The sequence below is a fragment of the Winogradskyella aquimaris genome, assembly GCF_042676105.1.
GTDB classification, from domain to species: domain Bacteria; phylum Bacteroidota; class Bacteroidia; order Flavobacteriales; family Flavobacteriaceae; genus Winogradskyella; species Winogradskyella aquimaris.
In genome coordinates, this window is sequence record NZ_JBHTJQ010000016.1 from 230,687 (window position 1) to 461,372 (window position 230,686).

Sequence of the window (230,686 nt, forward strand, 5' to 3'; positions counted from 1 at the left end):
CCTGCTAAGAATTATGTCCATACCAATTTTTCAAAACAATTGATAAGAGGCATTAGAATTGGTTTAAGAAATCTAACAAAAGAACTACTTTATACAATTCCTATTCTTGTACTTAAGTTCATTCCTGTTGTTAATATTTTTTCAACGGTGTTGCTCTTTATAGTACAAGCGTATTATGCCGGTTTTGCAAATATGGATTACACTTTAGAACGTCATTTTAAATATAAAGACAGTGTCGCTTTTATAAGACAACACAGAGGTCTAGCTATTGGTAATGGTATTGGTTTTTTACTCTTGTTATTGATTCCTGTGGTTGGTGTTCTTTTAGTGCTCCCATTGAGTGTAACCTCTGCAACAGTAATTGCTGTAGACCTATTGTTTGATGATGATGAGGATATTGGTTTTGAACCATTTGACAAAATAGAACTTAGCTAAAAAACAGTGCATTCTTCAATGAAAAGTAAATTCTATAATTATATACAAAAATTACAAGATACCATTACATCAAAACTCGAAACTCTTGATGGCAAGGCTAAGTTCAAAGAAGATTTATGGGAGCGCCCAGAAGGTGGTGGTGGTATAACTCGTGTTATAGAAAATGGAAACGTTTTTGAAAAAGGTGGAGTTAATATTTCGGCGGTGCATGGTAAATTACCAGATAGCATGCAAGTCTATTTTGGTGTAGAGGATGCTGATTTTTTTGCTTGTGGATTAAGTTTAGTTTTACATCCTAAAAGTCCAATGGTACCAACCGTACATGCTAATTGGCGCTATTTTGAAATGTATGACCAAGACGGTAATATTGTAGATCAATGGTTTGGTGGTGGACAAGATTTAACACCCTATTATTTGTTTGAAGAAGATGCCAAACATTTTCACCAAACCTGCAAAATTGCCTGCGATAAACATAACCCTGATTTCTACCCAAAATATAAAGCACGTTGTGATGAGTACTTTTTCAACACCCATCGTCATGAAGCTCGTGGTATCGGTGGTTTGTTTTTTGATTATTGTAAAGCAAATGATGGCATGACCATGGAAGACTGGTACGATTTTGTTACTGAAGTTGGTAACAGTTTCCTAGAAGCTTACGTACCAATTGTTGAAAAACGTAAAGATTTGCCATACTCACAAGAACAACGCGATTGGCAGGAAATAAGACGTGGACGTTATGTGGAATTTAATTTAGTACATGATAAAGGCACACTTTTCGGGCTAAAAACCAACGGTAGAATAGAAAGTATTTTAATGAGCTTGCCACCACATGTACAGTGGGTTTACGACCATCATCCTGTCAAAGGAAGTGAAGAAGAAAAATTGATAAACGTTTTACAAAATCCTAGAGAATGGGTTTAGAACCCTTAACTTTGAAATAATAACATATACATTAAAAAATGTTCCCAATACGAAGAAACCGAAGACTAAGAACCAGCGTGGCAATAAGAAGTTTAGTCAGAGAAACTTACATAACCCCCAATGATTTTTTAGTACCTCTTTTTGTGGTTGAGGGTAATGGCATAAAAGAAGAAATAGCCTCGATGCCAAATTATTATCGTTTTAGCCTAGATTTACTCAAGAACGAAGTCAAAATGCTGTGGAGTTTAGGATTAAAATCCGTTTTACTATTCGTTAAAGTTGATGATAATCTAAAAGACAATAAGGGCACTGAAGCCTTAAACCCAAACGGCCTGATGCAACGTGCCATAAAAACCGTTAAAACTGTTTGTCCAGATATGTTGGTAATGACAGATGTGGCTTTAGATCCATTTTCATCTTATGGACACGATGGCATTGTTGAAAATGGAAAAATTATCAATGATGCTACAGTTGAAGTTTTAGCCGAAATGAGCATATCTCACGCTGAAGCTGGCGCCAATTTTGTCGCACCAAGTGATATGATGGATGGTAGGATTTTAGGGATTCGTGAGGCCTTAGACCAATCAAATCTCATTGATGTTGGTATCATGAGCTATGCGGCAAAATACGCATCGGCATTTTACGGCCCTTTTAGAGATGCTTTAGATTCTGCTCCTGTAGATATGGTTGATGTGCCTAAAGACAAGAAAACCTATCAAATGGATTTTGCCAATCGTGATGAGGCTTTAAGGGAAACCGAAATGGATATTAATGAAGGTGCAGATATTGTAATGGTTAAACCGGGTCTTTGCTATCTCGATATTGTGAGGGATATTAAAAATCATTTTGATATTCCACTAGCTGTATATCAAGTATCTGGCGAGTATGCCATGCTTAAAGCTGCTGCTGAAAAAGGTTGGTTAGATCATGATGCCATAATGTTAGAGCAAGTAACTTCTATTAAACGGGCAGGGGCAGATATTATAGCAAGTTATTTTGCTAAGGATGTTGTGAAATTGATTTCGTAACTTCGTAATAACTTAAACCAAAAAAATTAATGGGCTTACTCATATTCTACGCCATCATTTCTATTTTCTTTTCTTTTTTGTGTTCTATTCTAGAGGCTGTATTACTAAGTATTACACCTACATTTATCAATGTTAAAAAGAAAGAAGGTAAAACTTATGCCAGTGAACTTGAAGAACTTAAAAGAGATGTAGACCGCCCGTTAATTGCTATTTTAACCTTAAACACCATTGCCCACACTGTGGGTGCCATTTTGGTTGGTGTACAAGCAAAAGTTGCTTATGCCGAACTTTACGGAAATACCAAAAGAAGTTTACTGGGCGTAGAATTTACCGAAGACGTTATGGTTGGTTTGGTATCTACGGTAATGACAATCTTAATTCTAGTAGCTTCAGAAATTATCCCAAAAACTATTGGTGCCACCTTTTGGAAACAATTAGCCAACTTTACTGCAAAAGCATTAAAAGTTCTAATCTTTCCTTTAAAATGGACAGGTATATTATGGCTATTACAGCTTACTACAAAACTTATTGGTGGCAAAGGTCATGGCAGTGTATTAAGTCGTGAAGGGTTTGTAGCAATGGCAGATATTGCCCATGAAGAAGGAGTTTTTGAAGAAAGCGAAAGTAAAGTCATTAAAAATCTGCTTAACTTTAAAGAAGTACGTGCTAAAGATATTATGACACCTCGTACGGTTCTGAAAACTGAAAACGAAACCATGACGGTCAGAGATTTTTTTGAAGCTAATTCCAATATTCGCTTTTCCAGAATCCCAGTATTCACCGAAAACCCTGATAATATTACGGGCTTAGTTCTAAAAGATGAAGTATTTAAGGAAATGGGCTTGGGTAATGGAAATAAATTATTATCTGAAATAAAGCGAAGTATCATTATCGTGAATCGTACGCTACCCATTCCAAAACTTTTTGAGCAATTAGTAGAAAGCCGTAACCATATGGCATTAGTTGTAGATGAGTATGGCTCTGTAAGTGGTATCGTTACCATGGAAGATGTTATTGAAACATTACTTGGACTTGAAATTATGGATGAAAGTGATAACGTTTCAGACCTACAATTACTCGCTCGAAAAAGCTGGGAAAGTAGAGCTAAACGCTTGGGCTTACTAGATGATGACGATCCTGAAAATTAATGGAGGTCTGCTGTATTGAAACACCTATTGGATACGCCAAAATTGTTGGCGACCATAATGGTATAACTTCTGTTTCAATATTAGACAAGTCTGAAAATGCCTCTGAATATATTCCAGAACCGCTTGAAGATTGTGTTACACAACTCAAGGCGTATTTCAATAATCAACTCAGAACTTTCGACTTAAAATTAAATCCCGAAGGAACTTTATTTCAGAAAAAGGTCTGGAAACACCTGAGCCAGATTCCTTATGGCAAAACCATTTCCTATTTAGAACTTGCCAAACAATTAGGTGATGCTAAAGCCATAAGAGCGGTGGCTAATGCAAATGGCAAAAATCCCATTTGGATTATTATCCCTTGTCATCGTGTCATCGGCGCTGATGGAAGCTTAACTGGATATGCAGGTGGCTTACACAGAAAACAATGGCTTCTTAATCACGAAGGTGAATACAAGCAACAGACACTTTTTTAAATCCTATTTTTAGTATATTTAGAATTCTTAAAATCAATCGCATCATATGAGATTCTTCAAAAAACTACTGAAATTTATTATCATCTTTTTCGGATTACTTATTATCGTTTTATACATTACGGATACCGACTACTTACTAAAGGCTGTGCGTACCATTTATCTTAATGGACACACCACAGCATTTTTAGAAGATTACCAGTATTTTGATAATAAAGAAATAAAGGCAAGCGATAATCCTGAGCCTTGGCCTAACCATAAAGATTATAATTCTGTTAAACCAACAGATGAACTTTTAAAAGCCAACGAAGATTGGGGAACGATAGCTTACGTGATAATTAAAAATGATAGCATTTGGTTTGAAGAATACTATGATGGCTTTGGTGAAGACTCAAAATCCAATTCCTTCTCGATGGCAAAAAGTTATGTATCTGGAATGCTAGGCAAGGCTATAATGGATGGTTATATCAAAAGTTTAGACCAACCTGTTTGTGACTTTTTACCAGACTTTTGTGAAGGCAAAGCCGCTAAGATGACCGTTGGTGATTTAAGCAGCATGGCCTCGGGTACTAATTGGGATGAGCGCTATTACTCCCCATTTTCTATCACAACACGTGCTTATTTTGATGACGATTTAGCTAAAGTCTGCAATGGACTAAAAGTCGTTGAAGAGCCTGGAAAAGCTTTTAAATATGCCAGTGGCGACACCCAAATGCTTGCTATGTTCATTGAAAAAGCAACGGGTAAAAAACTATATAAGTATTTAGAAGAAAGCTTTTGGAAACCTTTAGGAAGCGAAAATGATGTGCTCTGGCAAGTGGATAGTGAAGATCATGATTTGGTAAAGGCTTACTGCTGTATTGCCGGCAATGCTAAAGATTTTGCACGTTTTGGTAAGCTTTACAAAGACCATGGCAAATGGAATGGTGAACAGATTTTAGATTCAGCTTTTGTGGCTAAATCTATTACTCCTCGTTTTGCTGATAGTCCAGAATATGGGTATGGTTGGTGGATGAAAGATGTTAATGGTAAAAATTTTAAAATGATGCGAGGCCATCTGGGACAATATGTCATCGTACAACCAAAAGATAATATAATCATTGTGAGACTAGGACATCAAAAATCACCAGATGCAGGTATTGGTGCCTTTACCTATGATATTAGCTTATATATAGAAGAAGCTTACGAAATGCTTGGCTTATGATCTCAAAACTCAACCTCGAAAACATATTATTCCTAGATATTGAGACCGTTCCGGAAACGGAAAGTTTTTCAGATTTAGATAATACCAAACGAAGTCTTTGGGAAGCTAAATCTAAATATCAACGTAAGGATGAATTCTCGGCGGAAGAGTTTTATGACAGAGCAGGTATTTGGGCAGAGTTTGGGAAAATTATCTGTATTTCAGTTGGCTATTTTAAAATGGATGGTGATATCCGAAATTTTAGAGTCACTTCATTCTATGGAGATGAAGTTAAAATTCTTAAGGACTTTAAAGACCTTGTGATTTCTCATTTTAGTCAAAGCAAACATCTATTATGTGCCCATAACGGAAAGGAATTCGATTTTCCATACATCGCAAGACGGATGATTATTCATAATATTGAGTTGCCTTATAAACTCAATTTATTTGGTAAGAAACCATGGGAAGTACCTCATCTTGATACACTTGAGTTATGGAAATTTGGTGATTATAAAACGTTTACCTCTTTAAAACTCTTAACCAATGTGTTAGGCATCCCTTCGCCAAAAGATGATATTGATGGTAGCGAAGTTTACCGTGTTTATTACGAAGATAAAGATATAGACAGGATTATTACTTACTGTGAAAAAGACACTATTGCAGTAGCTCAAGTCTTATTGAGACTTAGAGGTGATGAGTTGCTTCAAGACAATGAAATAAAACATATATAAAAAAACCCAGAAGCAAACTTCTGGGTTTTAATGATTATTTGAATTTTCTAGTTTTTAATAAACTTCTTTGCAACGATTTCATCTCCATCATTCACTTCTATGAAGTAGATGCCACCATCAAGTTCAGAAACATCTATTTTACCGTCTGAGATACCACTTAAAATTGTTCTGCCTTGTATGTTAACAATTTTATATTTGAAGACCTCCAAGTTAGAAACTTCAACATTTAGAATACTTCCTTTAACAGGGTTCGGATAAATATTAATATCTGCTTCCGAAAGTTCTGGAGAATCTAAATAGCCAACAGCCTCTAGACTATCTCCTTTGCCTCTAGAGCCTGAAGAAACACCTGTAATAGTCACTTGGTCAATAAAGATTTGGTCATTATTACCCGAAGCATCATTTTGGAATCTAAATCCTGAATTAACCGCAAAGTTGTATTCTGCAGGCGTTAATGCCACGGTAGCATTATAGAACGTATTGTTATTAATATTTACACCACTTGTATACGTTGCTACTGTATTCCACGAAGAGCCATCAAAGTAACGTACCCAGAAATCCTCACCAGTCTCCATACTTAACACATAGAAATAAAAATCAATTTCAACAGAACCATAAGGGGTAACATCTATATTATCCAAGGTCATGGATGATGCCACTCCCGAGTTATCTCTAATTTGTATTGAGAAGTTACCTTCATAGGAATTCGCAGAACTTACACGCGCGCAGTCGCTTCCGCCATCAATCCAATTATCCCAACCGGTTTCAAAAAACCCTTCATTTAAGATAACATTAGATGTACTGCATGGTGCACACGATGAACCTCCACAATCTACTCCTGTTTCGTCACCATTCTGGATACCATCATCACAAGTTGGTGCAGCTGGCTCTAACAGTCTTACATCATCAACAGCTATATCCGCTTGCCATGTACTACCAACAAAACGGTTAAATCTTACTTGTATATTACTTCCTATATAAGCCGACAGATCTATATCAACCTTTAACCACTGGTCTCCTTGATTACCCGTTTGATTCCATAAACTAGTCCAAGTGGTACCACCATCATCAGATAATTCTAAATCGATTGACCCCATATCTGTAGCACCAAACATATGATAGCTAAAACTAAAGATAGGATTGGTTAAACCACTTAAATCAAAACAAGGAGACGTAATAATTGCTCTCTTGTTAGGGTAACCTGTATTATTGCCAGAAGCTTCAACATAGATATAACTAGATCCTTCTGCAGCTATCGAAGGTCCAGTATTATTGGATTGGGTGCTACCGGAATTTACTAGCCAATCCAAATCGTCAGCAGAAGATTGTGTCCAAGCACCTATTGATCCTTCGAACCCTTCCGTATATGGATATGTTGAAATACCTCCTGAACATCCTGCAGATGGCTCAGTTACATTAATAGTTCTTATAACTTGTGTTGCTGCATTTCCAGCGGCATCGCTAACATTATATGTAACTTGGTAGGTACCTGCTAGTCCTGTATTCACAGAACCACCAATAATGATATTGGCGGTAATATCCCCGTCTAAATTATCCGTGGCAGTGGCTCCTAGTTCTGTATAAGAGTCGCCAACGTTTAAATTAATTGTTGCTGAACCAATCAAAACAATTACTGGTGGTGTCGTATCTGCCAGAACATTTACAGTTCTAGTTACTTGAGTGGCTGTATTACCCGAGCTATCACTAACGTTATAGTTAATAAAATAGGTTCCTGCTACTGCTGTATTTACCGAACCTGTAATTATAATATTCGCACTGATATCGCCATCTAAATTATCTGTTGCGGTTGCTCCTAATTCGTTATAAGTTTCGCCAACGTTTAGATTCACGGGATTAGCTCCTATTAAAGTAATAATTGGTGCCGTTGTGTCTGGATTTACATTTACTGTTCTTATAACTTCGGCAGCAGCATTTCCAGCAGCATCGCTAACATTATAAGTCACAACATAAGATCCAACAATACTAGTATTTACATTATCACCACCAATAATGATACTAGAAGTTAAATCCCCATCTATATTATCAGTTGCCGTTGCACCTTGATCAGTGTATGAATCACCTAGTTCTAAATTTATGGTTGATGCACCGATTAGGGTAATAACAGGTGGTGTCGTATCAGCAGTTACCGTTACGGTTCTCGTAACTTCTGTGGCCGCATTTCCTGCTGCATCACTAACATTGTACGTTACCACATAAATACCTGCTAAAGATGTGTTTACTACATCACCTCCTATTACGATAGAGCCTGTAAGATCACCATCTACATTGTCAGTTGCTGTTGCACCCTGCTCAGCATAAGTATCACCAACATTAAGATCTAAAGTTGATGGTCCATTTAGTGTAATTACTGGAGGCGTAACATCAGGACCAGAGGTAGTTAATGAGACATCATCAATAGCAATATCCGCTTGCCATGTGCTTCCAACAAATCTATTAAAACGAAGCTGTACACCACTGCCTACATAAGCATCTAGGCTAACACTTTGGCTATTCCATTGGTTGCCTTGATTGCCAGATTGGCTCCAGATACTTGTCCATGTAGCACCTTCATCATTACTGATTTCCAAATCAATCGTTCCCATATCAGCAGCACCAAACATGTGATATTGAAAATTAAAAGAGGCAGATGCTACTCCATTAAGGTCAAAACAAGGAGAATTAAGAATAGCTCTTCTACTAGGGTAATTCGGACTTGAAGCTTCAACATACACATAGAAAGTTCCGTCTGCAGCACTTGCCGGTCCTGTATTACTTGATGGCGTACCGTTGGCATTTATTGTCCAATCGATATCATCGTCACTTGATTGAGTCCAATCTCCAAGGGTATTTTCAAAACTCTTTGAATATGGAAAAGTTGAAACTCCTCCAGAACACCCATTGGATGGTTCAATGACGGTAACAGTCCTTGTTACTTCCACTGCATCATTACCTGCTGCATCACTAACATTATAAGTTACCACATATGTTCCAGGTAATGAGGTGTTTACCGTATCGCCACCTATAACAATATTAGAACTAATATCGCCATCCACATTATCAATTGCGGTAGCACCTAACTCCGTATAGGTTCCACCTGGGGTTACGTTTACAACAGAATCCCCATTTAAAGTAATAACTGGAGGTGTTGTATCTGGCCCTGCACCCTCTATGATAATTGTATAATCTTCAACTTCACCATATGTAAATGAATCACAGGGCCCAACATTGGCATTATAACTAAGTGTAACTCGCATTCTGGTAGAATTCTCGATGGCACTAGAGGGTACCGTAAAGTTACCACTTACAGGAGTAGCCTGTGTTGGTGCTTGAGTGAAAACTTGTTCGCCTGCATCGGTAAAATCTCCATCCCGATTGTAATCAATCCAAACTGAGTATCCTTCCGCATAGACCGTTCCAGTCCAAGTCGGTGTAATTGTAACTGTATATTGAGAACCTTTTGTCAATGTCGTTGAAATACTTGTAAAATCAGAATAAAACTGTGCTCCTGAGGAGTTGTCAATAGTATTTAATTGAACTCTACTGATAAACTCGTCATTAACATTAGTACTTGCTGAATTACAATAGTTAAGTTGAACATCTGTCGTAGTAAAGATGACCGAACTACTAAATGCAGAACTTGAACCACCTGAACATAGACTTCTTACTTGAGCCTCATATTCAGTTAGCGCTGTTAAACCCGTTACATTCGAAGAAATACCAGTTACTGCACTAGTATTCCAAGTTGAAGTTCCTGTTGGTCTATATCTCAATTCGTATGTTGCCCCAGGGACAGCATCCCAACTTAATGTTGCAGTTGTTTCTGCTAAGTTTGAAGCTGCTAAGCCTGTTGGAACCGTTGCATTACAAACAACCTGACCAGCAATAGTGAAATTGGTATTAGAAATATCGAAAAAGATATGATTAGAGCCTCTAACCATAATTCGATTCTGGTTACCTTGGTTATTTGGAACAACAATATCCTGTGACCCATCATTTGGAACTCCAGAGGCTAGAGTTATAGGATAGGTATCACCACCATCAGTAGACAGCAAAATATCCACATTTGCTGCATTGACTCCATTACCTGTTGTACCGGCTACATTCCAAGTTACAGTTTGTGTTGTTCCTGCGTTCCAGGTGACATTTGTATTCGGTGAGTTAACCACAAAGGGGCCTGCATTTGCATTAACTGTTAACACCACATCATCACTATTGTTTGTTCCTCCACCAGCTACATTGTCCCTTACCGTAAGTCTGAAGTTTAATGTTCTGGCCACATTAGGTACGGCTTCCCACTGCCAAGATGTAGCTCCGGCTTTTATGGTTTCTAACCTAGGGAAATAGCGATTAGGATTTGTTGTTGGTTCAAATGACCTAAATGCCACCCCAGTGGTTCCCGTTGTACTTGGTAATGTTGTTGATGCATTGTTTTCATCATACTGTTCCCAACAATAAGTCAATACATCTCCAGGATCTGTATCTGTCGCTGAACCCTCTAAAATAAAAGGTGTGCCTCTTGGGATAGTATAGTTAGATCCGGCATTTACTACCGGTACGGCATTACCTGTGTTTGTATTAGTTTGACAACTGGTAGTTTTTATATAATCCGTTACTTGCTCTATCGATATAGCATGAAAATATGGATCGCTATTATTTTGTACGTCAGTTGACCCAGTAATACCTGCGTATCCCATTATAGTCGACCCACTCCCTGGTTCCATCTGAGCATTAGTCCCTTCGTTTCCTGCAAATGTCCATGTGTGGTTAGCCCCAAATTGATGTCCCATTTCATGCGCTACATAATCTACATCAAAAGGATCTCCTTCTGGAATTGTTAAAGAGGTCCATCCACTTCCTTTTTGTCCATTAACGCAAACACAACCTATACATCCTGCGTTTCCATTATTTTGAAGATTTGCAAACAAATGACCAATATCATAATTAGCTTCCCCAATAACGTTAGTTAATGTGTTTTGCAATGCTGTATTATATCCACTAGTCGTATTACCGTAAGGATCTGAGACTGTACTTGTATAAATGACATCGTCTGTGTTGGCAATTAAAACCAATGTAACGTTGAAATCAACCTCAAAAATACCATTTACTCTGGTCATGGTTGTATTAATTGCTGCAAGTGCTTGAGCAACAGTTCCACCATGGTATTGTGTATATTCCCCTGTTGCTGATACGGCCAAACGGTAGGTTCTTAATATTGAATCATCCGCATTCCTATACGTAATATTGGTTTGAGATCCAACAGTCTCCTTAACACGCTCAGAGACATAACATTCAAAATCGTTATTCGTGTTGATTCGGTTTTTTCTATCAAAAACTATATAATCATTAGACCCATCTGCTATGGGTTCAATGAATGTGTTTCCTTTAGCAGATAAAATCATCCCACTAAAACCTTCAGGAGAAAGGCTAAATCTTAAAATAGCGGAACCATCATCAATACCTTGACCCACATAGGACCTAATTTCTGGATAACGTGCCTGCAACTCTGGATGCATCACTGATGCTTCTTTAATTGCAAACCGTTCTAGTTTTCCTTCTGAGTTAGGGAATGACAATGTTACGTTTGAAGTGACTGAAAATTGATTTCGTTGAACAACACCATTTAAAGATTGTCTTAAAGCTTCGATGTTTAAATTGAAGGTTTCAAATTCTTTGAGAGATTTATGATTCTCTTTTAAAATTTGGTTAGAATTAATGGATTGTTTCTTCCAAGGTGATTTGTTTTGGGACCAAATCATAGTCGTACTCATCATAATGATGAGTGAGAGCATTTTAATAATATTCATAATGTTGAGGTTAATGGATTAATTAATAGCTTAACCCTTTCAAATTACTTTTTTTTTGGGTTCAAATATTCAATGTTAATAACTAATTACTTGAAAATTGAAAATGTGCGGGAAAACCGTACCTAAAAGTAAGAATACATTTACTATTTGGTTATGAAACAAAAATCCACATAACCTTCAGAATAATTGATTTTATGGATTATTCTATAACCCATTAAACTTTTTGAAGTTATCTCTTGTTTTATCAAAAATTAATTTTTCACAGCTCTATTTGATTATTCATTTTGGTTATTTTTACACTATGGCATCGCAAAATATACTTGAGGTAAGTGATCTTTCAATATCCATTTGGAATAACAAGGAGAAAATCGATATTATACATACAATCTCATTTCATATAAAGACCAATGAGATTTTAGCTATAGTGGGCGAGTCAGGTTCCGGTAAGTCCATTTCTTCTTTAAGTTTAATGGGATTGCTTCCAAAAGGTATTTCTAAAATAACATCTGGCGAGATTACTTTCGAAAATAAGGATCTGGTTAAAACTTCTGACAAAGAATTTCAAAATATCAGGGGAAAAGACATTGCAATGATATTTCAAGAGCCGATGAGTTCGTTAAATCCCTCTATGCGATGCGGATATCAAGTTGAAGAGATTCTGAAACGTCACACAAACCTTTCTAAATCCCAAATAAAGAATGAGGTGCTTTCTCTTTTTGAAAAGGTAAAGCTTCCCAATATCGAAAGAATTTATAAGGCATATCCTCATGAGCTTTCAGGTGGCCAAAAACAAAGGGTCATGATTGCCATGGCCATTGCTTGTAAGCCAAAACTTCTGATAGCAGACGAACCCACAACAGCTTTGGATGTTACCGTACAAAAGGATATACTTTTACTTCTAAAAAATATTCAACAGGAAACCAAAATGAGTATTCTATTTATTTCTCATGATTTATCCTTGGTCTCTGAACTGGCGGATAGGGTTCTAGTCATGTACAAAGGAAAAATTGTAGAACAAGGAGATACCAAAACTATCTTTAAGCATCCAAAACACAATTATACGAAAGCTTTAATTAACGCTAGGCCTTCTATGGATTATAGGTTGAAAAAATTACCTACAGTATCAAACTTTATAAATGATAATATTGATAGCACTATTGTCACTAAATCTAACAGAATTGAGCATCATAAAAAACTTTACGCTCAAAATCCACTCTTAGAAATTATTGATATAGAGAAAACATACGTTTCTAAAACAGGATGGTTTTCAAGACCTAAATATTTTAGAGCTGTTGATAGTGTTAGTTTTAAAGTTTATCCTGGTGAAACTATAGGGCTTGTTGGTGAGTCTGGTTGTGGCAAATCAACATTAGGTAATGCAATACTCCAATTAGATAAAGCAACCTCTGGTATTATAAAATATAAAGGGAGAGATATTACCAATTTAGATAAGCGCGAACTAAGAGATTTAAGAAAAGACATTCAAATTATATTTCAAGATCCATTTGCATCACTTAATCCTAGAATGACTGTAGGCAATGCAATAATAGAACCCATGACGGTTCACAAAATAGGTGATTCCTCCAAAGATCGAAAAGAAAAAGTTGTAGCCATTTTAAATAAAGTTGGCCTGGACACAGCTAGTTTTTATAAGTACCCTCACGAATTTTCTGGTGGTCAACGACAACGGATTGGTATCGCTAGAACCATAGCCCTGCAACCCAAACTCATTATATGTGATGAATCCGTTTCTGCTTTAGACATCTCTGTACAAGCCCAGGTTCTTAATTTACTTAATGATTTAAAAACACAATTTGGTTTTACCTATATTTTCATTTCACATGATTTGGCAGTTGTGAAATACATGGCTGATCAGTTGTTGGTTATGAATAAAGGTAAAATTGAAGAAATTGGAGATGCAGATGATATTTATGAAGCACCTCAAAAAAGTTACACTCAAAAATTAATTAACGCTATACCAAAAGGCCTTTAAATACCATGAACCTAAAGATTATAAAAATTTCAACGTTTGTTTTGCCCCTCATTTTGTTATCAATGTATATAACTAACTTAAAAAGAGACCCAAAAAATAATCCTATGAACGATAGTATTACTCCAAAAGTAGACTCTTTGTTACGAATAATGACCATTGAAGAAAAGGTTGGGCAAATGAACCTCTACAATGGTTTTTGGGATGCTACTGGTCCTGTTCCAGAAGGTGGTGATGCCAAAACAAAGTATGAACATCTTCGCAAAGGATGGGTTGGTGGAATGCTCAACGTTAGAGGTGTTAAAAATGTTAGAGGTGTTCAAAGAATTGCTGTAGAGGAGTCCAGACTAGGCATACCATTAATAATCGGTTTTGATGTGATTCATGGTTATAAAACCATAAGCCCAATACCACTTGCTGAGGCGGCTAGTTGGGATTTAGAGGCCATAGAACAATCAGCAAGAATTTCTGCTGTAGAAGCCTCTGCCTCAGGTATAAACTGGACCTTTGCACCCATGGTTGACATTTCGAGAGATCCTCGTTGGGGACGTGTGATGGAAGGGGCAGGTGAAGATCCATTTCTAGGAAGTAAAATTGCTCAAGCTAGAGTAAAAGGGTTTCAAGGCGAAGACTTAAGCAATCCTAATACCATTGCGGCTTGCGCAAAACATTTTGCTGCTTATGGCTTTGCTGAAGCAGGAAGGGAGTATAATACGGTTGACATGAGTAACGCTAAACTTTTAAACACTGTACTTCCACCATTTAAAGCTGCAGCCGATAGTGGCGTAAGAACGTTTATGAATTCTTTCAATGATCTTAACGGCATACCTGTGAGTGGAAGTAAATTTTTGCAGCGAGACATTTTAAAAGGCAATTGGAATTTTAATGGTTTTGTGGTATCAGACTGGGCATCCATTAATGAGATCATTTATTGGGGTCATGCTAAAAACAAAAAAGAGGCCGCTTTAATTGCTTCAAAAGCAGGTTCAGATATGGATATGGAAGGTCATGTTTATATACAAGAATTAGCGGAATTGGTGAAGTCAGGAGAGGTTGATGAATCTATTATTGATGAGGCAGCGGGAAGAATTTTACGAGTGAAATTTGAATTAGGACTATTTGATGACCCTTATAAATATTGTAATGAAGACCGTGAGAAAAATCTAATTGGTCAAAAGTCGCATCACGAGGCTGTTCTAGATATGGCCAAAAAATCTATCGTATTATTAAAAAACGAGAACAATATTCTTCCGCTAAAAAAAGAAGGACAAAAAATAGCACTCATAGGTCCTTTAGCCAATGACAAAAATAGCCCTTTGGGAAGCTGGAGATTAGCTTCAGAAGATTATTCTGCCGTTTCTATTCTTGAAGGGATGAATGCATACACTAAAAATGAGTTGTCATTTGCTAAAGGTATAGAACTGTTTAAAGGACAACCTTCATTTAGAAATGAGGTTGAAATTAACACCGATAACGAAAGCGGAATTGAGAATGCCATCACAATAGCAAAAGATGCAGATGTCGTGGTCATGGTTTTAGGTGAACATGGATTTCAGAGTGGAGAAGCCAGAAGTAGAACTAAGCTTAATCTACCAGGATTACAACAGAAATTATTAGAAGCCGTTTATAATGTGAATAAAAATATTGTTTTAGTACTACAAAATGGACGACCGCTTACCATCGAATGGGCAGCCGAACATATACCTGCTATTGTAGAAGGCTGGCAACTAGGTTCTCAAACAGGTAATGCTATAGCCCAAGTCTTATATGGCGACTATAACCCAAGCGGTAAGCTTCCTATGACCTTTCCAAGAAATGTCGGGCAAATTCCAATTTACTATAATCATAAGAGTACTGGTAGAGCTACAAATAGGGAGGGCAATGTCTTTTGGTCGCACTACATTGATCAGGAAAACACCCCTTTATTCCCTTTTGGTCATGGTTTGAGCTACACAACTTTCAAATATACTAACCTAAAGGTGGATGACTCTGGCTACATTAAGAATGGTACGATTGAAATTAGCGTTGATATTACTAATTCTGGTAAACGAAAAGGAAAAGAAGTGGTTCAACTTTATATAAGAGATAAAGTTGCTAGTGTTGTAAGGCCTGTAAAAGAATTGAAAGGGTTTGAATTGGTAGAACTAGATATTAACGAATCTAGAACTATTTCCTTCCATCTCACTGAAAATGAACTTGGTTTCTATAATAATGATGGAGCCTATATAATTGAACCAGGAAACTTTGAAGTTTTTGTTGGTGGTAGTTCTTCTGACGAATTGAAAAGCGAGTTTTCCTTAAAATAAAATATTCATGCTAAATCGGTAAGGATTATAGCATGAATATTTTCTTAGTTAATTTTAAAACACCTGAGATCACTCTCATTGTGTTTTTTAAATTTGAGAACATAACATTCTCTTCTAAAGTAGGTTCTGGTAGATTTGATTTGGTTTTCATAAGCTTTAGTTTATGGTAGATTTGGGGCAAAATCTAAAAATTAAGTTTATGGTAAAATTTGGGTTAATTTAGTTTTTGACTTGGGATTGCTAATATCAAAATATTTTTCAATTAATCAGTTTAAAGTACTTATTAATCGATGAAATACATTATTTTTTAACATTTGTAGTCCATTTCATTAATTTTTCCTACAAAAAAGCCGCATTACATTTGCGGCTAATTGCATATTAAAAATTATCAGTATTAAATCTTCATTTCAGGTATTTCACCTTCAACAATCAGATGCCCTTCAGTCGCGTTTTCAATAGCTTCTACAGAAACACCTGGCGCACGTTCCAACAATTTAAACCCTTTTGGAGTCACCTCTATAACAGCCAAATTTGTAACTATTTTCTTGACGCAACCCACTCCTGTCAAAGGTAATGAACAGGACTTTAAAAGTTTTGACTCACCTGCTCTATTCGTGTGCATCATAGCAACAATTATATTTTCAGCACTAGCGACTAAGTCCATAGCACCGCCCATACCTTTCACCATTTTCCCTGGGATTTTCCAATTGGCAATATCACCGTTTTCAGCTACTTCCATGGCTCCTAAAATGGTGAGATCTACATGCTGTCCTCTAATCATAGAAAAGCTCATTGCAGAATCAAAAAATGAAGCACCAGGTAAAGTCGTTATGGTTTGTTTACCAGCATTAATAATATCTGCATCCTCTTCCCCTTCAAATGGAAAAGGACCCATGCCAAGAACACCGTTTTCACTTTGAAATTCCACTTCTATATCGTCTCTAACAAAGTTAGCCACCAATGTTGGTATACCTATTCCTAGGTTTACATAGTAACCATCCCTAACTTCCTTTGCAATACGTTTTGCTATACCATTCTTATCTAACATAACTAACTTCTTTGTCTTACCGTTCGTTGCTCTATTCGCTTCTCATAGTGTGCCCCTTGAAATATTCTTTGTACAAATATGCCAGGGATATGAATCTGATTTGGATCTAACTCACCAACGGGAACTAGTTCTTCAACCTCAGCCACCGTAATATTAGCTGCCCCGCACATATTGGGGTTAAAATTGCGTGCCGTCCCTTTAAAAATTAGATTGCCTGCAGCGTCCCCTTTCCAAGCTTTTATAAAACCAAAGTCTGCTTTAAAAGCATGTTCTAGAACATACATTTTGCCATTAAATTCTCTGGTTTCCTTTCCTTCGGCCACTTCTGTACCATATCCTGCGGGAGTATAAAACGCAGGGAAACCTGCTTGGGCTGCCCTTGCACGCTCGGCTAGAGTACCTTGAGGAATTAACTCCACCTCAAGTTCACCTGAAAGCATTTGACGCTCAAACTCGTCATTCTCCCCGACATATGAGGATATCATTTTCTTTATTTGTTTTTGTTGAAGTAATAAGCCTAAACCAAAATCGTCAACACCTGCATTATTCGAAATACAGGTTAAACCTTTTACATTTAATCTTACAAGCTCTGCGATCGCATTTTCAGGAATACCAGATAAACCAAAACCTCCAAACATAAAGGTCATATGGTCCTCTACGCCACTCAATGCTTCGGTAACATTATCTACTTTTTTGTTAATCATAGTGTCATGTTTTTCCAATTGGAAAAATACAAAACAATGCTATAAATTAATAGCTAATGATTGAATAAATGCTGAAATTAAGTATGGAAAATATCAGAAATCGATTTCTATTCCCTCATCCTCTTTCTTTCCACTTGTATCCCCTAAGTCTCCTTCGTCTTTTACCTCACAATCGACGTTGATGGAAAGTTCTTCAGGTTTTTCAAACTCACCTTTGGAGACATTAAGTGTTTCATCTGCATAACAGGCCTTCATATAAAGGCCCCAGATTGGAAGGGCCATAGAGGCTCCTTGTCCGTAAGTAATACTTTTAAAGTGAGCAGCTCTATCTTCCGCACCAACCCAAACACCAGTTACTAAATTTGGCACCATACCCATAAACCAACCATCACTTTGATTTTGGGTTGTTCCAGTTTTACCTGCTATTGGATTATCAAATTCGTAGGGATATCCTGTAATAATTTCTTTATAAACGGAACTCCATTTATCAAAGCCTGCATGCCTTAATCTTCTACCAGAACCTGCCTGTGTAACTCCTTCTAATAGATTAACTGTGACATAGGCAACTTCTTCACTCAGTACGTCCTTGCTTTCTGGAGTCACCTGATAAAGCACTGTGCCATTTTTATCTTCAATACGTGTTACCATAACAGGTTTGTTATAAACTCCTTTATTGGCAAATGTAGAGTAGGCAGCCACCATTTCGTAGACACTAATATCTGGTGTGCCCAAAGCTATTGCGGGAACCGGAAGTATATCTTGTTCCACTCCTAGTTTCTTTGCCATTTCTGCCACAGGTTGTGGGCCAATCTCATTCATTAACCTTGCCGTTATTGTATTTGTCGAACTTGCCAAAGCATCTTTTAAGGTTTGTTTCCCTGAATAATTACCGTCTGAGTTTTTAGTGGTCCAAGGTTCTGGGTTTCCAAATTTATTAGCTTCAATGGTTATTGGAGTTCTAGGGAAAGAATCGCAAGGAGAGACTTGTAACTGGTCTATAGCCGTAGCATACACAAACGGTTTGAACGTGGAACCAACTTGGCGTTTCCCTTGTTTTACCATATCATACTTAAAGTGCTTGTAATCCATACCACCTACCCAAGCTTTTACGTGGCCATTGGAAGGGTCCATAGACATCATACCTGGATGCAAAAAAGATTTGTAATAACGCATAGAGTCAATAGGCTTCATCACTGTATCTACCTCTCCTCGTTTTCCATCTATCCATTTAAAAACCCGCATCTCAACAGGTTTGTAAAATGAAGCTTCTACTTCTTTGTCCGACTTACCTTGCTTCTTCAATATTCTCCAACGCTCACCTCTTCGCATACCATCCTTCAGTAACTTATCTATTTCTGATTTTGTTAATTCCAAAAATGGAGCTGTAGGGTTTCGGTCAGGTGTATTTTGATGATCAAATTCGGCTTGCAGTCTAGGCATGTGTAATGCAACAGCCTCTTCAGCATATTTCTGCATACGCGAATCGATTGTTACAAACACCTTTAAACCATCACTATACAAATCATATTTTGAACCATCTGGTTTTCTGTTTTTTTCTTCGTTTGCCCATTCTTTCATAAACCCTCTTAGGTATTCTCTAAAATACGTACCTATACCCTGACTATGGGTTTCTGGTGTAAAATTAAGGTCTAGTTCTGTGGCCTGAAGCGAGTCCTTTACTTCTTCAGAAATGTAACCATATTTATACATTTGGGAGAGTACGACATTTCTTCTGTTTCTTGTACCTACAGGGTTTCGTGATGGAATAGGATTATAAAGCGCTGAGTTTTTGAACATTCCTACTAACATAGCAGACTCTTTTAGGTCTAAATCTTTTGGCTCCTTACCAAAATAAATCCTTGCAGCCGAACGAATACCATCACCGTTATTGCCAAAGTCATAGATGTTGAAATATTGTGCTATGATTTCTTCCTTTGTATACTGACGTTCAAGTCTAATCGCAATAATCCACTCTCTTACTTTCTGAAGTGCTCGTTCTATTTTGTTCTTTGATACCTGATCTGTAAACAATTGTTTTGCCAACTGTTGTGAAATTGTGCTTGCTCCACCACCACTTCCGAGTTTGAAAATGGCGCGTAAGGTTCCTCTACCATCTATTCCTGAGTGCTCATAAAAACGAATATCCTCCGTAGCTATTAGGGCATCTACCAAATTCTTTGGTAAATCTTCATAATCTACTGGTGTACGATTGTCATTAAAGTAAAATTTACCGAGCGTAACACCATCTGAAGAGATAATTTCAGTAGCCAAATTAGTTTCTGGGTTCTCAAGTTTGGTATGGTCGGGCATCTCCCCTAAAAGTCCCCAAGAGGCAAATAAAAACAACAATACAACAGCAAGAATACCTCCTGAAAATAGCATCCAAAACCATCTGATGTATTTGGAAAAATCTATTGTTTGTGATTTTGTAGTTTTCTTTTTTGCCATATTTCCTTTTATTGAACTCGTTCTACTCTAAAACCAATATCCGTAATACCTTCTAGGTTATCTATACCGTTGACTTCACCATTTTTTCTCATAGCATGCTGTATATTAACATTATAATCCCCATTCTCTGTGAATTTAAATTGAGACTTATAACCTCTATACCAAAGCTTATTTTCTTTAATATCCGTAAAGCCTGAACCTAATAGTTCGCCTGTTGGTGCAGCCATTTTATACTCTAAGGTGTCGGTGACGGCCTTACCATTCGGATAATTCATTTCGACAATAAGAAATAGATTGCTAAACGCATAATCGTTGGTGTTTCTTAGATTGACATAAAGATTATAATTGCTAATAGTATCTGGTGCTTTAAATGCAAATGTGGCCACTGAATCTTTATGCCACTTATTCGGAACAGATTTGTACTCGTCATAAACAACTGTAGAATCACAACTTATAGCCAAAAACAAACTAACAAAGGCAAGTAGTGGGGTATTAATTCTTTTTTGCATTTTGTTTTTGATTGCGCGTTTTGTTACGGTTTTTGTTTCTGTTCCTATTCTTTTTACGTTTCTTTTTTGATTTTGGACTATCAAAACGTGTTAAACTATCTTGACCTACAACGTTTTCAAATTCTGTTTTAGTGTCTTGTATATGTTCTGCTGCATATTCTTCGAGACTTGCTACTTTTTCCTTTCTTTTATTTTTGGCAATAATTTCATTTGCTTGTTCTGTAGTAATTACATGCCAATTCATCCATTCCCCTTCGTAGGCATACCATAGTAAACCTTTGAAAATATCCGTTTTTTGACAAATGGCTGTTCCTTTTTCAGTATACAACTTCGCATCGCTTTTTGGAAAAGCTTTTAAGGCATCTAAATAGGCATCCAATTCATAATTTAAGCAACATTTAAGTTTACCGCATTGGCCTGCCAGTTTCAATGGGTTTAGGGAAAGTTGCTGATACCTTGCTGCAGAGGTGCTGACCGATCTAAAGTCGGTAAGCCAAGTTGAACAACATAATTCACGCCCACAGGAACCAATCCCTCCAAGTCTGGCCGCCTCTTGTCTGAACCCAACCTGACGCATTTCAATTCTGGTTTTAAACTCCCTTGCAAAAACCTTAATTAGTTCTCTAAAATCCACACGTTCTTCAGCGGTGTAGTAGAATGTTGCTTTACTACCATCGCCTTGGAACTCAATATCAGAAATCTTCATTTTAAGGTTAAGATCTATAGCAAATTGCCTTGCCTTAACTTTCATGGGTTCTTCCCTGTCTCTAGATTTAGACCAAATATCTATATCCTTTTGGGAAGCCTTGCGGTATATCTTTAAGACATTTTCTGGATCGTCAATGTCTATTTTTTTACGTTTCATCTGAACACGAACTAACTCACCAGTGAGCGTAACCATACCAACATCGTGGCCAGATTTTGCTTGAGTAGCGACTATATCACCAATACTCAATGTAAGATTTTCGGTATTTTTATAGTATTGTTTTCTTCCGTTTTTAAAACGAACCTCAACTCCTTGAAAAGGTTCTTGTCCGTTTGGTAGTGACATGTTGGCCAGCCAGTCAAAAACAGTGAGCTTATTGCAGCTATCAGTACCGCAAGTTCCATTGTTTTTACATCCTTTTGGTTGACCGTCCTTACCAGTTGCACAACTGTTACAAGCCATATAGAATTATATATTGAATTTAGGCTACTACACCTAAATAAAGGATTCATAAAATAATAATAAGTAAAGATACTATTATTTTAGTATTTCTTTAATTATCCCTTAAGGATGTCTTTTATTCTTCAAATATGTTTAACGGAAATGATATTAACTGGACAAGCCTTAGATGCATTTTGGCTTGGTTCTAAAATCTCATAATCTTTTGACTTTAGCGTGAAAAACCCTTTCTTTTCTTCGGCATGAAGCAGTACCGATTTACCGTCTTTTTTAGACATCTGAAATTGTTTTGGCGCCAATTCTACGCAGTAATTACAACCAATACACTTGTTACGCTGTAATGTGATAACAACCATTAGACTTCTACTTTATTTTCTACAATTTTGTATAGTTTGTCTGATGGTCTTACTCTAAAGTCTAAAGGTATAGTTATGGTATCACCTTTAGTCCCTTTGTCTTTTGGTTTGTCATTAACCAACATTTCTTTGAGCTCTAGCTCTTTAGCACCTGTTGTTGGTCCTGTTATTAAAATGGTATCGCCTATTGACACATCGTATGCTTCTATCTTAAATTCACCTATTTTTGCTTTGGGGAAGTAATGTACGCCTTTACCAATATAAACTTTCTTTTGTGTAGCATGGCTTCCAGAACCTTTGCTCCACTCACCTAATTTTTGCCCTAAATAATAGCCACTCCAAAACCCTCTGTTATATACTTTTTCGAGCTCTTGCATCCAGGTGATGACTTGTTCTTTAGAATAAGTATTATTGTTGAGACTATCTATTGCTTCTCTATAGCACTTAATTACTTTTGCAACATATTCTGGTGCTCTGCCTCTTCCTTCAATTTTTAAAACTTTTATACCTGCATCTGCTACTTGATCTAAGAAATCTATGGTACATAAGTCTTTTGGAGACATAATGTACTCATTATCCAGTTCCATTTCTATCCCGGTTTCCTGATCTACAACCGTATATTTCTTTCTACAATTTTGTTTACAGGCACCTCTATTGGCAGAAGAGTTGTAAGCATGTAAACTCATATAGCATTTGCCAGAAACCGCCATGCAAAGTGCACCATGACCAAAAATCTCTATTTCTACCAATCTACCCGAAGGTCCTTTGATTTGTTCCTTTTCTATTTGCTCTGTAATATGTTTTACTTGGCGTAAGCTAAGTTCTCTACTAAGCACCATGGTATCAGCAAACATAGCATAGAATTTTACAGTCTCCAGGTTAGTGATGTTTATTTGAGTTGAGATATGCACTTCCATATCAAACTGCCTTGCGATGGCAATAACCGCTTGGTCCATAGCTATAACAGCTGAAATATCCGCTTCCTTGGCTTTTTTTACTAAAGTTTTTACAATAGACAAATCATGATCGTAAATAATGGTATTTAACGTTAAGTAGGTTCTAACATTTTTTGCTTTACAACGACGCGTAATTTCTTCTAAATCGTCTAATGTAAAGTTTATAGATGCTCGCGCGCGCATGTTAAGTTGCTCTACCCCAAAATACACAGAATCTGCACCATTATCCAAAGCAGCCTGTAAGGATTCAAAATTCCCAGCAGGTGCCATAAGTTCTATCTTTTGCATCTTATTATGCTTTATTAATTAAATTCTATTTCGTAATTGAGTTTATTGGATAGGGATCGAAGCTCAGACTTAGTTTTAAACACATTGGATAGCAAGAGTTTTCCCCATCCTATTTTTTTAGAGTAGGTGTTGAAGGATTCTTCTCTCCAATTAAAACCATCTTTCCAAAATTTATCTGGCGAGATATAACAAAAGGTGTAATCAAAAACGAAACTAGAATCATTCTCCCCTTTTAAAACTGACAAACTATTTGGTGCCATTAAGGTGATGTGATGATTAGAGCACTGCTGTCTGACGTCTTTTATAAGATCTAAGTAATCATCTTCTAGCGAAGAAACGTCAAAATCATTATACTCAGTATTTCCTATCTTTTGTATTGGTCTTAATTGAAGAATATCAAAACTATCGCCATTAAAATGTTTGAAAAAATCCTTCAATTCATAAAAATTATCCTTATTAAAAGTGTAGTTTATTCTCACTTTAAAATTGTAGGTCTTTTTAAGTTCTACAAACGCTTTCAAAGCATTTTGAAATTTTTCGTAACTCGCTTTTTTCATGAAATTTTCATAGCTCTCCTTTGTAACGCCATGAAGCGAAATAGTAAATTCATTAAGTCCCGCTTTTAAAAGCGGCTCAATATTTTCCTTTGTAAGTAAGTTGGCGTTAGTCGTTATAGAAATGTATGGCACATTGTATTTCTTGCCTAGTGCAACAATTTTTTCTAAATTTTTATACAGCGTTGGTTCTGTACCACACCCTATTTGCAACTTTAAAGCTCGATTAAAAATTGTCTCTGCAACTCGTTTTAAGTCGTCTTCTTTAAATTGTCCTTTTAGTGTTTTCACATAGTCCGCATCTGTGAAGTAACACATTTTACAGCGCAAGTTACAAGCCATTACAGGATCTAAATTCACAGCCAAATAACGCTTGTTGAATTTATGCAACAGAAAAAGCCCTAGAAACTTAATTCTATGGCTTTTAATTTTTCTGTTGAGTTGTAATAACTTGTAAATATTCATTTACAGTATCGTATTGCTTTGATTTTCAAAAATATTGCGCAAGTCTTTTTTATAAGGGAGGTGATCCGCTCTACCTTTCTTAAAAATATCATTACTATTTCCTTGCCCTTTGCGCAGTGCCTTTTGCTCTTCGTAAGGTAATTTTATGATTTCTTGACAGTGAGAAGAACAGCAGTTTTCCATTTTTTCTTTGCACTCATCGCATTGAATAAATAGTAAATGGCAAGCTTCATTAGCGCAATTGGTATGTGTATCAGCTGGTTTGCCACATTGGTGGCAGTTTGCGATAACATCGTTACTAATGCGCTCAGACCGTCTTTGATCGAATACAAAGTTTTTACCTATAAACTTATTTTCGAGACCTTCAGCTTCAACCTGTCTAGTGTAATTTATAATGCCACCTTCAAGTTGAAATACATTTTTGAAGCCTTTGTGTTTGTAATAGGCACTGGCTTTTTCGCAACGTATACCTCCTGTGCAATACATTACCAATTTTTTGTCTTCCTTATGCGCTTTTAAATCTTCTTCAATTAGGTCCAAAGACTCTCTAAAAGTGTCCACATCTGGTGTAATGGCATTTTTAAAGTGTCCGATCTCACTTTCGTAATGGTTACGCATATCTACTAAGACGGTATCTGGATCTTCGATAAGCGCATTGAATTGTTGAGCATCAACATGAATACCCTTATTGGTCACATCAAAGGTGTCATCGTTAAGCCCGTCAGCAACAATTTTATGACGTACCTTCACTTTTAATTTTAAGAAGGCAAAATTATCATGCTCTATCGCAATATTTAATCTCACATTTTCCAAAAAAGTAATAGTGTCTAGGTGATTTTTAAAAGCTTCAAAATTTTCTGCTGGCACAGACAATTGGGCGTTAATACCTTCATGCGCTACATAGATTCTGCCCAACACGTCAAGCTCATCCCATGCCAAGAACATGTGGTTTCTAAAAATTTGAGGATTGCCAATTTTGGCGTACTTGTAGAAAGAGATCGTTAAGCGCTCCTTTCCCGCTTTTTCGATAAGTTCTGCTCTTTCTTTAGCACTTAAGTTATTGTACAGTTGCATGCTATACTAATTTTAAGGTTAAAGAATTATGTGCAAAGGTATTATTTTTAGTGAAGTAGCATAAAAAAGCACCTTGAAATTAACAAGGTGCTTTTCTAACTAACCACTAACTTAAAACTATCTTGAAAAGGGGCTTGCTAATTAGGTTACTTGGCTGTTGTCCAAATCAACAGCCTTGTAACCAAATACCTTAAAATTTAAATTGAAAAATTAAAGAAACAATGTTGTTATCCTTATATTAAACATAAGATAATCATAGCAATTTTTTCCTTTTTCATTTAGTAGATGCAAAAAGTGTAAAATGGTTGCGTCTTTGAATTGAAAAAATTAAAATAAGTGGTATTTTTGATATCAATTTAATAAAGAAAACAGAAGAAATGAGTAGTGAAAAAGATGCCAAATTAAAAGCGTTAAAATTAACCTTAGATAAGTTAGATAAAGCTTACGGTAAAGGAACCGTAATGAAAATGAGCGACCAGGCCATAGTAGATGTCGATGCTATTTCATCGGGTTCTTTAGGTTTGGATATCGCCTTAGGAGTTGGTGGTTACCCAAGAGGACGAGTGATAGAAATATATGGTCCTGAATCTTCAGGAAAGACAACATTGACCTTACATGCTATCGCTGAAGCTCAAAAAGCTGGTGGTATCGCTGCTTTTATTGATGCAGAACATGCTTTTGACCGTTTTTATGCTGAAAAGCTTGGTGTAGATTTAGAAAATTTAATCATCTCTCAACCCGACAACGGAGAGCAAGCTTTAGAAATCGCCGACAACCTCGTTAGGTCTGGAGCTATAGACATAGTTGTGGTAGATTCTGTTGCAGCATTAACCCCAAAGAGTGAAATTGAAGGGGAAATGGGAGATTCTAAAATGGGATTACATGCCCGTTTGATGTCTCAGGCTTTAAGAAAGCTTACAGCTTCAATTAGCAAAACTAATTGCACCATGATTTTTATCAACCAATTACGTGAAAAAATTGGTGTTATGTTTGGCAACCCAGAAACTACTACAGGAGGTAATGCATTAAAGTTTTATGCTTCTGTTCGTTTAGATATTAGGCGATCTACTCAAATTAAAGACAGCAATGGAGACGTAATGGGGAACAAAACACGTGTTAAAGTTGTAAAAAACAAAGTAGCCCCACCATTTAGAACAGCTGAATTTGATATTATGTATGGAGAAGGTGTTTCTAAAGTTGGTGAAATTCTTGATTTAGCAGTAGAACACGACATCGTAAAAAAGAGTGGTTCCTGGTTTAGCTACGAAGATACCAAGCTCGGCCAAGGACGAGATGCCGTAAAATCATTAATTAAAGACAATCCTGATTTAATGGATGAATTAGAAGAAAAAGTGAGGGCATTAATTAATGATAATCAATAATTTATAATAACAATCCTGTTTTCACAGGATTTTTTTATTTTTTGACGCAACCCTTTTACACTTTTTGCATCTATAGTGTAGAATTAATTGTATGAAGTAATGAAAAAATATGCTTTTTTGTTTCTCGTTTCTGTGGCTTTCTTAACCTCGTGCAGTGTAGAAAACGATGATCCTGTTGTTCGGACTGAGTTCATGCCCATTGTTAATGTGGCTGTGCCAGATCATTTTGTACAAGGACAAACACACGAAATTTTGATGTCCTACGTAAAACCAAACTCATGCTATGTTTTTAACAATATTATTTTTGATATTGAAGGGCATGAAAGAACAGTATCCATTCTTAATACGGTGTACGAAAATGAAAATTGTACCCCTCAAGATGAACTAACTACTGTAAGTTTTGATTTAACAGTTTCGGGAGACGATGTATATTTATTTAAGTTCTATCAAGGTAAGGATGAATATGGAGTTGACCAGTATCATTTGGTAGAAGTTCCGGTTGTTAATGGCAGAAATATAGATTTAACAAATAATATTAATTAATTCTACTAAAATGTGAGTTTAGAACAACTCATTAAAAATTGTGTAAAACAAGATGCTAAAGCTCAAAGCCAATTATACAAGCAATATGCAAGTAAGTTATTTTCGCTTTGTCTTAAGTACTCAAAAAATTATGCCGAGGCGGAAGATAATCTGCACGACGCATTTATAACTGTATTTAGTAAAATAGATCAGTATAACAATAAAGGTTCTTTTGAAGGTTGGTTAAAACGTATAGCGATCAATACATCATTGCAACGCTACAGGGAAAATGTTGGAGTGTTTGATATTGTTAATGAGGGCAATATTGAAGATGTAACAGTAGATATAAACGATAAAGATGTACACATTGATTTTTTATTAAAAATCATTCAAGAATTGCCAGACAGATATCGGTTAGTTTTTAACTTATATGTTTTAGATGGGTATTCTCATGTAGAAATAAGTGAGTTAATCAATATCTCTATAGGAACCTCAAAATCGAATCTTGCAAGAGCGAGAATGATTTTAAAAGAAAAAATTGAAGATTACAAAGCGAATTCAAATTCGCGCTCATTATAAATGAACGAAGAGAAAAATATAGACAGACTTTTTCAGGAAAAGTTCAAAGATTTTGAAATGGCACCGAGCGATGCCGTTTGGGATCGTATAAGTGAGAGCTTACCTAAGAAAAAGAAAAAACGAAGAGTTATTGCCTTATGGTGGCAGATAGGTGGTGTAGCTGCAGTAATTGCTTTACTATTAACTCTTGGTTTATCTATTTTTAACTCCTCTGACGAAAACGCACCTACCATTGTAGATACCGAAAAGACAAATAGCAATTCTGAAAAGGACAGTGAATTAAAGGGCACTAATCATGAAACGCCTTCTAGTATAAATACTGACTTAAATATTGCTGACTCTAATGAAACTGAAGAGAGCAATTCCAAAGATGATACAAATTTAGACCAAGTAGAAAAAGGTAAAGAGACGTTGACTTCAACTGATTCTAAAAAATCAAACGCTATAGTAAATACGAATAGCAAAGAAGATAAGGGAACTCAGAATTCGAACAAAAGTTTAACAGAAATAAAAGACGACTATAACAACAGTACTACTGCATCTAATACAAATACTTCTGAAAGCGAATTGGAACAGAATCCGATGAACGATTCTAAAATTAAATCGGTTATTAAAAACACGGTTAAAAACAAAAACACTGCTGTAACCGCTAATTCATCAGTTAATGATATTAATGAAGCTCCAAATTATAACAACTCTAATATAAATACAGAGAATAATACAGAAATAGACAAAGACACTTCGCTGCTAACGGAAGACAAAGAAAAGAAGTCTATTTTAGATGCTATTGCCGATAATGGTAATACTGAAGATATTGATGAAAAAGAAAAAGAAGATGAACAAAACAGGTGGAGCATTGCACCAAATGTTGCGCCTGTTTATTACAGTTCTCTAGGTCAGGGCTCATCAATCGATCAACAATTTAATAACAATAGCAAGAGCGGCAATATTAATATGAGCTATGGAATTTCTGGCTCCTATGCTATTACAAGTAAATTTAAAGTTAGAGCAGGAATCAATAGAGTAAACCTCAACCAAACAACCTCTGATGTTTATGCCTTTAGTGGTAGTGAATTTGCAGCAAGAAATGCTGAGGTCTCTATGGGCAATATAACTGTTAGAGATGGGTTCCAAAACGTAACCTTAATGAGCAGTGGTATGTTTGATAGCAATAGCGCCCCAGAAATTTTCAACTCAAAGCTTACGGGAAGCATTGACCAACGTTTTGGTTTTATTGAAATCCCTTTAGAACTAGAATACAAAATTTTAGACAGAAAGTTTGGTCTGAATGTTATTGGAGGTTTCAGTACGTTCTTTTTAAATCAGAATGAAGTCTATGCAGATATCGAAGGCGCTTCGACATTAATTGGAGAATCTAACAACATAAATGATACGAGTTTTAGTGCCAATTTTGGTTTAGGGCTTGACTATAATTTATCTACCCATTGGAATTTAAATCTTGAACCTCAGTTCAAGTATCAAATAAATACATTTAATAATACATCAGGTAATTATAGACCATTCTTTATAGGTTTATATACCGGTTTAAGTTATAAGTTTTAGGTTTACTTAGGTTAGGTTATTGCAGACAAATAAAGCAATGATGAATGCAATGATGATAAAAAAGCTACTCGTGGTTGGGTAGCTTTTTTTTATTGTGGTTCATGTCCTGATTTAAAGCTTCTAAGATGATTCTTCTTGCCTTTTGATTTAAAGTTTTGGTATTATCAATCGTTAAATCGACTGTTTGAAGAAATTGATGAATCTTAACTCTCATTATACCAGGACCACCACTAAAAAAAGTATAAGAAAATCGCTTTTTGTTGTCGTAAAATGTCAAAGGGACTACAGGAATTTTATGATTTATAGCTAGTCTAAACGCACCATCTTTAAAGTCATCCAATACAATGTGTTCCTCTGGGACACCGCCTTCTGGAAATATACAGATACTTAGACCTTGTTTTAATCGTTTTTGAGCCCTTAAAAATACTGCCTGTCTACTCTTAGCACTGCTTCTATCCACCAAAATACAGGTACGCTTATAAAAAAAACCGAATAAAGGAATGTTTGCCAACTCCTTTTTTCCTACAAATACAAATGGGTTTTTAACAGCTACAAGCATTAGCATAATGTCTGTCATAGACGTATGATTTGCAATAAACATGTAGCTTTTGCTAATATCCGGAACCTGTTCCTTAATAATTTTATAATTAAAGCCCATACCAATTAAAATAAATTTGGCCCAAAAACGCGCTAACTTAAAAAAGAACGGATACCATTTTTCTCTAGATATTGATACCAGAAGTATTGGAAATAATACAATGATCGGCAAGGCAACGAGAACGTAAAACCAAATACGATACAAAACCCACAAAGGATACTTTACTATTACCATAACACCAAAACTAAGTATTTAATTCAAATCACTTCTCATAGTTCTTTCAAAAAATTATCTTTGCTTTCCGATTAGAAATTAAGTTTAATTTTAAAGAGATTTCCACTGAGGTGGAAAGTTGGCATGGCAAGGATACTAACAGGCATACAAAGTACAGGAACTCCACATTTAGGAAATATATTAGGGGCCATTTTACCCGCAATAGATAAAGCAAAAGACCATAGTAATGATTCTTATTTGTTCATAGCAGATCTGCATTCATTAACTCAGATTAAGGATGCTGAAACACTGAGAAATAACACTTATTCTACAGCTGCCACGTGGTTGGCTTTTGGGTTGGATATTGACAAAAGCGTCTTTTACAGACAAAGTGATGTGCCGCAGGTAACCGAACTGGCTTGGTACCTTAATTGTTTTTTTCCTTTTAAACGATTAGAATTAGCGCATAGCTTTAAGGATAAAGCAGATCGACTAGACGATGTCAATGGTGGTTTATTTACCTATCCCATGCTTATGGCTGCCGATATTTTATTGTACGATGCCGAAATAATCCCTGTTGGTAAAGACCAAGAACAGCATATTGAAATGACGCGTGATGTTGCCTCTCGTTTTCATGCCAAAATGGGTGGGGACACCTTTGTGTTACCAAAGGCTGATATCCAAAAAGAAACCATGCTCATTCCAGGTACGGATGGTGCAAAAATGAGTAAAAGTAAAGGTAATATCATCAATATCTTTTTACCTGAAAAAAAACTGCGTAAGCAAATCATGTCTATTCAAACAGACAGCACACCATTAGAAGAACCAAAGGACTGGAAAACCTGTAATTGCTTTGCGATTTATAATTTATTAGCGTCCCAAAAGCAAATCGAAGAGATGAGAGCTAATTATGAAGGCGGTAATTATGGCTATGGTCATGCTAAGCAAGCTTTATATGAATTGATTTTAGAGCGTTTTGCAGAACCTAGGGAACGCTACAATTACTACATGAACAATCTTAACGAAGTGGATATTGCCTTAGCTAAAGGCGCTGCTAAAGCTAAGATTGTAGCTGATGAAGTCCTTAAACGTGTAAGAGAAAAGGTTGGGTACTAAATAATTTCAAACTGCTTTCCTGGTAAAGGTCTCACCACACCTTTTAATTCCATATTAAGTAATATTCCTGCCAACTTATAAGTAGGAATGTTGCACTCTAAAGCAATGACATCGAGAATCTCTTTACCCTTTTCTTTCAAAAAGTTATATATAATCTTTTCGTCCTCGCCCAGCTCTACAAATAGTTGTTTTTGTACAGTAGGCTTTTTTTCATCTTCCAACTGCCAATTCAATAAATAAGCCACATCTAAAGGGTTGGATAATAAGTGTGCTTTCTGAAATTTTATAAGATTATTACATCCTACACTCTGACTGTCTGTAACCCTCCCAGGGACAGCAAAAACTTCACGGTTGTAGGAATTGGCAATATCGGCTGTTACTAAGCTTCCGCCTTTTTCTGCAGATTCAATTACGATAGTGGCTTCACTAAGACCAGCAATGATTCGATTTCGTTTTAGAAAGTTATTTCTATCAAAGGCATCCGTACTCCAAAAATCCGTAAAGAACCCACCATGATTTTCTATATCCGAGACATACTTTTTGTGCACTTTTGGATAAATCTGATTTAAACCATGAGCCAAGCAACCTATGGTCTGTAGATTGTGCTTTAGTGCAGCCTTTTGTGCAGTAATATCTGTACCATAAGCGAAGCCTGAGACTATTACGGGATTGTATGCAGAAAGTACCTCAACCAATTTCTCACAAAAAGCAATACCATTAGTCGTAATTCTTCTCGTCCCAACAATGCTAATTAAAGGTTGGTTTTTTAAGTTAATATTCCCAGACTGAAAAAGCACGATTGGCCCATCTATACAATGTTTTAGTTTTTCAGGATAAGAATCATCTGTAAAATAGTGAACCTTTATGTTATTGTCCTTTATAAACCTTAGTTCATTTTCTGCTTCCTCAAAATGAATACGATCAAAAAGCCCTTTAATGGTTATAGTGCCTATACCATCAATTTTAAGAAGATTTGCTCTTTTTTCCTTTAAAACAGCTTCGGCAGAACCACAATGATTTATCAATTTTTTAGCTGTAGTTGCCCCTATTTTAGGCACATGTTGTAGCGCTAAAGCATAAATTAAATCCTGTTCTGTCATTTAAAATATTGATTTTCAAACTTACAAGAAACTAAATTTTCTGATGTTAATAACTAAAGCTGTGTAAACTTTTTTCACTTTTAAAAATTTTTAACTTTGTTTTTGTATGCAACTAGAAACCTACATAAGTGAACTTTTATACCGTTACGACTGCGTAACTGTGCCACAATTTGGTGCGTTTTTGACTAATCGTGTTTCAGCGAAAGTGCATGATTCTACACATACCTTTTATCCGCCAAAAAAAGTGTTGTCATTTAATGAGCAATTACAAAACAACGACGGACTTTTGGCTAACTACATTGCTGAAATAGAAAAAGTGCCTTACGCGACTGCTAACGATAGGATTTCTAAACAGGTAAAAGCCATTAAGTCTTATCTAATTGAAGGAGAAACCATTCATTTTGAAAATATTGGTGATCTTATTTTAAATTCTGACGGTAAAATCGTATTTCATCCCTCTAGTCATATTAACTATTTAACAGACTCCTTTGGTTTATCACACTTTACGTCACAAGATATTAAACGTGAAGCTTACAAAGAAAAGGTAGGGGCCATTGAAGAAACAGCGCCTATTGCCTTTACACCAGAAAAGCGCTCTAACAACAATTGGTTAAAATATGCTGCTGCAGCTGTAATCGTTTTAGGATTAAGCGGTTACAGTGCTTTTAAATATTATAATAATTCCATTGAAAATCATAATCAATTAGCTCAAGAAGAAGCAAATGCCCAGCTCGATGCTAAAGTACAAGAAGCAACTTTTGTTATCAGTAATCCGTTACCTGCAGCAACACTATCTATCGAGAAACAAACCGGTAATTATCATATTGTCGCTGGCGCTTTTAGAATCGAAGCTAATTCTGATAAAAAGGTAGATCAATTAAGAGCTCTTGGATATAAAGCAAGAAAGATTGGTAAAAATCGCTATGGCCTGCACGAGGTTGTGTATGCTAGTTACACCACTAGACTAGAAGCTCATAACGCACTATACAAAATCCGTAGGGAGCACAATAAAGACGCTTGGTTATTGATTAAAAAATTAGATTAGTTATTTCCTATTACAATTAGATGACGCTTCAAATACACTCGGTTAACAAATCTGTGTGACACATATTATATCTAAAATCATACAACTACAATCTAAAATCAACCTATCTTTGCACAAATTTTGAATTTTATGCAACCAAGAACTGCTTTTCAGTCCAAAACTGTCGTTACGGACCTTGTTTTACCTAGTGAAACCAACCCTTTGAACAATCTTTTTGGTGGAGAATTGTTGGCCCGAATGGATAGAGCGGCCAGTATCTCTGCCAGACGACATTCAAGAAGAATTGCAGTTACTGCTTCTGTTAACCATGTAGCTTTTAATCGCTCCATCCCTTTAGGAAGTGTGGTTACTGTTGAGGCTAAAGTATCTCGTGCATTTACTACATCTATGGAAGTATATTTAGATGTTTGGATTGAAGATAGGGAAACAGGCGAAAGCATTAAGGCCAATGAAGCCATTTACACTTTTGTTGCGGTGGATGAGACAGGAAGACCGGTAAAAGTACCTGAACTTATACCAGAAACAGAGCTTGAAAAGGAACGTTACAAAGCTGCTCTGCGTCGAAAGCAATTAAGTTTAGTATTGGCTGGAAAAATGAAACCTGCTGAAGCTACCGAATTAAAAGCGATTTTTGAATAGTGGTTTCCTAAACCTTTTGAGCATCGTAGGCGGGCAAATCCTATTAAACCTTTTTAAAAACCAAAAGTCTTAATGTTAACCAAATTGAGTTAGTAATGAGATTTTTAGTTTTTTCTTTAGTTTTCGTTTTTTCGATAAGTTTTAATTCTTGTGCAAGGCGTGTTGTTGTAGCACAACCATCTTCAGTTACCTTAGTTAAGAAATTGCCTAAACACTACAACGTGGTAAAAGTAAGAGGTAAACGTTACTATTATTTTAATGGTAATCATTATAGGAAAACAAGAAACGGTTATTTACTTGTTAGGATTTAGTTTTTTGCCAACCAATATTCTGGATTCAATTTTTGATCATTCTTAAATAATCTGAAATCTAGCAAACTCTCACCTGTAATCTTACTAGTAAACACTTTACCAATTACTTGACCTGTAGAAATTTTATCGCCAGGTTTAACAAAAACCTTCGAAAGGTTGTAATAAATAGTCACGTAGTTACCATGTCTTATCATGATACCCGGATTGGCATTTTTAACCACGATAATTCTAGATACTTCACCATTAAATACGGCCTTGACATCTGCATCAGTGGTCGTTGCTATTTTAATACCAGAATTATTAACCTCAACTGTATTATCCGTTAATGATCTGGTTTTACCAAACTTACCTTTAATTATACCACGAGTTACAGGCCAACCCAACCGTCCTTTGTTTGCTTCAAAACTTTCTCCAACAATTTTATCTGCCGGAGTTAATACAAACTTTCCTGTAGATGTTTTTTTACCCGCTTTTTCATTGGAAGCAGCAATGGCTTCTCTAATTAATCTATTAATTTCCTTGTCTAGCCTATCAGCTTCTTGTCGCTTTTGTTTTATTTGAGCTGAATATTTATTCATATCAGCCTTAATAATGGCCATTAATTTCTCACGCTCTTTGAGTTCTTTTTCAAGTTCACGTTTAGCAATTCGATTTTCTTGAATAAGTTTATCCTTATCTGCTTTTTGTTTAGATAACTCTAAGTTTAGTTCTTGTAGCTCTTTTGTTTTTTTCTTTATTAGTTCCCCTTGCTCTTTTTGGTAATCGGCATATTGTCTAATGTATTGCAGACGCTTGTAAGCTTGTTTAAAATTGCTTGATGACAAGAGAAACATCACTTTACTTTGCTCTGATTTACTCTTGTATGACTTTACGATCATCGCTGCATAATCGTCCTTTAGCTCTTGCAATTGTGCTCTTAGACTGGTAATCTCATGCTGATTAGTATTGATTTCCCTTGTAAGCAAGTTGGCGTGCTCATTGGTAATCCTTATTAGGTTTTCTCTTCTACGGACTTTGTAGTTTAAGTCTTCTATAAGCGTAATTTCAGATTTTTCCTCTTTCTTTTTACCTAAAAGAAAAGCTTGAAATTGTTTTATTTCCTTAAGAATTTGTTGACGTTGTTCTTCTAGTCTCTTTTGTTTATCGCTCTGAGCTAAAATAGACATTGAGGATAATAGGCATCCTAAAAAGAAAATAATGTAAAATCGTTTGTTCATTTAATTTACTTAATAACTATTTCTTTATATCCTGCCGGAATTCTAAACGGAAAACGTACATCTTCGTTTAATGTCATTGACTTAAACTCCATTTTAATTGAAACTTCATCGGCATTCTCAACCGCAATAATTCTGATGTCCTTCGGGAGTACTTGTTTGTCAATTTCTTGGTAAGAAGCATAATCTACCTGAAGTATCCGCTTTTTTAATTGTTGAAATAGCTGTAAGCTGTCCATTTTAAAATGCGATGGGTTTATGAGGTAAAATAACTCTAACAACGCATTTTGGTCTTTGGGTTGAAGCGCATAGGAATTCTCATTTACCGAAACTGTATGCGGCTGTTCCTTCAAATCAAAAATAGCCTGGCCCAACAAAATATTCTGTACTTTATAAAAATCTAAATCTACTCCAACAAAATCACTTAGAAGCTCATAATCCCCATCAAAGTACTCGTTATCTAATTTGTTATAAAAGCTTACTTTTTCTGGTGTAATCATCATCCTGGCTAAGCCGAGTTTTGCGCTAAGCCAAATCACTTTGTCTTTTTCAATTCTTAGATTAAAGGTTGATCCTTGTTCTTTTTGGTTTTGAGTAATGTCAATTTTCACCCTTCCTTGAAGCGTTTTGAATTCAGCATCATTCTTTTGGTGTTGTCTGATCACTTGTTTGGCAGAAAGCTTATCACTTGCTTTACCCGACTCAATGACATTCTTAGTCGATTTGCAACTTACCACAAAAAATAGTAAAGCAAGCGTCAATAAAATTCTTTTAGTATAAGATTGTATGTGCTTTTGTTCTTTCATTTTTTAGGAGATTTCCACCTCTGTAAAAATTTATTGCTGAGCTTTTAAGTCTTTTGCCTTTTTAGCAAACGTTTCAGATTTACTAATATTATTTAGTCCCTTGTAGGCAATACTTAATTCCGAATAAAAATCAGCTTCCATTTTTGGATTTTCGATTAAAAAGTCCAATCCCAATTCCAAATTATCCACCGCTTTTTTAAAGTTACCCTTGTGATTATTTGCTACACCGTTTACCAAATACAGTATGGGCTGTGCTGGATATAACTCCAATGCACTATTACTGTCTTTTATAACTGCGTCATAATCCTCTAAATCTAATTGTAAAAGCAAAACATCCTTAATAAGTTTAAAATCGTTGGGGTCTTGTTTTAAGGCTTCTTTAAAGTTATATAATGCCTTAGCTTTATCCCCAGACTTTAAATAGTACTGACCCAAATCGGTATAGGTTTGCTCATCTTTATTATCATCAATTAGACTAGTAATTTCAATCAAGTCTTCTTCATATTGTGGGTTTTTACTAACAAACCCCACAAAATCCTTTAAAACTTTTGCCTTGGCATCGGGATTAATTTCGGGACTGACTAAAGCGATTTTCACAGAGTTAATCGCTTCTTCTATTTTACCGTCCTGTAAATAAAACTTATATAAAGCTAAATGCACAAATTTTGAATCTGGCTTAATCTTTAGCAACGTTTGTGCTGCCTTGTAAGCCTTTTTCCTATCACCTATTTGACTATATCTATAGATAAGCTTGAGGTGATTGTCTTCATTACTTGGATTGTTAGCTACACGTTGTTCTAAATTTTCAATACGATCATCTACGTCCCCTGTAATATTATAGATTTCGTTACGCATGGCATCCCTAGATTCACTCACACCTAATTCTTCATCAAGCTCATCAAGCAATTTTAAAGCTTGTTTATAACGCTTTTCCCTAATATATAATGTTGCTAAATCTTCTTTATAATCTGGGTGATACTTTACTAACTGTTTAATGGTTTTTATCGCGCTATCTATATCATCCTGCTGATAGTAAACATCATATAATTCATCCAAAAACCATTCGTTGTCCGGTTGCATACTAATGGCCTTTTTAAGGTTGTCTTCAGCTGCACCAAAGTTTTTGAGTTTGTTGTAGTTTTTGCCTAGCTCAAAATAGATAACTGGCTTTTTGGAATCTAGATTTAAACATTTATGAAGTGCTTCAACGGCCCGTTCATAGTTTTCGATACCTTTTTGTTTTAAAGCTTCGAAAAAATACTCTTGAAACTCATCTTCAACATTACCTAAGTCGTCATCTGGTTTTTTATTAAAATCGACTTGGGCCACAACAAAACTTGGCACTAAAAATAGCACCATTAAAAAGTTAACTATGTGTTGTTTAAATTTCATATTAGACGCTTCGATAGGCTCTCCATAACAAATTTATTTCAAAAGTTGTTCCAAAGTGAAATAAGGTCCTAATGTGCTCAGCTTGACATTTTAATTTTTATTCCATAACTGTGTAGTCCCCAATACTAATTTTAGTAAACTCACCATTATACTTAACGTGGTTACCAATCATAGCTTCATCTAAATTAGCATTTTTAATGACCGTTTGGTTTTGAATTAAGCTATTTTTAACGGTTGAATTTTCGATGATACAATCTTTTCCAATAGAAACGTTAGGCCCAACGGTTGTGTTGTTTAAAATCGTTCCTTTGGCAATAAAACAGGGTTCGATGATTTTTGAATTATTTAAAACAACTGAATCATCCACTAATTGTTCTTCCCCATCTCCCTTTAGGAAGCCTAACATTTTGGTGTTCGTTTCTAAAGTCACATTTTTATTTCCGCAATCCATCCACTCATCAACCGTACCTGTTTTGAAAATTTTACCATCTGCCATCATGCGTTTGATACCATCGTTAATTTGGTATTCGCCTCCATTCATGACGTTTTCATCTAAAACCTCTTGCAACTTATCTTTAAGTTCCGTTACATCTTTAAAGTAGTATATACCAATAACGGCTTGGTCACTAACAAAGGATTGCGGCTTTTCTACGAGTTCAATGATTTCTTGCTTGTCATTTAGCTTCACCACACCATAAGCTTTTGGGTTATCAACACGCTTAGTCCATATAACACTATCTGCTTCTGGGTCTAAATCAAATTCTGCTCTGATCAAGGTATCTGCATAAGCAATTACAGCAGGACCGGAAAGTGATGGTTTGGCACTCATTATGGCATGACCAGTTCCTAGTGGTTGATCTTGTCTGTATATAGACACTCTTGCACCTAAGTCCTCTGCTAATTCCGTCAAACTTTCTACAACATCGTCGCCAAAAAACGCTGGGTCACCAAGAACGAAGGCGACTTCTTCAATAGGCTGTTTTAATACTTTGGCGATATCTTTGACCAAACGATGTACAATTGGTTGGCCAGCCACAGGAATTAACGGTTTTGGTACTGTTAAACTATGAGGTCTTAGACGTGAGCCTCTCCCTGCCATTGGTACTATTATTTTCATTTTAAAGTTTTATTCGTTGATTTGTTATTTAGTTCCGGTACTTCCAAAGCCCCCTTCACCTCTATCGGTTTCTGAGAGTTCTTGGACTTCAATCCATTCCGCGCGCTCATGTTTGGCAATGACTAATTGTGCAATTCTTTCCCCATTTTGAATCGTAAACTCTTCATTTGATAGGTTAATCAAAATGACGCCTATCTCTCCTCTATAATCGGCATCAATGGTTCCTGGTGCATTTAAAACTGTAATCCCTTTTTTAGCAGCTAAACCACTTCTTGGCCTTACTTGAGCTTCATAGCCAATCGGTAGCTCAATAAAAAGTCCAGTACCAACTATACTGCGCCCTAGTGGTTTCAGAACTCTAGCTTCTGTTAAATTTGCTCTTAAATCCATGCCTGCTGAGGCTATCGTTTCGTAATGCGGTAAATTATGATTGGATTTATTTATAATTTTAATTTTCATATCCTCCTTAAAAGTTCTTTTAGTTCATTTTTTTCTAATAAAGCGATAAACGCAATAAAAGTAAGTATTAATGTTATGTTGTAGAAATGGATTCCTCTTAGATATTCAAAAGAGCAATATGCCAATCCTATTGCAATACCTATATAAAGTACAATTCTCGAAATCTGATAAGGCACTTTATAATGTTTTTGGCCTAATACATAAGACGTCATCATCATAATGAAGTAGGCTATTAAAGTGGTCCATGCAGCCGCCATAAAGCCATATTTTGGAAGAAAAATAATATTAAGTGTAATAGTAACTATGGCTCCTATTATAGAAATATACATACCAAATCGAGTCTTGTCTGTTAACTTATACCAAATTGCAAGGTTAAAGTATATGCCTAAAAACAAATTAGCCAATAGCACAATTGGTACAATTTCTATAGCTACCCAATACGTTTCGTCTCGTACAATTAACGATTTAAAAATATCTATAAAACCAACAATAAACAGTAACATCAACACACCACAAATGACGAAGTATTTCATGATTAAGGCATAGGTGTTTTTGGCGTTCTTTTCTTTTGCATGATTAAAAAAGAACGGTTCTGCCCCTAATCTAAATGCTTGAATAAAAATAGTCATGAAGACTGCCAATTTGTAACAACCCGCATAGGCTCCGTTAATATCTTTTCCCAGGACATCTGGGATTAGCCACTTATCAAAATTCTCGTTTATAACGTATGCTAAACCAGCGATCATAATAGGTAAACCGTAGTTTAGCATTTGTTTGAATATTTCTTTGTCGAAAACCCATTTGGTTTTCAGAAAATAAGGAAGCAGCAAAATTATAGTAACTGCACTTGCAGCTAGGTTTGCAATGAAAATATACTTTACTAAATCCGATTTATCATATCCTAAAAACTCAATGTTAAATTCAGGAATTGCCCAGAGAAAAAAGAAGTTTAATGCCACATAAATAAAGATGTTACTAAGCTTGATAAGGGTAAATTTAATTGGTTTGCCTGTCGCCCTCAAATAAGCGAAAGGAGCCACAACCAGAGTGTCCAATACCAAAACCCCTATCAAATAATTAAAGTAATCTAATCTTAGGTTAACTACTTCTGCCAATGGTTGATTAAAAAACATCACAATGCCAAATACAACAATAGTTGTAACCAGTAAACTTATTAAGGTTGTGGAATAGACTTTATCTTGCTCTTTTTGCTTACTAAAAAACCTAAAAAATGCGGTTTCCATACCATAAGTAAGTAATACATTAAAAAAGGCTGCATACACATAGAAATATGTATTGTCAGAATAGCTTGTTGTGTCTAAGGTATCTGTGTGCAAAGGCACAAGAATAAAATTCATGAGTCTAGGCAATACTGTTGCTAAACCATAAATAATTGTGTCTTTGAAAAAGGATTTGAGTACGCTCAATTAAGTTCTTATGATATTGGTTCAAAAATATTAAATATTAATGGGTCTACGGTTGTAGAAATAAAAAAGCCTCACTTTTTATAGTGAGGCTTCAATATTTTTAATATTTTGTTTAATTCTCATCCAACTCCTCGTCAAGGGTTGCCATACTTCTGGTATTACTTCTTGCGTATATTGATGGCGGACCATTTTCATAATATGTTCCGGCAACTTCATTTAGAGAGACTATTTTGTGGTATTTAGTTTGACCGTTTTCCACATAACTAATCACACACTCATTATCTTTAAGGTCAAACGGATAATCTGCTGGTTTTTCCGGTTTTTGAAATGTGTAATGACGCGATGGGTTTTTTAAAACAGCTGTGTACTTATTTTCACTTTTAACAAGCTTTCCTTTTAAGTTTCTAAAATACACCTCATTGAATACAATCCCTTCATTTACATTAGAAACAGGAACAAACACATTGATTCCAGTTCCACCGACTTTGATACCTGCATACCATTCCTGAAACACAACAGGCTTAATCGTGAAAGGTGGTTGTTGTTCAAAATTCGTTGTGGCTACCTTAGGACTTGCACATTGATAAAAGGAAGACAACGAACATGTAAAAACGATGGCATATATCGCCTTTTTTAGATTCTTCATTATAAGTAGGTTAAAATTTGGAAGGACAATATATATGAAAAAAATCTATTTTACCGTTGATTTATTTATTTAATCGATAAAGCACACAAATATGTAAGATTAATACTAAAAAAGCCAGCTTAAATAGCTGGCTCAATGTATTCTTAAAATAAAACTATTAATTATTCAAAGCTTCTGCACCTCCAACAATCTCTAATATTTCGTTGGTAATTGCGGCTTGTCTTGCTTTGTTATAAGTTAATTTTAATTGATCTCTTAATTCTGTTGCATTATCGGTTGCCTTATGCATTGCAGTCATTCGGGCACCATGCTCAGAAGCAAAAGAATCTCTTATTGCCTTAAATAATTGTGTCTTTAAAGATTTTGGAATCAGTGTTTCTACAATCTCCTGTTTTGAAGGCTCAAAAATATAGTCTAAGTTAACATTCGCATTGTTTTTAACAGGCACAATCGGTAAAAACTGTTCTGTCATAACAATTTGAGTGGCTGCATTTTTAAAGCTGTTGTAAACTAATTCTACTCTATCAAAATCACCATCAACAAACTTATCCATTATCATTTCGGCAATCTCAGCGACATTATCAAAAGTAAGGTCATCAAAAACATCACTTTTATTATCAATGATAATAGATTTCTTTTTAAAGGCGTCATTTACCTTTTTACCAATGGTAAGAATTGACACCTCTTTACCAGTATATGTTTCTGATAATAGTACATTTACTTGCTTTATTATATTAGAGTTAAAAGCTCCAGCTAAACCTCTATTCGAAGAAATAGCAACAATAAGTACTTTGTTTACCTCTCTTTGCTCTGCAAATTTACTTCCGCTATCGGCATCTAAAGTTGCGCTTAAACTTTGAAGTAATTCTGTTAACTTATTAGAATAAGGACGCATTGCGGTAATAGCATCTTGAGCTTTCTTTAACTTAGCAGCAGAAACCATTTTCATAGCACTGGTAATCTGCATCGTTGAAGATACCGAAGATATTCTATTTCGTATTTCTTTTAAGTTTGCCATTCTCTTTTATTTATTATTCTGAGATTCGTCCAGAATAAATCTTCAAAAAACCAAATTTGAAATCCTGAAACAAGTTCAAGATGACCATTTATTTTAATTATGCTTTAAATTTAGCAGAAAGGTCTTTTGCCACTTTAGTTAAAGTATCAATAACCTCATCTGTTAATTTACCCGCCTTTAATGTATCTAAAGTGTCTCTGTGCTTAGTGTTTAAGTACTCTAAATAATCTCTCTCAAATTCTTTAACTTTCTCTACTGGCACATCTCTCAACAAGTTCTTAGAACCTGCGTAGATAATTGCCACCTGATCTTCTACAGTGTAAGGATCGTTTTGAGCTTGCTTAAGAATTTCTACGTTACGCCTTCCTTTTTCAATGACATTTAATGTGGCCGCATCAAGATCAGAACCAAACTTAGCGAATGCTTCTAATTCACGGAATTGCGCTTGGTCTAGTTTTAATGTTCCCGCAACTTTTTTCATAGATTTAATCTGAGCCGAACCACCTACACGCGATACAGAAATACCAACGTTAATTGCAGGACGCACACCAGAGTTAAATAAATCTGACTCTAGGAATATCTGACCATCCGTAATAGAAATTACGTTTGTTGGGATGTAAGCAGAAACGTCACCAGCTTGTGTTTCAATGATTGGTAATGCTGTTAAAGAACCTCCTCCTTTTACAATTGGCTTTAAGGACTCTGGTAAATCATTCATGTTTTTAGCAATATCATCATCGGCGATCACTTTTGCTGCACGCTCTAATAATCTAGAGTGTAAGTAGAAAACGTCACCAGGATATGCTTCACGTCCTGGAGGGCGACGTAATAATAATGATACCTCACGATATGCTACCGCTTGTTTAGATAAATCATCATAAACTATTAATGCTGGACGACCAGTGTCTCTAAAGTATTCACCAATAGCAGCACCAGCAAATGGTGCATAAACTTGCATTGGTGCAGGGTCTGATGCGTTTGCCGCAACAATAACGGTATAGGCTAGCGCTCCTTTATCTTCTAGCGTTTTTGCAATGTTTGCTACTGTTGACGCTTTCTGACCCACGGCAACATATACACAGAATACAGGCTCACCTGCATCATAAAATTCTTTCTGATTTAAGATGGTGTCAATACAAACTGTTGTTTTACCAGTTTGACGGTCTCCAATTACCAACTCACGTTGACCTCTACCAACAGGAATCATGGCATCTACAGATTTAATACCAGTTTGCAATGGTTCATCTACTGGCTGACGGAAAATTACACCAGGCGCCTTACGCTCTAATGGCATTTCGTATAAATCTCCACCTATTGGTCCTTTACCGTCAATTGGGTTACCAAGTGTATCAACAACTCTACCAACCATTTCTTCACCTACTTTAATAGATGCAATACGATTAGTACGTTTTACAGTTGCACCTTCTTTAATTTCTTTAGAAGGACCTAATAATACGATACCAACGTTATCCTCTTCAAGGTTAAGTACGATACCTTCTAAGCCACCTTCGAATTCTACTAATTCTCCGTATTGCGCATTAGAAAGTCCGTAAGCACGTACAATACCATCACCAACAGTTAATACTGTTCCTACTTCGTTTAATGAAGCACCTGCTTCAAATCCTGAAAGTTGTTGTTTTAAGATTGCTGATATTTCAGCTGGTTTTACTTCTGCCATTTTATTTAGTCTTTAGCTACTAGCGATTAGCTATTAGTTTAATGTAAATTCTCTTTTTAAATTATTTAGGTTGTTGACGATACTTGCATCGTATTGCAAATCGCCCACTCTAAGAATAAATCCACCAAGGATAGATTCATCAACAATATTTTCTATTTCAGTTGTTTTCCCCGTAAGCTCTTTAACTTTGGCTAACACCTTTTTTTCTAATTCCTTAGTTAACGGTGTTGCAGAAGTTACCTTGGCTGTTTGAGTATCTCGTAACTGATCGTATAATTGTGTATATTTTGCAGCAACATCACCTAACAACGCAATACGCTTATTTGCTATTAAAGTGTCTATAAGATTTGTTGTTGCAGTATTTGCATTTTTAAAAACCGAAGTTAATACTGCCTTCTTATCAGCAGATCTAACGATAGGGTTCACCAAAACTGCGTTTAACTCATCGCTATCTGCAATGGTATTTGTAATCTGCTTCATATCCGTATTAACAGCATCAGCCACCTCGTTGTCGGTAGCTAAACTCAATACTGCTTTTGCATAACGTATTGCTGCTCTAGACTCTGCCATCTACAATTAGTTTAATTTAGTTTCACCTAACATCTCTTCAACCAGCTTTAATTGCTTGTCTTTGTTAGATAATTCTTCGCGCACAACCTTTTCTGCTATCTCGATGGATAAACCAGCGACATGACTTTTTAATTCTGCCATTGCTGCTTTCTTTTCAGTTTCGATTGCAGCTTGAGCTTGTTCTATCATTTTACCAGCTTTGTCTTGCGCTTCATTAGTAGCATCAGAAATGATCTTGTCTTTCATCTCTCTTGCTTCTTTTAAAAGTGCTTCTCTTTCAATACGCGCTTCCTTTAATAAACGCTCATTATCTGCGTTTAGGTTTTCCATTTCCTTTTTAGCATTCTCCGCTGCATCTAGTGCAGTTTTAATACCTTCTTCTCTGTCGTTTAAAGAGTTAAGAATTGGTTTCCACGCAAACTTCACCATTAAAAAGATTAATAATAAAAACAGTATCGTCTGTACTATAAATAATCCTGGTGAAAAATCGTTTAATAATTGCTCCATTATATAATTACTTTGATTTTTTTAATTTTTTAAAACACGACCCTGCAACCAACCGTTGCAGGAATTCGTGTTTATGAGTTTATTTCCGATTCTTATTTTCCTAAGAATAAAGCACCGAATGCTAAACCTTCTAATAATGCAGCGATAATAATCATCGCAGTCTGGATCTTACCAGTAGCTTCTGGTTGACGCGCAATACCTTCCATTGCACTTCCACCAATTTTACCTAATCCGATACCAGCACCGATTACAATTAAACCTGCACCTACTAAATTTGGAACTGTCATAGCCAAATAATTTAAATTAATTAAACAAATCTATTAGTGATGGTCATGCTCCTCAACAGCCATACCTATAAATAATGCTGAAAGCATTGTAAAGATATAAGCCTGTAAGAACGCAACCAGAACTTCTATTAACGTGATAAAGAACGATAATACAAGAGACAACCCTGTTGCACCTACTGTACCTAATTCATTCTTTAGTGTGAACATAATCGCAATTAAGCTCATTACTACAATGTGACCTGCGGAAATGTTTGCAAACAAACGCACAAGTAACGAGAATGGTTTAATTAAGAAATGTCCGGCCAACTCTATAACCGCCAAAACTGGTTTTACAAAAATTGGCACTCCAGGCATCCACAAAACGTGTTGCCAGTAATCTTTTTTAGCACTGAACGTGTATATGATTAAGGTTAATACCGCTAACGCTGCAGTAACGGCTAACTGCCCCGTTACGTTAAATCCAAAAGGCATTAATCCTACTAAATTCATTATCCAGATAAAGAAGAATACTGTTAATAAATAACCTGTAAATCTTCTATAATATTTGTCACCAATATTTGGTCTTGCGATTTCGTCTCGGACATACACCACAAGTGGCTCTAACACTCTTCCAAAACCTGTTGGAATACTTTTGTTCTTATATTGTTTTGCCAATCTAGAGAACCAAAACAGCATCAATAAACCTATAACTATAATTCCGAATACACTTTTTGTAATGGAAAAGTCTAAAACTTTGTGAGCATTTGTTGGGTGATGGTCATCATCAAAATTAACAGTATCAGCACCTTCTTCTAACTCGTATATTTTACTATGAATTTTAACAAATCTGGAGTCATTCTTTTCTACTATAACCTCTCCAGAATCGTCATGATGAAATGCAGAGGACATGAAAGTTGTTAATCCGTTTTCCCCCCAAACAATTACAGGAAGTGGAAAACCAACGTGCTTTCTTTCACCATCACTAGTGTAAGAAAACAAATGAAAGTCGTGAGATTCTTTTAAGTGATGAAGGATATAATCTTTTACTTCTTCCTCAGTATCTACAATTCCTCCGTCTTGCGATTTTACAGGGTCACTAGCATAGCCGAAAAATGTAGTTAACGCTAATACAATTAATAAGTAAAATTTGATAGGTTGCTTTGCTATCTTCATTTTATTCTATTGAAAAATAATACTCTAGATAAATTCGGCGCAAAAGTACATAATTTATTAACAATTAAACCAATTTTATTGAGATAAATTAGAAAGAAGTTTTGTTTAAGATTTTTGCCACAAAAAACACTTCTATAATTAAGGATATGGCCATGGGAATAATTAGCGTAATTCGTTGATCTGTATTAAGTTCTGTGTTAAATACAGGCTCATAAAAAACCATTGCGAAGATTATTATTTTTAACACTATTGTACTGAGATAAACAAAGCCTAGTTGTTCTTTAATTTTGTTAATAAGGCTTCCTATTTTGGATAAAGAACAAATTACAAAGGAAAAAAGCATGAAGAATATGTAGACTTTTTTTAGTGAAAAGGGAAGAGTGGTGTTTGACTTTTCAATAAAACTGTCGTGAAAAAAATAAGAGGATACACCAACTAAGGTAAAAACAAAACTATAAGTAATAAGATTTTTAACCATTAATCTTTTGATAATTTTATCACCTGAGCAATAACCATGTACATAGATGCAAATACCGCTAATAAGGTAATGCTTGGTTCAAATTTATCTGAACTGTATTTTGAATCTAGCCATACCCCTAAAAGATTTCCGGCATAAATGGTTAACCCCATTTGCAATGCTACACCGGTAAAGCGTACAAATTTATTAGGCTTGCCTTTCTGGTCTTTGGGTAATTTGTTCTGGTTGTTTTGGTTTTGCTGGTTCATTAGGTAGTGCTTTTACAGTCCCTTTCATACTGCATGTTGCATTAAATGTTGCTCCCGGCTCTACGGCCAATTTACTTGTGTGTACTTCTCCTTCTATATGTGCTGTAGACTTAAGAGATAATGTGCCAGATAAAATGAGTTTTCCTGAGAATTTGCCTTCAAAATCTGCATTCTCACCTTGTAATGTTCCTTTAATAAAGCCTGACTTACCAATAACAACTTTGCCCGATGTCTTAACATTACCTTCAACCGTTCCATCTATTCTAAACGGTCCTTCACTTGCTATATCACCAACTATTTTGGTGCCTTGTGCTATGATGTTTTGTTGTGTGGTTGTTTCCATATGTGTTACGGTTTTAGGTTTTTTGTTGTCTGAGGAAAACATGTTGATTTGGTTTTTATTTACTCTAGTTTTAGATAAGCGTTTAAGTTTTTATGGCGTTGGATTATAGCATAATTTGGTGATGAAATCGCAAAGTACTCTTTTGTTATCTTTGGTTTTATAGGTCTCCCGCGAGTATCCTTTTCGTTTGATTGCAATAATTGGGCAAAGCCGCTTGCTCCTTGTATGCTCGTCAAGCCATGAACTACTACAAAAGTTGTGTTTTCGTCATACAGATCCTTTGATGTTGTTAAGTCAAAGTATGTTATTTTTTCCTCAATTTCTTCATTAAGTGTTTTTATAAAGGCGTCGATATCCTCGTCTGAATCATTCTCAAATCGATAAACCACATTAAAATGTTTGGCATTGTCATCTGGTATAAATTCCTTTTTGGCTAAAACAGGTATGGCATTTTGAAGCAGTTCTTGTGCTTTTTTACCTTCTTCCGAATTTGGATACGTTAAAGCAATATAATCTATACCCTTTTTATATTCCTCAAACCCGTAAAGTCGCCCTCTTGCTGATGCTTTTAGAATTTCAAATTTTGAAACGAAGTCATCTCCTTCTAAACGTTTAATTTGTTTTTCAGCCTCAGTAATAACTTCTGCATAGTTTTGATTCTCAAATTTATTATAAAGGTTGGTGTAGATGACCTCAGGACTATTCTCGTCCTTTGACAGTTCAGATTGCGGGTTCAGTAATATTTCAGCATATCGAGAGTCTGGATAGTTAGCAACAATATCGGACTTCATTGCCTCAGCTTTTCTTGTTAAACCTAACTCTATGTAAATTTTGTATAAATTATATTTAGAAGGTAATATCAATCGTTCTTCTGGATCGTTCTGCAATAAATCTTCAAATCGTGATTTTGATAATAAAAGCTCATTAAACTTTTCTTTGTAGATAGTCCCTAACTGATAGTAAGCAAAATTTCTTTCTTTAGCGATACTGTCTAAAACTGTCTGATCCGTTGGTAATGATGCTATGTAGGTTTGCGGATTATATTGATCTTCCTTTCCCGTTATTTCCGAAACACTTTCCTGTTTACCAGTGGTTTTAATATCTGTTTGTTTCTTGGATAACCTCCAATTATCCTGCAGTCTGCGGTCTCCCCAAATCTTTAAAAATTCATTTTTACCATAAGCAACGGTTGTTGTATTGTAAAAATAAAAACTATTGGCCGCGTCTTTTGAAGTGAATTCGTTGGGTAAGCCTCTTGGGTTTAAATTCACTTTTGAGCTTTTGTCCTGAGTTGAGCTTAGCGCCAAATTTTGTCGAGACTCTTGTTTTTGCAACTCCTTTTCTTTACGCTTTTCCTCTTCTAAAGCTTTCTGTTTTAATTCTTCAGCATATTCTGTGTAAATAGCAAGTTGCCTATCTTCAGGAAGGCTTATCATATAAAGAATACTATCATTAACCTTTGCGATACCTTCATAATAAATTACATCGTCTAAATTTTCACGTTTCCTTTTAATAATTCTATAGGGTTTTGTGTTTGGGGTCATCGCTGTCATTGTGCTGTCGTAATAAGCACCTGCAGTCTTGTAAACATTACGATCAAAATACATATTGCCCAGAGTCTCATAATTTAGTGCCCTAAGATACTTGTCTGACGTGGTTTTTCTCAATGACTTATTATAATAAACTTCGGCCAGACTGTCTGAGGCCCTATTGCGATGATATTCTGCAATCCTGTAAAATATCTTATCTAAAAAGGGGCGATTTTCTCTATTTTCTTCTAACTCCGTTAAATATTCCTGAAACATCGTTTCATCACCCTCGGTCGGATCAAAATTATATGATTTTTCAAGGTGTGCATTTATGTAAAATGCTCTTGGTATTTGCCTATGCATCTCTATAATAGCATCAAACTCCATGTTGGCACTATCCTTTTCTTTAAACTCGTTGTAAAGTTGTCCTCTTATAAAATGAAACCTAGCTTTTTCACTTTTTACCTTAGTATTTTCGGCGGCAATACCAAGCAGCGGTATGGCGCTGTCCTTGGCTTTGATGTTGATATAAGCCTGAGCCAAGGTAGCGGTTGCATCTGCTAGATCTTGTCCTTCAATCTCTTCTTCTTCCAGTAAGCGTTTTAACTTTTTGATTGCCCCTACATTATTATCCAATCGCATATTAGCTTTTTCACGCCAAATCTTAACCTGGTTTATTTTATCGCTTGTTGGATATTTGTTTAAGATATTATTGAAAGCTGCAAGTGCAGGTACAAAACGCTGATCATAATATCTTGCTTTCCCCAAGAGCAAATAGGCTTCATCAATTTGAGGGTTTTTTTCTTTGCCATCAATATTCATCCCGTGTTTTTGAATGGCTTTTATTGCCTTTTCCTCGGCGCGTTCAAAATCTGCATTTTTAGTTTCGCCTGGCAAAAACACATCATCATTAACCTGCATACGCTCTACAGGCAGTAGCTCCCAAAAGTTTTCAGTATAGGCATCATTGACGGAAAGTTTACCTCTCTCTAAGGAGATGTTTCCATTATAAAGAATATTATACTTGGTGCCTAGGGCATGGAAATTTCTATTAATAAACGTGTCTTTTTTTCGTGAACAACCCTGTAAAACAACTGCTACTAAAAAAGCGTATATAATATGGTTAACCTTAAATTTCAATGTTGGTTCTATTTGATTAATAGATAACTAAACTACAGTGGTTTTAGTATGCTAAGTGGTAAAAATAAGCATCTTTTTGAATTTATAATGTTCTCATGTTGTTTTTCAACGATAGCTTTGGTCCCTTTATGAAAAAAGCCTGTGCGTTTTTAAACATCACAGGCTTTTAAATCTGATAGGTTGTTAAGCTTATTCTTCCTCTGTGGATAAGCTTAGATTACTGGCAAAATGATCCTCAAGTTCTTTAAGCGTAGTAGGGTTAGTTTCTAAATCTTTGACCACATTTCCTTTTTCTAAAACTACAATACGCTCACATACATCAGTAACATGCATTAAATCGTGACTAGATACTAAAATCGTTACGCCTTGCTTTTTTGCCAAATCCTTAAGAATCTGCTTTAACCTAATCTGCGTGGTTGGATCAAGATTAGCAAAGGGTTCGTCTAAAATAATTACTTCTGGATTACCAATTAATGCCGCCACAATACCCACTTTCTTTTGATTTCCCTTACTTAAGTCTCTTAAGTATTTTTTCTTACCAAGAATTTCACCGTTAAAGAAATCTTCAAATTGTGATGTTAATGCGTCTACATCCGCTTTGTTTTGTCCTCTTAAATCACCTATGAAGTAAAAGTACTCGTCTGGTGTTAAATAGCCGATTAGGAAGCTTTCATCTATAAATGACGATGTAAATGGTTTCCAATCTTCACTCTGGTCCACCACAACATTATTATTGGTAATACTGCCGGTTGTAGGCTTAATTAAATCTAATAATAAGCTAAAATATGTCGTTTTACCTGCACCATTATTTCCTACCAAGCCAAAACTTTGTCCTTTTGGAATGGTTAATTCTTCTATGTTTAAAACAGTGGTACCGTTGTATGCTTTTGTAATATTATTTGTGTGTATCATGATTCTTTCACGGTTATAATTAATTATCTTGACTAAACGCGTCAATCATTTTATATTTTGAATCTAAGTAACGCTTGGTAATAAATTTCATTAATTTTTTATGAAATATTATGCCTGCAACTCCTATTAAAATGAGGATGGCAACTCCGGCTTCGAAACCGATAAAATAATTCCCTAATGTGAAAAGTATTAAAGGAATTAGCATTATTGGCAAGCCGATGATCCATTGCACAGCTCCCGTACCTTGATAGTTAAAAGCTGCACGTTGATTAAGGTCTATCTTCTTTCTGTTAAACGAACCACCATATAACATGATATGTGAGTTAACACCAATATTGTAAATGGCGGCGGCAAAATGCATGACCAGTATTTTCCAGCCAAAATAAATGTAAGGAATACCTAAGACAAACATAATCACCACGCTCATCATCATAAGCACAAATTTTGAACGTAAATACTGTTCGTATTTAATATTCTGACTCATCAACATTTTATAATAACCACTGTCCCAAGCTGGAATAAACTGCCCAAAACTGATCAAGAAAATACCGGTTGAAAAAATGCCAACGAAAGATGCTGCATATAAAGAATCTCTATAAATTGGTTGTGTGTAGAAAAACAGGCCATACAGCAATCCTATTATCATTATAAAAGCCGAAGATTTAGTGCGTTTATTTCGCCAAATTAGTTTGAGATCCAATTGCATAAATGGCGCTATGTCTCCAAAACGTTTGGTCCAGGATAAATCTGCTGCTTTGACCTCTGTTACCTTTGATTTTAAAGAACTGTCTAAGAATAACTTTTCTCTCAGTATCCTAAAATTAATAATATAGCATAAGACCAATAATATTATTGGAACTACAATTAAAACAGGATTATTAGAAATTGCAATAAATGCATTACCCAACAAGGAGGTCATTGAGAAAATACCAAAATATTCCAATCCGTAAAGGACACCCACTACTACCAGTATGGGTAAAAATGGCAGGTCTGTTTTTGATGATAAAGCTTCGATTATGAAGTTCAGGAAGTTAATTACCAACACTGAAATGATCAAAGCAAACATCCATGGAATGATTTGAGCACTTTCATAACCTTGACCCATTAGCATTATACTAAAGGGTATAATTGCAAACAGTGGCAGGAAGTTAAAAAATGACAATGCTGATTTACCCAACACAAAGTGCACAATGGTAGAACGTTTTATTGGCAATGTGAGCAATGGCTTTACACTCATTACTGGTAACTTCTGCAAAAAGAAGCGCATCATTAAATCGGCAATGAACCAATAAAATAAAAATCCATTAGCAACTACAAAGGGATCTTGCTCTGGGTAAACCTTCTTTAAAATAAAAAGCAATCCAAAACCCAAAAACAAAAACAAAACAATGAAGTAAAGTGCAAAAAAGACAAGCAGAATGTTCAATGCCAAACTCTTTTGCCAATATGATGAGCGAAAATACTGTTTCCACTCCAGATTAAGAAAATGCTTTATCATAGACCTATGGTTAGTTTGTTTTGGTTATTAGTGTCTAAATTTGACTATTTGTTACAGAGAGAACTCGGGATAGGTTTCATTTAATAATTTTTCGGCTTTGTCTGGAATGAGTTGAAAACTGATATAGCATACCAGTGTAATTAAAGTAAACGCCAAAGAAAACAAAATTGTAGCGCCAAAATTACCAGAGTATTTGTCTGAAATTATAAATACATTATAGAGCTGAGACATAAAAATTAATGTTGTACCACCAGCTTGTTTGTAAATCATTTCCTCTAACATCCATTTTTTATCAGACTTTTCTTTTCGTCTTCTAAATTGCCTATTTAACTGGATCGCTTTATAAGAACACCATATTGCAATACCAATATAAAACACAACAGAAATTATGCTAACATAGGCAGATGTAAATAATACATAGTAGACAATAAATACCATTAATGTTGTTAATACTTGCGGTAACCTAAACCAAAGTTTAAACTCATTCCAAAAATAGCGCATATAGCGTTTATTCATGGCTTTTTGCTTTTGCTCAATGGCTTCCATAAAACCAAAAACACCAAACTTTTTAAAAGCTTTGTCTCTAGCGTCTTCAAACCCAAGTTTGGGGTTGTCTTGCCACATGGTTTCAATGTCATTGGCTAAGTGATCTACCAACTCAGTTTGTAGATCGTAATGCTCTACAAAATGCTTTCGCGTAAACGCATAAAGATCTTGGATTTGGTGCTTACTCAATTTCATTAGTCTATGCCTTTTAGTTTTAGCGCCTTTTTAAAAGCGCATTTATATACCCTGTAACCAGCAGTCATCATAACTAAATAAAGAGTTAGTACCAATGGAAGCCAGGTGTTCATATAGGGTTTTGGTATTAGTTGTAAAAGCGGGTTAGTCATTATTATTCCAAATGAAAAATAAAAAATACCATATTGCATATTAACAGATTTTCCCAGTCTCCTTCTCCATGATTTTATTAGTTCATAAATCAAAATTAGCAATGGAACCCCTAAGACAATAAATGCTGCTATTTTCAGGTTCTCGGGAAAAAGCACAGCAATTCTATTAAGTAAAACATAGAATAATATAAAACCAATAAGTGACTTTGGTTGTTTTAATAAGCTGATCATTTCTTTAGAATGTAATTTCCGATAAATCTTGTTCGTAGATTTCCAACTTTGTGTGTTTATATCTTTAAGATTTTTATCCCAATTCGCCTTTTGAAGGCTTCTGTTAAATACCGCTTTGAAATCCGCGGATCCTGAATAATTTTCTATATCTGAGACCAAATGATCAACCATTTCTAATCTCACATCCCAGTAAATGACACCTTGGTTTTTAAGGTATTCATCTACGTACTTTATATGTTCTTTTGTTAGTTTCACACTACGCCAATTTGGGATTTACCAAAGCTTGCATGGTTTTGATGTACTCAGCTAATTCTTCGAGCTTACTTACGGTTTCTTTGGTACCACTTTCGGTGAGCTTGTAATACTTTCTAAGTCGGTTATCTACCTTTGCTACTTCAACATCGAGTAAGCCTTCTGCCTCCAGTTTATGTAGCGCCGGGTACAAAGCTCCTTCAGTAATCTTTAGCTCGCCTTTGGTTAATTCTTTTACTCTTTGGGTGATCTCGTAACCGTACATCTTATCATTTTCGTTTAATAACTTTAAGATAATGGTGTTCAAACTGCCTTTATATAATTTTGAATTGCTCATAACAATACAAATATACATAATTTTCTTATGTATAAGGAACTTAGGTATTATAATAATCTTAAAACTATAGTCTGAAAATCCCTCCTTCCTTATTTTTGCAAAAAAATTTTGTGATGGCACAGTTTCATAACCTTACTATAAAATCTATAAAAAACGTTACCGATAAGTCCGTAGCTATAACTTTTGAAGTTCCAGAAACCCTAAAGGCTAATTTTAAATTTAACGCAGGACAATATATCACCCTAAAAACAACTATTAATGGTGAAGAAATACGTCGCGACTATTCTATTTGTGCATCAACGAGTAGTGGCGATCTAACGGTTGCTGTAAAATCGGTAGATGGTGGTACATTTTCTATTTATGCCAATAAAGCCCTAAAGGTGGGCGACACCTTAGAGGTTGCTCCTCCTAATGGTCGTTTTGTATTTGAATCCAATGAAGCTAAAACCAGAACCATTGCTGCTTTTGCTGCGGGTAGTGGTATAACCCCTATTTTGAGTATTGCAAAAACACTTTTAGAGGAAGAGCCTTTTAGCAATTTTATTTTGGTCTATGGCAACAAAACTTTAGATGATGCCATGTTTGTTGATGAGCTATTAGATTTAAAAACAACCTATGGCAACCGTTTCCACATTCATTTTATTTATAGTCAAGCGCAAGAGGAAAATGCATTATTCGGTCGTATAGAAAAAAGCATTGTGAATCTTATCGTTAAAAATAAATACAAAGACGTTACCATAGAAAAGTTTTATGTGTGTGGCCCAGAAGCCATGATCCAGACCGTAAAGGACACACTGACAGAGAACGGCGTAAAAGAAAAAGACATTCTTTTTGAGCTATTTACACCACCATCTGAAGCTGAAAACTCGGATGCTTCTGAAAGTAATGAAGGGCACTCTAGGATTAAAATTATTGTTGACGAAGAGGAGTTTGAGTTTGAGATGTCCAATGAACAGTCCATTTTAGAAGCTGCGTTAAAACAAGATATAGACGCTCCTTACTCCTGCCAGGGCGGTATTTGCAGTAGTTGTATTGCAAGACTTGTCGAAGGACAGGCCGTTATGAGACAAAACAATATTTTAACCGATAATGAAGTTGCCGAAGGACTTGTTTTAACCTGTCAGGCACATCCTACTTCTGCAACCATTGTGGTAGATTATGACGATGTTTAGTATTTAAACGTTACCTTTCAGAGCTGTTATTTACTAGGAAAGAATAGACTTTATTTTTGAAACAACAGTTTCAATAGGAATACTTCCCGTTGCCTGTTCATAGTCTTGGGGATATTTATTTCCATAAATCGAAGTTGGAATTTTGGGGTATCGGTTTCTATCTGCTGTTAGCTGAAAATCCTCAGGCTGGTTGAATGGCGCAAAACCAGCAAAAGGATGTGTTACTCCCCAAATTGTAATCACTTTTACACCAAACATTGCAGCTAAATGACCATTCCCGGAATCCATAGAAAGCATAAGATCTAAATTTGAGATTAATGCTAACTCTTCGCTAAAATCCAATTTACCAGCTACGGAAATGACGTTGTTATAATTAGATTCTAATGTGTTTAAAATTTCTATTTCTTTTTGTCCTCCACCAAACAAAATAATATTATAATCTTTTGATAGCCTTGAAATAACAGCTTCCATTTGGTCTAAGGGGTACATTTTACTTTTATGCGCGGCGAAAGGGGCAATGCCAACTATTTTTTCTTTCGCATTAATACCCAGGTCCAAAATTCTTTTAGAGAGAGTCCTTGGTTTTGGAAATTTTGGTTGAGCCAAATCTGTTGATAGCCCCAAACCCTTAAATACGTCGGCATAACGTTGATGTGTTGATTTTAGTGGCCGAAAGCTTTCTCCTGAAACTAAAGCTTTTTTCTCTATTCTCCCTTTATCAATTTGTTCAAACTGTTTTCCGAAGAAAAATACCTTCAAAATCTTACTTCTTAAAACGTTATGTAGGTCGGCAACAGTATGAAAATTCAATTTTCTAAGTTCTCTCGACAATTTATAAAGGCCTAAAACACCTTTATGTTTGCCGTTAAGATCAGCAACAAAAACCTCAACGTTTGGTATATCTTCAAAAATAGGTTTAAAAAATCTTCTAGTAACTACGGTTACTTTTGCATTAGGATACTGATCCGTTAAAGCTCTCAAAACAGGAACCGTCATGGCAACATCTCCCATTGCCGAAAACCGTATGGCTAGTATGTGTTTAGGTTGAGACATTAATTTCAGAAGGTGTATCCTGAAACAAGTTCAGGATGACAACTTATTTCTGCCCTCTTAAGACAGGATTGAGCTCATCATCGTTGTACATTTTCATTTGTTTGTAAACTTTCATGTACTTATCTCCATTAGCAATATCGTTCAGCAAATCATCTATCGCTGTACTAAGATCCTTGCGTTGCTCCAACAAAACATTGAGTTTCTTTTGGCAAGCTGCTTTATGTTCGTCTGTTGCATCCTCTCTTACCGTTTCTAAATGCATGTGATAGATTTTTAAGGCTAAAATTGATAGCCTATCTATAGCCCATGCAGGACTTTCTGAATTAATCTTTGCATTTGGCTTTACCTCAACATCTTTGTATTTATCTAAGAAATAACTGTCTATATACTCAACTGTGTCGGTTCTGTCCTGATTTGAAGCGTCAATCTTACGCTTAAGCTCTAGCGCAGCAACAGGGTCTATATTGGGGTCTCTTATAATGTCTTCATAAGCCCATTGAACAGTATCAATCCAGCATTTTCTATACAATAAATGCGCTATAAGATCTTCATTTTTGTCGTATTTGTTTGTAAATGGCTGTTCCACAGTATTTAAAACTTTGTAGGTTTTAATTACATCTTGAAATATACTATTGGCTTTATCTGAAAACATATCAAATTATTTTGTTTGAATATGCAAATATACTTTGAATTATTAACTTAGCCTTTGATCAAAAACACTTTGCCATGCAAATTCATAATCTTTCAAAAACACCTTCGGTTTTAAACTCATTTATGTTAGAAATTAGAGATACAAACATACAAAAAGACCGTATGCGTTTCCGAAGAAATATAGAACGCATAGGAGAAGTTTTGGGTTATGAATTAAGCAAGTCTTTAACTTTTGAGGCGAAAACCATTGAAACCCCTTTAGGTTCTTCAAATACAACTTTATACAATGAGGATATTGTGTTGTGTTCTATTTTAAGAGCTGGTGTACCCCTTCACAACGGATTGCTGAATTATTTTGATAAAGCTGAAAATGCTTTTATTTCAGCTTACAGACACCACAAACATAATCCGGAGAGTTTTGAAATTATAGTAGAGTATTTAGCGTGTCCTAGTTTAGAGGGTAAAACCTTAATCCTGGCAGATCCTATGCTTGCAACAGGCCAATCCATGGTAGCTACTTTCGAAGCCCTCAAACCGTTTGGAACCCCAAAAGACATTCATCTTGTGAGCGTTATCGGAGCCCAAGAGGGTGTTGATTTTGTATCACAACATTTTGAAAAAAATGCACACTTATGGATTGCCGATATTGACGACCATTTAAATGACAAAGGTTATATTATCCCAGGTTTAGGGGATGCCGGTGATTTGGCCTTTGGGCACAAACTACAGCAATAAACTTAAAATTATTACGACAATAAACAGAGAAATAAAAATCTCTCTAAACCACTTTTCTGAAACCCCTTCAATGTAATTTGCCATAATTATTGCATAAGGTGCAAAAAGGAATATATACTCGCTACCATTTTTCATAGGAGCAATGATTGCCACTAAAACCGCAATTATAGATGACCAAGCTATCAAAAAAAAGGATGGCTTAAGGCGCTTGTTTTTATCTTTTATACCTTTAAAAAAATAAATTAAGGTCCATATAAAAGAAGCGAAAAGCACCGTGAATCTGGTGATGAAAATAGCACTGTTATATCCGGAATAATCTACACTGGCATATCGACTAAAATTGGAGTCTCTAATAAAAGTATCGTACTTCAATATATTAAACGAAATAAGTAAAAGGATTACAGTGAGCATCCCGATAAAGGGGATAATTATATTTTTAATGTCGTTCTTGGAATGATAAATCAAAGCAACAATGATAACGGCAAAAAACAAAAAAGCCCAAAAGTAGAAGAGTGTTGCTAGCATAATCCAAAAACCTGCATCGAACAACTTTTTTTTTATGTGTAAGTTGGAATGCAAGCTAATTAATCGTCTTAAGGCAAATAGTACAAACAGATTGGCCAATAGCAGATCTAGATGTTTTAATGTTTCTGGAATCATTCCAAGTAACAAACCAAAGACCATTATACCATAACTGTTTTTCTTGGTAAGATTATTCTTAGAAATAATAAAGTCTAAAAGAAACACATAAAAGATAGCAATTGCTAATTTGCTTATAGCGTTAATTATGACACCGAAGCTTGCGTAAAGGTCATTAACATTTGTAATTAAAAAAAGTGCAACTACAAATACAGCGACTATTATAAAATTAATAGGTTTAGATTTACTAAAAATACTTGTAATCATTTGCTGTTTTTGTATTTTTGCTACTCAATAATCTTTTAATATAAGATTATAAGAGGATTATTGAATTTTATATAAATATAAATTAAATCTCGCTAGACGAGTAAATTTAAAAAGTTATGAAAGATTTCTTTTACGGAATACAAGATTTATTTGTTGATGTATTATTTGCACCTTTTGACTATTTAAGAGAGTTGGAACTTACCTCTTGGTTTACCGCTAATACTTTGTCTTGGTTTTTTATGTTGATTGGTTTTGTTGCTTTTATGTATTGGATGATGCAATTAGCAAAGTATAATGCCAATAACGAAGAAGATAAAAGCGTTACTGCACATTCTTATCTCTAAGCCCTACAGGTCAAATCCAATATCCTTACGATAATACATCTTATCAAAATCTAGTTTAGCTATATTTTGATAAGATTTTTTTATGGCTTCATTGTACGTAACACCATAAGAGGTTACGGCCATTACGCGACCTCCAGATGTTACTACTTTACCATCTACCTCTTTTGCTCCAGCATGAAATACGATAGAATCTTCAATCGCTTCTAATCCTGTGATTTCTTTTCCCTTTTCATAAGCTTCAGGATAGCCACCAGATACTAGCATTATTGTAGTTGCAGCGCGTTCATCTATATCTATAGCCACTTGAGATAAGGTACTATTTGACATCGCTTTGAAAATCTCCACCAAATCTGTTTTTAATCTCGGTAGTACAACTTCGGTTTCAGGATCTCCCATTCTCACATTATACTCTATAACTTTAGGATCATCACCTACCTTTATAAGCCCTATAAAAATAAAACCAACATAAGGCAGATTATCCTTCTTAAGCCCCTCAATAGTTGGCTTCACAATTTGATTTTCAATTTTACTTAAAAATTCGTCAGTAGCAAATGGCACTGGAGAAACCGCACCCATACCTCCAGTATTTAATCCTGTATCCCCTTCGCCAATACGTTTATAATCTTTTGCCGTAGGAAGTATCTTGTAGTCGTTACCGTCAGTTAAGACAAAACAACTTAATTCTATGCCTTCTAAAAACTCCTCGATTACTACCTTGGAACTAGCCTCTCCAAATTTTGATTCGATAAGCATATTTTTAAGCTCTGCTTTGGCTTCCTCTAAATCATTTAGAATTAAAACCCCTTTACCAGCTGCTAATCCATCTGCCTTTAAAACGTAAGGCGCTTTTAAACTTTCTAAGAATCTGTAGCCCTGTTCTAAATTGTCCTTGGTAAAACTCTGATAGGCTGCGGTTGGAATGTTATGCCGAGACATAAATTCTTTGGCAAACTCCTTGCTTCCTTCCAACTCAGCTGCAGCCCTTTGTGGTCCAATGACAGCTACATTTTTAAGATTTTCATGATTTAAAAAGTAATCATGAATGCCTTTCACTAATGGGTCTTCAGGGCCAACTACAACTAGTTCAATATTGTTTTGAATTACAGCATTCTTTATGGCCTCAAAATCGGTTACCGAAATATCTAAATTCGTAGCAATAGATTGAGTTCCAGAATTTCCAGGGGCAACAAATAGATTTTCACAATGACTACTTTGCGCGATTTTCCATGCAAATGTGTGTTCTCTTCCTCCAGACCCTAAGACTAAAATATTCATGATTGTGTTTTGTTTGGGCAAAAATAATTGGTTTTAAGATGAAAAAACAATTAATTTACAGAAACCTTTTGGCCTTTATACGACTTGCGACTATTCGATTTTTCATTAAAACTTAATGGCTTTGAAATTAACAAGGCAAAAATTGCATTGGAAAAAATTCAATCGTTACAAAAAGACGGTTTTAATGACTATTTAAACACCACGCGTCAGGAAATTCTGGCCTTTCATTTACAAAATAATAGCTTTTATAATGCAATCTTTAATGAAGCTGATGTTAATAATTGGGAATCTGTTCCTGTTATGACCAAACAACATTTGCAACAACCCTTAGAACATAGATTAAGCAATGCTTATAGAGCAAATACAGTTTATGTAAACAAAACATCAGGCAGTTCTGGAGACCCGTTTATTTTTGCCAAAGACAAATGGTGCCATGCCTTGACTTGGGCAGAAATAATGAATCGTTTTTCATGGTATGATCTTGATTTTAACACTTCTAAACAAGCACGTTTTTATGGAATCCCATTAGATAAAAAGGGCTATTATAAAGAACGATTAAAGGATTGGTTTAGCAACCGTTATAGATTTTCGGTTTTTGATTTAAGTGATGTTGCTTTTGAAAAGGTGTTGGCTAAATTTAAATCAACACACTTTGACTATATTAATGGATATACAAGTCCAATCGTGCAATTTGCCAAATTTCTTAAAAGAAAAGGCGTAGTTCTAAAAACAGTTTGTCCAAGCTTAAAAGTGTGTATCGTTACTTCTGAAATGTTATTTGATGAGGACAAAATACTATTAGAAACACAACTAGGCATACCAATTGTAAATGAGTATGGCGCTTCTGAATTAGACTTGATTGCTTTTCAGAATCCTAAAGATGAATGGCAAATAAATAGCGAAACGCTTTTTGTTGAAATATTAGATGGAGAGGATAATGTTCTTCCTTATGGAAAGGAAGGACGAATCGTCATTACCTCACTATATAATAAAGCTCATCCTTTTATACGATATGATATTGGAGATGTTGGGATATTGGATAAAAAAAGTACCATACAAAAACCTATTTTAAAAAAATTAATAGGAAGAACCAATGATATTGCATCCCTGCCAAGTGGTAAAACAGCTACCGGACTCACCTTTTACTATATTACCAAATGTGTGATTGAAGACGATGGGAATGTTGCTGAATTTGTCATTGAGCAGCTAAGTTTAGATACTTTCAAAATAAAATATGTGAGTAAAGATGAACTTTCAGCAAATAAAAAAGAATCTATTGGCAAGGCAATGATTCAATACCTAGAACCTGGTATTTCTATTATTTTTGAACGTTTGCCAAAACTAGACCGATCTAAATCAGGTAAGCTGAAACAGTTCACCTCCTTAATAAAATAAGGTTATGCAGAAATTAATGATAATTACGTGTTATTTTCCACCAGAAATTGGTGCGGCATCTAATCGTATTTTTCATTTGGCACATGGTTTAAAAACGGATTATGATGTAACGGTTGTGACGCCCTTACCAAATTATCCTACAGGTAAAATATTCCCTGAGTTTAGAGGTAAGTTTAAGATAAAAACTCAGGAGAATAGCATTAAAGTTGTTAGGCTGTGGTTGTATGCAAGCAAGTCTAAAAATAAGTTTCTGCGTTTGTTTGCCATGCTATCTTACAGTATTAGTTTAGTTTGGTTTTTTTTATGGAATAAGATTCCTGATAAAGTAATTGTTCAATCTCCACCACTTTTGGTTGCTTATACCTCTATGTTTTTTTTACGATCTAAGAAACGGAAATTGATTCTTAATGTTAGTGACTTATGGCCCAGTGCAGGTTATGAGCTTGGTGCTCTAAAAAAAGGGTTTAGCTACAAAACGCTTCAGAAGTTAGAACGATTTAATTATAAATCGGCAGATTTAATTTTAGGTCAGAGCAATGAAATATTAGCTCATATCGGTAAAATCGCCTCTAAACCTCAATTGTTCCTTTATAGAAACTATCCAGATATTAAACGATTAAGTATTGCGCCAACAACTACCGATGACACCTTAAAAATTGTGTATGCAGGTCTTTTAGGTGTTGCTCAGGGTATTTTAAAGCTATGTAAGGAACTTAATTATCATAACGTAGAATTGCATATCTACGGGTCTGGTGCAGAGGAAGATGATATAAAACTGTTTATTGAAAAGCACAACGACTTGCCTATTTACTTTTATGGAAGAGTTGATAGAGCCTTGCTTCATGAAGAGCTGAGAAGGTATGATATTGTTATTATACCATTACTGAATAGAATTTATGGATCAGTACCTTCAAAAATATTTGAGTACGCTAAACTGGGTATGCCTATGCTTTATTTTGGAGGTGGTGAAGGAGAGGACATAATCAATGATTGTAAATTGGGTTGGGTTTCCAAAGCCGGTGATTATGCACAGCTTAATTTTACTATAGAATCAATCGACAAAGAGGTATTGACTTCAGAAACGAGAACTAAAATACAAGAATATGCTTATAGATATTTTGACTTTGAGAAACAACTAAGAGCCTTAAAAACCCAACTTTAATAGGCCTTATCTTCACCTTTTACAGCATTTACAAAGGTTTGTGCTATAATTTTTAAATCTAAAAGTAGTGACCAGTTTTCGATATAAAATATGTCGTACTTTACCCTTCCTATGATGTCTTTATCTGTTTCGACTTCTCCCCTGAAACCACTCACCTGAGCAAGACCTGTAATACCCGGTTTTACAAAATGTCTTACCATAAACTTGTCAATTTTTTTTGCATACATATTGGTGTGGCTTACCATATGTGGTCTTGGCCCAACGACCGACATATCTCCAAACAATACATTAAAGAATTGAGGTAATTCGTCTATACTCGTCTTTCTAATAAACCTACCAACCTTTGTTACACGTTGATCATCTCTAGTAGCTTGGTGCAGATGAGCTGTCTTATTTGGTGTCATGGATCGGAATTTATAACAATCAAATTCCTTGTAGTTAAATCCATTTCTAGATTGCTTAAAGAATACAGGGCCTTTTGATTCAAGCTTGATGAGAATAGCCACTATTGGTGTCAACCAAGATAAAATAAATACAATTACAAAACTTGAAAATAAGATATCAAAGATACGCTTGACAATCAAATTGGCAGAATCTTCTAATGGAATATTTCTTAATGTTAGGATTGGTATGTAATCGTAATATTCGTAACGTAGCTTTTTAGAATAAATCTCCTTACTATCAGGGATAAATTTTAAAATTTTAAGATTATTGTCGGCAAAATCTACTATATCAGCAATCTGAGAATTTGTGAGTTCTGAAATAGAACAATAGATTTCATCAATTTTCTCGTTTAGGATATAATTAAAACATTCATTTAAAGATTGTTCTTTACTTTTAAAACTATATGTTTTTTTATGAAGGTAACCATACTCTGGATTTTTATTAAAAAAATTCTCAAGAGCAAGGGTTTTTTTGTTGAGTCCCAGGATTACTGTAGATCTATAATTACCCCCAAAGGAAACCCTGTATTTTTGAAGCAAGTAATAAACTGTGAATTTTAAAATCGTGATTATAAAAAAACAAAGTAGTGTGTATTTTACTATTGGTCTTGGGTAGATATTTAAGTCGTGATATAATCCCGAAAATGCAAATACGTAGAGCGTAAATAGAACTAACTGCTTAACTACTAAAGATAATATGTTGACAGGTCTAGTATATCTATATACCTCATAAAATTTAGAGTAAATAGACAGCAAAACCCAACCAATAGAAATAAAGGCTGAAAAAATTAATGGGTCTTGATTTTGTAGTAAATACAAAAAACCTATCCCATTTATAATACTTAAATCTATTAAGTAGGAAATAGGTCTTAGGTATCCTGAATATCTTCCGTGTTTGAATAAACTCAACCTCTCCTAATCTTTTAATCTCTGTAAAACTTCAATGATTTTAGCCGGCAAATATGATAAAAATAAAAATGATACCCGAATTTAGATAATCAATCTTTTTTTCTTCTAATCCTTAAATTTAAATATTTAATCGGTTTATCAATCTTTTTTGTAGACTTTTTCTAGAGCCTATATATGGTTTTTGTTCTCCAGCTTTACTTGGATTAAAAAAATAGATGTTTGTTTTCTTATTAAACTGAACGCCCTGAGTATTTTTGAAGTATAAATGAAACATTTCTTGCTTGATAAACATTTGCCTGTTGTCATTTTCTAATAATACACTCATAACCTTTAAATCAACATTTTCAAGACTTTCTGTAACATAAACTTTGAAATCTAAAGGTTCTTCCTCTAAACAAAACTCTACAAATTGAGAACCTTCGGTATTAACCACCTCAGATTTAACAACTAAGTTTTTTCTATTTTGAGAATTATATTTAACTGTAAATACCCCACTTTTTGAGGATTCCAACTCTAGTCTTATTCTAAACATCGATCCATCATCAAGACAGTTTTCAACACATGAATTAAATGCAAATAATGTAAAGAAGAATGTTATAAATAAATAATGTTGAAATTTCATTTAATAAAATTGAACCTATTATAAATTGATTTCCTTTAGTGTCCTAAAATTAAACTTTAGTAATTTAGCCACCAAATTATGTGTTAAACAAATGAGAGTAGGGATTGATGCTAAATGGTATTTTAATGGGCACCCAAGCGGTAAAGTCGTTGTAGAAAATATTGTGAATCATATTGTAAAAAAAGATTCAACAGTGGACTTTTATATTTTTTTAAGTAAAAAAGATCGTCATTTGAAATTTCCTATCGAAAAACCGAATATACACCTAGTATACATCCCAAACTTTCTAAATGCTTTTACGAACATTTTTATTATGCCATTTTACACATCTAAATACAATTTAGATGTGTGCATGTACCAGAACTACGCCCCTCTATTTGGTGCAAAAAAAATTGTAAATTATGTTCATGACGCACTATTTATGGATTTTCCTGAATTCTTCTCTTTAAAAGAAAGAATTTACTTTTATCCCATGAAATATCTCTCTAAATGTGCTGATCATGTTATTACTATATCCTATTCGGAAAAAGAAAGGATGCTAAAGCACGGTTTTTGTGAGGACAAAAACATTAGTGTGGTATATCATGGTTTGGGCTTGGCAAATAAAAAACAGTTCTTAAATAAGGTAAATATCTTTGATAAGTATAATTTACCAAATAAGTTCATACTCTATTTAGGAAGATTGAATGTAAGAAAAAACATTCAAAACCTTATTAAAGCATTGCCCTTAGTCTCTGAAGAAGTTTCCCTTGTTATCGTTGGAAAATCTGATCATAAGACATTTGATTTGGACCAATTGACTGATAGCCTAAAGGTGAAAGATAGAGTCGTTAAGGTTGGCTATATTCAGTTTGAAGACATTGAGTTTTTCTATAAAAATGCTTTTGTTTTTTGCTTCCCTTCTTTTGCTGAAGGGTTTGGTTTGCCTCCATTAGAAGCTATGCATTATGGAACCCCTGTTGTTGTTTCAAATAAAACATCTTTACCGGAAGTTTGCGGAGATTCCGCACTTTATATTGACCCCAATAAACCAAGTGAAATTGCTAATCAAGTTAATCTTTTATTAAATAGTCAAAGTCTTAGGAATAAACTTATTAAAAAGGGAAAACAAAGATCTTCTGAGTTTAGCTGGGAAAAAGCCTCTAGCGAGATTTTAAATATTTTAAAAACAATATAACAATTAATGAAACTCTCTGTAATAATTGTTAACTATAACGGCGAAAAATATTTAGCTGACTGTTTAGACTCAATTGAAAAGCAATGTTGTGATTTTTCATATGAAATTATAATTTGGGACAATGCTTCCAAAGACAACTCTGTAAAGTTTATACAAGATAATTATAGTGATAAAATTAAGCTTTTTGCTTCTAATGATAATTTAGGATTTGCAGGCGGAAATAATGCTGCCGCAAAACACGCAAAAGGAGACTATCTGTTATTATTAAATAACGATACTATTTTACTTAATCCTTTAAAATCTATTTTAGATTTAATGGATAGAGACTCTAAAATAGGGGTTTTAGGAATAAAGATGTTAAACGGAAACAAGGATTATATTATTTCTACCGGTTTATTACCCAAACCTTATCATTTGTTTTATTTTAAATGGTTTTCAATAATTAACAAAGAGTTTGCTTCAGGAAAATTTTTAAGCAATCAACCTATAGAAGTTGGTTGGTTATCAGGTTCCTTTTTAGTAACTCCAAAAAGTTTATGGGAGGAAATAGGTGGTCTAGACGAATCCTTTTTTATGTATGTTGAAGATGTTGACTATAATAAAGAAGCAGCAAAACGAGGTTATAAAAGAGTATTTGTTCCCTCTATAGAATACATACATTTTGTTGGCTTTAATGGCGCAAAAAACAACTTACTTGTGAAAGGATATCGTATTTATATAGCAAAGCACTTTAAAGGCATTAGTAAAGTAATTGCCAGTTTATGTTTAAGTGCTAATGAACTTGTAAAAAAGGTAAAAGGAAATTATTGAAGATTCATTGTTTTTCATTTTGTTTCTAAGTATGCTTAACAACCATGAAGTTTTTTTTTGATCCTAAAAAATCACAATCTAAAAACCATTAAAAACCTAAATTAACTTATAAACTATTTATAACCATATTTTGTTATTTGATTTTCAATGGTCTTATTTAGCCATTTCTTCTCTTCTTCACTCAAAGTACTCCTCCAATTACCAATTTTCCCTTTATTAAATGTAGAGCTTTTAACAGAATAAATTTTATTACAGACGTTTTCCAATTGGTCCTGATTTAGCTCAATAGATATATGATTACAAATACTTTTTACAGCTTCCTCTTGTTTGTGCTTATCTCCTCCTCCATTTGGGCCAATTAAGTTTTCAAACTTTATACACAAAACTTCATCAGACTGTGTCCAAGGTAAAAATTTATCTAAAACTTCATCGAATGGTTCTAGCACATCCTTTTTTCCTTCAATTATCGCTTTTAGTTTTTCAAATCTTGAGTCATAAGATGTTATGAATCTATGAGATTTTTGGGTGATATCCATTTTCTCAATATAATTTAAGTGAGATAACAGTACATCTCTAGGATCTCGTACTAAATGAATGATTTTTGTATTGTTAGTGTTTATAGTTTTTAGGGCCTTTTCATGATATTGCATGTGGGCTAGGAGAAATTGCCCTTTCTTAATCGAAGATAGTACTCTAAGTTTTGGTTCAATAGGGTTTTGCGTCTCTAATCTCAATGTTTTTTTTCCACAATGTCTCATTAATGGTAACTGTAAAAAAAGGCTTTCTAAAAGGTGTGTACCAGATTTAGGTAAAGAATTTAGAATTACTTTAGGACCATGCTTTCTTCCTTTAATCTGTGACTTTTTAAGGCTATGGAAAAAAATCTCTATTCGTTTAGAGAAATAATATCTGTATTTATCTAAGCTGTTCTTTGCTTTCATTGCGATTTTCTAGTATAAAAAGTAAAACGTATAGTGCACCAAAAAAAAGCATACCTCTTTGTCTCCATATAACTGATTCAGTAATAAACAGTGTCATACTTATAGCTACAAAGGGTAAAAAATACTTGATTTTAAAAGCTCTTTTTAATGCTAGTATAAGGCTTGTTATAAATGCAAATAGCCCAACAACACCCAATTCTGCAAAAACCTGTAGATACTGGTTATGAAAATTATAAGTGTGGAACCTTAAGGGAGTATTTAGTCTCTCGTGTATTTTTTTAATTTCTCTTTTTGAAGCATCTAGACCAACTCCAACTATATGACTTTTCGGAGAATCAATCATTTCATTAAAAACTCTGATTTGTAATAATCTTGCTTCCAGTCCTGTGTAAACTCTTCCTTTTTTAAAGCTTTCCTTATTTAAAATTTCTTTATAAGAGGTGTCAAACTCAGAAACAAATCTATTTTTTATTGGATTCGCAAAAGTTATGACTAAAGAAAAGACAAGTAAAATTAAAGCCAATAATATAAATCTAAATGAATTCCTTTTGATCTTGAAAATTGCAATTACTGAAGACATAACAACCGTTACAGACAGTATCATTTTAGAAGACAACATAATTAAGAAAAAACCTAGAATTAGAAGCTTTATTAACTTAAGAATTAATTTAGCCTCATAAGTCATAAGTGTATATAAAAAGCAAAAGGAAACCAAATACGACACATATATAGCATTTAATTCTAAAGGGGATACTAATTCATGGTAATACAAAAATCCTTCAAACTCGTACTTATAATATCTAAAAATAGCCTGGGTAACTAGTATGATAGCCAAGCAACTTAAAAAAATTGAAAACCTATTTAGTATCTTTCTTACTTCTTGGTTAGATATATTTGGGAGAAACATACCTGCCAAAGCAAAAAGAAATAATGGAATTTGCCTCCCTATGCCGTGTATGGTTTGTGGTTTATCTATAGACCAAGTTACTGAAGCAAAAGAGAACAAGCTGAAAAATAATAATGGCATTATTGCTTTTCGAATATGAAATTGTTTTGCCTTTACAATCCATATTATTGAGAAAGTAAACCAAATTCCAAGTGAAAGACTACTAAAAAAATAGCCGAGCAGAATAGTACATAATAGAACTAATGTTAGGTGACCAAATGTCGTTTCCCATATATCATTTGTTCTTCTCATCAAAACAGGTGTTAAAAAACTTTAAATAGCTATTATTTATATATTCCCAACTGAATTTTGTTTTAATTTTATCACTATTTCTTTTAATTAAATCAAGCCTATCCTTTTTGTTTTCATTTTTAATGAGCTCTGATACATCATCGGCTGACTTAAAATAAAGAGCATCGTCTTCAAGTATAGCATAGTTAAAATCATTGTGATGAGCTGCAATCAGTGAATGAGAACCCATTGCTTCTAATAATGAAGGGTTGGTGCCTCCCACGGAATGTCCATGAAAATATAGTCTAGAGTTAAACCTTAAGTTGTCTAAAGTTTCTAAATCATAAATTGCGCCCAAAAATCTTATGCCTTTATGTTTGGCAAATTTCTTTTTTAAATAATTTCCAAAGGGTGTGGACTCTATATTTCCTATGACGCAAAATGGATACCCTGAATGGCTTTTTAAATAACCCTCCAATATCATTTCGATATTATTTTCAGGCTCCATTCTTGCAATTAACAGGAAATATTCATTGGTTTCTAAATCTTCGAATGAGAAACAAGCCTTTTCGCTTGGTATAAAAACACTAGCACCGTAAGCAATGTACTCTGAATTTTTGTTATATTTCCTTTTAATATATGATTGAATTCCTGTAGAATCTGAAATTAAATAATTACTTGTTTTAATAGCGAGTTTTTCAGCGTAAAGTAAAAACTTTCGTACATTTTTAGAGTATTTAGTTCTTTTCCATTCTAAGCCATCCATGTTTGTAATAATAATAGGCTTGGAAGGCAATAACCACCCCCAAATAGAGCTGCTTGTGTAGCCTAACTGCAGGATAATATCAAAGTTCCTTTTTCGAGAATCCCGAATACAATTGAAGTCATAAATAAATTGCCCAACAGTGCCTATCTTAGATTCTGGATCGTAAGCATGAATGATATTTACACCTTTATAAGTATTACTTTTATAGGGGTGTAGATGAGAGTTGTAAACGTAAATATCATGCCCTTGTTCTTTAGCATATACAGCAAAATATTCTGTAAATTGCTCAAAGCCACCATGATGATTTGGTATACCTCTAGTTCCTAATATTCCTATTTTCATCTGGCCTCTCTATAATGATGTTGTAAAAATAATAACGCCCCTAAAAAAAGTGTTATTACATCTTCTGGGTTAAAAATACCAGAAATTATTAAGCTCGTAAATATGTAAAAAAGAGCTATTGCTGCTATCATATTATTAATAAATCCAGATTTGATGGTCCTAACCTTTTTATATGTCTGCAAGTAAAGATTAGTAAAAAAGAGTAAATAAAATATAAGTCCTATAATGCCTGTTTTGAAAATTATATATACATACCCATTATGTATTTTTGGAATATATCTCATCGGCTCTTTCCCAAGCTGTGCCTCAAAACCCAAATCTATTAATGAACCTAAACCTTTGCCAAATACAAACCCTATACCACCTGGTGTATCACTTACTTCCTCTAACGCTTTTAATGCTTCATAAGATCTCCATTTATCCCATCGCTCAGCAGCATCTTTGAGGTTAACATCAAAAGAAAATATTTCACTTGGCGCTATCTTAATTTTGTATAAAAACCCCTCAAAACCTTCAGCCCCTCTATCTATATCTAAGGAAAAAAGTATTCTGTAAAATATTAAAACAGCTAAAAACAAGGATGATAAAATTATGAGTGTCCTTTGTGATAATCTCGCATAACCATTGGCTGCCAACAAGATTATTAATAGTGCGACCATCATGGTCCTCGAGAAATACATTATAAACGAAATGGCTAAGACAAAATAAACTAATTTTTTGTATTTAAGCTTTAATTCAAAATATTTGTTTTTTTTGTTAAATATTAATAGCGCACAAACCAACAACTCAACAAAATTATCTTTGCCACCTATATTTCGTATCGCAGATATTTTATAATCAGCTGTATCAATTAAAAAAAAAAGTACAGTAATGAAATGTATGATTGCTAAGATGATCCCGACGTATATAATTGTTTTAAAAATTAGGTCTTTATCCTTAATTTTAGAAGCAATAAAATAGCCTAAGAGCATATATATTAAAGGTTTAAGCAAATACAATGTATCCTTCGCAACATCATAAAGAGTATTCTCATAGAAAAAATGAACAACAAAACCTAAGCTGAAAATTAGTGCTAAAATTGTAAAACTAATAATCATATTTTTTGAGATTCTCAAATTACAATCTGCCACACTTATTGTTAAAAACAAAATAGCCGTTATAACATTAAACTCAAAAGACCTTACTAAAAACGGGGTAATTAAAGCTATTGCATATATCCACTTATATAATGAATCCTTATGTAATATTAAACGCATTAGTATTAGAATAGTTGTCCTTTATACAAACCTAACAAAATTTAGTTCTTTAGAAATAGAAAATAACGGATATGTTTAGCTTTTAACTATACCACTCCTTTAAGTCTCTATCAATTAAAGTCTCTAATTTTTTAACATCGCTTTTAAAAAATTCTTGAAGCTTAGCCTTAGAATAATTGTCTATTTTAGTTTGTTTTAAATTTTTCTTTTGAATTTGATTAAGTAAATTATTTCTGAGCCGTTTGGTTAGAAAGGGTTTTAATGATCTTTTTATGAAGTTATCCCCTATAAGTATTCTCGAAATAATTTTGTTTTTAGGTTTTCCCGAAGCATTAAGTCTATTAATGGGTTGAAAATTAAATTTTTCTAAGTTTAAAAAATCAACAATATCACCTAATATTTTATTTGTATCAGATTTAAAATCCTCATATAAAATAACTTTTACATTATTAAATTCTTCCAAATATGCCTTTACTTGATTTGAATATAAACCTCTGTCTTTATAAAAGAAATCGAAATGGAAATTATTTTGCATTCTATCCTCTTCAGCATCTAAGGCCTCGTTAAAAGTTAATTTTTCCTCTAAATCTCTAATCTTCATCATATATTGAGAATAGGCTCTATCCACAGGGTTTCTTAATACAATTAATATTTTAGTGTCTTTATGGTTGGGGATTGTATTTCTTATATTTTCTATAGTTCTATCGTAGAAATACAAATATGGTGTAGAAGATTCACCTCTTATTTCTTTAGATTTACCGTTCTCAAAAATTTCCTTGTAGTCCTCTAATCTAGTTATAAATTTTACAATTCTTTTTGTGGATTTAAAATTTAAATTCTGCTGATCTTTAAACACAAAGAAGCATGGTTCCTTCCATTCTGTCATAAATACTTTTGGGTGTTGTTTTAAGTATTCATGTATTGTGGTAGTCGCTGCTTTAGCTGTCCCTACTATTAAGAAGTTTGGCAAGTTATTATTCATTTCTTAAGGTAATAAAAGGGATGTAGAATGTTATGTAGTTTAATTTAAAATAAACATAACAGGCTGAAAACACATTAATTATAAGGGTTCCTATTACTGAAATTATTGCCGCACCAAGCAATCCATATATTGGAATTATATAATAATACCCCATTAAAATAAACAGTGCGGTGACAAAAATAATGTTTCTCAATACTTTTTGGTGTCCTGTCATATTTAAAAAAATACCTACCGAACCTGTAATGGCATTTATTAATTGTCCTAAAATAAGAATGATTAAAATATTGCGTCCGATAGTGAACTCTTGCCCAAAGAAGTTTAAAACCAATTTAGAGCTAATGGTAAGCAACAATGAAATTGCAAATGAAGACCAAAAAATTAGCTTTGAAGATTGTTTAAGTAGCTTGTTTAAATCGTCCCGCTTATTGGCCCAGAAAAGTTCTGAGAATTTCGGTGCAGAAATAGTGTTTACAACGGTCAAGACTAAACTAACCAATTGTGATAACATTATACATACACTATAGATACCAACTTCTTCGGTTGTAGAAAATATTTCTAAAAAAAAAATACCTGAAAACGCCAAAATAAATGAGGCGATTTCAGTTACAAGCATTGGTAGTGATGTTTTAATAAAATCATTTCTTGAAAATGATATTTCTAGAATTGATTGTGGTAATTTTTGAATATGGGCGAAAATAAATAAGAAAGAAATTGCAAATGTTACCACAATACCAAAAGCTAGAGCATATATTGCGTTTAACAAATCCAAATCCAACACTTCAATTATCAAAACAAATAAAATAATGATATAGGTATTGGCACTTCGCAAATACTCTGACACTTTAAGTGATTTTAATCCTCTTATAAACTCAATGTTAATTAAATTTAAAGTAAATAACGGCAAGATTATAGCGATGATTTGAATAGAATTTGAGTAATTCTCATTTTCAAAAATATTTAAAGCTATATAATCTGATGTGGCAAATAATAAAATTCCAATAACTACTGAAAAGGGTAATGAAATAGAGCAATAGGTTTTAAAAATTCTTTTATAATAGGTGCTTTTATTTGGTTTTGTATTAAACTCCCCAACATATCGTAAAACAGAAATATTAAAACCTAAAGCACTAATTAAAGCTACAGACCTAATGGTTCTAAAAGTAACACTATATAAGCCTACTCCATCTGCCCCATACCTAGTTGAGATTAGTATAACAACTAGATAGCTCAAAATCATACCAAAAACTTTAAGTACAAATGTTATTGAACTCCCTGTCAGTAACTCTTTTAAATTATGGTCAGAAACGAGTGTTTGTTTTAGTTTTTGAATCAATTCAAGACTTTTATTAATATATGATTACTTGTTGAATCTCCTTGTTTAATAAATTTTCTCTTCCAATTTATTCATTAAGGCTTCCCTAAATATGAACCCTGGTAAAATTTCTGATTCTGCTTTGTTTAAATAAAATGTATTAGTCTCTTTATTGTAGGAAGTAATTTTTGTTGGAGCGAAAAAACTCCAAATATTCTCTTTTGATATACTGTAAAATCTTCCTTCAAACTTAAAATAGACAGCATTTACAATTAACCCTTTATTCTCTTTTGAGTCAAAATTAATGCGCATACCTGTAGGTAAGATATTTTGAGGTAAATTAAACGCTACTTCTTTTAAATCATTAACTCCTTTTACACTTTTCTTAACAAAGTCTTTTGGGCCATAACCAACGTTTTCTGCTTCTGTAAATCTTAAAAAAATATCTGTGTCTGTTTTAGTGCTTAAGCTAAACTTTACTTCTAAACCTAATTTAGCTTTAGGTTTAGTTGAACTTTCTGTTTTAGCTTCATTTACTTTTACTTCTTTGTTTTTAGTACTACTTTGCTCATTTTTACATGAAAAAGTAATTACAAAAATTAAAAAACAAAAAATACCTTTCATAATTTTTTTGTTTAGAGTTAAACTATCATTCCCGCAGCAACCGTCTCGTTTGTCGCATCATCTACTAAAATAATACTACCTGTTGTGCGATTTTCCCTGTAAGGGTCTATCATTATTGGTTTTGTAGTACGTATTTTAACTTTGGCAATATCGTTCATTGCTAAATCAGCATCCTCAGTATTACGCTCTAAAGTATTAATGTCGTATTTGTAAACCACTTCTTTAATCATTGCTTTTTGATCGTTAGAAGTATGTTTAATCGTGTATTTTGCTCTAGGTTTAGCTGGGTTGTTATTTAACCAGCACAACATCACCTCAATATCCTGAGAAGGTTCTGGTTTATTATTAGAGCGCACTATCATATCACCACGACTAATGTCTATATCGTCTTCTAAAGTAATGGAAACCGACATAGGAGCATAAGCCTCTTCCAACTCTTTATCATAAAGGTTGATGTTTTTTATTTTTGAAGTAAAGCCTGAAGGCATCACTGTAACCTCATCTCCTTTTCTTAAAATACCACTTGCTACACGGCCAGCATAACCTCTATAATCTATAAAACCATCGCGTTGTGGTCTTATCACTGTTTGTACAGGAAAACGTGCATCTACTTTATTAATATCACTACTAATATGCATCGTTTCTAAGGTATGGAGCATTGGCGCTCCTTGGTACCAAGGCATATTTTCAGACTTGTTTACAACATTATCACCCAACAATGCGGACATCGGTATAAAACGAACATCTTTTACTAACATTTTTGAAGATACATCTTCAAACTCAGAAACTATGTTATTGAAAATTTCTTCAGAAAAATCAACCAAATCCATTTTATTTACACAAACGATGATGTGTGGAATTTGTAATAATGAGGCTATAAAGGCGTGACGTTTTGTCTGCTCAATAACACCATGGCGTGCATCAATAAGTATTGTTGCTACGTTTGCCGTAGATGCACCTGTAACCATATTCCGTGTATATTGAATATGCCCTGGTGTATCAGCAATTATAAATTTGCGCTTAGGTGTTGTAAAATATCTGTATGCAACATCGATAGTAATGCCCTGCTCTCTTTCATCTCTAAGGCCGTCTGTAAATAATGCCAAATCCACACCGTCATGACCTTTTCTCTTACTTGTGTTTTCGATAGCTTCAAGCTGGTCCTCGAAAATAGATTTTGAATCGTATAGCAAACGCCCTATTAATGTACTTTTTCCATCATCTACACTTCCTGCAGTTGTAAAACGTAATAATTGATTCTTGTCTAACATGTTCTTCTTTATATGAGATGCTGAATTATGTTCAGCATAACCATTAATTTTTAATTTTTTTGATTAAAAGTAACCTTGACGCTTACGGTCTTCCATAGCAGATTCTGAGCGCTTATCGTCACTTCTGTTGCCGCGTTCGGTATTTCTCATACCAGCAACCTCTGCAGCAATTTTCTCTAAAGTGTCTGCATCAGACTCTACACCACCAGTTATGGTAATATCGCCTAAGGTTCTAAAACGTATTCTTTTAGTGACCACTTCTTCATGGTCTTCTAATACTAAAAATTCAGAATTTGGAATCCAAGAATCCTGACGCCAAACAACTTCACGTTCATGAGCAAAATATAATGATGGAATATCAATATTCTCTCGTTTAATGTAGTTCCAAACATCCATTTCTGTCCAGTTACTTATTGGGAATGCCCTAAAGTGTTCTCCTTCAAAGTGCTTTCCGTTGAATATATTCCACAATTCTGGACGTTGGTTCTTAGGATCCCATTGTCCAAAATCATCTCTGTGAGAAAAAAACCGTTCTTTAGCTCTAGCCTTTTCTTCGTCGCGACGACCACCACCAATAGCACAATCAATCTTATTTGCCTCAATAGCATCTAGGAGGGTAGTAATTTGCAGCGCATTACGTGTTGCGTTTTTTCCTTTTTCCTCAGCAACACGTCCTTCATCTATAGATTCTTGTACAGATCCAACAATAAGCTGCACACCTAGTTCTTTTATGATATTATCCCTAAACTCAATCGTTTCAGGAAAGTTGTGACCAGTGTCAACATGCATTAATGGAAAAGGTATTTTGGCAGGATAGAATGCCTTTTTTGCTAGATGTGTTACCAAAATAGAATCTTTTCCCCCCGAAAATAAAATTACTGGGTTTTCAAACTGTGCCCAAACTTCGCGTAAAACAAAAATTGCTTCACTCTCTAATTCATCTAAATAATTTAAATAATACTTACTCATTGTTGCTTTGACAATTTTGGTGTAATATAATCTACGATTCGATCCGTCGCTGCTTCAACCGATTCGTTCTCTGTTTTTATCTCAATGTCCGGGTTTTCTGGTGCTTCATAAGGAGCTGAAATCCCAGTCATGTTATCTATTTCGCCAGCGCGTGCTTTTTTATAAAGCCCTTTTACGTCTCGTCTTTCGCACTCTTCTACGCTGGTATTCACAAATATTTCAACAAAGTTAACATCTTTAACGATACTTCTAATGTTCTCTCGGTCTTTTTTATAGGGCGACACAAAAGCTGCAAGTGTCACTAAACCAGCATTTATCATTAAATTTGCCACTTCTGCAATTCTACGGATATTTTCAGTTCTATCCTCTGGTTCAAAGGTTAAGTCTTTATTAATTCCTTTTCTGATATTATCACCATCTAGCGTAAAGGTTTTAATGCCTTTCTTGTGTAATTTCTGTTCAACAACATTGGCTATGGTTGACTTACCTGATCCTGATAACCCCGTAAACCATAATAAAAAAGAGTTGTGTCCGTTTAACTCTCTTCTATTATCAATGGTTATTTTATAATCGTGTGGAACTATGTTTTCCTTCATTTTACAACTAGTTTCTTTTTCTTTTAGTTAAACCAAAGTTTACTTTGTACCAAACGCGCTCATGTAAATAATATAATATCATTTTAGTAATTACTTCAGCAAAACCTATTTGTAATGCAGCGAGTGGATTACCTGAAATTATCCATGCTAACGTCATTGTATCTAAAGTACCTATAAAACGCCATGTAATTGTTTTTGCAATGTGTCTTTTTCTACTTTCAAGAAGAATTCCATCTTTAGATAAATTGATTTTGTACCAAACACGCTCATGAAGATAATATAGCACACTCTTTGTTGTAACCTCTGCTAAACCTATTTTTATGCCGGCCAAAGGGTCTCCTGTTATAATCCAAGACAACAGTATGGTGTCTAGGGTACCAACCAATCTCCATGTAATTGTTTTTGCAATATGTCGTTTATACGAAACATCTGCCATATCATTTACTAACTAGAAAGTAACTGTTTAATAGGTTTTCTTTATTGTATTCTAACGGCTTATTTGTCTCTTTTGAAATGACCTTTAAACCAACTGCATTACAAATGGCTTGGCCTGCAGCTGTATCCCACTCCATTGTGGGTGCGTATCGCGGATAAACATCTGCATTGCCCTCTGCTACCAAACAAAATTTTAATGAGCTTCCCTTTGATACAATTTCAACATTTTTACCTTCTTTTTTTAAAGCCTCAACAAAGTTCAAAGTATCTTCGTTCATGTGTGAGCGACTTCCAACAACCTCAACTTTGTCAGAATTGTTATTCTTTGGTTGTAATGGTTTTGCTAGTTTTAAAATAGTTTCAACTGTAACATCATGAGATTCTAATTCTGCCTTAAATGCCTCATTGTTTTCAACATTGGCAAAATAAATTGTTTTTACTTCTGGCACATAAATAACACCTAAAACTGGCTTTCCATCAGTTACTAAAGCTATGTTTACAGTAAATTCTCCATTTCGTTTTATAAACTCTTTAGTGCCATCTACAGGATCAACGACCCAGCATGTTTCCCAAGTTTTTCTTATTGTGTAATCCGTTTGTTTATTCTCTTCTGAAATAATTGGGATTTCTGTAGGTATAAGAAATAAATTGATGACTTCATTAGCCCTCTTGTCTGCCTCTGTTAAAGGTGATTTATCATCTTTTATTTCTACATCAAAAGCTGTATCATACACTTGCATTATCAACTTTCCTGCTTCTAGTGATGCTTTAATGGCTGTTTGTAATAGTTTATTCATTTTTTATGTTTTGAATTGCAGCTATTAAACTATCTCTCCAATAAGGTGCATTTTGCTTAAGTGTTGTTTCTATTTTTGTTTTGTCTAAAACACTAAAGTGAGGGCGCTTTGCTAGTGTTGGAAATTGAGCGGTAGATATATTGTTTAGCTGAATGTTAGTTTTACTAATATCAAAAATAGCTTTAGCAAAATCATACCAACTTGCTACGCCATTGTTGCTGTAGTGATATATTCCATAGTCAGGTATATCTCTACCAATAATAAGAAATATTGCTTTAGCTAAATCTTTAGCGTAAGTAGGTGTCCCTATTTGATCACCCACAACTCCTAGTTGAGCTTTATCTTTAGAAAGGCGAAGCATCGTTTTCAAAAAGTTGCCACCGTGTTCTGAGTACAACCAGGATGTCCTTAAAATAAAGTGTTCTTTCAAAGATTTAGAAATCTCTTGTTCCCCTTTTAATTTTGTTTCGCCATAGACACCAATAGGATTGGTTGGGTCTGACTCTTTGTATGGTTTGTTGTGCTCACCATCAAAAACAAAATCCGTAGAAATATGTATTAACTTAACATTATACACTTTACATGCTTTTGCTAAGTTTTTCGGACCGGTAACATTAACATTAAAAGCGCTATCATAATCAGATTCTGCTTTATCAACTGCTGTATATGCCGCGCAGTTAATGCACCAATCTATTTTGTGTTTTTCAAAGAAGTCCTTGACTTGTTGGTGGTTGGTTATATCCAGTTCTGATGAGTTTACATAATGGATATCAAAATCATGATCGTCAATGTCCCTTAAACATTTTCCTAGTTGTCCATTACTTCCTGTAACCAGTATTCTTGGTATCATTTAAAGTATGCTTCTAAGGTTGGTAAAATTATATCCTTGTCTGATAATTGTGCTTCATCTCTCGCAATTTTCCAGTCTATGTTTAATGTTGTATCATTATATATAATACCTGCTTCGGATTCTTTATTATAATAATTATCACATTTATAAGAAAATATCGCAGTTTTACTCAAGACTGAAAAACCATGAGCAAAACCCCTTGGTACAAATAGTTGTTTTTTGTTTTCTTCAGTAAGCTCAATTGCAACATATTGTCCGAATGTTGGTGACTCTTTTCTAATATCTACCGCAACATCTAAGACTGCACCTTTGATAACCCGAACGAGTTTGGCTTGCGCAAATTCACCCTCTTGAAAATGAAGGCCCCTTATTACCCCTCTTGAAGAAAAGGACTCATTGTCTTGTACAAAGTTAATGGATCTGCCAATTAGCTTATTGAAAGTTTGTTGATTGAAACTCTCAAAAAAATAACCTCTGTCGTCCTGAAATACTCGAGGCTCAATTATAAAACAACCTTTTAGTTTTGTTTCGGCAGCTATCATTTTTTATTTTTTATTAGACCTAAAAGGTTTTTACCATAGCCACTTTTCATTAACGGCTTAGCTAAAGCCCTAAATTTATCCTCTGAGATATATCCCATTTCATAGGCTGCGGCCTCAATAGAACCGATTTTTAAACCTTGTCTATTCTCTATAACCTCAACAAACTGTGATGCCTGCATTAAGGAATCAAAGGTTCCTGTGTCTAGCCAAGCCGTACCCCTGTCTAGAATACTAACACTTAATTTATTCCTCTTGAGGTACTCTTTGTTCACATCTGTGATTTCCAATTCTCCACGATGGCTCGGTTTTATATTTTTAGCAATTTGAACCACCTCATTATCATAGAAATAAATGCCAGGAACAGCAAAATTAGATTTTGGCTTTTTAGGCTTTTCTTCTATTGAAATAGCCTGTCCGCCTTCATCAAACTCAACAACACCATAACGCTCTGGATCGTGAACTCTGTATGCATAAATAATACCACCATCTGGATTGTTATTGCTTTGTAATAGCTTTGAAAGACCTGTTCCATAGAATATATTATCGCCAAGGATTAAAGCCACTTTATCATTGCCAATAAAAGATTCTCCTATAACAAAAGCTTCTGCAAGTCCATTTGGCAACTCTTGAACCGCATACTCAAAAGTGCATCCATACTTTTTACCATCACCTAATAAGTCTTTAAAAAGCGGTAGATCTTTTTGTGTAGAAATAATCAATATCTCACTAATACCTGAGTACATTAAAGTAGATAATGGGTAATAAATCATTGGCTTGTCATATACAGGCATTAACTGTTTGCTTACAGATAGTGTCAAAGGATGTAATCTAGTACCTGACCCTCCAGCAAGTATAATTCCTTTCATTGGTATTGTTTTTTATAATAGGATTGGTATTCACCGCTTGTTACATGGTTTAACCACTCTTGATTATTTAAGTACCAATCTATCGTAATTGATAAACCTTGTTCAAATGTCACAGACGGTTCCCAACCAAGTTCTTTGTTTATCTTGTTAGCGTCTATAGCATATCTTAAATCATGTCCCGGTCTGTCTTTTACGTATGTTATAAGATTCTCAGAAGAGCCTTTATCTCTTCCTAACTTTTCATCCATTTGTTTACACAACAGTTTGACCAAATCGATATTCTTCCATTCATTAAATCCACCTATATTGTAGGTTTCCGCATTTTTGCCTTCATGAAAAACCAAATCGATTGCCCTAGCATGATCTACTACATACAACCAATCTCTTGTATAGTTGCCGTCACCATAAACCGGCAGGGGCTTGTGATTAATTATATTGTTTATAAAAAGTGGGATGAGTTTTTCAGGAAATTGATTTTGTCCATAATTATTCGAACAATTTGTTATTACATAAGGAAGATTATATGTTTCACCATAAGCCCTTACAAAATGGTCTGAGCTTGCTTTAGATGCAGAATATGGTGAATTAGGTGAATAAGAGGTGGTTTCTTTAAATAATCCCGATTCTCCTAATGTCCCATAGACCTCATCTGTACTTACATGATAAAATCTTTTGTCTTCAAAATTATCATTCCATAATTTCTTGAATGCATTTAACAAGTTTAAGGTGCCAATAATGTTTGTTTTAACAAATGCTAAAGGGTCTTTTATAGACCTATCTACATGAGATTCTGCAGCTAAATGTATAACACTATCAAATCGATATTCTTGAAATAGACTATCAATTAACTTTTCATCATTGATATCAGCTTTAATAAAATGGTAATTTGCTTCTTCCTCAATGTCCTTTAAATTTTCTAAGTTTCCAGCATATGTTAAGCTATCTAAATTAAAAATATTGTAGTCAGAATACTTATTGACAAAGAGTCTAACAACATGAGAGCCAATAAAACCCGCGCCTCCTGTGATTAAAATTTTCTTACTCATATTCTTTAATGAATTTAAAAATCCTTACTACCAAATAGGTTATTATCATTATTAGCAAAGAAACAGCAGGGAAAACCAAGGAAAATCTTTCGAAAATATTTGATTCTATAGTGCCAACATCCTCAAAACTAGAAAGTATATCATAGTATTCACTCGTCTCAAGAGTTTCTTCTTCAAGCGCTCTTAGAGCACTCCTTATTTTAAGCTCCTCTTGGAACAATTCATATTCTTTTGTCTCTGTTTTTTCTTGAATTAATGGAATCAACCCATCGGTTCCGAACTTAAACTCACCTTTGTTGGACTCATTTGTTTTTATTTCCAAATAGGTGTTTTGTAGCTTTTCTATTCTCGCTAACTCTTGGAGATAATTCAATTTCTTAACTTTTCTTATTGAGTCTTCTCTCGCTTTAAACTTTTTAGAGTATTCATTCTCAAATGTTTTTATAAATCCCTGCTCAAGGCTAGTAAATACACCATTATCTGTAGCTTTTGCCTTTATAGAAAAAATACTTCCCGCGAGTATATCACGGTTTTCTATAAAATCTTCATAAGTAACTTCTACAGCTAGAGTACTATCCAAAGATTTAATATAGTCGTCATATTCCTTTATTAGGTCATTCTGGGTTTCCGGTCCGATTTCAATTTCAAAGCCAACTAGTTCCTTAGCTACTGTTGAACTGTCTATTTCAAAAATATTTGATAATTCTTGATAGTTCTCTGACCCTATTAATGCATTAAAATAATCTACATTATTAGCCAATTGATATTTAGAATCATAATATGGTCTAACTAACATGTTTGAAACATAAACTGGTGCCTTTAGTTTTTCTACCCCAAAACCAATCAATGCAGAAGTCATTAAAATGATGGCTACTAGTTTAAAATTATTGACAATTGGTTTTAAGGAAAAAATAATTGCGGAAAATATTCCTTTCAAAACATTACCTATAAAAGAAAATAATTTTTCGAAAAGTTTTCCAATCGCGTTAAACAATTGGCCTAAATCAACTTCCTCGTTTTGAGGTTCTTGAGGTAATTTCTCGCTCATGTTTTAAGAATTAAAAATTTGTTCTAATATTTTTTTTGTAATCACGTAAGTGGGTTTAACTCCGGAAGTTCCTAAGCCACCAGATGCTAACGTACTTCCTGTCTCTAGCGGATTGTCACTCGCATAATAGGCATATCTAACTTTCACATCTTCATTAATGCTGCCTCGTACTTTTGATGCCGCTTGAATAGCCTTTTGGTAATGCGCTCCCTCCATTTCTAAACCAATGACATTCCAAGTAGATTTCTTAAAGAACTTTAAAATTTCTTTGTTCTGCAACGAAGTGCCCAAAACCGTAATCATGGTGCCTTCATAAACATCTACTCCGCAATCTACTAAATCGTTTTTACTTAGCTCATTTTTAAACGGATAATTATCGGCTGTACCTTCAAAAATATGTGCGGAAGGTATCATCACATCACCTTTACCTCCTTCTAAAATCCCAGCCTTCCCCATAACGGAAATTGACTTTACGTCTAAATGTACTTTTTCTCCATTGACCTTAATGGGCTTCAAAAACTCATCTAAGGTCTCATAGGCCTGCTCACCAAAAGCATAATCCATTACGAAAATAACGTCCTTATTATTTTTCACAGACTCCTTATACTCAAAATCCGTTTTAGAAAAATCTATTTTATCAGTGTCAAAAATCTGGATATCTATGTTGGTTCCAGAAGTATCTTTGATGTATATCATTCCGTTTTGCAACGCCATTTTTTCAATTTTATTGCGCATAACGGAATTTTTTGGGTCACTAAGTGCTTCATAGGTTTCAAAAATACTCTGTTTTAATTCTGAACTTTTTAAAGTGGCTTTTGCAAATAACGAATTCATGACGCTGTGCATATTTGCACTAATAATATGAATTGGCCTATGTAATAATCCGTGCTTGTGTAATACAGATTTAATATTATCTGCCCAAATTTCTCCATGAATATGGTGTCCAAGACGCTCTCTTAAGACTGGACTAAAGGTAATGGTTCTTTTATTTCCTCTTACGACTTCTTCAATGGCGAGTTTCCCCAACCAATAAACAATATGTAAGAATCGTTCTGGTTGATTATCTGTTGCAAACTTTGGATAAACTTCTGTTAGCTCATTAAAAGTTCTGCCTAATATATTAGCGGTATGTGTTATAGCGATTTCTCGCTCCTTTTGAGTTAGTTTCTTGGAAGATTTTACAGCATTTTCTAGTTTTTGCCAATCCCTGACCGTAGATCCTTCTTCATCAATAAGAACACGTTTGCTTATCTTATGAGACTCTACAAACAAAAAGGTAAGGTGGGTTAGAATATCATAAATCTCCGAACGTCCTCTGGTTATTTCAATATTCATTTGCTCATCGTCAATACGATAGCAGTTTCTTCTTCGCTTGGGTGGTATTATTGGCCTAAAATGTGAGTTGGCATAACCTTCATCACTTGTTAAGTTAATAAATGTACACTCTTCTATTCCTTGTGGTAGACGATCAATAACGTAGAGCAATCCGTCAATTTCAGCTTTTTCTTCTGCTATGGAGCCATAAATTTCTGGTCTTAACAACAACAATGCTTCTCGCAATGTCTCCCCTGAAACACCCATTGGTTTATAAAAGCCACGATTAAAAAGATGACGCATCGTTATGTACATCCTTTCTATAGCATTTGAGCTCTCTTGGGCTCTTGTTCTTTCGTGTCTCTTTTTAGTTGTATCCATACATTAATTTAGCCTGCAAATATAATTTTATTTAGTTAATTCAAGCTTATACAATGTATCTGCTATTTTCCTGTCGTTTGATAATCTTGGTATTTTATTCTGACCCCCAAGTTTTCCAATGGACTTCATATAGGTCTGAAAACCGTCTTTTTTAATTTTGGTCACAACCAATGGCTTTAAAACCTTTCCTTCAATTAAATCAAAGTAATAACTATTCTGTTTTTGAAGTGATGCTTCAAGTTTCTGAATAAGTTTTGATTCGTCTTTTGGTTCGATATCAAACTCAATAAACCACTCGTGATATGGCAATCCCTCGGAAGGGTTTATTTGAGGTGCCACTGTAAATTCGTTTACGGTTATATCCGTATTTGCGATTGCTTCTCTGAGTGCTTGTTCTACTTCTTTTCCAATGACATGTTCACCGAAAGCAGAAATAAAATGCTTTATTCTACCGCTTACAATGACTCTATAAGGTCGTAATGATGTAAACTCAACAGTATCCCCAATATTATAAGCCCATAGACCAGCGGTTGTTGAAATAATCATGACGTAATTGACTCCGACCTTAACGTCATTGATCGTAATTCGTTCTGGATTCTCTTCAAAGAAGTGTTCTGCCTCAATAAACTCGTAAAAAATACCTGAATTTAATTGCAACAACATGCCTTTCTCATCTTGTTTGTCTTGAAAGGCAAAAAAACCTTCACTAGCAGGATAAAGCTCAATACTATCAACTTTACGGCCTATTAAGTTTTCAAACTTTGCTCTGTAAGGTTCGTAATTTACACCTCCAAAAATGAATAAATTAAAGTTCTTGAAGATTTCACCAACTTTTTTCCCGCTTTTGTCAATTAGCTTTTCGAAGTACATTTGAACCCAAGAAGGTATCCCTGAAATAACGGTCATATCTTCCTTTATGGTTTCTTCCACAATGGCACTAACTTTAGTTTCCCAATCTTCTATGCAATTGGTTTCCAAGCTCGGCATTCTGTTTTTTTGAAGATATTTTGGCACATAATGGGCTACAATTCCTGAAAGTCGCCCTAGCTTTATTCCATTTTTTTCTTCCAATATTGGGCTTCCTTGAAGAAAAATCATTTTCCCATCTACAAACTTGATGTTTCCTGTTTCATAGATGTACATTAAAATTGCATTTCTCGCAGCATTTACATGCGTTGGCATACTTTCCTTTGTGATGGGAATATATTTTGCACCAGAAGTGGTTCCTGAAGTTTTGGCAAAATAGATGGGTTTTCCTGTCCAGAGAACGTCTTCTTCGCCATTAACTACACGGTCTACGTAAGGCCTTAAAGCTTCATAATCTCTAATAGGAACGTTTTTTCTGAAATCATCATACGTGCGTATACTATCAAAATTATGATCCCTTCCAAAAGCAGTTTTCCTAGCCTTTTTAATGAGATTTTGAAAAACCTTTTCTTGTGTTTCTAAAGGTTGTGAAGCCCATTTTTTTATGCGCTTTGCTATGAGCTTTGCAAAAGGTTTTGAAAGTGCTGCTTTAATCGATGGCATTACTGAAAATCAATAAAGTTAGTTGGGTTTACCGGATAACCTTTACTCCAAAGCTCGAAATGAAGATGCGGTCCCGTACTTAACTCTCCCGTATTTCCCGACATAGCTATAACTTCTCCTGCTTTTACCAGGTCGCCCTGAGATTTTGTGATAGCTGTGTTGTGTTTGTAAACTGAGATAAGTTCCTGATTATGTTCTATAATAACAACATAGCCTGTTTCAATAGTCCATTCTGCAAATATTATCGTTCCGTCTGCAGTTGCTTTAACAGGTGTGTTTGTTGCTACAACCACATCTACAGCATAGTGCTTTTCTTCAATATTGTAGTTTTGTGAAATTGTGCCATTAACCGGTGGGAAAAGTATGAAATTACTTTGGTCTGAATTATCTTCGAATAGGTTATACTTATCCTCCTTCTCTACCTTTTCCCTAAGCAATGAATCTTCTTTATTGGTTGTTGTCTGTAAAATATCCAGATCGTTTTTTGCTGCTTCTATTACAGAATCTCTATCAAAATCCTCAGCTGAAACATCGCCAGTCAGAACTTTTCGGATGGAGGCATAATACCTTTTATTCAATTCTAACTCTTGCACTAAAGAATCTGTCTTAAAATTGAGGACGGAAGCTTGTTTTTTGAGTCTAGCAGAAGAGTAGCCTGGAATATATTCTCGTAATGGAGTAAATGCAATAAGTAGTATGGTTAAGAATACCAAAAATATGGCAGATAATGAGGTGATAACAAAAACATTTAGCCTTGTTAGCTTTATTGCAAAACGCTCTTCAAAAGTGTCTTCGTTCAGTATTACCAAACGGTACTTATGAAGCAACTTTTTAGCAAACTTCTTTTCTTTTTTTTTCTTTTTCGCCATTAAAACAAAATTAATTAAAATAGTGAAATAGCATTTGCTTTAAGCACTAAAGTTGCGTTAACAACGTTATAATTAAAGTATAATTACTACCTTTGTCCTTTAATTTTAAATTTATGATTTTAAATAGTATTTTTTTAGGTGCAATTGGCCCTGGTTCTTGGGTTTTAATTGCTTTGGCTATCTTATTATTGTTTGGAGGTAAAAAAATCCCTGAACTAATGAGAGGTTTGGGAAGTGGTATCAAAGAATTTAAAGATGCGAGTAAAGATGAGTCTTCCGATAAAAAAGAGAAAGAATAATCTTTAGATATAATTAAATAAAAAAAGCCCGCTGAAATCAGCGGGCTTTTTTTATTTAATTTTTATCGATTTTATGATGGACTCTAACTCGAAGACATATTCACTTTTATTCAGGGATGGCGCGTAAACGTACCCATCTGCTATGAGATAACGCTTGTTTACTTTGTCTTCTATCGCATAGGTTATAAATGGCCCTGCTCCTGTATAACCTCTCATTTCCCAAATCCCTCTTACCTCATAAGCTGGTTTATTGTCAACAATAGTTTCAAATAGAGATGGTGCATAGGCATCCTCAACGGCCATGTAAATTCCATCTTCACCCGGAATTTTGGTTTTTGTAATACCGTCCCTCATTTTAATAATATCAATTATTGTACTATCGCCTTTAGAAATGGTTTCTAAGGGCACGTCGTAAAACATTATTTCAATGGTCTTTGAGTTGCTCAAGTTTTTTCTAATCCAAAAGAAATCGTCTTCCGCTTTTGCTATTCGGTATGCAGTAGGGATGTTCACCTCAAAACCCATGCTCTTTTCAATAGCACTGACATCTAGTAAGTCTAATTTTATTCGTCTTTGTTTCTCTTTGACCTCCTCCTTGTTAAAAGCATCGATAATTTTGGCTTTGTTTTCGGTCAGCTGTTCTATAATATCTTTATTTGTTTCACCACCTATAACAGCGACGGTTTGTGGTTTCGCAAATGCATTATTGGCAATCTTTGTGGTTGGTGCTAAATTTCCCTTTTCAATTTTGAGAATGATTCTACTTCGTGTTGCAAAACCATCAAAAACCTGAGGTGGAATTTGACGTAAGTTAAACATGGGTTCATCAACGGGTAATCCATTTAACGGAGCCGCAAAAATACTTCTTATGCTTTCTCCTATACTCCCTTCCCAAAGGGTATTATCCACCACTACTGATATAGTGTTTAGATTACCATTGGAAGCAGGCAAATACTTGGTTTTGTTGTCTTCCTTTTTATCTCCGCATGCAGTTACAATTACACATAAAAGTAATAAGTAAAACGTTCTCATAAATTAATGCTTTTTGTGGTTTATTATTCTGAGACAATGAGTGTCATTCCTATTTTTAGTTTGTTACCACTAATATCGTTCCAATCTTTAAGATTTTGAACAGAAACTCCAGAAAATTTTTGAGCTATACTCCACAGGGAATCACCAGATTGTACTGTGTATGTCTTTTTACCTTTAACTGTTTTAGTGTTATTTGATGCTTTTGGGGTAGAAGTCGTTACTGGTTTTCTAGGATAAATCGTTAGGCGTTGCCCTATTTGAAGATTATTGCTTCTTAGACCATTCCATCGTTTTATTTGACTTACCCTAACACCATAACGTCTTGCTATTCTACCTAAATAATCTCCGCTTTTAACGCGATACCTAATTTTAGTATCTACATTTACAAACTCAGGTAGGGGTTTTTCTCTTTTATCAAATTCGGCTTTTGCGAAAGCATAAATTTGTTCTTCATTTGTCGTAAACACACCTATAGCTTCCCTTGGTAAACGCAAAGCGTACGTTTTATCTTCGAGCTTAGGAATAATCTCTAATTTGTAGGATGGGTTTAAAAACTCTAGTTCTTCAATGTTAATACCAGTGGTTTCAGCTACCTGGTCCAGTGTAATCATCTGTTTTACATGTACCGTATCTGTTTGAATAAGTTGGAAAGGTGGTCGTTCAGGCTTAAAGCCATGCTCTTCAGCGAATTCAAAAATATACATGGTTGCCAAAAATGCTGGTACGTATCCAGCCGTTTCACGTGGTAGATTCGGTCTTATATTCCAATAATTCTTATAACCTCCTGAGCGTCTTATAGCTTTATTTACATTGCCTGGTCCTGAGTTATATGCTGCTAAAGCTAAATCCCAATCCCCAAAAATTCTGTATAGTGTTGACAAATATTCCGCCGCTGCTTTTGTTGATTTTATTGGGTCACTTCTTTCATCTACGTAGCTACTAACATCTAATCCGTATTCTTTTCCAGTTGTGAACATAAATTGCCATAAACCCGTTGCCCCAACCCTTGATTTAGCCTTTGGCTTTAGTGCTGATTCTACAATAGATAAATACTTCATCTCCAATGGAATGTTGTAATTATCAAACTCGGCTTCAAACATGGGAAAGTAAAAATGGCTTAAGCCCATCAAGCGCTCTAAGGATGTTCTTCTGTGTTTTAAATATCTTTTTATAACACTCTCTAACGAGGGATTGTATTCAACATTAAAAGGAGTCCTTGCATTTAGGCGTTTTAATCTGGCCTTTAAGGTATCCGTGGATAGTTCAGGATAATCCACCGGTTCATAGGTTAATTCAGTAACCGATTTATAAATAGTATCATACAAGGAGTTACTGTATAATTCTTCCAGCCACTTTTGATCTAACTCTGCCGCTTCTGGAAAATCTTTTAGGTTCTTTATATTAAGTGTGTCTAACTCAACGGGAATGACCTTGCCGTTTTTTAAGGATTTACCATCAATTAACGTATCGCTAACCTTTGAATTTGATCCGTCAGTGTTCTTCTTTGTTTGCGAAAACCCAAGAGTTAGGAAACCAACTGAAATTAAAACTAATTTGAATTTGTAATGCATATATTAAAAAGGCCTACTATACTTAACGGTGGTTGGTCTAAAAATAGTACTTTTTATGAGTTAAACCCTATTTTAAAAATTCGGTTGTTCCTTTCAGAACTAGTTAGTCTAATATAGCAGCGATACCCGGTAAGGTCTTTCCCTCTAAACTCTCTAACATGGCACCACCTCCTGTACTAACGTAACTTACCTTATCTTCAAAACCAAACTGTTTTACAGCCGCCACGGAATCACCTCCACCTACTAAGGAAAACGCTCCGTTCTTGGTCGATTTTGCAATTGAATCCCCTAATGCTATTGTTCCTTTGGCAAAGGATTCCATTTCAAATACGCCAAGTGGACCATTCCATAATATGGTTTTACTTTCATTAACAACCTTGTCGAATATTTGGAGAGACTCTGGTCCCGCATCTAAGCCTTGCCATCCTTCAGGGATTTGTCTTACGTCACAAACTTTAGTATTAGCATCATTACTAAAGGAGTCTGCAGCAATAACGTCTACAGGTAGATGAACCTTAACGCCCTTCGCTTCTGCTTGCTTTAAAATATCCAAGGCCAATTCCATCTTGTCATCCTCACATATAGAATCTCCAATAGTTCCTCCCAACGCTTTGATAAAGGTGAACGTCATCCCTCCACCAATGATAAGATGATCGACTTTATCTAAAATATTTTCTATAACGGTAATTTTAGAAGACACTTTTGCACCTCCAAGCACTGCAAGAACAGGTTTTTGGCCATCTTCTAAAACTTTTTTAATACTTTCTATTTCCTTAGCTAATAAATAACCAAAACATTTGGCATTGGGAAAAAATTGAGCGACGATTGTTGTAGAGGCATGCGCTCTGTGTGCTGTACCAAATGCATCGTTTACATAAATATCCCCAAGATTGGATAATTGCTGAGCAAAAGCTTCATCTCCCTTAGTTTCTTCTTCGTGAAAGCGTAAATTTTCTAAAAGCAATATTTCACCAGGTTTCAAGGCTGCTGCCTTGGTTTCAGCCTCTTCACCAACACAATTACTTGCAAACTTCACTTCCACCCCTAAAATATCTTCAATTTTAGGTATGATGTGCTTTAATGAAAACTCGTCTTGCACTCCCTTTGGTCTTCCTAAATGCGACATTAGCACACAGCTCCCTCCATCTTCAAGAATTTTAATAATGGTGGGTTTTGCTGAAATGATTCTAGTGGCATCCGTTACTTCAAAATTATCATTTAATGGAACATTAAAATCTACACGGATAAGTGCTTTTTTATCTTTGAAATTGAAATCATTAAGTGTCTTCATTTTTAATAAAATTTGTACTACAAATATACATGCATAATGCACATATGGCAAAATAAGGGCATTATTAAAACACAAAACAATTTAGTCTTAACATGCCAAGGCCTTTGTGGCTTCAAAACCGTAAAATATTAGTAGTTTTGCGATATGCTGTTTTCAGAAATTTTAGGACAAACCCATATTAAAAACCATCTAACCAAAAGTGTAGATGAGGGTAGAGTTGCGCACGCTCAATTATTTGTTGGCCCAGAAGGTTCTGGTACTTTGCCTATGGCCGTGGCTTATGCGCAATATATATTATGTCATAATAGCAACGGTGAAAACACAGGCGGAAATGATTCTTGTAACTTAAAGTTTAAGAATTTTTCGCATCCTGATTTACATTTTGCATTTCCCGTTACCACTAGCGATAAGGTAAAAAGTAAACCTGTTTCTAACTATTATCTGGAAGAGTGGAGACAACTGCTCGAGCAACAACCCTATGGAAATTTATTTGACTGGTATAAATTACTAGGTGTAGACAATAAACAGGGCCAAATTGGTGTAGATGAAGCTACTGAAATTGTAAAATCGTTGTCTTTAAAATCTTATGAAGGAGGTTACAAGGTGATGATTATTTGGATGGCTGAAAAAATAAACACATCAGCTGCTAATAAATTACTCAAACTCATTGAAGAACCGCCAGAAAAAACCGCTTTTATTCTTATAGCAGAGGACGAAGAACAGATTATTAATACGATACGTTCGCGTTGTCAGGTGTTGCATTTTCCGCCATTGGCAGAAGATGTTATTTCCAGTGCTTTAGTTGAGAACTATCATATAGAAAAATCTGTTGCGGCAAGATTGGCACACCAAGCCAACGGTAATTATAATAAGGCTTGTGATCTAATTTATCAAGATAGCGAAGATATTCAGTTTGAAAAATGGTTTATCTTTTGGGTTCGTTCTGCTTTTAAAGCAAGAGGCAATAAAAAAGCCATACATGATTTAATATCATGGTCTGAAGAAATTGCAAAAACAGGTCGTGAAACTCAGAAAAAATTTTTAGCCTTTTGCCTAAACTATTTTAGACAAGCATTACTTCATAATTATGGAGCAAATGATTTAGTGTATTTAGAACCTCGTTCTGAAAATTTCCAGATCGAAAAGTTTGCCCCCTTTGTGCATGATTCGAACATAATGGAAATTTCAGAAGAAGTACAGGATGCCATTTATCACATTGAACGCAACGGCAACTCTAAGATTATTCTTACAGACTTGTCCATTAAGCTTACACGACTACTGCATAAAAAAAGCCAAGCATAGGCTTGGCTTTTAACTCTATAAGAATCTCTTATTATTTCTTCTCCGTCATTTCTGCGTTATCAGAAGTCTCAGGTTTTGATTCCTCAGTTTTATCACCTTTTTTGTAAGCTTCATTAATAGCTTTAGTTACGGCTTCAGTAATATCCTTAGATTCAGTTCCATATAGCACACTACCCGCTCTATTCTTTCCGAAAATAAAAGTATAATCATTGTTTTTTCCGTACTCTTCTACAAAATCGTTGACCTTATTAATCACAGAATCCATTTCGACATTAAAATTTTGTTCCATTTGTTGCTGTCTATATTGCAACTGTTGCTGAATTGGCTGCCACTTTTGTTGAAACTTTTGTGATTCTTCTTCCTGATTTCTTTGGGACATTTTACCTAACTGCATCTGAATGGTTTGGATTTCCATTTGATATACACGGCCAATACTATCTCGTTGTTTGTTGAAAGCGTTGTTCTGATCTTCGTACTTTTTCTCTATATCAATTTTCATTTGATAATCATCAATCACTTGACTATTATCAACGAAAGCTACTTTTTCTTGTTCTTGACAAGCAGATAAGGTGACTAAAACTAAAAGGGCTACTAATATGTTCTTCATTATTTTTGTTTGAATTTTATTTTGTGCAAATGTATGAAAGTTGGATTGTGTTTAAGCAATTTTTTGATGTATAGGAAAAACCAATAGTTTCTAGGCGCTTATATTTATAATAGCTATGATTTTTCGTCTTAAATAAGGCGTTCTTAGGCATGTTTTTTATTAATCAAGGCTAGTCCTGTCTAAAGATTTTTAACGTGCTTATGGTTACCGCTATTGGATTTCGTCTTGTTTTAATATGTAAATGTGGGAAGAGTATTCCTTTGAGCGATATCCCTTAAGATTTGAAAGCCATCCTATCCAGAACGCTTTAATTGGGTTCATAACACCAGATTTATATTTTTCTGAAAGAAGACTTACATAATAAGCGTCAAATTTCATAGGTAAGACATCAATTAATTTTAATTGTTCCTCGTGAAACAATTTTGAAATGGACGTTATTGAAAAATGCCAAAGGTGTCTCGGAACATCATATGCTGCCCAATAATTTTTATAATGCTGGGCGTCATAACTTTTAAAATTAGGAACCGCTATGACTAAAGTACCGTTTGGTTTTAATAAACGTTTTAAAAGTTTAACGTGCTCTTCTAAATTTGGTAAATGCTCCAAAACATGCCAAAGGGTAATCACATCAAAACAGCTTCCTTCTAGCGTTTCCAAATATGAAATATCATAAACAGCATTTTTTGTTTTTGAATTTGCAATTGTTCTTGCTCGTTCATTTGGCTCCACTCCTGCAACTTGCCAATTATTAAGCTTCGCAGTTTCTAAAAAATCACCTGTACCGCACCCAATATCCAAAAGCCTTTTTCCTTCTGTTTGAAACGAATTAATCAGTTTCAATTTTCGTTTCAAGGACATCCTTCTTACTAAATGATACACCCTTTCAAACAGGTTTCGTTTAGCATCTGTATGTGAGATGTAATCTTCACTTTTATAATACGCTGAAAGTTTTTCAACGTTTGGTCGTGGAAATGTTTCTAACATATCCATGTCCTTATTGTATAACAATTGGAATTCCTCACTTGAAACGGAGTAGTCTTTTAAGGTAAGATATATTGGTTTTTTATTCATTAAAACGGTTATGAGCTAAGTTCGGTAACACAAAATTTCTTTGTCTTAAAATACCGTTCCACGTGGAACATTATAAAATTATCTTCCCAAATACACCAACAAAACTGAAATATCATTCGGCGAGACACCACTTATACGCGATGCTTGTGAGATCGTTACAGGTTGGATCTCTGATAACTTCTGTCTGGCTTCCATACTCATGGATTTCAACTTTGAATAATCAAAATCTGTCGGGATTTTTACATTCTCCAAGCGATTTAATTTATCTGCATTGTTCTTTTCTTTTTCGATATAACCCGCATATTTAACTTGAATCTCTGTTTGTTCTATAACCTCTGAATCTAACTCATTAGCCATAATGTAGTCATTTACGGAAGCCACTTTTCGCATATCATCAATTGTTATGTTAGGTCGTGCGTAAAGTTTAAACATCTTATCTTGTTGTTTCACTTTAGCTGAATCTTTAGATTCTAAAATTGGGTTTATTTCTTCAGGGGTAACGCTAGTGTCTTTAAAAAACTGAACAAAATTTGAAGCTTTTGTTTGTTTCTCTTCCATACGTCTTAAACGTTGTTCAGACGCTAAGCCCAACTCATAACCTTTTGGCGTCAGCCTAAAATCAGCATTATCTTGTCTTAAAAGTGTTCTGTATTCTGCGCGCGACGTAAACATACGATAAGGCTCCTCCGTGCCCTTAGTGATTAAGTCATCTATTAAAACACCGATATAAGCTTCATCTCTTTTTAATGTAAAAGGATCACGTTCTTGCACCTTTAGACTAGCATTTATGCCAGCCATTAATCCTTGTGATGCCGCTTCTTCATAACCAGTAGTTCCATTAATCTGACCAGCAAAAAACAATCCATCAACTAATTTAGTCTCTAGGGTATGTTTTAATTGAGTAGGCGGAAAATAATCATATTCAATAGCATAACCAGGTCTAAAAAATTTCACGTTTTCAAAACCAGCCACGGAACGCAAGGCATTAAACTGTACATCTTCTGGTAAGGAGGTTGAAAAACCATTTACATAAACCTCAACCGTATTCCAACCTTCCGGTTCTACAAATAATTGATGCCTATCTTTATCAGCAAAACGATTAATTTTATCTTCGATTGAGGGACAATAACGTGGCCCTACACTTTGAATTCTCCCATTAAACATTGGTGATCTATCAAAACCTTCCCGCAAAAGATCATGAACCTCTGGACTTGTATAAGTCATATGACAAGAGCGTTGTAATTTCAAGGGTTTAGTAAGATCCAAATATGAAAACTTTTCAGGATTTTCATCACCTGGCTGTTCTATCATTTTCGAATAATCTAAAGACCTTCCATCAACTCTGGGCGGTGTGCCGGTTTTCATTCTTCCTGCATCGAAACCTAAATTAATTAGGTCCTCAGTAATACCAGTCGCAGCTCTTTCACCAGCTCTACCTCCTCCGAAGTTTTTATCACCTATATGTATTAAACCGTTCAAAAAGGTTCCATTAGTAAGAACAACTGTTTTAGCCTTTACTTCAATACCGAGTGACGTTTTTACACCAACCACTTTATGGTTTTCTATAATTAAACCAGAAACCATTTCTTGGTAAAAATCTAGATTTGGTGTTTTTTCCAATAGCAACCTCCAATCCTCAGCAAAACGCATCCTATCTGATTGAACCCTTGGGCTCCACATCGCTGGCCCCTTTGATTTATTAAGCATCTTAAATTGAATGGCTGAAGTATCTGAAACAATCCCACTATATCCACCCAAAGCATCAATTTCACGCACAATTTGTCCTTTAGCAATTCCTCCCATAGCGGGATTACAAGACATTTGTGCGATATTTTGAAGATTCATAGTAATTAACAACGTCTTACTTCCCATATTAGCAGCTGCAGCTGCAGCTTCACTTCCTGCATGCCCAGCACCAACTACAATAACATCATAAATATCATTAAACATTGTTGTTTATTTTTTATGTTCCACGTGGAACAACGGTTTTAAATTCGGCGGCAAAGATACGTTGAAAACTTAAGACAGAAAACGTTCCTTTAGATAGAAGTCTTCCTTTGAGCGCATTACTTTAGCCTCTTCCATACTTTTATCCATATAACCACAATAATGCAATATACCGTGAATCATAACTCTAGCAAGTTCTTCATCAAAAGACACCTTGAAATCTTTGGCATTTTCCACTACTCTTTCCACGGAAATATAAATATCGCCATGTAGTTCTTTTCCTACTGAATAATCAAAACTTATGATGTCGGTTAAGGTGTCGTGATTCAAAAAATCTACGTTTATTCTGTGCAAATAATCATCTGAACAGAATATATAATTTAAATCACCCTCCTTACAGTTTTCGGAAATAATAGTTGCTGAAATCCATGTTGAAATGTCCTTCTCGTTCTTTAGTTTAAAATCTGTTTCGTAATTAAAACTAATCATTGCTTTTAAAGTAATCTTGAATCTTTTTCTTAAAATGATTCTGTAAAGGTAGTGCTTGTCGGTTTAATATTTCAGTAGTGTTGAAGTATTGTTTTGCGGTTTGAATCTGACTTGGATTATTGGTGTTATACTCCTTTTTATTTGTTTCTGATTCGCGCTTGGTATCTTTACCTTGCATAAAAGTAGCATTCTCCAATTTTAATAATTCATGTTGGACATCCATCATTTTTTGAAGCGTCTGATTTGAAAAACCATAATTCAATAAATCAAGTTCAATATCTTCCATTTGTTTAATCAATTCACCAGCAGATTCGATTTTGCCTTCTTTGGAAAGCCTATCTTCTAAAGCTTGACGTAATTGTTGTTGTCTTTGATAAATCTTGAACAATTCTTCGTTTTGCTCTTCCTTGCCTCCTTCACCATAGCCATCATTTTCTTCCTCGCCATTGCCATCTCCTCTTGAGCCACTTCCATTCTTACCTTTTTTTCCTCCCTTGCCCTTTCCTTCTTGAAGGTTACCTTCTCCGCTCTTTCCGTTTTGACCACCTTTACCCTCTTGCTTTCCATTCTCTCCGTTTTCTCCGTTCTGGCCGCTTTGACCTTGCTGACCTTCCTTTCCTTGATCCCCTGGTTCTTTCCCTTCACCCTCCTTGCCTTTATTTCCTTCTTCACCAGGTTTCTCCCCTTCTCCTTTCTGACCCTCTTCTCCCTGTTTGCCTTGCTCATTCTTTTTGACACCTTCCTCCATTTGCTTGTTGAGCTCCTCTTGGCTCATAATAATGTCCGGAAGTTGCTGACCACCTCCACCGCCTGAGCCTGGTGATGCATTCATTTGCATTTCCATATTATCCAAAACATCACTAAGGAAGCTTGCTAATTCATTACTAGCGGCAATAACATATTGCTGGGAAGCGACACCTTGATACAATCTATTTTCAGTGAGTTGACCAAGTGCTTTATCTATATTAAAGTAAACTTCGGTTATCTGACTGTTGACCTTTTCGGAAATTTTTGGTTGACGTAATGACAAGGCAAACAAACTGTCGTCAATATGTTCAAAATGTTCCCTTAGGTTACTTTGTTTGATAATGTATTTACCATATTTATTATTATTGATGTCTATGGTCTCAAAGGTGTTCATCAATTCTTCTTGATCAAACGAAAACAACAAAAGATTTTCTAAAATTTGACGTAACGCATCTACATCTTCTGACATTTGGTTTCCTCCGCCACCACCACCTCCAGATAGCATTTGCATCATTTGCTCACTCATCTGCTTCATTTTCTTTGCAGCCTTCTTTTGCTTCTCTTGAGCGTTTTGTTGCTGTTCTTGAGCTTCTGTGGGTTTGCCTTCGCCCTCTTTTTGTTCTTTCTTCTCGAGTGCTTCTTTGGCTTCCTTTTGGTCAAACTTTACTCCATCTTCTAAAAATTCATCTACAGGAACATTCATGGGTTTTTGTAAGCGTCGGTCTTCTTGTTTTAAGTCTTCAATATCCTTTTGTAACTTTTCAAATTCCTTATTTAATCCGTCTTGTTTCTCCTTGGTGTTTTCTTTATCCTTCTTGGCTAATTCATCCTGTTTTTTAGCTAAATCATCCAATTGATTCGCGATTTTTTCGGCCTTCTTCATTACATAAAAACGTTTTGTCAACTCCAAGAGCTGCCTCATGCTACGTTTCTTGTTTTTATTTTGTTTGGCCAATTCCTCAAGCTTCTGTGTAAATTCTTCTTTATTGATTTTTTCCTGCAGCTTTTCTAACTCTTCAAGCAACTTTTCGTCTTGCTTTAGCTTTTCCTCATTTTCTTTTAAACGCTCCTTTAGGTCTTCCTTAAATTGATCTTCCTTTTTTTCGTCCTGAAATTCTTCAAGATTATCCTGCAGTTTTTTATTGAAGTTTTTCATTAACTGCTCCTGCTGCTTTTGACGTTTCAAGAAGTCTTCAAATTTCTTCTTATCGTTGAAATTAAGTTCTTGTTTTTCCTTTTGGGTTTTAGAAAATTCTTCAAGCTTTTTGTCTTGCTCCTCCAACTTTTCAAAGGTTTTGCCAATATCCTTTATCGTCTCATTCTGCTCTTGTAACTGTTTTTGCTCCTCTTCTTCCTTCGTACGCTTTCTAAAACTGAATACGCTACTCTTGGTGCGTTTGTAATTATGAAGCACGTCATTATCATAAACCTCAAAGTATAGTTGATAGCTTACACCATCCTCAAGATTAAACTGATTTGGAAAGGCACTTACAAATTCACTAAAATTCGATTTTGAAATTGTGATTGGCTCTATGACTTTTTTGGTATCATCTTCTGATGGATAGAATACTAAATTCAATTTAGACAGTCCAAAATCATCACTTGCCTGACCATAGAAGTACATACTTTGTTGATCTAGCGAATCGATTTGCATTTTGATATTGAGCTCTGGATGTAAGTCCTTAACCACAGAAATATTGTATGCTAAATTTTCGTAATCCTTAAGATTCTCATTACTGGTGGAAATACTGTAGCTAAAATTCTTAAACAGTTGTTTGGTAGCGTCAAATGTGTTTTCGTTGTTTTTAGTAAATCTCAACGTGTCCTCCGCATAGATGTGGACAGCGTTTGTAGCTTTGGTCATCGCTTTCCAAGTGACTTTTGTGCCCTCTGGAACAACTGCAGAACCCGAACTTTTTAATACCTCATCCTGTTTTTGAGTGTACGCTGGATAGTCCAACACCATTTCAAAATTCACCAAGCTAGGAGTGTTTACAACCTGTAATTCATATGATTTTGAATTGACTTCGTTTGCTGATAAACTGAACTCAATATTGCTTTTTGGCAGTTTGAAAGTGTACTGAAATTCACCTGGCGCAATCTGCTGCAAATAATACGATTGACCATTAAATTGAATCTGTGCACTCTCAGGAACGATATCACCAGCCGTTTTCACTTTGAGCTTAAAGTCTTTACCCTCAATAGCTTGAAGGTTTTCATTTAGTACAAAAAACTGAAAAGGTGCGGGTGGCTGATAAGCCGTTTTGTAGTTGACTACACGCTCGTAACTATCACTAAACCAATCGATTTTTCCTGTGATGTAGGACAATAAAATGATGACGACAGGAATAGCCGCATACTTTAAATACTTGGTATTGGCCTTAAAGTTGATCGCCGATTTAAACGGAATGGGTTGCAACTCTTGCGATTTCTGATCTATACTAGCCAATAATAAATCGGATTGTTTTGGACTTTGGTTCAGCTGAAGTACATTCAATAATTTATCGTTGACTTCAGGAAAATGATTACCGATTAATTTAGATGCTGTTTCATAATCGATACCTTGTCTTAAATTGAATAAGTGCGCCAAAGGTATAGCGATAAACTTTAGAAATAGCGCTGCTTCTACGGCTATAAAGACCCAAAATAAAATAGTTCTTGCTGTTGGATTAAGCCAAAATACATATTCTACAAACAGCGTGAAAATGAGGTACAACAAACCTGTGGCGAAAAATAAAATAGCGCCTTTTAGCAATTCATTTGTGTAATATTTTTTTATGAATTGCTGAAGTTTATTTTTTATAGTTTCGAAATTGCTCATCAATACTATTCTAACTGACTAATCTACAATTTTATTTTAATTCTTGATTTCTTAAATTTGGTAAGATTCTGTTAATTTAGGGGCCTGGTGTGTTAAATATCATAACAAATAAACACCATTAACCAAGTAACTGGTTTCCTCCTTTCTCAGATGTGATACATAATATTATGAAAGATCTTAAATACTTAGCTGCATTTTCCATTCCAATTATGGCCTTTTTAGGGCTTAGCTTACGGGGCAATTGGGTTTGGGCAACACCTATATTTGCTTTTGTATGTATCCCTATTTTAGAACTCATTTTTCCTTTGGATACCACAAACCTTCATCCTGAGGAAGTGGATAACAGATTAAAACAAAAACTATTTGATTGGTTGCTGTACCTCAACTTACCCATTGTTTATGGTATTCTCATCTATGCTTTGGTTTTAGTTGCTGGTCAATCCTTAGAAACCTATGAGTTTGTTGGGCTTGTTTTTTCGGTTGGCATCGTTTTGGGTGTTAATGGTATTAATGTTGGTCACGAGCTTGGACATAGACAAACCACAAATGAGCGTTTCCTCGGCAAAGCCCTGCTTTTACCCTCATTTTATATGCACTTTTACATAGAGCACAATTTTGGACATCACCTTCACGCCGCTACACCAGAAGACCCAGCTACGGCAAAATACAACCAAAGCGTGTACTCGTTTTGGTTCACCTCAACCATTAGGCAATATTTTAACGCATGGTCTATTCAGAAAAAATTATTGAAAAACACTCATCAATCGTTCTTTTCTTTTAAGAATGATATGCTTTGGTACACGGTTTTTCAAATCTCATATTTACTTACAGTAACTTTAGCTTTAGGAACTAAAGCTTTGTTGTTTGCCATTTGCGCTGGTATTGTTGGGTTTATTTTGCTCGAAACCGTCAATTATATTGAACATTATGGCTTATTGCGTTCAAAAACTAAATCTGGCCGTTACGAACGCGTAAGAGAAATTCATTCGTGGAATTCTAATCACGTTATTGGGCGCATTGTTTTATATGAATTGACACGTCATAGCGATCATCATTATAAGTCATCCAAAAAATACCAGATTTTAGATTGCCACGAGGATAGTCCTCAAATGCCTTTTGGCTATCCAACCTCTATGGTATTAGCTATGGTGCCACCACTCTGGTTTAAGATTATGAATAAGCGTGTCCCTAAAGAAATGGTCGTTTCTTAACATTCCCTTTGAAGATCAAAAAACTTATAGTTTAACACTTCCGTCTTCAGTGGTATAATTTTATCTTTGCCCAAGATTCTGAAACAAGTTCAGAAGGACAAATTATTTTGAATTAGAAAAATGTCAAAAAAAGTACGTGTGCGTTTTGCACCAAGTCCAACAGGACCTTTACATATTGGCGGAGTAAGAACCGCGCTATTCAATTATTTATTTGCCAAAAAACACAAGGGCGATTTTGTGTTACGCATAGAAGATACTGACCAAAACCGTTATGTAGAAGGCGCAGAAGAGTATATTGTAGAAGCCTTAAATTGGTGCGGTATTCCGTTTGATGAAGGCCCTGGAAAGAACGAAAAATTTGGTCCTTACAGACAAAGTGAGCGCAAGCATATGTACAAACAATATGCAGATCAGCTTATTGCTGAAGGTAAAGCCTATTATGCTTTTGATACTTCGGAAGAACTTGATGCACACAGAAAACAACACGAAGCTGAAGGTAAAACCTTTATATATAACTGGCACAATCGTGAAAAAGGTCGATTGGTAAATTCTTTAGTACTTACTGAAGAAGAAACCCAAGCAAAGATTGATGCTGGCGAGGATTATGTGGTGCGTTTTAAATCACCACAAGATGAAACCTTACATTTAAAAGACATTATTAGAGGTGATATTTCTATAGATACCAACATACTTGATGACAAGATTTTGTTCAAGAGTGATGGCATGCCAACGTATCATCTTGCTAATATTGTAGATGATTATTTAATGGAAATTACGCATGTTATTCGTGGTGAAGAATGGCTACCCTCTTTAGCTTTACATAATTTGCTGTATGATGCCTTTGGTTGGGACATACCAGAATTTGCACATTTGCCTTTAATTTTAAAGCCTAACCCTGCAACTTATATTAACAAAAGTACAATTTATAAGTTTACAGAGTTATACACGGAGGAAGCTCTAGAAAACTCTGACTACAAAGAAGATGAAATTCGAAAATTTATAAGGTTTGTATTTGAAAACCCTAAAAATATATCTCAATCCATTAAAATAAATGATAATAAAGATTCTCATCTAAAAAAAGACCTAAAAGCATTTCTAAAAAAGGGGCTTTACGGAAAACTATCTAAACGTGATGGTGATAAATTAGGCTTTCCAGTATTTCCACTAGAATGGGTAGACCAAAAAACCAATGAAGTCGCTAGAGGATATAAAGAAGATGGGTATTTCGCAGAAGCTGTTGTGAATTTCTTAGCCTTTTTGGGCTGGAATCCAGGTACTGAGCAAGAAATTTTCAGTTTAGACGAATTAGTGGAGGCGTTTAACCTATCAAAGGTAAATAAAGCAGGTGCGCGTTTTGATCCGGATAAAACTAAATGGTTCAACCACCACTACATGCAGCAGCAATTAGATTTGGATTTAGCGAAGGAATTTCAAGCCAAGAACATCTTGTTAAAGGATATTGATGTTCATTATATAGCATTAGTTATCGGTCTAATTAAAGAGCGTGCGACCTTTGTGAGCGATTTTTGGGAACTAAGCCATTTCTTCTTTGTGTCACCAACCGATTATGACGAAAAAGCATCTAAAAAAGCTATAAAGGACGATACCGCAGATATTCTAAACCAAGTGGTGGGCTTAGTAAATGCGACTGAAGACTTTACGGTTGAAAACCTTCAGACCAACATAAAAGGTTGGATAACCGATAATGAAATTGGTTTCGGAAAAGTAATGATGCCATTGCGCCTAGCATTGGTTGGTGCTTTACAAGGACCTGATGTGTTTGATATAATGTTTATGATAGGTCAAGCCGAAACGGCTAAGCGCATTGAGGCTTTGGTGAAGACTCTTTAAAAAAAGGTAAGATCCTGAAACAAGTTTAGGATGACAATTCGTAAATCACTAAAACGTAATAATAGCGGAAAAGGCAATCATAGATTGGTTGCCTTTAAATTTATCTGTATTTGAACCTGCGCTTAAGTCTTCATCATTAAGTTTGTTCAAGATATTTGTAAAACCATAAATATATTGTGCCCGTAATCTGAAGGCTCCAAAACCGGCAGATAGACCCACTGCTCCATTTACATTAAAATTTGATATTTTGGATATATCCTCTGTTAAAAGGGAATCATAGTTAGAAACGATCAATCCTTCTTTAGAATCATCTTTTAACTCCAAATCTCCGTTATATTGAAGCATTGGCCCAAGATCTAAGGTTAAATTGCTCTTTATCAGTTTTACATGTAATAAAAATGATAATTGTGCCGTAAGTAGTTTATATTCAACAAATTCTTCAGTTGGATTCAATAAGGAATACGCTGCAATATCAATATTGTTTTCAGAAAGTAGAATGTTGTAACTTACGTTATACCATTTATGCGGAATATCAACCGTAGCCGATAGACCCCCTATAAAACCATTATTTTTTTTGGTCACAAAATTATCTGTGATAATGTCAAATTGTGTAAAACCACCCTGTATGCCTATTCCATTTTTTATGGCATAACGCTTATGCTGTGCGTGGCCCAATGTAACAAATAGGATGCTAACAGCTACTAATAAATGAAGTTTCGGTTTTTTCATGCGATTTTAGAGCTAATAAAGACAAACCTAAGTAAAATTATTTACATTTAATATTCATAAACACTAACCATTAAAATTCAAGTTATGGGTCAATTTATTTTATTACCAATTATATTTTTTGGACTAATCATCATCGTTTCGTCATTTTTTATAGTAAAACAACAAACTGCAGCTATTATAGAACGCTTTGGTCGTTTTCAATACATCGCCCAATCTGGACTGCGATTAAAAATCCCTTTAGTCGATAGAATCGCTGGACGATTAAGCCTTAAAATCCAGCAATTAGATGTTATTATTGAAACCAAAACTTTGGATGATGTTTTTGTACGTTTGAAAGTTTCCGTTCAATACAGGGTTATTAGTCAAAAAGTATATGATGCCTTTTATAAGCTTGACTACCCGCATGAACAAATTACTTCTTATGTTTTTGATGTTGTTCGTGCCGAAGTCCCAAAAATGAAACTTGATGATGTCTTCGTTAAAAAAGATGATATTGCCTTGGCTGTGAAGGCTGAACTAAATGACGCTATGTTAGACTATGGTTTTGATATCATTAAAACCCTTGTGACCGATATTGATCCTGATGCTCAAGTAAAAGCGGCAATGAACCGCATCAATGCTTCGGAACGCGAAAAGATTGCAGCACAATTTGAAGGAGACGCACAGCGTATTTTAATCGTAGAGAAGGCAAAAGCCGAAGCTGAAAGTAAACGTTTACAGGGACAGGGTATTGCCGATCAAAGACGTGAAATAGCACGTGGATTGGAAGAGTCCGTTGAAGTCTTAAATCGTGTTGGTATTAACTCACAGGAAGCCTCTGCTCTTATCGTTGTAACGCAGCATTATGATACGCTTCAATCATTAGGTGAAGAAACTAACAGTAACTTGATTTTACTTCCTAATGCCCCACAGGCTGGTAGCAATATGCTTAATGATATGGTGGCGAGCTTTACAGCAAGCAATCAAATTGGTGAGGCCATGAAAAATGCCCAAAACAATAAGGACGATAAGTAGAGATTAAAAAATCCCGAAATTAAAACTTCGGTATTTTTATTTTATTTCCAACCACAAACTATAGCTCCCATGATTGTTAAAGTAACAACCCAATAACCTACATTAATCAGAATATACTTCCATCCTTTCCTTTCAAAAAGGGCATTAATTCCTAGAACTGGTAACACAAAAAATATGGCCCCTATCGCTCCGTGTAAAGCACCATGACCAAAGCTGCGATGCATGTTTCCGAATTCTGCCATAAAGGCCTGAAAGGATTCGGCATCTGGGTTAGAGTATGCTAACTGCGTAGCTCCCACTTGGTGAATAACCATTCCGTTTACAGTGAATGCCAACATAAATGACAAAACAAGGGTTATACCAAAGATAACAGGGATATTACCGCTTTTTATTTTTTCTTCAGTCATTCCTGAGGCCTTCATCCACGCCGTTCCTAAAACCTTTGGATTATACCAAACAGCTCCCATAATAAGTGGCACAATAGCAGCAACCACTATGGCTAAATAATTTAATTCCATATTGTTATTGTTTTAGTTAGTTAAACTAAATGTACAAAAAAACCGCTAAGCTTTAATCAAAGAGGTTTTTTTACAGCCTTATGCTTTCGTGTCTTTTTAGTCTTTGGAATTATAATTTTCTATAAGTGATTGTAGTTGCTCCAAATAGTCTTTTAAGTCCGAATTTTTTAAAGCCACTTCTCCTGAGTTATTGGGTAGTGTGCTTCTACTTTCATCTAAAAATTTAATGAGCTCTGGATAGTGTTCTTCTATTTCTCGTGTTAATGTAGATATTTTAGTCAAGATTTGCCGTTCATTTTCCATATTGATAATATAAACATTATGAGCGGTAATCTTTACTAAACAATTGTTAAACCTCGGAAGCTTCAGCTACTAATAATTCATTTTTATCTTCTAAGGCCTTTTCGATAAACTCGTTAATAGCATCATTACGTTTTACGCCATTTTTAAGCAATTCCTTTAACGTAATCATCACGGCAATACGTGTGCCTGCTTTTTTTACTGCAGTGCCAAATAAAGGCTCTAAATCTTCGTATGCTACGTCTTTAGCTAAGGATTGTATTTCGGTCTTAACTTTAGTTTGCTTTTCAGGTGGATAATTAGTGTATTTTTTACCTAGTTGTTGAATAACACTAATTGCAGGGCGCTTTTGCTGTTGTGGCTTAGATTTAGTTTGAGTATTGGCTTGTGCTTTCGGCTTTTGTTTTGCCCAACTGTCTCTTAAGCCCACTGTTTTATTAAATACTAGCTTATCTGATGTAGAGTCTTCATCAACAACAAAATAGCCCAAACGTTGAAATTGAAAACGCTCACCTACCTTAGCACGAGCTAAACCTGGTTCTAAATACCCTGTTTTGATTTTTAATGAATTTGGGTTTAAGAACTCCATAAAATCTTTCTCCTTATCACCATCTGGTGATTCATGCATAAATAGGCGATCATACTCCCTTACCTCTGCGGTAATCGCATGTTTAATCGATACCCAGTGTAAAGTTCCTTTCACTTTTTTTGAGGTGTCTGTGTCATAGGTACAATGAACTTCAGTAATATGACCGTCCTTGTCCTTAACCACATTATTAGCTTTAATGATATAAGCATTTTTTAATCTTACTTCGCCACCAAGTTTTAGTCTAAAAAATTTACTACTGGCTTCTTCTTTAAAATCCTCCTTCTCGATATAAATTTCCCGAGAAAACGGTACTTTTCTATAACCAGCGGAATCGTCTTCCTGATTATTCTCCGCCTCTAACCACTCTTCTTTATCTTCAGGGTAGTTAGTGATGACCACTTTAAGTGGGTCTAAAACGGCCATAACGCGATTGGCTGATTTGTTTAAATCTTCACGGATACAAAATTCAAGAAGTGATACATCAATGACATTTTCACGTTTGGCAACTCCGACTTTTTTAATAAATTCTCTAATAGAATTTGGTGTATATCCTCTACGTCTTAAGCCAGATATGGTTGGCATTCTTGGGTCATCCCAACCAGAAACCACCTTGTCTTCTACTAGCTTAAGTAACTTGCGTTTACTCATTATGGTATACGATAAGTTTAATCTGGCAAACTCGCGTTGCTTTGGCAATAATGGTAGATAATCTTTGGCATATTCGTGTACATTCTCTTTAAACCAATCGTATAATTTTCTATGTGGTTTAAACTCTAAAGAACATAACGAATGTGAGATCTGTTCAATATAGTCACTTTCGCCATGCGTCCAATCGTACATAGGATAAATGCACCACTCATCACCTGTTCTATGGTGATGTGCATACATGATACGATACATTATAGGGTCACGCATGAGCATATTTGGATCTTCCATATCTATCTTGGCACGTAACACGTGCGTACCAGCCGGAAACTCCCCAGCTTTCATGCGTTGAAATAAATCTAAATTTTCCTCTACACTTCTATCTCTATAAGGACTATTGGTGCCAGGTTGCGTTGGTGTGCCCTTTTGCTCTGCCATAGCTTCAGAGGTTTGGCTATCAACATAAGCCTTACCGTCTTTAATAAGCTGTACAGCCCATTCATAAAGTTTATCAAAATAATCCGAAGAATATAATTCATTCTCCCATTGGTAGCCCAACCAAGCAATATCGCGCTTAATAGCATCTACATATTCTTGCTCCTCCTTTGAGGGGTTGGTATCGTCAAACCTCAAATTAACGGGGGCATTGTATTTTTCACCCAATCCAAAACTAATTCCAATAGCTTTGGTATGGCCAATATGTAAGTAACCATTGGGTTCTGGTGGAAAACGAAAACGAAGCTTTTCCTTAGCTAATCCGTTTGCTAAATCTTCCTCTATAATATGCTCAATAAAATTGAGTGATTTTGTTTCTTCTGACATTTCAAAATAGATTTTAGGGACTAGATTTAAGTATTTGATACAACTAAATTTAATCTCTAAATTATCAGGCAAAATTACATAAAATGTAACATTAATCCATTATATGTTACTCATAGAATATATAACCACAAACCAAGAAAACATGAATTACAAATGTCCTAAATGTGATAATACAACGTATGAATTAGGTGAAATGAGAGCTACTGGTGGTACCTTGTCCAAAATCTTTGATGTCCAAAACAAAAAATTTACCTCGGTAACGTGCAAAAAGTGTACCTATACAGAATTTTTTAAAGCTAAAACCAGTGCTATAAGTAACATTTTTGACTTTTTCACCAATTAGAGATTTGAAGTGATCAAACAAAAATCTTATTAATACAATTTTCTTGAAGACATTAGTTCAAAGTGACAAAAGCATTACTTTTGCCTCATGGGAATTATAAAGGTTGAAAATATTCGGGTGTTTGCCAATCATGGTTGTTTAAAGGAGGAAACAACTATTGGCAGTGATTATCGCATAGATGTTGTTGTTGAGGCAGATTTGTCTAAGTCTGCAAAAACAGATGACTTAGGTGATACCGTAGATTATGTGTTTTTAAATAAAGTAGTGCGTGACGAAATGGCAAAACCATCAAAACTTTTAGAAACCGTGGCCCAGCGCATTATAGATAGAGTCCTTAATGAGGATAACCTTGTTTCAAAAGTTACTGTTTCTGTGAGTAAAATCAACCCACCTATTGGTGGTGATGTAGAAATGGTCACCATTGAGCTTTCAGAAAAGCGAAAAAAGTAAGCCGGTATAGGGTAAAACATTAATAATTTATATATTTGCCCTCTCAATTGGGTGTCGTGGCCGAGTGGCTAGGCAGTGGTCTGCAACACCATCTACAGCGGTTCGAATCCGCTCGACACCTCAAAACTTTAAAGTCTTTGATCGCTCCAGATTGAAGACTTTTTTTTCTTTTAGAATTTAAGGAAAATTTAGGTTAAAATAAACGCGGTATGAACCTTTAGTTAATGAACCCGCAAACTGCTCTACAGCCCTAAGTATATTTTTTTAGTCTATAGGATTTACCATTTCTATTTGCTCTTTGCCCTTCTCATAGAGATCTGGAAATAAACCTTGTGACAAAAGTAAAATACCAAAGCCAAGTATGACTAATGCCACTATTTTCTTGGTTTTAAAAATTCGCCGTGGTGTGAGTTTACTTTTTAGTCGTTTTGCTGCGGCGATTTTAAACAGATCGCATACAAAATAAGATACTAACATAGTAACGATAAATACCATTACGCCATTTTCTGATTTGGTTATAGAGGTGCCAATAACAATAAAGCCTAGCCAGCCCAAAAGCACGCCAATATTAATAAAATTAAGTAAAAAGCCTTTAACAAATAGCTTTCCATAGTTTTTCTTTGGCAACTTTATTCTGTGATGTTCTCTAACAATAGACCTAAAGGACTTTGAAATTTTTATAAACGAAATGATACCGTAAACTATAAGTAAAACACCACCAAAAACCAATAATTTTGGATCGTCTTTTATTTTTTCTAAAAGGGTATCCGTACTCATAAAAATGAGTAAAATAAAAACAATATCTGCTAATATCACCCCTAAATCAAACACCAAGGCACTACTGAAACCTTTGGTAGCACTAGTTTCTAATAGGACAAAGAATACAGGACCAATAGTAAAGGCTAAAATGATTCCAAAAGGAATAGCTGTTAAAATATCATCTAGCATGTAAACTTGTAGTTTACACAAAAGTAGTAAACAAATTAAGAACTGCTAGGTTTGAGATAGCATGATTTGAGTTCTACATGCGTTTAACTGTGCCACCAAGAACTTTGTTCTCATCAATCTCTTTTGGATTACCGTAAATATAGACGTTGCCTCCCGCCTTTACTCTTACCTCAACAAATTCTGAAGCATTAACGTAAGCTTCTCCACCGGCATTAACGCTTACTTCGGTTTGTTCTGTTCTAAATTCTTTACCGTGAACTATACCTCCTGTATAAATGGAAATATCTTGGTTTTTTGAGCTTCCCGATACATTAATAATACCACCTGTAACTGCTCTAAAATTAGCATACGTTGTTTTGAGTTCTGCAGTAATTTCACCCCCTTCTTGTGTCTTTAAATCAATTTCAAATTGCTCAATAGGTTCGTTAACCACAATATTAGCTCCTTCATTGGCATCAATAACATCAACTGATGTGTAATACAACTTCACCACAGTATCATTACCATCGTAGCTTTCTTCAAGCTTCATTCTAATTTTTAACTTGCCATTTTTATTAATAACCTGGACATCCTTTTTATTATCACCTGAAATAACCACTTTGTTCTCATTAGATTTAATCATTTTCAAGTTGATTAAATCATAGACTTTTACTGTTGAGAATTCACCTATATTTTTTTCAATAGTATCTTGGGCATTAATAAAAAGTCCTACTGTAAATGCTAATAATAAAAAATAATTTTTCATGATTTTATAATTTAATTAAGCTATGCCACTACTTTAACAGCTGTACCTGTAACAGATACCATGGCATAGTTGCTTGTCATCAATTCTATTTCAACTTTAATGCCAACAACTGCATTTGCATTTAGCTTTTTAGCATTTTCTTGTAATTGCTGAAATGCTTTTTCTTTGGTTGCATCAACACTATTTCTAATAGAATTTAAATATTTAGACATACTAAAACCCATCACTAATTTTTCTTCTGCAAGAGCTACTCCGGTAACTATACCCAAGTAATCTATAATTTTGAAGTTTTCTATTGAGTTTGTTGTAGTAAGTATCATAATGATTTATTCTTTAAGTAAGCCTCCCATAATTCATGTGGATTGTTGATGGATAATTCTACATTACCACAAGAACCACATATTTCAGCTGTAAGTTTTCCTTTTTCGTATTTATTAAAAAATATTTTATCCGTGGTTTTAATATGAATAGATAAATCATTCATTTGATTCATATGCCCATAATCAACAATCTGAGCTCTCTCTATAAGCTTATTGGACCCACATTTTTTACAAACCTTATCTTCCATTTTCAATATATTTTAAAAGAATAAGAGGCATAAAAACTAAAAATGTTACATCAATTCATATTATTATTCGGTTTTCCCATAAGATAAAAATCTAAATGTTTTTTCACCAAATCGGTATCCTTTACTTTTACAATAACTTCATCACCTAACTGGTACATTTTATGGGTATTACGACCAATCATCGCATAATGCGACTGGTCAAAATCATAGGTATCATCTTTCATATCCCTAACACTTACCATTCCTTCGCATTTATTGGATTCAATTTCTACATAAATACCCCAGTCAGTCACCCCAGAAATGACACCTAAAAATTCCTCATCTTGGTGATCTTGCATAAAACGAATCTGCATATACTTTATAGAATCACGTTCGGCCTTGGTAGCTAAGTATTCCATATTACTACTATGCTTACACTTTTCTTCGTAAACCTCTTCATTGGCCGATTTACCCCCATCTAAATACTGTTGCAACAAACGATGAGCCATTACATCTGGATAACGACGAATCGGTGAGGTAAAATGACTGTAATAATCAAACGCTAGACCATAATGCCCAATATTATGTGTGGTATACTCTGCCTTTGCCATAGTTCTAATGGCTAAAGTATCTACAAGGTTCTGTTCCTTTTTACCAACGACATCACTTAATAACTTATTTAATGATGAAGCGATGCTATTACGATCCTTAAAGTTGAGCTTATGACCAAAACGACTTACAACCGTTTGTAGTTGCGCTAATTTAGCTTCATCAGGTTCGGCATGTACACGATACACAAAGGTTTTTTTAGGATTTTGTTTTCCAACAAATTCCGATACTTTTCTGTTGGCTAACAACATAAACTCTTCTATGAGTTTATTGGCATCCTTACTGGTTTTAAAGAAAACTCCGGTTGGATTAGCATCTTCATCTAAGTTGAATTTCACTTCCACTTTGTCAAAAGAAATGGCACCAGATCGCATTCGTTTAGATCGCATTTTTTTGGCCAATCTATCTAGAACCAATACTGCCTCAGCAATTTCTGGTTTGGTTTGGTATTGCTCACCTATGAGTGATACTTCTTTTGGTATAATAGTATTTAATTGAGACGCTTTCACCGCACCTAGAGTGACACTTGGATTATTTTCAATAATGGCCTGTGCCTCTTCATAAGCAAAGCGTGCATCTGAGTAGGTCACTGTTCTGCCAAACCATTGGTTTTTAATATCGCATTTATCATTCATCTGAAAGACTGCAGAAAAGGTATATTTCTCTTCATGTGGTCTCAAAGAACATGCACCGTTTGATAAACGTTCAGGAAGCATTGGTACGACGCGATCCACTAAATAAATAGAGGTGGCGCGCTCGTAGGCTTCTTCGTCCAAAACGGTTCCTGGTTGCAAATAATGCGATACATCTGCTATATGAATGCCTATTTCGTACAAGCCATTATCTAAAACTTTAAAAGATAAAGCATCATCAAAATCTTTAGCGTCTTTTGGATCTATCGTAAAGGTTAAATCCTTACGCATATCGCGACGTTTGGTTATTTCTTCTTTGGTAATTGAAATATCCAAATTATTAGCAAACTGCTCTACTTCATATGGAAACTCATAAGGTAAACCATATTCTGCTAAAATGGAGTGTATTTCTGTATTGTGTTCTCCTGGTTTTCCTAAAACTTCTAAAACCTTACCGTAAGGAGAATCAGCCTTTTCTGGCCAATCCGTAAGCGTTACCAATACTTTATCACCGTCTTCTGCTTTCTTTGTTTTATTGATAGGTACGAAAATATCTTTGTACATTTTATTACTATCCGCAACCACAAATGCAAAGTTTCTATTCTTTTGAATTTGTATGGTACCGACATATTCACTCTTGGCACGTTTTATAATATTAGTGATTTCACCTTCAATCTTACCACGTTTTCTGCGTTTATAAGCATAGAATTCTACTTCATCACCATCTAAAGCTTTATTAATATTATTAGAGGCTATAAAGACATCTTCCTCAAAATCATCTGAAATAATATACCCATTTCCCTTTGCAGCTAAATCTAAAATACCTGTATGGTACTCTGCAGTGACAACGGCTTTAAACTTACCTCTATCAACTTGTTCTATCTCTTGTTTTGCTGCGAGTTTTGCTAAGGTTTTAATGATCTGATTACGGCTGCTAGCATCGTTTACACCAATAATAGCAGCAATTTGTTTATAGTTAAAGGATTTGTTTCTTTCTTTTTTTAAAATACTTAGAATCGTATTTGTAAGGTTAGAAATCTTGTTTTTACCAGATTTCTTTTTTCTTTTTCTTGTCATTTAATTATGTAATCATATTCTTTTCCTAAAAGTGTTAGGAATTCTTCATTTTAAACTTAATAAAGGTGGAAGTGAAGTTATTAAGTTTACTACAAAACTACACTATTAAAATTTAATAGTGTTTAGATAGCGTTAAATAAATGAAAAAAGCACCATAAAATATGATGCTTACTTATCAGGTTATTCTTTTAAAAAAATTAACAAAGCTACTTTATAATCACTTTTTTTGCAGATTTACCTTTATCAGTTTCTACCTCAATAACATAAATGCCACGAGATAACGTATTTGTTTTAAGTTGTAAACTTTTCTCTGAATACAAATATTTACCATCTACTGTATATAGGTTAACTTGATTTAAAATTTGGTTATTATCAAGTGTAATCTCAACTAAATCTTCATTATCATTTACAATAACATTAAACAAATCTTGCTTAAAACTATCTACACTTAGTACTGCACTTAGATCGTACACTCTTACATGACCTGAAGCAAATCCACTAATTCCATTATTTAATCTTGAACCTATAGCAATCACTAAACCATCATCAGAAAGACCTATAGAACCACCTGAATAATCATTTGGTGCTTCACCTTCAATATCATTACCTTGTTGAATCCAATTACCTGATTGATATTTAAAGATTCGAACATAACCTTTTGTGGAAGGTGGTATTCCACCATTTTCTGTAGCGCTGATAGCAATTATTGAACCATCACTTGATAATTTGACGTCGTAACCAAACCAATCTCCAGCTGCCCTACCTTCAATATCCGAACCTAACTGTGTCCAAATACCTGATTGATTTTCAAAGATTCGAACATGTCCCGAAATATTACCATTACCATCATTATTCGGCGCTCCTATAGCTACGATAGAACCATTATTAGATAAATTTACCGACCAACCAAATACATCTCCAGCAACTTCACCGTTAATATCATCGCCTATCTGTACCCAATTACCTGATTGATTTTCAAAGATTCGAACATGTCCTGAATTAGTTCCGTTTCCTGAATTATAAATAGCACCAATAGCAACTATTGAACCATCACTTGACAAACTAATGGATCGACCAGATTCATCTTCATTAACTTCACCATCAATATCGTCACCAATCTGTACCCAATTACCAGATTGATTTTCAAAGATTCGAACATGTCCTGAATCTTGTCCATTACCATTATTATATCTAGCACCAATAGCAATTATTGAACCATCACTTGATAAACTGATTGAATTTGTTGATCCAGCTGCTTGATCATCGGCAAACTCGCCATTAATATCACTTCCTATTTGTATCCAGTTACCAGCTAGATTTTCATAAATACGTACAATACCAGAATTATTTCCGCTTACAGGATTTCCTAACGCCCCAATAGCAACTATAGATCCATCATTTGATAAACTAACTGACCTTCCAAACAATTCATTAGCAACTTCACCGTTAATTTCATTTCCCACTTGTACCCAACTTCCTAATTGGTTTTCAAAAATCCGAACATGGCCTGAATCTTGTCCATTACTATCATTTCTTTCAGCAGCTATAGCTAACATTAATCCATTACCTGATAAACTTATAGCATTTCCAGAATAATCACTAAAAGATTCTCCATCAATATCTTGTCCAATTTGAACTTGACTAAAGTTTATGAGTGGGATTAATATTAATAAAAGTAATTGTTTTTTCATGCTTTATCAGTTATTTAATTATTAACTTCTTTGTTGATTTTCCCTTCATAGTTTCTACCTCAACCATATAAAGTCCAGATGCTAATTGTGACGTATTTACAGTTGTTGTTTTTTCGCTCTGCACTAATTGACCTAGATTATTGTAAATATTTACATTTTGTAATTCTTCTGAATTATTTAATTCAATAGTAAACTGATCTATTGTAGGGTTGGGATATAAAGTAAATTCGGTGATCGTTTGCTCTTGTATTGATAATTCAGCACTTAAATCATAGACAGCAGCATATCCTGTACCAATACCATTTACTGTATTTGCTGTAAATGCACCTGAAGCAACAATACTTCCATCCGATGAAAGAGAAACTGATATCCCAAATTGATCACTGTTATTATTACCAACTATATCCTGTCCCAATTGAGTCCAAACACCAGCTTGATTTTGGTAAATACGAGCTAGACCAGAAGAAGAAGAGGGATTTATATCATCACCAATGGCAATGATATTTCCATCTGATGAAATGTCTAAGGATACACCTAAACCATTTATAGCACTACCTATTTGTATCCAACTATTATTAACAAACTCAAAGACTTCTACCTGACCTCCTAACGCATTACCGTTTTCATCTAAAATAGATTCAATAGCTAAAATTGTACCATCGCTATTTAAACCTACTATTACTCCTAATAAATCCCCTATCTGAGTTCCATTAATATTTTGTCCTATTTGATTCCAAGTACCACTATTATACTGATAAACTTTTACTTGACCTGAACTATTTCCATTTGTACTTTCTCCTGGAATACCAATCGCTAAAATATTACCATCTGAAGATACATCGACAGAACGTCCTAATTGTTCAAAAGAATTGGCACCATTAAAATCACTCCCTTTTTGTATCCAAGTGCCATTTGTATTTTCAAATACTCTAACTAGGCCTGAACCAGAGCCATTGGAATTATTGCTATCTGCACCGACAGCAATAATATTTGCATCTGAAGATAGTGAAAATGATAAACCAAAATTATCATTATTTGTAGTACTTGTAATGTCATTACCTTGTTGTACCCAATCTCCATTAATATTCTCATAAATTCTTACAAAACCAGATCCTGAATTAGTTTCTCCTCCAATAACTAAAATATTACCATTTGAGGATAATTTCACTATATCACCTATTAGCTCCGATGTATTACCAAAAATATCATTACCTATTTGTATCCAATCTCCATTGATATTCTCATAAACTTTTACAATACCAACACTATTAGCTATACCATTATTAGCATTTGCACCAATAGCTAAAATATTACCATTTGAGGATAATGCTACAGAACGTCCTAATTGTTCTATTGGAAGAATACCATTAATATCATTACCTATTTGAACTTGACTAAAGTTTATGAGTGGGATTAATATTAATAAAAGTAATTGTTTTTTCATGCTTTATCAGTTATTTAATTATTAACTTCTTTGTTGATTTTCCCTTCGTAGTTTCTACCTCAACTATATATAGACCTGAAGCTAATTCAGTAGTGTCAATCATTCTCTCCTCGGAAGTTAAAACCAACTGACCTAGATAATTATATATACTAATAGAATTTAATTCAGAGTTATTTTTCATTTGAATCGTGAAATGAGTTCTAGCTGGATTAGGATATAAGTTGAAATCTAGAATCACTTGGTCTTGTATTGTTAAAGATTCTGATAAATCATATACCCGTACATGACCAGAATTAATCAAGTTACCATCATTACCAATAGCTCCTACTGCCAGAGTCTCCCCATTTGAAGATAAACTTACAGAATAACCAGAACGATCATCAGCTGCCTCCCCATCTATATCTTGACCTATCTGCGTCCATATTCCTGATATATTTTTATAAACTCTTGTATGACCAGAATCAACACCATTATCATCATTAAGTGGAGCACCTATAGCTATAATACTACCATCTGAGGATAAACTTATGGAATATCCAGAAATATCAACAGCTGCTTCTCCATCAATATCTTGACCTATTTGTGTCCAAACTCCATTAACATTTTCATAGACTCTTACGTGGCCAGAATCCATTCCGTTATCATCATTTTGTGTAGCACCTACAGCAATAGTATTACCATCTGAAGATATACTTAATGAACGTCCAAAGAAATCGTTTGCTAACTCTCCATCTATATCTTGACCTATCTGTGTCCAAACTCCGTTAATATTCTCATAAACTCTTACATGACCAGAATCCATTCCATTACCATCATTTTTAAAAGCACCTATAGCTATTTTGGTTCCATCTGAAGATAAATCCAAAGAGTAGCCAGATTGATCATTACTATTTTCGCCATCTATATCTTGACCTATTTGTGTCCAGACTCCATTAACGTTTTCAAAAACGCGAGCATGACCTGAATAAGCTCCATTACCAAAGTTTCTTGTTGAACTAACTGCTAGTGTATTTCCATTAGAAGATAAACTTACTGCATATCCAAATTGATCATCTGTATTTTCACCATCAATATCTTGACCTATCTGTGTCCACACTCCACTAACGTTTTCAAAAACACGAGCATGACCTGAAAGAAGACCATTTCCAGAGTTTCTGACTGCACCAATAGCTAGGACGTTTCCGCTTGAAGACAAACTTATAGAGAAACCTGACCAATCACCTGCTGCTTCGCCATCTATATCTTGACCTACCTGTATCCAAACTCCATTGAGATTTTCATAGACACGCACATGACCAGAACTAACTCCATTACCAGGATTGTCAATAGAGCTTATAGCAAGAAATTTCCCATTTGAAGATAAACTTACTGCGAAACCAGATTCATCGGCTAGAAATTCTCCATCAATATCTTGTCCAATTTGAACTTGACTAAAGTTTATGAGTGGTATTAGTATTAGTATTAGTAAAAGTAATTGTTTTTTCATGTATTAATAATTAAGAATTTTCCTGCAATAGTATTTATTTAAAAATCTTATTAAAAATTTTTAATGTTAAATAAATAAAAAATCACTTATTCACATTTATATATACTATTATCATTTTTCTTTTAAAATTTTAAAAAATAAATAATGATTATTATAGGGTGTTAATTAGTAGAATAACTTTTTACTAAATTGTTTTGATAAATTGAAGTTTACACTTTGTTACGGTTTAGTTAACATTAAATTTACATGCAAACCATTGATAATTAAGAAATATAAATTTATTGTAAACACCTGTTAATAACTCATGTTAATAGAAATGACTCATATCTATTTTTACTTATCCTGTTAATTTTGACTGTCAGGAGTATGAATAACTTCCTCGAAAAAAAAGACTAATTAATTTTGTTTTTACCATCCTATTCTTGCTTGAAAAAATTAAGCAACAATCCTAATTTTTATTTTCAAAACTTGTAAACACTTATTAACAAGTAATAAGAAATTGTATTAACCAGATTTTATTATTTGTAATTTTGCATCAACAAACAAATACTTTAAAAAATGACAATAGCCATCGGTAACGATCACGCAGGACCAGAGTATAAGCAAGCGATAATGCAACATCTTGAAAGTAAAGGATATACCATTACAAATTATGGAACAGATACTTCCGAGAGTGCGGACTATCCTGATTTTGTGCATCCTGTGGCTAAATATGTTAATGATGGAAACGTAGATTTTGGTATTTTGATTTGTGGTACGGCTAATGGAGTTGCTATGACTGCTAACAAATATCAAAACGTTAGAGCAGGTGTTTGTTGGATGGGTGAAATTGCAGAACTGGCACGTCAACATAATGATGCCAATATTATTTGCATTCCTGCACGATACACGTCCATACCACAGGCTATAAAAATGGTAGATGTATTTCTTAATACAGAGTTTGAAGGTGGTCGTCATAAACGACGCATTGATAAAATTCCTTTATCATGTTAATACCAATTTGTAAATTGGTATCGCATGAGTCATTCACACGCACATAATCACAAAGATTTAAAAGGTAGAAAGTTATTAATTACAATAGTATTGAATATTGTAATTACTGTAGCTCAGGTTATTGGTGGTTTACTTTCAGGTAGTTTGTCACTATTAAGTGATGCATTGCATAATTTTAGTGATGTATTATCACTAATAGTGAGTTATGCTGCTGCAAAATTATCACAGAAAAAGGCCTCTATCAATAGAACATTTGGTTACAAGCGTGCTGAAATTTTAGCAGCATTCGTTAATGCTTCAACCTTAATTATTGTTGCTATTATCTTAATAAAAGAAGCTATAGAACGATTTCTAAATCCACAACAAATAGATTCTAATTTAGTGATATGGCTGTCTTTTATAGCCATTATAGCCAATGGACTTAGTGTTTTACTCTTAAAAAAAGACTCTACCAATAATATTAATATCCGTTCGGCATACTTACATTTATTAACGGATATGTTGGCTAGTGTTGCCGTTTTGATCGGTGGTCTTTTAATGAAATATTACCAATTATTCTGGGTGGATAGTTTATTAACGTTATTAATAGCCTTGTACTTAATTTATGTAGGTTATGATTTATTAAAAACCTCCACAAAAATATTGATGCTTTTTACTCCAGAACACATTAACACAAGAGATGTCGTTAGAGCGGTCAATCAGTTACCAAAGGTTAAGAAATTACATCATGTGCACATTTGGAATTTAAGCGACCATGAATTGCATCTTGAAGCGCATTTAGATCTACAGGAAGATATTAGTACTACTGAGTTTAATACATTATTGTTAGAGATTGAAGCACTTCTACATGACGAGTTTGATATTAACCATGTTACTATTCAACCAGAATTTAATAAAGAAGACCCTAAAGAAGTAATTGTACAGGACTGATGTTAGATATACAAACCAAAACATTTGAGCAACTCAATACCAAGGAACTTTACGATTTACTTCAGTTACGAAGTGAAGTTTTTGTTGTAGAACAGGATTGTGTCTATCAAGATATTGATGGTAAGGATCAAAAAGCCTTTCATGTGCTAGGTTATAAAAATCAAAACTTAGTGGCTTACACACGAATTTTTAAACCAGGGGACTATTTTAAAGAAGCTAGTATTGGTAGAGTAGTGGTTAAGGAAACTCAACGTCAATATGGCTACGGCTATGATATAATGAATGTTTCGGTAGAAGCTATTCAAAAGCATTTCAAAACGTCGCACATTAGAATTTCAGCTCAAACTTATTTAAAGCGATTTTATAATAACTTAGGATTTAAAGAAGTAGGAGAGGAGTACCTAGAGGATGGTATTCCGCATGTTAATATGCTTTTAGAGTCTTAATTTTTAACTTTAGACATTATTAGACCCCAGAGATTAGTAGATTCATTATACTCAAGAGCTGTGATTTCAAAACCATCTTTCCAGCCTTTTTCAATTTCCTCTTTAGGAAAATAGGATCTAGTTCTCCACCTTTGTGTTGAATACTTGGTTCCTTTAGACATGACTACAATCCATTTACCGTTACCATATGTAAATGAAGTTATATGTTTCCCTTCATCCCAACCTTTTCTTATTTTTTCTGTAGGCATTTCAACGTCTCTAAATATACTTTGACTATAAAAACCAGTTCCTTTAGACATGACTAAAACCCATAGACCATCATAATAGCCAAGTTGAGTTATTCGTTTACCCTGTTCCCATCCCTTATCAATTTCTTCTCTAGGATATAATTTTCGAGTCCTCCACATTTGTTGAAAATAGCCAGTACCCTTTGACATATTAACTGCCCATACACCATTTCCATAGGTAATAGAGGAAATTAAGAAACCACTATCCCAGCCCTTACTTATCTCCTCTTTAGGAAAGTTTACTCGAGTTCTCCATCTTTGATTATTGAAGTTTTTTCTTTTAGTAAAATCTATAATCCATTTATTTTTACTGTAGGTAAATGAATTAATTTCATAACCTCTGTCCCATAAGTTATCGATATCCGTTTTTGGAAAGTTGGACCGTACTATCCATTTTTCTGAATAAGAGCCAATAGAATAATTGTAAATTGACCCTAAATCACTATCCTCAGGGATTGTTGTGTTTGTAGACTTTTTATTTGTGTTTAAGAACGAATTATTGCTTGTATTAGACGATGTTGTAGGTAGCATTGTGCTGCTTGTAAGTTTTAACATTATAAGCTTATCGTAATAACTCTCATAGGAATAGAAAAAACTAGACACATAACTCTTTGTAAATTTATTAGGTTGAATTTCCTTCCAATAACTAACTTGAGTATAATAACTTGCCTTATTATTTTGTTCCATGCCATAATCATCTATATGCATAGGTTTTGAATAATAACCGCCCTTATCGATAAAGTAAAAATTATCAGCACTATAACCAGAGCCACTGCCTTTAACTAAATTAGCATTTCTACCATCCCAATAATAACCTTTAATATCCCCCTCATTAAAAGATATTTTATAGCATTTAAATTCTGCTACTTTATCAGAATTATTGGCCTTATATTTTACACGCATGAAAGCATCATTATCACTATTATAAATTAATAATCCAGTATAGGATACATTATTAGATGTCCAACTTGTTTCGTAAAATTTTTGTTGTGAAAAGCCTATATTTAAACTAAAAAATAGAGCTAAGAAGAAGTAAAAATATTTCATATTTAGGATAAATAATTGATGTTGTCTAGAAAGATAATGATAGAAAAAAAATTAATTTTTAGGTTTGATAACACGAGTTACCACAATTTCTACACGTCTATCTAGTTCTGGTTCTCCACCAAGAGGAAATTTTCGTCTTTGACCAACGAACCTCATTCTATAACGCTTCACACCTTTATCAGCCAAGTAATCGTAGACTGTTTTTGCCCTAGCCAATGAGAGATTGCGTTTTTTTGTTTTGCGGTCTATCGCATCACGAGCACCCTGTGTACAACAGACATGCCCTTCGATGTTAAAATAAATATCGGTGCGTTTTACTAATATTTTTGCGATTTCATCTAACTTTGCTTTAGATTCTTTGGTGAGGTAACTATAACCTGTACGGAATAAAATATTTTCCAATTGTATTTTATCACCCTCCTTCAAATCACCACTTAAAAGTTCTTCTGTGGTTTCTTTTTTAGGGGGTTCTACTTTTTCTCTTGGAGGATCGTAGGGTTGTACAATAATTTCAACCTTTCTATTTAGACCACGAATTTTATAGAGATCATTATCATTAACAACATTAAGTAAAATCTCGCCTTTACCATCTACATTAGTAATAACGGATTCATCAAACTCGTTGTTTGAAAAGACCTCTTTTATAGCGTCTGCACGCTGTTGGGATAACACCAAGTTATAGGAATCGCTACCTCTATCGTCACAAAACCCATAAATGGATATCTTTTGAATATCCATATTTTCTATTTCAGATAAAAATAATAGAAGACGGCTTTCTTCGGTCTCAGGAATTTGGTACTCATCGGTCAAAAAATAAACCTGATGCTTTATCTCTTTTTGAGCAAAAGCGAACTGAAAACTTAGGTATATAACAACGAGTAGGGACTTCATCTTTATTTAAATTTTCTAGTATTCTGAAAATTTATGTAATACTAAAGGTAAGCAATTTTTTGTTGTTTACTTATTCGGCTGTTTATTAGAGGTTTATAAACTACCTTAAGATATTTGCATATTCATTAGGATTATTAAGTATGCTAATAGCTTTTTTTATCTCAGGATTGTTTGCTGTGTAATAGTTATACAAGCCTTCGCTGTAAAAATAGCGCTTAATGATTTCATCTGTTAATAATGATTTTAACTGTACTTTATTAGCATCTATGGCATTAGATTTATAGGCTTGTAAAGCTGCGGATAAATTATGATATTCTGAACTTATTACACTTTGCAATTCTTCATCTTTTGCAATATCCATGGCGTCACTGAGTGCTTTTTCTGTTTTTGTTTCAAAATTAAATCCTGTAGTTTTTAAATAATTTTTAAAGGATTTAAATTCACTATCAGACAACGTAAACTTGGTTAAATCATCAACGTTATTATTGTAATAATAGTCTGTAGCAAAGTTGAACACCAAGTTTTCATTTAGAATAGCTTTTGTTATAGGTGTTTGTTTAGCAAATTCTACTTCAATATCTGGTTGTACACCGCCACCGTCATATACGGGTCTTCCATTTCGTGTTTTAAACTCATTGTAATTCTCTTTTTTTACACGTGTAGCTTTACCATTTTCATCTCTATTCCAATAGTCCAAGGCTTGTATACAGCGACCAGACGGAGTGTAGTAACGTGATATAGTGATTTTCATTTGTGTACCGTAAGTCAACGGTTTTGGTCGCTGTACTAGGCCTTTACCAAAACTTCGTGTACCAACAACAACGGCCCTATCCATATCTTGTAATGCACCAGATACAATCTCACTTGCAGAAGCACTTCGCCCATCAATTAGTATCACTAAAGGAATTTCTGTATCTACAGCATCACGCTTCGTATAATAGGTTTTATTATACTTTTTAACTTTAGACTTTGTAGTAACAACCAACTGATTTTTAGGTACAAAAATATTTGTGACGTTTACAGCTTCGCTTAATAACCCTCCAGGATTTCCTCTTAAATCCAAAATTAGCCGTTCAGCACCTTGATTTTTTAAAGCTCTTAGAGCACCAAGGGTTTCAGAAGACGCTTTATTATTGAATTTACGTAATACAATATAGCCTGTCTTATCGTCTATCATTGAGTAGTGAGGCACAGCTTTGATTTCTAAAGATTCTCGTATGATCTTAATGGTCTTTGTTTTCCCTTGTCTCTTATACGTTATATTAACCTCGGTACCAGCTGCACCTTGCAACAAATTTGCTGCATCCTCTTTAAAATCCGAAACCACGACGTTGTCTACTTTTATGATCTCGTCTCCCGCTTTTAATCCCGCTTTATCTGCAGCGTAGTTCTTGTAGGGTTCTACAATTACCAGTTTGTCTTTTAGCGTTAAAACTTTAGCTCCAATACCTGTATAATCACCAGCATTATTTATTCTTGAGGCTTCAACATCTTGTTCGTTATAAAATTGGGTGTAAGGATCTAAATCATCTAACATGCTCTTAATTGCCGTGTCCATGAGCTCTCCTGGATTGGTTTCGTCTACATAATTCATGTTTAACTCCTTAAACATGGTTGTGAAAATCTCTATCTGTTTTGCAATCTCAAAAAAGTCGCTTCTAAATGCCGTGGTACTAAAAAAGACGACTAGAGCAAGTCCTGTTAGCAATAGTCTTTTATATTGGGTTCTCTTCATCTTTATTTGTTTTGTTTAAGAATTTCTCAAATAACAATTTCATTTTGTTATCAACATCCTCAAAAGTTGTTCCATCCTTACTAAGATACAATATCATAAACGCATAAGATGTTGAACTATTGTTAAAATATAAAGGCTTGTTTAAGCGATATGCCTCCCTTAATAATCGCTTTATTCTATTTCTTCCTACAGCAGTTTTATGAAGCCGTTTGCTAACAGACACCCCTGTTTTTAATAAAGAACCATCATCAAATTCAGTTTTTAGATAAACCAGTTTTAAGGGATAGGCAGTTACCGACTTCCCTTCATTAAACAATTGTTCAATAAGTTTTTTACTTTTTAGTTTATCTTTTTTACTGTATTTAAAACGCATTAATAAGAATCTATAGCGCATAAAAATAGAGCGCTATTTTGTCTTTACCAAGACAAATGCAAAGGATGCCATGATAAAAATCATATTTTAACCCTTAGATTTAAAGTACCTTACAAGATACTAATCAAACTTAAGCTGTACGGTTATGGGACATTTAGACGTAAAACAACTTAAAAGCCCCAAGGATAAGGCGTTATATATTCGACATCTTATTAGAGATTTAGAGGCCTTAGATATAATGCTTAGAAAAGGTTTAATCGAAAAAGAACCCATAAGAATAGGTGCAGAGCAAGAGTTTTGTGTTACTAACAACAAGTTTTTCCCGAACAACAATAATCTCCAAATTTTGGAAGCCATTGACGACGATCATTTTACGACTGAAATCGGAAAGTATAATCTCGAAATTAATTCAGATCCTCTATTACTAAAAGAAGATTGTTTTTCTAGTCTTCAGCAGCAGCTCCAAGCATTATTAGTAAAAGCAAAAAAAGGAGCCAAAAGCCAAAATTCTAAAGTGATTTTAACAGGTATATTACCAACGTTGCGATTAAAACACATTGCTGACGAATACATGACCGATAGGCCTCGGTACCATGTGTTGAATAATTCTCTAAAATTATCAAGAAGAGAACATTTTCACATCCATATAAAAGGTGTAGACGAACTTAACTTAATTCACGACAACGTTATGCTCGAAGCTTGTAATACAAGCTTTCAAATGCATCTGCAGATTCATCCTGATGAATTTGTAGATAAATATAATTGGGCACAAGCCATAGCGGGCCCTGTCTTAGGCGTGTGCGCAAATTCACCGATTCTTTTTGGACGTGAACTATGGGCCGAAACAAGGATTGCCTTATTTACTCAGAGTATAGATACTAGACGAAATTCATTTATTCATAATGAAAAACAGTCGCGCGTCAGTTTTGGTGCTGATTGGGAAAAGGGAAGTGTCACAGATATATTTAGAGACCATATCTCGAGATTTAGAAGTTTGCTAACCTCAGATGAACATGATGATAGCCTTGAGAAATTAGAAAAAGGTGAAATACCTAAACTTAAAGCCTTGCAACTTCACAACGGAACGGTTTATAAATGGAATCGCGTTTGTTATGGTGTGGGAGGAGGAAAGCCACATCTTAGAATCGAGTGTCGTTATATACCGGCAGGACCAACCTTAACGGATGAAATTGCAAATATGGTGTTTTGGGTAGGCTTAATGCTGGGTCAATCAGAAACATATAGTAAGGTTCACGAAAAGATGAATTTTAAAGATGTTAAGAACAATTTCTTTAAGGCAGCACGTAATGGTATGGAAACACAGTTCAAATGGAACAATAAACTCATATCTGCGCAAGCCCTTATATTAAATGAGCTTTTACCCATGGCTATAAAAGGCTTAGAAAAAGTAAATATCGCATCTGAGGATATTTCAAAATATTTATCTGTTATAGAAGCTCGCGCGAAAACCCATAATGGCTCGCAATGGTTGGTGGATAATTATAGGAATCTTCAAAAAACAAAAACTAATTTTGAGGCACTTCAGAATATAACGGCATACATATATAAACACCAGTTTGGCGATAAAACAGTGGCTGAGTGGGAAATTTTTAACCCAGATGATAATTTAAAAATTGATGAAAGCCGTATAGTTAAGCACAATATGAACACTAACATTTTACTTGTTGATCAAAATGATAGTTTAGAATTGGTGAGTAGTATTATGCAATGGAAAAATATTCACCATTTACCAGTTATAAACAAGAAAAAGGAACTCACTGGATTACTAACCTGGACGGATTTGATTAAACAAGGTGACAAGGATTTAGATATGCGGGTTAAAGATGTTATGACTACTAATTTAATTACCATTACCCAAGAAGCACCATTAAACAAGGCTAAGGATTTAATGCAAAAGCACAAAATCAATTGTTTGCCTGTGGTTAGAAATAAGGAGCTACTTGGAATTATAACCTCAAGGGATTTTTAAAAGATGAACGTAAACCTACGAGAACATATTAAAACTTTAGAAGCCTCAAACCGGGTTTTTCATCATATAAAAGGTAAACAACCAGGAGCTACCGTTGTTTTCTTTGCTGGTATTCATGGTAATGAATTTGCAGGAGTTAATGCACTAAACGCGGTGATGCCACAACTAAATGAAAACATGCTAAGGGGCGAAATCTTTGGTGTTTACGGTAATATTAAAGCGCTAAGGGTTAATAAGCGTTTTATAGATTTAGATCTAAATAGATTATGGACGTCTAGACAACTCCAACAATTAGAAGCAGAAAGCAATCCTGAAAACGAGCTACTGGAGCAAATAGATTTATATAAGTTTATTAAATGCGTACTTGCGTCTACAGACAACCCCATTTACTTTATTGATTTACACACTACATCGAGCAAGACACTCCCTTTTATAACTATTAACGATGCTTTAATTAATCGAAAGTTTTCATCATGCTTTAATGTTCCTGTTGTACTGGGCATTGAGGAATATTTGGAAGGCCCATTGTTAAGTTATCTCAATACTATGGGTTATGTATCTTTGGGCTTTGAATCTGGGCAACACACTGACCCACAGGCTGTAAAAAGCTGTGAAGCTTTTGTTTATTTAGTTTTAAACTATACGGGAAACCTTATTAGGCCTGAACCAAAGAAACTAAACACGTACAAAAATGAACTAAAAACAGCTTCAAGACATATCAACTCTATTTTTGAAGTTATTTATAAGTACCATATTAAACCTGATGAAGACTTTAAAATGTATGGGGGTTTTGAAAGCTTTCAATCTATAAGAAAAGGAACTCTTTTAGCCAATTCAGATGGTGAAGACGTTTATTGTAACTATTCTGCAAAGCTTTTTATGCCACTTTACCAAAAATCAGGAAAAGACGGTTTTTTTATTATTAAGCCCATACCAAGATTCTTTTTGAAACTTTCAGAGCTACTTAGGATGGCAAAAGCAGACCATTTACTCACCTTTCTGCCAGGTATTACATGGTATGATAAAACATCAGGTATATTAAAGGCCAATTTAAAAGTGGCTCGGTTTTTAACAAAATCTATATTCCATTTGTTTGGGTATAGAAATAAGCAAATAGATGAAAGCCACTTATTGCTTTACAACAGAGAACGAGTTGCAAAAAAGGCAATGTATAAAAACGAAACGTGGTATTAAAAAACCGTAGTGGATAAACTACGGTTTTTATGTTTTCTATATCTTGAATATTACTCTACTGTAAAGGTATTATTTTCACGTCTAACATCTGCCATAAGTTGTGATGAATCAATTTCTACTGATTTAATGGTTTTTCCCACATTAAAAGTATAGGTGGGCATTGCCCAGGCCCAATCGTTAATGATAGTTGCAGATGATGGTTTTTCACCACGCATCATTTGTAATGGTATATAAAAATCCTCTGTAGTACCATCTATGTAAGTTACAGAAAGATCTATAGGCATTGGCATTAGGCCAATACGTTCTAGGGTTATTGTATTGCCTTCAACAGACTTTATACCATAATCAATGGTATTCGTAGTTTGGGCAAAGTCGATGAGATACCAATCTAATTCAAAATCCGTAACGCGTTCTGCAGTACGTATAAAATCCATTGGCTTAGGGTGCTTAAAGGCAAAATCATTAAAGTACTTTTTGATTGTTTTCTTTAAATTTTCTTCACCTATCACATAACCTAATTGAGCTATAAATACAGTACCTTTGTTATAAGCTGCTATACCGTAAACCTGATTATACCTGTAACGATCTGCATGAGTTGTTAAGGGCTGTTCATAGCGAGAGTTTGCTAATACTATATAATCTTGATAGGACTCTAATAAAGGATTTTCACTTTTGTTACCACTCAGTTCATTTTCGGCCAACGTAGAAATGTAGCTTGTAAAACCTTCGTCCATCCACTCATGCTTGGCTTCGTTGGTTGCCAATAAAAACTGAAACCAAGTGTGGGCCATTTCGTGCGCTGTAACACCGAGTAAGCTACCATAACTACGCTCTCCAGTAATTAAAGTGCACATAGCATATTCCATACCACCATCCCCTCCTTGGATTACTGAATATTGATCGTAAGGGTAATCACCGATAGCCTCACTAAAATACGTCATGAGCTTAGCAGTATCTGGCTGTAGTTTTTTCCAATTTTCGAGGTATTTTGGATCTAAGGTCTTTTTATAGTAGAAATGTAATTTAGGACCATTGGGCATTTCAAATGTGTCATGGATAAAATCAGGGTCTGCAGCCCAAGTAAAATCGTGAACATTCGGTGCTTTAAAATGAATCGTTTTTTTTCCTTTTTTGGTATTGGTCTCGCTTTGCACATAGCCAGTACCACCAACAACATAATCTTTATCTATGGTAAGTTTAACATCAAAATCTCCCCAAACACCATGAAACTCTCTAGCAATGTATGGATCCGCATGCCATCCTTCATCGTCATATTCAGCCAATTTTGGATACCATTGTGCCATAGAAAGGGCAACACCTTCTTCGTTGTTTCTGCCGGAACGGCGAATTTGAACAGGGACTTGAGCATCAAAATCCATATCAAACGTAACACTTTCGCCCGGTTGAATCGGTTGGTCTAACTTTACTTCAAGTACGGTGCCCACGGTTTCATGAGAGATTGCTTTACCATTTTGTTTTAAAGATTTAACCTTTATATAACCAATCTCATCTGGTTGTAGTTTACTTATGCGATCTGCAATCTTGGGACTAGGGTCTCTAATGGTTCGAGAGCGTACATCCATTTCACTACCTGGTTGAAAGGCATTAAAGTACAAATGGTAATACACTCGAGTAAGAATATCGGGCGAATTGTTAGTATAAACTAATTTTTGTTTGCCCTCATACTGATATGTGTCCACATCCATATCAATCTCCATAGTATAACTCACATGCTGTTGCCAGTAACCGTATGAAGATGTGCTTAAGTTTGGTTTAGTTTTGTTTAATTGTGGTTTTTCTGTTGCAACACAAGACAATGTTAAAACAGTGTAGGTAAGACTTAGAAGCAATTTTTTCATTTTCAAAACTATGTTTAAATCGAAAGGTAACTATCCTAAAAATTTTAGAAGAGTTACCTTTTTATATATTTTGTTTAGACTTATTTGATTTTTGAAGCCATGATTAAAGCGTTAAAAGCATTTGCTATTCTTCCTGTTTTGGATAAATCAGCAAAAGGCTTTACTTTAGACGCATCTCCGCCCACAACGACCTTAGTGGTTAGAGGTAAACCAGATTCTAAAATCACTTGTTTCACCTGGGCAGCAGATAATTTTGGATATTGCGAACGCACTAGAGCCACAATACCAGCAACACCAGGAGCAGCCATAGAAGTTCCGCCTTTAAAATCGTATTCATTCTCAGGAGTTGTAGAATATACAGACGAACCAGGAGCAAAAATATCGACGTTATTTTTTCCGTAATTAGAAAAACCAGAGACCATTTTAGATCCGTAATTTTGAGTTAAAGACCCCACTCTTATATAGTTGTCCGAAACTTCTACAAAGTTGACGTTATCATCTGGAAAGTTTGGTTCTACATCAATATTATTGCTGTCATTGCCGGCAGCATGAACAAAAACAACATCATTGTCACCTGCGTATTTAATCGCATCTCTAACCCATTCACTATGTGGTGAAAATGACTTACCAAAACTACCATTAATAACTTTGGCTCCATTATCTACAGCATAACGTATAGCTAGAGCAACATCTTTATCGTACTCATCTCCGTTAGGGACAACACGAAGCGCCATTATTTCTACATTGTTGGCCACGCCATTTGCACCTAAACCATTGTTGCGTTCTGCAGCAATAATACCAGCAACATGTGTACCATGGGATTCTGATTTTTTTACATGTTTCACATTACCATTCCCATAACCAACATCTGATAAATCATTGATGTCATCATTGGTTGTTCTTCCGGAAAAGTTAATGTTTAAATTATAATTTAAGCGCTCATTTATAGATTCTAATGCCTCTTTTATTTCTTTTTTAGCATCTGCCATAGAATTAATCCCGTTGTTATACATATATTGTGCAATGCTCTTAGCTTGTTGTACAGCTGGGTCTTCAGAAGTTATAGCTTCAACATCTTCTTTGGTATAATCACTTTTACCTGTAGCCTTAACTAAGGTTTCATCGGCAGAGATAACTTGCTGATAAATTTGATCATATTGTGTTTTACGACCGGTCCACTTCTCGTATTCCGAGGCCTGTAAAGCAACAGCTTCTTCGTATCTTGGACTAGACGTGTCTTTTGTGGCAATCATTCGCACATACTCTAATTGCTCATTATAAGCATCGCCTAAAAAATTCCAACCATGAATATCGTCAACATAACCGTTTTTATCGTCGTCTTTACCATTATTAGGAATTTCATCTTCATTTGTCCAAATAACGTCATCTAAATCTTCATGATCTATGTCTATACCAGAATCGATTACTGCTACGATGACTTTCTTACCTTTTTTACCTTTAATAACTTCTTCGTAAGCTCTATCTACAGCCATTCCAGGAACGGTGTCTCTTTCAAGATCGAGATGTCCCCAATTTTTCTTTTCAGCGTCTGTTAATTCAGTAACTTTTAAAGGAGACGTGTCGATGTTTTCTATTGGCGTAGATAAAATATCTGCTGTACCACCACAGCCCGCAAAAAGAGCCGCAGACATAAATAGGTACGCTAAAGGTCTAATGTTAAATTTCATGTGTTGATGTTTAGTTTAATTAAATATATCATTAGAAGTATAAACTTCATTTATTCTAACACCCTTTTCGGTGTGTTTTACTGTTATAATTTCGTTATGGGCATCGTGTTCCAAAAAAAGATAAAAATTATGATCAGCTGCCATATTTAAAAACAGTTCTTTTTCATCTAATGTCAGTAAAGGTCTAGTGTCATAACCCATAACAAAAGGCAGAGGAAGATGCCCAACCGTTGGTAATAAATCGGCCATAAAACAGATGGTTTTCCCTTTGTATTCAATCATAGGAACCATTTGTTTATCCGTATGACCATCTGCAAAAAAGATATCAAAACCTAAAGCCGAATTTTTTAGAATCTGATCATCTGGCAGTGATGTAAATTTTAACTGACCACTGTCCTCCATTGGTAATATGTTTTCTTTTAAGAAAGAGGCCTTTTCTCTTCTGTTAGGTTCTGTTGCCCATTTCCAATGGTCAGCATTGCTCCAAAAATGTGCATTTTTAAAAGCTGGCTCATAACCTGTCCGGTCTTTATTCCACTGAATACTACCTCCACAATGGTCAAAATGAAGATGTGTCATAAACACATCAGTAATGTCATCTCTATGAAAACCATATTTGGCCAGCGACTTGTCAAGAGTGTCATCGCCCCAAAGATAGTAGTAACTATAAAATTTGTCACTTTGTTTATTTCCCATTCCGGTATCGATTAAAATTAAACAATCGCCATCTTCGATTAGCAAACAACGTGCAGCAATATCTATCATATTATTGTTGTCTGCAGGGTTGGTGCGTTGCCAAAGTGACTTAGGAACTACTCCAAACATGGCTCCGCCATCAAGCTTAAAATTACCAGCGTTAATAGGATATAAATTCATAGTCACGCAATTTACCAAATTAGCTTGTAATAGAGAATAGCCTTTAGAATTTATTATGATTTTTCCGATTATAAAAAAAAGGCTATTTTCGGAATGTTATAAAAACGATTTACATGGTAGAATTAGCGGGTATTATCATTTTGGGAATTTTAGCACAATGGGTAGCTTGGAAGTTTAAAATTCCAGCCATTTTACCGCTGATTCTTATTGGTTTGTTGGTAGGACCAATTGCTGCTGAGTTTATAAATGACGACGGTTCCAAATGGATTGAACCTATCTGGAACGGCAAAAAAGGACTATTTCCTGGCGAAGGGTTATTCTATTTTGTGTCATTGGCGATTAGTATCATCCTATTTGAAGGAGGGCTCACGCTAAAGCGAAGTGAAATTAAAAATGTTGGTCCAGTCATAACCAAGTTAATCACAGTTGGTGCCACTGTTACTTTCTTAGGCGGCGCAGTATTAGCACATTATTTGTTTGACCTCAGTTGGGATTTGTGCTTTTTATTTGCTGGATTAATTATTGTCACAGGGCCAACCGTAATAACCCCAATTTTGAGAAATATTCCATTAAAACGCGATGTTTCTACGGTTTTAAAATGGGAAGGCATATTAATAGATCCCATAGGCGCATTAGTAGCCGTTTTGGTTTTTGAATTTATTTCGGTTGAAGGAGGTGCTGGTTTTACAAGGACGGCGTTAGTAGAGTTTGGTAAAATCATTCTTTTTGGAACCACCTTTGGATTTACTTTTGCCCATGCTCTTGTTTTTGCCATCAATAAAAAATTTATTCCTCACTATCTTCTAAATGTAGCATCATTATCCGTGGTGCTATTGGTTTTTATCGAGTCTGAAATTTTTGCTCACGAATCAGGACTGCTGGCTGTAGTTGTGATGGGTATGGTTATTGGAAACAGCAAGTTAGACAATATTAAAGAGTTACTTTATTTTAAGGAGTCCTTAAGTGTATTATTAATTTCCATTCTCTTCATTTTATTGGCGGCAAACATTAATTACCAAGATTTAATGTTGCTGTATCGATGGGAAACCTTGGCTTTATTCTTAGCCGTGGTATTGGTCATAAGGCCATTGGCAGTATTTATTAGCGCACAAGGATCTACATTGAGAGCAAATGAAAAACTATTTATTAGTTGGGTAGGACCGAGAGGTATTGTTGCTGCTGGTATTGCCTCGCTTTTTGGAAGCAAATTAAGAGCAGAAGGGGTTGCGGGTGCAGAATACATTACACCTCTGGTGTTTATGATAGTTTTAGGAACTGTACTTTTAAATGCTACTACGGCACGTCTTTTTGCTAAAATATCAGGTGTTTTTCTAACAAAATCAGAAGGAATTTTAATAATTGGTGCGTCGAGGGTTTCTCGTATTGTAGCACAATACCTCGTGGATAACGGAAGACACGTGGTCTTGGTGGACAGTAACCAAAACAATGTAAGCGAAGCACAAAAAATGGGTATTGAAGCACATACTGAGAACATTTATTCAGAAACAATGAAAGACAACGTTGAATTTAGTGATATTGGTTATCTTTTGGCCCTAACTGGAAATGCTGATATAAACCGTTATGCGGTTGAAAAGTATGGTGCTCAATTTGGGGAAAATGGCTCTTTTAGACTCGCCTCCAAAGCTGAATTGGAAAATAGCTCTATCTCACCGGAAGACGGTGTATTTACCTTGTCAGATGATTTTAACAATCTTATGGAGGTCACTGAAGCCTACCCTGAGATGAATGAAGTGGCGATAAAGGATTTAGAATCTTACAATACGATTCTAAAACAAATAAAAAATGATAAAGACCAAATCCCTTTATTTCTCAAAACGAGTAAAGGCGAAATACATATAATTCCTTCCTTGGATGATGATGTTGAGAAAGAAATTGACGCTAAAAGCCGTTTGGTCTATCTCGGTAAAAAAGTTTCAGATTAGTCATTAAGCTTTAAAACGGCCATAAATGCTTGCTGAGGTATTTCTACATTACCAACTTGGCGCATCCGTTTCTTACCTTTTTTCTGTTTTTCAAGAAGTTTACGCTTACGAGAAATATCACCACCGTAACACTTTGCGGTGACATCTTTACGAAGAGCCTTAATCGTTTCTCTTGCTATTATCTTAGCACCAATAGCAGCCTGTACAGGAATGTCAAATTGTTGTCTTGGGATGAGTTCTTTAAGCTTTTCGGTCATCTTTTTCCCAATCGTATAGGCATTATCGGCATGTACTAAGGCAGAAAGCGCATCAACCGTTTGTGAGTTTAACAAGATATCTACTCTAACTAATTTAGAAGCTCGCATACCTATCGGCGAATAATCAAAAGAGGCATAGCCTTTAGAGACTGTCTTTAGTCGATCATAAAAATCGAAAACAATTTCAGCTAACGGCATATCAAAGCTTAATTCTACGCGCTCTGTCGTCAAATACGTTTGATTGGTGATTTGCCCGCGCTTTTCAATACAAAGGCTCATTACAGGACCTACAAAATCAGACTTGGTAATGATAGTGGCCTTAATGTAAGGTTCTTCAACACGATTCAAAGTTGAAGGCTCTGGCAAATCTGAAGGGTTATTTACTATAACAACCTCATCAGGGTTTTTATTTGTAAATGCGTGGTAGCTTACGTTAGGCACGGTTGTTATGACCGTCATATCAAACTCCCGCTCTAAGCGTTCTTGTATAATCTCTAAATGAAGCATACCCAAGAACCCACAGCGGAACCCAAAGCCTAGAGCAGCTGAGCTTTCAGGCTGAAACACCAAGGAAGCGTCATTTAATTGAAGTTTTTCCATCGAAGCACGCAGTTCTTCATAGTCTTCGGTATCTACGGGATAAATTCCGGCAAAAACCATTGGCTTAACGTCCTCAAAACCAGAGATGGCATTTTTAGTTGTCACTTTAGCATCGGTAATAGTATCTCCCACCTTGACTTCGCGAGCATCTTTTATTCCGGTGATTAAGTACCCTACGTCACCCGCTTTAATCTCTTGTTTTGGAACTTGTTTTAACTTTAACGTCCCAACTTCATCAGCAAAATAGCTTTTGCCTGTATTTATAAATTTTATGTTTTGCCCTTTTTTAATAGAACCGTTAATGACCCTAAAGTAGGTTTCCACACCTCTAAAAGGATTGTATACGGAGTCAAAAATAAGGGCCTGTAAAGGCTCGTCTGCATTTCCTTGTGGCGCAGGAATACGCTCTATAATTGCTTCCAAAATATCTTCAACCCCAAGACCTGTTTTTCCACTAGCCGGAATAACTTCAGAGGGGTCACATCCTAGAAGGTCAACAATGTCATCGGTTACTTCTTCGGGATTTGCGCTTGGTAAATCTATCTTATTCAAAATAGGAATGATCTCTAAATCATTTTCTAAGGCCAAGTATAAGTTTGAAATTGTTTGTGCCTGTATACTTTGTGCGGCATCTACAATAAGTAACGCCCCTTCACAAGCCGCAATAGAACGAGATACTTCGTATGAAAAATCCACGTGGCCCGGAGTGTCAATTAGGTTAAGAATATACTGCTCGCCTTTGTATGTATATTCCATCTGAATGGCATGAGACTTTATGGTGATACCACGTTCGCGTTCTAGATCCATACTATCCAGCAACTGATCTTGCTTTTCTCTCTCGGTTACAGAGCCTGTAAAATCTAATAACCGATCGGCAAGTGTACTTTTTCCGTGGTCTATATGTGCAATGATGCAAAAATTGCGAATGTTCTTCATCTCTCTTTTTCTAAGGCAACATTAAGTGTGCAAATATAATCGAATTCTTATGCTTTGATGCAAGAAAAAATACAATTAGACATTAGTGAAGTGCGGAAAAACCACATCACCAAGTAAAAAACAATGTTTATATTGCGCGAACAAAGCTAACGAATGATTACACACCTACGATCTTGTTTAAGTATAATTATTTTTGCACTGTCTTTTAATGTTTTTGCCCAGAACTTTTCCATTTTAGGAAAGGTGGTTGATAGCGAAAACCAGCCGATAGGCTTAGCCAATGTTGTTCTACTTCAGGGTGAAGAAAAGCAGTTTTTAATAGGAACGTCTACAGACGATAATGGTTATTTTAATTTGGTTAATTTAAACGAGGACACCTATTACCTTAGAGTTAGTTTTATTGGGTTACAAGAGTTTGAGCAGAAAATAATCCTTACAGGAAATTTGGATTTAAAAACTATTAGGCTTGAAGAAACACCCGAAAGCTTAGATGAGGTTACGGTGGTTGCCAAAAAACCAACTATAACCCGTAAACCAGACCGTTTAGTATTTAATATTGAAAACACACCATTGATAGAGGGTACCACTTTGGCCGTCCTAAAAAGTACACCAGGTGTTATTGTAAGCGAAGAAGGAATTAACATTAAAAGCGCTGCAGCGACAGTTTACATTAATGAACGACGAGTTCAGTTGAGTTCAAGCGAGTTGATGCAATTACTGGAAAGTGCTCCAGCGAATAGTATAAAATCGATTGAGGTTATCACTAATCCACCAGCTAGTTATGATGCAGATAGTGGTTCGGTAATCAATATTGTAATGAGCAACAATTTAGTAACCGGTTATAGAGGAAGTGTTCAAACTAATTATACCCAAGGGGTTTTTCCACGTTACAACGCTGCCACAAGCCATTATTTTAAAAATGACAAAATCAATCTCAATCTAAACTACAGCTATACCAATCAAAAAATAAATAGAGATCAGGATAATACGGTTAATTATTTTGATAATAATGGCGATATTAATGAAGTTTGGAAATCTAATGTCAACAGAAACACGTGGTCAGAAATACACAACCTTAATCTAAGTTTTGATTATTTTATTGACGAAAGAAACACATTAAGCCTTACAAGTTCAGGGTTGTATACACCATATTTCAAGTATAGGTTAAAAAACACAACAAATATTTTTGATGAGGATAACAACTTTTTGTCAAGCTTTGATGCGGATAATCTATCTCTGGATGACAAGTACAATATAGGCACAGATGTGATATTTAAGCACGAATTTAAAAATAAATCTAGCCTCACTTTTAATGGCCATTTCACAATTTATGACTATAAACGAGATCAAAGTGTTTTTCAAGATGAACCATTAGATATTAACGACTCTGAATTTAGAACCATAGCAAACCAGGATACTCAAATAATAACCGGTAAACTGGATTATCGGTTACCAATTGATGAAACTTCAAGCTTTGAGGCAGGCGTAAAATACTCCTTTGTTAATACCGAAAGTGATATCACTAGATTAGATATCATCAATGGAATAGAGGTTATTAACAACAATAATACGGATGCTTTTAATTATGATGAAAATGTTTTTGCAGCGTACACCAATTTTAATAAGTCTTGGGATAAGTGGGACTTAAATATTGGGTTAAGAGCTGAGCAAACCAATATTGAAGGACGATCAGTGTCTTTAAGCGAAATAAATAAGCAAGACTATCTTAACTGGTTTCCAAACGTGAGCATATCCCACAATTTGCATGATAACATGAGTGTTTATGGAAGCTACAAACGAAGCATTACAAGGGCAAGTTATACAGATTTAAATCCGTTTACCTTTTTCTTAAACGAAAACACCATAGTACTAGGTAACCCTAATCTTGTACCATCATATAGAGATCATTATGTAATAGGAACTAATTTTTTAGAACATTTTACGGTTGAGGCGTATTACATGAATTATGATGGTGATATAGTAGAACTTCCAAGACAGAATAATGAAACCAATATCATTGCTTACACGCCAACCAATTTAGATAAGAAAACAGAGTATGGGTTTGATTTTTCATTTGACTATTATCCAACAAACACTTGGAACCTTTACTTTGTAACGTCGTTTTATAACATTACGGAAGAATCAAATTTTGGAGAGGGTTTTGTAGAGCAGAGTCAATGGTCTAACTACAGTTCATTTAACAACAGCCTTTCTTTGCTAGAAGATAGAAGTCTAAATATTAATTTGGCCATTTATTGGATTGGAAAAAACCTTCAGCAGTTTCAGGTTATAGAAGATCGCTTAGCTTCTGAACTTAGTGTGTCAAAAACAATTCTTAAAAGAAAAGGGGTTATATCCTTATCTGTTTCAGATATGTTTAACGATCAGGATTTTTTTAGTGCCACAAGGTACCTGAACCAATCCAGTAGTAGTTTTGTAGATGTAGACAACAGATTTGTAAAGCTCGGTTTCAGTTATAAGTTTGGCAACACTAAGCTAAGCACTAACGAACGTTCGACGACTGCTGAAGAGCGTGATAGACTCAAAGACTTCAATTAATCCTGCCACTCGGCAATAAACAAATTGGTATCCCTAGTGCCACCGTTGTTACGATTAGATGAAAAAATCAAATATTTACCGTCATTAGAAAAAACCGGAAACGCCTCAAATGTTTTGCCGTGTGTTATTCGCTTAATGTTTTTACCGTCGATGTCTATCATGTAAAGATTAAAGGGAAAACCTAAGTCACTTTCAAAATTTGAAGAAAACAATATCTTTTCGCCGCTTGGATGAAAAAAGGGACTCCAATTAGCTTTACCCAAATGGGTTAACTGGCGCATACCGCTACCATCAGCATTACAGATAAACAGCTCCATATCGCTTGGTTCTACCAAGCCTTTTGCCAAAAGCTCTTTATATTCCTTCTGATCTTGCTCTGTTTTGGGACGGGATGCTCTAAAGATGATTTTACTACCATCTGGAGAAAAGAAAGCTCCACCATCATAACCAAGCTCATTTGTAATTTGCTTTACATCGGTGCCATCTAAGTTCATGGTGTACAATTCCAAATCTCCACTTCTAGTCGAGGTAAAAACTATTTTATCTCCTTTTGGTGAAACCGTAGGTTCAGCATCATAACCATCTTCATGAGTCAATTGTTTTACAATATTGCCTTCCAAATCAGCAACAAAAATATCATAGCTATCGTAGATTGGCCAAATATACTTGCCGTTCTCTTTTTCTGGAACTTCAGGGCAGTCGTCACCACCTAAATGTGTAGAAGCGTAGATAATATGTTTATTATCTGGCAAAAAATAAGAACAGGTTGTTCTTCCCTTTCCCGTGCTTATCATAGGCGGTGCAATGCTATCTGTAAATGTTTCATCAGCATTCATTAAAAACATTTGATCGCAATTGACACCCCATTTTTGATTATTAGATTGAAATATAATTTGCTTATCATCAAAACTCCAGTAAGCTTCGGCATTATCGCCACCATAAGTCACTTGTCTCAGGGATTTAAAGTTTTTTTCTTCCGGATATATTAGAGATTCGCTCATGTCTGTAGCCCCAGAATAGGCATCGTTACCAGACTCTTTTTCTTCATTTTTACACGATAAAATTAAAACACCTAAAATAAGGACAACAGTAAGTCTCTTCATGTTTTTTTGAATTATTATATGTGGCTATTAATACTTAATTTTGCAAAAATAAGACTTAGTGATGAAAAAAATAGTGTTTTTAGTGCTTTTAGCATTTGCCTTTGCCTGTAAGAAAGAAGCGAGGGTTGCAGACAACAAAATAAAGGAAGATGTTTACTTTTTAGCAGACGATAAACTTGAAGGCCGCCAAACTGGGACCGAGGGCGAAAGGAAAGCATCAGAATATTTGGTAAAACGATTTAAGGAAATTGGGTTAGAGCCCAAAGGGACCGAAGGGTTTTTGCAATCGTTTTCATTTAAACCAAAAACAGACCCACACAAGGAGGTTGAATTCACGACTAATGCAGACAGCACGATAACTGGTAATAATGTGATAGGTTACATCAATAACAATGCAGAAACCACCATTGTCATTGGAGCGCATTATGACCATTTGGGTTATGGTGGAGAGGGGTCACTATATAGAGGTGAGGAAAAGGCGGTGCACAATGGGGCCGATGACAACGCTAGTGGAGTCGCAGTGCTTTTAAATTTAGCTGAGAGACTAAAAATTAAGAACGAAAACACTGATATAAAAGATAAAAATAATTATCTATTTATGGCTTTTTCAGGAGAAGAAATGGGCTTACTTGGCTCTAATTATTTTTCTAAGAACCCAACGATATCGGCCAAGTCCATAAACTATATGATTAATATGGATATGGTTGGTCGTCTAAAGGCAGATAGTACACTTGCGGTTTATGGAGTGGGGACTTCACCATTGTTTAAACAAACCATTAAGGCCCACAACAATAAATTCAAACTTATTGAAAACGAAAGCGGAGTTGGCCCAAGTGACCACACGTCCTTTTATCTAATAGACATTCCGGTATTGCATTTTTTCACAGGTCAGCACGAAGATTACCATAAACCAGCTGATGATTCAGACAAACTGAATTATGAAGGAATGAATCTTATTTCAGACTATATATTTGATATCATTTCGGATTTGGATGATAACGGGGAATTAGCGTTCAGGAAAACAAAAAATGAAAGCGAGGAAACTCCACGATTTAAGGTTGGTTTAGGAGTGGTACCAGATTATCTGTATGACGGAGAGGGTATGCGTATTGACGGTACTCGAGAGGACACTCCAGCTTTTAATGCAGGCTTACAAAAGGGAGATGTTGTTGTGAAATTAGGAGATAGTACAGTAACAGATATGATGAGTTATATGCGCGCACTATCGGTTTTTGAAAAAGGGGATGAAGCTGCTATTACTGTAAAACGAGGTGAGCGGACCATAGACACAAAGGTCAATTTTTAGATCATTATTTAGTGCTTGTGATTGAAAAGAATTTTTAGTTGTACATTTATCTCAACTAGATTAATTTAAAAAATGAAAAAACTAACGATACTCCTATGCTTATTTACACTTTTCTTTGCCTTTACTTGTGAAAATGAGCCCTTGGATTTTGATTCAGAATCTACTCAAACGGAAACAGAGCTATTGGGAGACTGGGATTTAGTAGAATTTGATGTGTCGGTCAGCAGCACAACAAACTTTCAAGGGCAGGAGTTTACTTCAGATGTACAAATCTTAAGTATTGATGAAAACTACACATTAAGCTTTACAGCAGGCAACTACAGTACTTCGGGAGGTTACACTCTCACAGCCGATGTTATAACAAACGGAGTTGAAGTTTCTGGAGAGCCCTATAGTATCGAAAATATTACAGGTTCTGGTAGCTATTCTGTTAATGGCAATGAAATGATTGTTGATGGTTCATTTTTTGAATTCACTTTTGACGGTATAGACCTATCTCAGTTTCAAGGTGAGCAAACCACCGATTTTCAGGTCTCAGTTGATGGTCAAACATTAACTTTTTTTCAAAACGAAACAACCAATGAGACAGATGCCACTACTGGCATTACTACTACAAATGTAATAGTCTCCTCTTCTGTTTGGACTAGACAATAGCCATAATGAAAAATAAAGCAATAATCACCAAAATAAACTTAGTAATTTCGGTAATTGTTGTGATACCAGCAGCGCTTATCTATGGATTCGATTTAACCGATTTCCTAAATTTAAACCCATCAACGTTAGATGAGAAAAGCTTTTATAAAGCTATAATGGGCATATACCTCACCTTTTCATTATTATGGATTTGGGGTGTTTTTAAGAGTCAACTCCTCGCTACTGCATTAATTTCAAATATGGTATTTATGCTAGGCTTAGGTTTAGGGAGAGCCATAAGCATAGTTTTGGATGGCCCACCTTCTATGATTTATCTTGTGGGTACAGTAGGCGAATTAGTTTTAGGCCTTTATGGATTATGGATTTTAAATAGTAAGTATTGTAAAAAGATGTAATTTTGCACCAAAATTTTAGACTTGGTTAAAATAGGCGATATAGAATTAGGTGAGTTTCCATTGCTTTTAGCACCAATGGAGGATGTAAGTGATCCGCCTTTTAGGGCCTTGTGTAAAGAGCAAGGTGCTGATGTGGTTTATACTGAATTTGTCTCTAGTGAAGGCCTTATTCGTAATGCGGCAAAAAGCGTTATGAAACTAGATATCTATGAAAAGGAGCGTCCTGTTGGTATTCAGATTTTCGGCGCTAACATGGAAAGTATGCTACAAACCATAGATATTGTCGAAAAGTCTAATCCAGACATAATAGACATTAATTTTGGTTGTCCTGTTAAAAAGGTGGTTTCTAAAGGAGCTGGTGCGGGAATCCTAAAAGACGTCTGTCTCATGGAGCAACTCACAGCAGAAATGGTAAAACGTACCAATTTGCCTGTAACTGTAAAAACCAGATTGGGTTGGGATCACGATTCAATAAAAATTGTTGAGGTAGCAGAGCGATTGCAAGATGTGGGTTGCAAAGCTATAGCCATTCATGGTCGTACAAGAGCCCAAATGTATAAAGGCAATGCCGACTGGAAACCAATAGCAGAAGTAAAGAACAACCCTAGAATGCACATTCCCGTGTTTGGCAATGGAGATGTAAACACACCAGAACGAGCTGTTGAGATGCGAGATGAGTATGGTCTTGATGGTGCCATGATTGGTAGAGCTACTATTGGAAATCCGTGGTTTTTTAAGCAGGTAAAGCACTACTTTAAAACTGGAGAACATTTACCACCAATTTCTATGCAAGAACGTGTAGAAGCAGCGCGTCGTCATTTGCAAATGTCTATAGATTGGAAAGGGGAGAAGCTTGGTGTTTTTGAAACTAGAAGGCACTACACAAACTACTTTAAAGGCATACCCAACTTTAAAGATTATCGCATGAGAATGGTAACCAGCGACCATTCAAAAGATGTATTTGAGACCTTTGATGAGGTGCTGGATAAATTCGGTGATTACCAGTTTGCTTAAGATTGAATGAGCTTCTTAGTTATTCGTTGTGAGGCTATACGAGAGGCCAATATACCGAGTACAACGATTGTTACCAACACTAAAATGATGTTAAAGCTATTTAACCTTACGGGATAGGGTAATTCGGGTGTTAGCATAACCAAATCAAACTGTTGTTGAAAAAAGACGATTAAAAACCCAATAAACACACCAATTATTCCACTTATGACGGTCATTAAGCTACCTTGCCAAAAGAAAATAGACTTAATCGATTTTGGCTCCGTTCCCAAGTTAAATAATGTATTTAGAGATTTTTTCTTATCTAAAATCATCATAATTATAGCCCCAATAATATTAAACAAAGCGATTATAATAACTAGAGTGAAAATGAGATAGATAGCAAGGTTTTCGGTGTTTAACATTTTGAACAATGCGTCATTCAGTTGTTCTCTGTTTTTAATAATAAATCTATTGCTAAAGACGGTATTTAATTTGTCTCTAACCTCTTCTTCATCAATGTCAGGATTCAATTTTATTTCAAGAGCACTTATCTGATTTTCATTATAGTTTAACAACTGTTTTGCTAGTGAAATATCAGAAAACACATATTTATCATTCAGTTCTTCATTAATATCAAATAAACCAACATTATTAACATAAACGGCATTATAAGCCCCTTTGATAGAGCTGATTTGACCTTTTCCGGGTTTGGGCACATACAACGACAAGGATTTCCTGAAATCTAAAATACCAAAAGAGAGGTTATGGGAAATTCCCCAGCCAGAAACAACTTCGTTGCTATTTAGTGTAAGCCAATATCCTTTACTGACCATTGAGTCTACATGCGTTACATTAAGAAAATTGGAATCTACACCTTTTAGTGTGGCAATTAAGTTTTTATTTTCAGACTTTATAATGATCCGTTCTTCTATCACTTCAGAAAAAGAAGAGATACCCTTAATGTTTTTTAATTGTTTTTTATCAACTTCAGAAAATGAAAAGGACTTACCATCGGCAGGAAGTAATTTTAGGTCTGGGTCTACAAAAGATGAAAATTGAAGGCTATAATCCTTCAAGCCCGCAAAGACGGAAAGGACAATAAATAAGGCAGCTGAAGCAATAATTACTCCTACTGAAGCAATCAAGGTCATAATATTTATAGCATTACTGCTGCTCTTTGAAAACAGGTAGCGCTTTGCTATATATAACGGAAAATTCACTTACGATTTTTTACGCTTATCCAAAAGGTCTGTATTGTCAAGAGGGTTGTCACCTTGTTTAAGAGAACGCTCTATACCGTCAATATATTCTAAGGAGTCATCAATAAAAAACTCCAATTGAGGCATACGTCTAAGCTGATGTCGCGTGCGCTGAGATAATTCGTGTCTAATTAAAGGGGTGTTAGATCTTATGCCCTCTAACAATTCCTTAGCTTCTTTATTGGGAAAAATACTAAGATAAACCTTAGCAATAGACAGGTCTACAGTAACATTAACCTTAGATACAGAAATAATAACACCCTTTAATCCACCAGAAGACGCTGCACGTTGAAGCACTTCTGCTAAATCTTGTTGTAAAATGCCCGCTATTTTCTTTTGTCTATTACTTTCCATAGTGCAAAAGTAGATGATATTTAAAGATTATGGTATTTTTATATAACAAAAATCATACATTCCTCCTGAAGGAATTCTTTTCTTTGTTTAAAGATTAAATTAATAAAAATGAAAAAAATAGAACATATAGGTATCGCTGTAAAAGATATTGAAAAATCTAACGACATATTTAAAGTGTTATTTGACGAAGCCCACTATAAGATAGAAGATGTAGAAAGTGAAGGCGTAAAAACATCTTTTTTTAAATGCGGCCCCAATAAAATCGAATTGCTTCAAGCCACCAATAGCGACAGTCCAATAGCTAAGTTTATTGAAAAAAAGGGGGAGGGGATTCATCACATAGCATTTGCTGTTGATAATATTGAAGAAGAGATTAAAAGGTTGACAAAACAAGGGTTTGAAATGATTCATAAAACACCCAAAAAAGGAGCGGATAACAAATTAATAGCTTTTTTACATCCCAAATCTTCAAACAGTGTTTTAGTTGAATTATGCCAAGATATTAGAGATTAAAATTCTTGTAGAGTTTTAAAATATATAGTAATATTGCAAACTCTTTTATAGAGAAATATTTGGATAACACCAATGGGTCCTATAACTCAGTTGGTTAGAGTATCTGACTCATAATCAGAAAGTCCCTGGTTCGAGCCCAGGTGGGACCACAAAAAGCCTCTCAATTTTGAGAGGCTTTTTTGTTTTACGACGAGATTTAACCGATTTAAATCTATGGAGAGGCTTTAATTGAAAGGGAATAAATATTATATTTGCGTTAAATGTTTATGGTATTTTGTGCGTATCTTCCCTAAATTAAGCACATTTTAAGCATTTCATCGACAATATTTACCGTTCAAAGACGTTTTTTAATCGAAATTATTTTGTTAGATTGGTTTTTTTTATACATTTACACCACAACTTTTAGCATGCAAAACAAAAAAATGTTGGCCTCAATCTTATTTTTTTTCATAGGTTTTGTCTCTATGGCACAGGGAGCTACACCACCTCCGCCTAATCCACCGCCACCGCCAGGCCTTCCAATAGATGACCATTTATTGGTGCTTTTAGTATTGGCTTTAAGTTATGGGGTGTATAAAGCCTTTAAGATATCTACAAAAAAAGTCTAATACCTTAATTCGTTAAGACGCTTCACATATTTTCCAATAACATCAAACTCTAGGTTTACCCTGTCACCTACCTTGAGATATTTAAAAGTAGTATGTTGGTATGTATATGGAATAATAGCTACAGAAAATTCACTTAGCTTTGAGTTAACAACAGTTAAGCTAACTCCGTTTATAGTGATTGAGCCTTTTTCAATAGTGATATTATTTTGGTCTTGATTATACTTAAAAGTAAATAACCAACTTCCATTTTCCTCGAGTATAGATGTACATTCTGCGGTTTGGTCCACATGTCCCTGCACAATATGGCCATCAAGGCGATCACCTAATTTCATGGCGCGTTCTATATTTACTGCATCTCCCTTCTTTAATTTCCCAAGATTTGTTTTATCTAAGGTTTCCTTAATAGCAGTAACGGTATAGTCATCACCATCAATAGAAACAACAGTTAAACAAACACCATTGTGTGCCACGCTCTGGTCTACTTTAAGTTCAGTAGTGATAGATGTAGATACATTAATATGAAGATTATCACCTTCATTTTCAAGATTCTTAATAATTCCTAAATCTTCAATTATACCGGTAAACATAGTATACGCTTTATTTAGTTAAATTTGTATTTGCAAAGTTAAGGACACAAGTGAATTCCTTTGCTCGTTTTAATAAAAATTTACATAATTGTATATGAAGAAAGAAGAAAAGGTTGTTGTGGGCATTTCGGTTGGAGACCTAAATGGTATTGGACCGGAGATAATTATAAAAGCCTATGAAGACAATAGATCTTTGGAGCTAAGTACGCCCGTAATATTTGCCTCAGGAAAAACCATGCAGTTTTTTAAAACTCATTTCAACAGCAAAATAAACTTTTTCAACATTGATGATGTAAAGAATTTAGTGCACGGAAAAGTGAATGTTGTTAACGTTTGGAAGGAACCTGTTAAAGTTGAATTCGGGAAAGAGGATAAAAATATTGGCGAATATGCTATAAAATCTCTCGAGGCTGCAACAAAGGCCATAAAAAACGGTTTGGTTGATGTGTTGGTTACTGCTCCCATAAATAAGCATAATATTCAATCGGAAAAGTTTAACTTTCCAGGTCACACGAACTATTTAGCAAAAGAGTTAGATGGCAAAAGTCTCATGTTTATGGTTTCAGGAAACTTAAGGGTTGGACTCCTTACGGATCACGTACCACTTAAGGATGCCGCAAATCACATTACTGAAGATCTCATAAGAGAGAAAATAGAAATTGTAAAAACATCTCTGATACAGGATTTCGGAATAAGTAAACCTAGGGTTGCTGTGTTAGCTATTAATCCACACGCTGGGGACAGCGGAGTTATTGGCAATGAAGATGACATCGTTTTAAGACCTGCCTTAGAAAAAATTAGAGAAGAGGGCACATTAGTATATGGACCGTATTCCGCAGATAGTTTTTTTGGATCCAATAATTACAAAAACTTTGACGCTGTAATTGCGTCCTACCATGATCAAGGACTTATTCCGTTCAAAACCATTGCTTTTGGTGCAGGTGTAAATTATACTGCAGGTCTAAGTAAGGTTAGGACATCACCAGATCACGGTACGGCATACGAAATTGCAGGGAAAGGAAAAGCAGACGAAAACTCTTTTGTGCAAGCTATTTACACTGCTATAAAAATTTTTAAAAACAGAAAGGAATATAATATCTATTCAAAAAATCCGCTTAAAAAAGCATCAAAATAGATATTAACAAAATTTGTTGATATCCAAGCTTTAAATAACTAAAATTTTATATATTTGCAGGCTCAAAATGAGTGTGGTAATGAAGGAATTAAAAGAATTTACAATCCAATTTGTTGGGTTAAAAGCGGGAGAACACAGTTTTGAGTATAATATAGACAATACGTTCTTTCATAATTTTGAATATGATGAATTTAACGAAGTTGATGTAAAAGTTGACCTTAAACTCGTTAAGAAGTCTACATTATTAGAATTGTTTTTTGATGCTTCGGGATGTGTAAACGTAAATTGTGATGTCACAAACGAACCCTACGACCAAAACATCGAAGACAAATTTAAACTTGTGGTTAAATTCGGCACTGAATATAATGATGAGAATGAAGATATCTTAATTATACCACATGGTGAATATGAGATTAATGTTGCTCAATACATCTATGAGCTCATTATTTTGGCAGTACCGGCAAAGCGCGTTCACCCAGGTATAGAAGACGGAACATTAAAATCAGACATTCTTTCAAAATTAGAAGAATTGACACCCAAAGCGGGCGAAAATAACAAAACAAATGAGGGCACGGATCCTCGTTGGAATAATTTAAAAAAACTATTAACGGATAAATAACATTAAAAATGGCACATCCTAAACGTAAAATATCTAGAACAAGAAGAGATAAAAGAAGAACACATTACAAAGCTTCTGTACCTCAAATAGCTACATGCCCAACAACTGGTGAGCCACACTTATACCATAGAGCGCATTGGCACGAAGGAAAATTATATTACAGAGGTCAGGTACTTATAGACAACTCTGCTGAAGAAGAAAACGCAGCATAACTATTATGCACGCATATAATAAAACGCTCACTTGTGGGCGTTTTTTTTATTTTAATTTTCTGAATAAGTGAAAAACCACTTAATTTGCATAATTATTTGCCAAAAAATGCTAAAAACTGAATAAAAACCATTCATTTTTGCCATTTTTCAATACTTTTAATTAATCTAAAAGCTAATAATGAGTAAAATCACAGCGGCAATAACAGCTGTCGGAAGCTATCTTCCAGACTATGTGCTTTCTAATAAGATTTTAGAAACCATGGTAGACACTAATGACGAATGGATTACAACGCGCACAGGAATAAAAGAGCGAAGAATCCTTAAGGAAGAAGGTAAAGGAACATCATTTTTAGCAATCAAAGCTGCTGAAGACTTAATTAGAAAAACGGATTTAGATCCAAGAGAGATAGATTTAGTTATCGTCTCTACAGCAACGCCGGACATGAAAGCGGCTTCAACCGCAGCTTATACGGCAACACAAATAGGTGCCGTGAATGCGTTTTCTTATGATTTAGAAGCGGCATGTTCAAGTTTTCTTTTCGGAATGTCTACCGCTGCAGCCTATATTGAATCAGGTCGTTATAAAAAAATACTTTTAATTGGAGCGGATAAGAATTCATCTTTCATTAATTATAAAGATAGAGCTACCTGTATCATTTTTGGTGATGGAGCTGGGGCTGTTTTATTTGAGCCAAACGATGAAGGTTTGGGCTTGCAAGATGAAATCTTAAGAAGTAATGGCGAGGGTCGAGAATTTTTACAAGCCACTTACGGTGGGTCGTCTTACCCAATTACCCAAGAGGCCTTTGACCAAGGAAAACATTATGTATTTCAAGATGGAAGAACAGTATTTAAAAACGCTGTTTTTAATATGGCTGATGTTGCAGAACGCATATTAAAAAGAAACAACTTAACAAACACGGATATTGCTTGGTTGGTAGCCCATCAAGCTAATAAGAGAATTATTGATGCTACTGCACAACGCATTAACCTAGAACCAAACAAAGTAATGATGAATATAGAGAAGTATGGAAACACGACTTCTGCAACATTACCATTGTTACTTAATGACTATGAGTCCCAACTAAAAAAAGGTGATAATTTAATATTTGCAGCCTTTGGAGGTGGATTTACATGGGGATCAATTTATTTTAAATGGGCCTATAACCCAAACTAATCGCTAACTAACAAAAATATCTAAATACTATGGATTTAAAAGAAATTCAGAACTTAATAAAGTTTGTTGCCAAATCTGGCGCAAGTGAAGTTAAGTTAGAAATGGATGATGTTAAAATAACAATTAGAACAGGTTCGGAAAACGAAACCACTATTGTTCAACAAGTACCTGTTCAAGCCGCTGCACCAGTTGTACAGCAGGCACCAGCACCAGCAGCAACACCCGCTCCTGAAGCACCAGCACCAGCAGCTACACCTGCTAGTGATGATTCAAAATATATTACGGTTAAATCTCCTATTATTGGAACGTTTTACCGTAAACCAGCACCTGACAAACCAGTTTTTGTTGAGGTAGGTACAGATATTAAAGAAGGAGATGTATTGTGTGTAATTGAAGCAATGAAGTTGTTTAACGAGATTGAATCTGAAGTTTCAGGTAAAATAGTAAAAGTCTTAGTAGATGATTCCTCTCCTGTAGAGTTTGACCAACCGTTGTTTTTAGTAGACCCATCTTAATATAAATCCCAATTTTCAATTTTTAAATTCCAATAGATAATTATGGAGTTTAGCTTTTGAATATTGAAAATTTGAAGAGTTTATGTTTAAAAAGATTTTAATTGCAAATAGAGGCGAAATAGCACTTCGTGTTATCAGAACCTGTAAGGAAATGGGCATTAAGACGGTTGCTGTATACTCAACTGCAGATGCAGACAGTCTTCATGTTAAATTTGCTGACGAAGCAGTTTGTATCGGTCCTGCGCCAAGTAGTGAGTCCTATCTTAAGATTTCAAACATTATAGCTGCAGCAGAAATAACAAATGCAGATGCTATTCACCCAGGATATGGTTTCCTCTCTGAGAATGCTAAATTTTCTAAAATATGCGAAGAGCATGGTATTAAGTTTATTGGAGCTTCAGAAGAAATGATCGCAAAGATGGGTGATAAGGCGACGGCAAAGGCTACAATGAAAGCCGCTGGTGTGCCTTGTGTCCCAGGAAGTGAGGGTATTATTAAAGACTTTGAGGAGTGTGAAAAAATAGCAAAAAAGATAGGTTATCCAGTAATGTTAAAAGCTACTGCCGGTGGTGGTGGAAAAGGAATGCGTGCAGTTTGGAAACCTGAAGACCTTAAAGCAGCTTGGGAGTCTGCTAGACAAGAATCTAAAGCAGCCTTTGGAAACGATGATATGTACATGGAAAAGCTTATTGAAGAACCAAGACATATCGAAATTCAAATAGTTGGCGATTCTAGAGGTAAAGCTTGCCATTTGTCTGAAAGAGACTGTTCAGTGCAGAGAAGACATCAAAAACTTACCGAAGAGGTGCCTTCACCATTTATGACTGACAAGCTGAGAGATAAAATGGGTAAGGCAGCTGTAAAAGCCGCAGAATACATTAAATATGAAGGTGCAGGTACAGTAGAATTTCTTGTAGACAAGCATAGAAATTTTTACTTTATGGAAATGAATACACGTATTCAGGTAGAGCATCCCATCACGGAGCAAGTAATAGATTTTGATTTAATTAGAGAGCAAATATTAGTGGCTGCCGGTGTACCAATTTCTGGCAAAAACTATACTCCAAACCTGCATTCAATAGAATGTAGAATTAATGCGGAAGACCCATTTAATGACTTTAGGCCTTCGCCTGGAAAGATTACAACATTACATGCACCAGGCGGTCATGGAGTTCGCTTAGATACTCATGTTTATGCAGGTTACAGTATTCCTCCTAATTATGATTCTATGATAGCGAAGCTCATAACAACAGCACAAACAAGAGAAGAGGCGATCAATAAAATGAAACGTGCCCTGGATGAATTCGTAATAGAAGGCATAAAAACAACGATTCCTTTTCATAGGCAGTTAATGGAACATCCAGATTATTTGGCAGGTAATTATACCACTAAATTTATGGAGGACTTCAAGATAAAGGAAGAACAAGAATAAAAAAAGCCAAGCATCCATGCTTGGCTTTTTTTATTGAAATAGATTTAGTCTTCATTTAAGTAATTTAATAATTTCTTACTATTATTTGCTATAAAATGAACAACCAATGCAAATTCTTAATAAAATGTTTAAATTTGGTGCAATATCAAAAAATTCAATCAGAATTTATTAAAATTAATTAAATGAAAAACTTTACACTTTACATCCTTTTTGGAATTCTGTTTACATTTTCTTCTCATAATATCATAGCGCAAGATCGTTGTGGTATGGTTGAATATATGGAAGAGATGATGAAAGACCCTGAATACAAAAGACAGTATGAGGAAAATCAAAAAGCTTTTAAGAAAAAATTAAATCTGTACTTGAGCGGAAGCGATTTTCTTAACCGAGGAACTGGTATTGAAATACCTGTAGCCGTGCATTTTCCTGATGCAGATGAGTCTGAGAGAGCTTGTTTGGAAGCTTTAGCTCAAAATCAAATAGATATTTTAAACGCTGATTTCACAGCTACAAATAGTGATATTTCATCTTGGAATGCTGTAAGTGGCCAGTTCCCTGGTACAAATGCTGGTGTTGCTAATATTTCTTTTTGTATTGCAACGTCAAATCACCCTGTTGGATTAGACCCGGAGTTACTAGAGGGAAATCCCGCTATTACCATTGGATATAATTTTGGTGGTGGTGTGGGAAACCCAGACTCTAACTGGTCTGGATATCTAAATTTTGTTGTAAGAAATATAAATGGTGGTATCCTTGGTTTTTCTCCGCTAGGCGGTAGTGTTGCTGCAGGTCAGGCAGTAACCATCAATACTTTTGCTTTTGGTTCTGGCGCGGGCTGTACTTCGGTATCTCCAGCAGCGCCATATAACTTAGGAAGAACAACAACTCACGAGTTAGGTCATTTCTTTAATTTAGAACATACATTTAATGGTGACGGAACTGGTGTTTGTGGTGTTGGTGGTGATGGTATTGCTGATACTCCAGAGGTGGCTAATAGTACTTATGGTTGTCCGCCTGCTACATCGGTAGCGTCATGTGTACCTGGTCAGCCAGCGCTTATAATGAACTATATGGACTATGTGAACGATGCTTGTATGTATATGTTTAGCGAGGGACAAATGGCTGTTGCAGAAGCTTATATTTCAAGCGTTTTACAACCTGCATTTAATCCTAATGTTTGTCAGCCAGCAACACCCGATTTTGATCTGGCAGTTACTGGTAGTTCGGAGATATTTTCATGTCCGACAACAGATAATCAAGCCACATTTGATTTTTCTTATACAACAGTTCTGGGCTTTTCAGAGACAACAACATTTAGCGCAAATGGTTTACCAGCAAATGCCACAGCGACATTTAGTCCTAGTTCCTTAAATACTGATGGGGCATACACCCTGACTGTTGGTAACCTCGGTGCAACCGCACAAGGGGTATACACGATTACAGTGACGGGAACATCAGCACCTTCTGGAATAAGTAAGTCTGTCGACGTAGTACTAAATAACAACTGTACGGAAATAGTATGTACAGATTATCCTTCAACTTCCGGTGACTTGCCATTAGCTATAACAGATGGTCAAGCGGGAGGCGGTGTTGGACAACCAGTAGCAAATACAGCTTTAAACATTCCAGATGCTGGGACTATCGAAAGTATGACGGTAACAGTGGATATTTCACATACATACGTCCAGGATTTAATATTACAACTAGTGCATCCTGATGGAACCACATTTGTAAATCTTTGGGCGCAAGATTGCGGTCCTGAAAACAACCTTACCAATATTACTTTTGATGACACGGCAAGTCCAATTGTTTGTCCTGGAGGAACATCATCTACCATTCAGAATCTTACGATTGCACCATCCGAATCTCTAAGTGCATTCACAGGTCTTGATGCCCAAGGGGACTGGACGTTGTTTGTTGCTGATACATTCGCTGCAGATATAGGTCAACTTAACGCTTGGTCTATAGAAATATGTACAGAACAGCAACTAAGCACTCCGGAGTTTTCAATTGAAGACTTAAGAGTTTATCCAAACCCTAATAACGGAGAGTTTAAAATTAGCTTTAATCCTAAGTCAGGTGAGGATATTTCAGTCGAAGTATTTGATATAAGAGGTAGAGTTATTTTTACAAACACATACTCTAGCGTCAGTAGATTTGATGAGACTATTCAATTGAACAATGCGCAATCAGGGGTGTATTTATTAAATATATTAGACGGCTCTCAGAAGGTGACTAAAAAAATAATTGTAGAATAACTATCAATATTTAATCAAAAGGCTCCTAAATTTAGGAGCTTTTTTTTGCTATGGATTTATCGTACTGGGAAATAAAAACATGGTTTACAGATGTAGACATCACCATTATTGGGAGCGGTATAGTTGGGTTAACCTCAGCTATCCGGTTAAGGCAAAAATTTCCTAAAGCCAATATTGTTGTTTTAGAGAAAGGATTTTTACCACAAGGAGCAAGTACCAAAAACGCTGGATTTGCTTGTTTCGGGAGTCTTAGTGAAATCTTAGACGACCTTAATATTCATACAGAGGAAGAGGTTCTAAACCTAATTAAAAAACGAGTTAAGGGCTTACAGTTACTTCGTGAAGCGTTAGGAGACAGGGTAATTGATTATCAAAATCTTGGCGGATACGAATTGTTTACAAAAGAAAACGAGGCCCTATTTGACATTTGTCAAAACAAACGAACCTATATTAATAAACTTTTAAAGCCAGTATTCAAAACCGAAGTTTTTAGTTTTGTGGACAATAGTTTCGATTTTCAAAATATCCAACCAAGGTATGGTTTTAATCGTTTTGAAGGACAAATAGATACTGGTAAAATGATTGATGCGCTTTTAAAAAAGGTATTGCGTTTGGGTATTAAAATTATTAATAAATGCAAGGTAGAGTCTTTTTCAGAAGACATGACTTCTGTAAAAGTCAAAACGGATCAATTTGAATTTTCGACTTCAAAATTAATGATAGCCACAAATGGATTTGCTTCAAAATTAATCGACCAACCAGTAAAACCAGCAAGAGCTCAGGTGTTAATTACTAAGCCAATAGACGACCTTCATATTAAAGGAACATTTCATTTGGATAGAGGATACTATTATTTTAGAAACATAGATAATAGAATTCTATTTGGTGGAGGGAGACATTTGGATTTTAATGCAGAGGAGACCGATGAATTTGGACAAACTGAAATCGTACAAAACAGCCTAGAGACCTTGCTAAAGACAACGATTTTACCCAACACAAATTTTGAAATAGATCATAGGTGGTCTGGTATAATGGGAGTCGGGACACAAAAAAAGCCCATTGTTAAACAGCTCGGTAATAACGTCTATTGTGGTGTAAGGCTTGGCGGTATGGGAGTGGCTATTGGCAGTATAGTTGGTAGAGATTTAGCGGATTTATTAGAGTGAACACAAAAGAGCTGCTATATTTAAAATGTCAAGGGGCATTACAATCTCGTCTTAGAAGTATCACAGATAATATTTCTGATTTAGAACAGGCTTTGCAATCCGAAACCAAAAGTACAGCTGGCGATAAGCATGAAACGGGTCGGGCCATGATTCAAATAGAGCGCGAACGGGCGGGACAACAACTGCTTGAAATCCAATCACAGTTTAAACTTCTTAAAAAAGTAAATGCAAAGAGCATCCATTTAAAAGCGGTGCATGGTAGCGTAGTGTTTACCTCTCAACAAAATTATTTCATAGCCGTAAGTTGTGGAGAAATTATTATAGATGATCAAAAATTTTATGCCGTTTCACCCATAACACCAATAGGAAGACTTTTATTATCAAAAGCCAAAGGTGATCTTGTAACGTTTAGGGAATCTAGTTTTATCATAACCAAGATTCTATAAATTTTTGATAAATCTTTTTTAATCTGTTTTTTGAAGCGTAACTTCATAGAAAAGAAAAAGTTTCATTCAAAAATTATAGATGACAGAACAAGATTTTGATGTGATAATAATTGGTGGAGGCTTAGCTGGACTAACGAGTGCCATTCATTTGTCTAAACATAACATCAAAGTCTTATTGGTTGAAAAAACCAACTATCCTTCGCATAAGGTTTGTGGTGAATATATTTCAAAAGAAGTCTTGCCCTATTTAAAACAATTAGGGTTTAATCCGTTTGATTTTGGAGCAAAACATATTGATGAATTTGAATTAACAACCCATAACAACAAACACATAAGAGCTAAACTACCTCTTGGGGGTTTTGGGTTAAGTCGCTTCGAAATGGATTTTCAACTCTATAAATTAGCAAAGGCTAATGGCGTCAAAATAGTTCAGGACACCATAACGAATGTTAATTTTAAAACTGACGGTTTTCAAGTAAAAAGAAAAACGGATAAAAACTTTAAGGCCAAGATTGTAATTGGTAGTTATGGAAAACGCTCTAATTTAGATGTACAACTCCAAAGAGCATTTATACAAAAAAAATCGCCATATCTCGCTGTAAAGGTCCATGCAAAAGGAAATTTTCCAGAAAATAAAGTTGCACTTCATAATTTTAAAGGTGGCTATTGCGGAGTCTCAAAAGTTGAAAACGACCACATCAACCTTTGCTATATTACAAATTTCAATGCTTTTAAAGCTCACAAAAATATAGGCGCATTTCAAGAAGAAATTGTGTTTAAAAACGAAGCGCTAAAAGGGATTTTTGAGGATTCTAAAATTACATTTAAAAATCCTCTAACCATCAGTCAAATTTCATTTGAAACCAAAAGTCCTGTAGAAAACCATATTTTGATGTGTGGCGATTCTGCAGGTATGATTCATCCCTTGTGCGGAAATGGTATGGCTATGGCAATTAAGAGCGCACAATTAGTATCAGAGCTTATTATTGATTATCTTCAAGGAAAAATTGAAACACGTCAAAAATTAGAGAAGCTATATACTAGGACATGGAAGCGTAATTTCAGTTTTCGCCTTAGTGTGGGCCACACTATTGCTTATTTTTTTAGAAAAGAGTGGTTGGCTCCAAAACTACTAACTGTATTAAGATGGTTTCCTTTTCTGGTGCCCTTGATAATAAAAATGACACATGGTAAACCCATGAAAACAGAATGAGTTTGTTTGTGAACACCACCCATAGAAGTAATAGAACTGAGCTCATGGATGATTTTTCCTTAGAGGGTGAATTATTACGCGATACTTTAGATAAACTTGGTAAAATTAACAAGTGGCTTGGTGGTAATGTTGTAACGTTAAATGGGGTTCAAAAGTTATTAAATGACCTACCCAAAGAAAGAACTTACACTATTATTGATTTAGGTTGTGGACACGGTGACATTTTAAGGCAAATGGCGAGATTTGGAAGAAAGCATAATTATAACTTTAAATTAATCGGTGTTGATGCCAACCAAGATGCCGTCGATTATGCCACAGATTTATCAAGTGATTTTCCCGAACTAGCGTTTAGGAATATTGATATTTTTTCTCATGAATTTGAAGAATTGGACTTTGATATTGCAATCACCACGCTTTTCTTGCATCATTTTAAAGATCAAGAAATCATAACATTATTAAAACTATTGACGGAAAACGCTAGAGTCGGACTTGTTATAAATGACCTTCATCGCAGTAAAATAGCTTACGGTCTATTTAAACTATTAAGCTTAACCATATCTAATGATATGATAAAAAAAGATGGGCTGACTTCAATTTTAAGAGCCTTTAAGAGAAAAGAACTAGAAAAAATATCAAAACAATTAAATCTCAAATCACAAATCCGATGGAAATGGGCATTTCGTTACCAATGGATCATTAAAACACAATGGCAGTAAGAATAACATCGGTTGCAAAGCAATTACCAAAATACACTAGGGAGACTAAAGATATTCTCCCGTTTGTTGAGCTTTGGCTAGAAGGTAAGGAAGAACGCTTTAAACGAAAAGTACTTAAGATTTTTGAAAATGCAGCGGTAGATAGGCGTTATTCCATCATGGACGCAGAAGAAGTATTTACCAAAACATCGTTTGAAGAAAAAAATGATATCTATACTAGAGAGTCTATAAAACTAGCAGGAGAGAGCCTTGTAAAAGCTCTCAAAAAAGCCTATTTAAAACCAACGGACTTAGACTATATTATTACGGTGAGCTGCACAGGTATCATGATACCGTCATTGGATGCGTATTTAATTAATAGCCTTAAGATGAAGCAGGATATTGTGCGATTGCCTGTTACAGAAATGGGTTGTGCTGCTGGTATTTCAGGTATTTTGTATGCAAAGAATTTTCTAAAGGCTAACCCAAATAAACGGGCAGCAGTTATTGCTGTGGAGTCTCCGACGGCGACGTTTCAGCTAAATGATTATTCTATGGTGAATATTGTAAGTGCTGCAATATTTGGTGATGGTTGTGCCAGCGTTATATTATCGTCTTATGAAAATGAGGCTGGTCCGGAAATTAAAGATGAAAGCATGTACCATTTTTATGATGCTGAACATATGATGGGTTTTAAATTGCGAAATACGGGCTTACAAATGGTATTGGATCAATCCGTACCACAGACCATCGCAGACCATTTTCCAAGGATTATACATCCATTTTTAGAGAAAAACGGTTTAACTATTGAAAACATTGATCATTTGGTGTTTCATCCTGGAGGAAAAAAAATTGTCCAAACGGTTGAAGAGCTTTTTGGATCGTTAGGCAAAAACATAAACGACACAAAAGAAGTTTTAAGATTGTACGGCAACATGAGTAGCGCCACTGTTCTCTATGTTTTAGAACGAGTTATGGAACGTAACCCAACTAAAGGAGACAAGGGAGTTATGTTAAGTTTTGGACCGGGTTTCTCAGCGCAACGTATACTATTGGAGTGGTAATATGAAAGAATTTAAAAATAAAAATGAATGGGCACTTATTCTTGGAGGAAGTTCCGGACTTGGTTTGGCAACCGCTAAAAAGTTAGCAAAGCACGGCCTAAATATTTGTATTGTTCATCGTAATTCGAGAATGCAAGAAGATGATATTATCAAGGAATTTATGGCAATCAAAAAAGAAGGTGTGCAGTTTATCTCCTTTAATACAGATGCGTTTAAGGCGGAAAAAAGAGAAAAAGTGATTGTAGAATTAAAGGCACTTTTTCAAACTAAACAAAAAATAAGAATACTTGTGCATAGTGTTGCTAAAGGCAATTTAAAACCCATGGTCTCAGACGGAAGACAAGAATTGAAACAAGACGATTTTTTGGTAACTATTAATGCCATGGGAATAAGTCTTTACGATTGGACCAAAGCTTTATTTGAAGCGAATTTGTTTGCAGAAGATAGCAGAATTATAAGTTTTACGAGTGAAGGAAATACCAAAGCTTGGAAAAATTACGGGGCCGTTTCAGCGGCCAAAGTCACACTCGAAGCTATTACCCGAAATATAGCCTTGGAATTTGCTCCATTTGGAATTAAAGCCAACTGTATCCAAGCCGGTGTTACAGATACGGCGTCTTTACGGATGATTCCAGGAAGCGAAACGATAATAGAACTCTCTTTAAAAAGAAATCCAAATAAACGTCTCACATTGCCAGAAGATGTGGCAAATGCAGTGTATTTATTAAGCAAAGATGAAGCCGCTTGGATTACCGGAGCAATCATTCCTGTTGATGGTGGGGAACACTTGTCCTAAACTGGACTGACAGTTGCTTTGAGTGATTTTTGAAGAACTAAAAATTGTTCGAGAAGTTATTTAAATGGTATGAATGAAAAAGAAATCATAGCACTGTTACCTTACCAGGAACCCTTTTTGTTTGTGGACGGTATTGACACGGTATCTTCAGAAGGCATAACTGGTCATTATACGTTTAAGGAAGATGCGTATTTTTATAAAGGACATTTTATTAATAACCCCATTACTCCCGGAGTGATTTTAACCGAATGTATGGCGCAAATTGGATTGGTCTGCTTGGGAATCTATATTTTAAAAACCGAATTAAAAAAACTAATAAAACCAGAAATAGCACTAACCTCTACCCATGTAGATTTTTATCTTCCAGTACTTCCAAATGAAAAGGTCACCGTTGTATCAAAAAAAGAAGTTTTTAGATTTAATAAATTAAAGTGCAGCGTAAAAATGTTTAATAAAAACAATGAACTAGTTTGTAGGGGAAGCATTTCTGGAATGATAAAGACATGAAACAGCGCGTAGTTATAACAGGTTTAGGTGTAGTTGCTCCCAATGGCGTAGGACTTAAGGAATTTACCAAAGCCCTAAAGACAGGTAAATCTGGCATTACATTTCATGAGCAGTTGAAAGACCTTAATTTTTCTTGTCAGATTGGAGGTGTCCCAGAAGTGCCCGACACTCTTAAATCAAATTACTTTACAGATTTACAATTAAGGGGCTTTAATAGTTCTGGGATTTTATATGGTTGCATAGCAGGAATCGATGCTTGGAAAGATGCGGGTTTTAAGGTAGATCCTAAAAGCCTATTGGATTATGACACCGGACTTATTTTTGGAACCGGAACTTCAGGGGTAGAAAAATTTCGGGAAGCCATTTATGGTGTTGATAAAGGAAATGTAAGACGCTTAGGAAGTACCGTAGTTTTGCAAACAATGGCTAGTGGAGTCAGTGCGTATTTAAGTGGAATGTTAGGGCTGGGTAATCAAGTTACCACAAATTCTTCTGCATGCACGACTGGTACCGAAGCAGTTTTAATGGGGTTTGAACGTATTCAGAACGGAAAAGCAAAGCGCATGATAGTTGGCAGTTGTAGTGACCACGGACCCTATGTTTGGGGCGGTTTCGATGCCATGCGTGTGATGACATACAAACATAATGACACACCTACAGAAGGTTCAAGACCTATGAGCGCCACTGCTTCAGGATTTGTTCCTGGAAGTGGAGCAGGAGCTATGGTTTTAGAATCATTAGAAAGTGCTCTGGAGAGAGACGCTACGATTTACGCTGAGGTTTTGGGTGGAGAAGTCAATTCTGGAGGTCAACGTCAAGGAGGTACTTTGACGGCTCCAAATGCAGAGGCAGTTCAGCGTTGTATTACCAAAGCACTTGAAGTTTCGAAAGTGGATCCAAATGATATCGATGTCATAAATGGCCATCTCACAGCAACGTCAAAAGACAGTCTTGAAATTGAGAATTGGGCAAAGGCACTTCATAGGTTTGGTGAAGATTTTCCAATGATAAACGCAACCAAATCGCTTATTGGCCATTGTTTGGCTGCAGCTGGATCGATAGAGTGTGTCGCAGGCATACTTCAACTGTATCATCAATTTATAGCACCTAATGTTAATTGTCAAGATTTGCACCCAGAAATTGAAACCATGATTGACCCCAAAAAAATTCCAACAATAAGAATGGATTTAAAGTTTGATATTCTTGCTAAAGCCAGTTTTGGTTTTGGTGATGTTAATGCTTGTATTTTATTTAAGCGATATAAAGCGTAACTTTACGTTATAAAATTGCACCATGACAAAAGACATACTTATTGCAAAGTTAAAAGCAATTATAGCGCCTTACGTTCAAGATGAGGATGCTTTTAAAAACTTAACTGAAGACACGGATTTTGTAAAAGACCTAAAAATCAATTCTGCAAACCTTATTGATATCATTTTGGATATTGAAGACGAATTTGATATTAGACTGGAAAATGAGGACATGGAGCAAATGCTAGATGTAAAATCGGCTATGCAGATCATAAATTCAAAATTAGAGGGCTAATGGTTGGCAATGATATTGTTGATTTACTAGAGGCCAAAGCATCTCCAAACTGGCAAACTCCTCGATTTTTAGAGAAATTATTTACCATTAATGAACAGTCTCTTATTCTAAACTCTAAAAATTCCTTTGAAAATATATGGCAATTATGGAGTATGAAGGAAGCCGCGTACAAATTGTATGTGCAAACCAACCCATGCCGATTCTATAACCCAAAAGCCTTTGAGTGTTCGTTTATAAATGGCAGACCAAGGGTAAAATTTCAAGATTTTGAATGCATTCTGTCAACAGTTAAAACGCCAAATTACATCCTTTCTGAAGCACGACTAGATAAAGCATCATTAACATCAAAGGTTATTAAACTCGCTGGGCAAAATCAAAAAAACCGCAGTGAAGAAACTAAGCTGGCCTTATTGCAACACATTTCAAAAACTTGCCCTATTTCAAAACAAAACCCCGTTTTTCAGAAAAATGAATTTGGAATTCCGTTAGTCAATCATATCTCAAAACAGTTTAGTGTAAGTTTGTCACATCACGGAAGTTATGGGGCATTTGCAGTAGCATAATTATGAAAAACCTTCAAGCCCTAATAGAACGCATTATAAAACTGAGAATTGCCATTATTGTCGTCTTAACTTTGGCGATGGTTTTTTCAGCCTATCAAACAATAAAAAACCTTAGTGTTGACAATTCCCTTTCTATTTGGTTTTTAGAGGACGACCCTAGTTATAAAGCTTACATAGAGTTTCAGGAGAAGTTTGGTTCGGATGAGATATTCATTGCCATGTTGCCAGTTGAGAATGCGATTGATCAAAGTGAAATTGAAAACCTCAAAGCTCTCCAAAAAAAAATAGAGGCCTCACCTTATGTAAAAACAACATTTAGTTTGGCCAACGCAAAATACCCTTTATATGCTGGCGGAAATATTGTTTTTGATGATTTATACAATGCAAAGCGAAGTGAAAGAGGGTTAAAAAGTTTGTTTTCAAAGTTGCCAAATGTTTCAGATCAGTTGGTTTCAAAGGATTATAAGAATCTATTTTTCTACATTCAATTGAATCCAACTCCAACCGTTGAAGAAGATAGACAAGATATCGTAAAGAATATTAGATTAGAGATTGAAAAATCGTATTCCAATTATTACTTGTCTGGCCCTCCTGTTCTTAATGAAGCTTATAGCAAAGGAATTTATAAAGAAAGTCTCATTTTCGGTGTACTTACTATATTGGTCATTACCGTTTTATTGTTGTTTTTACTTCCGAGCAAACGTTACCTTTTAATGGCACTGCTTTCGGTGGCGATACCTATAACGCTACTCTTTGGATTAATAACGTCCCTTGGTTTTGCGCTTAACATGATATCAATGCTTATTCCTACCATATTAATGGTTTACAGTGTGAGTGATGCCGTACATATCATAAACATATATCACAACGAAGGAACATTACAAAAGCGGGTTTCTAAAATTCAATTACTGACCCTTTCGGTTCGAAAGAGTTTTACACCTTGTTTTTATACAACACTAACCACATTTGTAGGGTATTTTGCTTTGTATCTATCTCCATTGCCGGCCTTTAAAAATATGGGTGTGTTTACCTGTATTGGGCTTTTGTTAACCTTTATTTTGGTTTATGTGATAATTATTATTGGAATTAGTTTTACGACCATCGGTTTTGAAAATTCTAAGCCTGTTTTAAACTTTAAAGCATTGTCGCAAGACAAGTTTATTTCTTGGTTAAACACCTTTACCACAACCTACAAAACATCTATAATCGTTGTGTTTTCGCTTCTATTGATTTTTGGTGTTTATTCGGTTTTTCAAGTTAAGATTGATACCAACTCAAGAGACCTGCTAGCAGAGGGCAAAGCAAAACAAGATTTAAGACGCATTGAAACAGAATTGGGAGGAAGCAATAGGCTTCAGCTTAATATCTCGACTAAGGACAAATCGCTGATTTTAAACAAATCAGCAATCGAAAAACTGGAAACATTTCAAGCTAAACTAGAAAACAATCCATTGATTTTTTCACCGGTTTCAGTTGTAACAGTAAAATCATTCTTAGAAAAACGAACTCCAATACTATTTCAGTCCAACCTTTCTGAAACTAAACTAAAACAAACCCTTGCTGAGGTAGAAAATAAAGACAATACCTTTTTTAAGTTATTCTCGGAAGATTTGACAACTGCAAGTTTTACATTGACTTTGCGGGAAATGAAAACCTCAGAACTAGAAAAGGTCTTAAGGGATATTAAGAATGATTTTGACACAACTTTTACATTAAACGAATACAATCTAGACATTAATGGTTTTGCTGTCGTTTTCGCACAGCTAAACAACTTTATTTTAGAGACCCAATTCAAGTCTTTTTTTGCAGCTTTTTTTGTGGCATTCTTGTGCCTTTTGGTTTTTATAAGAGATCTAAGAACCACGTTTTTGGTTTTAATTCCCAATGTGTTACCCTTAGCAATTTTGGCGATTTTAATGAGTTTACTGGGCATTCCACTAGATGTTACAACGGCTATGATTACACCTATTATGCTTGGAATTGCTATGGATGACACTATTCATTTAGTTTATAAGTACAAGCGAAGTAAATCGATTAAGGGCCGTCCGGAAACACGAATGGATAATGCCATGCGATACACAGGTAAGGCCCTATTTTCAACTACTATTGCTTTAGTAGGAGGATTTTTAATCATTGCATCTAGCGCCACCCCTTCTGTAAGTGATTTTGGGGTGTTGTGTGCCGTAACGGTAGCTATTGCTTTAATCACAGATATAATTTATTTACCTGCGTTGCTAAAGCAATTTGACAAATAAAATAGTTATTTAGCAATCCTAAAATGGATGGTAGTACCTATCGGAATAGAGTTTAAGTGTAAAATATATATGAGGTTGTCATTGAAAATGGCTTCAATTAACCATGAACCACCATTAAAATAAGATTGCTTAACTACAGCTTTTAATTCAGAGTCTTTGACAATTTTGAGTTGGTGTGCGTAATAGATGGCATTGTTAATGACATTAAATTCCTCAAAGAACGAAGCAATTAAGGGTGATTTAGGGTTGTTATATAGGTTCTGTGGTGTGTCTTTGGCAATTATAGTTTTGTTGTTCAACACCAATATCTCATCAGCAAACCCAAGAACATCATTCCTATCGTGAGTAGCGACAATACAAGCAATGTTATTTGCTTTAAGGTAGTTAAATATATTTCTACGTAAAGATTGTTTTTTAAAATTATCGATATGGCTAAAAGGCTCATCCAACAATAATATTTCGGGTTCATTAGCTAATGCTCTTGCTAAGGCCACACGTTGTTTTTGTCCTCCACTCAGGTGTTTTACTTTGGTTTGGGCAAAGTCTTCGAGCTCAACAGTCTTGAGAAGCTCTTGTGTGCGTTGTTCTTTTTCTTCAGGATAAAAACGTGATAAATGTTTACCAATATTATTTTTTACTGAGGTATAGGGCATAAGGTCAAATTCTTGAGAAACGGATTTCATAAAATCATAACCTACGACCAAGTTATATTTTGGACCTAAAATTTCAGTGTCCTTCCAAAAAATCTGCCCTTGCTCTACATCATACTCACCAAAAATCAACTTGATCAATGTACTTTTCCCAGAACCGCTTTCACCAATAATGGCCTTATACTCACCAGCATTAACAGTAAAGCTGATGTTTTGAAGAACGTTTGTATTTGTATACCCGAAGGAAAGATTTTTTACTCTTAGCATATTGCAAAAATACCATAAAAAAAGCCGCTTGAGTTTTAAGCGGCTATCTAAATTTATGAGGTGATTTTTATTTTTTAATGAACTTTCGTCTTATGCTCCTTCCATCCGATTCAATTCTCAAAAAGTAAACACCACCTTGGAGATTAGATACATTAAGTTCGTTGTTGTTAATTCTCTGATTGAAAACACGTTTCCCTGTAACGTCAAAAATTGTTGCAATTTTCTCTGTTAAAACGGTAGATGTTTTAATCCTTAAAACATCTCCTACCGGATTAGGGTATATGGATATGTCTGAAATTGTTTCATCCTCTACACTTAAAGGGGCCGAACCTTCAACAAGGACATGAGCAGTATTAATGCTAGGATTTTCAAAAACATCAACAACACCAGAGGGCCAATAAACTCTAATCTCAGTAATTGAAGTTTCGGCACCAAGACCAAAATGAGTGTTAAGTGAACTCATAAACTCAAAGCCTTCACCGCTTCTTACATCTCTAATTTGAGTGCCAGAAGGTGTTACTAATTCAACTCTCGCACCAATACCATTTCTATTACTGTAGTTTGGCGTGACATGAGCCATACCCACAGTATTTATTTTTACCCAGTTATTGCCGTTTCCTAGATTATAATACCTAACACCGTTATAGTAAGCGTCTATAAATCCATCATTGTTGAGGTCACCAAAACTACCGTTTTTGTAATTGATTTGGTTATCGTCCGCATCTTCAAAAGTCATATCTCCCTTTCCGTACATAATAGAGCCGTTACTAATAATATCTAAGTTGCCGTCATTATCAATATCAAAAGCAGAACTTTCCCATCCTGTTGGGGCATTAATACCTGCTCCAGCAGTAACATCTGTAAATACATAATCGTTGTTTGGATTGCCATCATCTGAGAAGCCGCTATTTTCCATAAGTTTATGAGTACCTGAACTGGCTCCTACAAAGACGTCCATATCGCCATCATTGTCAAAATCTCCCCAAGCAGAAGACCATGTTTGCATTGGGTCTGCCAATCCTATGGCAGCAGCATTTTCAGTGTAAGTACCATCACCATTGTTAGTGTACATGACGTTGGTTCTACGTTCTTCAGAACCACCACACTTAGCGATAAACAAATCCATATTTCTATCGTTGTTGTAGTCTATCCATATAGAACCATAATCACCACCAGAAGGGAAATTACCTAATTCATAAGGTGCGCCAGGAGTGACGTCAGATTGATAAAAGATTAAATTACCAGATCCATCGTTAATAAAATATACATTGGGTTGCACATCGTGACAAACAAAAGCATCTAAATTCCCATCATTATTAATATCAACAAAGTTAGAACGCTGTGAGAACACATATTCTGTTGTTGATTGTTCTGTAAAGCTACTACCATCACTACTAGCTTGCATGAATGTTACACCACTACCATTGCCATATAGCAAATCAGTTTTTCCGTTAGCGTCAAAATCTGCCGCAGCCATACTCCAGCTTGGTAAAAAGTCAGCGCTTGGTGTGGTAATATTTATCGCGGTAAAGGAGCCATCTGCATTTTGCTCTTGAATATTTATGTTTGTTGAAGAAACGCCAACAATATCATCTAAAAAATCCCCATTCATGTCTACTACAGCTAAATCATAGCCGTTAACGGTTATAGGTTGTTGCGAAAAATTTATTCTAGACGGGATAAGGGTTGTAAAGTTTACTGGGCCAACAAAATTCGAAAATTCACCACCACCACAGTTAGCCTGTACATAAAAATCATAAGAGGTGCCTTGAGATAAACCGGACAAACTGTAAGATGTTGTATTAAGATTTGAGATAGTGTTGCCAGACCCTAAAACAAAACCAGCAGGACCCCACTCAATGTTCCATGAAGTAGACGAGCCTACTTCGGTCCACTGGAGATTAGCGGAAGTTGCCATAACATCAACTGCATTAGGGTTTGTTGGATTTGGGCAAGAAGGTGTTTCATAAAGCGTAACTACGATATTAGACCAGTTAGCATTAGAACCACCATAACTTTGATTAAATATCATATCAATATAACCGTCCGTTGAAGGGTCGTAAAGATTTGGCAGGTCTCCTTCAAATATTATGGTTGTATTACTAGTAGAATTTGCACCTCCCGATGTTGGTGGATCGATACCAACAGTGTCGGAGTTGGTTATAAAAGTTAAGTCCGCTTCAATGGACCACGGAATACCTGATCCCTCAGACCAATCTACAGAAACTCTAAAAGAGCTATAAGAACCTGAAGAAGGTACTGGAACACCAGCCGAATTGCCAACATCATTGAGGCTATATGTTACAGGTGAGCCTTGGGCCACATTTATTGGTCCTTCAATCGGACTGAAAACATATTGTGCGTTCCCTATAAAACAGGTAAGCGCCGCAGTTATTAAAATTAAAGTAATTTTTTTCATGTTTTTAAGGAGTATTAATTGCAGTTATCAAGAGAATTGATCCATTCTTCTATAAGGTCAATACCTTCTCTGTGGTTGGTGGTCCTGCCCAGCAAGGGCATTCTAAATGATTCATCAGTAGTACTTAGTCTATAATAGAGAATGGATAAGTCAATGTTGTTAGGTGTAACAATATAGGAATTTGGTATAAATTGTGTTTCTGGCTCTACACATACGCCAATATTTTCTGGGTCACTAGTTAAATGGTACTCAAATCGCATAGGCCTATAATTACAATGTCCATTATCCGAGTGGCAATGTGCACAATTAATGTCTAAATAGGATCTAACCCTGTCATTTAATGGCTGCGAAACATCATCCCAAGCCACTACGGTGTTAATATTATTGGGTATCCCTGAGTTTAAATAGCCTACTTGAATGAGCTTTTGCAACTGATTAACGACTTCGCCATTGAAATCATAATTTCTGTTTAGGTTTTGAGGTTTTAAACCTATAGGCGTAGGGTTGTCGGAACTGTTATGACAGGTAAAGCATTCTGCCCTAGAAGGAATCCTATAATCAGTCGTTTTTAGAGCACCACTCTCTAACCAACTTATATTAACCGTGCTGCCTTGATTGGTAAAAAAAGCCTCTGTTTGTTCATCATTCCAAACGTAGTTAGCAAAATCCCAACCGTTCGTTTTTCTAAACATAATTCGTGTTTCAAGAATTTTTGAGGAATTATTAGGCTGCACATTGTTGTAATAGAAATTCTTAATAATAACGCTTCCTGTTGGGAAATCTAGGGAAGAATAATCATTTATATAATTTGCTTTAACACCATTGGGCATCCAGATGAATCGTTTCTTCTTTGCGTAATCCGTAAATAAGGGTGTAATAAGATCGTAAGGATACACTCCAAAAGTAGGATTGAGCTCTTTTAAATCGCCTTCAAAGAAATTATATAATGACAAAGTTTCGTGAGGAGTATCACCTTCAAACATGTTTACAACAGATAAGGATGAAATTGTCAAAGAAATAGTTTCTGTTGAACAGTTATTGGAAGCATCACAGATTGTATATTGAATTGAGTCTTCACCAATAGTGTTTGCATTTGCAGTGTAGACTAAATAATCATCACTTACATTACTAGGAGTATTGTTGTTGTTAATCAAAACGGAACCTAATGAAGGGGCGCTTAGAGACAGTGAGCCTGATTGGGGAATATTAGAATCATTATTGAATATAAATATTTCGACTTGAGAATTTTGTGCCAAAAAAACCTCATCAGGATTAGTTTCAATAGATAAAGGCGTTGTGCCATCATCTGATTCGCTACATGATGATATGGACAAAAGGGTCAAAAAAACCAGTTTTAGTATGTACTCCTTTCTCATTTAATGATAACAACGTATTGATAGAACAGCTTAAATAGAAAAACCCCTACTTTTTTAACAAAAATAGGGGTAAATCTAAGATTTTTTAATTAAATCGTTTATAATCAAATAAAAAAGATAAACAACTCTAGAAATATTGAAATTAAAGACACATAAAAATTAGCCTTTTACTTTTTCTTTAGTTTTACTTGGCAATACATCAAAGCCCATATTATAAAGGGTGAATCCAAAGATATCTGCATATTGTTCAATCGTTTTACTCACAGGTGTCCCAGCACCGTGACCTGCATCTGTTTCTATTCGTATTAAGGTTGGATTATTACCTGTTTGTTTACTCTGTAATTCTGCCGCAAATTTAAAACTATGAGCAGGAACTACTCTATCATCGTGATCTCCGGTGGTCACTAAAGTTGCTGGGTATTCCACTCCTTCTTTGACATTGTGTACAGGAGAATAGCCTTTTAGATAATCAAACATTTCCTTACTGTCTTCAGCAGTACCATAATCGTATGCCCAACCTGCACCGGCCGTAAACGTATGATAACGTAGCATGTCTAAAACTCCAACAGCTGGCAATGCAACTTTCATTAAATCTGGCCTTTGTGTCATTGTTGCACCAACCAGCAAACCACCATTGGACCCACCCCTTATAGCTAAGTAATCCGAAGAAGTGTATTTTTCTGAAATTAAATATTCTGCCGCAGCAATAAAGTCATCAAAAACATTCTGTTTCTTCATTTGCGTACCAGCATCATGCCATTTTTTCCCGTATTCACCTCCTCCACGTAAATTAGCAACAGCATAAACACCTCCTTGTTCCATCCAAACCGCGTTGGTAATACTAAAGTTAGGTGTGAGAGAAACATTGAAACCGCCATAACCATATAGAATTGTTGGATTTTTTCCGTTGAGCTCTATCCCTTTTTTATGAGTGATTATCATTGGTATTTTTGTACCATCCTTAGAGGTATAAAACACTTGGTTGCTCTCGTAGTTGTCTGGGTTAAAATCTATGCTTGGTTTTCGGTATAATTCAGATGTTCCTTTTTCAATATCGTATTTGTATATACTTCCAGGAGTTACATAGTTTGTAAAAGAATAGTACAATTCTTTTTCTTCTTTTTTAGCACCAAAGCCACCAGCACTACCAACACCAGGTAGTTCAACCTCTCTTACTAAATTGCCTTCGTAATCGTATTGTAAAACTTTTGAAACCGCATCTACCATATATTCTGCAAAGAAATAACCACCACCTGTAGATGGGCTAAGCACATTTTCCGTTTCAGGAATAAAATCTTTCCAATTTTCAGGTTTTGGGTCTGATGCATCTACGGTAACAACTTTTTGATTGGGAGCATTAAGATTGGTCATAATGTAGAGCTTAGAACCTACATTTTCTATAATGTTAGAATCTGAATCTGTATGTCCTAAAATTTCAACAAAAGGAGCGTTTGGTTTGGTAAGGTCTTTTATATAAAGCTTATTTCCAGAGGTAGAAACCCTGGGTGTAATAATCAGATAGCGGTCATCTTCTGTAACTCCGCCGTAGATATAACGGTGTTTCTCATCAGGAGTACCACCGTAGATTAATTGATCTTCAGATTGCTTGGTGCCTAATTTATGATAATACACTTTGTGTTGGTCTGTTTTGGCAGAAAGCTCACTACCTTTTGGTTTATCGTAACTAGAGTAATAGAACCCTTCGTTTTTATACCAAGACATACCACTAAACTTTATGTCCACTAGAGTGTCTTCAATTATTTCTTTGGTTTCAGCATTCATTATCAGAATTTTTCTCCAATCACTTCCACCTTCAGAAATTGAATACGCTAATGTTTTGCCATCTTTAGAAAAACTTGTTCCGCCCAAAGAGATAGTTCCATCTTCCTTAAAAGTATTTGGGTCTAAAAACACCTCTGCTGTTTCTGGGTCTGCATCGTTTTTATATCTGTAGATGACGTATTGGTTTTGCAACCCATCGTTTTTATAAAAATAAGTATAGTCACCTTCTTTAAAGGGAGCACCTATTTTTTCGTAATTCCAAAGTTTGGTCAGGCGCTGCTTTAATTCTTCTCGGTAAGGGATATTATCCAAATAACCAAACGTGGTTTGGTTTTGAGATTTTACCCAAGCTTCTGTTTCAGCACTTCTGTCATCTTCGAGCCAGCGATAAGGGTCAGGGACGGCTTCACCAAAGTAATTGTCAACAGTATCAACTTTTTTAGTTTCAGGGTAGTTTACAGAAATGGATTTCACTTTTTCAGATTCGTTTTTACAGGAAACAAAAATACTCAGCAATGCAGTAAGTAGAAGTAATTTTTTCATAAAATAGTTTTTGGTATTTGGCCCAATAAAAGTCAGATAGTTGACAATATTAGGTTACATGTTTTACATATAAATAGTCTAATAAGATCTTGTTAGAAAAGAACGATTAAAGATACAAAATTTTAGGGCTAGTCTAAAAAATTATGGAAAACTAAACCAGGTTGTTTTTTACAAGATATTCGGCAATTTGTATGGTGTTTGTAGCAGCACCTTTTCTAAGGTTATCACTAACTACCCATAGATTTAGAGTGTTGGGCTGCGAGCCATCTCTTCTTATTCTGCCCACAAAAACATCATCCTTTCCATTAGCATAAATTGGCATTGGATATATGTTAACATCTAAGTTGTCCTGTAACGTAATACCCTCTGTTTGGTTTAGGATGTGCCTTACTTCGGTTAGGTCAAAATCCCTTTCAAACTCAACGTTTACCGCCTCACTGTGTCCTCCTGCAGTAGGGATTCGTACAGCAGTTGCAGTTACAGCAATAGTTCTATCATCAAGAATTTTTTGGGTTTCCCTAACTAATTTCATCTCTTCTTTGGTATAGCCGTTTTCCTCAAAAACATCGCAATGGGGTATGGCGTTTTTATGGATTGGATAATGGTAAGCCATCTCGCCTGTTTTGCCAGCAATTTCGTTTTCTAATTGTTGAACGGCTTTAGCACCTGTACCAGAAACAGACTGATAGGTAGATACAACAATACGCTTTATTTTATATTTTTTATGAAGTGGAGCTAAGGCCATAACCATTTGTATGGTAGAACAATTTGGGTTTGCAATAATTTTATCTTCATTGCTTAATTGGCTGGCATTAATTTCCGGAACAATGAGTTTTTTAGAAACATCCATTCTCCATGCCGAAGAATTATCTATGACAGTCGTACCAACTTCTGCAAACCTTGGAGCCCATTCCAAAGATGTGCTACCGCCAGCTGAAAACAGCGCTATATCAGGACGTTTTTCAATAGCCGTTGGAATACTTATCACTTCATGTGCTTTTCCTTTAAAGTTCATTTGTTTACCAACGGAGCGCTCAGAGGCAACTAAAAGTAATTCATCAATCGGAAAATCTCGCTCTTCGAGAACTTTAAGCATAACACTACCTACTAAACCGGTCGCACCTACAACAGCTACTTTCATATTTAAATTTTAATATCAGTTGCACAAAATTACATAAAAATCAATCCTAGTTTTTATTTAGTTATACGCTTTTAACAATAAATAAACGACATGTGATTTATTTAACGTTTTTAAAAGAAAAACCCAGACTAAAGCCTGGGTTTGATTAATAAAAATATAGTGTAGCGGTAACGCTAAAACTTATTTCTTTAAAGAGTCTCTGATTTCCATTAATAAATCGATTTCAGAAGGTCCTGCCGGTGCCTCAGGAGCTGGCTCTTCCTTCTTTTTCATTTTATTAACTCCCTTTACAACCATGAACATTACAAATGCTACGATAATAAAATCAATCACATTAGTTAAAAATGTCCCATACTCTAACCAAACTTCTCCTACCATTTCACCAGCGTCGTTTTGTGTGCCTTCTTGCAATTTATACCTTAAATCTTTAAAATCTGAATTGAAAATTAATCCAATTAATGGTGATACGATGCCACCTGTAAATGATGCAACCACTTTGTTGAAAGCAGCACCCATTACAAAACCAACCGCAATGTCTACAAGGTTGCCCTTCATTGCAAATTCCTTAAACTCTTTTAGCATAATATTATGTTTTAAATAGTTAGTGAGTTACTAAAATAAGTAAAAAAGTTAAAAACTGTTAAAAAATTTTTAATCTGTAAGTATTCTCCTTTGAACCCGTTGTGAGATAGCGGTTAAAATTTCATATGAAATCGTACCAGCAGACTCTGCAAGATGAGAGGCTTTGTGAGAGCCATTGAAAATGATGACTTCATCACCTTCTTTACAATTAATGCCTGTGACATTGACCATAATCATATCCATACAAACATTACCAATTATTGGGGCTCTTTGACCATTAATAAAAACAAACCCTTTGCCTTTGCCATAAATCCTTGTGATACCATCAGCATGACCAATGGGTATGGTCGCTGTTTTTTCAAAATCCTTTGCTTTGTAGGCCCTATTGTAACCTACAGTTTCATTTTTTTCAATCTGATGTATTTGTGATATCACGGATTTAAGACTTGCAATTGGTTTTAGCTGTGCATCTTCTATTGTAGAATTACCAAAACCATAAAGTCCTATGCCGCTCCGAACCATATCTAAGTGCCCTTCATGATAATTTATAATACCAGAAGTGTTGCATAAATGTAACCATGGATTATAACCTATTTTAGACTTAAATTTTTCAGCTATGGATTTAAAAGATACAATTTGATTTTTAGTAAACAAAATTTCATTTATATCCTCACTAGCTGCTAAATGTGAAAACAGTGATTTTACTTTGATAGCCTTTGTTTTACTTAATTTCGAAGCTATAAGAGCTACATCATTTTCCCAGAACCCTAAGCGATTTAAACCTGTGTTAAACTTAATATGTACGGGATATTCTTTTTGAGATTGGGCTTTGGCCACCTCAATAAACGTTTCCAAGACCCTAATGCTGTAGATGCTTGGCTCTAAACAGTGGTCAATAATTAACTTAAAGTTAATGGGCTGAGGGTGGAGTACGAGTATAGGAGTTGTTACACCAGCGTCCCTAAGCAAGACACCCTCTTTTGCGTAGGCAACGGCCAAATAATCTACATTTAGGTATTCTAAATGTTTTGCTATAGCGATAGAATCACTGCCATAAGCAAATGCCTTCACTACCGCCAAAAATTTAGTTTTGGGCTGTAGCTTAGATTTTAAATGATTGAAGTTATGTGTTAAAGCACCTAAATCAATTTCTAGGACAGTTTCATTCGCTTTTGGCATCCGGCTTATTTTCTTTTGCTTTTATTTCTTCGGCATCTTTAACCTTCATCTGCCTCACTTTGTCACGAAGCATGGATTTGTAAAATGCGGCGCGACTCAAAGGTTCATATTCTTCAACCTCACCTAATAGGACCAAATCATCACTTTGCGCTTTTCTGTAGCTATATTGCGCCAAGTTTCCGGTTTTGGTACAAATAGCATGTACTTTAGTAACATACTCTGCAGTTGCCATAAGGTTGGGCATAGGGCCAAAAGGATTGCCTTTAAAGTCCATATCGAGACCTGCAACAATTACACGTATTCCTTTATTAGCTAGGTCATTACAAACTCTTACGATTTCATCATCAAAGAACTGGGCCTCGTCAATACCAACCACATCGCAACCATCTGCTAAAATTGGAATATTGGCAGCAGCTGGCACAGGGGTAGATCGTATTTCATTAGAATCATGGGAAACTACCATTTCATCATCGTAACGCACGTCAACGGCGGGTTTGAAGATTTCTACTTTTTGTCTTGCAAATTGGGCGCGCTTTAATCTGCGAATCAATTCCTCGGTCTTACCAGAGAACATCGATCCACAAATCACTTCAATCCAGCCAAATTGTTCTTTATGATTTACCGTATTTTCAAGAAACATTTTGTAATTTTAGCACTAAAACGTAGTCATTTTTCGTTTTTATAAAGGTCAATCAAAAATAATAAAAATCAAAAGGTATTAGGATGAAAAAGAAATTAGAATCAGAATTAATTAGCATCGCGCACAGGATTCTAAAATTAAAAGGCAAGGAAGATGTCAATAGAATGCATGATGAGGTTGCTAAGCTTTACGAAAAACTTACGGTTTTAAAATTTGCACAAGAAAATTTTGAAGATGATATGCCCACAATAGGGAACGATTCCTCGTTTTTCGGAATGCTCGATGCGGCGTTTAACAATACCGTAAGCGATAATATTGTAATTGATAATAAGACGTATGTTAATGTTGATGAGGTTGAAGATGATGGTATTATGGAGCCGGTAATGGAAAAAATAAAAGATATGGTGGCGCAAATGCCTAATGAAAGTCAGCAGATTGATATTTTGGTAGAGGAAGCCGTAACTAAGGAAAAACCGACCACTATAGAATTTGAAAATATAAGCGCTGATTTTGGTGATATTCCTGAGTTTGAACCCATTGAGGAAGCCCAAAGACGTCAAGCCGAAGTGGCAAAAAAATCACTTAATGACAAACTGAAGAGTAAAGGTCTCCAAATAGGATTAAATGATAAGTTAGCCTTTATAAAGCATCTCTTTGAAGGTAAAAACGAAGATTATGACCGTGTCATTTCTCAAATTAATACCACAGATTCCCTGTCAGAAGCACGTAAATTAATTTTCGATATGGTAAAGCCCGATTATAATAATTGGGAAGGTAAGGAAGAGTATGAAGAACGTTTCATAGAAATTGTTGAAAGCAAATTTAATTAATAATTTAAGTACACATAACCTTGTATAGGCTTTGCTATTCCAATTACTTCGAGGATATAGAAGTAGGTACCTACAGGTAGTAAACCTGAATGTTTTGGTGCGCCTCTATTAGCTCTACCATCCCAAGAATTATTATAATTATTGCATTCGTAAATTAGTGCACCGTATCGATTGTAGATCTTAATCGTGTTATTAGGATAGCTTTCAATACATGGAATAATTAAAGAATCGTTTTTTAAATCGCCATTTGGTGATATCCCCTGAGGAATAGATAAGCAGTTTGATATTTCTACAATAGCATCATCTTCATTGTTCGAAGAATCTCTGTCAATTTCATTTAAGCCATCTAAAAAAGCAATGTTTAATAAGTCGGTTGAAGAAACCACCAATACATCAATCTGTAATGTCTCAGCTTGGTTAGAGTCTAAAAAAGGAATCGACCATGAAAAGGCAGTATCATCAAATATACCAAAACTTGTTGTGGCCGATATATATTCATAACCCACAGGAAGCGCATCCTGAACCTGAATAGCTGTTGCTTGTGACGTACCAATATTTGTTGCTGTGATGGTAAATGTTACCTGGTGACCAACCATGGCTTCAGTTGGCTCAACAGATTTTAAAATTTCAATATCTACATCAGAGGTGTCCACAACAACATCTAACGCTGCGCTTACTTGTGAAGCATCTAAATTGTTTGTGTTACTTATATTTTGAAAATTGTTTAGATAAGTACCGGCTATATCAGAGGTTACCATTACTGAGAATGAACAACTTTCAACGCCGGCGGGAAAGGTGAGGTCTGTAACTCCAACAAAGTCACCACCCACTGTCCCGTTAAATGTAGCTGAACAGCCGTTGGCTTCCACCCAAACAGGAAGTGAGGATATGGTGAGGCCAGTAGGCAAATTATCCGTAAAAGCTATTCCATTTTGAGTTGGGCTGGTGGCAATGTTATAAATTGTAAACACCAACTCGCTTTCTCCACCTTCAAAGATGGTATTAGGAACAAACACTTTATCCAATATTGGCGAAATGACCTGAACACTATTTACAGAAATATTAGTTTCGGGGGTTAATTCTTCATTATCAGCAGCACTTGGAAACGCTTCAGCAATATTATTAAAACCACCACCAAAATTTGGAGCCAATACAGGAATGGTAATTCTAATTGTTGAGCCCGCTTCCATCGTGGGAATTATTCCTGTAATGGTATTCCCACTAATATTAAAGGCTGAGATACAAGTAGCACTTCCCGATGATACACTACAAGTTGGACTGCCGGAAAGAGTAAACGCATTGTCTAAAATATTTTCAAATTGTATATCTACAGCACTAGAACTGGTTGTACTATTACTTATGTCTACAATCCAGTTAAAGGCCTCCCCTGTGTCAACTTGGGCAGATTCAGGATAGGTTTGTACCACCAAATCAATACAAGGGGCAAAATAGGTGTCTACAGAATCAATATTGTTGCCAAGATTGGTTTCAGGAACATTATTTACATAATATGCTCTTATGTAATTTGTACCCACCATAGGTTGACTGGAGCATTCTGGCTGCCAATCTACAGTCACCGTAAAAGACACGGAGCTATTAGCAGGAAGTATCCAATTATCTTCAGGTAAAATCTCCCAAAAGGTATCAAAACTACCGTCTTCCGTAACACCGTCAAAAGGAATTCCGGTGCTGGCATTTTCAATTGAGAAACAAGATGCAGTTCCGGTAGTTCCTGTACATTCTACACTGATTAAGGTTCCAATAATGGGCACATCGCCAGTAAGGGGAACTGGCATGTGGTCTTGTACTTGAATGGGTTCGTCCGTATCACCATCATTGGTTATAGTAACTTCATAAGTAATTTCTCCCCATTCAGTGGTATTCGATTGGGAGCCTCCAACAGGTAATTCAGGGAAAACTTGAGTTTTTGTCACTTGTAAATCTGAAATATCCTGCACATCACAAGGTTCTTCCGTAGGAAGTATTAAATCGATAAAATGAAAATTGTTATCTGGATTTGTATCAATGGTTTGGGTTGGCAAAAGCGTAATTTGACTTTTAACAGACCCATCTACCTGAGTTGGAAATGGATTGCACGGTGGTTCAACGAAAACTACTACAGTTTCAATGGTTATGGTAGTATTAGGCTCAAGTACAAATTCATTACTTACCCATAGCTGCCCATTATCTGAAATCGTAAAATCTCCGCAAGCTACGGGTCCGGTAGTTGCTGTACAATTAACGGAAATGATGTCCCAGTTGACGTTAGGGGACAAATTTTGAAGAAATAAAAGTAATGGTGCCTCAGAAGGGCCATTATTACAAACCGTAGTAACAAAGGTTACCTCTTGGTCATATTCTATATCAATAGTATCCACAGGATCAAAAAGTTCAGTTTCAATGCACACATCGGTTAATGGGCATATATCAGCATTAGGTAGGTTTGTTTCTACAAAATTGGATAAGTTAGACGATGCATTTGTGTGATTCAAGCTAATCTCTATAAAACTATCAACATCAATAGGCATAGGGTTAGGAGAACACGAAAAGTTGGTGTAACGATAAACCATCTCAAAAGTGATACTCCCACCAGATGTGATTTCGAGATCATCACCTAAGGTAAAAATGGATGGAGCATTAACAACATTTGGTGTAGTTATATTCGCTGATATCGTATTGGGATCTATTGTTTCTGGACAAAGGGTACCATTGGTCGTGCCAATACAATCTAAAGAAATAAATTCTGCAAAAGGCTGACCGTTATCAAAGGGGGAGGTTAGTATCAGCTTTCCTTCAATGGTTTCAATTGGGAAATCAATTTCACTGTTATTTGTAATTGTAAACTGATAGATGACTTCGTTGCCCCAATCATCTACTGGTATTCCAGAAGCAGGTTGAATTTGTGTATGTGTAATTTCAAAATCAATAACAACATCCAATACATCTATGGAAATAATGGATTGGTTGTTGCTGGTATTAGTATCGGTAGTTCCTGCGGAAGGATTGATGGTTCCGTTTACGGCAATACCTCCAAGGTTAGTAGGCGCAGACACTAATACTAAAAGCTCAACACTAGAATTGTTGGGTAAATTGGTGATTGTCCCAGTTAGAACATTGTCCGTTATAGTGATGTCTGAAACATCGGATGCACCATTAATAGTATTCTGGGAACTCGTGGATATTATGGTGATATCATCATCGAAATCTACAGAAATATCAGTATTGTTAGTTGTGTTACCAGAATTTGAAAGTGTGATTAAGTACTGGAAATCTTCGTAAATATCTACCTGTGAAATGGGAGTGCCAGCAAGATTTTGGGCTTCAATGTTTATAGATAAATCCGTGGTTTGTGCTGAAAGCAAAGGCAAGTTGATGATCAAAAAGAATAGTAGTTTGATTGATTTCAGCATTGATTGGATTTTGTTATTAGATACAGATTTCAATAAATGGTTGCGTTAAGAACTTCAAAAGATTGTAATTTTGGGGAATAAGTTCGAAAATATGAAATTATTTCTGGTACCAACACCTATTGGAAATTTAAAAGATATCACCTTCAGGGCTGTTGAGGTTTTAAAAGAAGCAGATGTGATTCTTGCTGAAGATACCAGAACCTCAGGAAAGCTTTTGAAGCATTTTGAGATCACCACTCCTATGCAAAGTCACCACATGCATAATGAGCATAAAACGGTGAATCAACTCATCGAAAAACTAAAGTCTGGAATGACCATGGCGTTGATTAGCGATGCAGGTACGCCGGCCATTTCAGATCCAGGATTTTTATTGGTAAGAGCTTGTGTAGAAAATCATATTGATATTGAATGTTTGCCTGGGGCTACAGCTTTTGTTCCTGCTTTGGTCAATAGCGGTCTGCCAAACGATAAGTTTGTATTCGAAGGGTTTTTACCAGTAAAAAAAGGGCGCCACACCAGATTGTTACTTTTAGCAGAGGAATCCCGAACAATGATTTTTTACGAGAGTCCACATAAGTTGGTAAAGACCCTTGGCCACTTCTGTGAATATTTTGGCGAGGATAGACCCGTTTCTGTATCTAGGGAACTAACCAAACTCTATGAAGAAACTGTTAGAGGAACAGCAAAGGAAGTTTTAGAACATTATACCAATAAACCACCAAAAGGAGAGATTGTGATCGTGGTAGGTGGGAAAAAGTGAGCCACACAGATAAATCGTAGTCAGTTCGAGTATCAAACTTTTGCTTGATCTATCGAAAACTTTTTAAATGAAAGATTTACTTCATAACATAAGTCAATGCACCATTTGTAAAGCACATTTACCACTTGGGCCAAGACCAGTAGTAACAGCACATCAGAATTCTAAAATTGTAATTATAGGCCAAGCACCAGGAACAAAAGTGCATGCTTCAGGCCTTCCGTGGGACGACCAAAGCGGTAAGAAACTAAGAGAATGGTTCAATGTGACTGAAGAAGAATTTTACAACATCAAAAATTTTGCAATCATCCCTATGGGATTTTGTTATCCAGGAAAAGGTAAAACAGGGGACTTGCCACCCAGAAAAGAATGTGCACTACAGTGGCATGAGTTATTATTGAAGCAAATGCCTAAAGTTGAGTTAGTAATTTTAGTTGGCGCTTACGCTCAAAACTATTATTTAAAGGATAAGAAAACATTAACAGAGCGTGTAGGGGATTATAAAAGTTATTTGCCAAAGTACTTTCCTATTCCGCATCCATCGCCCACCAATCGATTTTGGCGCGCGAAACATCCTTGGTTTGAGGAATTGGTAGTGTCTGAACTACAGAAGATTATTGTTGAAACAATTTAACTTTTTGTCTACTTCCTTGATAAATAGTCTAGTACTTTGATCCATCATGCTTTCCTTTTTCCCAACCGTGTTTTCCTAAATATTGGTCTGCGCTTTCCACAGCACCAATTTCAATGTCGGTTCCCATAGAGTCGTTCCAACGGTTAAGGTAACCAAATAAGGAAATCACACCTAGCATTTCAACGATTTCACCTTCATCCCAATACTTGTACAAGCGTTCTTTAATGTCTGCGTTTACAGCATTGGGGACTTGGCTAGCTGCCAAACTAAAATCTAATGCTGCACGTTCGGCCTCATTAAATGCAGGGTGGATTCTGTATTCCCAAATCTTGTCTAATTGTTCTTGTTCTGCGCCATAACGTTCCGCTGCTCGTATAGCGTGAGCTTGGCAATAACGGCAACCTGTAGCATTGCTACTTACCCAAGCAATCATGCGTTTTAAGGCAGAAGTGACACGACCGTCATTGGCCATTACAGCTTTGTTCAAATTAATAAACGCTTTGCTAATAGCAGGTCGTCGCTGCATGGTAAGAACGGAATTTGGACAAAACCCAAGTGTCTCATTAAAGAATTCAGCCAATTCCTTAGTTTCTAAATCGTGTTCGGGAGATAAGGGAGTTACTAATGCCATAGTTATTTTTTTAGTGCTATTTTTGAATGTACAAGATAGCGGTTCTAAAAATTAAAGAAAAAGAAAATGGCACATAAAATCACGACACACTGGAAAGGCGGATTAACCTTTGAGTCTGATAATCCGAGTGGAAAAACAGTAATTATGGACACTGACGTAGAAGGACAAAATGAACGTTTTGGATTATCTCCAAAGGCCATGATGTTATCTTCTCTGGCTGGCTGCTCAGGATTGGATGTGATTTCTATCTTAAATAAAATGAATGAAGAGATTGACGATTTTAAGATTGAAGTTTCTGGCGAGCTAACCGAAGAGCATCCTAAATATTATCATAGTGTCAAGGTTGATTATTATTTTTATGGATCGGATTTGAACAAGAAAAAATGCGAACGTGCTGTCAACTTATCTGTTGAGAAATATTGTGGTGTTATGGAAATGTTCAGGCAGTTTGCTGAGGTAAAAACCGAAATCTTTTTTCATATAGGAACCAAGCATAATATGTAACTGTCTATGCGTTGGATTTTAAAACCCAAACCAGACCCTTCAAAAGTGGCAGCTTTAAAAAAGGAGCTTCAGGTTGATGATATTGTAGCAACCTTATTGCTGCAGCGAGGCATCGAAACGTATGAAGATGCAAAAACTTTTTTTAGACCAAGTTTTGAGGATTTGCATGATCCCTACTTAATGAAGGATATGGATAATGCAGTTACGCGGATTGAAAAGGCCATTTCAGAGGGGGAGAATATTTTGGTTTACGGTGATTATGATGTCGATGGTACCACATCTGTGGCCTTAATGTCTTCCTATTTAAAAACCAGAACAGCAAATGTGGCAACCTATATTCCTGATCGTTACACAGAAGGTTATGGAGTGTCTTATCAAGGCATTGATTTTGCTCACGACAATGATTTTACACTTATTATTGCACTAGACTGTGGTATTAAGGCTATTGACAAGGTGGCTTATGCCAAAGAAAAAGGCATTGATTTTATCATTTGTGATCATCACAGACCAGGAGACCAAATACCTAAAGCCGTTGCAGTTTTAGATCCTAAGCGCAACGACTGTGAATATCCCTTTAAAGAACTTTGTGGTTGTGGGGTTGGATTTAAGTTAATTACAGCATTAGCCTTAAATCAAGGGCAAACCATGGAAGATTTAACTGAATATCTCGATTTGGTAGCTACAGCTATAGGTGCAGATATCGTTCCGATCGTTGGCGAAAATAGAGCTTTAGCCCATTTTGGACTGCAAGTGATTAATACAAATCCAAGACCAGGAATAAAGGCTATTATTGCAGAGGTCAAAAAGGAAGAACTATCTATCATAGATGTTGTGTTTATTGTGGCGCCAAGGATTAATGCGGCAGGTCGTATGAAGCATGGTAATCATGCCGTAACCTTGCTAACCGAAGCCGATTTTAACCTTGCGGCAAGTTATGCTGTAGATATCGATCATTTTAATACAGATCGCAGAGAAACCGATAAACTTATTACAGAAGAAGCACTACTTCAAATTGAAAAAAATAATGAACAAGACCGTTTTACAACCGTTGTTTATGATGAAAATTGGCATAAAGGTGTCATTGGGATTGTGGCTTCGCGATTAACAGAAACCTATTACAGACCAACTTTGGTATTCACTAAAAGCGGTGATAAACTAGCAGCGTCTGCGAGATCAGTTAAAGGCTTTGATGTCTATAATGCCTTAGAGGAGTGTTCTGAATTTATTGAGCAATTTGGGGGGCATAAATATGCAGCTGGCCTAACGCTTTTGCCTGATAATTATGAAGCTTTTAAAGCAAAGTTTGAAAGCGTTGTTAAAACTACCATTGACCCAAAACTGCTAACTCCAGAGCTAACGGTAGATATGGAAATTGATTTAAATCAAATAGATCATAAACTATATCGGATTATACGGCAATTTTCTCCTTTTGGACCAGGAAATATGACCCCTGTTTTTATGACGCAAGGAGTACAAGACACAGGTTGGGGAAAATGTGTGGGTGAAGATGATAAACATTTGCGTTTTACGGCAAAACAAGGCACAAGCAATCCATTTGTCTGTATAGGTTTTGGACTAGGGGAGAAATTAGAAATCATTAAGAACCAGAATATTTTTGATGCCGCCTATACCATTGATGAAAATCACTGGAATGGTAATGTGAGTTTACAATTAAAGTTGAAGGATATAAAATCATAACCCTTGGCAAAAACAGATCCCTACGCAGCACTCCGTTTTAAGGAATTTAATATTTTTCTTTTGGTAAGATTTGCCTTGGTTTTTGGCTGGTCTATGCAATTTGTTGTCATAGAATGGCAAGTCTATTCTTTAACCAACAATGAGTTGAGTTTAGGTATTATTGGATTGTGTGAATTTCTTCCAGCTTTTTTTCTGGCGCCATTCGCAGGTCATATTGTAGACCGAAAGGAGAAACGAAACCTTTTTACGCTTTGTATCGCTTTGTTTTCACTAATTAGTTTCGGATTGTTTTGGTTAACATCCCAAGGAGTTGAATCTTCGTGGAGTACCCATAGGATTTTGGCTGGTATTTATAGCTTGGTCTTTTTCGGTGGTGTTTTAAGAGCTTTTTTTGGCCCTACTATTTTTTCATTAATTGCTTTAATAGTGCCAAAGTCCGCTTACCCAAATGCAGCAACATGGAGCAGTAGCACATGGAAAGGCGCGAGTGTTTTTGGGGCCTTGTGCGGGGGATTTTTAATTGCTTGGATTGGAGTGCACTATACTTTAGGAATTATTTTTGGTTTGGTCATGTTGGCCTTAGTTCTAGTATTTAAAATAAGTAAAAAACCAATTTTAAATAAAGCCACGAACGAATCCATCAAGGAAAGTTTAAAATCGGGAATTAAGTTTGTTTTTAACGACAAGGTCATCTTAGGAGCGCTAACATTAGATATGGTGGCCGTATTATTTGGTGGTGCTGTTGCCATTTTTGCGGTGTTTGCCAAGGATGTTTTAGATGCAGGACCTAAAGGTTTTGGGGTTTTAAACGCCGCACTGTCTTCTGGAAGCATTATTACCATGGTGGCAACAACGTATATTCCGATTACAAAAAATACAGGAAAAAAGTTGTTGGTAGCAGTCTTTGGTTTTGGTGTGTTTATGATTGTTTTTGGTGCATCAAAATTACTATGGCTTAGTGTCATTGCACTCTTTTGCTCTGGTGTGTTTGATGGTATTTCCATGGTGGTTCGCCAAACAATCCTTCAGCTTAAAACACCAGACCATATGAGAGGAAGAGTTGGAGCTGTAAATTCCATGTTCGTTGGGTCTTCTAATGAACTTGGCGCTGTTGAGAGCGGAATAGCCGCAAGAATCTTTGGTGCGCCTTTGGCTGTGGTTTTAGGTGGCTCAACAACTCTGCTAACGGTCATTATAATGAGTTTAAAAAACAGGCCTTTGCGTGAGCTTGACCTGCAACAGGATGTTGAAGAGCATTATGATGAAGTTAAAAACTAGTATTTTTTCAGCTCAAAATTCTTTCCGTCAAAAACACCATAAGTGTAATATTGAATCCAATCTCCCAAATTAATATATTTTGATGTGCCATTAAGCTCAATGTCTAAAGGCAAATGTCTGTGGCCAAAAACAAAATAATCACGATGTTGGTCATTCAGTTTTCGCTTGCAATAAGCTACTAACCATTCGTTGTCTTCACCAAGAAATTTGGCATCATCATCACCTGAAATTAACTTGTTTTTGACTGAAAAATATTGTGCTAATCTTACACCAATATCTGGATGTAACCATCTAAACAACCATTGAAAAAATGAACTAGTAAAGACTTTTTTCATGCGCTTATACCCTTTATCACCAGGGCCTAAACCATCACCGTGACCAATAAAGAAAGAGCTATTATTAAAAGTAAATTCTTGTGGCTTATGAAAAACAGGAATATTGAGTTCGTCTTCAAAATAGCCATTCATCCATAAATCATGATTACCCACAAAATAATAAATAGGAATACCAGCATCTGAAATTTCGGCTAGTTTTCCTAAAGTCCTGGTAAATCCTTTGGGAATTACAGTTTTGTATTCGAACCAAAAATCAAATAAATCACCCATTAAAAAAATAGCCGCAGCATCTTGTTTTATCTCATCTAACCAGGCTACAAACTTTTTTTCACGAGGTCTAGAGGCTTCCATGGTTGGAGCACCAAGATGGTTGTCTGAAGCAAAATATATTTTTTTGCCTGAAGGAATCTCTATGTGACGTTTATTACTCATTATCCGAGGCAAACCATTCTGCAAAGCTAGTTGCCGTCTCTTGAAGTTTTAAGGAGTGTAATTTTATGGTATCGGGCAAACGATTCTGAATTTTTTTTGCAAAGTCAATAACCATCATCTCGCTGGTGGGTTGATAATCCACGAGCAGAACATTATGGCCTCTGCTTTCTAATTCCTTTGCTAACTCTACATGTGGTGTGTTTTTGTTAAAAACCGTAGCGTGGTCAAAAACATCAACAATTTCATCTTTTACTATGGTTTTTAAATCACCAAAATCTATAACCATACCAAATTTTACATTGGTGTTGTCAGAAATTGGCCTGCCAATAACCGTAACGTCTAATCTATAGCTGTGACCGTGCACATTTTTACATTTACCGTCGTAACCATAAAGCGCGTGTCCGGTTTCAAAAGAGAATTGTTTTGTGATTCGAATCTTATTCATTCCAGAAAAATAATAGTGCAAAGATATTATAAATGTAAAACGAACACGATTTTAGATTACATTTGCCCACTTTTTTAGAACTTTTGAATTTAAAAATGAAAACAATCCTTCTTTTTTAGACTAAAGTGAATAGTCTTTTTGAATTTATTCCGTTTACAGAAAATCCTCTGTACGAGAATATTATCGCAGATCTTACTAAGAAGCAATACAGTATTGTTGATGGGTTTTTTACTAAGGATGAGGTTGAGGCCTTAAGGAAATCGTTGTCTCAAAAATACGAAGAAGATATTTTTAAGAAATCAGCAATTGGTAATCGGACAAACGAAGTTATTAGAGCTAAAGTACGTGGTGATATCATTCTATGGATTGATGAGGACAAGGCTAATAGTGCAGAAGTACTATTCTTCAATAAGATTAATGACCTTAAGGATTATCTAAACAGAACCTGTTTTTTAGGCATTAATCAAAAGGAGTTTCATTATGCCATTTATCCAGAAGGTACATTTTATAAGCGCCATTTGGATACGTTTCAGAATGATGATAGAAGAAAACTCTCGTTTGTTTGCTATTTAAATGAAGAGAGTTGGAAACCTGAAAACGGTGGAGAATTAGTGTTGTATTTAGAACATGGTGAGGAAACTATTTATCCGTTTCCTGGTAAAGTTGTTATTTTTGAAAGCCAAGTTCTGGAACATGAAGTAAAACCTGTTAATACACCTAGATTGAGCATCACGGGCTGGTTAAAAACCCGATGATTATCTGCGTTTTCGGTTGTAGAAATAGGCTATAATCAATACAACAGCTAATATTAGAAACAAGCCATTGCCACCTAAAAAGCGAAGGATATCCATACTATTGGTCTTTTAGTCTTTTTTTATTATATCGGTAGATGACATAAGCAATGATTACTAAAACTACAAAAGGTAGCATAGATCCAATAAACACACCTATTCCATAATTATCATCTGGCGCGTTTTTTAGTTTCTCTTCAACACTTATGTTTTGTATAAGTAAAATTAAAAACCTCATAGTTTAGCCTTGCCAATGTTTTAAAAAAAAATTGACTCAAATTTAAGTGTTTTTAATTAGTGGTATAAATGTTTTTCTGAATTTTATGATCAATGGAAGCCCTCTAGCTACTATCCACAAGGTGAAAGCAATAAATATCCCATACAACTTATAGTCTAAGTAATCGGTTACCAAAATGACAGGGATGAATACAAGAAGCGTTGAGAATAAAAGTACATTTCTTAAGTACTCCATCTTTCCTAAACCTTTAAAAACCCCATCGAAAATAAAAGCAAGGGCGCATAAAGGTTGCATGGCAAGAATTATCCAAAATACTTCATAGAATTCCTTCAGAACAGCTTTGTCATCTGTAAAGATACTACCGATGGGATAATAAAAAAGCACACCAATCAAGCCCATTACCACTCCAACGACGATACCATATTTTATAAGTTGGTTGCTCAAGTCTATCAATGTTTTGTAGGCCTTAGCACCAAAAAGTTTACCAGACAAAATATTACCAGCACTAGCATAGCCATCTATCAGGAAAGCTCCTAAAAACCAAAGGTTAATGGCTATGGTATAGGCAGCAATGTAGGTTGTTCCATATTTAGTGGCATAACTCGTCCCAAAGTATAAGGCCACGTTAAGTGCAATCGTTCTGATAAACAGATTGACAATCATCAGGATAAACCTATTAATTTCTTTGTTGAACGGAAACTTTACTAATAGCGGAATATCGGTTTTCTTAAGGATATAATACACAGAAAGTATGGCCATTATAACCTGAGCTAAAACACTAGCATAGGCCGCACCTTTTATATGCATTGCCGGAAAAAGCCCCTCTACACCATAAACCAATACTACATCTAAAACAATATTAGCCACAGCACCAGTTATGGCAATAAGCATTGGGTGATAGGTGTTTTGTAACCCTCTAAAAGTCCCAAAAACGGCAATGGTAAAGAGTGTGAAGGGAAAACCGAAAACCCTAATATGATAATAGTCTATACTATAGGTTAAAATTAAATCAGAGGCATTGTAAAGTTTGAAAATCTGTCCTGCTAATGGATAAGTTATGGCAATGATTAATACACTTAATGATGTAATAATAAACATAGCTTGCGCTGGTAAATTTTTCACTTTGCTTAATTGATCGGCCCCCAAGTATTGAGAGACTATAGCGGAAATAGCACTACGCGTTTGCCCCAAAACCCAAATAAGCATCGACAAAAATGTAGTAACAATGCCAACGGCAGCCAAGGATTCTGTAGCGTTAATGTCTATGTTACCAATAATTGCAGCGTCGGTTAATGACAGAATAGGTTCAGAAATACCAGAAATTAATGCTGGTATAGCAAGTTTATTAATATGCTTTAATGAAATTTTTGCTGTGTTCAAAGGATTAATTCATAACAATGAAAGGGATACTTACTTTGTTTGGGAAAGTAAATGTCCCCCAATTTATTATAACCGCGAAGTTCGTAAAACTTTTGGTTTCTTTTGTTTCTTGAAAAGGTGTCTAATCTTATGGAACGATAATTATTATCAATAGCGTATTGCTCTGCAAAGTCCATAAGTTGTTGCGCGTAACCTTTACCCTGCATAGACGGATGAATGGCCAAGCGATGAATGTATATATTATTTTCATTCTTTGTTAACCATTTTATAGGCAGATATTCTTCATCCATAAAGGTTGAAATAACGATCGTACCGTTTATTTCAGAATCAATTTCTAAAACAAAAAGTTCATGTCTTTCAATATCATTTACAAATGCCGAAACGTTAGGGTAATGTTCGTTCCATTGATAAATACCATTGGCAATCATGGTTTTAGCACAAGTTTTTGTTAAGTACATAATCGCTTTTATATCTTCAATCTTGCCTTTTCTAATCATTTTTAAATTGTACTTTTGCCTTAAATATTTTTGACTATGAAAACAATTCTAGTTCCTGTCGGGTCTTCAAAAAACGCCAAATCACACTTGCAATATGCCATTGATTTTGCTAAAGCCTTTGGTGCCAAATTATACGTGGTTCAAATATATAATGTTTACACCAAAGCAGGCACTATGATTAAAGTAGATCATATTTTAGAACGTGAATCCAAGGCTTTTTTAGAAGCCCATGTTGCTTCTGTGGATACCAAAGGTGTAGAAGTCATTACCAAAATCTTTAAAGGAAAACTAATAGATACTATAGAGAAGGTGTGCCATGCCTTAGATGTTGATTTAATTATTTTGGAACCTAGAACTAATTCCATAAAGGAGGAAGTTTATTTGGGTAAGACCTCAGGTAAGATTGTAAAACGAACACAAATACCAGCTTTAATAGTACCGGAAGGCTATGTTTATAAACCTATTGTAAAGATGCTTTTGGCTTTGAAGTCGGCAGTAATTAGGCGAGAAGGTGTGTTGCAACCCATACATAGCATAAAAAATCAGTTTAAGGCCATTCTCAATATACTCTTGGTAAAGACTCCTTTTCATGAAGAAGGTGATTTTGAATTGAATGAAGAACTTAAGAACATGGTTACCAATACAACTATTGCAGAAAGCCCTACAACCTTTCAAGCTGTTTTGGAGCACTATAAGAGTCATAGTCCTGATTTACTCTGCGTTGTTCGTAGAAAGCGAGGTTTTTTCTCTAAACTTTGGGAAGAGGATATCATTTTAAAAAGAGATTTTCATAGTTCAACAATTCCAGTCTTGGTGTTAAGCGGATTGAAATAAAAACAATATATTTACTTCAACAAAAAATGGGGCATTAGCTCAGCTGGCTAGAGCGCTACGCTGGCAGCGTAGAGGTCATCGGTTCGACTCCGATATGCTCCACTAAGCCTTTTAATTAAGGCTTTTTATTTTATATAACTTATATTTATGTATACCATAAAATATATATATAAAAATTTATAAACTAAAAGTGAAATCTTTGCGGTGTTAAAAAAAACACCAATAAGATGTCTTCAATAGAAACAATAGGGTTAAAAAATCTAAATGAAACCCAAACTAGGAACGGTTATAAGTCTGTTTTAGAGTATTCAAATGCAGCCTCCGTATTTTTATGGTTGCTTTTTATAGCTAATTTCGGCCTACTCATATTTACATCTACTGATGATTTAAACCACAATGTAGGTGATGTCTTTAGAACTAATGGATTTACATTTTTGATATGGACAGTTGTAACGTTTTTTAGTGCAATAATTACAACCTATGCCACCAACTATACAAAAGGATTTAAATACAGAAATAGGTTTGTAACTTTAAGTTTGGCCTTTATGTTTTCTGTGATGTGTTTTGTTGTATCTAACCATGTGGTTTTATTGATAGGCTCTTGGTTGTTAATGGGATTTTTTATGGCGCAACTCATTGGCGTAGATAAGCGATGGGCAGAAGCAAAACACGCGGCAACTTATGCACAGAAGTTTTTTCTTTTGGGTGCTGTAGCTCTTGCTGTTGGTATACTAATCCCTGCGATTAGCTTAACTACTTTTACCATTGACGGTATGATAACCTCATGGGATCGTTTACCAAATCATATTATCCTCATCTCTAGTTTGTTTATAATCGTTGCGGCGATGATTCAATCAGCAATTTATCCATTTCATCGCTGGCTTTTGTCTGCAATGACCTCACCAACACCGGCATCAGCCTTAATGCACGCAGGTTTTGTTAATGGCTCGGGCATTTTACTTACATTATTCGCTACATTAATATACGTTTCAAACACCTTTGATATTCTATTCATAATTGGTGGCTTAACCGCTATATTAGCACAGTTTACGAAGCTCCTTCAGGTAAATGCAAAACAAAAATTAGCATGTTCTACTATCGCCCAAATGGGTTTTATGATTATGCAGTGTGGATTGGGCTTTTTTAATGCAGCTATAGTCCATTTAATTCTTCATGGCTTTTACAAAGCTTACCTATTTTTATCAGTTGGCGAAGGGGTAAAACAAAATATTCCGCAACAGAATTTAAGCATAAAAATAAAGCCTTTACAAGCAATTGTTGTTCTTGGTTTTGGAATATTGGGAGCTTATTTGTTCATGACTTTAACAGGTAAAGGATCTTCTTTAGACAGTAGCATATTTTTAACCTTAATTGTAGCTATCACCGTTGGTCAAATTACCTATAATATTGTTAAAGAAAAAAGTTTATCATTTATTCAGAAAGCCCTTTGGCCTCCAGTTTTATTCGTGGCAGGTATTGTGGTTTATGCTTTAATGTATAATGGTGTTACTGCAGTTATTAAAGATACACCAATGGCCGTAGTGCCCATTCCTGTAACACCTCTTGAAATTACATTTGGTATTATTTTCCTTATCGGCTTCTTTATTATGAAGCTTGGAATTTACAGGCAGGCACCATGGCTGTATGTTAGGTTGTTAAACGTTTCACAACCCTTTAAAAAATCTGTACTAACCCCTTCTAAATCTAAATAATTATGGCAACTCAAATTAAAAACAGTATTAAAAGCGCCTCTAGGGTCATTGGTAATACTTGGCCATTGTACTCATTTGTTACCTCTAACCCATTATCAGGTTACGAAGAAATGCCGTTTACAGAGGCTGTTGTTCATGCAAAGAAAGATTTAGGGGTAAAGGTATTTCCTGATGCGTCTATCTTTAGTCAGGCGTTCAGCAAAGATGAGATGGATAAAGACATTTTAGGCCGTCTTCTGAAGGAAAATGGATTTAATGAAACACCTGAACACTATTTAAAGCGAATAGAGTTGCTTTCAGAGAAAGAAAAAACAAAAGAATATTCCGTGTTGGATGTGATAATGGCTAAATGGCTGTCATCCTTTATGGATGAAGGTTTGGCAGAGTGGCAAATGCCTTACAAGGAGAAAGGATTTTATACGGCTTGGAGGCAATTAGCAAAGTATGACAATGACTTAAATATTAAGAACATTGCTGAAATCCCAAAAACGAGTTTAAAAGCTTTAGAAAGTGTTTTGGATGACGTGTCTGAAGATTATTATGAATCAATTTTTAGATATCATTTGTCTGCACTACCTGGTTGGACGGGCTACATCAACCATAGAAACACCTATGACTCACCTTGGCAAAAGTCCTATCCAATAGACTTGCAGGATTATTTGGCAGTACGATTATGGATTGCAGAGCATCTGAACTTGGATATTTATCCAAAATCAACATCACCCGATAACGATACCGCAGAACTCATCAAGTTACAACAGTTGTTTTTGTGTGCTTGGGAAAAGCGTTTTCAAAATAGAGTTGTCGGATTACTTCAAAACCAGGCAAAAGTTGAGGTTATTAATGCCGTGCCAGATGCACAATTGGTGTTTTGTATTGATACGAGAAGTGAACTTATTAGAAGACATATTGAGGAGAAGGGTAATTATGAAACCTTTGGTTATGCTGGCTTTTTTGGTATTGCTATGGACTACAAAAATCCGCATGATGGGATTCAGCGAAAGTCGTGTCCCCCTATTTTAAATTCTTCGTATATAGTTGAAGATAAGCCTCAAAATGGGAAATTAGATAAGTTTGAAGCTAATTTAAAGAGAGCTGAGCACTTAAAGTTTACGAAGTACTTTAGAAAACGAATGAAGAATATGCTACCATCTACATTTGGATATGTCGAGGGTTCAGGCGTATTCTATGGATTATCAATGGTGGCACGAACATTTTTTTCAAATAAAATTTACGATGTAAAGAAGCGAAACCAACAAGATCATGAAGACTTGTCAGAAACACATATGAGTTCTTGTGAAGAAAATTCAAACGGCATTTCTATAGAGGAAAAAGTTGCTATTGTAAAGTCAGGTTTCGATTTAATGGGTTGGAAGAATTTTGCGCCTCTAGTGGTTTTCACAGGACATGGAGGTCATTCGGCTAACAACCCTTTTAACTCCAGCTTGGACTGTGGTGCTTGTGCAGCAAGTCCCGGAAGACATAATGCGCGAATGCTTGCCAAAATAGCTAACGAAGAACTTGTTAGGCAACATCTTTTAAAAGATCATGGAATTACAATTCCAAATGACACCATTTTTATTGGTGCAGAACACAACACGACTACAGATGAAATTGTGATATTTGATTCTCAAGTACCAAAGTCACATCAAGAAGCACTACAAAAATTAAAGGCAAGTTTAAATAGTGCTCAGCGTTCGGCAACTGAAGAACGACTTGGTGTTAAGAATGGTGTGAACTTGGCAAAGAAAAAGACTAGTGATTGGTCTGAGACTAGACCAGAATGGGGTTTAGCTAAAAATGCTGCTTTTATTATAGGTTCTAGAGACTTGACTAAGACTAAAAATTTAGATGGCAGAAGCTTTCTTCATTCTTATGATTGGGGCAAAGATGAAACAGGTAATGCCTTAGAGGCGATTATGCAAGGCCCAATGGTTGTAACACAGTGGATAAATAACCATTACTATTTCTCTACGGTGGATAACGATACCTTTGGGAGTGGATCTAAAATCACCCATAATGTCACCGGAAATTTTGGAGTGGTTCAAGGGAATGGTGGAGATCTAAAAATGGGACTGCCTTTACAGTCTCTTAAAAGTACAGATAGTGAAATGTATCATCAACCATTACGATTATCTGTTTTTATACATGCACCACTAGACCGCGTTCAAAATATTATTTCGAAAAATGCCAATATCAAGAACTTACTGGACAATGAGTGGATATACTTATTTGTTATAGACCCTACGAAAGAAAATGAGATTTCTCAATACACTGAAGGGTTTAAGTGGATAAACGATACTCAAAAGACGAGCACAGAACTTAAAGAAGAGCCTAGAGAGGTTTTTGAGGATTCAATGGCTTAAAAAAAGGGCATCATTGCATAAAGTTAACCATATGTGATATGGCCTCCGAGAATTCATTTGTCACGACTTCTTTTGTCCAAGGATGTCTGATATTAAATACGTGATCTGCACCTTCTATAATTTGGATGTGGCTATGTGGATTCCAGCGGTGTAAGGAGTAAGCTTCGTCTATATTTACCGAGGTATCTTTATCGCCATGGATAATTAAATGAGGTATTTGTAACCGTTTTTCGGCAGATTCAATGTTTAATCGCTCTTCGTTTGCTTTAAAGTCTTCATAAAACTGGTAGTAATGTGGCATTTGTTGTTTGGTTCTGCCATTAATAACATATTTCACCCCATTTTCTTTCCATTTTTTCAAATCGCCAATAGTAGCAGTTCGCTTGGCAAAATCGCAAACACTGGCTAAGGTTATAAGGTTTTTAATTCGTTCATCTTCAGAAGCTTTTATAATAGAAATGCCACCGCCACGACTATGACCAATAAGATTGATGTTATTTTCTGAAACATATACGTTTTCCTTAAACTTTGCTATGGCCCAATAGATAACATCATCTAGGTCATCCAATTCTTTGGTATAATTGTTATTTCCAAACGCTTCCAAATCTGGGAAATCAATTGGATTTTCCATGGTGCCACCATTATGGGAAAAATTGAATTTTATAAAGCAGAACCCTGCCTTTGCGATGGATTTTGCCATGTGATCCCAGGCTCCCCAATCTTTGAAACCTTTATAACCATGGCAAAACACAACTATGGGTTGTTTAGTTTTGTTTTCTTGGTAAAAAGTATCAATTAAAATGGGCTTATTATTTTCCCTTTTAAATATTTGATTTTTTTCTATAAGCATTAGTCTAGTTCTTTTTCAATAAAATCTGTGCTAGGGTTACATATTTCAGAGATGAGTTTTTTAAGCTCAACTTCAAAGTTGCTTAATGTTTCTTCAGTGATGATTTGATTTTTCTTTTGACTTCGTGTAGATTCTTTCACCCCAAATTTCAGGAAACCTCCATTTAAATTTTTAAAAGAAATAATACCAGCCTCAATGGGCAGTTTGATGCGTTTTTTTTGATGCATCATATAAGCATAACAGAGAACCTGGAACGATTTACTATACTTGTCGTAATCTGTCGTAATATCCTCCCAACTAACAATTTCCACTTTACTTTGGCTCACTTTACCAGATTTGTAGTCAATAACTCGAGTCACACCATCAATTTGATCTATCCTATCCACCTTACCGGTTAAGTATATCGGATAAGGGATGCCTTCAATATTCAGTTCAATTTTTTCCTCTGCCTCTATGGCTAATATTTTTATTAGTTTACCTTCTTTGAGTTGTTTAATTTCAGAATTTATGAAATTTGAGATATACCTTTGAGCTATTTCAAAAATGATGAGGTTTTTTCCAGAAGTAAAATCACCTTCTCTATAAAGGGCTTTAAAATGTTTAGTAACTGTAGGCTTAATTTTTTCCTTAAAGGATTGGAGGTCAACAATCGTGAGCATTTTACCTTCAAGAGGTTTGTAAAAATCCTCTAATGTATTATGTATGACAGAGCCTAGTGTATTGGCTGCTATGTTTTCTTCTACCTCTTCAAAGGTTTTAACACCTAAAATCTTTTCGTAATAAAAGTCTATAGGGTTTCTGATGTAATTAGTTAAAGATGATGGTGAAAACCCTAGCCCAGATAGTTCTTTTAGTCTATCAAGGATGGCTCTAGTTTTAGTAATCTGTTTTAGTTTTTTGTCAGTTAAAACAACTTCTGGAGACACAACAATATGCTTCAGCTCATGAATACCTTCCACTTCCATCTGGGTTATAAACCTACTTTTTTCACCACCCCTTAGGGCATCTACTTCGGTATTATACAGCAGATAAATATTTTTTGCACGTTGTAATAATCTATAGAAATGGTATGTATAGACCGCATCTTTTTCCTTGTAGGTTGGCAGATTATTTTCACGCTTAACATCATATGGAATAAATGAATTATTAGCCTTACCAGCTGGTAAAATACCTTCGTTTACAGAACTGATAATTACGGTTTCAAAATCTAATACACGTGATTCTAGCATCCCCATAATTTGTAACCCTTCGAGAGGTTCGCCTTTAAAATCTAATGTTTCGGTTTGTAATAAATCATTGTATACTTTGTATAAACAAGCAATTGAGTTTAAGTACTTGTAATTGTTATTGAGCTCCGATATTTGGTTAAATAATGAATGAAAACGGTATAAATATTCTAAATCTAGATGGTTAAGGGTGTTGTTAGATTTAATTAAGTGGATTAAATCTGAACAATGTTGTAAAGCTATTTTCGAGTTGTCATTCCACGAACTAAATAATAAACCTATTAAATAGTGGGTGTTTTTATGGGCAATGTTTTTAAGTTCATTAAGGGAGAGATAGACCAAATTATTTTTATAGATATTATCTAAGATACCCTTTAAATCATTGCCTTCATTAGATTCGAACAGATTGTATATTGATGGATTTGAAATAAGCGCTATGACATCTCTAAAATAGTATCTTGAAGTGTTTTTCTTATGAATGGTAAAGAGTTGGTCAAAGAGGGAAGCCAAAGGCACAAACTTTAATGGCAATCCCATGGTAACATTTACTTTATTTATATGTTCTGATATAGAGTTGAGTACTGGAATCAACAAGTTTTCTTCACCTAATATTACAGCAGTATTCTTAAGGTCATGGTTTTGAACGTTTAGATTTTCTAAAATCTGTCCGATATACTTTGCTTGGCCAACCTGTTTTGGAACACTAATTATTTGTATGCTTTTCTTTTCTTTATAGTGACTTGTTGACCAATGAAAGGGCTGTGTCTTATAATAATTCCACTCGGCTAAGTATTGCCTGATAAAAAGACCTGCATCATGAATATTATCTTCTAAAAACATGTTATCAATATCCCAATATATGAGACCAGACCCACTTTTAAGTAGTCCTTGTATAATTAGGGATTCACAAGTATTTAAAGCATTGAAGCCTAAAAAAACATAATTTTTATGGGAATGAGCTTCAATGTATGACTCGAGGTTTTCAACGGCTTCCCTATAAATTAATCCTTGGTAACCTTGTCTATCGTTAAGCAGCGTTTCAGTAAAAACCTTATAATATTCCTTAAGCTGCTGCCAAAATTGTAAGTATGATCGTATTAAGTCAGTTTGATCTTTATTTATAGACCAATGATCAATCTCTTTGATAGCTTTCAAATAGTCAAAAATCGCATTTGAATCCCTATTATAACGGTCTATTTCATTGAAGTCTTGTAATAATAATTGAGCCCAACTAGAAAAAGCATCAAAAGATTCCCTGGTGTCTTTTGGTGAAACTTCAGAATAGGTATTGTATAATTTGAATAAGGCATCAACATTGTTAAGACTTTTTAAGCCAGATATCTCTTCTACAAATTCTTCAATACTTAAAATATGAGGAACAAAAGTTGCGTATTGGGTTAGTTGGGATAGGTGATGTTTTAGAAAAACTCCAGCACGTTTACTAGGAAGTATGAAGATTAAATCTTCAAGCTTGAAGTCTTTATTTTTTAAATCTAATAATACAGATTTTATAAAATTACCCATTGTATAAAAATAAAAAACGTTCCGAATTTCGGAACGTTTTTTATTTATTAAAATCAGTTATTTAGCTTAGTCCTCAGATTTTACTAAATTAACTTCAACACGTCTGTTTTCTGCTCTACCAGCTCTTGTGGCATTGCTAGCGATTGGCTTATCTTCACCATAACCTGCAGCAGTTAATCTGTTAGCGTCAATACCATTAGCGATTAAGTAATCTCTAACTGCGTTGGCTCTTCTTTCAGATAACTTTTGGTTAGTCGCTTTAGAACCAACACTATCAGTATGACCTTCAATTGTAAAGTTAGCTCTTGGGTATTCCTTGAAGATAACTACCATTGCTTGTAAAACCTCATCAGTTTCCTTTTTGAAGGATGCTTTACCTGTATCAAATAAGATATCTCTAGCGTAAGTGTTTAATGACTTAACTACTTCTGCAGAAGGCTCAATTATAGGACATCCGTTGTTAGCAACATCACCAGCCTCATTAGGACACTTATCGTCTTTGTCTAAAACACCATCACCATCAGTATCAGGCCAAGGGCATCCATTATTTGCAGCAGGTCCTGCTTCATTAGGACAGTTGTCATCACCATCAGCAACACCGTCACCATCAGCATCCGGACAACCCATTAATGCTTTTAAACCAGCTGTATCAGGACACTTATCGTCTTTGTCCATAACACCATCACCGTCAGAGTCTGGACAACCATTAAATTCAGCTAAACCAGCTGTATTAGGACAGTCATCTTTAGAATCTTGGATACCATCGTTGTCAGAATCTGGACAACCATTGAAAATTTCTAAACCAGCTTCTTCTGGACAAGCATCGTCTTGGTCATAAATACCATCACCATCTGTGTCAGTACCACCGAATTTTAAAACTAAACCAACAGAGTGTTGAAAATGTTTAGGTAAATAATCTTCGAAGGCATGTTTGTATGTAGAGTTTACGTCGATACCAATTTTCTCTGAAAACCAATATCTAAATCCTAATGAACCGTTTAAAGTCCCAGCACCTATGTCATCAACCCAAGTATAACCACCACCAACACCAAGATATGGGTCGATAGATTTTGAATTGATTAAATCCATAAAGCTGTAAGACACTCTACCGTCAAGACCGTAATATGTTAAATCATCAACGGTGGCTATTATAGATTCGTCAGAACCAGGGACGTCAACAGAACCTACCTTATCAATTCTGTTAAGTGATCCAGTAGCTGTAAAAGTGAATCCATCACTTAAATATCTAGAAATGGAAATTGTAGATAGTGAAGGAAAGATATTCCAGTGATCTGTTACGTTGAAGTACTCATCAAAATAGTCCCCTTGAGGAGCATTCTCTCCTACCGGATATAAGTCTACAGCGTTAGCACCAATAGTGACAGCCCAGGGATTGTTCTTGTCTTGAGCAAAAGTAGTGCTGAAACTCATAAGAAGCACTACAGCGAAGAGTAATCTGCTAAGATTTTTCATATTCTAATTAATTTTAATTTTAAGTGTTAATTGTTGGCAAATGTAAGTTGTTAAATGTTATTAACAAAGACAAATATATAAAAATATTGTTACAACGCCCTAAAATAAAGAGTTTGTAACGATTTTAAATAATTTCTAGTTTTTTACCGACTTTTATAAAAGCATCTATGGCTTTGTCCAATTGTTCTTTGCTATGGGCTGCAGATAATTGTACGCGAATTCTCGCTTTTTCTTTTGGAACCACAGGATAGAAGAATCCAATAACGTAAACCCCTTCTTCCAATAGCATATTTGCCATGGTCTGTGACAGCTTAGCATCATAGAGCATTACCGGGACAATGGCAGAATCACCATCTATGATATCAAAGCCTGCTTTTTTAAGCTCTTTTTTAAAATACTTGGTATTCCAATCTAATTTATCTCTTAATGATGTGTCGTTTTTGAGCATATCAAAGACCTTAATAGAAGCACCAACAATTGTAGGGGCCAATGAGTTTGAGAATAGATACGGACGAGAACGTTGACGTAAAATTTCTACAATTTCTTTTTTAGCGGTAGTGTAACCACCCATGGCTCCACCTAAAGCTTTTCCCAAGGTGCCTGTTATAATGTCGATTCTTCCTAAAACGCCTTTTTCTTCCAAAGTTCCTATGCCGTGTTCACCAATAAACCCAGCAGCATGGCATTCATCAATCATAACCATAGCATCATATTTATCGGCTAAATCACAAATCTTGTCCAATGGAGCTACTAATCCGTCCATGGAAAATACACCGTCAGTTACTATGATTTTAAAACGAGATCCATTTTCGTTAGCGGCGATAAGTTGTTTTTCCAGGTCGTTCATATCGTTATTTTGATAACGATACCTAGCCGCTTTACAAAGTCTAACACCATCAATAATAGAAGCATGGTTCAACGAGTCTGAAATGATGGCGTCTTCATGAGTTAAAAGGGGCTCAAAGACACCTCCGTTAGCATCAAAAGCAGCCGCATACAAAATGGTGTCTTCAGTACCATAAAAATCTGCGATTTTCTGCTCCAGCTCTTTATGTATATCTTGGGTGCCGCATATAAAACGGACAGAAGACATCCCAAAGCCATGACTATCTAAAGTATCTTTTGCGGCTTTTATAACTTCTGGATGTGAGGACAACCCTAAGTAGTTGTTAGCACAAAAATTTAGAACTTTTTGTCCTGTATTTAAAGTAATTTCAGCGCCTTGAGGCGAAGTGATTATACGCTCTTCTTTAAAAAGTCCTGCCTCTTTTATTGCTTCTATTTCTTTTTGTAAATGTGCTTTGATATTTCCGTACATATTTTTGATATTAGTTGTTTAGCAAAGATACTATCTTGAAATTAGACTTCAATGACTTCAACACGATCATTTATATAAACTAGATATTTGTGTTTTACATTATAGTTCATGCTCTCAAGTACAGAGGCATAGGCATGTAATTGTGATTTATGTGATGTTTTTTGCTCACCTGTTTTGTAATCTATGAGGACAGCTTCATTTTTTAGATTGATATTAATGCGATCTGGTCTAAGAATTTCACCCATAGGCGTCACAATATCCCTTTCGTTGTAAACCTTATGTATATTTTGAAAATAATAGTTTAGTTTAGGATGTTGTATAACTTCCATCACGGTCGATCTTAGGATTTCTTCATCTTGTTTGGCTATGTCTCCAGAGACTAACAAATCATCAATGGCAAAGTCAATATCATCAAAGGTTTTAATTTTAGATAATATAAGATGTACCAAATTACCTCTTTCTATGGCCTCACCTTGTTTTGTGTCCCAAAGTTGACCCGCCTTAGTGATAATTTGCAAATTATGATTTTCTTTAGGTACAGATATTAGGTTAATACTATTGGCTTCGGCCTTAGGCGTTTTTTCTTTTTTGTTGGGTTGATATGTTCCAAAATCGTAGTTTAAAGAGTCATCAGTCCATAAGCCTTTATGTTGTAGATAAGATATAAACATACCAGCATATGTTTTCTCATTTACAACACCTTTTGAATTTATATCTTTCTTTGAAATGATATAAAGTTGCTCTACAGCCCTTGTTAATGTCACATACAAAAGATTAATATTATCTAACTCCAACTGATTTTGATGTAGGTCATAAAGGTGCTCACCAACCATTCCAAAATTTGCGACATCACTATTGTAATTAAGTAATAGGGTTTCAAAATTTTGATAGTCTTTTTTCTCAACAGGAAACCAAACCTTTGGTTCTACCTCTCTGTAAATATCCAGTTCCGCAAATGGAAATATCACGATTGGAAACTCTAATCCCTTAGACTTATGAATGGTCATTATTTGAATGGCATTGTCGTTTTTTGGCGACACAACACTTAAGGTGTCTTTTTTCTTTTCAAAATAATTAATAAATGCTGTTAAGTCAGAATTTTGTTGTTGAGTAAACTCAAATATAACGTCCAAATAAAACTGAAGAAAAGCATCAGATGTATTATGAAAGTTGAAAGCTCTTATTAATTCTTCTACTAGCTCATATAGAGGTAATTGGAAGAGCTTGTTTTTGTTTAAATAGATATTTAAGTCTTCAAATCTTTTCAGCATTTCCTCAAAACTAATATTAAGATGAGTGCTGTAAAACGAGTGTTTATCCTCGATATTAAAATAAGTCGCTAAAAAAGATAAAATCTCGATTCTTAAATTATCATTTTCGGGTTCAATAAATAATCTTAAAAGTGAGTCTAGAAATAGAACTTTTTCCGAATTTTTTAAAAGTAGGGTCTCAGATGAGGTGATTTTAATGCCTCTTTCACTGAGAAAATGAGCAATAGCAACTCCTTCTTTACTTTTTCTAACGATAACACAAATATCATCAAAAGTATACCCGTTTTTAATACATTCTATAATTGTACTAAATGTTTTTTGCGCATATAATTCAGTCGTATCATCGTCTTTTGAAATATCTAAAAACTCAATATTTACAAATCCTTCAAGATTTTTAAAAGTTTCTTGATTAGAATTTAAATAAAGTTCTGCGTATCTACTATCGTTAAAATAGTTTTGACTTAAAAATTGAAAGAAGTCATTATTGAAATTAATTATTTCTTTGGCACTCCTATAGTTGGTATCTAAGCTCAGAACTTCAGCTTCAATCTGAAATGGATTAGTTGTTTTATTGTAGAGATTAATAAACTGTTCTGGTTCACCACCTCGCCATCTGTAAATCGACTGTTTGGCATCTCCCACAAGCATTGCAGAACCATTTGATGCAGAAAGGGCATTGTCTAAAAGAGGGGCTAAATTATCCCATTGCATTTGAGAGGTATCCTGAAACTCATCAATAAAATAATGCTTAAATTTTTCCCCTAAACGTTCGTAAATAAAGGGAGTTGGCTGACCTTTAATTTCATTACTTATAATCTTATTGAATTCTGATATAAGCATTTTATTTTGTTCCTCTTTGAGAACATTTAACTCATATTGTATAGCGCTTAAAACGGAAAGCGGTGTGATGTTTTTACAAAACCCTTGTTTTAGCCTGAGTTCAAAAATCAGGTCTTTGGTTTTTAAAAACGCCTCAGATAAATTCGGCTGAATACTTTCTATCGTTTGAGCTATTGCATCTTTAACGCGTTTGGGGTAAAGGGTGCCACCTTCAATTAGATCATTTTGCCATGCCGAGGTAAAGGAAACACTGAAGTTGTACTGACTTAGGTTGTAAAAGTGATTAGGCAATGACTTTCTGTTAAAATCATCAAACTGCAGTCCACATTCTTCTATCAAGTTTAGCACATTGTTTGCAGTTGATTTAATCTCGCTTTCAATGGCATCGATATCTTTTATGAGAGCAGATTTTAAGGCATTAAAGTCATCAATGGTTTTGTCCTTAAAGCTTTCAATGGCATCAATGTCGTTTTCATTAACTAAAACCTTGGCTATTTTATTAAAGTCGTAACTAATATCCCAACTTTTATCATCATCTGCTTTTTCAATGGCAAAATCGACAAGTGTTTGGGTTAAGGTTTCATTTTCACCAGCTCTCGAAATTAAATTGTCAACAGCTTCATTAAGAAGACGGTCTTGGTCTAATTCAACTTCAAAATTCACGGGTAGTTTTAAATCATGAGCAAAGGTTCTTATGACCCTATGCGTAAAACCATCGATTGTAGAAATATCAAAAGCCCCATAATTGTGCATGATATGCTTTAAAATTTGCTTTGATCGTTTCATAAGAAACTCTGGGGTAATTGATAGTTCCTCACAGATTGAAATAAACATGGCGTGTGGTTCCGACAAGCTTTCTTCTTGTGAAAACAATTTCAGCATTTCTATAATGCGTTCCTTCATTTCACCCACAGCTTTATTGGTAAATGTAATAGCTAATATGGACTTGAATTGATCATTGCTTTTTGAGCCGACAAGAATTTTAATATAGGTCTTTGCCAAGGTAAATGTTTTACCACTACCTGCCGATGCATTATATATTTTAAAGGAGGAGTCTTGCAAAAGATAAATTTTATACCAAAATAGGGAATCTTAATAATTTATTTAGAACTTCTTGTTTTCAAAATTGTAAATTTGTTAAAATTGGAATAGTAACACTAAAAAACAAAATATTATGGCTTTTGAATTACCAAAACTAAAATACGCTTACGATGCTCTAGAACCACATATAGATGCGCGTACAATGGAGATACACCATACGAAGCACCATAATGGCTACACAACAAAGTTAAACGCTGCCATTGAAGGAACAGATTTAGAAGGAAAATCTATTGAAGACATCCTAACTAATTTAGACATGAACAATATGGCTGTTAGAAATAATGGTGGTGGCTTTTATAATCATTCTTTATTTTGGGATGTATTAAATCCTGAGGATAGAGGTTATCTATCAGGAGAGTTAAAAGATGCTATTGAAGCAGAATTTGGTTCTAAAGACGCTTTTGTTGAAGCTTTTTCTAAAGCTGCAGCGACTCAATTTGGCTCAGGATGGGCTTGGTTGTGCGTGCACAAAGGAGGCAAAGTAGAAGTTTGTTCAACACCAAACCAAGATAACCCATTAATGCCGGGCGTTAGTTGTGGCGGTACTCCTATATTAGGTTTAGATGTGTGGGAACATGCATACTATCTAAACTACCAAAATAGAAGACCAGATTATATAGAGGCTTTTTTCAAAGTCATCAACTGGAACGAAGTTGAGCGTCGTTATGCTGAAGCTAAATAGTTTTAAAATAATATAACAAACAAAGCCAGACTTTTTCGGTCTGGCTTTTTTATGACATGGATTCTAAACTTTAACGGGAATTAAAAATGAAAAAAGGTGAACAGAGAGTTCACCTTTTTTGCCCCAAATCTACCATAAACTTAACCTACTTATGTTATGGTGATTCAAATATAAGTTTACAATAATTTAATAGTTAAATTTATTGGATAAACGACCTATATATTAGTCTAAGCGTGGAAACTCGTGCAATAGAATAAGGCTAACAAGTAAAAACAGGATGACATTGAGTAAATTAACTTAAAGTTTTACTTTAAATTATGTCCATAAAAAAAGGTGAACACTGTTCACCTTTTTTTGCCCCAAATCTACCATGAACTTAACCTACTTATGTTATGGTGATACCAATGTAATTTTTATTTGTTAAAACCTTATATATATTAGACGAAATGCACTTATTGCCGACAAAATACTTAATTTTTCGGATTAAACGTTATATCATTAGGATGATTAGTAGGCACGCTCTTTATTGCCTTCGTAAAAGTTAATGAATGCTCTATTAACAACTCTATTTCCACCATCTGTAGGATAATTACCCGTAAAATACCAATCTCCTAAGTTTTTCGGACATGCTTTGTGCAAGTTTTCTACGGACTGAAAAATAATTTTTACTTCCGCATTTACAGATTCATCACTTAAGAGCTCTGATATTTTATCAGAAATCTGCTCATCGGTAAAGTTGTCGTAAATTTCTTTGACATGGTTGACCACATTTTTATCTTTAAGATCTACTTGCTTTAAGCATTTTTGGTAAACCTCATCCACAATATGATATCGATTGTTATCCTTTAATAATTCTAAAGCAGCCCTAAAAGCCACTAGACTTTCAAGGTTTGCCATATCAATGCCATAACAATCCGGATATCGTATTTGTGGCGCTGAAGAAACCACAACAATTTTTTTAGGATTTAACCGGTCCATCATTTTTATGATACTTTTCTTTAGGGTGGTTCCTCTAACAATACTATCGTCTATAATCACCAAGTTGTCTGTTGGTTTTATGACACCATACGTAATGTCGTAGACGTGGGCAACTAAATCATCCCTGCTACTATCTTCTGTAATGAAGGTTCTTAATTTTACGTCTTTAATGGCAATTTTCTCAATTCGTGGTCTTTCAGATAAAATCTCTTCAACTTTTTGAGCGGATAACTCTCTCTGCCCATTTAGTATGGCTTGAGTTTTTTTGTGGTTAAGGTGTTCTTCAACCGTATCTATCATACCAAAAAATGATGTTTCTGCTGTATTAGGGATAAAAGAGAAGACTGTATTTTTCGTGTCCTCATCAATGGCTTCTAGAACTTTTGGCATTAAAAGTCGTCCTAATTCTTTTCGCTCTTCATAAATTTCAGCATCACTTCCTCTAGAAAAATAAATGCGCTCGAATGAACATGCTTTGCGCTCAAGGGGCTCTAATATTTTTTTAATTTTTGTTTCGCCAGATTTTTTAGTAATAATGGCATGACCAGGATCCAATTCCTTCACAGCATCAAAAGGAACGTTAAATACGGTTTGTATAACAGGTCGTTCTGAGGCTACAACAACGACTTCATCGTCCCTGTAATAATAAGCAGGCCTTATACCTGCAGGGTCTCTTAAAACAAAAGAGTCACCATGTCCTAATAGTCCAGCCATAGCATAACCTCCATCCCAATTTTTGGCAGCACGTCTTAAAATTTTACTAAGTTTCAACCGTTCTGCAATTAGAGGTGAGCACTCTATTTTAGAATACCCTTCTTTTTTTAAGTCTTTATAAATTTTAGCAACGGCATCATCTAAAAAATGACCTATTTTCTCCATTACTGTTATTGTATCTGCCTTTTCTTTAGGATGCTGTCCAATATCTACAAGGTTATTGAAAAGTTCGTTAACATTAGTCATGTTAAAATTACCAGCAACAATTAGATTTCTGTGCATCCAATTATTTTGTCTTAAGAAGGGATGGACACTTTCTACACTATTCTTTCCAAATGTTCCGTAACGTACATGTCCCAACAATAATTCGCCGATATAAGGAATATGTTTTTTCTGTAACGCAACACTATCCTTATACTCAGGATGTTGTGATATCTCACTATTGATGCGTGCGTTTATTTGAGAAAAAATGTCTTGTATGGGTTGCTGGGCAATAGACCGTACCCTGCTTATGTAGCGTTCACCAGGATTGGTGTCTAATTTTATACTGGCAAATCCGGCACCATCTTGTCCACGATTGTGCTGCTTCTCCATCATTAGGTACATCTTATTTACACCATAAAATGCACTGCCATATTTTTCTTTGTAATATTCTAATGGTTTTAAGAGCCTAATAAGCGCTATACCACACTCGTGTTTTAAAGCATCACTCATAATATGTAATAAAAAACGCGCTAAAAATTAAGCGCGCTGGATTTAAGATAATTCTATATCAAATTGTGTTAGACTCTTAAATTGGTCTAAACGTTTATGTATTTCTTCGTTTGTTAAGTTTTCCATACGTTCTGTGCCAAATTTTTCAACACAAAACGAGGCTAATGTAGAGCCATAAATGACTGCTGTTTTTAAATTTTCGAATGAATAATCTCCAGTTTTCGCCAAATAACCTGCAAAACCGCCAGCAAAGGTATCGCCAGCACCTGTTGGGTCAAACACTTCTTCCAATGGCAATGCTGGAGCAAAGAAGACACTATCGTCATGAAATAGTAATGCTCCATGCTCTCCCTTTTTAATCACTACATACCTTGGTCCCATTTCATGAATTTTTCTAGCTGCAACAACCAAAGAATATTCACCGGTCAATTGTCTAGCTTCTTCATCATTAATGGTAATCACATCAACATGTTTTATGGTGTTGTGTAAATCTTCTAATGCACAATCCATCCAAAAATTCATGGTGTCTAAAATGACCATTTTTGGTTTAGTTGTCATTTGGTTCAATACACTCATCTGGGTTAGTGGGTGTAAATTTCCTAGCATTACGACTTCAGCATCTTTGTAATTTTCAGGAACTTTAGGTTCAAAATCTGCTAGGACGTTCAATTCTGTTACTAAGGTGTCTCTAGAATTCATATCATTATGATATTTACCACTCCAAAAGAACGTTTTGCCATCTTGTACGATTTCTATACCAGAAACGTCAATATTTTTATTAGACATAAGATCTAAATAGTCTTGTGGAAAATCGCCACCAACAACTGACACAACAGCAGAATCTACATTGAAATTGGAAGCCGCTAAGCCTATAAATGTACCAGCGCCACCTAAGATTTTGTCGGTTTTACCAAAAGGTGTTTCTATAGCATCAAAAGCTACCGTACCAACAATCACTAATCTACCCATTAAAGTAAGTTTGAATTAAGGTGCAAAAGTACATAAAATATATTGTCGATGAAATATACATTCACCATCTCAATTTAATTATTTCCTTCCAAAATCTGCAGGAATTTCTCCCCAGGCTTTAGTCTCCCATTTAACTATAGTCGTAGAATAGTTATTTGTTTTTAGCCATTTAACGGCACGATCTACGAGTTCAAATAAGTCTTTGTTTTTTTCATTACGTTCTAACTTAGAGTTACAAGCTTTTTTACGCACCCAACTCATTGCTGTGTTGGAGTCTGTGTAGATAATGCGGTCGCTCTTGTGTTGTTTTAAAAATGCCAATCCGTGAACAATGGCTAAAAATTCACCAATGTTGTTGGTACCTTCTTCAAAAGGACCTTGTATAAATAATTGCTTTTTTGTTTTGGTATCGACACCTCTATATTCCATTTTACCAGGATTACCAGAAGAGGCCGCATCAACGGCAATGGAATGATAATTAGGTTGTCCAATTTTTTTTAATTGGGCTTCAGAAAGTTCACTTTTAAAAGTTTTAGATTTACCTATGTAATCTTTTGGTCCATCTTTGTATGCTTTTTTGGCCGCTTCAAAAGTTGAAAACGATTTGTACTGCGCTCCTTTAAAATCTTTAATTTGTGATTTACAGTCATCCCAACTTTCAAAGACTCCAGTGTTGTGGCCTTTCCAAACCGTGTAGTATTTCGATTTTTTTTTAGTCATTCAAAAGCTTTTCAACAACCTTTGGAAAATGTTCCATTTCCAATTCGTGAATTTTAGCGGCTACATCTTCAGCTGAATCTGAGGGCTTTACATCACATTTTGTTTGAAAAATGATGGCTCCTTCATCATAATTTTCATTGACATAATGAATGGTTATACCTGTTTCTTTTTCTTTATTCGCTACGACGGCATTATGTACGTGCATGCCATACATACCTTTACCACCATAATTTGGAAGTAGGGCAGGATGAATATTAATCACCTTATTTTCAAATTCATTTAGAATAAATTCGGGAAATTTCCAAAGAAAACCAGCTAGTATAATTAAATCTGGATTTGAAGATTTTAAAATATTAAGGACATCTTCAGATTTTGAAAATGCAATTCTATTGAACGACAAAGCGCTAACACTTAGCCTTTTACATCTATCTAATACTTTGGCATGGGGATTGTTAGTCAGAACCTGAATAACAGTTGCATTATCGCTGTTTTGAAAAAACTTGATTAAATTTTCAGCATTAGATCCGCTTCCGGACGCAAAAATTACAATACGTTTCATAAATTGGCTATCAATGGACTATTATTCAGAACAAAAAAAAGAATAATAATTAACAATTAGGCGCAAAATCGAATTACTTCTATCAATTTTTAGCATTAAGATGCACATTTTATCGGTAAAGGTGATTTTTAAAATAAAGTTTTTTATTTTTGCGGTCTAATTAAAACTTAAAATTAAAAGATTATGTCAGACATTGCATCAAGAGTAAAAGCGATTATCGTAGACAAATTAGGTGTCGATGAAAACGAAGTTGTAACTGAAGCAAGCTTCACTAACGACTTAGGTGCAGATTCATTAGATACTGTAGAATTAATCATGGAATTTGAAAAAGAATTTGATATTCAAATACCAGACGATCAAGCTGAAAACATTGCAACAGTTGGTCAAGCTATCTCTTACATAGAAGAAGCAAAATAAGACTTTATTTTTATGGAATTAAAGCGAGTAGTAGTTACTGGTCTAGGTGCGCTTACACCTATTGGCAATACCAAAGATGAATATTGGAATGGTCTTGTTAATGGAAAAAGTGGTGCTGCCCCAATTACGCATTTTGATGCTGAAAAGTTCAAAACGCAATTCGCTTGTGAAATAAAAAACTTTGAAGTTACTGACTTTATTGATAGAAAGTTAGCGCGTCAGATGGATAAATTTTCGCAATATGCTATGGTTGCTTCGGATGAGGCCATCGCAGATTCGAAATTAGATCTAGACGCCATTAATAAATACAGAGTAGGAGTAATTTGGGGGGCTGGTATTGGTGGCTTAGAAACATTTCAGGAAGAAGTGCTTAACTATGCTGCGGGTGACGGCACACCTCGTTTTAGTCCTCGTTTCATTCCAAAAATGATTGCAGATATAGCACCAGGAAACATTTCTATTAAGTATGGTTTCATGGGGCCGAATTACACAACGGTTTCTGCATGTGCATCTTCTGCCAATTCAATGATCGATGCTTTAAACACCATTCGTTTGGGGCATTGTGATGTTGTAATAACCGGTGGAAGTGAAGCAGCAGTAACCATTGCTGGTATGGGTGGCTTTAACGCTATGCACGCCATGAGTACTAGAAACGATAGTCCTGAAACGGCCTCGAGACCTTTCGATGCTAATAGAGATGGTTTTGTATTAGGTGAGGGTGCAGGCGCCATCGTTTTAGAGGAGTATGAGCATGCCAAAGCAAGAGGTGCTAAAATCTACGCAGAAGTTGTTGGTGGAGGTTTATCTTCTGACGCTTATCATATGACAGCTCCGCATCCTGACGGTATAGGAGTTGTTGCGGTAATGAAAAACTGTTTGGAAAATGCTGGTTTAAAACCCGAAGATGTAGATCATATTAATACACATGGAACATCCACACCTTTAGGAGATGTTGCCGAATTAAAAGCTATATCAGAAGTGTTTGGGGACCATGCTAAAAACATAAATATTAATTCTACAAAGTCTATGACTGGTCACTTGTTGGGTGCTGCTGGCGCTATAGAAGCTATTGCGTCTATCCTAGCGCTAGAAAATGGTATTATACCCCCAACAATTAATCACGAGACTGCGGACGAGAATATTGATCCAGAATTAAATTTAACGCTCAATAAAGCTCAGAAAAGAGATATTAAAGTCGCAATGAGTAATACATTTGGATTTGGCGGTCACAACGCTTGTGTATTATTTAAAAAATTAGATTAAATCCCGAATGGGTTTCATTCGTAACATATTAAAAAATTCCCGTTCATTTGATGACGGGAATTTTTTTTTGAAACTTAAAGAAATTCTAGGGTTCAAACCAAAATCACAAAATTTATATATCAAAGCCTTTACGCATCGATCGATGAATATAAAGGATAAAAAGGGGAATCCTATCAATTATGAACGCTTAGAGTTTGTTGGTGATGCTATGATAAGCTCAGTAATTGCAGCTTACCTGTATGAGCAAGTGCCTCATGGGGATGAGGGCTATCTTACCAAGATGCGATCCAAGGTTGTGAGTAGAGAGCACCTTAATGAATTAGGTAAAGAGTTAAACCTCATTGATTTAGTACAAAGTAGAATACCTAAATCTAATTTTGGGAATAATATTCATGGTAATTTGTTTGAAGCGTTGGTTGGTGCAATATATCTAGATAAAGGCTTTAAAGCTTGTGAAAAGTTTTTGTATCAAAGGGTTATTAACCCACATGTAGACATTGAAACTTTAGAAGGTAAAGTCATAAGCTATAAAAGTTTACTGATTGAGTGGTGCCAAAAGGAGAAAAATACTTTTGATTATGAAGTTTATGAAGATACAGGTAACGATGAATTAAAACATTTTTCTGTAAAACTCAGTATTAATGATAAGGTGGTTTCAAAAGCAAGGGCGACCTCTAAAAAGAAAGCTGAGGAAAAGGCCTCTAAACGGGCATTTTTTGCATTTCAAAAACAAATCACAAAGCTAATTTAATACCTTCCTGATTAAAATTAGATTAAAGCCCTTAAACCTATAACGTTTTCGTAGGTTTTAAGGGTTAAGATTAACCAAAAGATGACATTTTCAATCTAATATTATACTATATTTACCCTGAAATTGTAATCCTATGGCGTTGCATAAACTTATGGTTGATGATTTTTATGATGATACCTACAAGCTTATTGCTATACATTGTAGGTTAGAAGATTATCGACTGGCCTATTTACTTAACCAAAGTTTAGACCTTAGGTTACAAAGAAAAACAGAAGATATAGATATGGAATATTTAAAGTCTTCGTACAGTATTTTTGAGTGGAACAATACCTCACAATACGTTACCTGGAATCTGGTATCTAATGTTTGTAAAAAGGAAGAGGATAGTTTGTACAGTACTGGATTATTCCAAACCAGCGAAAAAGTCATTAAGACTTTCAATCTTGTTCCAGAATATAAGAAGGTAGATTTTTTCATTAAAATTTCTGATGAAATTCAAAATGTCAATGAAAAAGTTATATTAAGAAAGCTTCAAGATATACCACAAATCATAACCAGCTATTCGGTTAATCCGTCTAAATTAAAATCAAAAGACCATTTAATTTTTTAAATTGATGCCAAACAAAAAAACTAAAATAGTAGCCACATTAGGCCCAGCAACAAGTAATAAGGAAACCTTAAAGGCGATGCTTGATGAAGGAGCTAATGTATTCAGAATTAATTTTTCCCATGCTAATTATGATGATGTCAAAGAGCGCATAAATATGATTCGAGAACTCAATGATGAGTTTGGATATAATGCAGCTATCTTAGCAGATTTACAAGGACCCAAACTTAGAGTGGGCACAATGAAGGGTGAAGTTATAGTAAATGAAGGAGACGAAATTATTTTTGCTACTGGAAAGCGTTTTGAAGGTACTAAGGAGCGCGTCTATATGACTTATGACAACTTCCCACAGGATGCTAAGCCAGGTGAGCGAATTCTATTGGATGACGGAAAGCTAATTTTTGAAGTCGTTTCAACCGATGGTAAAAAAGAGGTTAAGGCAAAGGTGATTCAAGGGGGACCTTTAAAATCTAAAAAAGGAGTCAACCTTCCAAACACTAATATTTCCCAGCCAGCTTTAACTGAGAAAGATATTGAGGATGCTATTTTTGCCATTAGTCAAGAAGTAGACTGGATTGCATTATCCTTTGTTCGTCATGCGGAAGATTTAATGGAATTGGAGGAACTAATAAAAGAGCACAGTGACCATAAAATTCCAATAATTGCTAAGATCGAAAAGCCAGAAGCTGTTGAAAACATTGACAAAATTGTTGCTTATTGTGACGGCTTGATGGTGGCGCGCGGTGACTTGGGTGTAGAGATCCCAGCAGAAGAAGTACCCCTAATCCAAAAGCAATTGGTACTTAGGGCAAAACGTGCAAGAATTCCTGTAATTATTGCTACGCAGATGATGGAAACGATGATAACGAGTTTAACCCCAACACGTGCTGAAGTTAATGACGTAGCCAACTCCGTAATGGATGGTGCCGATGCTGTAATGCTTTCCGGAGAAACGTCTGTTGGTCAGTATCCTGTTCAGGTTATTCGTCAAATGTCTAACATTATTAGGAGTGTAGAAGACTCTCCTTTAATTGAGGTGCCGCAATCACCTCCGCACATACGAACTAAGCGTTATATTACAAAATCGATATGTTATCATGCGGCCAACATGGCTAATGAGATCAATGCAAAAGCCATTTCAACCTTAACCAATAGTGGGTATACAGCTTTTCAAATTTCGGCATGGAGACCCAAAGCCCATATTTTGGTCTTTACATCTAATCGACGCATTTTATCACAATTAAGTTTGCTTTGGGGAGTCAAAGCGTTTTATTATGACCGTTTTGTAAGCACGGACGAAACCATAGAGGATGTTAATGCCATTGCCTGTAAAAAAGGTTATCTAGAAGTCGGTGACATGCTAATTAGTTTAGCAGCAATGCCTATAAAAGAAAGAGGCATGGTAAACACCTTGCGTGTTACGGAGATCGAGAGCTGTAGTTTTTAGTTAAAATTGTATTCAAGGATCTAGCCAACACACTTTACCAAAAGTTGGGCTTATTTGTAAGTATTTAATTCATAACAAATTTAAACCCTGCGGTCACGATACTTGAGCCAAAAGTCGTATTCCTATCGTACTTATAATACTTTAGATCAATACTTTTAAGTCCAAATTTCCAAATATGAGCTTTTGTGAATATATCGTTGTAAGAAATACCGAACCCAAACTGATTTGATGAATATTTTGATAAATCAAAATCAGAGGTGTAAAAATCATAGCTTGACAAAGCCGTTTCATAAGGATAAAAATAGTCTGCGGCTGTTTGATTATAAAATCTATAGGATGGATATAGTGTAAACTTATCGGACAGTTTAAAAGGAACTTCTAAACTAGCCGTATGCGAATTAATGCCCCAATCATCAAAATAATACCGATAAAATGTCCTGATAGTAAAGGATTCGTTGAGGTACCAATTCAATCGCCCTCCAATAGCTACTTTAAATCTTGAACTTGGAAGTTGCTCTATGGCATCTGCAAGCTGAAAGTCTTCAATAAAAGAATCGGCAACGTCTGAAAAATATACCCTCTGGAAAGGAGTAGACAATAAACCATCTTGTTTTACTATATCTACCGAAAGTGATCCTTGTACATTTTTGTGCAGTATTTGGGAAAGTCCAAAACCAATAGAATAAGAGTTTCTAGTCTCATCTTTAAATTTTGCAAATAGAGGATTGTAATTTTGGTTTCCTGTAATGGTGTTCTGTGTGAATAATGAATTATTTATGCCATTCCCATTTTCACCAAAAGGTCTAAGCTCAATAGGATAAATAGCATTCCATGTATCTAAATAAACATTAGCACTAATACTTAATTCTGTATTTTTCTCATTGAAAAGCTTGGTGTAACTACCACCAAAACCAATAGAAAAATAATCATATTCGGTAGATACGGATAGCTTTGCAGACCAGATATCATTCCTATCATCAGAGTTATGGCTGTAACTTGCGGTAAGGTTTGACCAAACATCTCCACTAGAGGCACCAGATGAGGCCTGAAATGGATTAGCTGTACCATCATCAAAAGGATTTATATTACTTGAAGAAGCAGAGGTATAGGCAGAAACACCAGCATCAATTGTTAATACATCATCTGCATTCAAAGGAATGGATACAACGAAGGTCGCAGTTGCGTCTGTTAACTCTTCGGTACCTGTTCCACCACTTACAGCAGCATTATCACCGTCTTGAGTGTAGTAACTCGATAAAAAATCAATCTCGGTTGATTCTAAAACTCTTTTTTTATAGCTATTGCTCGAGTCTTGATCAATTTGGGCAGTTAGTTTAAAAAAACTAAACAGGCTTAGGATAATTACTAAATTTTTCAATTTTTATTTTTTAGTTACAGCCACAACCTCCACCAGTTTTTCCTCCATTTGCACCTGTAGCAGCTTCCCTGTATGAATGCATAGTACTGACATTTCTATCGCACTTTTTATCTGCCAATACCATATCGGGATCATTAATATTTACTTTTTCATATTCTTTTACAACCACACAGCTGCTCAAGAAGCATGAAAAAAAGCCTATTATTATTACGTGTTTAATCATGATTTTCTATTTCTATATTTTTTGATTTAATGATGTTTCCCTTGTCATCTATGATTATACATTCAATATTTGGGAGCTGATTAATACGATCTAGACCAGTATCTTTTCCCATAACAAAGACAGAGGTTGCCAATGCATCTGCTAATTCTGCTTTTGGGGCAAAAACCGTGACGCTTATGATACCATTGGCAGGATATCCTGTACGAGGGTCAATGATATGAGAATATCTTACTCCGTTAAAATTAACAAACTTCTCATAGTCACCTGAAGTTACCACAGCACTGTTATTAATAGGTAACAGTGCAAATGCCTTATTTTTGTTTAGAGGGTTTGTGATAGCCACTTTCCACTCTTTTCCATTAGGTTGTTTCCCCCAGGTATTCATATCCCCAGAGGCATTGATAATGCCAGCAGTAACCCCTTTTGAAATGAGTAATTCCTTAGCTTTGTCTGCTGCGTAGCCCTTGCCAATGGCTCCAAAGCCAATCTTCATGCCTTTAAGCTTTAAAAAGACTGTATTTTTGGATTTATCTAGGATTATATTCTTAAAACCTACTTTATCTATTGAAGCTTTGATTTGATCTTTGGTTGGCATCTCTTTCATACTACCATCAAATTTCCAGATTTTGTCCATTGAGGCATAGCTAATGTCAAAAGCACCATCCGTGAGTTGAGAAATGGCTATCGATCGTTCTATAAACTGAAATAACTCCAAGTCGACCTCTACCGGTTTTATACCCGAGTTTCTGTTAATTTTTGATGTTTGCGAATTTTCATCCCAAGACGATATAAGATTTTCGATTCTTTTAATTTCATTAATGCCCATTGTAATAAACTTATCACCTTCAAGAGAATCTTTGGCTACAACTGTAATATCAAAACGACTGCCCATTAACTTCAGCGTTTTTTTAAATGTTTGTTGTGCCGAACAGATATGAACAGCAATTACAAGTAATATAAGTATGAAAGGATGTTTCAAAGTCTATTTTAAAAAGGCATTTATTTCCTCTATATATTTTTTTGGGGTTGTTTTTTTGTAGCCGGTTTCACCAAGTACTTCTCCGTCTGAATTTAAAACAACTACAAATGGAAAATAACCTTGTTTATTATATTTCTCGGCTAGTTTTTTGTTGGCTTCAGTTTGTTCTTCGGACAGCTTATTGCTTTTTTTTCTTGGAAAATCTGCCTTTAGCATAACATAATGTGCCTTGGCATAAGATTTAAATTCGTCTGTTGACCAAATTTCTCTATCCAATTTTATACAAGGGCCGCACCAGTCAGAGCCTTGAAAAACAAGAATAATTGGGTTATTATTACTAGTGGCAATTTCTTGTGCTTCAGAAAAATCTGTGTGCCACTCTTGGGCGTTGACCATTGCAATACAAAACAGCAATGACAGTGTAGTGAGTATTACCTTCATTTTTTAAGTCCAATAAGATTATACTTTAACGAAAGGTACGACCATTTATTTTTAAAGGTGTAACTTTTATTACAATAGACAGCTGTTTTTAGAAACATTTAAAAATCAAACTTTAGCTGTACACTAACAGATTTTTTATCCTCGGAAGCTGATTCAGATGGGCTGTGTTTATCGGTGTTTAAATTAGACAACGATATTCCTAAAAGGCGTACTGAGTTATTTAATTTTTCCTGATATAAAAGCTCTTTTGCCGTTTCTAAGATTATGGATTTATCGCTGAGGTAATATGGAAGTGTTTTACTACGAGTCTGTAAAGTAAAATCACTGTATTTGATTTTGAGCGTTATTGTTTTGCCAGCAATGTTACTTTTCTCGAGACGTCTTGAAACTTCTTCAGCTATATGGTTTAGCTTTTCTAGCATAAAAATTTCAGAAGACAGGTTATTGCTAAAAGTTCTTTCAGCAGCTAAGGATTTCCTTATGCGATTTGGTTTTACTTCACTGTTATGAATGCCTCTAACTACGTGGTAATAATAGCGACCGGATTTGCCGAAATTCTTATCTAAATACTCAAGACTTTTAGACTTTAGGTCCTTTCCTGTAAAAATGCCTTTTTGGTACATTTTTTCGGCAGTTACTTTACCTATACCATAAAACTTTCTGATGTCTAATGCTTCTAAAAATTGAAGCACTTCTTCAGGATTTACGGTCTTTTGCCCGTTAGGTTTATTGTAATCACTAGCAACTTTGGCTATAAACTTATTGATTGAGATACCTGCTGAAGCCGTCAGGCCTATTTCATTAAAAATACGTTGCCTTATTTCCTTAGCAATTAAAGTGGCACTTGGCAGCCCTATTTTGTTTTCGGTAACATCTAGATAAGCCTCATCTAAAGATAAAGGCTCGACCAAATCTGTGTAGTCAAAGAATATTTTACGTATTTGGTTAGAAATGTCCTTATAACGATCAAATCGTGGCTTCACAAAAATAAGTTGTGGGCATAGTTTTTCTGCTAAACGACCAGACATAGCACTTTTTACACCAAATTGTCTTGCCTCGTAACTTGCCGCACTAATAACACCGCGTTTTCCACCACCACCAACTGCAATAGGTTGACCTTTAAGATCTGGATGATCCATTTGCTCAACAGAAGCATAAAAGGCATCCATATCTACATGAATGATTTTTCTAATTGGTAAATCGTTTAGCATAGTGTAAATTTAGACATTAAAAAGCTTTTAATGACTGTAGAAATTGAACGTAAATTTTTAGTGACTTCTAACGATTTTAAAAAAGAAGCAACGACAAGTTATAGAATAAAACAAGGATTTTTGAATAGCCATGAAGAGCGTGTTGTAAGGGTAAGGTTGAAAGAAGATAAAGGGTATTTAACGGTAAAAGGAAAATCATCAGAAGATGGTTTAATACGTTTTGAATGGGAAAGGGAGATTAGTTCACAAGACGCAGAGGAACTTTTGAAGTTATGTGAAAGAGGTATCATAGATAAAATTCGTTACGAAGTACATCTGGGGAAACACACTTTTGAAATTGATGAATTTTTTGGTGACAATGAGGGTTTAATTATTGCAGAGATAGAATTACAAGCTAAGCACGAAAATTTTAAAAAACCTGACTGGTTGGGTAAGGAGGTATCTGGGGATATTAAATATTATAATTCACAATTAGGTAAACAACCATATAAAAGCTGGAAATCATGAAAGATAAATTGTTAGTGTTACTTCTGATTTGCTTGGTGTCCTCATGTAAGGATAACAAGAAAGAAGACAATGGAATTGAAACAATTACTGAAACGGATATTGTGGAAGTTCCTGTAAACAATATTAATCCAAAAGATAAAAAACATGAGTCCATTAAGGAATTAGAAATGCGTCTCAAAAGTAAAGGCTATGAGACCTTTTATTATGTTGATAAAAAAACGCAGGATACAACATTAATGCAAAAATACTTTATTGCCTTTTTGAAGAATGGACCCATTAGAAACCAAAATGAAGAAGAGGCAAACCAACTACAAAGTGAACATATGGCACATTTGAGTAAAATGTACGAACTAGGTTACGCCGACATTTCTGGTCCTTTTGATGATGATGGTGATATAAGAGGCATAACAATCTATAATGTACCAACATTACAAATGGCAGATAGTTTAGCTAATGCTGACCCAATGGTAAAAGCGGGAAGACTTGAGATTGAAGTCCATCCGTGGTGGGCTGCCAAGGGATTCCCTTTACGATAATAAAAAACGCTCCGATAATTCGGAGCGTTTTTTTATAGTGTAGTTGAATTACTCTATTCTTCAGCTTGTGGACCTCCACTTACAATTTTAAACTCAGAACGTCTGTTTTGTTGATGTTCTTCATCAGTACAGTTAGAACCACAATTAACCTTAGGTTCAGACTCTCCTTTACCTTCAGCAGAAATGCGAGATTCATCTATACCTTTAGAGATCACATATTGTTGTGTGCTCTTAGCTCTACGTTGAGATAGCCTTTGGTTATACGAATCAGAACCTCTGCTATCTGTGTGAGAGGTTGCGTTAATTACTAAATCAGGATACTTATTCATAATCTGAACTAACTTATCTAATTCAAAAGCGGCTTGTGCCGTAATATTGGATTTATCAAAATCGAAATAAATTGGATTTAATACAATTTCCTCAGGAGTCATTATCTTTTCGATTGGATCCAACGAGATTTGAACTCCAAACTCTTCTTCGCTAGTGCCTTTTACAGTTACCTTTTTGCTTTCAAAATCTTCCATCACCACTTCTAGTTCTGTATCCTGTTCACACTCAACTATGAATTCAGCAATACCATCTTCATTCGTAGTTTTTGAAACGACTTTATTACCATCCGCATCATATAAGGACACAGAAGCCCCGCTTAAAGGTTCTCTGGTCGTGTCATCTAAAACAGTTGCTGTTATTAAAACATCACATAGCGGTTGTAATTTTTTAAATGCATAAACATCATCACTTCCTTGTCCTCCTTCTCTATTCGAGGATACAAAACCTTCTTCGGTCTCTTCATTGATTATAAAGGCAAAATCATCACCGTTACTGTTTATTGGAATACCAACATTTCTTATAGGTGCCATTTTTCCGTCGATAACTCTAGTGTAGAATACATCCATACCACCAAGGCCTAAATGACCATTTGAAGAAAAATAAAGAGTGTTATTACTACTTATGTATGGGAACATCTCTTGCCCTTCAGTATTTACTTTTTGCCCAAGGTTTTCGGGTTCACCCAAAGTACCATCCTCATTGATTGTTGCTTTATATAGATCAAAATTACCATAACCTCCAGGCATATTAGACGAGAAGTATAATGTGGATCCATCAGCACTTACAGAAGGATTTTTAACGGAGTAGTTTTCGCTGTTTATAGCTAAACTTTCAACAGTATCCCAATCGTTACCTAATTTGGTGGCTTTAAATAAGTATAATTGACTATAACGCACTCTACTTAATGAGTCTTTTTGATAATCTTTTTCAAAATAACTTTCTCTTGAAAAGTACATGGTTTTACCATCTGGAGTGAATGACACTAAGCCTTCATGGTATTTTGTGTTGATTTTATCGTTCATCAATGAGGCGTTATCATAAGCGCCATCGGAATTTTTACTCAAGGTATATATATCCAAAAAGGGCTCCTCGTTCCAACCATAAGTTTTACGATTATCATTTCTACCCGAAGTAATATAAAGCTTACCATCATGTTCTACACCACCAAAGTCTGATTGCGCACTGTTAAAACCTGCATCTTGAACATTAAACTTTTTACCTTGCTCTAAGATTTTAGGTAAGTAGTTTGGATTTTTTCTAAATGCTGTCGCTCTATTATCTGATGGTCGCATAGAAGCAAATTTTTCCATTTGCTTATTAGACTCTTCATATTTTCCATTCGCCTTTAGCATTTCTGAATACTTATAGATCATTTCTGGATTCTCACTAGTCTCCAAAGCTTTGGCATACCATTTTTCAGCTTCCACCGTATTGAAAATGTTATAATAGCATTCTGCTAATTGTCCGTAAACATAAGGAGAACCGTCCCCTTTATCAATTAGTCTTTTATAACTTTCAGCAGCATCGACATATTCGAATCTGGCAAATTCTTTATCAGCTTTCTTTGTGTTTTTGTTCTGAGCAGTTAAGCATAAACCACTCATCAACGTGATAAATAATAGTGTTTTTAAGTTTTTCATAATTGTTTAGCTTAACGGATTAAAAGTATCTAGGTGAACGGGAAACACGTTTTGGGAAGTTAAGATCAAATAGCAACATAACCTCGTGGGAAGCAGGTGCAAATGCTTTGATGTCTGATGAAACAGCATCGTAAGCATATCCTACTCTTAACGAAGGTGATAATGCAAAATTAACTAAACCAGAAAACGAATCGTCTAATCTATAGGAAGCACCAATTTCGAACTTTTTGAAGAACCTTGCGTTAAGATTGACGTCAAAGGAAGTTGGTGCATCAAATGCAGATTTCACCATAAATGAAGGCTTTAATTCTGTATTTGGTGATAGATCAAAGACATAACCACCAGTTAAGAAATAATGCTGTGTTTCAGAACCAATTTTATTTCCATTGGCATCCAAATGAACGGATGACAACATGTTAGGTACTGACAGCGATAAGTAATACTTATTTGTGTAATAGAAGAACCCAGCACCAATATTAGGAGTGGTTTCATTAATTCCCATTCCAAAGAATGGGTCACCTTCGTCTATGACATCCACATTACCAGTTGTAAGATTGATATCGTGAAAAGTGGCACCAGCCTTAATACCAAATGCTAAACGATGCTCACCACCCAGTTTAAGTGTATAAGATAAATCAACGTAAGCATTTGTTTCTTTAACAGGACCAATTTGATCTGCTATTAAGGATACACCTAGGCCAAGGTTATTACCAATAGGTGAATGACCGAAAAAGGTTCCAGTTTCTGGACCACCATCAATTCTAGACCACTGGTTTCTGTATAATAATCCGAAAGAAAGATTCTCTCTTGAACCAGCATACGCTGGATTAACAATATTCATATTATACATGTACTGCGTGTACTGTGGATCTTGTTGCCCGTACATTTGAAATGCAAAAAGCAAAACCGCTATTATCGTGAGTTTTTTCATTATAATTTAAGTTGATTCAGTTAGTTGATTATCTGTTTATATATACCCATGCGCTTCTTTGCTTCGCACCACCTTCGTAAATAACGGTGTAGAAATATGTTCCCACAGGCAGTTCTTCGCCGTCATTGGTTTGACCTTCCCACTCATCAACATAGTTGTTTTTAGAGTAAACAAGCGTTCCGTTTCTGTTAAAGATTTCAAGTTTAACAACATTAAAACTACTTAAGTCAAATCGATCATTAAGTCCAGGACTTACACCTGGTGATATACCTTCTGGGAAAATACAAGACTCCACTTCCTCTACGAAATTGGTAATTGCATTGGTACAGCCTGTGGCATTGAAGGTTATCTCAGCTGAATAATCACCAGAAACTAATACTGTATCAAGTGTTAGTCCGTTTGATCCTGGAATTTCTACACCATCTAACAACCAAGTTACTGTAACATCTGCCTCAGTAAAGTTTTCAGGAACAATACCTATAGTAATAGGCACAGTAGCATTTGGACAAACCTCATATTCTATAGTTGGGTCGAATGATGCTAATGGAGATAGATTAACCTCTAAGTTGAAAGAAGTTGTCTCATAACATCCACTGTTATTGTCTTCCACTCGAACATATATAGTTTCTCCACTACTAGTGTATGGACTAGCTAAAGGAGCCGTGTTACTATCGGCATCTTCTTGTGAAGCGTGATATGTAATTGTAACATCAGTACTTGTGTTCACTTCATCATTAATCGAAGTTAAATCGAACTGAGTTTCACCATCAACATTACCATCTTGATCATCACAAACTATAAAGTCTGCAGGCTGATTAACAGCAGGTCTTTCGTTAACAACAAGTTCAACCTCAGATAACTGTCTACATCCAAGGAAACCGTCATTAGCAGCAGTGGCATCTTCAATTCTTATAATTAAAGTTTCGCCGGTACTTGAATACGGAGAACTTACAGGGTTAAGCGCTTGGTTAGCGTCATCTGTACTTGTATAATAACTTACCACAAAATCAGCACCTAAGCCTAATGATGCGGTTAAAGCATCTAAATCAAATTCTTCAACTCCATCAGATCCAGGACCATCACATACTGTAATGTTTTGTGGTTCTACACTTGGAGCTTCATCATATAGTCTAATATCAACTAACGCTGAGAAATAGGTTTCGCTTTGATCACAAATTCCACCGAGAACTTGCACTTGATAGGTTCCTGACTCCGTAACAGTTAGGTTTGGCTGGTTGTAATCAGGAATAACAAAACCATCTTGATACCATACATATTCATCAACAGAATAGAAGGTACTTGCAGTCAGTTCCACACTTTCAAATCCACAGAATTCAAATGTTTCATCTGGGGTAATAGGATCTTCAATATCGTCTTCAATCTCACCACCCTCAAGAGCTAAGCTCACATCACAAACCACATCACAGTTAGTTCCGTCTGGCGGACCTGAATCTTGAGTAAAGGTATAGAAACCGGCTTGTTGCGAGAAGTTAGTTATTAGAATAACATAGACCGAGTTAGCAGGAACATTAGTTAGTGTAATGGTTTCACTGGCTGTAGCAGAGTAGCTACAGTCTGCAATAGTTTCTGGTAATAAGTCAACACAACCATCTTGCTGATTCACAAATGGACCCCAAACAATAAAGTCAATATCCAGAGGTGTACCAGTATTACTTGTTTGATCTAAACTAAATACATAGTCACCAGCTACGTCAAAATTAATAGTATTCCATTGTGGATCTGGTTGAGAGAACAAACAGTCATAATCTAAATATGGTGGCGCTACTTGATCACCAACAATACTTTCGTACTGAATAGTTGGGTCTGCACAAATAGGTAATGTATCCAAACAATATGTTGGTGTCCCTAAAGTACTAATACATAAGTCAAATGTACTCGTTTCACTATTACTACTAGCAGAGAAAATTCTAATATAATAGGTGTTACCTATAACCAATGATGGCGTAAGGCTGAAAGTATCATCTGAACAATATATCTCTGTTAAACTACCACAGTCACCTTCATAAAGTGCATGGTCTAGATTTGTAGTACCACCTGTTATGTTTTGAATGTCTATGATTTGTTGGTCACCAACCGCAGTAAATTCAAACCATACATCATCATCTGGGTCACCAGTACAACTTCCACTAGGAACTCCTGATGGTGTAGCAGCTAATATGGTTCCTGGATTAACCGTATCACAACTCTCATCTGCATTAACTACAGCTACAGTGGCATTGATACACTCATCATTGTCAGGAGGACAAGCCAATACTTCAAAGAAATCACTACTTATTGTACAATTATTATCTTGTTCATTGGCAACAAAAATCTTAACAGTATTACCAAAAGGGAAAGGACCTGCTTGGTAAACACCAGTTGCCGTTGCCTGAACCGTAGAAGCATCAAAATCATTTGATATTTCTAAAGAAGTAGCATCTCCTAAACTTGTGACATCAACATCAATAAAGAATTGATCGGTATCACAATCCGTATTAACTGTAAACCCAGCTTCTGGTAATGTACATGTCAATTCTTGAATATTTACCGTAAAGTCCAAGGTTACACCCCAAGAACCATTGTAGCACGGATTTGGTGTGGCTTGACCAGTATCCGCAGTACCAATACGCATTCTATGGACACCAAGAGGTGCAGTTAGAGGCATTACAAATGAAGCATCTAATGTTGTTGGAATCGCATTGGTAGATGTTCCAGAAAATACAAGTTCTGTAGCGTTATCAAATACTAAGTCATCATTAAAATCAATCCAAATATTGGTGCCGTATGTAAAGCCCGTTTCAAATGTAACAGCCACATTGGTTTCAATACCTTGAAAAACGTTTACCGTTGGTGAGGTTTGGTCTTCGTAGGTGACATCACCTAAGCTTGGAAAGTCTGTGAAGCCTATTGTAACATTGGTAACACCTTGTCCATCATTACTTGTAGGTTCAGACTGACAATATCCTGTATAAAATGAACCAGGACCAGCGAAAGAACTCAAATTAGTTGGGTCACATTCTGCCTGAACATAAAAATCATAGTCAGTATCTGAAGTTAAGCCTGTTAAAACAAAAGGATTTGTGGTCACTCCAGTTACCAAAGTACCTGTCCCTGGCGTAAAACCAGCAGGACCATACTCTATATTCCAAACGGTTGATGTTCCTGTCTCTGTCCATCCTACTTCTGTTTCAGTTAAACTCAAATTAGTTGAAGTGAGATCAGTCGGTTCTGGACAAGTAGGAATTCCACGTACACGGAAGTTGTCTACAAATACATCATTGTCTTCTGGATCGTCTACTGTACCTTCAGAACCTAAAATTCCAAATTGAACAGTTTGTCCGGCATACGCCTCTAGTGTAACCACTGGGTGTTCACCAGTAGCAGGCACAACAGATGTACTATCATAAGTTAATAGTGGTGTCCAAGTTGCACCATTATCGTTAGTAATTAGTAGTTGTACAATATCATCTGAACCTAAGGTTCCAGCCGTAGTCGAACTACCAAACTGCATGATACCGAAGTCAAATTCAACTTGGAAAGGACCTCCAGTTAAATCAAATTGCGGCGATATAATCCAATCACTCTTTGTAGCTACCCATAAATTAATTTTATAGGCACCACTAAAGCCATTATTAAGGAAACCATCCGCACCCCATGCGCCAGCACCAAAATCTGCCGGGCCTGTTGTCGCATCTCCACTATCAGCTTCATCCCAGCAAACAGGAATTATAGTGTCGAATTGCTCTAAATAATCAGGTGTAAAAACATCACAAGCCGTTGTAAAAGTAAAAGGCGCTGAGAAATCACTAGTATCACCTCCACCACAATCGGCTTGTACATAAAAATCATAATCTGTACTGGCCATTAAACCAGTTATTGTATATGGGTTGGTAACGCCTGTAACCGTTGGAATACCAGTTGGTGCATCTCCTGAAGGGACAACCTCAATATTCCAAATGGTTGCAGTACCATTTTCTGTCCAGCTCAATTCAGCTCCATCAGTTGTAAAATTAGTGGCAGCTAAATTTGTTGGAAACGTACAAGTCGGACCTTCTTCAATACAAACGTCTGCTGTTCCAGACTGCGCATCTCTCCAAATTACGGCAACATAGGTATTTCCGGGTGTAAGACCACCAATAATATCTGAACTGTCACCCGAATCTAATGTATTATTAATACATACTAAGGACGTACCACCACAAGCATCTAAAACCTCTACACCTATGTTATCTCCAGCACCACCAATATTAAAAACAACGGAGCCAACTGGAGGAGCAGTAAAGCTTACCCAATATCCCCAATTTCCAAAACCATCACACGAAGGGTTTTCTCCAGCAGCATCAATATCTTCTGCAATGCTAAAATCAAAAGTTGTAGGTGTTGCCGTATCACAATCAGTTTCAACAGTCATTGGAAACGCTGCTGCACACGACCCACCAGGTACAGTAGTATTAAAAGTCACTGGCCCAACCAAGCTTGATGTACTTGAACCCCCACAGTCTGCAACTAAATATACATCGTAAGAGGTTCCCGTTGTTAAGCTTGTAAAACTAAAAGAAGTAGTTGTAAGTCCAGACTCTAATGTTCCAGTTCCAGGTGTAAAACCTGCTACTCCCCATTCTAAATTCCAAAGTGTTTCAGTCCCACCTGGGGTCCAACTTACATCAGCGGTTGTTTCTGTTACATTAGCAAATGTAATATCCGTAGGTTCAGGACATGTAACTTCAAAAATATTTATATCATCAAAGGCAAAACCTTCGTCAGTAACCGATCCATCTGAACCAAAGGCTACTCTAAAAATAACGTTAGCCTGACCACCTAAACCTGTAAGAGGATGTCTAGCGGTTACCCAGTCATTAGTTCCTGCAGCACCAGTACCTGACCAACCTTCTTGTTGCCCTCCAGGTGCACCATTTATGGTGTTATCAGTATACCAATTATTTGGATCGCCAAAAGCACCAACATTGACCCAAGTTGTACCGCCATCAATGGATGACTGTAAAACGGCACCATCCCAGCTAAACTCAATGTCGTACCAAATACTTAGCTCTATGGAAGGAGCTGTAAGTGATGAAAAATCAAATACAGGACTTGTCACCCAAGAGTCTTCATTAGAGTTGTAGTTGCCTGTTAGGTTCGTAACCCACGCATTAGTGCCAGAGGCAGCACTATTGATGATAGCTCCAGCCGGAGTACCTAGTGCCCACGTGCCATTTGTTGTGTTGTTGGCAACCCAACCTCCATCACCAGATTCAAAATCCTCAGTGTATGGAAAAGAAGCTATTTGAGCTTTGACACTTGAAATCGCAACAAATGAAAGCAAAAATAAAAATAGAGTAATCTTTCTCATTATTAATCGGTTTGTTAGAAATTAGTTAACCCTTTATAATACATTGATTACAAAGGATTTATTTTTTTTAATTTTTATGAGGCTTGGGGAGGCGTATCTATACGTTGCTTAACCGTTTTTATTACGCTCATTCGAATATATAAAAAATGACTATTAACAAGATGTTAACAATGCTATAATAGATTAACTACCGTATTAATCGATAAAAGGCTTAGGGTGTTTTTAGATGAATATAGACCGGAAAGTGATCACTGTAACCTCCTTTGTACTTTTTACCTACATAGGTTCTGAAAGGCTGACCTTTATACTTTCCATTATATTGCTTCAGAAATCTGGGATTAAAAACATCGGCCTTAACAAATCTAAGCTCGGAACTACTTATATCGAAAAAGTTGTGTGAGAATAATATTTGATCAAACATGTGCCACTGAAAATCATGATTTAAACTGCCTTTGTTATAGGAATGAACCGTTTTAAAAGGGTTGTATAAATTACTTTCAGATTCGAGGAGCTTTATACTAATGTCTTCAGGATTATCGTTAAAGTCTCCCATGACAATGATTTTTGGAGAGGCATCCTTGTTTTTAATTCTTTTTACTATTGTATTGACGACTTTTGCAGCAGCAATTCGCTTATGCTCGGTTTCCTTTTCACCTTCTCTTCGTGAAGACCAGTGATTTACAATGATATAAATAGGGTTCCGTTGTAATTTTCCATGTACCAAAAGAATATCCCTTGTATAATCTCTTTCACCTGTTTCAGTATATAGCTCAACCGAAAAGGTTTCGGAGCTAATAACTTCAAATAAATTACTTTTGTAAAGAATAGCAACGTCAACACCTCGTTCATCCAATGAATCATAATGAACAAAGTTGTATGACCTACCAGCCAACCCTTCACTTTCTATTAAGTCTTGTAAAACTTTTTTGTTTTCAACTTCAGCAAGTCCTACAATGGCAGGGGATTCTTCTATACCGTCTTCACCAATTTTTGAGATAACTTTAGCCAGTTTTCGTAATTTATTAGTATACCGTTTTACTGTCCAACGTTTTGTAGAAGTAGGTAAAAAGTCGTCATCATTAGTAAAAGGGTCATTTTCTAGGTCAAATAGATTTTCAATATTATAAAAGGCTATGGTATAGGAAGATGTGTTATTGTTCATGAGAATAAATATAGGTCTTTTAAAACATATTTAGAAAACGGCATTTGTGTAACTTTGTACTTTAAATTATTATGTTAGAAAAAAAAGATATTACATTAGAGAAGGTTGTACTTGTGGGAATCATAACGCAAGATCAAGACGAAGAACAATCGAAGGAGTATTTAGATGAGTTAGAGTTTCTTACCTATACTGCAGGTGGCGATGTTGTAAAACGATTCACCCAAAAAATGACAATGCCCAATCCAAAAACCTTTATAGGTACAGGTAAAATGGAAGAAGTCATGCATTATGTAAAGGAGCACGACGTTGGCACCGTGATTTTTGACGACGAACTTTCTCCAGCACAAGAACGAAATATCAGTAAAATTCTAAATTGTAAAATTTTAGACAGAACCAATCTTATCTTAGATATTTTTGCTCAGCGCGCACAAACCAGTTATGCAAGAACTCAGGTAGAACTGGCACAATGCGAGTATTTATTGCCAAGGTTAAAAGGGATGTGGACTCACCTTGAACGACAGAAGGGTGGTATTGGTATGCGCGGTCCTGGTGAAACGGAGATTGAAACCGATAGACGTATTGTACGCGATAAGATTGCATTATTGAAGGCCAAGATTAAAACTATAGACAAACAAATGTCTGTTCAGCGTGGTAATAGGGGCAAGATGGTGCGTGTGGCTTTAGTAGGGTATACAAATGTAGGTAAGTCTACTTTGATGAATGTTATCAGTAAAAGTGAAGTATTTGCCGAAAATAAGTTATTTGCCACGTTAGATACGACGGTAAGGAAAGTAGTTATTGGGAACTTGCCTTTTTTGGTGAGCGATACGGTTGGATTTATAAGAAAATTACCAACCCAGTTAGTAGAATCCTTTAAAAGTACTTTGGACGAAGTGCGCGAAGCAGATTTACTCCTTCATGTTGTAGATATTTCCCATTCCAATTTTGAAGAACATATAGAATCAGTTAACCAAATATTAGATGAAATTGACAGTAAGGATAAACCAACAATAATGGTGTTTAATAAAATTGATGCCTATGAGCCAGAGCCCTATGACTCAGACGATTTAATTGAGGAGCGAACAACATCTAATTACAGCATAGAAGAATGGAAAAAAACGTGGATGTCTAGAATTGGCGATAATGCCTTATTCATATCCGCATTAAATAAGGAAAATATGGATGAATTTAGAAAACGGGTGTATCAAGAAGTAAGAGAAATTCATGTGACACGTTTTCCTTATAATCATTTTCTATATCCAGATGTTGAAGATATTTCATAATAAAAAAGCCCTTCAGGAAACTGAAAGGCCTTTTTTAATTTATCTATTAGGTTACGATTATCTAGAATTTATAGCTTAGACCAATCGTATAATAAGACTGTAAATCATTATCAGCATCCTCTAAGGCTACACCTTGAAAATTCGCAGCTTCTTGTTTGTTGCTTCTTAATGCAAAATCAAAACCAACACCAATCATTTTCCATAAGGTATAACCAAATGAGTTCGTCCATGTCCAGTTAGAAAGATCACCGTCTTTATAACTCTGAAATGTAGAAAAGTTCGTTTTAAAATTTACGGCACCAATTTGTCTAGTGTAGTCCGCTACAATTTTTGCACCAAAGGACGAATCAAAAACAGTATCTCCACTTGAGAATACAAAATTGTAGTTGGCAGGATGAATAACAACAACTAAGTTTTCTATAGGGGTCCATGTAGCACCAACACCAACGTCTAAATAACCTGGGTCGTTGAAATTGTCTAATAATGTAGTTCTATATTCGGCCAGACCGGAAATAGCAAATTTTTCGCTTAGTTTACGTCCGTATAATGATGATATATTGAATACATCTGTTCCCGTTCTAAAGCTACTATCATCAGTTGGGTCGTCTTTGTCATCAAATTTTACCCAGTTTAGGTTAGTTGTAAGAGCATTTCTCCAGAAATATTTATCCTCTATTTTATTGGCGAAAGCATTAACGGTTATTCCAATATTTCCTGATTCGTTGTTTGGTGTACCTTGTGCATACCAGTTGTTAAAGTTAGATAAGCTACCGCCAATGGTTCCAAAGGCACCAATTCGCCAACCCGGTAAGGCGTCAATTTGTTTTTGGATAGCGTCAGCCTCTGCCTGAAACCTATCTGCTTCGGCTTGTTTCTCTGCTTTCTGAGCTTCTAGTTCCTCTTTTGTCTGTGAAAATCCAAGTGCTATCACAAACATTAAGGATACCGATAAAAGTAATTTTTTGTTCATAATGAAATAATTTTTAGTAATAAAATGGATGTATATGAACAAATATAGGCTATTATTGCTAATGGAATGTAGTTTAGTTTCCTTAATCATTTTGCTCACATAATGATAATATGATTGAGTTACTTTTTGCTTTTTTTGTATAAAGGAACAGAAGAGCATGCTTCACCAAACATTATAGACTTAGAAACAGGTTTTAACTTCTGGGTAAGTAAAATCAGGGCATTGGCAGGAACAGGCTTGTGAGAACACCCTTTAATAATAACAGGTAAATCTTGGTACACTGAAACGTCTATTTCAGAAATTATAGAAGCATAAAGTATAGACTCTAAATGTTCAAGAGATCCACAAATGGTTAACCTTGAGTATTCTTGAAGCTCGAGGCTAATCAACATGTATGCCCAATCTGGTACAACGGCATCCGTAGAACAATACAATGCGACGTAACAGTCTTTATATTGTGACCAATCATGCGTTTTTACGCGGGTCCTAAAGTCTTTTTCTCGCAAGACCAGTCCTTCTAACAACCAGTCTTTAATATCAAACAAAACACGACGACCTTCAGGATAGAAATCTTCCAAGTCAATTACCTTAAGCTTACTGTTAGCTACTCTATTTACTATTTCTTCTGCCATACATAGTTATTTTACACTATAGCGACGTAATCCATAGTTAGTTTCATCACGCTCAATAAAGTCTAATGAGATTTTGCTTCCATTATGTATGGGTTTTTCAAGTTTAGCACGATGAATATTTTCATAAGTTTCTACATCTATTGAAGTCCTTTCGTTCAAAGTTTCAAATAAATTAACATCAGC

209 protein-coding genes and 3 tRNA genes (2 of these 212 cut by a window edge) are annotated in these 230,686 nt (G+C 35.3%); 84 read left to right on the plus strand and 128 right to left on the minus strand.

Annotation, left to right across the window (positions count from 1 at the left end):
- The 7 genes in view from ACFQ1K_RS10990 to ACFQ1K_RS11020 are tightly spaced (at most 46 nt apart) and all read left to right on the plus strand, a layout consistent with a single transcriptional unit that may run on beyond the window.
- Window positions 1-435, plus strand: partial view of an EI24 domain-containing protein gene (locus tag ACFQ1K_RS10990; protein ID WP_320554785.1) — the 3' portion only. It extends 348 nt beyond the left edge of the window; only the last 435 of its 783 coding nucleotides appear in the window; the start codon falls outside the window, past its left edge; it ends in the stop codon at window positions 433-435.
- A gap of 18 nt (window positions 436-453) precedes the next feature.
- Window positions 454-1,356: an oxygen-dependent coproporphyrinogen oxidase gene (gene hemF, locus ACFQ1K_RS10995; RefSeq protein WP_320554786.1), complete on the plus strand. Its 903-nt coding sequence runs from the start codon at window positions 454-456 to the stop codon at window positions 1,354-1,356.
- A 38-nt stretch (window positions 1,357-1,394) separates the two neighbouring features.
- Window positions 1,395-2,384, plus strand: coding sequence for a porphobilinogen synthase (hemB, locus tag ACFQ1K_RS11000; protein ID WP_320554787.1), 990 nt, complete (start codon window positions 1,395-1,397; stop codon window positions 2,382-2,384).
- Between the two features lie 29 nt (window positions 2,385-2,413).
- Window positions 2,414-3,532: a hemolysin family protein gene (locus tag ACFQ1K_RS11005; protein ID WP_320554788.1), complete on the plus strand. Its 1,119-nt coding sequence runs from the start codon at window positions 2,414-2,416 to the stop codon at window positions 3,530-3,532.
- Window positions 3,532-4,005, plus strand: coding sequence for a methylated-DNA--[protein]-cysteine S-methyltransferase (locus tag ACFQ1K_RS11010; protein ID WP_320554789.1), 474 nt, complete (start codon window positions 3,532-3,534; stop codon window positions 4,003-4,005). Before ACFQ1K_RS11005 ends, ACFQ1K_RS11010 begins: the two co-directional genes overlap by 1 nt.
- Window positions 4,006-4,051: 46 nt before the next feature.
- Window positions 4,052-5,206 carry a serine hydrolase domain-containing protein gene (locus ACFQ1K_RS11015; protein ID WP_320554790.1) on the plus strand — a complete coding sequence of 385 codons (1,155 nt, stop codon included), beginning with the start codon at window positions 4,052-4,054 and terminating at the stop codon, window positions 5,204-5,206.
- Complete coding sequence (locus tag ACFQ1K_RS11020; protein ID WP_320554791.1) at window positions 5,203-5,916, plus strand: 3'-5' exonuclease; 714 nt, start codon at window positions 5,203-5,205, stop codon at window positions 5,914-5,916. Before ACFQ1K_RS11015 ends, ACFQ1K_RS11020 begins: the two co-directional genes overlap by 4 nt.
- Before the next feature lie 47 nt (window positions 5,917-5,963).
- Here ACFQ1K_RS11020 and ACFQ1K_RS11025 read toward each other — a convergent pair whose 3' ends face one another.
- Window positions 5,964-11,720 (minus strand): immunoglobulin-like domain-containing protein, encoded by a 5,757-nt coding sequence (locus ACFQ1K_RS11025; RefSeq protein ID WP_320554792.1) that lies wholly within the window; start codon window positions 11,718-11,720, stop codon window positions 5,964-5,966.
- A gap of 301 nt (window positions 11,721-12,021) precedes the next feature.
- On the opposite strand from ACFQ1K_RS11025, the gene ACFQ1K_RS11030 reads away from it, so the two are divergent.
- Window positions 12,022-13,713, plus strand: a complete 1,692-nt coding sequence (locus ACFQ1K_RS11030) for an ABC transporter ATP-binding protein (RefSeq protein ID WP_320554793.1) — start codon at window positions 12,022-12,024, stop codon at window positions 13,711-13,713.
- Window positions 13,714-13,817: 104 nt separating this feature from the next.
- Entirely contained in the window at window positions 13,818-16,016 is a 2,199-nt protein-coding gene (bglX, locus tag ACFQ1K_RS11035) for a beta-glucosidase BglX (protein WP_320554794.1), read from the plus strand.
- Between the two features lie 394 nt (window positions 16,017-16,410).
- Here the strand turns inward: bglX and ACFQ1K_RS11040 are convergent, their stop codons facing one another.
- From ACFQ1K_RS11040 to trhO, 9 genes are all read right to left on the minus strand, one after another.
- Window positions 16,411-17,064: a 3-oxoacid CoA-transferase subunit B gene (locus ACFQ1K_RS11040; protein WP_320554795.1), complete on the minus strand. Its 654-nt coding sequence runs from the start codon at window positions 17,062-17,064 to the stop codon at window positions 16,411-16,413.
- A gap of 2 nt (window positions 17,065-17,066) precedes the next feature.
- Entirely contained in the window at window positions 17,067-17,768 is a 702-nt protein-coding gene (locus ACFQ1K_RS11045; RefSeq protein ID WP_320554796.1) for a CoA transferase subunit A, read from the minus strand.
- Between the two features lie 93 nt (window positions 17,769-17,861).
- Window positions 17,862-20,216 (minus strand): penicillin-binding protein 1A, encoded by a 2,355-nt coding sequence (locus tag ACFQ1K_RS11050; RefSeq protein ID WP_320554797.1) that lies wholly within the window; start codon window positions 20,214-20,216, stop codon window positions 17,862-17,864.
- An 8-nt stretch (window positions 20,217-20,224) separates the two neighbouring features.
- A complete protein-coding gene (locus ACFQ1K_RS11055) occupies window positions 20,225-20,725 on the minus strand; it encodes a gliding motility lipoprotein GldH (protein ID WP_320554798.1) in 501 nt (166 codons plus the stop codon).
- Window positions 20,709-21,893, minus strand: coding sequence for a PSP1 domain-containing protein (locus ACFQ1K_RS11060; RefSeq protein ID WP_320554799.1), 1,185 nt, complete (start codon window positions 21,891-21,893; stop codon window positions 20,709-20,711). Before ACFQ1K_RS11060 ends, ACFQ1K_RS11055 begins: the two co-directional genes overlap by 17 nt.
- Before the next feature lie 122 nt (window positions 21,894-22,015).
- Complete coding sequence (locus ACFQ1K_RS11065) at window positions 22,016-22,246, minus strand: ferredoxin (RefSeq protein WP_320554800.1); 231 nt, start codon at window positions 22,244-22,246, stop codon at window positions 22,016-22,018.
- A complete protein-coding gene (locus ACFQ1K_RS11070; RefSeq protein ID WP_320554801.1) occupies window positions 22,246-23,490 on the minus strand; it encodes a peptidase U32 family protein in 1,245 nt (414 codons plus the stop codon). The genes ACFQ1K_RS11065 and ACFQ1K_RS11070 overlap by 1 nt, the downstream gene beginning before the upstream one ends.
- Window positions 23,491-23,504: 14 nt before the next feature.
- Window positions 23,505-24,509, minus strand: a complete 1,005-nt coding sequence (locus ACFQ1K_RS11075) for a radical SAM protein (RefSeq protein WP_320554802.1) — start codon at window positions 24,507-24,509, stop codon at window positions 23,505-23,507.
- Window positions 24,510-25,583, minus strand: a complete 1,074-nt coding sequence (gene trhO, locus ACFQ1K_RS11080) for an oxygen-dependent tRNA uridine(34) hydroxylase TrhO (protein WP_320554803.1) — start codon at window positions 25,581-25,583, stop codon at window positions 24,510-24,512.
- A gap of 377 nt (window positions 25,584-25,960) precedes the next feature.
- Here trhO and recA point away from each other — a divergent pair, with 377 nt between their 5' ends.
- From recA to ACFQ1K_RS11100, 4 genes are all read left to right on the plus strand, one after another.
- Window positions 25,961-26,965, plus strand: a complete 1,005-nt coding sequence (recA, locus tag ACFQ1K_RS11085; protein WP_320554804.1) for a recombinase RecA — start codon at window positions 25,961-25,963, stop codon at window positions 26,963-26,965.
- 99 nt (window positions 26,966-27,064) lie between these two features.
- Window positions 27,065-27,508, plus strand: a complete 444-nt coding sequence (locus ACFQ1K_RS11090) for a hypothetical protein (protein ID WP_320554805.1) — start codon at window positions 27,065-27,067, stop codon at window positions 27,506-27,508.
- 12 nt (window positions 27,509-27,520) lie between these two features.
- Entirely contained in the window at window positions 27,521-28,066 is a 546-nt protein-coding gene (locus ACFQ1K_RS11095) for an RNA polymerase sigma factor (RefSeq protein WP_320554806.1), read from the plus strand.
- On the plus strand, window positions 28,067-29,629 hold the full coding sequence (locus ACFQ1K_RS11100) for a hypothetical protein (protein WP_320554807.1): 1,563 nt from the start codon (window positions 28,067-28,069) through the stop codon (window positions 29,627-29,629). It abuts the gene before it with no gap.
- 64 nt (window positions 29,630-29,693) lie between these two features.
- Here ACFQ1K_RS11100 and ACFQ1K_RS11105 read toward each other — a convergent pair whose 3' ends face one another.
- Window positions 29,694-30,461 (minus strand): lysophospholipid acyltransferase family protein, encoded by a 768-nt coding sequence (locus tag ACFQ1K_RS11105; protein WP_320554808.1) that lies wholly within the window; start codon window positions 30,459-30,461, stop codon window positions 29,694-29,696.
- Window positions 30,462-30,584: 123 nt separating this feature from the next.
- Here ACFQ1K_RS11105 and trpS point away from each other — a divergent pair, with 123 nt between their 5' ends.
- Entirely contained in the window at window positions 30,585-31,556 is a 972-nt protein-coding gene (gene trpS / locus ACFQ1K_RS11110; protein ID WP_320554809.1) for a tryptophan--tRNA ligase, read from the plus strand.
- Here trpS and dprA read toward each other — a convergent pair.
- On the minus strand, window positions 31,553-32,656 hold the full coding sequence (gene dprA, locus ACFQ1K_RS11115; RefSeq protein WP_320554810.1) for a DNA-processing protein DprA: 1,104 nt from the start codon (window positions 32,654-32,656) through the stop codon (window positions 31,553-31,555). The genes trpS and dprA overlap by 4 nt on opposite strands.
- Window positions 32,657-32,762: 106 nt before the next feature.
- Between dprA and ACFQ1K_RS11120 the strand changes: the two genes are divergently transcribed.
- From ACFQ1K_RS11120 to ACFQ1K_RS11130, 3 genes are all read left to right on the plus strand, one after another.
- Window positions 32,763-33,701, plus strand: coding sequence for an HU domain-containing protein (locus tag ACFQ1K_RS11120; RefSeq protein WP_320554811.1), 939 nt, complete (start codon window positions 32,763-32,765; stop codon window positions 33,699-33,701).
- A gap of 129 nt (window positions 33,702-33,830) precedes the next feature.
- Window positions 33,831-34,340 carry an acyl-CoA thioesterase gene (locus ACFQ1K_RS11125; RefSeq protein WP_320554812.1) on the plus strand — a complete coding sequence of 170 codons (510 nt, stop codon included), beginning with the start codon at window positions 33,831-33,833 and terminating at the stop codon, window positions 34,338-34,340.
- A gap of 95 nt (window positions 34,341-34,435) precedes the next feature.
- On the plus strand, window positions 34,436-34,651 hold the full coding sequence (locus ACFQ1K_RS11130; protein WP_320554813.1) for a DUF6515 family protein: 216 nt from the start codon (window positions 34,436-34,438) through the stop codon (window positions 34,649-34,651).
- Here the strand turns inward: ACFQ1K_RS11130 and ACFQ1K_RS11135 are convergent.
- The 22 genes from ACFQ1K_RS11135 to ACFQ1K_RS11240 form a co-directional block, all read right to left on the minus strand.
- A complete protein-coding gene (locus ACFQ1K_RS11135) occupies window positions 34,648-35,868 on the minus strand; it encodes a murein hydrolase activator EnvC family protein (RefSeq protein WP_320554814.1) in 1,221 nt (406 codons plus the stop codon). The two genes, ACFQ1K_RS11130 and ACFQ1K_RS11135, sit on opposite strands and share 4 nt — an antisense overlap.
- 5 nt (window positions 35,869-35,873) lie before the next feature.
- Window positions 35,874-36,671 (minus strand): DUF4292 domain-containing protein, encoded by a 798-nt coding sequence (locus ACFQ1K_RS11140; RefSeq protein ID WP_320554815.1) that lies wholly within the window; start codon window positions 36,669-36,671, stop codon window positions 35,874-35,876.
- Window positions 36,672-36,701: 30 nt separating this feature from the next.
- Complete coding sequence (locus tag ACFQ1K_RS11145; RefSeq protein ID WP_320554816.1) at window positions 36,702-38,063, minus strand: tetratricopeptide repeat protein; 1,362 nt, start codon at window positions 38,061-38,063, stop codon at window positions 36,702-36,704.
- A gap of 97 nt (window positions 38,064-38,160) precedes the next feature.
- The gene (locus ACFQ1K_RS11150) at window positions 38,161-39,180 is read right to left on the minus strand and encodes a sugar phosphate nucleotidyltransferase (RefSeq protein WP_320554817.1); all 1,020 of its coding nucleotides are present in this window, start codon (window positions 39,178-39,180) and stop codon (window positions 38,161-38,163) included.
- Window positions 39,181-39,204: 24 nt separating this feature from the next.
- Window positions 39,205-39,639 (minus strand): dUTP diphosphatase, encoded by a 435-nt coding sequence (dut, locus tag ACFQ1K_RS11155; RefSeq protein WP_320554818.1) that lies wholly within the window; start codon window positions 39,637-39,639, stop codon window positions 39,205-39,207.
- Window positions 39,636-41,066, minus strand: coding sequence for an oligosaccharide flippase family protein (locus tag ACFQ1K_RS11160; RefSeq protein WP_320554819.1), 1,431 nt, complete (start codon window positions 41,064-41,066; stop codon window positions 39,636-39,638). Before ACFQ1K_RS11160 ends, dut begins: the two co-directional genes overlap by 4 nt.
- A 112-nt stretch (window positions 41,067-41,178) precedes the next feature.
- Window positions 41,179-41,712, minus strand: coding sequence for a hypothetical protein (locus ACFQ1K_RS11165; protein WP_320554820.1), 534 nt, complete (start codon window positions 41,710-41,712; stop codon window positions 41,179-41,181).
- Between the two features lie 157 nt (window positions 41,713-41,869).
- Window positions 41,870-42,730 (minus strand): ATP synthase F1 subunit gamma, encoded by an 861-nt coding sequence (atpG, locus tag ACFQ1K_RS11170; protein WP_320554821.1) that lies wholly within the window; start codon window positions 42,728-42,730, stop codon window positions 41,870-41,872.
- 97 nt (window positions 42,731-42,827) lie between these two features.
- Entirely contained in the window at window positions 42,828-44,408 is a 1,581-nt protein-coding gene (atpA, locus tag ACFQ1K_RS11175; protein ID WP_320554822.1) for a F0F1 ATP synthase subunit alpha, read from the minus strand.
- Between the two features lie 33 nt (window positions 44,409-44,441).
- The gene (gene atpH / locus ACFQ1K_RS11180; RefSeq protein ID WP_320554823.1) at window positions 44,442-44,978 is read right to left on the minus strand and encodes an ATP synthase F1 subunit delta; all 537 of its coding nucleotides are present in this window, start codon (window positions 44,976-44,978) and stop codon (window positions 44,442-44,444) included.
- A gap of 6 nt (window positions 44,979-44,984) precedes the next feature.
- Window positions 44,985-45,485 carry a F0F1 ATP synthase subunit B gene (locus ACFQ1K_RS11185; RefSeq protein WP_320554824.1) on the minus strand — a complete coding sequence of 167 codons (501 nt, stop codon included), beginning with the start codon at window positions 45,483-45,485 and terminating at the stop codon, window positions 44,985-44,987.
- 92 nt (window positions 45,486-45,577) lie between these two features.
- Window positions 45,578-45,772 carry an ATP synthase F0 subunit C gene (gene atpE, locus ACFQ1K_RS11190; RefSeq protein ID WP_014032715.1) on the minus strand — a complete coding sequence of 65 codons (195 nt, stop codon included), beginning with the start codon at window positions 45,770-45,772 and terminating at the stop codon, window positions 45,578-45,580.
- Window positions 45,773-45,805: 33 nt separating this feature from the next.
- A complete protein-coding gene (atpB, locus tag ACFQ1K_RS11195; RefSeq protein WP_320554825.1) occupies window positions 45,806-46,924 on the minus strand; it encodes a F0F1 ATP synthase subunit A in 1,119 nt (372 codons plus the stop codon).
- An 88-nt stretch (window positions 46,925-47,012) separates the two neighbouring features.
- Complete coding sequence (locus tag ACFQ1K_RS11200) at window positions 47,013-47,402, minus strand: DUF6168 family protein (RefSeq protein ID WP_386134205.1); 390 nt, start codon at window positions 47,400-47,402, stop codon at window positions 47,013-47,015.
- Window positions 47,402-47,650: an AtpZ/AtpI family protein gene (locus tag ACFQ1K_RS11205; RefSeq protein WP_320554826.1), complete on the minus strand. Its 249-nt coding sequence runs from the start codon at window positions 47,648-47,650 to the stop codon at window positions 47,402-47,404. The genes ACFQ1K_RS11200 and ACFQ1K_RS11205 overlap by 1 nt, the downstream gene beginning before the upstream one ends.
- The gene (locus ACFQ1K_RS11210) at window positions 47,589-48,035 is read right to left on the minus strand and encodes a bactofilin family protein (RefSeq protein WP_320554827.1); all 447 of its coding nucleotides are present in this window, start codon (window positions 48,033-48,035) and stop codon (window positions 47,589-47,591) included. Before ACFQ1K_RS11210 ends, ACFQ1K_RS11205 begins: the two co-directional genes overlap by 62 nt.
- A gap of 17 nt (window positions 48,036-48,052) precedes the next feature.
- Window positions 48,053-50,662 carry a type IX secretion system periplasmic lipoprotein PorW/SprE gene (gene porW, locus ACFQ1K_RS11215; RefSeq protein WP_320554828.1) on the minus strand — a complete coding sequence of 870 codons (2,610 nt, stop codon included), beginning with the start codon at window positions 50,660-50,662 and terminating at the stop codon, window positions 48,053-48,055.
- A gap of 189 nt (window positions 50,663-50,851) precedes the next feature.
- Window positions 50,852-51,574 (minus strand): ABC transporter ATP-binding protein, encoded by a 723-nt coding sequence (locus ACFQ1K_RS11220; protein WP_320554829.1) that lies wholly within the window; start codon window positions 51,572-51,574, stop codon window positions 50,852-50,854.
- Window positions 51,575-51,593: 19 nt separating this feature from the next.
- Window positions 51,594-53,072, minus strand: coding sequence for a DUF5687 family protein (locus ACFQ1K_RS11225; protein WP_320554830.1), 1,479 nt, complete (start codon window positions 53,070-53,072; stop codon window positions 51,594-51,596).
- A 51-nt stretch (window positions 53,073-53,123) separates the two neighbouring features.
- Window positions 53,124-53,813, minus strand: coding sequence for a hypothetical protein (locus ACFQ1K_RS11230; protein ID WP_320554831.1), 690 nt, complete (start codon window positions 53,811-53,813; stop codon window positions 53,124-53,126).
- Entirely contained in the window at window positions 53,813-54,451 is a 639-nt protein-coding gene (locus ACFQ1K_RS11235) for a hypothetical protein (RefSeq protein WP_320554832.1), read from the minus strand. Before ACFQ1K_RS11235 ends, ACFQ1K_RS11230 begins: the two co-directional genes overlap by 1 nt.
- Before the next feature lies 1 nt (window position 54,452).
- Window positions 54,453-54,785 carry a PadR family transcriptional regulator gene (locus ACFQ1K_RS11240; RefSeq protein WP_320554833.1) on the minus strand — a complete coding sequence of 111 codons (333 nt, stop codon included), beginning with the start codon at window positions 54,783-54,785 and terminating at the stop codon, window positions 54,453-54,455.
- A 113-nt stretch (window positions 54,786-54,898) separates the two neighbouring features.
- On the opposite strand from ACFQ1K_RS11240, the gene ACFQ1K_RS11245 reads away from it, so the two are divergent.
- The gene (locus tag ACFQ1K_RS11245) at window positions 54,899-55,957 is read left to right on the plus strand and encodes a ferredoxin--NADP reductase (protein WP_320554834.1); all 1,059 of its coding nucleotides are present in this window, start codon (window positions 54,899-54,901) and stop codon (window positions 55,955-55,957) included.
- Window positions 55,958-55,990: 33 nt separating this feature from the next.
- Here the strand turns inward: ACFQ1K_RS11245 and ACFQ1K_RS11250 are convergent, their stop codons facing one another.
- Together ACFQ1K_RS11250 and ACFQ1K_RS11255 are read right to left on the minus strand one after the other, a co-directional pair.
- On the minus strand, window positions 55,991-57,010 hold the full coding sequence (locus ACFQ1K_RS11250) for a glycosyltransferase family 9 protein (protein WP_320554835.1): 1,020 nt from the start codon (window positions 57,008-57,010) through the stop codon (window positions 55,991-55,993).
- A 43-nt stretch (window positions 57,011-57,053) separates the two neighbouring features.
- Window positions 57,054-57,662, minus strand: coding sequence for a DUF4254 domain-containing protein (locus ACFQ1K_RS11255; RefSeq protein WP_320554836.1), 609 nt, complete (start codon window positions 57,660-57,662; stop codon window positions 57,054-57,056).
- 74 nt (window positions 57,663-57,736) lie between these two features.
- On the opposite strand from ACFQ1K_RS11255, the gene upp reads away from it, so the two are divergent.
- Window positions 57,737-58,396 (plus strand): uracil phosphoribosyltransferase, encoded by a 660-nt coding sequence (gene upp / locus ACFQ1K_RS11260; RefSeq protein WP_320554837.1) that lies wholly within the window; start codon window positions 57,737-57,739, stop codon window positions 58,394-58,396.
- Here the strand turns inward: upp and ACFQ1K_RS11265 are convergent.
- Window positions 58,385-59,302: a DUF6427 family protein gene (locus tag ACFQ1K_RS11265; protein WP_320554838.1), complete on the minus strand. Its 918-nt coding sequence runs from the start codon at window positions 59,300-59,302 to the stop codon at window positions 58,385-58,387. The genes upp and ACFQ1K_RS11265 overlap by 12 nt on opposite strands.
- A gap of 116 nt (window positions 59,303-59,418) precedes the next feature.
- Here ACFQ1K_RS11265 and ACFQ1K_RS11270 point away from each other — a divergent pair, with 116 nt between their 5' ends.
- Window positions 59,419-59,646, plus strand: a complete 228-nt coding sequence (locus tag ACFQ1K_RS11270; protein WP_320554839.1) for a DUF6341 family protein — start codon at window positions 59,419-59,421, stop codon at window positions 59,644-59,646.
- Between the two features lie 3 nt (window positions 59,647-59,649).
- Here the strand turns inward: ACFQ1K_RS11270 and purD are convergent, their stop codons facing one another.
- Window positions 59,650-60,921 carry a phosphoribosylamine--glycine ligase gene (gene purD, locus ACFQ1K_RS11275; protein ID WP_320554840.1) on the minus strand — a complete coding sequence of 424 codons (1,272 nt, stop codon included), beginning with the start codon at window positions 60,919-60,921 and terminating at the stop codon, window positions 59,650-59,652.
- A gap of 84 nt (window positions 60,922-61,005) precedes the next feature.
- On the opposite strand from purD, the gene ACFQ1K_RS11280 reads away from it, so the two are divergent.
- Window positions 61,006-62,316, plus strand: coding sequence for a phenylacetate--CoA ligase family protein (locus ACFQ1K_RS11280; protein WP_320554841.1), 1,311 nt, complete (start codon window positions 61,006-61,008; stop codon window positions 62,314-62,316).
- Window positions 62,317-62,332: 16 nt separating this feature from the next.
- Window positions 62,333-63,478: a glycosyltransferase family 4 protein gene (locus ACFQ1K_RS11285; protein WP_320554842.1), complete on the plus strand. Its 1,146-nt coding sequence runs from the start codon at window positions 62,333-62,335 to the stop codon at window positions 63,476-63,478.
- Here ACFQ1K_RS11285 and ACFQ1K_RS11290 read toward each other — a convergent pair.
- Together ACFQ1K_RS11290 and ACFQ1K_RS11295 are read right to left on the minus strand one after the other, a co-directional pair.
- Entirely contained in the window at window positions 63,475-64,830 is a 1,356-nt protein-coding gene (locus ACFQ1K_RS11290; protein WP_320554843.1) for an undecaprenyl-phosphate glucose phosphotransferase, read from the minus strand. The genes ACFQ1K_RS11285 and ACFQ1K_RS11290 overlap by 4 nt on opposite strands.
- 118 nt (window positions 64,831-64,948) lie before the next feature.
- Window positions 64,949-65,452, minus strand: coding sequence for a hypothetical protein (locus ACFQ1K_RS11295; RefSeq protein ID WP_320554844.1), 504 nt, complete (start codon window positions 65,450-65,452; stop codon window positions 64,949-64,951).
- Between the two features lie 91 nt (window positions 65,453-65,543).
- Between ACFQ1K_RS11295 and ACFQ1K_RS11300 the strand changes: the two genes are divergently transcribed.
- Together ACFQ1K_RS11300 and ACFQ1K_RS11305 are read left to right on the plus strand one after the other, a co-directional pair.
- Complete coding sequence (locus tag ACFQ1K_RS11300; RefSeq protein ID WP_320554845.1) at window positions 65,544-66,629, plus strand: glycosyltransferase family 4 protein; 1,086 nt, start codon at window positions 65,544-65,546, stop codon at window positions 66,627-66,629.
- 6 nt (window positions 66,630-66,635) lie between these two features.
- A complete protein-coding gene (locus ACFQ1K_RS11305; protein ID WP_320554846.1) occupies window positions 66,636-67,439 on the plus strand; it encodes a glycosyltransferase family 2 protein in 804 nt (267 codons plus the stop codon).
- Window positions 67,440-67,552: 113 nt separating this feature from the next.
- Here ACFQ1K_RS11305 and ACFQ1K_RS11310 read toward each other — a convergent pair whose 3' ends face one another.
- From ACFQ1K_RS11310 to ACFQ1K_RS11405, 20 genes are all read right to left on the minus strand, one after another.
- Window positions 67,553-68,380 carry a sulfotransferase domain-containing protein gene (locus ACFQ1K_RS11310; protein ID WP_320554847.1) on the minus strand — a complete coding sequence of 276 codons (828 nt, stop codon included), beginning with the start codon at window positions 68,378-68,380 and terminating at the stop codon, window positions 67,553-67,555.
- A complete protein-coding gene (locus ACFQ1K_RS11315) occupies window positions 68,355-69,578 on the minus strand; it encodes an O-antigen ligase family protein (RefSeq protein ID WP_320554848.1) in 1,224 nt (407 codons plus the stop codon). Before ACFQ1K_RS11315 ends, ACFQ1K_RS11310 begins: the two co-directional genes overlap by 26 nt.
- The gene (locus ACFQ1K_RS11320) at window positions 69,562-70,665 is read right to left on the minus strand and encodes a DUF1972 domain-containing protein (protein WP_320554849.1); all 1,104 of its coding nucleotides are present in this window, start codon (window positions 70,663-70,665) and stop codon (window positions 69,562-69,564) included. The genes ACFQ1K_RS11315 and ACFQ1K_RS11320 overlap by 17 nt, the downstream gene beginning before the upstream one ends.
- Entirely contained in the window at window positions 70,662-71,921 is a 1,260-nt protein-coding gene (locus ACFQ1K_RS11325) for an O-antigen ligase family protein (protein ID WP_320554850.1), read from the minus strand. The genes ACFQ1K_RS11320 and ACFQ1K_RS11325 overlap by 4 nt, the downstream gene beginning before the upstream one ends.
- 82 nt (window positions 71,922-72,003) lie before the next feature.
- On the minus strand, window positions 72,004-72,903 hold the full coding sequence (locus ACFQ1K_RS11330) for a sulfotransferase (RefSeq protein WP_320554851.1): 900 nt from the start codon (window positions 72,901-72,903) through the stop codon (window positions 72,004-72,006).
- A complete protein-coding gene (locus ACFQ1K_RS11335) occupies window positions 72,896-74,236 on the minus strand; it encodes an oligosaccharide flippase family protein (protein WP_320554852.1) in 1,341 nt (446 codons plus the stop codon). The genes ACFQ1K_RS11330 and ACFQ1K_RS11335 overlap by 8 nt, the downstream gene beginning before the upstream one ends.
- Window positions 74,237-74,281: 45 nt before the next feature.
- Window positions 74,282-74,839: a hypothetical protein gene (locus ACFQ1K_RS11340; protein WP_320554853.1), complete on the minus strand. Its 558-nt coding sequence runs from the start codon at window positions 74,837-74,839 to the stop codon at window positions 74,282-74,284.
- Window positions 74,840-74,856: 17 nt separating this feature from the next.
- Window positions 74,857-76,110 (minus strand): sulfate adenylyltransferase subunit CysN, encoded by a 1,254-nt coding sequence (cysN, locus tag ACFQ1K_RS11345; RefSeq protein WP_320554854.1) that lies wholly within the window; start codon window positions 76,108-76,110, stop codon window positions 74,857-74,859.
- A 63-nt stretch (window positions 76,111-76,173) separates the two neighbouring features.
- A complete protein-coding gene (cysD, locus tag ACFQ1K_RS11350) occupies window positions 76,174-77,079 on the minus strand; it encodes a sulfate adenylyltransferase subunit CysD (RefSeq protein WP_320554855.1) in 906 nt (301 codons plus the stop codon).
- On the minus strand, window positions 77,076-77,675 hold the full coding sequence (cysC, locus tag ACFQ1K_RS11355; protein WP_320554856.1) for an adenylyl-sulfate kinase: 600 nt from the start codon (window positions 77,673-77,675) through the stop codon (window positions 77,076-77,078). Before cysC ends, cysD begins: the two co-directional genes overlap by 4 nt.
- Before the next feature lie 7 nt (window positions 77,676-77,682).
- Window positions 77,683-78,111, minus strand: coding sequence for a DUF2061 domain-containing protein (locus ACFQ1K_RS11360; RefSeq protein ID WP_320554857.1), 429 nt, complete (start codon window positions 78,109-78,111; stop codon window positions 77,683-77,685).
- A 1-nt stretch (window position 78,112) separates the two neighbouring features.
- On the minus strand, window positions 78,113-78,907 hold the full coding sequence (gene cysQ, locus ACFQ1K_RS11365) for a 3'(2'),5'-bisphosphate nucleotidase CysQ (protein WP_320554858.1): 795 nt from the start codon (window positions 78,905-78,907) through the stop codon (window positions 78,113-78,115).
- A complete protein-coding gene (gene rfbD / locus ACFQ1K_RS11370; RefSeq protein ID WP_320554859.1) occupies window positions 78,900-79,757 on the minus strand; it encodes a dTDP-4-dehydrorhamnose reductase in 858 nt (285 codons plus the stop codon). The genes cysQ and rfbD overlap by 8 nt, the downstream gene beginning before the upstream one ends.
- Window positions 79,754-80,299, minus strand: a complete 546-nt coding sequence (gene rfbC / locus ACFQ1K_RS11375) for a dTDP-4-dehydrorhamnose 3,5-epimerase (RefSeq protein WP_320554860.1) — start codon at window positions 80,297-80,299, stop codon at window positions 79,754-79,756. Before rfbC ends, rfbD begins: the two co-directional genes overlap by 4 nt.
- Window positions 80,296-81,165 carry a glucose-1-phosphate thymidylyltransferase RfbA gene (gene rfbA, locus ACFQ1K_RS11380; RefSeq protein WP_320554861.1) on the minus strand — a complete coding sequence of 290 codons (870 nt, stop codon included), beginning with the start codon at window positions 81,163-81,165 and terminating at the stop codon, window positions 80,296-80,298. Before rfbA ends, rfbC begins: the two co-directional genes overlap by 4 nt.
- On the minus strand, window positions 81,162-82,211 hold the full coding sequence (gene rfbB, locus ACFQ1K_RS11385; RefSeq protein ID WP_320554862.1) for a dTDP-glucose 4,6-dehydratase: 1,050 nt from the start codon (window positions 82,209-82,211) through the stop codon (window positions 81,162-81,164). The genes rfbA and rfbB overlap by 4 nt, the downstream gene beginning before the upstream one ends.
- Window positions 82,204-83,259, minus strand: coding sequence for a hypothetical protein (locus ACFQ1K_RS11390; RefSeq protein ID WP_320554863.1), 1,056 nt, complete (start codon window positions 83,257-83,259; stop codon window positions 82,204-82,206). Before ACFQ1K_RS11390 ends, rfbB begins: the two co-directional genes overlap by 8 nt.
- Window positions 83,260-83,262: 3 nt before the next feature.
- A complete protein-coding gene (locus tag ACFQ1K_RS11395; protein WP_320554864.1) occupies window positions 83,263-84,954 on the minus strand; it encodes a DUF6909 family protein in 1,692 nt (563 codons plus the stop codon).
- A 27-nt stretch (window positions 84,955-84,981) separates the two neighbouring features.
- Window positions 84,982-86,484: a GH3 auxin-responsive promoter family protein gene (locus tag ACFQ1K_RS11400; RefSeq protein ID WP_320554865.1), complete on the minus strand. Its 1,503-nt coding sequence runs from the start codon at window positions 86,482-86,484 to the stop codon at window positions 84,982-84,984.
- Window positions 86,484-87,353 (minus strand): M23 family metallopeptidase, encoded by an 870-nt coding sequence (locus tag ACFQ1K_RS11405; RefSeq protein WP_320554866.1) that lies wholly within the window; start codon window positions 87,351-87,353, stop codon window positions 86,484-86,486. Before ACFQ1K_RS11405 ends, ACFQ1K_RS11400 begins: the two co-directional genes overlap by 1 nt.
- Window positions 87,354-87,466: 113 nt before the next feature.
- On the opposite strand from ACFQ1K_RS11405, the gene tatA reads away from it, so the two are divergent.
- Window positions 87,467-87,652, plus strand: coding sequence for a twin-arginine translocase TatA/TatE family subunit (gene tatA / locus ACFQ1K_RS11410; RefSeq protein ID WP_320554867.1), 186 nt, complete (start codon window positions 87,467-87,469; stop codon window positions 87,650-87,652).
- A 51-nt stretch (window positions 87,653-87,703) separates the two neighbouring features.
- On the opposite strand, the gene ACFQ1K_RS11415 is transcribed toward tatA, so the two are convergent.
- The 3 genes from ACFQ1K_RS11415 to ACFQ1K_RS11425 form a co-directional block, all read right to left on the minus strand.
- Window positions 87,704-88,684 (minus strand): DUF4837 family protein, encoded by a 981-nt coding sequence (locus ACFQ1K_RS11415; protein WP_320554868.1) that lies wholly within the window; start codon window positions 88,682-88,684, stop codon window positions 87,704-87,706.
- 23 nt (window positions 88,685-88,707) lie between these two features.
- Window positions 88,708-90,255, minus strand: a complete 1,548-nt coding sequence (locus ACFQ1K_RS11420; RefSeq protein ID WP_320554869.1) for a LysM peptidoglycan-binding domain-containing protein — start codon at window positions 90,253-90,255, stop codon at window positions 88,708-88,710.
- 103 nt (window positions 90,256-90,358) lie between these two features.
- A complete protein-coding gene (locus tag ACFQ1K_RS11425; protein ID WP_320554870.1) occupies window positions 90,359-91,546 on the minus strand; it encodes a phosphoglycerate kinase in 1,188 nt (395 codons plus the stop codon).
- A gap of 144 nt (window positions 91,547-91,690) precedes the next feature.
- Between ACFQ1K_RS11425 and ACFQ1K_RS11430 the strand changes: the two genes are divergently transcribed.
- A complete protein-coding gene (locus tag ACFQ1K_RS11430; RefSeq protein ID WP_320554871.1) occupies window positions 91,691-92,848 on the plus strand; it encodes a DNA polymerase III subunit in 1,158 nt (385 codons plus the stop codon).
- 31 nt (window positions 92,849-92,879) lie between these two features.
- On the opposite strand, the gene ACFQ1K_RS11435 is transcribed toward ACFQ1K_RS11430, so the two are convergent.
- From ACFQ1K_RS11435 to ACFQ1K_RS11455, 5 genes are all read right to left on the minus strand, one after another.
- Window positions 92,880-93,455: an OmpH family outer membrane protein gene (locus tag ACFQ1K_RS11435; RefSeq protein WP_320554872.1), complete on the minus strand. Its 576-nt coding sequence runs from the start codon at window positions 93,453-93,455 to the stop codon at window positions 92,880-92,882.
- Between the two features lie 210 nt (window positions 93,456-93,665).
- Window positions 93,666-94,526: a class I SAM-dependent methyltransferase gene (locus tag ACFQ1K_RS11440; RefSeq protein ID WP_320554873.1), complete on the minus strand. Its 861-nt coding sequence runs from the start codon at window positions 94,524-94,526 to the stop codon at window positions 93,666-93,668.
- A 78-nt stretch (window positions 94,527-94,604) separates the two neighbouring features.
- Window positions 94,605-96,476 carry a tRNA uridine-5-carboxymethylaminomethyl(34) synthesis enzyme MnmG gene (gene mnmG, locus ACFQ1K_RS11445; RefSeq protein WP_320554874.1) on the minus strand — a complete coding sequence of 624 codons (1,872 nt, stop codon included), beginning with the start codon at window positions 96,474-96,476 and terminating at the stop codon, window positions 94,605-94,607.
- A gap of 69 nt (window positions 96,477-96,545) precedes the next feature.
- Complete coding sequence (gene ybeY / locus ACFQ1K_RS11450) at window positions 96,546-96,962, minus strand: rRNA maturation RNase YbeY (RefSeq protein ID WP_320554875.1); 417 nt, start codon at window positions 96,960-96,962, stop codon at window positions 96,546-96,548.
- Window positions 96,955-100,530, minus strand: a complete 3,576-nt coding sequence (locus ACFQ1K_RS11455) for a DUF4175 family protein (RefSeq protein WP_320554876.1) — start codon at window positions 100,528-100,530, stop codon at window positions 96,955-96,957. The genes ybeY and ACFQ1K_RS11455 overlap by 8 nt, the downstream gene beginning before the upstream one ends.
- 167 nt (window positions 100,531-100,697) lie before the next feature.
- Between ACFQ1K_RS11455 and ACFQ1K_RS11460 the strand changes: the two genes are divergently transcribed.
- Window positions 100,698-101,741 (plus strand): alkane 1-monooxygenase, encoded by a 1,044-nt coding sequence (locus tag ACFQ1K_RS11460; RefSeq protein ID WP_320554877.1) that lies wholly within the window; start codon window positions 100,698-100,700, stop codon window positions 101,739-101,741.
- A 120-nt stretch (window positions 101,742-101,861) separates the two neighbouring features.
- Window positions 101,862-103,592 (plus strand): glutamate--tRNA ligase, encoded by a 1,731-nt coding sequence (gene gltX / locus ACFQ1K_RS11465; RefSeq protein WP_320554878.1) that lies wholly within the window; start codon window positions 101,862-101,864, stop codon window positions 103,590-103,592.
- Window positions 103,593-103,640: 48 nt separating this feature from the next.
- On the opposite strand, the gene ACFQ1K_RS11470 is transcribed toward gltX, so the two are convergent.
- Window positions 103,641-104,321, minus strand: a complete 681-nt coding sequence (locus ACFQ1K_RS11470) for a hypothetical protein (RefSeq protein ID WP_320554879.1) — start codon at window positions 104,319-104,321, stop codon at window positions 103,641-103,643.
- A gap of 84 nt (window positions 104,322-104,405) precedes the next feature.
- Here ACFQ1K_RS11470 and ACFQ1K_RS11475 point away from each other — a divergent pair, with 84 nt between their 5' ends.
- Entirely contained in the window at window positions 104,406-105,335 is a 930-nt protein-coding gene (locus ACFQ1K_RS11475; RefSeq protein WP_320554880.1) for an SPFH domain-containing protein, read from the plus strand.
- A gap of 41 nt (window positions 105,336-105,376) precedes the next feature.
- On the opposite strand, the gene ACFQ1K_RS11480 is transcribed toward ACFQ1K_RS11475, so the two are convergent.
- The 3 genes from ACFQ1K_RS11480 to ACFQ1K_RS11490 form a co-directional block, all read right to left on the minus strand.
- Window positions 105,377-105,853 (minus strand): DUF1761 domain-containing protein, encoded by a 477-nt coding sequence (locus ACFQ1K_RS11480; RefSeq protein WP_320554881.1) that lies wholly within the window; start codon window positions 105,851-105,853, stop codon window positions 105,377-105,379.
- Between the two features lie 96 nt (window positions 105,854-105,949).
- Complete coding sequence (locus ACFQ1K_RS11485) at window positions 105,950-106,135, minus strand: hypothetical protein (protein WP_320554882.1); 186 nt, start codon at window positions 106,133-106,135, stop codon at window positions 105,950-105,952.
- A gap of 67 nt (window positions 106,136-106,202) precedes the next feature.
- Entirely contained in the window at window positions 106,203-108,209 is a 2,007-nt protein-coding gene (locus tag ACFQ1K_RS11490) for a glutamine--tRNA ligase/YqeY domain fusion protein (protein WP_320554883.1), read from the minus strand.
- A gap of 142 nt (window positions 108,210-108,351) precedes the next feature.
- Between ACFQ1K_RS11490 and ACFQ1K_RS11495 the strand changes: the two genes are divergently transcribed.
- The 3 genes from ACFQ1K_RS11495 to ACFQ1K_RS11505 all read left to right on the plus strand — a co-directional run bounded on the left by ACFQ1K_RS11495 (window position 108,352) and on the right by ACFQ1K_RS11505 (window position 109,123).
- Window positions 108,352-108,552 carry a zinc ribbon domain-containing protein gene (locus ACFQ1K_RS11495; protein ID WP_320554884.1) on the plus strand — a complete coding sequence of 67 codons (201 nt, stop codon included), beginning with the start codon at window positions 108,352-108,354 and terminating at the stop codon, window positions 108,550-108,552.
- An 87-nt stretch (window positions 108,553-108,639) separates the two neighbouring features.
- Window positions 108,640-109,002 carry a dihydroneopterin aldolase gene (folB, locus tag ACFQ1K_RS11500; protein WP_320554885.1) on the plus strand — a complete coding sequence of 121 codons (363 nt, stop codon included), beginning with the start codon at window positions 108,640-108,642 and terminating at the stop codon, window positions 109,000-109,002.
- A 50-nt stretch (window positions 109,003-109,052) separates the two neighbouring features.
- Window positions 109,053-109,123, plus strand: a tRNA-Cys gene (locus ACFQ1K_RS11505).
- Window positions 109,124-109,266: 143 nt separating this feature from the next.
- Here ACFQ1K_RS11505 and ACFQ1K_RS11510 read toward each other — a convergent pair.
- From ACFQ1K_RS11510 to ACFQ1K_RS11545, 8 genes are all read right to left on the minus strand, one after another.
- The gene (locus ACFQ1K_RS11510) at window positions 109,267-109,950 is read right to left on the minus strand and encodes a LysE family translocator (protein WP_320554886.1); all 684 of its coding nucleotides are present in this window, start codon (window positions 109,948-109,950) and stop codon (window positions 109,267-109,269) included.
- A gap of 73 nt (window positions 109,951-110,023) precedes the next feature.
- Window positions 110,024-110,695, minus strand: coding sequence for a head GIN domain-containing protein (locus ACFQ1K_RS11515; RefSeq protein ID WP_320554887.1), 672 nt, complete (start codon window positions 110,693-110,695; stop codon window positions 110,024-110,026).
- 20 nt (window positions 110,696-110,715) lie between these two features.
- Window positions 110,716-111,015 carry a YbjQ family protein gene (locus ACFQ1K_RS11520; RefSeq protein WP_320554888.1) on the minus strand — a complete coding sequence of 100 codons (300 nt, stop codon included), beginning with the start codon at window positions 111,013-111,015 and terminating at the stop codon, window positions 110,716-110,718.
- Window positions 111,012-111,263: a hypothetical protein gene (locus tag ACFQ1K_RS11525; RefSeq protein ID WP_320554889.1), complete on the minus strand. Its 252-nt coding sequence runs from the start codon at window positions 111,261-111,263 to the stop codon at window positions 111,012-111,014. The genes ACFQ1K_RS11520 and ACFQ1K_RS11525 overlap by 4 nt, the downstream gene beginning before the upstream one ends.
- Before the next feature lie 50 nt (window positions 111,264-111,313).
- Entirely contained in the window at window positions 111,314-113,560 is a 2,247-nt protein-coding gene (locus ACFQ1K_RS11530) for a ribonuclease R family protein (RefSeq protein ID WP_320554890.1), read from the minus strand.
- A 206-nt stretch (window positions 113,561-113,766) separates the two neighbouring features.
- Complete coding sequence (locus ACFQ1K_RS11535) at window positions 113,767-115,251, minus strand: T9SS type A sorting domain-containing protein (RefSeq protein ID WP_320554891.1); 1,485 nt, start codon at window positions 115,249-115,251, stop codon at window positions 113,767-113,769.
- A 10-nt stretch (window positions 115,252-115,261) separates the two neighbouring features.
- Window positions 115,262-116,695: a T9SS type A sorting domain-containing protein gene (locus ACFQ1K_RS11540; RefSeq protein ID WP_320556882.1), complete on the minus strand. Its 1,434-nt coding sequence runs from the start codon at window positions 116,693-116,695 to the stop codon at window positions 115,262-115,264.
- Between the two features lie 10 nt (window positions 116,696-116,705).
- Window positions 116,706-118,181 (minus strand): T9SS type A sorting domain-containing protein, encoded by a 1,476-nt coding sequence (locus ACFQ1K_RS11545; RefSeq protein ID WP_320554594.1) that lies wholly within the window; start codon window positions 118,179-118,181, stop codon window positions 116,706-116,708.
- 558 nt (window positions 118,182-118,739) lie between these two features.
- Between ACFQ1K_RS11545 and rpiB the strand changes: the two genes are divergently transcribed.
- The 3 genes from rpiB to ACFQ1K_RS11560 are packed head-to-tail and all read left to right on the plus strand — an operon-like array spanning window position 118,740 to window position 120,550.
- Window positions 118,740-119,174, plus strand: a complete 435-nt coding sequence (rpiB, locus tag ACFQ1K_RS11550; protein ID WP_320554593.1) for a ribose 5-phosphate isomerase B — start codon at window positions 118,740-118,742, stop codon at window positions 119,172-119,174.
- Between the two features lie 24 nt (window positions 119,175-119,198).
- The gene (locus ACFQ1K_RS11555; RefSeq protein WP_320554592.1) at window positions 119,199-120,104 is read left to right on the plus strand and encodes a cation diffusion facilitator family transporter; all 906 of its coding nucleotides are present in this window, start codon (window positions 119,199-119,201) and stop codon (window positions 120,102-120,104) included.
- On the plus strand, window positions 120,104-120,550 hold the full coding sequence (locus ACFQ1K_RS11560) for a GNAT family N-acetyltransferase (RefSeq protein WP_320554591.1): 447 nt from the start codon (window positions 120,104-120,106) through the stop codon (window positions 120,548-120,550). The genes ACFQ1K_RS11555 and ACFQ1K_RS11560 overlap by 1 nt, the downstream gene beginning before the upstream one ends.
- Here the strand turns inward: ACFQ1K_RS11560 and ACFQ1K_RS11565 are convergent.
- The 4 genes from ACFQ1K_RS11565 to rnpA all read right to left on the minus strand — a co-directional run bounded on the left by ACFQ1K_RS11565 (window position 120,547) and on the right by rnpA (window position 124,883).
- Window positions 120,547-121,884: a DUF7477 domain-containing protein gene (locus tag ACFQ1K_RS11565; RefSeq protein WP_320554590.1), complete on the minus strand. Its 1,338-nt coding sequence runs from the start codon at window positions 121,882-121,884 to the stop codon at window positions 120,547-120,549. The genes ACFQ1K_RS11560 and ACFQ1K_RS11565 overlap by 4 nt on opposite strands.
- A gap of 51 nt (window positions 121,885-121,935) precedes the next feature.
- The gene (locus tag ACFQ1K_RS11570) at window positions 121,936-122,775 is read right to left on the minus strand and encodes an OmpA family protein (protein WP_320554589.1); all 840 of its coding nucleotides are present in this window, start codon (window positions 122,773-122,775) and stop codon (window positions 121,936-121,938) included.
- 100 nt (window positions 122,776-122,875) lie between these two features.
- The gene (locus ACFQ1K_RS11575) at window positions 122,876-124,510 is read right to left on the minus strand and encodes a S41 family peptidase (RefSeq protein ID WP_320554588.1); all 1,635 of its coding nucleotides are present in this window, start codon (window positions 124,508-124,510) and stop codon (window positions 122,876-122,878) included.
- The gene (gene rnpA / locus ACFQ1K_RS11580; RefSeq protein WP_320554587.1) at window positions 124,491-124,883 is read right to left on the minus strand and encodes a ribonuclease P protein component; all 393 of its coding nucleotides are present in this window, start codon (window positions 124,881-124,883) and stop codon (window positions 124,491-124,493) included. Before rnpA ends, ACFQ1K_RS11575 begins: the two co-directional genes overlap by 20 nt.
- Window positions 124,884-125,028: 145 nt before the next feature.
- Between rnpA and ACFQ1K_RS11585 the strand changes: the two genes are divergently transcribed.
- Together ACFQ1K_RS11585 and ACFQ1K_RS11590 are read left to right on the plus strand one after the other, a co-directional pair.
- On the plus strand, window positions 125,029-126,873 hold the full coding sequence (locus tag ACFQ1K_RS11585; protein ID WP_320554586.1) for a CBS domain-containing protein: 1,845 nt from the start codon (window positions 125,029-125,031) through the stop codon (window positions 126,871-126,873).
- Between the two features lie 3 nt (window positions 126,874-126,876).
- Window positions 126,877-128,067, plus strand: a complete 1,191-nt coding sequence (locus tag ACFQ1K_RS11590) for a succinylglutamate desuccinylase/aspartoacylase family protein (RefSeq protein ID WP_320554585.1) — start codon at window positions 126,877-126,879, stop codon at window positions 128,065-128,067.
- Between the two features lie 50 nt (window positions 128,068-128,117).
- Here the strand turns inward: ACFQ1K_RS11590 and ACFQ1K_RS11595 are convergent, their stop codons facing one another.
- From ACFQ1K_RS11595 to ACFQ1K_RS11605, 3 genes are all read right to left on the minus strand, one after another.
- Window positions 128,118-129,926, minus strand: coding sequence for a M1 family metallopeptidase (locus ACFQ1K_RS11595; protein WP_320554584.1), 1,809 nt, complete (start codon window positions 129,924-129,926; stop codon window positions 128,118-128,120).
- An 80-nt stretch (window positions 129,927-130,006) separates the two neighbouring features.
- On the minus strand, window positions 130,007-131,614 hold the full coding sequence (locus tag ACFQ1K_RS11600) for a S8 family peptidase (protein WP_320554583.1): 1,608 nt from the start codon (window positions 131,612-131,614) through the stop codon (window positions 130,007-130,009).
- A 15-nt stretch (window positions 131,615-131,629) separates the two neighbouring features.
- The gene (locus tag ACFQ1K_RS11605) at window positions 131,630-132,490 is read right to left on the minus strand and encodes an MBL fold metallo-hydrolase (RefSeq protein ID WP_320554582.1); all 861 of its coding nucleotides are present in this window, start codon (window positions 132,488-132,490) and stop codon (window positions 131,630-131,632) included.
- A gap of 113 nt (window positions 132,491-132,603) precedes the next feature.
- On the opposite strand from ACFQ1K_RS11605, the gene ACFQ1K_RS11610 reads away from it, so the two are divergent.
- The gene (locus ACFQ1K_RS11610; protein WP_320554581.1) at window positions 132,604-134,433 is read left to right on the plus strand and encodes a cation:proton antiporter; all 1,830 of its coding nucleotides are present in this window, start codon (window positions 132,604-132,606) and stop codon (window positions 134,431-134,433) included.
- Here the strand turns inward: ACFQ1K_RS11610 and lepA are convergent.
- Window positions 134,430-136,226: a translation elongation factor 4 gene (gene lepA / locus ACFQ1K_RS11615; protein WP_320554580.1), complete on the minus strand. Its 1,797-nt coding sequence runs from the start codon at window positions 136,224-136,226 to the stop codon at window positions 134,430-134,432. The genes ACFQ1K_RS11610 and lepA overlap by 4 nt on opposite strands.
- Before the next feature lie 153 nt (window positions 136,227-136,379).
- On the opposite strand from lepA, the gene ACFQ1K_RS11620 reads away from it, so the two are divergent.
- Window positions 136,380-138,785, plus strand: coding sequence for an outer membrane beta-barrel family protein (locus tag ACFQ1K_RS11620; protein WP_320554579.1), 2,406 nt, complete (start codon window positions 136,380-136,382; stop codon window positions 138,783-138,785).
- Here ACFQ1K_RS11620 and ACFQ1K_RS11625 read toward each other — a convergent pair.
- The gene (locus ACFQ1K_RS11625) at window positions 138,782-139,888 is read right to left on the minus strand and encodes a TolB family protein (protein WP_320554578.1); all 1,107 of its coding nucleotides are present in this window, start codon (window positions 139,886-139,888) and stop codon (window positions 138,782-138,784) included. The two genes, ACFQ1K_RS11620 and ACFQ1K_RS11625, sit on opposite strands and share 4 nt — an antisense overlap.
- A gap of 61 nt (window positions 139,889-139,949) precedes the next feature.
- On the opposite strand from ACFQ1K_RS11625, the gene ACFQ1K_RS11630 reads away from it, so the two are divergent.
- From ACFQ1K_RS11630 to dusB, 4 genes are all read left to right on the plus strand, one after another.
- Window positions 139,950-141,194, plus strand: coding sequence for a M28 family peptidase (locus tag ACFQ1K_RS11630; RefSeq protein ID WP_320554577.1), 1,245 nt, complete (start codon window positions 139,950-139,952; stop codon window positions 141,192-141,194).
- A gap of 72 nt (window positions 141,195-141,266) precedes the next feature.
- Window positions 141,267-141,848, plus strand: a complete 582-nt coding sequence (locus tag ACFQ1K_RS11635; protein ID WP_320554576.1) for a hypothetical protein — start codon at window positions 141,267-141,269, stop codon at window positions 141,846-141,848.
- Between the two features lie 5 nt (window positions 141,849-141,853).
- The gene (locus tag ACFQ1K_RS11640) at window positions 141,854-142,243 is read left to right on the plus strand and encodes a DUF4345 domain-containing protein (RefSeq protein ID WP_320554575.1); all 390 of its coding nucleotides are present in this window, start codon (window positions 141,854-141,856) and stop codon (window positions 142,241-142,243) included.
- A 21-nt stretch (window positions 142,244-142,264) separates the two neighbouring features.
- Window positions 142,265-143,257 carry a tRNA dihydrouridine synthase DusB gene (dusB, locus tag ACFQ1K_RS11645; RefSeq protein ID WP_320554574.1) on the plus strand — a complete coding sequence of 331 codons (993 nt, stop codon included), beginning with the start codon at window positions 142,265-142,267 and terminating at the stop codon, window positions 143,255-143,257.
- Here the strand turns inward: dusB and ACFQ1K_RS11650 are convergent.
- Both ACFQ1K_RS11650 and rbfA read right to left on the minus strand, forming a co-directional pair.
- A complete protein-coding gene (locus ACFQ1K_RS11650; protein WP_320554573.1) occupies window positions 143,254-144,456 on the minus strand; it encodes an FtsX-like permease family protein in 1,203 nt (400 codons plus the stop codon). The two genes, dusB and ACFQ1K_RS11650, sit on opposite strands and share 4 nt — an antisense overlap.
- Entirely contained in the window at window positions 144,457-144,849 is a 393-nt protein-coding gene (gene rbfA / locus ACFQ1K_RS11655; protein ID WP_320554572.1) for a 30S ribosome-binding factor RbfA, read from the minus strand. It abuts the gene before it with no gap.
- Window positions 144,850-144,957: 108 nt separating this feature from the next.
- On the opposite strand from rbfA, the gene mce reads away from it, so the two are divergent.
- From mce to ACFQ1K_RS11670, 3 genes are all read left to right on the plus strand, one after another.
- Window positions 144,958-145,362 carry a methylmalonyl-CoA epimerase gene (gene mce / locus ACFQ1K_RS11660; RefSeq protein WP_320554571.1) on the plus strand — a complete coding sequence of 135 codons (405 nt, stop codon included), beginning with the start codon at window positions 144,958-144,960 and terminating at the stop codon, window positions 145,360-145,362.
- A gap of 75 nt (window positions 145,363-145,437) precedes the next feature.
- Window positions 145,438-145,511: transfer RNA gene (locus ACFQ1K_RS11665), tRNA-Ile, on the plus strand.
- 258 nt (window positions 145,512-145,769) lie between these two features.
- Window positions 145,770-145,970: a hypothetical protein gene (locus ACFQ1K_RS11670; RefSeq protein WP_320554570.1), complete on the plus strand. Its 201-nt coding sequence runs from the start codon at window positions 145,770-145,772 to the stop codon at window positions 145,968-145,970.
- Here the strand turns inward: ACFQ1K_RS11670 and ACFQ1K_RS11675 are convergent.
- On the minus strand, window positions 145,967-146,557 hold the full coding sequence (locus ACFQ1K_RS11675) for a riboflavin synthase (RefSeq protein WP_320554569.1): 591 nt from the start codon (window positions 146,555-146,557) through the stop codon (window positions 145,967-145,969). The two genes, ACFQ1K_RS11670 and ACFQ1K_RS11675, sit on opposite strands and share 4 nt — an antisense overlap.
- Window positions 146,558-146,651: 94 nt before the next feature.
- Here ACFQ1K_RS11675 and pdxA point away from each other — a divergent pair, with 94 nt between their 5' ends.
- From pdxA to ACFQ1K_RS11765, 18 genes are all read left to right on the plus strand, one after another.
- The gene (gene pdxA, locus ACFQ1K_RS11680) at window positions 146,652-147,692 is read left to right on the plus strand and encodes a 4-hydroxythreonine-4-phosphate dehydrogenase PdxA (protein WP_320554568.1); all 1,041 of its coding nucleotides are present in this window, start codon (window positions 146,652-146,654) and stop codon (window positions 147,690-147,692) included.
- A gap of 79 nt (window positions 147,693-147,771) precedes the next feature.
- Window positions 147,772-148,311: a YceD family protein gene (locus ACFQ1K_RS11685; protein ID WP_320554567.1), complete on the plus strand. Its 540-nt coding sequence runs from the start codon at window positions 147,772-147,774 to the stop codon at window positions 148,309-148,311.
- An 8-nt stretch (window positions 148,312-148,319) separates the two neighbouring features.
- A complete protein-coding gene (gene rpmF, locus ACFQ1K_RS11690; protein WP_320554566.1) occupies window positions 148,320-148,523 on the plus strand; it encodes a 50S ribosomal protein L32 in 204 nt (67 codons plus the stop codon).
- Window positions 148,524-148,701: 178 nt separating this feature from the next.
- Window positions 148,702-149,700 (plus strand): beta-ketoacyl-ACP synthase III, encoded by a 999-nt coding sequence (locus ACFQ1K_RS11695; protein ID WP_320554565.1) that lies wholly within the window; start codon window positions 148,702-148,704, stop codon window positions 149,698-149,700.
- 29 nt (window positions 149,701-149,729) lie between these two features.
- Window positions 149,730-150,215, plus strand: a complete 486-nt coding sequence (gene accB, locus ACFQ1K_RS11700) for an acetyl-CoA carboxylase biotin carboxyl carrier protein (RefSeq protein WP_320554564.1) — start codon at window positions 149,730-149,732, stop codon at window positions 150,213-150,215.
- 82 nt (window positions 150,216-150,297) lie between these two features.
- Complete coding sequence (gene accC, locus ACFQ1K_RS11705) at window positions 150,298-151,647, plus strand: acetyl-CoA carboxylase biotin carboxylase subunit (protein WP_320554563.1); 1,350 nt, start codon at window positions 150,298-150,300, stop codon at window positions 151,645-151,647.
- Window positions 151,648-151,829: 182 nt separating this feature from the next.
- A complete protein-coding gene (locus ACFQ1K_RS11710) occupies window positions 151,830-153,905 on the plus strand; it encodes a zinc-dependent metalloprotease (protein ID WP_320554562.1) in 2,076 nt (691 codons plus the stop codon).
- A 50-nt stretch (window positions 153,906-153,955) separates the two neighbouring features.
- Window positions 153,956-155,071: an NAD(P)/FAD-dependent oxidoreductase gene (locus ACFQ1K_RS11715; protein ID WP_320554561.1), complete on the plus strand. Its 1,116-nt coding sequence runs from the start codon at window positions 153,956-153,958 to the stop codon at window positions 155,069-155,071.
- On the plus strand, window positions 155,068-155,517 hold the full coding sequence (locus ACFQ1K_RS11720; RefSeq protein ID WP_320554560.1) for a 3-oxoacyl-ACP synthase: 450 nt from the start codon (window positions 155,068-155,070) through the stop codon (window positions 155,515-155,517). The genes ACFQ1K_RS11715 and ACFQ1K_RS11720 overlap by 4 nt, the downstream gene beginning before the upstream one ends.
- Window positions 155,518-155,596: 79 nt before the next feature.
- The gene (locus ACFQ1K_RS11725) at window positions 155,597-156,730 is read left to right on the plus strand and encodes an NAD(P)/FAD-dependent oxidoreductase (protein WP_320554559.1); all 1,134 of its coding nucleotides are present in this window, start codon (window positions 155,597-155,599) and stop codon (window positions 156,728-156,730) included.
- Window positions 156,727-157,446, plus strand: coding sequence for a methyltransferase domain-containing protein (locus tag ACFQ1K_RS11730; RefSeq protein ID WP_320554558.1), 720 nt, complete (start codon window positions 156,727-156,729; stop codon window positions 157,444-157,446). The genes ACFQ1K_RS11725 and ACFQ1K_RS11730 overlap by 4 nt, the downstream gene beginning before the upstream one ends.
- Window positions 157,437-158,489 carry a type III polyketide synthase gene (locus ACFQ1K_RS11735; protein WP_320554557.1) on the plus strand — a complete coding sequence of 351 codons (1,053 nt, stop codon included), beginning with the start codon at window positions 157,437-157,439 and terminating at the stop codon, window positions 158,487-158,489. The genes ACFQ1K_RS11730 and ACFQ1K_RS11735 overlap by 10 nt, the downstream gene beginning before the upstream one ends.
- Window position 158,490: 1 nt before the next feature.
- Window positions 158,491-159,285, plus strand: a complete 795-nt coding sequence (locus ACFQ1K_RS11740; protein ID WP_320554556.1) for an SDR family oxidoreductase — start codon at window positions 158,491-158,493, stop codon at window positions 159,283-159,285.
- A gap of 69 nt (window positions 159,286-159,354) precedes the next feature.
- The gene (locus tag ACFQ1K_RS11745) at window positions 159,355-159,792 is read left to right on the plus strand and encodes a 3-hydroxyacyl-ACP dehydratase FabZ family protein (RefSeq protein ID WP_320554555.1); all 438 of its coding nucleotides are present in this window, start codon (window positions 159,355-159,357) and stop codon (window positions 159,790-159,792) included.
- The gene (locus ACFQ1K_RS11750) at window positions 159,789-161,063 is read left to right on the plus strand and encodes a beta-ketoacyl-[acyl-carrier-protein] synthase family protein (RefSeq protein WP_320554554.1); all 1,275 of its coding nucleotides are present in this window, start codon (window positions 159,789-159,791) and stop codon (window positions 161,061-161,063) included. Before ACFQ1K_RS11745 ends, ACFQ1K_RS11750 begins: the two co-directional genes overlap by 4 nt.
- A gap of 22 nt (window positions 161,064-161,085) precedes the next feature.
- Window positions 161,086-161,337 (plus strand): acyl carrier protein, encoded by a 252-nt coding sequence (locus ACFQ1K_RS11755; protein ID WP_320554553.1) that lies wholly within the window; start codon window positions 161,086-161,088, stop codon window positions 161,335-161,337.
- Entirely contained in the window at window positions 161,337-161,900 is a 564-nt protein-coding gene (locus ACFQ1K_RS11760) for a 4'-phosphopantetheinyl transferase superfamily protein (RefSeq protein ID WP_320554552.1), read from the plus strand. The genes ACFQ1K_RS11755 and ACFQ1K_RS11760 overlap by 1 nt, the downstream gene beginning before the upstream one ends.
- Window positions 161,901-161,902: 2 nt before the next feature.
- The gene (locus tag ACFQ1K_RS11765; protein WP_320554551.1) at window positions 161,903-164,155 is read left to right on the plus strand and encodes an efflux RND transporter permease subunit; all 2,253 of its coding nucleotides are present in this window, start codon (window positions 161,903-161,905) and stop codon (window positions 164,153-164,155) included.
- Window positions 164,156-164,160: 5 nt separating this feature from the next.
- On the opposite strand, the gene ACFQ1K_RS11770 is transcribed toward ACFQ1K_RS11765, so the two are convergent.
- From ACFQ1K_RS11770 to ACFQ1K_RS11805, 8 genes are all read right to left on the minus strand, one after another.
- Window positions 164,161-165,072 (minus strand): ABC transporter ATP-binding protein, encoded by a 912-nt coding sequence (locus tag ACFQ1K_RS11770; RefSeq protein WP_320554550.1) that lies wholly within the window; start codon window positions 165,070-165,072, stop codon window positions 164,161-164,163.
- 67 nt (window positions 165,073-165,139) lie between these two features.
- A complete protein-coding gene (locus ACFQ1K_RS11775; RefSeq protein WP_320554549.1) occupies window positions 165,140-167,491 on the minus strand; it encodes an FG-GAP-like repeat-containing protein in 2,352 nt (783 codons plus the stop codon).
- Between the two features lie 14 nt (window positions 167,492-167,505).
- Window positions 167,506-168,834: an Ig-like domain-containing protein gene (locus tag ACFQ1K_RS11780; RefSeq protein ID WP_320554548.1), complete on the minus strand. Its 1,329-nt coding sequence runs from the start codon at window positions 168,832-168,834 to the stop codon at window positions 167,506-167,508.
- A 192-nt stretch (window positions 168,835-169,026) separates the two neighbouring features.
- Window positions 169,027-171,192: a prolyl oligopeptidase family serine peptidase gene (locus ACFQ1K_RS11785; RefSeq protein ID WP_320554547.1), complete on the minus strand. Its 2,166-nt coding sequence runs from the start codon at window positions 171,190-171,192 to the stop codon at window positions 169,027-169,029.
- Window positions 171,193-171,343: 151 nt separating this feature from the next.
- Complete coding sequence (locus tag ACFQ1K_RS11790) at window positions 171,344-172,333, minus strand: aspartate-semialdehyde dehydrogenase (protein ID WP_320554546.1); 990 nt, start codon at window positions 172,331-172,333, stop codon at window positions 171,344-171,346.
- Window positions 172,334-172,513: 180 nt separating this feature from the next.
- Window positions 172,514-172,915, minus strand: coding sequence for a large-conductance mechanosensitive channel protein MscL (gene mscL, locus ACFQ1K_RS11795; RefSeq protein ID WP_320554545.1), 402 nt, complete (start codon window positions 172,913-172,915; stop codon window positions 172,514-172,516).
- Between the two features lie 69 nt (window positions 172,916-172,984).
- Window positions 172,985-174,094, minus strand: a complete 1,110-nt coding sequence (alr, locus tag ACFQ1K_RS11800; RefSeq protein WP_320554544.1) for an alanine racemase — start codon at window positions 174,092-174,094, stop codon at window positions 172,985-172,987.
- The gene (locus ACFQ1K_RS11805; protein ID WP_320554543.1) at window positions 174,078-174,734 is read right to left on the minus strand and encodes a thymidine kinase; all 657 of its coding nucleotides are present in this window, start codon (window positions 174,732-174,734) and stop codon (window positions 174,078-174,080) included. Before ACFQ1K_RS11805 ends, alr begins: the two co-directional genes overlap by 17 nt.
- An 83-nt stretch (window positions 174,735-174,817) precedes the next feature.
- Between ACFQ1K_RS11805 and ACFQ1K_RS11810 the strand changes: the two genes are divergently transcribed.
- Window positions 174,818-175,564, plus strand: coding sequence for a hypothetical protein (locus ACFQ1K_RS11810; RefSeq protein WP_320554542.1), 747 nt, complete (start codon window positions 174,818-174,820; stop codon window positions 175,562-175,564).
- Here ACFQ1K_RS11810 and ACFQ1K_RS11815 read toward each other — a convergent pair.
- Window positions 175,561-178,974, minus strand: a complete 3,414-nt coding sequence (locus ACFQ1K_RS11815) for a DUF7933 domain-containing protein (RefSeq protein WP_320554541.1) — start codon at window positions 178,972-178,974, stop codon at window positions 175,561-175,563. The two genes, ACFQ1K_RS11810 and ACFQ1K_RS11815, sit on opposite strands and share 4 nt — an antisense overlap.
- 91 nt (window positions 178,975-179,065) lie before the next feature.
- On the opposite strand from ACFQ1K_RS11815, the gene rsmI reads away from it, so the two are divergent.
- Complete coding sequence (gene rsmI, locus ACFQ1K_RS11820; protein WP_320554540.1) at window positions 179,066-179,734, plus strand: 16S rRNA (cytidine(1402)-2'-O)-methyltransferase; 669 nt, start codon at window positions 179,066-179,068, stop codon at window positions 179,732-179,734.
- Between the two features lie 67 nt (window positions 179,735-179,801).
- A complete protein-coding gene (locus ACFQ1K_RS11825) occupies window positions 179,802-180,365 on the plus strand; it encodes a uracil-DNA glycosylase family protein (protein WP_320554539.1) in 564 nt (187 codons plus the stop codon).
- A 28-nt stretch (window positions 180,366-180,393) separates the two neighbouring features.
- Here the strand turns inward: ACFQ1K_RS11825 and ACFQ1K_RS11830 are convergent, their stop codons facing one another.
- Window positions 180,394-180,996, minus strand: a complete 603-nt coding sequence (locus ACFQ1K_RS11830) for a carboxymuconolactone decarboxylase family protein (protein WP_320554538.1) — start codon at window positions 180,994-180,996, stop codon at window positions 180,394-180,396.
- A 66-nt stretch (window positions 180,997-181,062) separates the two neighbouring features.
- Between ACFQ1K_RS11830 and ACFQ1K_RS11835 the strand changes: the two genes are divergently transcribed.
- Genes ACFQ1K_RS11835 through ACFQ1K_RS11845 form a run of 3 tightly spaced genes read left to right on the plus strand, consistent with a single transcriptional unit; the run spans window position 181,063 to window position 184,476 of the window.
- On the plus strand, window positions 181,063-181,500 hold the full coding sequence (locus ACFQ1K_RS11835) for an OsmC family protein (RefSeq protein ID WP_320554537.1): 438 nt from the start codon (window positions 181,063-181,065) through the stop codon (window positions 181,498-181,500).
- Between the two features lie 6 nt (window positions 181,501-181,506).
- On the plus strand, window positions 181,507-183,198 hold the full coding sequence (recJ, locus tag ACFQ1K_RS11840) for a single-stranded-DNA-specific exonuclease RecJ (protein ID WP_320554536.1): 1,692 nt from the start codon (window positions 181,507-181,509) through the stop codon (window positions 183,196-183,198).
- A 3-nt stretch (window positions 183,199-183,201) separates the two neighbouring features.
- A complete protein-coding gene (locus ACFQ1K_RS11845; RefSeq protein WP_320554535.1) occupies window positions 183,202-184,476 on the plus strand; it encodes an MFS transporter in 1,275 nt (424 codons plus the stop codon).
- Here the strand turns inward: ACFQ1K_RS11845 and ACFQ1K_RS11850 are convergent.
- Together ACFQ1K_RS11850 and ACFQ1K_RS11855 are read right to left on the minus strand one after the other, a co-directional pair.
- Complete coding sequence (locus tag ACFQ1K_RS11850; RefSeq protein ID WP_320554601.1) at window positions 184,473-185,225, minus strand: UDP-2,3-diacylglucosamine diphosphatase; 753 nt, start codon at window positions 185,223-185,225, stop codon at window positions 184,473-184,475. The genes ACFQ1K_RS11845 and ACFQ1K_RS11850 overlap by 4 nt on opposite strands.
- Window positions 185,226-185,235: 10 nt before the next feature.
- On the minus strand, window positions 185,236-185,688 hold the full coding sequence (locus ACFQ1K_RS11855) for a 6-pyruvoyl trahydropterin synthase family protein (RefSeq protein ID WP_320554534.1): 453 nt from the start codon (window positions 185,686-185,688) through the stop codon (window positions 185,236-185,238).
- Window positions 185,689-185,813: 125 nt separating this feature from the next.
- On the opposite strand from ACFQ1K_RS11855, the gene ACFQ1K_RS11860 reads away from it, so the two are divergent.
- On the plus strand, window positions 185,814-186,443 hold the full coding sequence (locus ACFQ1K_RS11860) for a 2OG-Fe(II) oxygenase (RefSeq protein WP_320554533.1): 630 nt from the start codon (window positions 185,814-185,816) through the stop codon (window positions 186,441-186,443).
- Window positions 186,444-186,540: 97 nt separating this feature from the next.
- On the opposite strand, the gene ACFQ1K_RS11865 is transcribed toward ACFQ1K_RS11860, so the two are convergent.
- Genes ACFQ1K_RS11865 through ACFQ1K_RS11875 form a run of 3 tightly spaced genes read right to left on the minus strand, consistent with a single transcriptional unit; the run spans window position 186,541 to window position 188,594 of the window.
- On the minus strand, window positions 186,541-186,717 hold the full coding sequence (locus ACFQ1K_RS11865) for a hypothetical protein (protein ID WP_320554532.1): 177 nt from the start codon (window positions 186,715-186,717) through the stop codon (window positions 186,541-186,543).
- Between the two features lie 42 nt (window positions 186,718-186,759).
- Window positions 186,760-188,097, minus strand: a complete 1,338-nt coding sequence (locus ACFQ1K_RS11870) for an MATE family efflux transporter (RefSeq protein ID WP_320554531.1) — start codon at window positions 188,095-188,097, stop codon at window positions 186,760-186,762.
- Complete coding sequence (locus tag ACFQ1K_RS11875; protein ID WP_320554530.1) at window positions 188,094-188,594, minus strand: GNAT family N-acetyltransferase; 501 nt, start codon at window positions 188,592-188,594, stop codon at window positions 188,094-188,096. The genes ACFQ1K_RS11870 and ACFQ1K_RS11875 overlap by 4 nt, the downstream gene beginning before the upstream one ends.
- A 36-nt stretch (window positions 188,595-188,630) precedes the next feature.
- On the opposite strand from ACFQ1K_RS11875, the gene ACFQ1K_RS11880 reads away from it, so the two are divergent.
- From ACFQ1K_RS11880 to ACFQ1K_RS11895, 4 genes are all read left to right on the plus strand, one after another.
- Window positions 188,631-189,428 carry a universal stress protein gene (locus ACFQ1K_RS11880; protein ID WP_320554529.1) on the plus strand — a complete coding sequence of 266 codons (798 nt, stop codon included), beginning with the start codon at window positions 188,631-188,633 and terminating at the stop codon, window positions 189,426-189,428.
- Between the two features lie 28 nt (window positions 189,429-189,456).
- Window positions 189,457-189,530, plus strand: a tRNA-Ala gene (locus ACFQ1K_RS11885).
- Between the two features lie 125 nt (window positions 189,531-189,655).
- Window positions 189,656-191,140, plus strand: coding sequence for a proton-conducting transporter transmembrane domain-containing protein (locus tag ACFQ1K_RS11890; protein WP_320554528.1), 1,485 nt, complete (start codon window positions 189,656-189,658; stop codon window positions 191,138-191,140).
- A 2-nt stretch (window positions 191,141-191,142) separates the two neighbouring features.
- Window positions 191,143-193,506 (plus strand): DUF2309 domain-containing protein, encoded by a 2,364-nt coding sequence (locus ACFQ1K_RS11895; RefSeq protein WP_320554527.1) that lies wholly within the window; start codon window positions 191,143-191,145, stop codon window positions 193,504-193,506.
- 10 nt (window positions 193,507-193,516) lie between these two features.
- On the opposite strand, the gene ACFQ1K_RS11900 is transcribed toward ACFQ1K_RS11895, so the two are convergent.
- The 5 genes from ACFQ1K_RS11900 to ACFQ1K_RS11920 all read right to left on the minus strand — a co-directional run bounded on the left by ACFQ1K_RS11900 (window position 193,517) and on the right by ACFQ1K_RS11920 (window position 203,070).
- Window positions 193,517-194,356 carry an alpha/beta hydrolase family protein gene (locus ACFQ1K_RS11900; protein WP_320554526.1) on the minus strand — a complete coding sequence of 280 codons (840 nt, stop codon included), beginning with the start codon at window positions 194,354-194,356 and terminating at the stop codon, window positions 193,517-193,519.
- Entirely contained in the window at window positions 194,356-197,106 is a 2,751-nt protein-coding gene (locus tag ACFQ1K_RS11905) for a PD-(D/E)XK nuclease family protein (protein ID WP_320554525.1), read from the minus strand. Before ACFQ1K_RS11905 ends, ACFQ1K_RS11900 begins: the two co-directional genes overlap by 1 nt.
- Before the next feature lie 66 nt (window positions 197,107-197,172).
- Window positions 197,173-198,579 (minus strand): OmpA family protein, encoded by a 1,407-nt coding sequence (locus ACFQ1K_RS11910; RefSeq protein ID WP_320554524.1) that lies wholly within the window; start codon window positions 198,577-198,579, stop codon window positions 197,173-197,175.
- Window positions 198,580-198,703: 124 nt separating this feature from the next.
- Entirely contained in the window at window positions 198,704-199,897 is a 1,194-nt protein-coding gene (gene kbl, locus ACFQ1K_RS11915) for a glycine C-acetyltransferase (RefSeq protein WP_320554523.1), read from the minus strand.
- Between the two features lie 41 nt (window positions 199,898-199,938).
- Window positions 199,939-203,070, minus strand: coding sequence for a UvrD-helicase domain-containing protein (locus ACFQ1K_RS11920; protein WP_320554522.1), 3,132 nt, complete (start codon window positions 203,068-203,070; stop codon window positions 199,939-199,941).
- A gap of 112 nt (window positions 203,071-203,182) precedes the next feature.
- On the opposite strand from ACFQ1K_RS11920, the gene ACFQ1K_RS11925 reads away from it, so the two are divergent.
- Window positions 203,183-203,791, plus strand: coding sequence for a superoxide dismutase (locus tag ACFQ1K_RS11925; protein WP_320554521.1), 609 nt, complete (start codon window positions 203,183-203,185; stop codon window positions 203,789-203,791).
- A gap of 507 nt (window positions 203,792-204,298) precedes the next feature.
- Here ACFQ1K_RS11925 and ACFQ1K_RS11930 read toward each other — a convergent pair.
- The 4 genes from ACFQ1K_RS11930 to purN all read right to left on the minus strand — a co-directional run bounded on the left by ACFQ1K_RS11930 (window position 204,299) and on the right by purN (window position 208,445).
- A complete protein-coding gene (locus ACFQ1K_RS11930) occupies window positions 204,299-206,197 on the minus strand; it encodes an amidophosphoribosyltransferase (protein WP_320554520.1) in 1,899 nt (632 codons plus the stop codon).
- A 42-nt stretch (window positions 206,198-206,239) separates the two neighbouring features.
- A complete protein-coding gene (locus ACFQ1K_RS11935; protein ID WP_320554519.1) occupies window positions 206,240-207,166 on the minus strand; it encodes a PfkB family carbohydrate kinase in 927 nt (308 codons plus the stop codon).
- Between the two features lie 78 nt (window positions 207,167-207,244).
- The gene (locus ACFQ1K_RS11940; protein WP_320554518.1) at window positions 207,245-207,886 is read right to left on the minus strand and encodes a ribonuclease H family protein; all 642 of its coding nucleotides are present in this window, start codon (window positions 207,884-207,886) and stop codon (window positions 207,245-207,247) included.
- Window positions 207,879-208,445 (minus strand): phosphoribosylglycinamide formyltransferase, encoded by a 567-nt coding sequence (gene purN / locus ACFQ1K_RS11945; RefSeq protein ID WP_320554517.1) that lies wholly within the window; start codon window positions 208,443-208,445, stop codon window positions 207,879-207,881. Before purN ends, ACFQ1K_RS11940 begins: the two co-directional genes overlap by 8 nt.
- A gap of 183 nt (window positions 208,446-208,628) precedes the next feature.
- On the opposite strand from purN, the gene ACFQ1K_RS11950 reads away from it, so the two are divergent.
- The 5 genes from ACFQ1K_RS11950 to pyk all read left to right on the plus strand — a co-directional run bounded on the left by ACFQ1K_RS11950 (window position 208,629) and on the right by pyk (window position 212,930).
- Complete coding sequence (locus ACFQ1K_RS11950; RefSeq protein ID WP_008269813.1) at window positions 208,629-208,862, plus strand: acyl carrier protein; 234 nt, start codon at window positions 208,629-208,631, stop codon at window positions 208,860-208,862.
- Window positions 208,863-208,874: 12 nt separating this feature from the next.
- Entirely contained in the window at window positions 208,875-210,125 is a 1,251-nt protein-coding gene (gene fabF, locus ACFQ1K_RS11955; protein ID WP_320554516.1) for a beta-ketoacyl-ACP synthase II, read from the plus strand.
- Window positions 210,126-210,132: 7 nt separating this feature from the next.
- Window positions 210,133-210,876 (plus strand): ribonuclease III, encoded by a 744-nt coding sequence (gene rnc, locus ACFQ1K_RS11960; RefSeq protein ID WP_320554515.1) that lies wholly within the window; start codon window positions 210,133-210,135, stop codon window positions 210,874-210,876.
- A 133-nt stretch (window positions 210,877-211,009) separates the two neighbouring features.
- The gene (locus ACFQ1K_RS11965) at window positions 211,010-211,486 is read left to right on the plus strand and encodes an IPExxxVDY family protein (protein WP_320554514.1); all 477 of its coding nucleotides are present in this window, start codon (window positions 211,010-211,012) and stop codon (window positions 211,484-211,486) included.
- Window positions 211,487-211,490: 4 nt separating this feature from the next.
- On the plus strand, window positions 211,491-212,930 hold the full coding sequence (pyk, locus tag ACFQ1K_RS11970) for a pyruvate kinase (protein ID WP_320554513.1): 1,440 nt from the start codon (window positions 211,491-211,493) through the stop codon (window positions 212,928-212,930).
- A gap of 64 nt (window positions 212,931-212,994) precedes the next feature.
- Here the strand turns inward: pyk and ACFQ1K_RS11975 are convergent, their stop codons facing one another.
- From ACFQ1K_RS11975 to dinB, 5 genes are all read right to left on the minus strand, one after another.
- Window positions 212,995-214,308 carry a DUF3570 domain-containing protein gene (locus tag ACFQ1K_RS11975; RefSeq protein WP_386134239.1) on the minus strand — a complete coding sequence of 438 codons (1,314 nt, stop codon included), beginning with the start codon at window positions 214,306-214,308 and terminating at the stop codon, window positions 212,995-212,997.
- A 10-nt stretch (window positions 214,309-214,318) separates the two neighbouring features.
- Entirely contained in the window at window positions 214,319-214,531 is a 213-nt protein-coding gene (locus ACFQ1K_RS11980) for a DUF4266 domain-containing protein (protein WP_320554512.1), read from the minus strand.
- Window positions 214,524-215,510 (minus strand): FAD:protein FMN transferase, encoded by a 987-nt coding sequence (locus tag ACFQ1K_RS11985; protein WP_320554511.1) that lies wholly within the window; start codon window positions 215,508-215,510, stop codon window positions 214,524-214,526. Before ACFQ1K_RS11985 ends, ACFQ1K_RS11980 begins: the two co-directional genes overlap by 8 nt.
- A 3-nt stretch (window positions 215,511-215,513) precedes the next feature.
- Window positions 215,514-215,951, minus strand: coding sequence for a thioredoxin family protein (locus ACFQ1K_RS11990; RefSeq protein WP_320554510.1), 438 nt, complete (start codon window positions 215,949-215,951; stop codon window positions 215,514-215,516).
- A 98-nt stretch (window positions 215,952-216,049) separates the two neighbouring features.
- Window positions 216,050-217,162 carry a DNA polymerase IV gene (gene dinB / locus ACFQ1K_RS11995; protein ID WP_320554509.1) on the minus strand — a complete coding sequence of 371 codons (1,113 nt, stop codon included), beginning with the start codon at window positions 217,160-217,162 and terminating at the stop codon, window positions 216,050-216,052.
- A 30-nt stretch (window positions 217,163-217,192) separates the two neighbouring features.
- On the opposite strand from dinB, the gene ACFQ1K_RS12000 reads away from it, so the two are divergent.
- Window positions 217,193-217,669, plus strand: coding sequence for a CYTH domain-containing protein (locus ACFQ1K_RS12000; RefSeq protein WP_320554508.1), 477 nt, complete (start codon window positions 217,193-217,195; stop codon window positions 217,667-217,669).
- The gene (locus ACFQ1K_RS12005) at window positions 217,666-218,205 is read left to right on the plus strand and encodes a YciI family protein (RefSeq protein ID WP_320554507.1); all 540 of its coding nucleotides are present in this window, start codon (window positions 217,666-217,668) and stop codon (window positions 218,203-218,205) included. Before ACFQ1K_RS12000 ends, ACFQ1K_RS12005 begins: the two co-directional genes overlap by 4 nt.
- Window positions 218,206-218,258: 53 nt before the next feature.
- On the opposite strand, the gene ACFQ1K_RS12010 is transcribed toward ACFQ1K_RS12005, so the two are convergent.
- From ACFQ1K_RS12010 to ACFQ1K_RS12025, 4 genes are all read right to left on the minus strand, one after another.
- Entirely contained in the window at window positions 218,259-220,175 is a 1,917-nt protein-coding gene (locus tag ACFQ1K_RS12010) for an OmpA family protein (RefSeq protein ID WP_320554506.1), read from the minus strand.
- A 19-nt stretch (window positions 220,176-220,194) separates the two neighbouring features.
- Complete coding sequence (locus ACFQ1K_RS12015; RefSeq protein WP_320554505.1) at window positions 220,195-221,106, minus strand: PorP/SprF family type IX secretion system membrane protein; 912 nt, start codon at window positions 221,104-221,106, stop codon at window positions 220,195-220,197.
- Between the two features lie 28 nt (window positions 221,107-221,134).
- Window positions 221,135-226,456, minus strand: a complete 5,322-nt coding sequence (locus tag ACFQ1K_RS12020) for a fibronectin type III domain-containing protein (protein WP_320554504.1) — start codon at window positions 226,454-226,456, stop codon at window positions 221,135-221,137.
- Window positions 226,457-226,667: 211 nt separating this feature from the next.
- Entirely contained in the window at window positions 226,668-227,618 is a 951-nt protein-coding gene (locus ACFQ1K_RS12025) for an endonuclease/exonuclease/phosphatase family protein (RefSeq protein ID WP_320554503.1), read from the minus strand.
- Between the two features lie 71 nt (window positions 227,619-227,689).
- On the opposite strand from ACFQ1K_RS12025, the gene hflX reads away from it, so the two are divergent.
- Window positions 227,690-228,901 carry a GTPase HflX gene (gene hflX / locus ACFQ1K_RS12030; protein WP_320554502.1) on the plus strand — a complete coding sequence of 404 codons (1,212 nt, stop codon included), beginning with the start codon at window positions 227,690-227,692 and terminating at the stop codon, window positions 228,899-228,901.
- Between the two features lie 61 nt (window positions 228,902-228,962).
- Here the strand turns inward: hflX and ACFQ1K_RS12035 are convergent, their stop codons facing one another.
- The 3 genes from ACFQ1K_RS12035 to ACFQ1K_RS12045 all read right to left on the minus strand — a co-directional run.
- Window positions 228,963-229,871, minus strand: a complete 909-nt coding sequence (locus ACFQ1K_RS12035; RefSeq protein ID WP_320554501.1) for a DUF3078 domain-containing protein — start codon at window positions 229,869-229,871, stop codon at window positions 228,963-228,965.
- A gap of 119 nt (window positions 229,872-229,990) precedes the next feature.
- On the minus strand, window positions 229,991-230,503 hold the full coding sequence (locus ACFQ1K_RS12040) for a DUF2480 family protein (protein ID WP_320554500.1): 513 nt from the start codon (window positions 230,501-230,503) through the stop codon (window positions 229,991-229,993).
- Between the two features lie 6 nt (window positions 230,504-230,509).
- Window positions 230,510-230,686, minus strand: partial view of a hydroxymethylglutaryl-CoA synthase family protein gene (locus ACFQ1K_RS12045; RefSeq protein WP_320554499.1) — the final stretch only. It continues 1,263 nt past the right edge of the window; only the last 177 of its 1,440 coding nucleotides appear in the window; the start codon falls outside the window, past its right edge — the gene reads right to left on this strand; the stop codon is at window positions 230,510-230,512.

Coding starts and splice junctions, on each gene's coding strand:
- ACFQ1K_RS11490 (WP_320554883.1), bottom strand. CDS start 108,209: ATGTCAGAAGAAACAAAATCACTCAATTTTATTGAGCATATTATAGAG.
- ACFQ1K_RS11055 (WP_320554798.1), bottom strand. CDS start 20,725: ATGCAAAAAAGAATTAATACCCCACTACTTGCCTTTGTTAGTTTGTTT.
- atpB (WP_320554825.1), bottom strand. CDS start 46,924: ATGAAGATAGCAAAGCAACCTATCAAATTTTACTTATTAATTGTATTA.
- ACFQ1K_RS11695 (WP_320554565.1), top strand. CDS start 148,702: ATGAGTAAAATCACAGCGGCAATAACAGCTGTCGGAAGCTATCTTCCA.
- ACFQ1K_RS11825 (WP_320554539.1), top strand. CDS start 179,802: ATGAAAGATTTACTTCATAACATAAGTCAATGCACCATTTGTAAAGCA.
- ACFQ1K_RS11555 (WP_320554592.1), top strand. CDS start 119,199: ATGAGTCATTCACACGCACATAATCACAAAGATTTAAAAGGTAGAAAG.
- ACFQ1K_RS11040 (WP_320554795.1), bottom strand. CDS start 17,064: ATGTTAGATAAGAATGGTATAGCAAAACGTATTGCAAAGGAAGTTAGG.
- rfbD (WP_320554859.1), bottom strand. CDS start 79,757: ATGATACCAAGAATACTGGTTACAGGAAGTAATGGACAACTAGGAAAA.
- ACFQ1K_RS11025 (WP_320554792.1), bottom strand. CDS start 11,720: ATGAATATTATTAAAATGCTCTCACTCATCATTATGATGAGTACGACT.
- ACFQ1K_RS11765 (WP_320554551.1), top strand. CDS start 161,903: ATGAAAAACCTTCAAGCCCTAATAGAACGCATTATAAAACTGAGAATT.
- ACFQ1K_RS11340 (WP_320554853.1), bottom strand. CDS start 74,839: ATGAAAGGTATTTTTTGTTTTTTAATTTTTGTAATTACTTTTTCATGT.
- recJ (WP_320554536.1), top strand. CDS start 181,507: ATGCGTTGGATTTTAAAACCCAAACCAGACCCTTCAAAAGTGGCAGCT.
- atpE (WP_014032715.1), bottom strand. CDS start 45,772: ATGACAGTTCCAAATTTAGTAGGTGCAGGTTTAATTGTAATCGGTGCT.
- ACFQ1K_RS11755 (WP_320554553.1), top strand. CDS start 161,086: ATGACAAAAGACATACTTATTGCAAAGTTAAAAGCAATTATAGCGCCT.
- rsmI (WP_320554540.1), top strand. CDS start 179,066: ATGAAATTATTTCTGGTACCAACACCTATTGGAAATTTAAAAGATATC.
- ACFQ1K_RS11415 (WP_320554868.1), bottom strand. CDS start 88,684: ATGAGAACGTTTTACTTATTACTTTTATGTGTAATTGTAACTGCATGC.
- ACFQ1K_RS11905 (WP_320554525.1), bottom strand. CDS start 197,106: ATGGGTAATTTTATAAAATCTGTATTATTAGATTTAAAAAATAAAGAC.
- ACFQ1K_RS11230 (WP_320554831.1), bottom strand. CDS start 53,813: ATGAAATTGAGTAAGCACCAAATCCAAGATCTTTATGCGTTTACGCGA.
- ACFQ1K_RS12015 (WP_320554505.1), bottom strand. CDS start 221,106: ATGAAAAAACTCACGATAATAGCGGTTTTGCTTTTTGCATTTCAAATG.
- hflX (WP_320554502.1), top strand. CDS start 227,690: ATGTTAGAAAAAAAAGATATTACATTAGAGAAGGTTGTACTTGTGGGA.
- cysN (WP_320554854.1), bottom strand. CDS start 76,110: ATGTTAGACAAGAATCAATTATTACGTTTTACAACTGCAGGAAGTGTA.
- ACFQ1K_RS12010 (WP_320554506.1), bottom strand. CDS start 220,175: ATGAAAAACTTAAAAACACTATTATTTATCACGTTGATGAGTGGTTTA.
- ACFQ1K_RS11045 (WP_320554796.1), bottom strand. CDS start 17,768: ATGATTAACAAAAAAGTAGATAATGTTACCGAAGCATTGAGTGGCGTA.
- ACFQ1K_RS11310 (WP_320554847.1), bottom strand. CDS start 68,380: ATGAAAGCAAAGAACAGCTTAGATAAATACAGATATTATTTCTCTAAA.
- atpA (WP_320554822.1), bottom strand. CDS start 44,408: ATGGCAGAAGTAAAACCAGCTGAAATATCAGCAATCTTAAAACAACAA.
- ACFQ1K_RS11980 (WP_320554512.1), bottom strand. CDS start 214,531: ATGATTAAACACGTAATAATAATAGGCTTTTTTTCATGCTTCTTGAGC.
- ACFQ1K_RS11395 (WP_320554864.1), bottom strand. CDS start 84,954: ATGGATACAACTAAAAAGAGACACGAAAGAACAAGAGCCCAAGAGAGC.
- ACFQ1K_RS11125 (WP_320554812.1), top strand. CDS start 33,831: ATGCAACCAAGAACTGCTTTTCAGTCCAAAACTGTCGTTACGGACCTT.
- ACFQ1K_RS11240 (WP_320554833.1), bottom strand. CDS start 54,785: ATGAGCAATTCAAAATTATATAAAGGCAGTTTGAACACCATTATCTTA.
- ACFQ1K_RS11270 (WP_320554839.1), top strand. CDS start 59,419: ATGAAAGATTTCTTTTACGGAATACAAGATTTATTTGTTGATGTATTA.
- ACFQ1K_RS11135 (WP_320554814.1), bottom strand. CDS start 35,868: ATGAACAAACGATTTTACATTATTTTCTTTTTAGGATGCCTATTATCC.
- ACFQ1K_RS11090 (WP_320554805.1), top strand. CDS start 27,065: ATGAAAAAATATGCTTTTTTGTTTCTCGTTTCTGTGGCTTTCTTAACC.
- fabF (WP_320554516.1), top strand. CDS start 208,875: ATGGAATTAAAGCGAGTAGTAGTTACTGGTCTAGGTGCGCTTACACCT.
- ACFQ1K_RS11305 (WP_320554846.1), top strand. CDS start 66,636: ATGAAACTCTCTGTAATAATTGTTAACTATAACGGCGAAAAATATTTA.
- ACFQ1K_RS11030 (WP_320554793.1), top strand. CDS start 12,022: ATGGCATCGCAAAATATACTTGAGGTAAGTGATCTTTCAATATCCATT.
- dinB (WP_320554509.1), bottom strand. CDS start 217,162: ATGCTAAACGATTTACCAATTAGAAAAATCATTCATGTAGATATGGAT.
- ACFQ1K_RS11455 (WP_320554876.1), bottom strand. CDS start 100,530: ATGAGCAATTTCGAAACTATAAAAAATAAACTTCAGCAATTCATAAAA.
- ACFQ1K_RS11535 (WP_320554891.1), bottom strand. CDS start 115,251: ATGAAAAAACAATTACTTTTATTAATATTAATCCCACTCATAAACTTT.
- rpmF (WP_320554566.1), top strand. CDS start 148,320: ATGGCACATCCTAAACGTAAAATATCTAGAACAAGAAGAGATAAAAGA.
- ACFQ1K_RS11900 (WP_320554526.1), bottom strand. CDS start 194,356: ATGCTTATAGAAAAAAATCAAATATTTAAAAGGGAAAATAATAAGCCC.
- ACFQ1K_RS11325 (WP_320554850.1), bottom strand. CDS start 71,921: ATGCGTTTAATATTACATAAGGATTCATTATATAAGTGGATATATGCA.
- alr (WP_320554544.1), bottom strand. CDS start 174,094: ATGCCAAAAGCGAATGAAACTGTCCTAGAAATTGATTTAGGTGCTTTA.
- hemF (WP_320554786.1), top strand. CDS start 454: ATGAAAAGTAAATTCTATAATTATATACAAAAATTACAAGATACCATT.
- ACFQ1K_RS11210 (WP_320554827.1), bottom strand. CDS start 48,035: ATGTTTTCCTCAGACAACAAAAAACCTAAAACCGTAACACATATGGAA.
- rnpA (WP_320554587.1), bottom strand. CDS start 124,883: ATGCGTTTTAAATACAGTAAAAAAGATAAACTAAAAAGTAAAAAACTT.
- ACFQ1K_RS11610 (WP_320554581.1), top strand. CDS start 132,604: ATGGTAGAATTAGCGGGTATTATCATTTTGGGAATTTTAGCACAATGG.
- rfbC (WP_320554860.1), bottom strand. CDS start 80,299: ATGATAGCTGCCGAAACAAAACTAAAAGGTTGTTTTATAATTGAGCCT.
- ACFQ1K_RS11635 (WP_320554576.1), top strand. CDS start 141,267: ATGAAAAAACTAACGATACTCCTATGCTTATTTACACTTTTCTTTGCC.
- cysD (WP_320554855.1), bottom strand. CDS start 77,079: ATGAGTAAGTATTATTTAAATTATTTAGATGAATTAGAGAGTGAAGCA.
- ACFQ1K_RS11950 (WP_008269813.1), top strand. CDS start 208,629: ATGTCAGACATTGCATCAAGAGTAAAAGCGATTATCGTAGACAAATTA.
- ACFQ1K_RS12025 (WP_320554503.1), bottom strand. CDS start 227,618: ATGAACAATAACACATCTTCCTATACCATAGCCTTTTATAATATTGAA.
- ACFQ1K_RS11165 (WP_320554820.1), bottom strand. CDS start 41,712: ATGAAGAATCTAAAAAAGGCGATATATGCCATCGTTTTTACATGTTCG.
- ACFQ1K_RS11585 (WP_320554586.1), top strand. CDS start 125,029: ATGGGACATTTAGACGTAAAACAACTTAAAAGCCCCAAGGATAAGGCG.
- ACFQ1K_RS11065 (WP_320554800.1), bottom strand. CDS start 22,246: ATGGTTGTTATCACATTACAGCGTAACAAGTGTATTGGTTGTAATTAC.
- ACFQ1K_RS11725 (WP_320554559.1), top strand. CDS start 155,597: ATGACAGAACAAGATTTTGATGTGATAATAATTGGTGGAGGCTTAGCT.
- ACFQ1K_RS11805 (WP_320554543.1), bottom strand. CDS start 174,734: ATGTTTCTTGAAAATACGGTAAATCATAAAGAACAATTTGGCTGGATT.
- ACFQ1K_RS11255 (WP_320554836.1), bottom strand. CDS start 57,662: ATGTTTTCAGATAAAGCCAATAGTATATTTCAAGATGTAATTAAAACC.
- ACFQ1K_RS11595 (WP_320554584.1), bottom strand. CDS start 129,926: ATGAAAAAATTGCTTCTAAGTCTTACCTACACTGTTTTAACATTGTCT.
- purD (WP_320554840.1), bottom strand. CDS start 60,921: ATGAATATTTTAGTCTTAGGGTCTGGAGGAAGAGAACACACATTTGCA.
- ACFQ1K_RS11205 (WP_320554826.1), bottom strand. CDS start 47,650: ATGAACCAGCAAAACCAAAACAACCAGAACAAATTACCCAAAGACCAG.
- rfbA (WP_320554861.1), bottom strand. CDS start 81,165: ATGAAAGGAATTATACTTGCTGGAGGGTCAGGTACTAGATTACATCCT.
- trpS (WP_320554809.1), top strand. CDS start 30,585: ATGGCAAGGATACTAACAGGCATACAAAGTACAGGAACTCCACATTTA.
- ACFQ1K_RS11245 (WP_320554834.1), top strand. CDS start 54,899: ATGGCACAGTTTCATAACCTTACTATAAAATCTATAAAAAACGTTACC.
- rpiB (WP_320554593.1), top strand. CDS start 118,740: ATGACAATAGCCATCGGTAACGATCACGCAGGACCAGAGTATAAGCAA.
- ACFQ1K_RS11930 (WP_320554520.1), bottom strand. CDS start 206,197: ATGAGTGATGCTTTAAAACACGAGTGTGGTATAGCGCTTATTAGGCTC.
- mscL (WP_320554545.1), bottom strand. CDS start 172,915: ATGCTAAAAGAGTTTAAGGAATTTGCAATGAAGGGCAACCTTGTAGAC.
- ACFQ1K_RS11890 (WP_320554528.1), top strand. CDS start 189,656: ATGTCTTCAATAGAAACAATAGGGTTAAAAAATCTAAATGAAACCCAA.
- upp (WP_320554837.1), top strand. CDS start 57,737: ATGCAAATTCATAATCTTTCAAAAACACCTTCGGTTTTAAACTCATTT.
- ACFQ1K_RS11785 (WP_320554547.1), bottom strand. CDS start 171,192: ATGAAAAAATTACTTCTACTTACTGCATTGCTGAGTATTTTTGTTTCC.
- ACFQ1K_RS11300 (WP_320554845.1), top strand. CDS start 65,544: ATGAGAGTAGGGATTGATGCTAAATGGTATTTTAATGGGCACCCAAGC.
- ACFQ1K_RS11435 (WP_320554872.1), bottom strand. CDS start 93,455: ATGAAGAACATATTAGTAGCCCTTTTAGTTTTAGTCACCTTATCTGCT.
- cysC (WP_320554856.1), bottom strand. CDS start 77,675: ATGAAGGAAAACATAGTTCCACACGATTATAAAATAACCATTGATAAT.
- pyk (WP_320554513.1), top strand. CDS start 211,491: ATGCCAAACAAAAAAACTAAAATAGTAGCCACATTAGGCCCAGCAACA.
- ACFQ1K_RS11440 (WP_320554873.1), bottom strand. CDS start 94,526: ATGAATAAAAAACCAATATATCTTACCTTAAAAGACTACTCCGTTTCA.
- ACFQ1K_RS11685 (WP_320554567.1), top strand. CDS start 147,772: ATGAAGGAATTAAAAGAATTTACAATCCAATTTGTTGGGTTAAAAGCG.
- accC (WP_320554563.1), top strand. CDS start 150,298: ATGTTTAAAAAGATTTTAATTGCAAATAGAGGCGAAATAGCACTTCGT.
- ACFQ1K_RS11630 (WP_320554577.1), top strand. CDS start 139,950: ATGAAAAAAATAGTGTTTTTAGTGCTTTTAGCATTTGCCTTTGCCTGT.
- ACFQ1K_RS11140 (WP_320554815.1), bottom strand. CDS start 36,671: ATGAAAGAACAAAAGCACATACAATCTTATACTAAAAGAATTTTATTG.
- ACFQ1K_RS11570 (WP_320554589.1), bottom strand. CDS start 122,775: ATGAAGTCCCTACTCGTTGTTATATACCTAAGTTTTCAGTTCGCTTTT.
- ACFQ1K_RS11760 (WP_320554552.1), top strand. CDS start 161,337: ATGGTTGGCAATGATATTGTTGATTTACTAGAGGCCAAAGCATCTCCA.
- bglX (WP_320554794.1), top strand. CDS start 13,818: ATGAACGATAGTATTACTCCAAAAGTAGACTCTTTGTTACGAATAATG.
- ACFQ1K_RS11120 (WP_320554811.1), top strand. CDS start 32,763: ATGCAACTAGAAACCTACATAAGTGAACTTTTATACCGTTACGACTGC.
- atpG (WP_320554821.1), bottom strand. CDS start 42,730: ATGGCAAACTTAAAAGAAATACGAAATAGAATATCTTCGGTATCTTCA.
- ACFQ1K_RS11770 (WP_320554550.1), bottom strand. CDS start 165,072: ATGCTAAGAGTAAAAAATCTTTCCTTCGGGTATACAAATACAAACGTT.
- ACFQ1K_RS11315 (WP_320554848.1), bottom strand. CDS start 69,578: ATGAGAAGAACAAATGATATATGGGAAACGACATTTGGTCACCTAACA.
- ACFQ1K_RS11540 (WP_320556882.1), bottom strand. CDS start 116,695: ATGAAAAAACAATTACTTTTATTAATATTAATCCCACTCATAAACTTT.
- ACFQ1K_RS11425 (WP_320554870.1), bottom strand. CDS start 91,546: ATGAAGACACTTAATGATTTCAATTTCAAAGATAAAAAAGCACTTATC.
- ACFQ1K_RS11895 (WP_320554527.1), top strand. CDS start 191,143: ATGGCAACTCAAATTAAAAACAGTATTAAAAGCGCCTCTAGGGTCATT.
- ACFQ1K_RS11005 (WP_320554788.1), top strand. CDS start 2,414: ATGGGCTTACTCATATTCTACGCCATCATTTCTATTTTCTTTTCTTTT.
- ACFQ1K_RS11815 (WP_320554541.1), bottom strand. CDS start 178,974: ATGCTGAAATCAATCAAACTACTATTCTTTTTGATCATCAACTTGCCT.
- ACFQ1K_RS11480 (WP_320554881.1), bottom strand. CDS start 105,853: ATGGAATTAAATTATTTAGCCATAGTGGTTGCTGCTATTGTGCCACTT.
- rnc (WP_320554515.1), top strand. CDS start 210,133: ATGGGTTTCATTCGTAACATATTAAAAAATTCCCGTTCATTTGATGAC.
- ACFQ1K_RS11940 (WP_320554518.1), bottom strand. CDS start 207,886: ATGACTAAAAAAAAATCGAAATACTACACGGTTTGGAAAGGCCACAAC.
- ACFQ1K_RS11130 (WP_320554813.1), top strand. CDS start 34,436: ATGAGATTTTTAGTTTTTTCTTTAGTTTTCGTTTTTTCGATAAGTTTT.
- ACFQ1K_RS11675 (WP_320554569.1), bottom strand. CDS start 146,557: ATGTTTACCGGTATAATTGAAGATTTAGGAATTATTAAGAATCTTGAA.
- ACFQ1K_RS11075 (WP_320554802.1), bottom strand. CDS start 24,509: ATGAATATTTACAAGTTATTACAACTCAACAGAAAAATTAAAAGCCAT.
- ACFQ1K_RS11530 (WP_320554890.1), bottom strand. CDS start 113,560: ATGACAAGAAAAAGAAAAAAGAAATCTGGTAAAAACAAGATTTCTAAC.
- ACFQ1K_RS12020 (WP_320554504.1), bottom strand. CDS start 226,456: ATGAGAAAGATTACTCTATTTTTATTTTTGCTTTCATTTGTTGCGATT.
- ACFQ1K_RS11790 (WP_320554546.1), bottom strand. CDS start 172,333: ATGAAAGTAGCTGTTGTAGGTGCGACCGGTTTAGTAGGTAGTGTTATG.
- ACFQ1K_RS11285 (WP_320554842.1), top strand. CDS start 62,333: ATGATAATTACGTGTTATTTTCCACCAGAAATTGGTGCGGCATCTAAT.
- atpH (WP_320554823.1), bottom strand. CDS start 44,978: ATGGCAGAGTCTAGAGCAGCAATACGTTATGCAAAAGCAGTATTGAGT.
- ACFQ1K_RS12000 (WP_320554508.1), top strand. CDS start 217,193: ATGACTGTAGAAATTGAACGTAAATTTTTAGTGACTTCTAACGATTTT.
- ACFQ1K_RS11265 (WP_320554838.1), bottom strand. CDS start 59,302: ATGATTACAAGTATTTTTAGTAAATCTAAACCTATTAATTTTATAATA.
- tatA (WP_320554867.1), top strand. CDS start 87,467: ATGATTTTAAATAGTATTTTTTTAGGTGCAATTGGCCCTGGTTCTTGG.
- ACFQ1K_RS11775 (WP_320554549.1), bottom strand. CDS start 167,491: ATGAAAAAAATTACTTTAATTTTAATAACTGCGGCGCTTACCTGTTTT.
- ACFQ1K_RS11010 (WP_320554789.1), top strand. CDS start 3,532: ATGGAGGTCTGCTGTATTGAAACACCTATTGGATACGCCAAAATTGTT.
- lepA (WP_320554580.1), bottom strand. CDS start 136,226: ATGAAGAACATTCGCAATTTTTGCATCATTGCACATATAGACCACGGA.
- ACFQ1K_RS11620 (WP_320554579.1), top strand. CDS start 136,380: ATGATTACACACCTACGATCTTGTTTAAGTATAATTATTTTTGCACTG.
- purN (WP_320554517.1), bottom strand. CDS start 208,445: ATGAAACGTATTGTAATTTTTGCGTCCGGAAGCGGATCTAATGCTGAA.
- mce (WP_320554571.1), top strand. CDS start 144,958: ATGAAAAAAATAGAACATATAGGTATCGCTGTAAAAGATATTGAAAAA.
- ACFQ1K_RS11830 (WP_320554538.1), bottom strand. CDS start 180,996: ATGGCATTAGTAACTCCCTTATCTCCCGAACACGATTTAGAAACTAAG.
- hemB (WP_320554787.1), top strand. CDS start 1,395: ATGTTCCCAATACGAAGAAACCGAAGACTAAGAACCAGCGTGGCAATA.
- ACFQ1K_RS11105 (WP_320554808.1), bottom strand. CDS start 30,461: ATGGTAATAGTAAAGTATCCTTTGTGGGTTTTGTATCGTATTTGGTTT.
- ACFQ1K_RS11390 (WP_320554863.1), bottom strand. CDS start 83,259: ATGAGCGAGAAATTACCTCAAGAACCTCAAAACGAGGAAGTTGATTTA.
- ACFQ1K_RS11625 (WP_320554578.1), bottom strand. CDS start 139,888: ATGAAGAGACTTACTGTTGTCCTTATTTTAGGTGTTTTAATTTTATCG.
- ACFQ1K_RS11360 (WP_320554857.1), bottom strand. CDS start 78,111: ATGGCAGATGTTTCGTATAAACGACATATTGCAAAAACAATTACATGG.
- ACFQ1K_RS11185 (WP_320554824.1), bottom strand. CDS start 45,485: ATGGAGCAATTATTAAACGATTTTTCACCAGGATTATTTATAGTACAG.
- ACFQ1K_RS11865 (WP_320554532.1), bottom strand. CDS start 186,717: ATGAGGTTTTTAATTTTACTTATACAAAACATAAGTGTTGAAGAGAAA.
- ACFQ1K_RS11330 (WP_320554851.1), bottom strand. CDS start 72,903: ATGAATAATAACTTGCCAAACTTCTTAATAGTAGGGACAGCTAAAGCA.
- ACFQ1K_RS11750 (WP_320554554.1), top strand. CDS start 159,789: ATGAAACAGCGCGTAGTTATAACAGGTTTAGGTGTAGTTGCTCCCAAT.
- ACFQ1K_RS11525 (WP_320554889.1), bottom strand. CDS start 111,263: ATGGAAGATAAGGTTTGTAAAAAATGTGGGTCCAATAAGCTTATAGAG.
- ACFQ1K_RS11295 (WP_320554844.1), bottom strand. CDS start 65,452: ATGAAATTTCAACATTATTTATTTATAACATTCTTCTTTACATTATTT.
- ACFQ1K_RS11510 (WP_320554886.1), bottom strand. CDS start 109,950: ATGCTAGATGATATTTTAACAGCTATTCCTTTTGGAATCATTTTAGCC.
- ACFQ1K_RS11735 (WP_320554557.1), top strand. CDS start 157,437: ATGGCAGTAAGAATAACATCGGTTGCAAAGCAATTACCAAAATACACT.
- ACFQ1K_RS11670 (WP_320554570.1), top strand. CDS start 145,770: ATGCAAAACAAAAAAATGTTGGCCTCAATCTTATTTTTTTTCATAGGT.
- ACFQ1K_RS11145 (WP_320554816.1), bottom strand. CDS start 38,063: ATGAAATTTAAACAACACATAGTTAACTTTTTAATGGTGCTATTTTTA.
- ACFQ1K_RS11475 (WP_320554880.1), top strand. CDS start 104,406: ATGGGTCAATTTATTTTATTACCAATTATATTTTTTGGACTAATCATC.
- ybeY (WP_320554875.1), bottom strand. CDS start 96,962: ATGATTAGTTTTAATTACGAAACAGATTTTAAACTAAAGAACGAGAAG.
- ACFQ1K_RS11515 (WP_320554887.1), bottom strand. CDS start 110,695: ATGAAAAATTATTTTTTATTATTAGCATTTACAGTAGGACTTTTTATT.
- ACFQ1K_RS11990 (WP_320554510.1), bottom strand. CDS start 215,951: ATGAAGGTAATACTCACTACACTGTCATTGCTGTTTTGTATTGCAATG.
- ACFQ1K_RS11605 (WP_320554582.1), bottom strand. CDS start 132,490: ATGAATTTATATCCTATTAACGCTGGTAATTTTAAGCTTGATGGCGGA.
- ACFQ1K_RS11730 (WP_320554558.1), top strand. CDS start 156,727: ATGAGTTTGTTTGTGAACACCACCCATAGAAGTAATAGAACTGAGCTC.
- ACFQ1K_RS12005 (WP_320554507.1), top strand. CDS start 217,666: ATGAAAGATAAATTGTTAGTGTTACTTCTGATTTGCTTGGTGTCCTCA.
- dprA (WP_320554810.1), bottom strand. CDS start 32,656: ATGACAGAACAGGATTTAATTTATGCTTTAGCGCTACAACATGTGCCT.
- ACFQ1K_RS12040 (WP_320554500.1), bottom strand. CDS start 230,503: ATGGCAGAAGAAATAGTAAATAGAGTAGCTAACAGTAAGCTTAAGGTA.
- ACFQ1K_RS12035 (WP_320554501.1), bottom strand. CDS start 229,871: ATGAACAAAAAATTACTTTTATCGGTATCCTTAATGTTTGTGATAGCA.
- ACFQ1K_RS11925 (WP_320554521.1), top strand. CDS start 203,183: ATGGCTTTTGAATTACCAAAACTAAAATACGCTTACGATGCTCTAGAA.
- ACFQ1K_RS11560 (WP_320554591.1), top strand. CDS start 120,104: ATGTTAGATATACAAACCAAAACATTTGAGCAACTCAATACCAAGGAA.
- ACFQ1K_RS11405 (WP_320554866.1), bottom strand. CDS start 87,353: ATGGCGAAAAAGAAAAAAAAAGAAAAGAAGTTTGCTAAAAAGTTGCTT.
- rfbB (WP_320554862.1), bottom strand. CDS start 82,211: ATGAGTAAGAAAATTTTAATCACAGGAGGCGCGGGTTTTATTGGCTCT.
- ACFQ1K_RS11015 (WP_320554790.1), top strand. CDS start 4,052: ATGAGATTCTTCAAAAAACTACTGAAATTTATTATCATCTTTTTCGGA.
- ACFQ1K_RS11060 (WP_320554799.1), bottom strand. CDS start 21,893: ATGGCTTGTAACAGTTGTGCAACTGGTAAGGACGGTCAACCAAAAGGA.
- ACFQ1K_RS11470 (WP_320554879.1), bottom strand. CDS start 104,321: ATGAAAAAACCGAAACTTCATTTATTAGTAGCTGTTAGCATCCTATTT.
- ACFQ1K_RS11640 (WP_320554575.1), top strand. CDS start 141,854: ATGAAAAATAAAGCAATAATCACCAAAATAAACTTAGTAATTTCGGTA.
- ACFQ1K_RS11715 (WP_320554561.1), top strand. CDS start 153,956: ATGGATTTATCGTACTGGGAAATAAAAACATGGTTTACAGATGTAGAC.
- ACFQ1K_RS11855 (WP_320554534.1), bottom strand. CDS start 185,688: ATGAATAAGATTCGAATCACAAAACAATTCTCTTTTGAAACCGGACAC.
- ACFQ1K_RS11600 (WP_320554583.1), bottom strand. CDS start 131,614: ATGAAATTTAACATTAGACCTTTAGCGTACCTATTTATGTCTGCGGCT.
- gltX (WP_320554878.1), top strand. CDS start 101,862: ATGTCAAAAAAAGTACGTGTGCGTTTTGCACCAAGTCCAACAGGACCT.
- ACFQ1K_RS11565 (WP_320554590.1), bottom strand. CDS start 121,884: ATGAAATATTTTTACTTCTTCTTAGCTCTATTTTTTAGTTTAAATATA.
- ACFQ1K_RS11745 (WP_320554555.1), top strand. CDS start 159,355: ATGAATGAAAAAGAAATCATAGCACTGTTACCTTACCAGGAACCCTTT.
- pdxA (WP_320554568.1), top strand. CDS start 146,652: ATGAAGAAAGAAGAAAAGGTTGTTGTGGGCATTTCGGTTGGAGACCTA.
- ACFQ1K_RS11575 (WP_320554588.1), bottom strand. CDS start 124,510: ATGAAGAGAACCCAATATAAAAGACTATTGCTAACAGGACTTGCTCTA.
- ACFQ1K_RS11225 (WP_320554830.1), bottom strand. CDS start 53,072: ATGATAAAGCATTTTCTTAATCTGGAGTGGAAACAGTATTTTCGCTCA.
- ACFQ1K_RS11710 (WP_320554562.1), top strand. CDS start 151,830: ATGAAAAACTTTACACTTTACATCCTTTTTGGAATTCTGTTTACATTT.
- ACFQ1K_RS11910 (WP_320554524.1), bottom strand. CDS start 198,579: ATGAAAAATCTTAGCAGATTACTCTTCGCTGTAGTGCTTCTTATGAGT.
- ACFQ1K_RS11810 (WP_320554542.1), top strand. CDS start 174,818: ATGAAAAAGAAATTAGAATCAGAATTAATTAGCATCGCGCACAGGATT.
- ACFQ1K_RS11740 (WP_320554556.1), top strand. CDS start 158,491: ATGAAAGAATTTAAAAATAAAAATGAATGGGCACTTATTCTTGGAGGA.
- ACFQ1K_RS11430 (WP_320554871.1), top strand. CDS start 91,691: ATGCTGTTTTCAGAAATTTTAGGACAAACCCATATTAAAAACCATCTA.
- ACFQ1K_RS11100 (WP_320554807.1), top strand. CDS start 28,067: ATGAACGAAGAGAAAAATATAGACAGACTTTTTCAGGAAAAGTTCAAA.
- kbl (WP_320554523.1), bottom strand. CDS start 199,897: ATGTACGGAAATATCAAAGCACATTTACAAAAAGAAATAGAAGCAATA.
- ACFQ1K_RS11590 (WP_320554585.1), top strand. CDS start 126,877: ATGAACGTAAACCTACGAGAACATATTAAAACTTTAGAAGCCTCAAAC.
- ACFQ1K_RS11545 (WP_320554594.1), bottom strand. CDS start 118,181: ATGAAAAAACAATTACTTTTACTAATACTAATACTAATACCACTCATA.
- ACFQ1K_RS11070 (WP_320554801.1), bottom strand. CDS start 23,490: ATGCAAAAGATAGAACTTATGGCACCTGCTGGGAATTTTGAATCCTTA.
- ACFQ1K_RS11965 (WP_320554514.1), top strand. CDS start 211,010: ATGGCGTTGCATAAACTTATGGTTGATGATTTTTATGATGATACCTAC.
- ACFQ1K_RS11875 (WP_320554530.1), bottom strand. CDS start 188,594: ATGATTAGAAAAGGCAAGATTGAAGATATAAAAGCGATTATGTACTTA.
- recA (WP_320554804.1), top strand. CDS start 25,961: ATGAGTAGTGAAAAAGATGCCAAATTAAAAGCGTTAAAATTAACCTTA.
- ACFQ1K_RS11520 (WP_320554888.1), bottom strand. CDS start 111,015: ATGATACTTACTACAACAAACTCAATAGAAAACTTCAAAATTATAGAT.
- ACFQ1K_RS11050 (WP_320554797.1), bottom strand. CDS start 20,216: ATGGCAAAAAAGAAAACTACAAAATCACAAACAATAGATTTTTCCAAA.
- ACFQ1K_RS11200 (WP_386134205.1), bottom strand. CDS start 47,402: ATGGTTAAAAATCTTATTACTTATAGTTTTGTTTTTACCTTAGTTGGT.
- ACFQ1K_RS11835 (WP_320554537.1), top strand. CDS start 181,063: ATGGCACATAAAATCACGACACACTGGAAAGGCGGATTAACCTTTGAG.
- ACFQ1K_RS11020 (WP_320554791.1), top strand. CDS start 5,203: ATGATCTCAAAACTCAACCTCGAAAACATATTATTCCTAGATATTGAG.
- accB (WP_320554564.1), top strand. CDS start 149,730: ATGGATTTAAAAGAAATTCAGAACTTAATAAAGTTTGTTGCCAAATCT.
- mnmG (WP_320554874.1), bottom strand. CDS start 96,476: ATGTTTAATGATATTTATGATGTTATTGTAGTTGGTGCTGGGCATGCA.
- ACFQ1K_RS11495 (WP_320554884.1), top strand. CDS start 108,352: ATGAATTACAAATGTCCTAAATGTGATAATACAACGTATGAATTAGGT.
- cysQ (WP_320554858.1), bottom strand. CDS start 78,907: ATGAATAAACTATTACAAACAGCCATTAAAGCATCACTAGAAGCAGGA.
- ACFQ1K_RS11220 (WP_320554829.1), bottom strand. CDS start 51,574: ATGATACACACAAATAATATTACAAAAGCATACAACGGTACCACTGTT.
- ACFQ1K_RS11150 (WP_320554817.1), bottom strand. CDS start 39,180: ATGAAAATAATAGTACCAATGGCAGGGAGAGGCTCACGTCTAAGACCT.
- trhO (WP_320554803.1), bottom strand. CDS start 25,583: ATGCAACTGTACAATAACTTAAGTGCTAAAGAAAGAGCAGAACTTATC.
- ACFQ1K_RS11460 (WP_320554877.1), top strand. CDS start 100,698: ATGAAAGATCTTAAATACTTAGCTGCATTTTCCATTCCAATTATGGCC.
- ACFQ1K_RS11320 (WP_320554849.1), bottom strand. CDS start 70,665: ATGAAAATAGGAATATTAGGAACTAGAGGTATACCAAATCATCATGGT.
- rbfA (WP_320554572.1), bottom strand. CDS start 144,849: ATGGAAAGTAATAGACAAAAGAAAATAGCGGGCATTTTACAACAAGAT.
- dut (WP_320554818.1), bottom strand. CDS start 39,639: ATGAAAATTAAAATTATAAATAAATCCAATCATAATTTACCGCATTAC.
- ACFQ1K_RS11880 (WP_320554529.1), top strand. CDS start 188,631: ATGAAAACAATTCTAGTTCCTGTCGGGTCTTCAAAAAACGCCAAATCA.
- folB (WP_320554885.1), top strand. CDS start 108,640: ATGGGAATTATAAAGGTTGAAAATATTCGGGTGTTTGCCAATCATGGT.
- ACFQ1K_RS11935 (WP_320554519.1), bottom strand. CDS start 207,166: ATGGGTAGATTAGTGATTGTTGGTACGGTAGCTTTTGATGCTATAGAA.
- ACFQ1K_RS11400 (WP_320554865.1), bottom strand. CDS start 86,484: ATGCCATCGATTAAAGCAGCACTTTCAAAACCTTTTGCAAAGCTCATA.
- ACFQ1K_RS11250 (WP_320554835.1), bottom strand. CDS start 57,010: ATGTCTCAACCTAAACACATACTAGCCATACGGTTTTCGGCAATGGGA.
- ACFQ1K_RS11420 (WP_320554869.1), bottom strand. CDS start 90,255: ATGCATTACAAATTCAAATTAGTTTTAATTTCAGTTGGTTTCCTAACT.